This window comes from Gracilimonas mengyeensis (genome assembly GCF_900182705.1).
Taxonomy (GTDB): domain Bacteria; phylum Bacteroidota; class Rhodothermia; order Balneolales; family Balneolaceae; genus Gracilimonas; species Gracilimonas mengyeensis.
The window spans coordinates 1-230,686 of record NZ_FXTP01000001.1; the positions used below are offsets into that span (position 1 = coordinate 1).

General features: G+C 43.7%; 193 protein-coding genes and 1 tRNA gene (1 of these 194 cut by a window edge). 119 read left to right on the plus strand and 75 right to left on the minus strand.

The features are described 5' to 3' along the window. The first annotated feature begins 406 nt into the window (after nucleotides 1-406). The 9 genes from recO to folD all read left to right on the plus strand — a co-directional run bounded on the left by recO (nucleotide 407) and on the right by folD (nucleotide 12,195). Complete coding sequence (gene recO / locus FN815_RS00005) at nucleotides 407-1,138, plus strand: DNA repair protein RecO (protein ID WP_142452542.1); 732 nt, start codon at nucleotides 407-409, stop codon at nucleotides 1,136-1,138. 2 nt (nucleotides 1,139-1,140) lie between these two features. Continuing rightward, nucleotides 1,141-2,685 carry a S1C family serine protease gene (locus FN815_RS00010; protein WP_246075076.1) on the plus strand — a complete coding sequence of 515 codons (1,545 nt, stop codon included), beginning with the start codon at nucleotides 1,141-1,143 and terminating at the stop codon, nucleotides 2,683-2,685. Nucleotides 2,686-2,689: 4 nt separating this feature from the next. Continuing rightward, a complete protein-coding gene (locus tag FN815_RS00015; protein WP_142452543.1) occupies nucleotides 2,690-3,232 on the plus strand; it encodes a hypothetical protein in 543 nt (180 codons plus the stop codon). A gap of 230 nt (nucleotides 3,233-3,462) precedes the next feature. Then, on the plus strand, nucleotides 3,463-4,659 hold the full coding sequence (locus FN815_RS00020; RefSeq protein WP_142452544.1) for an efflux RND transporter periplasmic adaptor subunit: 1,197 nt from the start codon (nucleotides 3,463-3,465) through the stop codon (nucleotides 4,657-4,659). Nucleotides 4,660-4,697: 38 nt separating this feature from the next. Then, complete coding sequence (locus FN815_RS00025; RefSeq protein WP_142452545.1) at nucleotides 4,698-7,820, plus strand: efflux RND transporter permease subunit; 3,123 nt, start codon at nucleotides 4,698-4,700, stop codon at nucleotides 7,818-7,820. 135 nt (nucleotides 7,821-7,955) lie between these two features. Then, on the plus strand, nucleotides 7,956-8,429 hold the full coding sequence (locus tag FN815_RS00030; protein ID WP_142452546.1) for a PTS sugar transporter subunit IIA: 474 nt from the start codon (nucleotides 7,956-7,958) through the stop codon (nucleotides 8,427-8,429). Beyond that, nucleotides 8,430-9,866, plus strand: a complete 1,437-nt coding sequence (gene dacB, locus FN815_RS00035) for a D-alanyl-D-alanine carboxypeptidase/D-alanyl-D-alanine endopeptidase (protein ID WP_142452547.1) — start codon at nucleotides 8,430-8,432, stop codon at nucleotides 9,864-9,866. 57 nt (nucleotides 9,867-9,923) lie between these two features. Beyond that, nucleotides 9,924-11,297, plus strand: a complete 1,374-nt coding sequence (locus tag FN815_RS00040) for a sigma-54-dependent transcriptional regulator (protein WP_142452548.1) — start codon at nucleotides 9,924-9,926, stop codon at nucleotides 11,295-11,297. A 7-nt stretch (nucleotides 11,298-11,304) separates the two neighbouring features. Continuing rightward, complete coding sequence (folD, locus tag FN815_RS00045; RefSeq protein WP_142452549.1) at nucleotides 11,305-12,195, plus strand: bifunctional methylenetetrahydrofolate dehydrogenase/methenyltetrahydrofolate cyclohydrolase FolD; 891 nt, start codon at nucleotides 11,305-11,307, stop codon at nucleotides 12,193-12,195. Here the strand turns inward: folD and FN815_RS00050 are convergent. Both FN815_RS00050 and FN815_RS00055 read right to left on the minus strand, forming a co-directional pair. Then, nucleotides 12,183-12,605: a type II toxin-antitoxin system VapC family toxin gene (locus FN815_RS00050; RefSeq protein ID WP_142452550.1), complete on the minus strand. Its 423-nt coding sequence runs from the start codon at nucleotides 12,603-12,605 to the stop codon at nucleotides 12,183-12,185. The two genes, folD and FN815_RS00050, sit on opposite strands and share 13 nt — an antisense overlap. Nucleotide 12,606: 1 nt before the next feature. After that, nucleotides 12,607-12,864 carry a type II toxin-antitoxin system Phd/YefM family antitoxin gene (locus FN815_RS00055; protein ID WP_185957114.1) on the minus strand — a complete coding sequence of 86 codons (258 nt, stop codon included), beginning with the start codon at nucleotides 12,862-12,864 and terminating at the stop codon, nucleotides 12,607-12,609. A gap of 182 nt (nucleotides 12,865-13,046) precedes the next feature. Here FN815_RS00055 and FN815_RS00060 point away from each other — a divergent pair, with 182 nt between their 5' ends. Then, the gene (locus tag FN815_RS00060) at nucleotides 13,047-13,388 is read left to right on the plus strand and encodes a hypothetical protein (RefSeq protein ID WP_142452552.1); all 342 of its coding nucleotides are present in this window, start codon (nucleotides 13,047-13,049) and stop codon (nucleotides 13,386-13,388) included. A gap of 60 nt (nucleotides 13,389-13,448) precedes the next feature. Here FN815_RS00060 and FN815_RS00065 read toward each other — a convergent pair whose 3' ends face one another. After that, complete coding sequence (locus tag FN815_RS00065) at nucleotides 13,449-14,216, minus strand: hypothetical protein (protein WP_142452553.1); 768 nt, start codon at nucleotides 14,214-14,216, stop codon at nucleotides 13,449-13,451. Nucleotides 14,217-14,547: 331 nt separating this feature from the next. Here FN815_RS00065 and guaB point away from each other — a divergent pair, with 331 nt between their 5' ends. The 17 genes from guaB to FN815_RS00150 all read left to right on the plus strand — a co-directional run bounded on the left by guaB (nucleotide 14,548) and on the right by FN815_RS00150 (nucleotide 29,115). After that, nucleotides 14,548-16,035, plus strand: coding sequence for an IMP dehydrogenase (guaB, locus tag FN815_RS00070; protein WP_142452554.1), 1,488 nt, complete (start codon nucleotides 14,548-14,550; stop codon nucleotides 16,033-16,035). Between the two features lie 15 nt (nucleotides 16,036-16,050). Beyond that, complete coding sequence (locus tag FN815_RS00075; protein WP_142452555.1) at nucleotides 16,051-17,319, plus strand: glycosyltransferase; 1,269 nt, start codon at nucleotides 16,051-16,053, stop codon at nucleotides 17,317-17,319. 30 nt (nucleotides 17,320-17,349) lie between these two features. Continuing rightward, nucleotides 17,350-18,207 (plus strand): M23 family metallopeptidase, encoded by an 858-nt coding sequence (locus FN815_RS00080; RefSeq protein ID WP_142452556.1) that lies wholly within the window; start codon nucleotides 17,350-17,352, stop codon nucleotides 18,205-18,207. Nucleotides 18,208-18,214: 7 nt separating this feature from the next. Then, nucleotides 18,215-18,664: a bactofilin family protein gene (locus FN815_RS00085; RefSeq protein ID WP_142452557.1), complete on the plus strand. Its 450-nt coding sequence runs from the start codon at nucleotides 18,215-18,217 to the stop codon at nucleotides 18,662-18,664. A 5-nt stretch (nucleotides 18,665-18,669) separates the two neighbouring features. Further along, the gene (locus tag FN815_RS00090) at nucleotides 18,670-18,891 is read left to right on the plus strand and encodes an AtpZ/AtpI family protein (RefSeq protein WP_142452558.1); all 222 of its coding nucleotides are present in this window, start codon (nucleotides 18,670-18,672) and stop codon (nucleotides 18,889-18,891) included. Then, a complete protein-coding gene (locus tag FN815_RS00095) occupies nucleotides 18,881-19,264 on the plus strand; it encodes a hypothetical protein (RefSeq protein WP_221930201.1) in 384 nt (127 codons plus the stop codon). The genes FN815_RS00090 and FN815_RS00095 overlap by 11 nt, the downstream gene beginning before the upstream one ends. 71 nt (nucleotides 19,265-19,335) lie before the next feature. Continuing rightward, nucleotides 19,336-20,340 (plus strand): F0F1 ATP synthase subunit A, encoded by a 1,005-nt coding sequence (atpB, locus tag FN815_RS00100; protein ID WP_246075078.1) that lies wholly within the window; start codon nucleotides 19,336-19,338, stop codon nucleotides 20,338-20,340. Between the two features lie 61 nt (nucleotides 20,341-20,401). Beyond that, the gene (locus FN815_RS00105; RefSeq protein ID WP_142452561.1) at nucleotides 20,402-20,617 is read left to right on the plus strand and encodes an ATP synthase F0 subunit C; all 216 of its coding nucleotides are present in this window, start codon (nucleotides 20,402-20,404) and stop codon (nucleotides 20,615-20,617) included. Nucleotides 20,618-20,633: 16 nt separating this feature from the next. Then, the gene (gene atpF / locus FN815_RS00110) at nucleotides 20,634-21,146 is read left to right on the plus strand and encodes a F0F1 ATP synthase subunit B (protein ID WP_142452562.1); all 513 of its coding nucleotides are present in this window, start codon (nucleotides 20,634-20,636) and stop codon (nucleotides 21,144-21,146) included. A gap of 10 nt (nucleotides 21,147-21,156) precedes the next feature. Then, a complete protein-coding gene (atpH, locus tag FN815_RS00115) occupies nucleotides 21,157-21,705 on the plus strand; it encodes an ATP synthase F1 subunit delta (protein ID WP_142452563.1) in 549 nt (182 codons plus the stop codon). Between the two features lie 28 nt (nucleotides 21,706-21,733). Continuing rightward, nucleotides 21,734-23,344: a F0F1 ATP synthase subunit alpha gene (gene atpA / locus FN815_RS00120; RefSeq protein ID WP_142452564.1), complete on the plus strand. Its 1,611-nt coding sequence runs from the start codon at nucleotides 21,734-21,736 to the stop codon at nucleotides 23,342-23,344. A 16-nt stretch (nucleotides 23,345-23,360) separates the two neighbouring features. After that, nucleotides 23,361-24,257, plus strand: coding sequence for an ATP synthase F1 subunit gamma (atpG, locus tag FN815_RS00125; protein ID WP_142452565.1), 897 nt, complete (start codon nucleotides 23,361-23,363; stop codon nucleotides 24,255-24,257). Nucleotides 24,258-24,281: 24 nt separating this feature from the next. After that, a tRNA-Ser gene (locus FN815_RS00130) sits at nucleotides 24,282-24,368 on the plus strand. 110 nt (nucleotides 24,369-24,478) lie between these two features. After that, entirely contained in the window at nucleotides 24,479-25,864 is a 1,386-nt protein-coding gene (locus FN815_RS00135; RefSeq protein ID WP_142452566.1) for a TolC family protein, read from the plus strand. A gap of 16 nt (nucleotides 25,865-25,880) precedes the next feature. Then, on the plus strand, nucleotides 25,881-26,474 hold the full coding sequence (locus FN815_RS00140) for an MlaC/ttg2D family ABC transporter substrate-binding protein (RefSeq protein WP_142452567.1): 594 nt from the start codon (nucleotides 25,881-25,883) through the stop codon (nucleotides 26,472-26,474). Nucleotides 26,475-26,525: 51 nt separating this feature from the next. After that, entirely contained in the window at nucleotides 26,526-27,560 is a 1,035-nt protein-coding gene (locus FN815_RS00145) for a hypothetical protein (protein ID WP_142452568.1), read from the plus strand. A 100-nt stretch (nucleotides 27,561-27,660) separates the two neighbouring features. Further along, complete coding sequence (locus tag FN815_RS00150) at nucleotides 27,661-29,115, plus strand: capsule assembly Wzi family protein (RefSeq protein WP_142452569.1); 1,455 nt, start codon at nucleotides 27,661-27,663, stop codon at nucleotides 29,113-29,115. On the opposite strand, the gene FN815_RS00155 is transcribed toward FN815_RS00150, so the two are convergent. Further along, on the minus strand, nucleotides 29,099-30,292 hold the full coding sequence (locus FN815_RS00155) for a glycosyltransferase family 4 protein (RefSeq protein ID WP_142452570.1): 1,194 nt from the start codon (nucleotides 30,290-30,292) through the stop codon (nucleotides 29,099-29,101). The two genes, FN815_RS00150 and FN815_RS00155, sit on opposite strands and share 17 nt — an antisense overlap. A 216-nt stretch (nucleotides 30,293-30,508) precedes the next feature. Beyond that, nucleotides 30,509-31,492 (minus strand): hypothetical protein, encoded by a 984-nt coding sequence (locus tag FN815_RS00160; RefSeq protein ID WP_142452571.1) that lies wholly within the window; start codon nucleotides 31,490-31,492, stop codon nucleotides 30,509-30,511. 101 nt (nucleotides 31,493-31,593) lie between these two features. On the opposite strand from FN815_RS00160, the gene FN815_RS00165 reads away from it, so the two are divergent. The 7 genes from FN815_RS00165 (at nucleotide 31,594) to FN815_RS00195 (ending at nucleotide 39,120) form a co-directional block, all read left to right on the plus strand. Next, nucleotides 31,594-32,724 (plus strand): glycosyltransferase family 4 protein, encoded by a 1,131-nt coding sequence (locus tag FN815_RS00165; RefSeq protein WP_142452572.1) that lies wholly within the window; start codon nucleotides 31,594-31,596, stop codon nucleotides 32,722-32,724. 212 nt (nucleotides 32,725-32,936) lie between these two features. Then, nucleotides 32,937-34,958 carry an NADH-quinone oxidoreductase subunit L gene (gene nuoL, locus FN815_RS00170; RefSeq protein ID WP_142452573.1) on the plus strand — a complete coding sequence of 674 codons (2,022 nt, stop codon included), beginning with the start codon at nucleotides 32,937-32,939 and terminating at the stop codon, nucleotides 34,956-34,958. Nucleotides 34,959-34,974: 16 nt separating this feature from the next. Then, nucleotides 34,975-36,585: a complex I subunit 4 family protein gene (locus FN815_RS00175; RefSeq protein ID WP_142452574.1), complete on the plus strand. Its 1,611-nt coding sequence runs from the start codon at nucleotides 34,975-34,977 to the stop codon at nucleotides 36,583-36,585. 4 nt (nucleotides 36,586-36,589) lie between these two features. After that, nucleotides 36,590-36,877 carry a 4a-hydroxytetrahydrobiopterin dehydratase gene (locus tag FN815_RS00180; RefSeq protein WP_142452575.1) on the plus strand — a complete coding sequence of 96 codons (288 nt, stop codon included), beginning with the start codon at nucleotides 36,590-36,592 and terminating at the stop codon, nucleotides 36,875-36,877. Between the two features lie 9 nt (nucleotides 36,878-36,886). Then, nucleotides 36,887-38,350, plus strand: coding sequence for an NADH-quinone oxidoreductase subunit N (locus tag FN815_RS00185; RefSeq protein ID WP_142452576.1), 1,464 nt, complete (start codon nucleotides 36,887-36,889; stop codon nucleotides 38,348-38,350). Nucleotides 38,351-38,477: 127 nt separating this feature from the next. Next, nucleotides 38,478-38,726: a CopG family ribbon-helix-helix protein gene (locus FN815_RS00190; RefSeq protein ID WP_142452577.1), complete on the plus strand. Its 249-nt coding sequence runs from the start codon at nucleotides 38,478-38,480 to the stop codon at nucleotides 38,724-38,726. After that, nucleotides 38,707-39,120: a type II toxin-antitoxin system VapC family toxin gene (locus FN815_RS00195; protein WP_142452578.1), complete on the plus strand. Its 414-nt coding sequence runs from the start codon at nucleotides 38,707-38,709 to the stop codon at nucleotides 39,118-39,120. The genes FN815_RS00190 and FN815_RS00195 overlap by 20 nt, the downstream gene beginning before the upstream one ends. 275 nt (nucleotides 39,121-39,395) lie before the next feature. Here FN815_RS00195 and FN815_RS00200 read toward each other — a convergent pair whose 3' ends face one another. Next, nucleotides 39,396-40,328 carry a hydrogen peroxide-inducible genes activator gene (locus FN815_RS00200; protein WP_142452579.1) on the minus strand — a complete coding sequence of 311 codons (933 nt, stop codon included), beginning with the start codon at nucleotides 40,326-40,328 and terminating at the stop codon, nucleotides 39,396-39,398. 91 nt (nucleotides 40,329-40,419) lie between these two features. Between FN815_RS00200 and FN815_RS00205 the strand changes: the two genes are divergently transcribed. Next, nucleotides 40,420-40,698, plus strand: a complete 279-nt coding sequence (locus FN815_RS00205) for an acylphosphatase (protein ID WP_142452580.1) — start codon at nucleotides 40,420-40,422, stop codon at nucleotides 40,696-40,698. Nucleotides 40,699-40,887: 189 nt separating this feature from the next. Next, nucleotides 40,888-41,673 carry a hypothetical protein gene (locus FN815_RS00210; RefSeq protein ID WP_142452581.1) on the plus strand — a complete coding sequence of 262 codons (786 nt, stop codon included), beginning with the start codon at nucleotides 40,888-40,890 and terminating at the stop codon, nucleotides 41,671-41,673. A 130-nt stretch (nucleotides 41,674-41,803) separates the two neighbouring features. On the opposite strand, the gene FN815_RS00215 is transcribed toward FN815_RS00210, so the two are convergent. Beyond that, the gene (locus FN815_RS00215; protein ID WP_142452582.1) at nucleotides 41,804-42,526 is read right to left on the minus strand and encodes a hypothetical protein; all 723 of its coding nucleotides are present in this window, start codon (nucleotides 42,524-42,526) and stop codon (nucleotides 41,804-41,806) included. Nucleotides 42,527-42,820: 294 nt separating this feature from the next. Between FN815_RS00215 and dnaE the strand changes: the two genes are divergently transcribed. The 9 genes from dnaE to FN815_RS00260 all read left to right on the plus strand — a co-directional run bounded on the left by dnaE (nucleotide 42,821) and on the right by FN815_RS00260 (nucleotide 57,686). Next, a complete protein-coding gene (gene dnaE, locus FN815_RS00220) occupies nucleotides 42,821-47,038 on the plus strand; it encodes a DNA polymerase III subunit alpha (RefSeq protein WP_142452583.1) in 4,218 nt (1,405 codons plus the stop codon). Between the two features lie 202 nt (nucleotides 47,039-47,240). After that, nucleotides 47,241-47,567 carry a thioredoxin gene (gene trxA / locus FN815_RS00225; RefSeq protein ID WP_142452584.1) on the plus strand — a complete coding sequence of 109 codons (327 nt, stop codon included), beginning with the start codon at nucleotides 47,241-47,243 and terminating at the stop codon, nucleotides 47,565-47,567. Between the two features lie 989 nt (nucleotides 47,568-48,556). Continuing rightward, a complete protein-coding gene (locus FN815_RS00230; protein WP_142452585.1) occupies nucleotides 48,557-49,537 on the plus strand; it encodes an SH3 domain-containing protein in 981 nt (326 codons plus the stop codon). Nucleotides 49,538-49,685: 148 nt separating this feature from the next. Further along, entirely contained in the window at nucleotides 49,686-50,261 is a 576-nt protein-coding gene (locus FN815_RS00235) for a hypothetical protein (RefSeq protein WP_142452586.1), read from the plus strand. A 3-nt stretch (nucleotides 50,262-50,264) separates the two neighbouring features. Then, nucleotides 50,265-50,708, plus strand: a complete 444-nt coding sequence (locus FN815_RS00240; protein WP_142452587.1) for a helix-turn-helix transcriptional regulator — start codon at nucleotides 50,265-50,267, stop codon at nucleotides 50,706-50,708. Then, on the plus strand, nucleotides 50,705-51,151 hold the full coding sequence (locus tag FN815_RS00245) for a hypothetical protein (protein WP_142452588.1): 447 nt from the start codon (nucleotides 50,705-50,707) through the stop codon (nucleotides 51,149-51,151). Before FN815_RS00240 ends, FN815_RS00245 begins: the two co-directional genes overlap by 4 nt. A gap of 995 nt (nucleotides 51,152-52,146) precedes the next feature. Continuing rightward, nucleotides 52,147-53,226 (plus strand): efflux RND transporter periplasmic adaptor subunit, encoded by a 1,080-nt coding sequence (locus FN815_RS00250; protein WP_142452589.1) that lies wholly within the window; start codon nucleotides 52,147-52,149, stop codon nucleotides 53,224-53,226. Then, on the plus strand, nucleotides 53,223-56,333 hold the full coding sequence (locus FN815_RS00255; protein ID WP_142452590.1) for an efflux RND transporter permease subunit: 3,111 nt from the start codon (nucleotides 53,223-53,225) through the stop codon (nucleotides 56,331-56,333). Before FN815_RS00250 ends, FN815_RS00255 begins: the two co-directional genes overlap by 4 nt. Nucleotides 56,334-56,339: 6 nt before the next feature. Then, on the plus strand, nucleotides 56,340-57,686 hold the full coding sequence (locus tag FN815_RS00260; protein WP_142452591.1) for a TolC family protein: 1,347 nt from the start codon (nucleotides 56,340-56,342) through the stop codon (nucleotides 57,684-57,686). A gap of 343 nt (nucleotides 57,687-58,029) precedes the next feature. Here the strand turns inward: FN815_RS00260 and FN815_RS00265 are convergent, their stop codons facing one another. The 4 genes from FN815_RS00265 to FN815_RS00280 all read right to left on the minus strand — a co-directional run bounded on the left by FN815_RS00265 (nucleotide 58,030) and on the right by FN815_RS00280 (nucleotide 61,220). After that, on the minus strand, nucleotides 58,030-58,332 hold the full coding sequence (locus FN815_RS00265) for a YciI-like protein (protein ID WP_142452592.1): 303 nt from the start codon (nucleotides 58,330-58,332) through the stop codon (nucleotides 58,030-58,032). A 33-nt stretch (nucleotides 58,333-58,365) separates the two neighbouring features. Next, the gene (locus FN815_RS00270; RefSeq protein WP_142452593.1) at nucleotides 58,366-58,776 is read right to left on the minus strand and encodes an ATP-binding protein; all 411 of its coding nucleotides are present in this window, start codon (nucleotides 58,774-58,776) and stop codon (nucleotides 58,366-58,368) included. A 3-nt stretch (nucleotides 58,777-58,779) separates the two neighbouring features. Beyond that, complete coding sequence (locus tag FN815_RS00275; protein ID WP_142452594.1) at nucleotides 58,780-60,090, minus strand: Glu/Leu/Phe/Val family dehydrogenase; 1,311 nt, start codon at nucleotides 60,088-60,090, stop codon at nucleotides 58,780-58,782. Nucleotides 60,091-60,206: 116 nt separating this feature from the next. After that, nucleotides 60,207-61,220 carry a hypothetical protein gene (locus FN815_RS00280; protein ID WP_142452595.1) on the minus strand — a complete coding sequence of 338 codons (1,014 nt, stop codon included), beginning with the start codon at nucleotides 61,218-61,220 and terminating at the stop codon, nucleotides 60,207-60,209. A 262-nt stretch (nucleotides 61,221-61,482) separates the two neighbouring features. Between FN815_RS00280 and FN815_RS00285 the strand changes: the two genes are divergently transcribed. Together FN815_RS00285 and FN815_RS00290 are read left to right on the plus strand one after the other, a co-directional pair. Beyond that, nucleotides 61,483-62,607 carry a hypothetical protein gene (locus FN815_RS00285; protein WP_185957115.1) on the plus strand — a complete coding sequence of 375 codons (1,125 nt, stop codon included), beginning with the start codon at nucleotides 61,483-61,485 and terminating at the stop codon, nucleotides 62,605-62,607. Between the two features lie 129 nt (nucleotides 62,608-62,736). Beyond that, nucleotides 62,737-63,237, plus strand: coding sequence for an HNH endonuclease (locus FN815_RS00290; RefSeq protein WP_185957116.1), 501 nt, complete (start codon nucleotides 62,737-62,739; stop codon nucleotides 63,235-63,237). 84 nt (nucleotides 63,238-63,321) lie between these two features. Here FN815_RS00290 and FN815_RS00295 read toward each other — a convergent pair whose 3' ends face one another. Continuing rightward, nucleotides 63,322-65,685 (minus strand): S9 family peptidase, encoded by a 2,364-nt coding sequence (locus tag FN815_RS00295; protein WP_142452596.1) that lies wholly within the window; start codon nucleotides 65,683-65,685, stop codon nucleotides 63,322-63,324. Nucleotides 65,686-65,848: 163 nt separating this feature from the next. Beyond that, a complete protein-coding gene (locus FN815_RS00300; RefSeq protein WP_142452597.1) occupies nucleotides 65,849-66,358 on the minus strand; it encodes a hypothetical protein in 510 nt (169 codons plus the stop codon). A 95-nt stretch (nucleotides 66,359-66,453) separates the two neighbouring features. Here FN815_RS00300 and ccsA point away from each other — a divergent pair, with 95 nt between their 5' ends. The 5 genes from ccsA to FN815_RS00325 all read left to right on the plus strand — a co-directional run bounded on the left by ccsA (nucleotide 66,454) and on the right by FN815_RS00325 (nucleotide 71,140). Next, nucleotides 66,454-67,110 (plus strand): cytochrome c biogenesis protein, encoded by a 657-nt coding sequence (ccsA, locus tag FN815_RS00305; RefSeq protein ID WP_246075080.1) that lies wholly within the window; start codon nucleotides 66,454-66,456, stop codon nucleotides 67,108-67,110. Nucleotides 67,111-67,149: 39 nt separating this feature from the next. Beyond that, nucleotides 67,150-67,392 carry a CcmD family protein gene (locus tag FN815_RS00310; protein WP_142452598.1) on the plus strand — a complete coding sequence of 81 codons (243 nt, stop codon included), beginning with the start codon at nucleotides 67,150-67,152 and terminating at the stop codon, nucleotides 67,390-67,392. Further along, nucleotides 67,389-67,784 carry a cytochrome c maturation protein CcmE domain-containing protein gene (locus FN815_RS00315; protein WP_142452599.1) on the plus strand — a complete coding sequence of 132 codons (396 nt, stop codon included), beginning with the start codon at nucleotides 67,389-67,391 and terminating at the stop codon, nucleotides 67,782-67,784. The genes FN815_RS00310 and FN815_RS00315 overlap by 4 nt, the downstream gene beginning before the upstream one ends. Before the next feature lie 121 nt (nucleotides 67,785-67,905). Next, nucleotides 67,906-70,401 carry a heme lyase CcmF/NrfE family subunit gene (locus FN815_RS00320; protein WP_142452600.1) on the plus strand — a complete coding sequence of 832 codons (2,496 nt, stop codon included), beginning with the start codon at nucleotides 67,906-67,908 and terminating at the stop codon, nucleotides 70,399-70,401. Nucleotides 70,402-70,516: 115 nt separating this feature from the next. Further along, nucleotides 70,517-71,140, plus strand: a complete 624-nt coding sequence (locus FN815_RS00325; protein ID WP_142452601.1) for a hypothetical protein — start codon at nucleotides 70,517-70,519, stop codon at nucleotides 71,138-71,140. Between the two features lie 267 nt (nucleotides 71,141-71,407). On the opposite strand, the gene FN815_RS00330 is transcribed toward FN815_RS00325, so the two are convergent. After that, nucleotides 71,408-71,776 (minus strand): four helix bundle protein, encoded by a 369-nt coding sequence (locus tag FN815_RS00330; protein WP_142452602.1) that lies wholly within the window; start codon nucleotides 71,774-71,776, stop codon nucleotides 71,408-71,410. A gap of 364 nt (nucleotides 71,777-72,140) precedes the next feature. Here FN815_RS00330 and FN815_RS00335 point away from each other — a divergent pair, with 364 nt between their 5' ends. Next, the gene (locus FN815_RS00335) at nucleotides 72,141-72,632 is read left to right on the plus strand and encodes a DinB family protein (protein ID WP_142452603.1); all 492 of its coding nucleotides are present in this window, start codon (nucleotides 72,141-72,143) and stop codon (nucleotides 72,630-72,632) included. A gap of 167 nt (nucleotides 72,633-72,799) precedes the next feature. On the opposite strand, the gene FN815_RS00340 is transcribed toward FN815_RS00335, so the two are convergent. The 7 genes from FN815_RS00340 to FN815_RS00370 form a co-directional block, all read right to left on the minus strand. Further along, a complete protein-coding gene (locus tag FN815_RS00340) occupies nucleotides 72,800-73,840 on the minus strand; it encodes a GMP reductase (RefSeq protein ID WP_142452604.1) in 1,041 nt (346 codons plus the stop codon). A gap of 72 nt (nucleotides 73,841-73,912) precedes the next feature. After that, nucleotides 73,913-74,770 carry an HAD-IIA family hydrolase gene (locus FN815_RS00345; RefSeq protein WP_185957117.1) on the minus strand — a complete coding sequence of 286 codons (858 nt, stop codon included), beginning with the start codon at nucleotides 74,768-74,770 and terminating at the stop codon, nucleotides 73,913-73,915. A 1-nt stretch (nucleotide 74,771) separates the two neighbouring features. Beyond that, nucleotides 74,772-75,815 carry a protein kinase family protein gene (locus tag FN815_RS00350; RefSeq protein WP_142452605.1) on the minus strand — a complete coding sequence of 348 codons (1,044 nt, stop codon included), beginning with the start codon at nucleotides 75,813-75,815 and terminating at the stop codon, nucleotides 74,772-74,774. 19 nt (nucleotides 75,816-75,834) lie between these two features. Beyond that, on the minus strand, nucleotides 75,835-77,193 hold the full coding sequence (locus FN815_RS00355) for a glutamine synthetase family protein (RefSeq protein ID WP_142452606.1): 1,359 nt from the start codon (nucleotides 77,191-77,193) through the stop codon (nucleotides 75,835-75,837). Nucleotides 77,194-77,319: 126 nt separating this feature from the next. Further along, nucleotides 77,320-78,807, minus strand: coding sequence for a class I adenylate-forming enzyme family protein (locus tag FN815_RS00360; protein ID WP_142452607.1), 1,488 nt, complete (start codon nucleotides 78,805-78,807; stop codon nucleotides 77,320-77,322). A gap of 5 nt (nucleotides 78,808-78,812) precedes the next feature. Then, nucleotides 78,813-79,886 carry an o-succinylbenzoate synthase gene (gene menC / locus FN815_RS00365; RefSeq protein WP_142452608.1) on the minus strand — a complete coding sequence of 358 codons (1,074 nt, stop codon included), beginning with the start codon at nucleotides 79,884-79,886 and terminating at the stop codon, nucleotides 78,813-78,815. Continuing rightward, a complete protein-coding gene (locus FN815_RS00370) occupies nucleotides 79,886-80,773 on the minus strand; it encodes a 1,4-dihydroxy-2-naphthoate polyprenyltransferase (protein WP_142452609.1) in 888 nt (295 codons plus the stop codon). The genes menC and FN815_RS00370 overlap by 1 nt, the downstream gene beginning before the upstream one ends. A 284-nt stretch (nucleotides 80,774-81,057) precedes the next feature. Here FN815_RS00370 and FN815_RS00375 point away from each other — a divergent pair, with 284 nt between their 5' ends. The 4 genes from FN815_RS00375 to FN815_RS00390 all read left to right on the plus strand — a co-directional run bounded on the left by FN815_RS00375 (nucleotide 81,058) and on the right by FN815_RS00390 (nucleotide 83,763). After that, nucleotides 81,058-82,068 (plus strand): glutamine synthetase beta-grasp domain-containing protein, encoded by a 1,011-nt coding sequence (locus FN815_RS00375; RefSeq protein ID WP_142452610.1) that lies wholly within the window; start codon nucleotides 81,058-81,060, stop codon nucleotides 82,066-82,068. Nucleotides 82,069-82,243: 175 nt separating this feature from the next. Then, a complete protein-coding gene (locus tag FN815_RS00380; RefSeq protein WP_142452611.1) occupies nucleotides 82,244-82,588 on the plus strand; it encodes a tRNA-binding protein in 345 nt (114 codons plus the stop codon). Between the two features lie 73 nt (nucleotides 82,589-82,661). Continuing rightward, nucleotides 82,662-83,120, plus strand: coding sequence for a DUF2141 domain-containing protein (locus tag FN815_RS00385; protein ID WP_142452612.1), 459 nt, complete (start codon nucleotides 82,662-82,664; stop codon nucleotides 83,118-83,120). A 97-nt stretch (nucleotides 83,121-83,217) separates the two neighbouring features. Beyond that, on the plus strand, nucleotides 83,218-83,763 hold the full coding sequence (locus FN815_RS00390) for a hypothetical protein (RefSeq protein WP_142452613.1): 546 nt from the start codon (nucleotides 83,218-83,220) through the stop codon (nucleotides 83,761-83,763). Here FN815_RS00390 and FN815_RS00395 read toward each other — a convergent pair. The 7 genes from FN815_RS00395 to FN815_RS00425 form a co-directional block, all read right to left on the minus strand. Further along, nucleotides 83,747-84,073: a hypothetical protein gene (locus tag FN815_RS00395; RefSeq protein WP_142452614.1), complete on the minus strand. Its 327-nt coding sequence runs from the start codon at nucleotides 84,071-84,073 to the stop codon at nucleotides 83,747-83,749. The two genes, FN815_RS00390 and FN815_RS00395, sit on opposite strands and share 17 nt — an antisense overlap. After that, nucleotides 84,070-84,714 (minus strand): SatD family protein, encoded by a 645-nt coding sequence (locus FN815_RS00400; protein ID WP_142452615.1) that lies wholly within the window; start codon nucleotides 84,712-84,714, stop codon nucleotides 84,070-84,072. Before FN815_RS00400 ends, FN815_RS00395 begins: the two co-directional genes overlap by 4 nt. Before the next feature lie 176 nt (nucleotides 84,715-84,890). Continuing rightward, nucleotides 84,891-85,271, minus strand: coding sequence for a PH domain-containing protein (locus tag FN815_RS00405; protein WP_142452616.1), 381 nt, complete (start codon nucleotides 85,269-85,271; stop codon nucleotides 84,891-84,893). A gap of 87 nt (nucleotides 85,272-85,358) precedes the next feature. Further along, nucleotides 85,359-87,341 (minus strand): alpha-ketoacid dehydrogenase subunit alpha/beta, encoded by a 1,983-nt coding sequence (locus FN815_RS00410; protein ID WP_142452617.1) that lies wholly within the window; start codon nucleotides 87,339-87,341, stop codon nucleotides 85,359-85,361. A gap of 25 nt (nucleotides 87,342-87,366) precedes the next feature. Continuing rightward, nucleotides 87,367-88,341, minus strand: a complete 975-nt coding sequence (locus tag FN815_RS00415; protein WP_142452618.1) for a deoxyhypusine synthase family protein — start codon at nucleotides 88,339-88,341, stop codon at nucleotides 87,367-87,369. Next, nucleotides 88,338-89,198, minus strand: coding sequence for an agmatinase (gene speB, locus FN815_RS00420; RefSeq protein WP_142452619.1), 861 nt, complete (start codon nucleotides 89,196-89,198; stop codon nucleotides 88,338-88,340). The genes FN815_RS00415 and speB overlap by 4 nt, the downstream gene beginning before the upstream one ends. After that, on the minus strand, nucleotides 89,191-90,597 hold the full coding sequence (locus FN815_RS00425) for a type III PLP-dependent enzyme domain-containing protein (protein ID WP_142452620.1): 1,407 nt from the start codon (nucleotides 90,595-90,597) through the stop codon (nucleotides 89,191-89,193). Before FN815_RS00425 ends, speB begins: the two co-directional genes overlap by 8 nt. A gap of 227 nt (nucleotides 90,598-90,824) precedes the next feature. Here FN815_RS00425 and FN815_RS00430 point away from each other — a divergent pair, with 227 nt between their 5' ends. Both FN815_RS00430 and FN815_RS00435 read left to right on the plus strand, forming a co-directional pair. Next, the gene (locus tag FN815_RS00430; RefSeq protein WP_142452621.1) at nucleotides 90,825-91,994 is read left to right on the plus strand and encodes a CDP-glycerol glycerophosphotransferase family protein; all 1,170 of its coding nucleotides are present in this window, start codon (nucleotides 90,825-90,827) and stop codon (nucleotides 91,992-91,994) included. A 96-nt stretch (nucleotides 91,995-92,090) separates the two neighbouring features. Beyond that, on the plus strand, nucleotides 92,091-93,239 hold the full coding sequence (locus FN815_RS00435) for a glycosyltransferase (RefSeq protein ID WP_142452622.1): 1,149 nt from the start codon (nucleotides 92,091-92,093) through the stop codon (nucleotides 93,237-93,239). A 136-nt stretch (nucleotides 93,240-93,375) separates the two neighbouring features. Here the strand turns inward: FN815_RS00435 and FN815_RS00440 are convergent, their stop codons facing one another. Then, nucleotides 93,376-94,812 carry a lipopolysaccharide biosynthesis protein gene (locus tag FN815_RS00440; RefSeq protein ID WP_142452623.1) on the minus strand — a complete coding sequence of 479 codons (1,437 nt, stop codon included), beginning with the start codon at nucleotides 94,810-94,812 and terminating at the stop codon, nucleotides 93,376-93,378. A 575-nt stretch (nucleotides 94,813-95,387) separates the two neighbouring features. Between FN815_RS00440 and FN815_RS00445 the strand changes: the two genes are divergently transcribed. Together FN815_RS00445 and FN815_RS00450 are read left to right on the plus strand one after the other, a co-directional pair. Further along, the gene (locus FN815_RS00445) at nucleotides 95,388-96,383 is read left to right on the plus strand and encodes a sulfotransferase family protein (RefSeq protein ID WP_185957118.1); all 996 of its coding nucleotides are present in this window, start codon (nucleotides 95,388-95,390) and stop codon (nucleotides 96,381-96,383) included. Between the two features lie 30 nt (nucleotides 96,384-96,413). Then, on the plus strand, nucleotides 96,414-97,316 hold the full coding sequence (locus tag FN815_RS00450) for a sulfotransferase family protein (protein WP_142452625.1): 903 nt from the start codon (nucleotides 96,414-96,416) through the stop codon (nucleotides 97,314-97,316). A gap of 519 nt (nucleotides 97,317-97,835) precedes the next feature. On the opposite strand, the gene FN815_RS00455 is transcribed toward FN815_RS00450, so the two are convergent. Continuing rightward, nucleotides 97,836-99,272, minus strand: a complete 1,437-nt coding sequence (locus tag FN815_RS00455) for a lipopolysaccharide biosynthesis protein (protein ID WP_142452626.1) — start codon at nucleotides 99,270-99,272, stop codon at nucleotides 97,836-97,838. A gap of 198 nt (nucleotides 99,273-99,470) precedes the next feature. On the opposite strand from FN815_RS00455, the gene FN815_RS00460 reads away from it, so the two are divergent. Beyond that, nucleotides 99,471-100,790, plus strand: coding sequence for an inositol-3-phosphate synthase (locus FN815_RS00460; RefSeq protein ID WP_142452627.1), 1,320 nt, complete (start codon nucleotides 99,471-99,473; stop codon nucleotides 100,788-100,790). A 25-nt stretch (nucleotides 100,791-100,815) separates the two neighbouring features. Beyond that, a complete protein-coding gene (locus FN815_RS00465; protein WP_142452628.1) occupies nucleotides 100,816-101,565 on the plus strand; it encodes a phosphocholine cytidylyltransferase family protein in 750 nt (249 codons plus the stop codon). A 247-nt stretch (nucleotides 101,566-101,812) separates the two neighbouring features. Here FN815_RS00465 and FN815_RS00470 read toward each other — a convergent pair whose 3' ends face one another. After that, nucleotides 101,813-102,868: a carotenoid 1,2-hydratase gene (locus FN815_RS00470; RefSeq protein ID WP_142452629.1), complete on the minus strand. Its 1,056-nt coding sequence runs from the start codon at nucleotides 102,866-102,868 to the stop codon at nucleotides 101,813-101,815. Nucleotides 102,869-103,388: 520 nt separating this feature from the next. Here FN815_RS00470 and FN815_RS00475 point away from each other — a divergent pair. The 6 genes from FN815_RS00475 (at nucleotide 103,389) to ppdK (ending at nucleotide 113,821) form a co-directional block, all read left to right on the plus strand. Continuing rightward, nucleotides 103,389-105,884, plus strand: coding sequence for an efflux RND transporter permease subunit (locus tag FN815_RS00475; protein ID WP_142452630.1), 2,496 nt, complete (start codon nucleotides 103,389-103,391; stop codon nucleotides 105,882-105,884). Between the two features lie 163 nt (nucleotides 105,885-106,047). Next, nucleotides 106,048-108,033, plus strand: coding sequence for a sialate O-acetylesterase (locus FN815_RS00480; RefSeq protein WP_142452631.1), 1,986 nt, complete (start codon nucleotides 106,048-106,050; stop codon nucleotides 108,031-108,033). A gap of 732 nt (nucleotides 108,034-108,765) precedes the next feature. Continuing rightward, nucleotides 108,766-109,374, plus strand: a complete 609-nt coding sequence (locus tag FN815_RS00485) for an NAD(P)-binding domain-containing protein (RefSeq protein WP_142452632.1) — start codon at nucleotides 108,766-108,768, stop codon at nucleotides 109,372-109,374. A gap of 34 nt (nucleotides 109,375-109,408) precedes the next feature. Beyond that, nucleotides 109,409-110,266 carry an SDR family oxidoreductase gene (locus FN815_RS00490; protein WP_142452633.1) on the plus strand — a complete coding sequence of 286 codons (858 nt, stop codon included), beginning with the start codon at nucleotides 109,409-109,411 and terminating at the stop codon, nucleotides 110,264-110,266. An 86-nt stretch (nucleotides 110,267-110,352) separates the two neighbouring features. Beyond that, a complete protein-coding gene (locus tag FN815_RS00495) occupies nucleotides 110,353-110,844 on the plus strand; it encodes a VOC family protein (RefSeq protein WP_142452634.1) in 492 nt (163 codons plus the stop codon). Between the two features lie 286 nt (nucleotides 110,845-111,130). Further along, nucleotides 111,131-113,821: a pyruvate, phosphate dikinase gene (ppdK, locus tag FN815_RS00500; RefSeq protein ID WP_142452635.1), complete on the plus strand. Its 2,691-nt coding sequence runs from the start codon at nucleotides 111,131-111,133 to the stop codon at nucleotides 113,819-113,821. Between the two features lie 488 nt (nucleotides 113,822-114,309). Here the strand turns inward: ppdK and galE are convergent, their stop codons facing one another. From galE to FN815_RS00515, 3 genes are read right to left on the minus strand one after another with little or no spacing between them, the layout of a single operon-like run. Further along, nucleotides 114,310-115,329 carry a UDP-glucose 4-epimerase GalE gene (galE, locus tag FN815_RS00505; RefSeq protein WP_142452636.1) on the minus strand — a complete coding sequence of 340 codons (1,020 nt, stop codon included), beginning with the start codon at nucleotides 115,327-115,329 and terminating at the stop codon, nucleotides 114,310-114,312. A 39-nt stretch (nucleotides 115,330-115,368) separates the two neighbouring features. Beyond that, nucleotides 115,369-115,716 carry a taurine dioxygenase gene (locus FN815_RS00510; protein ID WP_246075083.1) on the minus strand — a complete coding sequence of 116 codons (348 nt, stop codon included), beginning with the start codon at nucleotides 115,714-115,716 and terminating at the stop codon, nucleotides 115,369-115,371. A gap of 7 nt (nucleotides 115,717-115,723) precedes the next feature. Continuing rightward, nucleotides 115,724-116,095, minus strand: a complete 372-nt coding sequence (locus FN815_RS00515) for an acyl-CoA thioesterase (protein ID WP_142452637.1) — start codon at nucleotides 116,093-116,095, stop codon at nucleotides 115,724-115,726. A 167-nt stretch (nucleotides 116,096-116,262) separates the two neighbouring features. On the opposite strand from FN815_RS00515, the gene FN815_RS00520 reads away from it, so the two are divergent. From FN815_RS00520 to pssA, 7 genes are all read left to right on the plus strand, one after another. Beyond that, a complete protein-coding gene (locus FN815_RS00520; protein WP_142452638.1) occupies nucleotides 116,263-117,024 on the plus strand; it encodes a ParA family protein in 762 nt (253 codons plus the stop codon). Between the two features lie 3 nt (nucleotides 117,025-117,027). Next, a complete protein-coding gene (locus FN815_RS00525; RefSeq protein WP_142452639.1) occupies nucleotides 117,028-117,285 on the plus strand; it encodes a hypothetical protein in 258 nt (85 codons plus the stop codon). Nucleotides 117,286-117,323: 38 nt separating this feature from the next. Further along, on the plus strand, nucleotides 117,324-120,413 hold the full coding sequence (locus FN815_RS00530) for an exodeoxyribonuclease V subunit gamma (RefSeq protein ID WP_142452640.1): 3,090 nt from the start codon (nucleotides 117,324-117,326) through the stop codon (nucleotides 120,411-120,413). Beyond that, the gene (recB, locus tag FN815_RS00535; RefSeq protein ID WP_142452641.1) at nucleotides 120,413-123,925 is read left to right on the plus strand and encodes an exodeoxyribonuclease V subunit beta; all 3,513 of its coding nucleotides are present in this window, start codon (nucleotides 120,413-120,415) and stop codon (nucleotides 123,923-123,925) included. The genes FN815_RS00530 and recB overlap by 1 nt, the downstream gene beginning before the upstream one ends. Next, entirely contained in the window at nucleotides 123,925-125,733 is a 1,809-nt protein-coding gene (recD, locus tag FN815_RS00540) for an exodeoxyribonuclease V subunit alpha (RefSeq protein ID WP_142452642.1), read from the plus strand. Before recB ends, recD begins: the two co-directional genes overlap by 1 nt. A gap of 936 nt (nucleotides 125,734-126,669) precedes the next feature. Next, complete coding sequence (locus FN815_RS00545; RefSeq protein ID WP_142452643.1) at nucleotides 126,670-127,968, plus strand: hypothetical protein; 1,299 nt, start codon at nucleotides 126,670-126,672, stop codon at nucleotides 127,966-127,968. Nucleotides 127,969-128,184: 216 nt separating this feature from the next. After that, entirely contained in the window at nucleotides 128,185-129,015 is an 831-nt protein-coding gene (gene pssA / locus FN815_RS00550) for a CDP-diacylglycerol--serine O-phosphatidyltransferase (RefSeq protein ID WP_142452644.1), read from the plus strand. A gap of 443 nt (nucleotides 129,016-129,458) precedes the next feature. On the opposite strand, the gene wecB is transcribed toward pssA, so the two are convergent. The 11 genes from wecB to FN815_RS00605 all read right to left on the minus strand — a co-directional run bounded on the left by wecB (nucleotide 129,459) and on the right by FN815_RS00605 (nucleotide 142,586). Beyond that, nucleotides 129,459-130,550, minus strand: a complete 1,092-nt coding sequence (gene wecB / locus FN815_RS00555) for a non-hydrolyzing UDP-N-acetylglucosamine 2-epimerase (RefSeq protein WP_142452645.1) — start codon at nucleotides 130,548-130,550, stop codon at nucleotides 129,459-129,461. A 5-nt stretch (nucleotides 130,551-130,555) separates the two neighbouring features. Further along, nucleotides 130,556-131,587, minus strand: a complete 1,032-nt coding sequence (locus tag FN815_RS00560; protein ID WP_142452646.1) for a glycosyltransferase — start codon at nucleotides 131,585-131,587, stop codon at nucleotides 130,556-130,558. Continuing rightward, on the minus strand, nucleotides 131,584-133,119 hold the full coding sequence (locus tag FN815_RS00565) for a polysaccharide deacetylase family protein (RefSeq protein ID WP_142452647.1): 1,536 nt from the start codon (nucleotides 133,117-133,119) through the stop codon (nucleotides 131,584-131,586). The genes FN815_RS00560 and FN815_RS00565 overlap by 4 nt, the downstream gene beginning before the upstream one ends. Continuing rightward, a complete protein-coding gene (locus FN815_RS00570; RefSeq protein WP_142452648.1) occupies nucleotides 133,116-134,519 on the minus strand; it encodes an oligosaccharide flippase family protein in 1,404 nt (467 codons plus the stop codon). Before FN815_RS00570 ends, FN815_RS00565 begins: the two co-directional genes overlap by 4 nt. A 1-nt stretch (nucleotide 134,520) precedes the next feature. Then, on the minus strand, nucleotides 134,521-135,537 hold the full coding sequence (locus FN815_RS00575) for a glycosyltransferase (RefSeq protein ID WP_142452649.1): 1,017 nt from the start codon (nucleotides 135,535-135,537) through the stop codon (nucleotides 134,521-134,523). A gap of 15 nt (nucleotides 135,538-135,552) precedes the next feature. Further along, nucleotides 135,553-136,497: a PorV/PorQ family protein gene (locus FN815_RS00580; RefSeq protein WP_142452650.1), complete on the minus strand. Its 945-nt coding sequence runs from the start codon at nucleotides 136,495-136,497 to the stop codon at nucleotides 135,553-135,555. Continuing rightward, nucleotides 136,494-137,549, minus strand: coding sequence for a PorV/PorQ family protein (locus tag FN815_RS00585; protein WP_246075085.1), 1,056 nt, complete (start codon nucleotides 137,547-137,549; stop codon nucleotides 136,494-136,496). The genes FN815_RS00580 and FN815_RS00585 overlap by 4 nt, the downstream gene beginning before the upstream one ends. Then, nucleotides 137,549-139,138 (minus strand): FlgD immunoglobulin-like domain containing protein, encoded by a 1,590-nt coding sequence (locus tag FN815_RS00590; RefSeq protein WP_142452651.1) that lies wholly within the window; start codon nucleotides 139,136-139,138, stop codon nucleotides 137,549-137,551. Before FN815_RS00590 ends, FN815_RS00585 begins: the two co-directional genes overlap by 1 nt. Nucleotides 139,139-139,144: 6 nt before the next feature. Continuing rightward, the gene (locus FN815_RS00595) at nucleotides 139,145-139,942 is read right to left on the minus strand and encodes a hypothetical protein (RefSeq protein ID WP_142452652.1); all 798 of its coding nucleotides are present in this window, start codon (nucleotides 139,940-139,942) and stop codon (nucleotides 139,145-139,147) included. Nucleotides 139,943-140,078: 136 nt separating this feature from the next. After that, the gene (locus tag FN815_RS00600) at nucleotides 140,079-141,767 is read right to left on the minus strand and encodes a FlgD immunoglobulin-like domain containing protein (protein WP_142452653.1); all 1,689 of its coding nucleotides are present in this window, start codon (nucleotides 141,765-141,767) and stop codon (nucleotides 140,079-140,081) included. A gap of 6 nt (nucleotides 141,768-141,773) precedes the next feature. Further along, nucleotides 141,774-142,586 (minus strand): hypothetical protein, encoded by an 813-nt coding sequence (locus FN815_RS00605; protein ID WP_142452654.1) that lies wholly within the window; start codon nucleotides 142,584-142,586, stop codon nucleotides 141,774-141,776. A gap of 470 nt (nucleotides 142,587-143,056) precedes the next feature. Between FN815_RS00605 and trpE the strand changes: the two genes are divergently transcribed. The 12 genes from trpE (at nucleotide 143,057) to FN815_RS00665 (ending at nucleotide 155,045) form a co-directional block, all read left to right on the plus strand. Continuing rightward, nucleotides 143,057-144,517: an anthranilate synthase component I gene (gene trpE, locus FN815_RS00610; protein WP_142452655.1), complete on the plus strand. Its 1,461-nt coding sequence runs from the start codon at nucleotides 143,057-143,059 to the stop codon at nucleotides 144,515-144,517. A 91-nt stretch (nucleotides 144,518-144,608) separates the two neighbouring features. After that, on the plus strand, nucleotides 144,609-145,595 hold the full coding sequence (gene trpS / locus FN815_RS00615; RefSeq protein ID WP_142452656.1) for a tryptophan--tRNA ligase: 987 nt from the start codon (nucleotides 144,609-144,611) through the stop codon (nucleotides 145,593-145,595). Between the two features lie 139 nt (nucleotides 145,596-145,734). Next, complete coding sequence (locus FN815_RS00620; protein ID WP_142452657.1) at nucleotides 145,735-146,298, plus strand: anthranilate synthase component II; 564 nt, start codon at nucleotides 145,735-145,737, stop codon at nucleotides 146,296-146,298. Between the two features lie 7 nt (nucleotides 146,299-146,305). After that, nucleotides 146,306-147,346: an anthranilate phosphoribosyltransferase gene (trpD, locus tag FN815_RS00625; protein WP_142452658.1), complete on the plus strand. Its 1,041-nt coding sequence runs from the start codon at nucleotides 146,306-146,308 to the stop codon at nucleotides 147,344-147,346. Nucleotides 147,347-147,989: 643 nt separating this feature from the next. Then, nucleotides 147,990-148,811 carry an indole-3-glycerol phosphate synthase TrpC gene (gene trpC / locus FN815_RS00630; protein WP_142452659.1) on the plus strand — a complete coding sequence of 274 codons (822 nt, stop codon included), beginning with the start codon at nucleotides 147,990-147,992 and terminating at the stop codon, nucleotides 148,809-148,811. 187 nt (nucleotides 148,812-148,998) lie between these two features. Next, a complete protein-coding gene (locus tag FN815_RS00635; protein WP_142452660.1) occupies nucleotides 148,999-149,631 on the plus strand; it encodes a phosphoribosylanthranilate isomerase in 633 nt (210 codons plus the stop codon). A 524-nt stretch (nucleotides 149,632-150,155) separates the two neighbouring features. Then, nucleotides 150,156-151,376 carry a tryptophan synthase subunit beta gene (gene trpB / locus FN815_RS00640; protein WP_142452661.1) on the plus strand — a complete coding sequence of 407 codons (1,221 nt, stop codon included), beginning with the start codon at nucleotides 150,156-150,158 and terminating at the stop codon, nucleotides 151,374-151,376. A gap of 254 nt (nucleotides 151,377-151,630) precedes the next feature. Further along, entirely contained in the window at nucleotides 151,631-151,879 is a 249-nt protein-coding gene (locus FN815_RS00645) for a DUF6364 family protein (RefSeq protein WP_142452662.1), read from the plus strand. Beyond that, nucleotides 151,872-152,294: a PIN domain-containing protein gene (locus FN815_RS00650; protein WP_142452663.1), complete on the plus strand. Its 423-nt coding sequence runs from the start codon at nucleotides 151,872-151,874 to the stop codon at nucleotides 152,292-152,294. The genes FN815_RS00645 and FN815_RS00650 overlap by 8 nt, the downstream gene beginning before the upstream one ends. A 15-nt stretch (nucleotides 152,295-152,309) precedes the next feature. Next, the gene (gene trpA / locus FN815_RS00655; protein ID WP_142452664.1) at nucleotides 152,310-153,107 is read left to right on the plus strand and encodes a tryptophan synthase subunit alpha; all 798 of its coding nucleotides are present in this window, start codon (nucleotides 152,310-152,312) and stop codon (nucleotides 153,105-153,107) included. Between the two features lie 9 nt (nucleotides 153,108-153,116). Next, complete coding sequence (locus tag FN815_RS00660; RefSeq protein ID WP_142452665.1) at nucleotides 153,117-154,220, plus strand: DUF4837 family protein; 1,104 nt, start codon at nucleotides 153,117-153,119, stop codon at nucleotides 154,218-154,220. A 51-nt stretch (nucleotides 154,221-154,271) separates the two neighbouring features. Continuing rightward, nucleotides 154,272-155,045, plus strand: coding sequence for a methyltransferase domain-containing protein (locus FN815_RS00665; RefSeq protein ID WP_246075087.1), 774 nt, complete (start codon nucleotides 154,272-154,274; stop codon nucleotides 155,043-155,045). A 55-nt stretch (nucleotides 155,046-155,100) separates the two neighbouring features. On the opposite strand, the gene FN815_RS00670 is transcribed toward FN815_RS00665, so the two are convergent. Then, the gene (locus tag FN815_RS00670; protein WP_142452666.1) at nucleotides 155,101-156,321 is read right to left on the minus strand and encodes an ROK family transcriptional regulator; all 1,221 of its coding nucleotides are present in this window, start codon (nucleotides 156,319-156,321) and stop codon (nucleotides 155,101-155,103) included. A gap of 561 nt (nucleotides 156,322-156,882) precedes the next feature. On the opposite strand from FN815_RS00670, the gene FN815_RS00675 reads away from it, so the two are divergent. The 7 genes from FN815_RS00675 to FN815_RS00705 all read left to right on the plus strand — a co-directional run bounded on the left by FN815_RS00675 (nucleotide 156,883) and on the right by FN815_RS00705 (nucleotide 169,777). Next, nucleotides 156,883-159,927 carry a TonB-dependent receptor gene (locus FN815_RS00675; protein ID WP_142452667.1) on the plus strand — a complete coding sequence of 1,015 codons (3,045 nt, stop codon included), beginning with the start codon at nucleotides 156,883-156,885 and terminating at the stop codon, nucleotides 159,925-159,927. A 99-nt stretch (nucleotides 159,928-160,026) separates the two neighbouring features. Continuing rightward, nucleotides 160,027-162,663, plus strand: coding sequence for a T9SS type A sorting domain-containing protein (locus FN815_RS00680; protein WP_142452668.1), 2,637 nt, complete (start codon nucleotides 160,027-160,029; stop codon nucleotides 162,661-162,663). 273 nt (nucleotides 162,664-162,936) lie between these two features. Continuing rightward, a complete protein-coding gene (locus FN815_RS00685) occupies nucleotides 162,937-164,766 on the plus strand; it encodes a sodium:solute symporter family protein (RefSeq protein ID WP_142452669.1) in 1,830 nt (609 codons plus the stop codon). Between the two features lie 39 nt (nucleotides 164,767-164,805). After that, nucleotides 164,806-165,996 (plus strand): glycoside hydrolase family 130 protein, encoded by a 1,191-nt coding sequence (locus tag FN815_RS00690; RefSeq protein ID WP_142452670.1) that lies wholly within the window; start codon nucleotides 164,806-164,808, stop codon nucleotides 165,994-165,996. A gap of 6 nt (nucleotides 165,997-166,002) precedes the next feature. Further along, nucleotides 166,003-167,283 (plus strand): AGE family epimerase/isomerase, encoded by a 1,281-nt coding sequence (locus tag FN815_RS00695; RefSeq protein ID WP_142452671.1) that lies wholly within the window; start codon nucleotides 166,003-166,005, stop codon nucleotides 167,281-167,283. A gap of 25 nt (nucleotides 167,284-167,308) precedes the next feature. Further along, on the plus strand, nucleotides 167,309-168,610 hold the full coding sequence (locus FN815_RS00700; RefSeq protein ID WP_221930202.1) for a glycoside hydrolase 5 family protein: 1,302 nt from the start codon (nucleotides 167,309-167,311) through the stop codon (nucleotides 168,608-168,610). Between the two features lie 12 nt (nucleotides 168,611-168,622). Next, a complete protein-coding gene (locus FN815_RS00705) occupies nucleotides 168,623-169,777 on the plus strand; it encodes a glycoside hydrolase family 26 protein (protein WP_142452672.1) in 1,155 nt (384 codons plus the stop codon). Between the two features lie 24 nt (nucleotides 169,778-169,801). Here the strand turns inward: FN815_RS00705 and FN815_RS00710 are convergent, their stop codons facing one another. Both FN815_RS00710 and FN815_RS00715 read right to left on the minus strand, forming a co-directional pair. Next, a complete protein-coding gene (locus FN815_RS00710; protein WP_142452673.1) occupies nucleotides 169,802-170,068 on the minus strand; it encodes a type II toxin-antitoxin system RelE family toxin in 267 nt (88 codons plus the stop codon). Continuing rightward, on the minus strand, nucleotides 170,065-170,265 hold the full coding sequence (locus FN815_RS00715; protein ID WP_142452674.1) for a hypothetical protein: 201 nt from the start codon (nucleotides 170,263-170,265) through the stop codon (nucleotides 170,065-170,067). The genes FN815_RS00710 and FN815_RS00715 overlap by 4 nt, the downstream gene beginning before the upstream one ends. 92 nt (nucleotides 170,266-170,357) lie before the next feature. Here FN815_RS00715 and FN815_RS00720 point away from each other — a divergent pair, with 92 nt between their 5' ends. Beyond that, nucleotides 170,358-171,347, plus strand: coding sequence for an aldo/keto reductase (locus FN815_RS00720; protein WP_142452675.1), 990 nt, complete (start codon nucleotides 170,358-170,360; stop codon nucleotides 171,345-171,347). Between the two features lie 463 nt (nucleotides 171,348-171,810). Here FN815_RS00720 and FN815_RS00725 read toward each other — a convergent pair whose 3' ends face one another. The 10 genes from FN815_RS00725 to FN815_RS00770 form a co-directional block, all read right to left on the minus strand. Further along, nucleotides 171,811-174,600 carry an exo-rhamnogalacturonan lyase family protein gene (locus FN815_RS00725; RefSeq protein WP_142452676.1) on the minus strand — a complete coding sequence of 930 codons (2,790 nt, stop codon included), beginning with the start codon at nucleotides 174,598-174,600 and terminating at the stop codon, nucleotides 171,811-171,813. A 314-nt stretch (nucleotides 174,601-174,914) separates the two neighbouring features. Then, nucleotides 174,915-175,949, minus strand: coding sequence for an NADH-quinone oxidoreductase subunit NuoH (gene nuoH, locus FN815_RS00730; RefSeq protein WP_142452677.1), 1,035 nt, complete (start codon nucleotides 175,947-175,949; stop codon nucleotides 174,915-174,917). After that, nucleotides 175,950-177,686 carry an NADH-quinone oxidoreductase subunit G gene (locus FN815_RS00735; RefSeq protein WP_142452678.1) on the minus strand — a complete coding sequence of 579 codons (1,737 nt, stop codon included), beginning with the start codon at nucleotides 177,684-177,686 and terminating at the stop codon, nucleotides 175,950-175,952. Between the two features lie 57 nt (nucleotides 177,687-177,743). Next, a complete protein-coding gene (locus FN815_RS00740; RefSeq protein WP_142452679.1) occupies nucleotides 177,744-178,094 on the minus strand; it encodes a four helix bundle protein in 351 nt (116 codons plus the stop codon). Between the two features lie 66 nt (nucleotides 178,095-178,160). Continuing rightward, on the minus strand, nucleotides 178,161-179,447 hold the full coding sequence (gene nuoF, locus FN815_RS00745) for an NADH-quinone oxidoreductase subunit NuoF (protein ID WP_142452680.1): 1,287 nt from the start codon (nucleotides 179,445-179,447) through the stop codon (nucleotides 178,161-178,163). Nucleotides 179,448-179,453: 6 nt separating this feature from the next. Next, nucleotides 179,454-179,996, minus strand: coding sequence for an NADH-quinone oxidoreductase subunit NuoE family protein (locus FN815_RS00750; protein ID WP_142452681.1), 543 nt, complete (start codon nucleotides 179,994-179,996; stop codon nucleotides 179,454-179,456). Then, nucleotides 179,997-181,289 (minus strand): NADH dehydrogenase (quinone) subunit D, encoded by a 1,293-nt coding sequence (nuoD, locus tag FN815_RS00755; RefSeq protein ID WP_142452682.1) that lies wholly within the window; start codon nucleotides 181,287-181,289, stop codon nucleotides 179,997-179,999. A 3-nt stretch (nucleotides 181,290-181,292) separates the two neighbouring features. Continuing rightward, nucleotides 181,293-181,805 (minus strand): NADH-quinone oxidoreductase subunit C, encoded by a 513-nt coding sequence (locus tag FN815_RS00760; RefSeq protein ID WP_142452683.1) that lies wholly within the window; start codon nucleotides 181,803-181,805, stop codon nucleotides 181,293-181,295. Nucleotides 181,806-181,809: 4 nt separating this feature from the next. After that, entirely contained in the window at nucleotides 181,810-182,292 is a 483-nt protein-coding gene (locus FN815_RS00765; RefSeq protein ID WP_020402842.1) for an NADH-quinone oxidoreductase subunit B, read from the minus strand. 8 nt (nucleotides 182,293-182,300) lie between these two features. Then, complete coding sequence (locus FN815_RS00770) at nucleotides 182,301-182,675, minus strand: NADH-quinone oxidoreductase subunit A (protein WP_142452684.1); 375 nt, start codon at nucleotides 182,673-182,675, stop codon at nucleotides 182,301-182,303. Nucleotides 182,676-182,899: 224 nt separating this feature from the next. Here FN815_RS00770 and FN815_RS00775 point away from each other — a divergent pair, with 224 nt between their 5' ends. The 15 genes from FN815_RS00775 to FN815_RS00845 all read left to right on the plus strand — a co-directional run bounded on the left by FN815_RS00775 (nucleotide 182,900) and on the right by FN815_RS00845 (nucleotide 202,452). Next, nucleotides 182,900-183,493, plus strand: a complete 594-nt coding sequence (locus FN815_RS00775; protein WP_185957119.1) for a bifunctional nuclease family protein — start codon at nucleotides 182,900-182,902, stop codon at nucleotides 183,491-183,493. A 4-nt stretch (nucleotides 183,494-183,497) separates the two neighbouring features. Next, entirely contained in the window at nucleotides 183,498-185,108 is a 1,611-nt protein-coding gene (bshC, locus tag FN815_RS00780; RefSeq protein WP_142452685.1) for a bacillithiol biosynthesis cysteine-adding enzyme BshC, read from the plus strand. Beyond that, a complete protein-coding gene (locus FN815_RS00785) occupies nucleotides 185,105-185,686 on the plus strand; it encodes a 5-formyltetrahydrofolate cyclo-ligase (protein ID WP_142452686.1) in 582 nt (193 codons plus the stop codon). The genes bshC and FN815_RS00785 overlap by 4 nt, the downstream gene beginning before the upstream one ends. Before the next feature lie 47 nt (nucleotides 185,687-185,733). After that, the gene (locus FN815_RS19190) at nucleotides 185,734-186,489 is read left to right on the plus strand and encodes a PspC domain-containing protein (protein ID WP_142452687.1); all 756 of its coding nucleotides are present in this window, start codon (nucleotides 185,734-185,736) and stop codon (nucleotides 186,487-186,489) included. A 342-nt stretch (nucleotides 186,490-186,831) separates the two neighbouring features. Then, on the plus strand, nucleotides 186,832-187,980 hold the full coding sequence (locus FN815_RS00795) for a hybrid sensor histidine kinase/response regulator (protein WP_221930203.1): 1,149 nt from the start codon (nucleotides 186,832-186,834) through the stop codon (nucleotides 187,978-187,980). 1 nt (nucleotide 187,981) lies between these two features. After that, the gene (locus FN815_RS00800) at nucleotides 187,982-188,914 is read left to right on the plus strand and encodes a response regulator (protein WP_142452689.1); all 933 of its coding nucleotides are present in this window, start codon (nucleotides 187,982-187,984) and stop codon (nucleotides 188,912-188,914) included. An 11-nt stretch (nucleotides 188,915-188,925) separates the two neighbouring features. Beyond that, nucleotides 188,926-190,095: a DUF3492 domain-containing protein gene (locus tag FN815_RS00805; RefSeq protein ID WP_142452690.1), complete on the plus strand. Its 1,170-nt coding sequence runs from the start codon at nucleotides 188,926-188,928 to the stop codon at nucleotides 190,093-190,095. 11 nt (nucleotides 190,096-190,106) lie between these two features. Next, nucleotides 190,107-191,696, plus strand: coding sequence for a GT4 family glycosyltransferase PelF (gene pelF, locus FN815_RS00810; protein ID WP_142452691.1), 1,590 nt, complete (start codon nucleotides 190,107-190,109; stop codon nucleotides 191,694-191,696). Beyond that, on the plus strand, nucleotides 191,686-193,314 hold the full coding sequence (locus FN815_RS00815; RefSeq protein ID WP_142452692.1) for a polysaccharide biosynthesis protein: 1,629 nt from the start codon (nucleotides 191,686-191,688) through the stop codon (nucleotides 193,312-193,314). The genes pelF and FN815_RS00815 overlap by 11 nt, the downstream gene beginning before the upstream one ends. A 9-nt stretch (nucleotides 193,315-193,323) precedes the next feature. Continuing rightward, nucleotides 193,324-194,946 (plus strand): HD-GYP domain-containing protein, encoded by a 1,623-nt coding sequence (locus FN815_RS00820; protein WP_185957121.1) that lies wholly within the window; start codon nucleotides 193,324-193,326, stop codon nucleotides 194,944-194,946. A gap of 29 nt (nucleotides 194,947-194,975) precedes the next feature. Continuing rightward, the gene (locus FN815_RS00825; RefSeq protein ID WP_185957122.1) at nucleotides 194,976-195,815 is read left to right on the plus strand and encodes a glycoside hydrolase family 191 protein; all 840 of its coding nucleotides are present in this window, start codon (nucleotides 194,976-194,978) and stop codon (nucleotides 195,813-195,815) included. Next, nucleotides 195,805-197,865, plus strand: coding sequence for a hypothetical protein (locus FN815_RS00830; RefSeq protein ID WP_142452694.1), 2,061 nt, complete (start codon nucleotides 195,805-195,807; stop codon nucleotides 197,863-197,865). The genes FN815_RS00825 and FN815_RS00830 overlap by 11 nt, the downstream gene beginning before the upstream one ends. A gap of 1 nt (nucleotide 197,866) precedes the next feature. Beyond that, entirely contained in the window at nucleotides 197,867-201,757 is a 3,891-nt protein-coding gene (locus FN815_RS00835) for a DUF2194 domain-containing protein (protein ID WP_142452695.1), read from the plus strand. A gap of 30 nt (nucleotides 201,758-201,787) precedes the next feature. Beyond that, nucleotides 201,788-202,102, plus strand: coding sequence for a DUF2752 domain-containing protein (locus FN815_RS00840; protein WP_142452696.1), 315 nt, complete (start codon nucleotides 201,788-201,790; stop codon nucleotides 202,100-202,102). Continuing rightward, entirely contained in the window at nucleotides 202,090-202,452 is a 363-nt protein-coding gene (locus FN815_RS00845) for a TM2 domain-containing protein (RefSeq protein WP_142452697.1), read from the plus strand. Before FN815_RS00840 ends, FN815_RS00845 begins: the two co-directional genes overlap by 13 nt. 120 nt (nucleotides 202,453-202,572) lie before the next feature. Here the strand turns inward: FN815_RS00845 and FN815_RS00850 are convergent, their stop codons facing one another. From FN815_RS00850 to FN815_RS00865, 4 genes are read right to left on the minus strand one after another with little or no spacing between them, the layout of a single operon-like run. Further along, complete coding sequence (locus tag FN815_RS00850; RefSeq protein WP_142452698.1) at nucleotides 202,573-203,235, minus strand: T9SS type A sorting domain-containing protein; 663 nt, start codon at nucleotides 203,233-203,235, stop codon at nucleotides 202,573-202,575. 15 nt (nucleotides 203,236-203,250) lie between these two features. Beyond that, a complete protein-coding gene (locus FN815_RS00855; RefSeq protein ID WP_185957123.1) occupies nucleotides 203,251-204,120 on the minus strand; it encodes a DUF5777 family beta-barrel protein in 870 nt (289 codons plus the stop codon). A 1-nt stretch (nucleotide 204,121) separates the two neighbouring features. Next, entirely contained in the window at nucleotides 204,122-204,679 is a 558-nt protein-coding gene (locus FN815_RS00860) for a YceI family protein (RefSeq protein WP_246075089.1), read from the minus strand. Continuing rightward, complete coding sequence (locus FN815_RS00865; protein ID WP_142452699.1) at nucleotides 204,669-205,079, minus strand: hypothetical protein; 411 nt, start codon at nucleotides 205,077-205,079, stop codon at nucleotides 204,669-204,671. The genes FN815_RS00860 and FN815_RS00865 overlap by 11 nt, the downstream gene beginning before the upstream one ends. A 111-nt stretch (nucleotides 205,080-205,190) precedes the next feature. Between FN815_RS00865 and FN815_RS00870 the strand changes: the two genes are divergently transcribed. After that, nucleotides 205,191-205,739, plus strand: a complete 549-nt coding sequence (locus FN815_RS00870; protein ID WP_142452700.1) for an HD domain-containing protein — start codon at nucleotides 205,191-205,193, stop codon at nucleotides 205,737-205,739. Between the two features lie 222 nt (nucleotides 205,740-205,961). Then, nucleotides 205,962-207,041, plus strand: coding sequence for an endolytic transglycosylase MltG (gene mltG, locus FN815_RS00875; RefSeq protein WP_142452701.1), 1,080 nt, complete (start codon nucleotides 205,962-205,964; stop codon nucleotides 207,039-207,041). 134 nt (nucleotides 207,042-207,175) lie between these two features. Here the strand turns inward: mltG and FN815_RS00880 are convergent, their stop codons facing one another. The 10 genes from FN815_RS00880 to metG all read right to left on the minus strand — a co-directional run bounded on the left by FN815_RS00880 (nucleotide 207,176) and on the right by metG (nucleotide 220,882). Next, the gene (locus FN815_RS00880) at nucleotides 207,176-208,864 is read right to left on the minus strand and encodes an ABC transporter substrate-binding protein (RefSeq protein ID WP_142452702.1); all 1,689 of its coding nucleotides are present in this window, start codon (nucleotides 208,862-208,864) and stop codon (nucleotides 207,176-207,178) included. Nucleotides 208,865-209,081: 217 nt separating this feature from the next. Continuing rightward, nucleotides 209,082-210,677, minus strand: a complete 1,596-nt coding sequence (locus FN815_RS00885; RefSeq protein WP_142452703.1) for an AbgT family transporter — start codon at nucleotides 210,675-210,677, stop codon at nucleotides 209,082-209,084. Nucleotides 210,678-210,750: 73 nt separating this feature from the next. Then, entirely contained in the window at nucleotides 210,751-212,301 is a 1,551-nt protein-coding gene (gene guaA / locus FN815_RS00890; RefSeq protein ID WP_142452704.1) for a glutamine-hydrolyzing GMP synthase, read from the minus strand. 208 nt (nucleotides 212,302-212,509) lie between these two features. After that, the gene (gcvH, locus tag FN815_RS00895; RefSeq protein WP_142452705.1) at nucleotides 212,510-212,890 is read right to left on the minus strand and encodes a glycine cleavage system protein GcvH; all 381 of its coding nucleotides are present in this window, start codon (nucleotides 212,888-212,890) and stop codon (nucleotides 212,510-212,512) included. After that, entirely contained in the window at nucleotides 212,890-214,242 is a 1,353-nt protein-coding gene (accC, locus tag FN815_RS00900; RefSeq protein ID WP_142452706.1) for an acetyl-CoA carboxylase biotin carboxylase subunit, read from the minus strand. The genes gcvH and accC overlap by 1 nt, the downstream gene beginning before the upstream one ends. A gap of 9 nt (nucleotides 214,243-214,251) precedes the next feature. Then, the gene (gene accB, locus FN815_RS00905) at nucleotides 214,252-214,743 is read right to left on the minus strand and encodes an acetyl-CoA carboxylase biotin carboxyl carrier protein (RefSeq protein WP_142452707.1); all 492 of its coding nucleotides are present in this window, start codon (nucleotides 214,741-214,743) and stop codon (nucleotides 214,252-214,254) included. A gap of 8 nt (nucleotides 214,744-214,751) precedes the next feature. Then, nucleotides 214,752-215,321, minus strand: a complete 570-nt coding sequence (efp, locus tag FN815_RS00910) for an elongation factor P (protein WP_142452708.1) — start codon at nucleotides 215,319-215,321, stop codon at nucleotides 214,752-214,754. A gap of 66 nt (nucleotides 215,322-215,387) precedes the next feature. Next, nucleotides 215,388-216,734 (minus strand): sodium-dependent transporter, encoded by a 1,347-nt coding sequence (locus tag FN815_RS00915; RefSeq protein ID WP_142452709.1) that lies wholly within the window; start codon nucleotides 216,732-216,734, stop codon nucleotides 215,388-215,390. 47 nt (nucleotides 216,735-216,781) lie between these two features. Next, nucleotides 216,782-218,809: an alpha-amylase family glycosyl hydrolase gene (locus FN815_RS00920; protein ID WP_142452710.1), complete on the minus strand. Its 2,028-nt coding sequence runs from the start codon at nucleotides 218,807-218,809 to the stop codon at nucleotides 216,782-216,784. A 39-nt stretch (nucleotides 218,810-218,848) separates the two neighbouring features. After that, nucleotides 218,849-220,882: a methionine--tRNA ligase gene (metG, locus tag FN815_RS00925; RefSeq protein WP_142452711.1), complete on the minus strand. Its 2,034-nt coding sequence runs from the start codon at nucleotides 220,880-220,882 to the stop codon at nucleotides 218,849-218,851. 1,047 nt (nucleotides 220,883-221,929) lie between these two features. Between metG and proB the strand changes: the two genes are divergently transcribed. Both proB and FN815_RS00935 read left to right on the plus strand, forming a co-directional pair. After that, complete coding sequence (gene proB / locus FN815_RS00930; protein ID WP_142452712.1) at nucleotides 221,930-223,072, plus strand: glutamate 5-kinase; 1,143 nt, start codon at nucleotides 221,930-221,932, stop codon at nucleotides 223,070-223,072. A 20-nt stretch (nucleotides 223,073-223,092) separates the two neighbouring features. Further along, the gene (locus FN815_RS00935; RefSeq protein ID WP_142452713.1) at nucleotides 223,093-224,355 is read left to right on the plus strand and encodes a glutamate-5-semialdehyde dehydrogenase; all 1,263 of its coding nucleotides are present in this window, start codon (nucleotides 223,093-223,095) and stop codon (nucleotides 224,353-224,355) included. A gap of 433 nt (nucleotides 224,356-224,788) precedes the next feature. On the opposite strand, the gene FN815_RS00940 is transcribed toward FN815_RS00935, so the two are convergent. Both FN815_RS00940 and tadA read right to left on the minus strand, forming a co-directional pair. Further along, a complete protein-coding gene (locus FN815_RS00940; RefSeq protein WP_142452714.1) occupies nucleotides 224,789-226,006 on the minus strand; it encodes a hypothetical protein in 1,218 nt (405 codons plus the stop codon). A gap of 248 nt (nucleotides 226,007-226,254) precedes the next feature. Next, a complete protein-coding gene (gene tadA, locus FN815_RS00945; protein ID WP_142452715.1) occupies nucleotides 226,255-226,734 on the minus strand; it encodes a tRNA adenosine(34) deaminase TadA in 480 nt (159 codons plus the stop codon). Nucleotides 226,735-226,820: 86 nt separating this feature from the next. Between tadA and FN815_RS00950 the strand changes: the two genes are divergently transcribed. The 4 genes from FN815_RS00950 (at nucleotide 226,821) to FN815_RS00965 (ending at nucleotide 230,486) form a co-directional block, all read left to right on the plus strand. Next, nucleotides 226,821-227,363 carry an adenine phosphoribosyltransferase gene (locus tag FN815_RS00950; protein ID WP_142452716.1) on the plus strand — a complete coding sequence of 181 codons (543 nt, stop codon included), beginning with the start codon at nucleotides 226,821-226,823 and terminating at the stop codon, nucleotides 227,361-227,363. A gap of 66 nt (nucleotides 227,364-227,429) precedes the next feature. Continuing rightward, nucleotides 227,430-227,906: a hypothetical protein gene (locus FN815_RS00955; RefSeq protein ID WP_246075090.1), complete on the plus strand. Its 477-nt coding sequence runs from the start codon at nucleotides 227,430-227,432 to the stop codon at nucleotides 227,904-227,906. After that, nucleotides 227,903-229,174, plus strand: coding sequence for a hypothetical protein (locus FN815_RS00960; protein ID WP_142452717.1), 1,272 nt, complete (start codon nucleotides 227,903-227,905; stop codon nucleotides 229,172-229,174). Before FN815_RS00955 ends, FN815_RS00960 begins: the two co-directional genes overlap by 4 nt. A gap of 757 nt (nucleotides 229,175-229,931) precedes the next feature. After that, nucleotides 229,932-230,486 (plus strand): SixA phosphatase family protein, encoded by a 555-nt coding sequence (locus tag FN815_RS00965; protein ID WP_185957124.1) that lies wholly within the window; start codon nucleotides 229,932-229,934, stop codon nucleotides 230,484-230,486. Nucleotides 230,487-230,493: 7 nt separating this feature from the next. Here the strand turns inward: FN815_RS00965 and FN815_RS00970 are convergent, their stop codons facing one another. Next, nucleotides 230,494-230,686, minus strand: the 3' portion of a protein-coding gene (locus FN815_RS00970) for a hypothetical protein (protein ID WP_142452719.1). 1,901 nt of this gene lie beyond the right edge of the window; the window shows 193 of its 2,094 coding nt (coding positions 1,902-2,094); its start codon lies beyond the right edge, outside the window; it ends in the stop codon at nucleotides 230,494-230,496.

Consider the following 230,686-nt stretch of genomic DNA (forward strand, 5'->3'; position numbering starts at 1 on the left):
TAAACTACTTCGTCAGGCATTTGCCGTTGGAAAAAGCGGAGAGGGCTTTGACAAAGAAAAAGCGATGGCCGCTTGACTTTAAGCACAGTTCATTCAGAACGAAAGTGAAGAACCTTAGCCACAAAATGATTACCAACTATCCATAGGGTAAAGTGGCGGAAGCACTGAAAATGCTGTACAGGAAATTAGCCCAAGTAGCTCCGCAAAATGCAAGGTCCATCGTCCCGAGTAATTCGGGATGGATGACCGGGATGGTGGAGAAAAAGCGTGACTTTCAGTCTCTATCCAAACCTCTGCACTTTCAATGCATGTTAATTTAGTTAAATGAAATTGGCACTTGGTTATAATTCCGAGAGATTAATTTTTTTCAGTTTCATTTAATAAGCTTGCGGGCTATGTTACATACATGATTACGCACACCCAGGCCATAATACTCCGCAGTATCGACTACCAGGAGTCTTCCAAAATTTTGACGGTTCTATCCGAAGAGCATGGCAAAATTGCACTTATGGCCCGTGGTGCAAAAAAACCAAAAAGCACACTTTCCGGTATCATAGAGCCCGGTTCGGTGCTGGATGTGGTGTATTACTATAAAGCCTCACGCGGAGTGCAAACCCTCACGGAAGCGTCGAAACAATTTAGTACGGATATCTTCAGGAGAGATTTTGAACGGGCGGCTGTATTATACGCAACCCTGGAATTGGTGGCCCAGCTAGTGCATGATAATGAGGTAAATGAGCCCGTTTATGCATTTTCTTATCAGGTTATAAAATGGCTGGCTGAGGCCGATGAAATTCCGGGTAGCGTGTTTGCCTATGTGCAGTTACGTTTGGCAGAATTGATCGGGATAGGATTATACAGTATGCTTGAAGATTATAAGAATACGGTGTATTTGAACGTTAGCAGCGGCAACATCTCGGAACAAGCGGAAGATGAATTGTCTTATAAACTGAGTGAAGCGCAGGGAATTTTTGTGATAATGGCCCTACACAGCAAGAGTAGAAAAGTGCTGGGCATAAAATTAGAGAATGCTGAGCTCAAACAACTTGTTCACCATTTAGATGTATATTTTAAATATCATATTGAAGGGTACCGAGAGCGAAGGTCGGACTCCATTTTTGAACAGATGTTATTATAGCTATGATGAAACGTAAAGATTTAGTATTGACCGCCATTTTGTTGGTGATGATTGGGATAACCGGAGGTACCATCATTGCCCTCTACACCATGAATGAAGAGCTGGCGCCATTGGCGGAGGTCAGAACTACCGAGATCAACCGAAGCAGTGAACCGTTTATTTCTGAAGAAGATCTGGAAAGTGCTGATGCCCGCTTTTTATTTAAGAAAATTGCAGAAGAAGTGACCCCAACGGTTGTCTACATTGAGGCAATCATTCCGGTTGATGAAGGCATGCCGGAAGATGAGCGGCATGAATTTGAGGAAGAAGATCCAGAAGAAGGACTCTGGGACCGGCTGGTTCCGCGTAGGGCCCGTACGGTGGGTTCTGGAATACTGATTACTTCAGATGGATATATTCTCACCAATCACCATGTAATAGAAAATGCAGTTGATAAAGGTCTGCGGGTGGTACTCAGTGACAAACGAGAATATTACGCCAAAGTGGTAGGCTACGACACCAGCACCGATCTGGCCGTAATCAAGATCCCCGGTACCGAGTTGCCCAATATTACGGTTGGAGATTCTGAAAATGTAGAAGTTGGGGAGTGGGTGTTAGCCATCGGTAATCCTTTCAGATTGCGTTCAACCGTAACGGCTGGCATCGTAAGTGCCTTAAGCCGGGATGTACAAATCATTGACGACCGCATGCGCATTGAAAGTTTTATTCAAACCGATGCGGCAATAAACAGGGGTAATAGTGGAGGCGCCCTGGTAAACACCAGCGGACAGTTGGTGGGGGTAAACACCGCTATTGCTTCTCAAACCGGATCCTACCAGGGATATGGTTTTGCGGTGCCCAGTAATCTTGCTTTAAAAGTAGCCCGCGATATCATAGAATTTGGTGAAGTTCGCCGCCCGCTGCTTGGAGTTAGTATTGCCGGGGTGGATTACACACGTGCCGTGGAAAAAGGAATGGATACGGTACGAGGCGTTGAAATTATTACCGCTGCACGGGATGGAGCGGCTGCTGAGGCAGGGATTGAATCCGGTGATGTAGTGCTGGAAGTGAACGCTGTGGCCGTAAATGAAGCAAACCAGCTACAGCAGCAAATAGCCGTCTTAAGTCCCGGGCAGAGGGTAAACCTTACAATCTGGAGAGATGGGAAGGAGCTGGATATAGAAGTTCCACTGAAAGAAATGGAACGGGAACCTGTGCCCGAAATCTCCTCAAACGAAGAGTCAATTATCCCACCTGAAATCCCAGAAGGCGACAACACAGGTATTTTATACCGTGAGTTTGAAAATGGTTTTCGCGTAAAAGCAATGGCCACCCCTGAAGATCCGGCTAAATTCGATTTGTATGTTGATCACGTATATAAATATTCTGAAGCCTGGAACCGGGGACTTCGCGAAGGACAGCAGATTTTAGAAGCCGGCAAAGAAAAAGTTGAAGATCTCACAAGTTTGGAAGAACTTATGCGCCGCAATCTTAATGATAATGGTTCGATCATCCTGGAAGTCGTAAATGATGAACAGGCAAAAGGTTACATCGAACTTAAGAATTAATTACATGCCCCGATTTTTTGTTTATTTGTGTGTTTCTCTCGCTCTTTTATTCACTGCTTGTTCCGCCTCCGAGACTACTGTAAGTGAGCAAGAGCTGGAAACAACGGTTCCCGCCAAATATCCGGCCTGGTTTAATAGCAACGGGGTTCAATCAGATTCTCTTTCTTTTCATGTCTATTCCACCGCTGTAGCAGCTGATTCATTAAGAGCTATCCGTAATGCGCAGAGAACAGCTCGTACCCAACTCGAATCTCATATCTCGGATGCGGTAGAAGAAGTACGATCAGAGCTGGAAGAAAATGGCAACAGCCAGGCGGCCTCAACCAGTTATATCCTGATGCTCAATGAAGCGGTAGATGCGGTGGATACAGCAGCCGAAGAGGATAAGATTGATGTATGGACTACTGATCAGCATTTCAGGGCATTTGTTCAGATTTCATTATCCAAAGCCGGATTTACTGAGATACTAAAAAACCATTTTGAGGAAGGTTCCGGTGACTGGGCTGCTTTCTCAGGAACTTCTGCTTATTCCGAAGAGCTCCAGTAATAAAGTTTAGCTAACAGCACCTTTGTTGTTTCCCCGACAGCCGGTGCTGTACTTTTCTCTTTTCTTAGATCAACCTGATAAGCTAAAGTCCGTCAGGTAACTTCATTTGAACGCTAATCCACAGATGCAAGTTGTAATAGTTGTATTTGGGACATTATGCTGAAATCCTGCTCGCACATCATCAGCAAAATTTTGTCCTTTTCAATCGCAAATTACAATACTGTGGACGTATGAATCCTAAAAAAACCGCTCTTTTCTCGTTCGGAATTTTGGTGGCCGGTGTTTTGATATCCGTACTCATTTTTTCAACTGAACCCACCGCTCAGCAGTCGGCTGCCACTAAAGAAACCCCCATGCTGGTGGAGGTAATGGAAGCCCAATCTGGGGATTTTGTGCCGGTTATTACGGCTACGGGAGAGGTAGTACCTGAACAGGAAATAATGCTTAGCCCGAGGGTAAGCGGGGAAGTTATGGCCCGTTCCTCCAAATTCTCCCCGGGCGGTTTTGTTGAAAAAGGGGATATGCTGATCCAAATAGACTCCACAGACTACGCTACAGCTTTGAGCCAGCGTCAAAGTGAGTTAACCGAGGCACAAGCCAATCTGGAAATGGAACAAGGTCGCCAGCAAGCAGCTTTGCGTGAGTACGAACTGTATGGCAATACTCTTTCTGAGGCAAATAAAGCCCTTGTGCTACGTCAGCCACAACTTAAAACTGCACAGTCACAGGTTGAATCAGCAAAAGCAGCGGTGCGTCGGGCTCAATTAGATTTAGATCGTACCACGGTCCGCGCGCCTTTTGATGCACACATCCTGTCCCGTAATGTAAATGTGGGCTCTCAGGTAAGTGCCGGTGATCAATTAGGGCAGTTAGCCGGGATGGATACCTATTGGGTGGAAGCCACGGTACCTCTTTCCAAACTTAAATGGCTGACTTTCAGGGAAGATGCTAATGCTGAACAAGCTTCAGGTGTACGCATACGCAATCGAACGGCTTGGGAAGAAGGCACTCACAGAGAAGGTAATCTATACCGTATGTTGGGCTCACTGGATGATGAAACCCGAATGGCCCGGGTATTGGTTACGGTAGATGATCCACTAAGCCAGGATGATGGGAATGCCAACCAGCCCAGAATGATTATTGGATCTTTTGTTGAGGTCGAGATAGAGACGACTCCCCTGGAAAATGTAGTTCGCTTAAGCCGCGATTACCTGCGATCAGGTGAAACAGTATGGGTGATGAAAAACGAACAGCTTGAAATACGAGAGGTCGATATACGCTTTCAGGACCAAAACTATGCGTACATCACTGACGGGCTTAGTGAAGGGGAGCAGGTGGTTACTACGAGTCTGGCAAGCGTAAGCGAGGGCGCCCCTTTAAGGCTGGAAGCTTCTGCACCTAACGAGTCATCCGCCTCCACAGAGTAATTGCGGTCATTAAGAATTAAATGCTTAACAAAAGATCTATGAGCAAGTCGGAATCAAAAGGAGAAACATCCGAAGGGATATTTAGTGGCCCAATAGCTTATATGGCTAAAAATCCCATCGCTGCCAATTTATTGATGATTATTCTGCTGGGCGGTGGCATCTGGACCATGTTCAACATTCAAAAAGAGGTATTCCCAGAGTATCTGTTGGATGTAGTTGAGGTGAGTGTAGTATATCCGGGAGCTTCTCCGGCCGAGGTTGAACAAGGTATTTTACGCCCGGTTGAGGAAGCCATCAGAGGTGTTCAGGGCATTAAAGAAATAACATCGACTGCAGAAGAAGGTTTCGGCTCTGTTTCTATTGAACTGGTGTCAGGTTCAGAGCGGATGCAGGCTTTCCAGGATATTGATCAGGCCGTAAATCGCATCACCACTTTCCCGGATGATATTGAAGAACCCGAGGTCCGGCTTCAATCCAACCAACGGGAAGTGATGACCATTGGTTTATATGGAGATGCCGATATCTGGACCTTACGAAAATTAGCTGAACAGATCAGGGATCAGTTGCTCAGTCAGCCTTCCATTACCCAGGTAGAAATTGGTAATGTACCGGAATATGTGACACATGTGGAAATCCCGGCCCGAACCTTACGCGAATATCGTTTAACACTGGGTGAAGTTGCCAATCTTATTGAAGCTTCCAGTGAGGACATTCCTGCCGGTGCCGTAGAAACCAATGCTGGCGAGATCATGCTTCGCGTACAGGAACGCAAACAGTGGGCGGATGAATTTGCCTCTATCGAAATCATCTCAGCGCGGAATGGTGGTTCAGTTACGTTAGGTGATTTAGCCGTAATTACGGATGGCTTTGAAGAAACCAGTTTTCACGGACAGTTCAACCGCCAAAACACGGTGGACCTGAACATCTACAGAATCGGTGATCAGTCGCCGCTCACCATCGCTGAAACGGTAGAACGGGTTTTAGAAGAATCCAAAACTGGTTTTCCGCAGGGCGTACAGTACCGGATTGACAGCAACGCAGCAGATGATTTCGAAGAGCGGCTTTCGCTTTTGATGGAAAATGGGGTAATGGCCATTTTTATTGTGTTATTTATTCTGGCGCTGTTCCTTGAATACCGCCTCGCTTTCTGGGTGATGATGGGGATGACTATTTCTTTTGTGGGCGCGTTGCTATTCCTGCCACTTGCCAACCTCAGCATCAACATGATATCCATGTTTGGTTTCCTGGTCGTATTGGGTATTGTTGTTGATGATGCTATTGTGGTGGGGGAGAATATCTACGAATATCGCCAGCAAGGTATGAATTTCCTGGAGGCTGCCGTTGAGGGAGCCCGGGATATGAGCCGGCCGGTAACCTTTAGTATTCTCACCAATATCATCGCTTTTGTACCACTGCTGTTTATGCCGGGAACCACCGGTAAATATTGGTGGCCGTTACCTGCTGTGGTCATTATCGTGCTGGCGGTATCCCTTTTTGAAGCTCTGTTCATTTTGCCCGCCCACCTTGCACACAGTAGCGGGGAAAGCTCATTCAAAATTGGTCGCAAGTTGCAGAAGTTTCAAAAGAGTTTTGCCCAGAAGGTGAATCATTTCATTAACACAAAGTATCGCTCCTTTCTGGATTTGTGCCTGCGCAATCGATACATCACCTTAAGTACAGCCATTGCATTATTAGTGATTGTAGGTGGATACGGCTACAGCGACCATATGGGAATGGTATTGATGCCCGAGCAAGCCGCCGATGAAATTGAGGCCGGTGTGGGTCTTCCGGTGGGTACTACACCGGATCAAGCAGCTAAAGTGGCAATGGATATCACCGATGCCACCTATGAGCTGTTTGAAGCAAACAACTTATTTGAGGTCGCCGAAGGAATTAAAACCAATGTACGCGGGCAAAGTTTTATTGACGTGGAAATTGTGATGCGTCCACCTGACGAACGGGATATGACGGCAAGAGAATTGATTGCTTTGTGGCGGGATCAGATTGGAGACATTGAAGGAGTGGATCAAATCACTTTTGAAGCAGAACGAGGCCCCGCAGGTTACCAGCAGGATATTAGTGTGGATCTTAGCCACGCCGACATCAATGTACTGGAAGAGGCCAGTCAGGCTTTTATGGAACGGATGGAAGCCTTTGATGCCACTCGCGATGTAAATGACAACTATAACAAAGGTAAAACCCAATACGATTTTAAGTTGCTACCAGAAGGTCGCAAACTTGGATTTACCTCTTCAGAAGTAGGCTGGCAGGTTCGCAATGCCTTTTACGGAGCACTGGCCAAACGACAGCTCAGGGGAACCAATGAGGTGGAAGTACGGGTAAAATTACCTGAAGAAGAGCGTAATGACCTATATCACCTTGAAAACTTTGTATTACAAACAGCCGGAGGCACACAAGTGCCACTGATGGATGTAGTGGAAGTGGAGGAGGGAGAAGCCTTTACAAGCATCAATCGCAGAGACGGCCGCCGTATTGTTTCTGTAGGTATGGATAGTGAGCCCGCAAGTGCTGTGGGACAGGTGTTGGAAGCTATCCAGACGGAGGTTCTCCCTGAACTCAGAGAAGAATATCCGGGGCTGACCTGGAGCTTTGAAGGCAGCCAGGCTGATATGAGAGAATCTACGCAAGCACTTTGGGGAGGATTTTTCCTGGCGCTTTTAGTGATTTATGCACTGCTGGCGGTTGCCTTTAACAGTTACCTGCAGCCCATGATTGTGATGGGGGCTATTCCATTTGGTATCGTAGGTGCGGTGTTAGGACATATTTTTCTGGGCTATGATTTATCACTCGTAAGTCTAATGGGGGTAATTGCATTGTCAGGTGTTGTCCTCAATGATTCATTGATCATGATAGACTATGCGAATAAGAAACGAAAAGACCAATCTGCTTATGATGCCATTCATGAAGCCGGATTAAGACGTTTCCGCCCCATACTGCTTACTACCCTAACCACTTTCGGGGGACTCACGCCGATCATCCTGGAAACATCACGTCAAGCTATTCACTTGATACCGATGGCTATATCGTTAGGTTTTGGGATTGTATTTGCTACTTCCATTATACTGGTAATAGTCCCTTGTTTGTACATGATACTGGAAGATATATTGCCAACCAGCAGTGGTGAAACTGCTTCAGCTTGAGTGTGCTACTTCGGTAACCTGCCAAGTGATATAAACCTTTACAAAATCACTTCAATTATTCTTTGATTGATTGCAGTGTAGGTGCCTATATTCGACAAATATTAAACCACTCACTTGTTGAATAGAATTTTTTGCATGAATTTATTTTCGCTGTTAGATGAATCAACGGTTTTACCCCATTTTGAAGTGGGCTCAAAAAAAGAGCTTATCAATGCTTTAGTAGACTCCCTGAAAGATAAAATAGAGACTGAGGAAAGCCTTGAAGAAGTAAGGGAGGCCGTTTTTGAACGCGAAGAAATTATGTCAACCGGGGTAGGCAAAGGATTAGCCATCCCGCATGCCAAAACCAAAGCAGTTGATACGAACCTTGCTGTTTTTGCACTGCTTAAAGAGTCTCTCGATTTTGATTCTATTGATAAAGAGCCTGTACGATTAGTGTTCTTACTGGTAGGACCGGAATCAAATAACAGCCAGCATATTAAATTGTTGAGTCGCATTTCCAGACTGATGAACAGCGGTTCGTTCCGGGAAAAAATATTGAATTGTACCACCACCGAAGAAATTTTAGAAGCTTTCCGGGAAGAAGAGGAAAAATACTTTGTGAGCTAAATGAGCAAAGCAATCCGCATCCTTTTTCTGTTCTTATTTGTCTTTGCAGCGGAATCACTTTGCGCACAATCTTTATCATCCATCATAAAAAAAGCGCCTAATCAAGAGGCGTTCTGGTCGGTGACCGTGCGGGATGAAAACGGGGGAATTCTCGAAAGCTATCACCCCAAAAAAGCCATAATTCCAGCTTCCAATCAAAAACTGGTAACCTCTGCGGCTCTGCTCGATTATTTTGGATCGGATTTTAAGTTTGTTACGAATATTTATGGAGATGGAAGCCAACAGGGAGCCACCTGGATGGGAGATTTGATCATTAAGGGCAGCGGCGATCCATCAATCAGCGGGGACTTGTACGACGGAGATCGATATCATGTATTCGAAGTCTTTCTTGAACAGCTTCAAGATCAAGGAATTGAGAGAGTAGAAGGTGATTTACTGGCTGATGTTTCACTGTTCGATACCCAATATTATCCAAAAGGGTGGGACTGGTACGATATGTCGTTTTACTACGGGGTGCAGGTGAGTCCCTTATCGTTTAATAACAACGCTGTTGATCTGGATGTGTATGCGGAGGGAAATATTGGGGATACTCCACGTATTTCATGGTTTCCTGAAAATACAGATTACGTCACTTTTGTAAATGAACAGGTGATCACGCATCCGGCTACCGAATACGATGAATACTACCGGCGTGAAATGGGCGGTAATACCATTGTGCTGGGGAGCACACTTCCACAAGGATATCACGAGGAAGAAGCACTTTCTGTAAACAACCCGGCGCTATTTTTTCTGGATTCTTTTAAGAAATATTTGCTCCGGAATGGTATCTCCGTCACAGGAGATATTGAGATTTTGCCGGCAGAAGCATCCTATGATACGTCGATGGTGCTGGCTCAGCATCATTCTAAGCCTCTTGGAAAACTCATTGAATGGCTGAACAAAGAGAGCGACAATTTTTATACTGAAATGTTGGTTAAAAAACTCTCAGCGCAGAGCGGCACACAACCGGGTACTTTTGAAGATGGCATCAAGCTAGTACGTGTTTTTCTGGATGGCTTGGGGATTGATACTACCTATGTTCAAATGAATGACGGCTCCGGGATGGCTGCAGGTAATTTTAACCAAACATCCATACTTTCGGGCTTACTGCAGAACATGCAAGATCATCCGGAATTTGACAGCTACTTTAGTAGCATGTCGATTGCCGGTATCGACGGAACGCTTGCTCACCGGATGAAAGGAACACCTTTGTACCAGAATTTCAGGGGCAAATCCGGTTTCGTGACAGGCGTGCGAACGCTGAGCGGGTATATGGAAGCGAAATCCGGAAAAAAGCTGATAGTTAGCCTGGCCACCAATAGTTTTATCTCCGAGAAAGTTCGACCTATCGATGCCGTACACGAAGAAATTTTGATGTACCTTTATGAAAAGTACTGAAGTATCAGTTTTGAGTTCTAAATGTGATGTCATAGAATTAAAATTCGCAGTTTATAGATGTCTGAAAAGAAAGCCCATATATTGGTAACGGATGATGAGAAATCAATCCGTAATACCCTTAAGGAAATCCTGGAATTTGAGGATTACCTGGTTTCTGCCGTAGAGAGCGGACAGGCAGCGCTGGATTTTATTGAAAAGAATGACATAGACCTGATGTTTCTCGACATCAAGATGCAGGGCATGGACGGCTTGGAAACCCTGGAGAAACTTCGTGAGGATGGATATGGATTTCCCGTCATCATGATATCAGGCCATGGCACCATTGAGATTGCGGTAGAGGCGACCAAGATGGGCGCTTATGATTTCCTGGAAAAACCCCCGGATTTAAATCGCTTGCTCATTGCGGTGCGCAATGCACTCTCACAGCAAAACCTGCAAAAGGAATACAAGCAGATTAAAAAGAAGCTGCCCAAGATTCAGGAGATTATCGGGGAGAGCAAAGCCATTGAAGAGATTAAGACGATGATCGAAAAGGTGGCACCCACGCATTCCAGGGTACTTATTACCGGCGAAAACGGAACCGGCAAAGAGTTGGTAGCGAGATGGATCCATGAGAAAAGTCCGCGCAGTGCCGGACCATTTGTGGAGGTTAACTGCGCCGCCATCCCTTCAGATTTGCTGGAAAGCGAACTATTTGGGCACGAGAAAGGAGCCTTTACCGGGGCCTCGGAGCAGCGCATCGGTAAATTTGAACAAGCCGACGGGGGATCGCTCTTCCTGGATGAAATTGGAGATATGAGCCTGGAGGCACAGGCCAAAGTGTTACGTGCTTTACAGGAAAGTATCATCACACGCGTAGGTGGTAATGAATCTATCAAAGTGGATGTACGCATTTTAGCTGCTACCAATAAAGACCTGGAAGAGGAAATTAGCGAGGGTAATTTTCGGGAGGATTTATTTCATCGCATTAGCGTGATTCCTATAGAAGTACCGCCGCTGCGTGAACGGCAGAAAGATATCCCACTAATAGCTCAGGCATGTTTGCAGAATTTGAAGGAGCGGGATATCAGTTTTTCATCGATTTCATTTTCAAATGATGGTCTCAAAGCTCTTCAACAAAAAGAATGGAGCGGTAATGTGCGGGAGCTGCAAAATGCGGTAGAACGACTTGGTATTTTAGCCACCGGGGAAGAGATCACCGAAGAAACCGTGCAAAACGTACTGAAATCCAGAGACTTAAAGGCGGAAGACTTGGGAAATCTTGCAGACGAAACCGAGGACTTTCAGGATTTTAAGGAAACGGCCGAACGTCTTTTTCTGGTGAAACAACTGGAGAAAAACGACTGGAATATCTCTCAGACTGCGGAAACCATTGGCATACAGCGCAGCCATATGTACAACAAAATGAAAAAATATAACATAGAACGATAAACATACCATGAGCGCAGAAATAATTGACGGGAAGAAAGTAGCTGGATTAGTAAGAAGTCGTGTACGGGAGGATGTAGAAGACTGGAAAAGCAAAGGCAATCGGGCGCCTTTTCTACAGGTGGTTTTGGTGGGGGATGATCCTGCATCTAAAGTATACACTGGGGCAAAAACACGTGCCTGTGAAGAAGTAGGCATAGAAACCCATACCGAAATTTTGCAGGATACCATTTCGGCGAAGGAGCTCAAGTCCATCATTCAAGGGTATAATGAAGATGATTCTGTGGATGGAATTTTAGTGCAACTTCCTCTGCCTTCACATTTATCTTCTCATGACGTAATTGAAAGCATTGATCATCGCAAAGATGTAGATGGCTTTCATCCAATGAACGTGGGGCGGCTTACCGTAGATCAACCCTGTTTCAAAAGCTGTACCCCGGCCGGTATTATGGAATTATTTAAGCATTACAGCATCCCGGTCAAGGCCAAACACGCCGTAGTAGTGGGAGCCAGTAACATTGTGGGTTCGCCCATGGCTATCATGCTTTCACGTGAAAATGCGGCAGGCAAAGCAACTACGACCATCTGCCACAAGTACACCAAAGATTTAACCCAACACACCATCTCTGCCGATATCGTGATTGCCGCTGCAGGTCAGCCACACCTCATCAAAGCCGAAATGGTTAAAGAAGGCGCTGTGGTGATTGATGTAGGCATCAACCGTGTGGCCGATGAAACCCGTGAAAAAGGCTATAAACTTGTAGGGGACGTAGACTTTGAATCCGTGAAAAAGAAAGCCAGCTGGATTACACCGGTACCAGGCGGAGTAGGCCCCATGACCGTTGCCATGTTGATGAAGAATACCTTGCTGGCAGCCAAAAAAAGTATTTATCCGGAATAGTTTACGGTTTGGATATCTAACTCAATGGCGGCTTTCAGCAACACGTTATCAAAAGTAAACAAGGCTAGTAGATGGTTTTTTGCTATACCAAGATGAATAGCATCAAGCGTTCGGAGTGGTGTCGTAGTATTTTTAAGCAAGAGTTCTGCAGATTTGAAATCAAGGTCTTCTAATTCTATGTATTCGAATAGGTTTTCAGATCGGTGAAACTTATACATCTCATGTGTTAGCTGGACATCTTCAACAGAAATTTGGCCAATTCGATTACGCTTTTTCAAAGCTGAATAAAACTCAACATCTGTTAATGAGCTTACATAGGTAGTCTCAGTTGAGCCAATTATTCTTTCAACAGTGGCACTTTTCTGTTCCGCAATGTAATAAGCAAAAAGCGTACTTGTATCTACATACATATCAATATCGTTCTTCTCTGCGCATATCCACGACAAATTCTGACATGGGTTTCCCTTTCACTTTTATTTTCTTTCGAAACTCCGTCATATCCGGAAATTTATTTTTACCCTTCTTTTGATTTTTTTCCGGCTCTTCATAGTTCACCAGTTTAGCTACGGGTTTATTATGACGGGTAATGATCACTTCTTCGCCTTGCTCAGCTTCGGTGAGATATTTAGCTAATTGCTCTCTGACTTGGTTGACAGGTACTTTTTTCATGACACCATTGGTTAATTCTGTACATAAATAAATGTACATAAACTGGTTTTTCATTCCTAATGTGCATTTAAACGCTGTATAGGTATAAAACAATTCCAGAAATTAATTTAAATAGGGGTGACAATATGATGTCACCCGGTGTGTGTAACTTGGAGTAAATCAAAAAACAAACACACACTACGATGACAAATCAAGCACTTTCAATTACTCCAGAAACAAACAATAGCACTCAACTTTTTGCGGTTCCTATTCTTAAGCGTATTGAGCAAGAAGGGCGGGAAGAATATTCCGAGATGCAGCAAGCTTTCGATTTGCTGGGATGGGGCAGTTTACCAGATGAGCTCAAAATTGAGATCAGTGACGATGTGAAATTTATGGTGGAAGAGCTGAAAGGCCGGTTTTCTTCCTGCGATCCTCATGTAGAGCGACGCCGTGAATCAGTTCATTACTGGGTTAGCTGCTACCAGGATGGTATTTGCAGTCTTCAAACAGCTGTTAAAGCGCTTAAGGTGAAATCTCTTTGAATCTTAATGAAATCAGATGGGAAGGACTTCTGGAAGTAACGGAGCGACACTAAGGCGGGCTCACGATTTTGTTTTATTACGTGAACTTATGTCCTCATTTACTTCCTGATCTTCTTCTGTTTCGTCTGGCAAAATCCGGTGTTGAACGGGATTACTTAGAGTATCGATGATAAGCTGTGTAATCGTTTTAAACTTCTTCTTTTGCTTACTAAAGTAATATCTGAGTACACCCATAAAACTGAAATAACCGGCAATCCCTCCTAAGGGTGTTAAGGGGATGAAGGTTGATTTAGGTAGGCCAATACTTTTTAGCAAGATCATCAAAAAAATAGCCCCTAAGATGGCGGACAAACCAAGTCCTGGAAAGCGAAGGTCATCCCAGTTGACGTGGTGGATGATCCGGGTGCGGTCTTTTTCGGGTAAAACAGTAATCCTCCGCAGACTTTCGAGACGGTTCTCAACCTGTTCCCAGTCATAGCCGTTACCTACTTTCTCAACTTCCCCTTTCTTGCCTGTAAACGTATTGAGTTCAGGGAACAATTGGTCTAAATGTAATTCCGTTACGGTATTATCAATAACTACGGTTGACTTCAGTTCACTGCTTCCCAGAAGCCAATTGAAAGATTGCTCCGAAGTATGCATGTAGTTACTGATGGCCTGTCGCAAGGCTTGAGGTGGAATGCCTACTTCTTCAGCTATCTCGAACAGTTCTTCTTCCGATACCCCTTGTTCATGGGGTGTGGCTTTATCTTGAGAAAGTTGAATCTCAGAGGCTTTGGAAAGTATTTCCGCAATTTCCTTTTTTGAAAAAAACTTGGAATCAGCCATAGAACTTGTAGAATTTACACGTTTAGTCTCATTTCGTATTGAACTTACAATATCTTCATTAACATACAAGAAGGCTTTTCAGTAGTTCTGTATTAGAGTTTAAAAGTTAATGATGGGCTTTACCTTTAATGAAAATGTTGGCGGATTTACTTTTTTCGGTGGAGTTGGAGAACAATTGCTGACCTTCATCTTTACTGTAAAATGCTTTGGAAGAGGCCATTTTTTATTTTTTGTGATGGCTACGTAAATCAACGAAAAAATATTATTCAATGCAGAAGTTCCACAGAGATATACTTATCTTTGAAAAACTGCAAGCCAAACTTTAGCCTTAATGCATAACACAAATAATTCTTATCCCTTCGAACGCATTACACGCCAAGGCCTTACGTACGACGACGTTCTCTTGGTTCCTAACTATTCTCAAGTACTTCCACGCAATGTGGACACCACTGTTAACCTCACACCTTCGCTCAAATTAAATGTCCCCATCATAAGTGCGGCCATGGATACGGTATCTGAATACCGCCTGGCTATTGCACTGGCTCGTGAGGGCGGCATCGCGATGCTGCATAAAAACATGAGCATTGAAGATCAGGCCGAGCATGTTCGGCTGGTGAAGCGCAGTGAAAGCGGGATGATTGTGGATCCGGTAACTCTCAAGGAAGATGCCACAGTTCGTGAAGCACGCGCGCTCATGAAAAAACAAAAAATTGGTGGAATCCCCATTGTGGATAAAGCCGGTATTTTGGTTGGTATTGTAACGAATCGTGATCTGCGATTTGAGTCGGCCATGAATAAGAAGCTGGGCGAGATCATGACCCATGAAGATCTCGTTACGGCCAAAGAGGGAACTAACCTGCAGCAAGCCGAGAAAATTCTGCAACACTACAAAGTGGAAAAGCTACCTATCGTAAACGATAATAATAAGCTGGTAGGGCTGATCACTTTCAAGGATATTGAAAAGAAAATGAACTTCCCGAATGCCTGCAAAGATGATATGGGGCGATTGCGGGTTGGCGCAGCGGTAGGGGTTACGCCTGATACCATGGACCGTGTGGATGCGCTGGTAGCTACAGGTGTTGATGCTATCACCGTGGATACCGCACACGGGCATTCCAAAGGCGTACTGGAAACCATCAAAAAAATTAAAGAAACTTATCCTGACCTGAATGTGATAGGCGGCAATATTGCTACGAAGTCGGCTGCTGAGGCCCTGGTTGAAGCCGGAGCTGATGTAGTGAAAGTTGGAGTAGGTCCTGGTTCTATATGCACAACACGTGTGGTAACCGGTGTTGGTGTACCTCAGCTTAGCGCTGTGATGGAAGTGGCCGAATTTACCCGTGAAAAAGGTGTTGGGCTTATTGCCGACGGAGGTATCAAACAAACCGGCGATATCCCCAAGGCTATTGCGGGTGGTGCGGATGCTGTTATGATGGGATCCATGTTTGCCGGTGTAGACGAGAGTCCAGGAGAGACCATCATCTATGAATCCCGTAAATATAAATCCTACCGTGGCATGGGCAGCATAAGTGCCATGAATAAAGGTTCCAAAGACCGTTATTTCCAGGATGTGGAAGATGATATTAATAAATTGGTTCCTGAAGGTATCGAAGGACGCGTGCCATTTAAAGGATACCTCAGCGAAGTAGTGCACCAAATGACCGGTGGATTACGCGCAGCCATGGGCTATGCCGGTGCTGCTACCATTGATGACATGAAAAGTGCAGAATTTGTTCAGATTTCGGCCGCAGCATACAGAGAAAGTCATCCGCATTCGGTTCAGATTACCAAAGAAGCGCCTAATTACTCGGTATCCTAACCGGTTTTGGCGGACATGAAGAACGTACTCGTTATTGTATATTACTTCCCTCCGATGGGGGGAAGTGGTGTGCAGCGTCCTCTCAAATTTGTTAAGTATTTGCGTGATTTTGGGTGGGACCCCATTATTCTTTGTCCCGAACCCGGGGCCTATCATACCTTTGACCAATCGCTGATGGAGGAGGTGCACAATGCCAACCTCCAGGTATTCCGCGTGCCGGTTGATACGCCTTTTCATAAAACCGGACAAAAACAGAAGCAGGTTCGTATTCCTCCGGCAATAGCGAAAATTCTGCGCTGGTTTTCTTCCTTCTTTTTCTTGCCAGATAACAAGAAGAAATGGATTGAACCCGGCCTGGAGGCTGCTATGAAAATAATTGAGGAACAAGACATCGATCTGATTTTTTCCTCTGCTCCGCCTTACAGCAACTTGATGCTTGCTAAATCTATCAAGCAAAAAACAGGGCTTCCGGTGGTCATGGATTTGCGGGATGACTGGCTGGAAAGCCATCTCATCAAATACCCTACACGCTGGCACAAAAACCGTATGCGACAGCTTGAAGCGGAAACCTTATCTGAAGCTGATGGATTGTTGACCATAAACGAGCGAATTGCCCAAAGTTTAAAGGAGCGTACTCAAAAAGAGGTAGAAGTGATTGGCCATGGATACGACCCCGAAGATTTTAAGGGTTTAGGAGCTGATCAATATCCCCCCAACAAAAAACTAACCTTTTTATACAGCGGCACCTTTTATCCGGATAGCCGGCCGGATACATTTCTGAGGGCCTGGGCTGAATTATTGAAGGAGAGTCCTTCACTCAAAGAACGTGTTGAACTTCAATTTCAAGGGCGGCTGGAAAATGCTCACTGGAAATTGATCAATGAACTTAACCTAAAAGATCTGGTGGTGGATTTTGGATATGTAGATCATGACACGGCAGTGCGTAACCTCTTGAGGGCAGATGTGCTTTGGTTGATTGTAGGTCATAAAAAGAATGCAGAGATTATCTCATTAGGAAAAACGAGTGAATATTTTGCCGCACGTAAACCTATTTTAGGTTTGGTGCCGAAAGGCAGCGCTCGCGATATGTTGCTAAATTACGGTAATGCTTTTATCGCTGCCCCCTACCACATCTCGCAAATAAAAAAGCAGTTGGAAGTTATTTTGAAGCACAAACGGAATGGAGACTGGCCGGAACCTTCAGAGGAAGTGATACAGTCTTTTAACCGGAGAAAATTGACAGGAGAACTCACCCGGATGTTTGATCAAATTAATTCCCGATAATATTTATCGGTTTGCTTAACTTTGTGTGCTATGGTTGAACTGCTAAAAAAATTATTTGAGCAACGTCAGCGAGATATCACCGTAATTTTGCTGGATGATTCTAAGCCCGACGAAGATAATTCCTACAGAATAAATCCCAATGGTTTAATTGGGCTGATATTGGGAATTTCAGGAGTTTTTGCGGTTATTGTTGCTCTATTGTTTATGTTAACTCCAATTGGAAGCTTACTTTATAGCAATGATGACGCTGAAATAAGAGCCCAGATTTTGGAGGTTACCAACCGAACCATGGCCCTGGAGGATTCGCTGCGACAAAGGGACTTGCAACTACAAGAAATGAAAAATATCATTCGTTTTAGTGTAGATACTACCTTAACTCCTGACGAACGTTTCATGAGTATGGGAGATGAGAACGCTCCTTTTACTAGTCCAGATATATTGGCTTCAGAGCGAATGGAAAACCTGGAGCAATTTTCTCAAAACGAAATTATATTTTCTAATATCTTTAAAGCCACTCCTGATTTTCCGGCTCGATATCCTGTAAAAGGAACGTTAACCAGAAGATATTTGCCGGGACAGGATCATTTTGGAATGGATATTGCAACAAAAGATAGGGAACCCGTTATAAACGTGGCAGATGGTTCCGTGATAAATAGCAGTTGGACCATTAATAATGGTTACATAATCTCGGTACAACATAGTGACGGGTTGGTAAGCACTTACAAACACTTGGCAACCGTGAGCAAAAGGGAAGGCGACCTGGCATTGCGAGGCGATATACTTGGCGAAACCGGAAACACCGGAGTACTAAGTACCGGCCCTCATTTGCATTTTGAAATATGGAAGAATGGTGTACCTCAAAATCCTGAAAAATATTTAATTAAATAATAGAAGCATGCTGAATTCGAGACGATCAAAGAGTAAGAGCAGTACTCCTAATTCAAACGGCGGTAACTCACCAGCTGTAAATATTATAAGTGAAGGCACCCAGCTTGACGGTGACCTGAACTCGCAAACGGATATTCGCATAGCCGGAACGATTACCGGGGAGGCAATTTCTAAAGGTAAAGTCATTATTACCGGCAGCGGAAAAGTGGTTGGTAACATTACCTCGGCTGATGCAGATATTGCTGGTAAAATTGAAGGGGAGGTAAAGGTTTCGAATAAACTAACCCTTCGTGATTCTGCCGTGGTGGATGGAAATATCTTCACCAAAACACTGATTGTGGAAGAAGGCGCCAAAGTAAACGGTTCTTGCAAAATGGGTGCTGATATAAAATCGATCTCACGCAATAGTGATGCCGACTACGCCAGCGATACCAAAAAAGTACAATCCTCATCCTGACTTAATTGCTCAATAACCTTCTGCCTGATAAATACGGCCGGTATGTAAGCCTTGGGGTGGAAATCGCCGTATCCATGGCTTTACCTGTGGTAGGAGGGTACTTGTTAGATGACTATTTTGGTACCAGTCCCTGGCTGGTGCTGACAGGTATAGTATTAGGAATGCTTAATTTTGGACTTATGATTGCACGGATTGCAAAAAAATTAAACGAAGAGGATGACAAATGATACGTTTCCCGTAATGAAACGGACGCTCAAAATGTCGGTTTTATTGCTGGTACTTTCTACTACGTTTTTTCTGATAGGTGAACAGCAAGGGGTGGCAGTCGTCTCCGGAGTACTTTTAAGCTGCATTTTTGTAGTAAGCAGTGCCTGGGTGTTTGATTTCTTCAGCGGACTGGATAACAAGAAGTTTATGAAAATATTTTTCTTGTCAACCGCGCTGCGCTTTGTGTTAGTGCTGATTCTGTTCGGAATTTTTATCGGACTGACAAAAATTGACGAAATCTACTTTACAGTTAGTTTTATAATTTCCTATCTTTGCCAATCTGTAACGGAAGTGATTTTTATAAATAAAATTCTTGACAACAGCGGCAGATAAAAGAAATGGTTCAAACCCTGCGTCTACTATTTTTAACCTTATTATTTTTAAGTGTAAGCACACCAAATACTTTGGCAGCCGACCCTAGTGGGGCGGAGGAAGAGCCCGTTATTGATGTAATGGGGACTGTGCTTGATCACGACTATCTAAAAACTCCGTTTGGTAAAATTTATTTGCCGCGCATTTTCTATTGGGAAGATGCTTCCGGTCAAACTCACCTCAACGCTTACGGCAGTACGAAAAAAGCCGAGCAGTCTGAACTTTTTGAATTAGCTGAAAGCGGAGCTATTGTTCCTTCCGGCGGTGGGCATATTCTTATTGACATGTCCATTACTTCTCACTTGGCCTTTGTATGGTTCAGTGTGATTATTGTGATGATTGTGACCTTTATTGTGGCAGGTAAATATAAAAGGGGTGTGGGTAAGGAAACGGAGCCTAAGGGCGCTTTTCAAAATATTTTTGAGATCTTGTTTGAATTCATCAGGGATCACGTAGCTAAAGACAATATCCCGGATCACAAATACAAGCGTTATGTGCCCTATTTGTTTGCTGTATTTACCAGTATTGCCTTAATGAATTTGTTTGGTTTGTTGCCCTGGGCGGCTACAGCAACTGCTGACTTAACGGTGACAGCTACTCTTGCTGCTATTTCATTTTTCGTAATTCAGTTCAGTGGTACCAAAGATCACTGGGCACACGTATTTTGGTTCCCGGGAGTACCTGGCTGGTCTCGCATTATTTTGACGCCGGTAGAGATATTAGGGTTATTCACTAAGCCTTTTGCGCTCGCGATTCGACTTTTTGCCAACATGCTTTCCGGTAAAATGATGATTATCGCTATTCTTGGATTGATATTTATTTTCGCCGACCTTTTCGGCCCTGTAGGTGGTTACGGTATGGCTGGTTTCCTGGCAGTACCATTAACGGCCGCCATTTATTTTCTGAAAGCCTTTGTGGCTTTACTACAGGCATACGTGTTCACTATTCTTACAGCAGTATTTATTGGAATGGCTGCCGAAGATCACGAACACGATGAAGAAGGCTATCATGTTGAACATGTGGCTGAAGCCGAATAAACGACTTTATTTAACTAACTACTTAAAAAACCATAACTAACAAAAATCAAAAGATAGAAACATGGGACTTTTAGCAGCTGGTATAGGAGCAGGAATTGTAGCGATTGCTGCAGGACTTGGAATCGGAATGATTGGTAAAGCCGCTACCGAAAGTATTGCGCGACAGCCGGAAGCCTCCGGAGATATTCGTGGTGCGATGCTTCTTACTTCCGTATTCATCGAGGGTGTTGCCCTTTTCTGTGCGGTAATTTGTGCACTGATCATCTTCTTGGGTTAATCTCGTGATACACTCCATGCTACTTTTAGCAGGCGGGGGAGGATTACTCTCTTTTAATACCGGATTTGCCATCTGGATAGCTATCACTATGGTGGTATTTATCTTTCTTATGGCCAAATTTGGTGTTCCACCGATCATGAAGGCGCTCGAAGAGCGTGAGCATAAAATCAAAGAGTCTTTGGAATCTGCCGAAAAAGCAATTGCTCGTGCAGAACAAATTTCAAAAGACAATGAGAAAGCACTTCGTGAAGCGGAAACCAAGGCTCAACAAATTCGCAAAGAAGCAGTTGAGGAAGCAGAGTTGATCCGAACGGAACGAATTAACAAAGCCAAAGAGGAAGCTGAGCAAATTATTGACCAAGCCAGAACCTCTATTGAACAGGAAAAAAGACAAGCTCTTACGGAACTTAGAAGCGAAGTGGCAAAACTTGCCGTAGCATCTGCTTCCAAGATTCTTGATTCCGAGCTTGATGAGAAAAAGAATCACAAGCTGGTGGATAATTTTATATCCGACCTTCAAAAAAATTAACTCATAATTCATGCTGGTATCCAAAGCGGCACGCCGATATGCCACCGCACTTTTACAGCTAGCTCAAGAGCAAGACGCCGTAGAGCGTACTCTTGAAGATGTTGAATTTATTCAGAATACAATCAAGGATTCACGCGATCTGCAGCTGTTTTTGAAGAGCCCGGTTATTAAACCGGATCAAAAAGTGAAGGCACTCGAAGCCATTTTTGAGGGTGAAGTGAGTGAAATGGTACATAAGTTCATTTTACTTATCACCCGAAAAAACCGGCAAAATATCCTTGCTGAAATCGTTGAGGCTTTTATAGAAAAGTACAACGAGTTTGCAGGTATTATTTCTGCCAAGGTTTTTGTGGCCTACAAACTGGATGATAAAGAACTCAATAGCGTACAAAAGAAGCTGGAGTCGGTCACTGGTAAGAAAGTGAACCTCACAGTGGAAGTACAACCTGAGTTAAAAGGTGGAATGGCCGTTAAAATCAACGATACAGTGATGGACGGCACGGTTAAGCATAAATTGGATCAGCTTGAAAATACATTCCTTAGCACAGCCACGGAATAAACAAATCAGATTTTAATCATAAGATACAATGAGTCAAGTCAGACCAGACGAAGTTTCAGCCATATTACGCAAGCAGTTATCAGGTTTCGACAATGAAGCTGATACCTACGACGTAGGTACCGTACTTGAAGTAGGGGATGGTATTGCCCGCGTATACGGCTTATCGAAAGTACAAGCAGGTGAATTGGTTGAGCTGCCGGATTCAAAAGATGAAAACGGCGAGACTGTCACCGGTATGGTACTTAACCTTGAGGAAGACAACGTTGGTATCGTACTTTTTGGTGCTTCAAGCGCCGTAGAGGAAGGCCATACAGTAAAACGTACTAATGATATTTCTTCTATCAACGTAGGAGACGGATTATTAGGCCGCGTTATCGATCCTCTTGGGAACCCAATTGATGGAAAAGGAGCAATCAGCGGCGACACTGTTCGCCTGCCTCTTGAGCGTAAAGCACCTGGTGTAATTTACCGTCAGCCGGTAGATGAACCCCTCCAGACCGGTTTGAAATCCATTGACTCATTAATTCCAATTGGCCGTGGTCAGCGTGAGCTTATTATTGGTGACCGCCAGACGGGTAAAACCTCTGTTGCCGTTGATACCATTATCAACCAGCAGGCTACTCAGGATTCTGACAAGCCTGTGTACTGTATTTATGTGGCTGTAGGACAGAAAGGTTCTACCATTGCGAATATTCGCCAGGTACTGGAAGAGAAAGGTGCCATGGAATACACTACTATTGTGGCTGCACCAGCCAGTTCAACTGCTCCCATGCGTTACATTGCTCCTTTTGCCGGAGCTGCTATCGGTGAGTATTTCCGGGACACTGGTCGACACGCTTTGGTTATTTATGATGATCTTTCAAAACAAGCCGTAGCATATCGCGAGCTTTCGCTATTGCTGAAGCGTCCTCCTGGCCGTGAAGCTTATCCTGGTGATGTATTTTATTTGCACAGTCGTTTGCTGGAGCGTGCTGCTAAAATCATTGAAGATGATGAAGTAGCAAAATCCATGAATAACATCCCTGAAGAGCTTAAGCCTAAAGTAAAAGGTGGTGGATCATTAACAGCCCTTCCGGTGATTGAAACCCAGGCCGGTGATGTGTCTGCCTACATTCCAACCAACGTAATTTCTATTACCGATGGTCAGATCTTCCTGGATACTGACTTGTTTAACCAGGGTATTCGCCCCGCTATTGATGTAGGTACTTCCGTATCTCGTGTAGGTGGTTCGGCCCAGGTTAAGTCCATGAAGAAACTTTCTGGTACTTTGAAGCTTGACTTGGCTCAGTATCGTGAGCTTGAAGCTTTTGCCAAATTCGGTTCTGATCTTGATGCATCTACTCAGGCTCAGCTTCGAAAAGGAGAGCGTACTGTAGAATTGCTTAAGCAGCCTGAATACCAGCCGCTGCCCGTAGAACAGCAAATTGCTTTGTTGAAAGTGAATGACGAAGGATTACTGGATAATATTGATGTTGAGCAAATCGGTGATTTTGAGGATCAATTCCTTGAAACTCTTGGCCTCAAGTATGAGCAAGAGATGAGCGCCCTGGCAAAAAGTGGAAAGCTTGACGACACCTTTGGTGACAAGATTATCGAGATTGCCAATTCAGTTATTGATCAGATTAACGTAAGCAACTAAAAACCTTTAGGTATCGATGGCCAACCTTCGCGACATACGAAACCGGATATCATCGGTTAACAATACCCAGCAGATAACCAAAGCCATGAAAATGGTTGCGGCTGCCAAGCTCAAGAAAGCGCAGGACCGGATGACTCAGACTCGTCCATATGCAGCTAAAATTGAGGAAGTGGCGGGCCGGTTAGCTGGAAGTACAAAAGCCGACCATCCGGTAATGCGGAAACCCGACGAAATTAATGAAGTATTATTCGTTGTGGTTGGTTCTGACCGTGGTTTACGTGGTGGTTTCAATAATAACCTGTTCAAGGAAGTCGAATCGCGCTTACATGAAGAGTTTCAGTCTCACTTAGATGACAAATCGCTTTCAATGATTACCATTGGTAAGAAAGCAACGGCTCATTTTACCAAACGTAAATACAAGGTGATTGAGAGTCACCCTGGCTTTTTTGATGATCTGGACTATTCTTCTACGTCTGACATTATGAATGCGATTATAAAGGAATTCTCCGATGAAAAGTTTGATGAAGTATATATAGCTTTCAACGAATTTAAGTCGGTAATTGCTCAGAAACGACGCATTCAAAAGATTCTGCCAATCGATCCAGAAAAAATTGCAAAATCAGAAACTGAGGATGCAAAAGAACAAGTTATTGATTACCTTTACGAGCCTGATTCGCAAGCTATTCTGAATCGCTTGTTACCGTTGCACTTAAACATGCAATTATGGCGTGCAGTTTTAGAGTCTAATGCTTCTGAACAGGGCGCACGAATGACAGCGATGGATAGTGCTACTGAGAACGCAAAAGATCTTGAAAAAGAATTGAGGTTAGAATATAATCAGGCACGTCAAAGTGCGATTACTACCGAGATTTCCGAGATTGTTTCTGGAGCTCAGGCACTTAGCGAAGATTAAGATTTTATTGACGATTGTACTAATGGAGAGCTGGCAGAGTGGTCGAATGCGGCGGTCTTGAAAACCGTTGAGGCTTCACGGTCTCCGGGGGTTCGAATCCCTCGCTCTCCGCATTAGTTCTAATGAACACATAAATAGCCCCTTTTGGGGCTTTTTATGTTTTACGAAATACTTTAAATAAACTGATCGTGCATTCGTTTAAGCCCCAAAACCTTTTTCTTATGACAGCACGAACTCTAAGCTTTTTCCTTCTAACCTTTTCTTTGTTATCCATGCCCGTTGTGGCACAGGATACCCTTCAGATTTCATTTGATGCTTTTTTGAGTAAAGCCAAACAAAGTTCAGGCCAGCTAAAACTTCAGAAACAAGATGTGGAGTTGGCAGAAAACAGAGTTGATTTGGCTCAAGCTCAGCGTATTCTTCCAAATTTAAGCTTTGATACCCAGCATGGATTGGTTCCCGGAGTAGAAAGTAATCGTGATGACTTGTCTGAAAACGAATATTACCTGGATCCCAACCTTGAGAACAACTGGGAGAATTGGGCAGTCTATACCAAGTTTGAACTGTCTGCCGTACAGCCCATTTTTACCTGGGGCGCCATCAATAAAGCGATTGATGCGGCTAAGTTAGGAGCTGAAGCTGCTCGCTATAAATACGATGCCGATCAGGCTAACTATGAGATGCGTTTGTTTGAACTGTATTACAGCTATGTACTGGCGCTTGAAATTGAACGTCTGCTGAATGAAGCTCAGGAAAAAATTGATCAGATTGAGCGGCAGATTACCAAAATGCAGGAAGAAGGAAATGAGAGCCTGGACGAGTCGGATGTATTCAAATTTGAGATTTATAAATCAGAATTTGAGATACAGAAAGCCGAGGTGTTTGAAAATATGGGCTTCGTAAGAGAAACCTGGAATTATGTGCTTCGTGATGATGAGGGTACGGTGTACGAACCCGAAGTTCGGTTTTTGGATCCTATTTCAATGGAACTTGAATCTATCGACTTCTATCAAGAAGCCGCATTCAATAACCGGCCGGAATTGAAAGCGCTGGAAGTGGGTGAAGAAGCAACCCGAACCTATATTTCATCCCTAAAAAAGCAGAATCTTCCGGGACTGTATTTGGCTGGGTTTTTCAATTTTGCCCATACTCCGAATCGCCCACGTCAGTCTAACCCATTCATCATCAACAATACCAACAAACTAAGTGGTGGAGCTGGATTTACTATCCGTCAAAAGCTGAACTTTTTCTCTATAAAAGCAAATCTTGAAAGAAGCCGTATTGAGCTTAAGAAAGCGGATTATGCACAGGATGCAGCCGAAGATGGTATCATGCTGGAAGTAAATAATACCTACCGGCAAGCATCGGTGGCAGCCGTGAAAGTAGAGCAAACTGACGAGGCTCTGGTTACTTCAAAAAGATGGGTGCGACAGGAACAATTGGACTATGATTTTGGTATGGGTGAAGTAAAGGACCTTATTGATGCTATGAAGAAAGAACTGGAGCTTAAGCTCAAACAGAAAGAACGGATATTTGAATTTAATTCTTCGTTGGCAAAACTGAATAAAGTATCGGGTATTCCGTTAACTACCCTGATTAGTAATTAAATAACGAACAGATATCATGAATTACTTAAAAAGCATTTTTATTTTTTCTATTCTATTCTCGGTTTTAAGCATTACTGCCGTGGCGCAACAAACCGAGGAAGATGTACGAAGCATGCTGGAAGAACGTGACGAAGAAATTAAGGAATTGGTAGGACCAGAGGGTACAACCTACACCGATGAGCAACGCGCTACTCTTAAGGAGATTATTAATGGCGTGATAGATTTTGAAGCCATGGCCCAGGAAGCTCTTGCCGAAACATACGATACCATCGCTACCGAAAAGCGGGAAGAGTTTGTCGACCTTTTTTCTACCATTGTACGGGATCAGTCGCTAAACAATCTTGACATTTATCGTGCCAAGGTTACCTATACTTCTATTGAAGTAGATGGTAATCAGGCACGTGTAGAGACTCTGGCACAACTGGAAAATGTACGTACTCCGGTAAATTATGAACTTCGTTTTGAAGAGGGGCAATGGTTTATCACTGATATGGAAATTGATGATGTATCTACGGCTGCTTCCTACAACCGACAGTTTCAGCGAACCATTGCCCAAAATGGTTTTGAGGATTTAATGGAGCGGTTGAGAAAACGAGCCGCCAGGGCATAAAGTTTGGCTTTACACCCTCTCGAAATTGTGTATATTTGAAAATAAAAAGACGTGCTAACTCCGGTTAAAAATAAAAAATTAGGGAATGAAGGGTACATTTACGTCAGCTATGGACACCCGAAATACCTTCAGCATGCCGTAGCTTCGGTTACCACATTGCGCAGGTATGATACAGAGCGTCCGGTAGCTATCGTTTGTACCAAGAAACACCAGCAGCTTATAAAGAAGCATAACCTTAGTGATTTCTTTGATCTTGTTTTTGACTTGCCGGAAGAACACGCTTCCATTGTGGGTTTCAAACACAATTTTTATAACTACCTGTTTTTTGAGAACAACTTATTTCTCGACAGCGATATCATTTGGTGCAAGAACCCGGATCCACTTTGGGAAGCTTTTAGGCCTTTTGATTTTACTGTAACAGGTACACTGGTTTCTGATAACTTTTTTGGTGCGCCCAAAAGTATTGGTGTGGTGAAAGACATATTATTGCGTAGGCGAACCCGCACACTAAAGCGTTTCGGGTTATCCTACCTGAGCAGGGCACAAACCGGCATTATGTACAGTTCTGATTACGCCCTTACCAAGAAAACCTGCGAATTGGCAAAGGAGATGCTTAAGCGTAAATCAGAAACCCATTTTCAAAGCCGAAAAAAAGAAAAAGGCCGTACAGAAGAATCCTGTGAATGGAGTTTGGCTATGGCCATGTCTAAGTTAAATATCCCTGTATATCCATGGTTTCAAGGGCTCAACAGTCCTCAGTTGGATTATATTGAAATGCTCACCGATCACGATAAAGAGTTCGAATATGTAAACTGTAAGTATTATTCACACCGGTTTGTGTATTCGCTTAGAGGCTTAAAAAGTGATTTTTTGAAAAAACTACTGATTGGTGTCTTTACTCTTTATCCTGGTAATGGAGATTATATGATGGTGACGCCATTTTGCCTCCATTTTGGTTGGTATCACGAGAAAAAGGCATTTCTTGATTTTTCTGATAAGATCTGGAACCGGCTGGAATCTGGTTTAGATACCTCACACTACGAGAACCGGATCCAGGAAGCTGACAGCTCTGCAACCGAAGCATAATTACACGACCAATCACTCAAATCGCATCCGATTGATTAGTAATAAAGTCCACACTGTTGTTTTGTTCCTGTGTGTATTGGGACTTTTACCTATACCATCTTTGGCACAATGGCATAGCCCTGACAGTATAAGTGCAGGTCTGTACACTTCGGTATCAAAAAAGGAGTATCAACCCTTTTGGCTTGCGGCAAACAGGCAAGGATTTATTGAAGAGTTTAGCCAGGGGAATGCGGTATTTAGAATGCAGGCCCATTCTTCATTTCAATCTTACAATATATTCGAATATGCTTATGGCATTGATGTTGCGGCAAGAGCTGCAGAGGTGAATTCAGATCTCTATTTTCATCAGTTATATGGTTCACTGAAAGCTTCTATCTTTCAATTGGATGCAGGTTGGAAATATTACACGGTTGGTGAACCCCCAAGTAAACTCTCTTCTGGATCAATGGGGATTAGTAATAACAGTCGTACCATTCCAAGGATTAATCTCTCTATACCTAAATTTACCCCCGTTCCTTTAACGTATAGTTTTATTCAGTTCAAAGGAAACCTGGCTCATGGCTGGTTAGGCAATGACCGAAGTACTAAAGGAGCTTACCTCCACGAAAAGACCTTTTACCTACAGGGCGGCTTTGATTATTGGCCGGTACAGGGCTATGCCGGAATGGTACATTTTGCGCAATGGGGAGGTACTATGCCAGATGGGGAGGAGCTGCCATCTGGATTTGAGGATTTTACCTCTGTGTTTTTTGGGAGTGGGGGAGGAAGTGATGCACCGGATGGTGAACAGGTTAACGCGTTGGGCAATCATCTGGGAATTTGGGATTTCGGCATGGAAATAGAGTTAAAAAACATAACCTTAAATCTCTATTATCAGCACCCTTTTGAAGATAAATCTCAGTTGAGGTTTAGCAGGGAAGAGGATGGATTATACGGGATCAATGTTGAATCCAAAAAACAGAATATACTGTCAGGGTTTTTGTGGGAGTTTATTTACACCAAAGCACAAACGGGCCCGGGATTGTCTGATCCGGTAGCTAATTTTCCGTATTGTGAAGAAGAGAATTGCGGATATCCATATGGTGGTCGGGATAATTACTATAACAATTATATCTATGAAGACGGCTGGACAAATCAGAACAGAACTTTAGGTACTCCTCTTTTCTTGAGTGTAGCTCAATTGAAAAGCTATTTTCCGGATGCCAAGGTGTATAACACCGCAATTGAAAGTAACCGAATAGTAGGACATCATATGGGCTTGGAAGGCTATATAAGTCCTCGTTTTAAATATCGTGCCTTGGTTACATATGTGAGGCACTACGGTAATTATCATGGAATAAATGGGGGGTACGGTCAATTTAATAGTAAGAACCCCGAGTACGACAAGACCCAATATTTATTCTATCCGGCTTTAGAGCAGTGGAATTTTTTGGTTGAAACAGAATACTCATTTCCCCGGCTATCGAACATCCATTTTATTACATCCTTGGCGTATGACAATGGAGATTTAAACCAGAATTTAGGGCTTTTATTGGGCGCTACTTATCATTTTTGACGCGTTCATTTTCCAAGGCAAGTGCGTACAACTCTTCAAAATGGGCACAGGCGTGGTCCCATGTAAAATTTTGCCGAATGTGGGTTGCTCCGGCTCTTCCCATGGCTTGTCTCTGGTCAGGGTGTTCTAATAAGTATTGAATGGAGTCTGCCAGAGCTGTGGGATTATCAGCTTCTACTAAACAGCCATTTTTTTGGTTTTGGATGATTTCAGGAGTGCCTCCAACTTTTGTGCTTACAGTTGGGGTTCCCACACACATAGAGCTCAGTACAGCAAGGCTGAAATTTTCTTCGCGAGAGGGAAGTACACATAATTTTGATTTTGAAAGTACCTGACCAAGCTCATGGTGATCCATCCATGATTTGAATATGACCTTCTTTGAGAGTTTTAGTTTTTCAACTTCCTCCTGGAGTTCTTGCTTCATCTCTCCGCGACCAATAATCCAGGTTTCGGGAATTTCTTGAGGATCAAGTAAGCTTAAAGCCTCAATTAATGTATCTACGCCTTTGGTTTTTGTAAGTCGCCCAAAAAATACGATAGGCCCCTGCTGAGCTTCCGGTTTTCTGTGATAATTTAGAAATTCATCAGGCACACCATTGTGTACGGGTTGCAGCCTTTCTCTAGGAATATTGAAGGCCTTTCCAATCATTTCAGCCGCCCATTGGCTTGGTGGGGTACAGAAATCTGCATGAAAAGCTGCAGAGGCTTGCATCAGATACTTACCATTTTTCAAAGCCGTAAATACTTTGGTAGTAAAAGGAAGTTTTTTGTGTTTAAAGAATACCTCAGGATAGTGAGGGTGGTGTGGAGTACAAATAAAAGCAAAGCTATGATGGTCGCGAATTTTGTGAACGAGTCCGGTTTCTTCTCCATTGCCGTGTACGACGGTGTCTTCATTTGGGTTAATGATTTTTTTGAGGATTCTATTAACACTTAATGCAGTTAAGGGCCTTAAAAAAACAGCTCTTTTACTTTTAGCAGCTATTAAATGAGCCCAGTGAATTTGATAAGGCACATCATCAGGGACAGAAATAGTTTCCCAAGGTGGCTTGGAATAAATGACCGTTACTTTATGTCCCCGTTTGGACATTGCAACCCCTAAATTGTGCGTAACTCTTTGAGCTCCTCCACTATAAGCCGACCAGGGGGAATAATCTACGGTTAAAATTATATGCATTACATTTTTTGCATTTAGTAAGAGCAATATGAATGTTTAAAACACTACAGTGAGTTCAGGCAAATTCCTATTCCATTTTGACGTATTGAAATTAGGTCTGCAACAATGATTTAACGATTTGTGCTGCATTGAAAATAGTATGCTCTGATTAATTAATACATTGTATGGTGTGATTTTAGATAAGTTAAGTATAGTAGTAACAGAAAGGATGGCCAATCATTTTTGAGACTCTGTTTCTTCACTGGCAGCCAGCTCAGAAACATCCGGTACAAAGGAGCTTTCCTTAATCCAGGCGCTAAGCCCGAATGCCAAAAAGTTGAAAGCCTTATTCAGCACGCCCTTGGTTAACATTAATGCTGCAATATCGCTGGTTGACACCGCTAATCCTTCGGCTATACCAATACTCATTCCCACATAAATCAAATCCTGGTTGGGGATAAAAGGAATGCGGGTTAGTACGATCTCTACAGATAACAAAGTGAACCAAACATATAAAGGCGTTTCGGGCATCACTACATAATACATCAGCACATTAACGGCTTGTCCCAGAATCAACCGGAAAGTTTGTATGCCAAAGATGCTGAAGGCCGATTTCATGGGCATAGAAATCACCTGGTGACGGAAATGAACAAAAAGGATCACTAAGACCACCAGGAAGATCGCCCCACCCCAAAAATATGCTTGGTCTTGACGGGCAAACCATTCTACAATTTTGATTTGATCCGTAAAAAGAAAAGCAGAAAGCAAACCAATGGCCACCAGGGTAGAAGCAACCGAGGATATAATGTTATTATCCTTAATGGTCTTGAGGACTTCAGAGTCGGTGAGATTCAGGTTGTTGCGAGCCCACACATAAAAATATACTTCTCCTGAATATCCCAAGAGGTCTTTGTTGTATATTTTCTTAAGTAAGAAAACCGGGATAGATTTCAGCCAGTCAAAAGTCCAGGTAATGCGATAGATAAAGATCTCAAAGAAAGGCAGTTGGAAATACAGAAAAAGAAAAAGGAGGTAGAAAACCGGGTTAAGGGGCAACGAATTCCAAACCTTGAGCCATCCAATGTCGGTGAGTTCATACACCAGCCACACCAGGATCGCCGTGTTAAACAGGTACTGTCCCCATTTAAGAATACGTTTACCGGTTTTCGTCTTGAAAAAGGAAGAAAGCCTTTTTCTGTAATATCGAAGTCGTACCTTCAAGCGTGTTGCGGGTTGATTCATTGAAGCAACAAATATAGGGTTATTTCAAGCTACTGTTTAACTACTAATTCTTTAATTTTTTTGAAAACAGCTAACTTAATATGCGCTTAGCTCTTATTACTCAGGATTTTACCCCAAAGATAGGAGGCATTCAGACCTATGCGCTGGAATTGGCCAAACGTTTTAATAAAAAATGCGACTTTTTTTGTGTGATTGCTCCGGATGTACCTGGTGCAGCGGAAGTCGATGAAAAACTTCCGTTTCCTGTAAAAAGAATTAAGACACCAGAACCGTGGCTGGGCTGGGCGGGCATTCCCGAAATTCCACTTTATATCTATCACCACAGTATCGACCGAATTTTCCATACCCAATGGAATACCTTACCTGTTTCTTTGATGATGAAAAAGACCGGGTTGATTAACCACATCTATGTAGCCGCTCATGCCCGGGAATTGCTTTTTAATCCTGTAAAAGGAAGTGTTTTTGGGGGAGGGTATGCAAAATATCGACAGAAAATGTTATCCAAAGCGGATTACTTCTTTCCGGTGAGCGAATTTACTGCCGGGTTGCTTCAGAATGAGGGAATACTATCAGAACAAATACAGGTGGTAACAAATGGGACAGACCCCGAAGAGTTTTATCCATTGAAATCTGATGATCTTAAAAAAGAACTGGGCATTGAAAACCGGAAAATCCTGCTAACTATCACCCGACTGGTTTCCCGGAAAGGAATTGATACGGTCTTAAAAGCCATGCCTATAATAGTTGAGGATCATCCCGAACTTCTTTATATGATAGTAGGAGAGGGAGAACAAAGGCCGCAGCTGGAACAACTGGTAGATGAGCTAAACCTGCATGACCATGTGCATTTTACCGGAAAAATTCCTCACACAAAGCTAAACGGGTATTACAACAGTTGTGATGTGTTTGTAATGCCATCTAAAACCGAACTCCCTGATGTAGAAGGTTTTGGTTTGGTGTTTTTAGAAGCCAACGCTTGTGGCAAACCGGTCATCGGTTCGTATTCGGGCGGAATACCCAGTGCGATCATTCATGAGGAGACCGGACTTATGGTAGAACAGGAAAACCCAAAAGAGTTGGCGGCCGCTGTTAATCATTTACTAAATAATCCTGATTTGGCTGAGAAATTAGGACAGCAGGGAAGGCAGCGTGTCGTGGAGGAGGCGAACTGGAATCGGGCTGCAGAACGGATTATAAAGCTTATGCGGTAGAAGTAGTTAATGTTTTTGTTTTATAAAGTTTAAGTCCTTTGAAGATAAGCGCCCATTTTAATCAAGCCGTTGAATATTTAATGAATCTAAATTCCTTAAAAATCACCCAAAACGCTCTTTACCTTGCTGAAGTTTTTTGTATCTTTGCCATCCATTTTGGAACCGCAAGCTGTGGTTCCTCTTCTATATCGCAAATAAATAAAGACTAATAGATGGAATCCGCTGCGGCGTTGTTTACACTCATTATTGCTCTTCCATTGCTGGGTTTTCTGATTAACGGGATAACCGGGCTTTTTGTAGAAAATTATCGTACCAAGAAAAACCTGATTGGCATCATTGCCAACACAGCGGTATTCATTCCTTTTCTGATTGCGGTTTACTTCTTCCTGAATATGAATGCCGGCTCTGAAGCCGTGGTATACAAGCTGTTTACCTGGATGGATGTGGGCACCTTTAGTGTGGATATTGCCTACCGGGTTGATCAGCTCTCTATTATGATGGCGCTGGTAGTAACGGGTGTTGGTTTCTTGATTCATTTGTATTCCATGGGCTATATGGCCGATGATGAAGGATATTGGAAGTTTTTTGCGTATCTGAACCTCTTTATTTTTGCGATGCTCAACCTGGTGTTGGGTAACAATCTCTTGCTTTTATTCCTTGGATGGGAGGGGGTAGGTGTTTGTTCGTACCTGTTGATTGGTTTCTGGTATACAGATATGGCCAAATCGGATGCCGCTAAAAAAGCTTTTATCTACAACCGTATTGGTGACTTTGCTTTCCTGATCGCCATGTTTATGGTGTTCCAAACGGTAGGTAGTCTTAATTTTGATGTGATTCTTGGTAACCTGGATGCTTTTTCCAGTGATTACACCTTCATTATTGGTTTATTGATGTTTATCGGGGCTACGGGTAAATCAGCCCAGATTCCTTTATTTGTTTGGTTGCCCGATGCCATGGCTGGCCCAACTCCTGTTTCCGCCCTGATTCACGCGGCTACGATGGTAACCTCCGGAATCTACCTGATTTCACGAATGTCACCTATGTATGTGCTTTCACCGGAGGTTATGCTAATTGTTGCCGTAATTGGTGCTTTAACGGCCATTGTTGCAGCTACCATTGCCATCACACAAAACGATATCAAGAGTGTGCTGGCCTACTCAACGGTTTCTCAGTTAGGATATATGTTCCTTGCACTGGGTGCCGGTGGTTTTACGGCCGCGATGTTTCATGTGATGACGCATGCCTTCTTTAAAGCATGCCTGTTCCTCGGTTCCGGTTCAGTAATACACGCTATGCATCACGTTGAGCACGAACTGGAGCATGATGGTAAAGATGTTCATTTTGATCCACAGGACATGCGAAATATGGGTGGGTTGCGAAAGTATATGCCTTCCACTTATAAAACATTTTTGATTGCTACGATTGCTATTGCGGGTATTCCTCCGCTGGCCGGTTTCTTCTCCAAAGATGAAGTTTTAGCTATGACAGCCAATGCCGGTGCCGGTGAATTTGGGCAGTATATGTATATGGCATTGTGGGTAGTTGGTATTATCACCGCCTTCCTGACAGCCTTTTATATGTTCCGCCTCACGCTTACTACCTTCCATGGCGAATTCAAGCTTGGAAAACGTTTTAAAGAAGCTGTAGGTGCAGAAAAGTATTTACATGAAAGTCCTGCTACTATGACCATTCCACTTTGGTCGCTGGCCGGTTTGGCTACCGTTGGTGGTTTCCTTGGGGTTCCAAACTTCATTGTGGAAACCTTTACCCACGAAGAAGCCCATATCAATTTATTGCATAACTGGTTATACAATATCACCGCCGATTACGAACTAACCCTTTCCCACGGTATCGAATGGGCGCTGATGTCAACTTCTATTATTATTGCAATAGCCGGTGTATTTACCGCTTTCAAAATGTATAACAACAATCAGCAAGTTGAATCGGACGCTAAACTGGCTTCTATGTTTGGAGGCTTGTATCAAACCTGGAAAGACAAATACAACTTCGACGAAGTGTATGAAGGCTTAATCGCTCGTCCGATGGTTCGCTTCTCTGATAAAGTACTTGCCGTGTTCGACATGAAGATAGTGGACGGTATCGTAAATGCTACCGCCGGAACGGTTCGCTTGTTTGGCAGCCTCTTCCGTTATGTGCAAACCGGAGTTGTTTCAAGCTATGCGCTGGCTTTTGTTTTAGGCGTGATTCTCATTCTCTACTTAATGGTAATGTAATTCCCCAGAATTCTTGATGGAAACTCTTTTAAATATCGTTATTTATTTACCGCTGGTTGGCATTCCGCTGATCATTTTATCCAAGAATGAAACCACGCAAAAGTGGATTGCCTTACTGGTGACCACCATTACCTTTGTAGCATCTCTGCCGCTGATGTTTGGCTTTGATGTTGCTAATTCAGGTACCGCACAATTTGTAACCGAAGGGGGAAGGTTAATTGAAAACCTGGATATAAAATATCTGGTTGGCCTGGATGGACTGAGTCTATTGCTTTTTATGCTCACCACTTTTATGGGCCCATTGGTGATTCTTTCTTCCTGGAATTCCGTGACCAAGCATCTCACCGGATACTGGAGCATGTTGCTATTGCTGCAAACGGCTTCTTTGGGCGTATTTTCATCGCTCGATCTTATGGTTTTCTACGTGTTCTTCGAGCTTTCTTTGATACCTATGTATTTCCTGATTGGAATTTGGGGAGGAGCAGGACGCATTCAGGCTACTATAAAGTTTTTCATTTATACCCTGGTTGGGTCGCTCATTATGTTGGTTGGGTTGATTTACCTCGGCTACGACGCTGGCGCTGCCATGGGGGCAGGAACCAGCTTTACTACCGACTGGCGCTTCCTTTCCAGTGATGTGTATACGATTGGTCTGGTAGAACAAACCTATTTATTCCTGGCTTTTGCACTGGCCTTCTGTATCAAAGTGCCCTTGTTTCCATTCCACACCTGGTTGCCTTATGCGCATACCGAGGCTCCAACGGCAGGTTCTGTGGTACTGGCGGCTATCATGTTGAAAATGGGTACATACGGTTTGATCCGCGTTTGCTTGCCGATCTTTCCAAATGCCTTCATGGAATTTGCGCCCTGGATGGCGGCATTGGCTGTAATTGGTATCATCTATGGTGCACTCGTTGCTATGGTCCAAAAGGATGTGAAAAAACTGGTTGCTTATTCTTCAGTGAGTCACCTTGGTTTTGTGGTACTCGGTATTTTTGCTCTGAACACGGTAGCCGTACAGGGTGCCATCATCCAAATGATTAACCACGGACTTTCCACAGGCGCACTCTTCCTTATTGTTGGGATGATTTACGATCGTCGCCACACCCGTATGATTAAAGACTTCGGTGGTATTGCCAAACAAATTCCCGTGTTTACGGTGATGTTTATGATAGCCACTTTTGCCTCTATTGGCCTGCCCGGCTTAAATGGATTTGTGGGAGAGTTTTTGATCCTGAATGGTTCCTTCTTTTCTGAGCTGTATAACAACAAGATTTTTGCTATCCTCGCTGCATCCGGTGTAATTCTGGCAGCAGTTTACATGTTGTGGATGTTCCAGCGTGTGATGTTTGGTCCGTTAACCAATGAAGAGAATAAGAAATTAGTAGATCTGAACGGTCGTGAAATCGGATTACTGATTCCACTCGTTGTTTTCATGTTTTGGATTGGTATCCGTCCTGTAGACTTTACCAAGTATTCTGAAGTTCAGGTTACTGAATTGATTGAAGCTTCTGAAGAGAAGAGTATGGCCGTGCTGGAACAGGCTCGCAATGAAGATTTGCCAAACTGGACTACGAAATTGTATGATGTAGACGAATCAGAATCGCAATTAGCATCAACCAAATAGTACAATGGCACAACCACCACTTTCCGAAAACGATATTCAACAAGCGTTGAGTTCTCTGGAAGGATGGGAATTCGGCGACGATACAATCACCAAAGAATATAGTTTTAATGATTTCAGTGAAGCCCTTGGATTTATCGTCCGCGTTGGCTTGGAAGCTGAAAAACAGGTCCATCATCCACAACTGTTTAATGTGTACAACACGGTAAAGATCAGCCTTAATACACATGATGCAGACGACAAAGTAACACAGAAAGATGTGGATCTGGCCAAAGCAATAGAAAGCGTTTTATAAAATTAGCTAATGGATTATTTAGGCGACATACAAGCTTTTTTACCCGGAGTAATCACTGCCGTAGCAGGTTTAGTGGTTATTGTGATAGAATCTCTCAAGAAAGAGAGTCCTCTTAATTTTTACGTAACCATAGTGTCGCTTGCGGCTGCTCTTATCGTGAGCGTGTATTCGCTGGGAGGAGAACTGGAGACAGCCTTTTCCGGTATGCTCGTTCACGGCGGACCTGTTGCCTTTGGTAATATGGTTATCTTAGCCGGAGCTTTATTTTGTGTCTTCATCAGCGAGGATTACCTGAAGGGCATTGGCCACTATTATGGCGAGATTTATGCCCTCTTGTTGTTTGCTACTTCGGGGATGTTAGCCTTGGCAGGCTCCAATAACCTGATTACTCTTTTTGTAGGTCTTGAGACCATGTCTATTTGTTTATATGTGATGGCAGGTTTGATCAAAGACGAAAAAGCCGGAGCAGAATCAGCACTTAAATACTTTTTATTAGGAGCTTTCTCTACGGGATTTCTTTTGTATGGGATGGCCCTCATTTACGGAGCTACCGGTACTACCAGTATTCCCGAGATAGGAGCTGCAGCAAGTACCGGTTTGTTATTCCTTGCCGGAGCTGCCCTGTTGATGGTTGGTTTCTTATTTAAGGTATCCGCCGTTCCTTTCCACATGTGGACGCCAGATGTGTATCAGGGCACGCCAACCTCTCTGACGGCTTATATGGCCACAGCATCTAAAGCTGGGACCTTTGTAGCCTTTATTTTGGTGCTATCCCGCGCACTTCCTGTTATGGAAGGATTAAATTGGCAGCTGGTGTTGAGCGTGATTGCAGTGCTTACTATGGTATTTGGTAACATCATCGCATTGGTTCAGGATAATGTCAAACGCATGCTGGCCTACTCAAGTGTGGCCCATGCCGGTTATGCTTTAGTTGGCTTGTCTACCGGAACATTTGAAGGATATAATGCCGTACTTTACTACTTGTTTGCATACACCATCATGAATATTGGTGCTTTTGGAGTGATTGCTTATTACGAACGTAATAAAGGACTTGATTTCAATCAGGTACAAAACCTGGCTGGTCTTGGTTTTAAAGAACCCCTGATGGGTGTTTCGCTTTCAGTATTCTTATTCTCTTTGGCAGGTATTCCGCCACTGGTAGGTTTTGTAGGTAAATACTACGTATTTGCTGCGGCCATTAATGCTGAGCTGGTTTGGCTGGCAGTGGTCGGTGTCTTAGCGAGTGCAGCCAGTGTGTATTATTATCTGCGTGTGATGGTCTATTTGTATTTCCGCGAAGAGCATCAGCCTATTACTTTGTTTTCTCCAACCCTGATGTACAAAGGTACCATTGTAGTACTTGCCCTGCTTACCCTTTACTACGGTATAGAGCCCGTATTGCCCTCCACAGGGTTGATGGAAATTCTGAGTGGCTTTGGCGGATATGACGCTGCTGCTTCTTTAGCTCCGTAATGATCTAAATTATTTTAGCGATTTGTAGAGCCCTTCAGAGAATGATCTGAAGGGCTTTTTTTGTGGATTCTTGAAATGTTATACACAATGTATTACATTGAAATGAAGTTTAATAACAACTGCAGCTATGCGTTCAATACGTCTCTCAGATGAAATGGAAAAAGACCTGGAGGCTATCGCAGATCAAAAGAAAACCTCCCGGTCCAATATCGTTAAAGAAGCATTGGTGGAGTATATGGCAAAAGAGAAAAAATACAATAAACCCTTTGAGTTGGGCGAGCGCTACTTTGGGAAGTACGGTAGCGGAGATACCAATCGCTCAACAACCTACAAATCACGACTAAAAGAAAAGCTCCGTGACAAGCACTCTCATTGATGCGGGCCCGATTATAGCTTTATTTGACCGCGATGATCAATATCACCGGAAAGTGTATGAGTTTATGCGGGATTTTGAAGGACGGTTGATATCCACCTGGCCGGTGCTCACTGAGGTTTCCCATATGCTGGATTTCCATAAACAAGCTCAACTTGATTTTATTGATTGGGTAGGCGAGGGAGGTATTGATGTCCATAACCTGGATCAGTGGCAGCTATTTAATATTCGCAGCATCATGGATAAATATGATGATTTACCCGCTGACTTTGCCGATGCATCGCTGCTTGTGGCCGCAAATGAGCGCACACTTACCCACATCATTTCACTAGATTCTGATTTCCAGGTATATCGTTTAAAAAATGGAGAAGTATTGGAGAACTTATTGCCATTATAACGGCAAATAACGCCTTACTTAATAGCCCACTTTTCGATTCTAAACCAGTCAGCAATCGTAACTCGGGGTCTCACACTTGATTTCCTAAACAAACTAGATCAGTTTATTAGATCTGCTGGTACAAGCGAGACGCTTGCACTAGTCGTTAGTTATAGGTTGTAGAACAGTTCTTTGAGCAGGAGCCCTACATATCATAAACATTTCGTGGTAATAGAATCAGTACAAGAGCTTGGTTGAATCCTAAAAATCAGCGCAATCAAATAAATCAGTGATCCCTACTCGATCACCATTTTTTCTTCTTCAGATTCCAGCTCTTCAGGAATTGAGTTTTTAATTACATCTGCAAAAGAATCAATCAAATTTTTCTTGAGGAATTCACGGCTGTACACCAGTCGTATTTTGCGAGAAGGAACCGGATCACTGAACTTTTTAACTACGCCATTAGCACATCGCGTATCATGATCGTTCATAGCCAGGTAGGGCATTAGCGTGACGCCAAAATCCTGCTCCACCAATCGCTTCAGAGTTTCAAGGTTTCCGCTTTCAAAAGTAATAGGGGTTTTATTTCGCTTCTCGTTATTCTTCTTGCAGATCTTCATGGTTTGATCGCGGAAACAGTGCCCCTCATTCAGCAACCATAAATCCTCTTCATACATATCTTCAATTGCAATTTTGTCTTTCTTAGTAAGTTCGTGATTGGGGTTCATGTAAGCTAAAAAAGGCTCTAAAAACAGCTCATGCTCAAAGATATGTTGTTCGGTAGGGGTAGCAATAATTCCAACGTCAAAATAATCTTCGTTAAGTCCTTTGAGTACTTCCTCTGTAAGAGCTTCTTCAAAAACGAGTTCTACCTCAGGGTGTTTATCCACAAATGGCTTCAGGAACAAAGGCACCAGGTAAGGAGCGATGGTGGGGATAATCCCAATGCGAAAACTGCCCTTAAGGGTTTCTCCCTGCACCGAAACCATATCTTCGATGTGTTTGGCTCCGCTTAAAATTTGCTTTGCCTGTGTGATGATTTCTTCACCGATAGCTGTGGGTACTACGGGGCTTTTGGACCGGTCAAAAATGAGCACGCCTAATTCATCCTCAAGTTTCTGAATTTGCATACTGAGGGTAGGCTGTGTGATGTATATTTTTTTGGCAGCCGTGGCAAAATGTCGGTGTTTGTCGACGGCAACGATGTAAGAGAGCTGCGTAAGAGTCATTTCAAAAAACGATTTGAACTATTTTAGGAAGAATAATTTTTTATAATTGCGTAGCTGTAAAATAGAACTTTAATAACAAAAAGGTAGACCATTGAGAAAGCATATTTTCATAAGTGGACGTGTACAGGGTGTAGGCTTCCGTCACTTTACGAAAGTGAATGCGCGAAATCTAAATATCAACGGATGGGTGAAGAATTTGTCGGATGGCAGAGTGGAAGCAGTTTTTGAGGGTGAACAGGATCAAGTTCGGGAAATGATGCAAAAAGTGAAGAAAGGTCCCAGGACGAGTTCTGTAAATTCTGTTGTTGAAAGCGATGAAGCACCGACTGAGCAGGAAGAAACACTCAATTCTTTCGAAGTCAGATACTAAAAAATCTACTTTACAAAAAGACAGCGTAAGCAAACAGGGCATTGAAAGTTTTATCAGACAGGTTAATAACCTTCGATTGGTTGATTCCTCTGTAAATAAAACCCTAATGTATTTTTTGAAACTTGTCCTAAATTGATTAGGCTATAGTTGGTATCCAAAATTCTAAATTAATTCAATAGGGTCGGTATTATGAGGAAATATATTTTATTTATCATCTTTGTGTTTATTCATATAACCATCACCGGATGTACCACCTCAACCGATGAAAGTAAAGTGAATGTTCGCATTCATAATGACTCGTCAGAAGATTTAAACAATATCACTTTAAACCTGGTCTCTTCGGAAACATTCGATTCATTTTTTGAAAACAGCGACACGCTTACCTATGAGGTTTCAAATGTGGCAAGTAAAGCTTACAGTGAATACTATCCTGCGGATGAAGAAACCAGAGACATTGAGCTGATTTTTGATGTAAATGGTGATGAAGAAATCAACAGAATGCAGGTTTCTGATTTTGATACGCTGTTATCCGGAGACTATACAATTAGTTTTCAGGATAATTATTTATTTGAACTGGAATCTATGACCCATGATGGAACCAGCGAAGATGGATCAGTCAAGGTGAGAATCATGAATAATACCTCCTTTGATTTTGAAAGCGTATTTCTAACCTTGGATCAGGAACGTCCTGAAGATCCGGATTCTCCTGAAAGCCGCAATAATGTGGAGAGAAAAGAGGTGGACTTTGGTAATCTTGCCAGTGGTGCAGCAACAAACTACGTAGAAACAGACATTGGCTTTAATGTGCCCCGAGGATATACTTTCAATGTTAACGGACAGGAAGAAAACTACTGGAATTTTGATTTCGAATCCTATTTTTATGAAGATTACGAAACATTAGATCCGGGTTTATATACTTATGTAATTTCCTATACCGGCATACAAGTCTACTTTTCTGATTTCACCAAGGATTAACCCAAAAAATCATAAAATGAGTTTCTGTTCATTCTGTATGAACAGCTAAGCTTTACCGATTTTTCAGGATTTTTGAATGAGGGGTGGATCATTAAATGTCTGAGCTATTAATATTTAAATCGATCAGTTCTTACTTATTGATAGAATCATAATAATAAAGCAGCGTACGGGCCTCACGCTCGTTTTTAATCTTAAGTCTGGCAGCCTTGGCATATTCTTTTAAATCCTTTTCGTGCGTGCCCAGGGTTTCAATAAAAGGGTTTCGTTTTAACCTGGTCTTCGTCAAACCAATGTGCTCTGTGAGAAGATAGTACGTTACGCTTTCTTTGTACTCGCTGTATTTTGCGTTGGAGAAAGGATCCCGTGAGCTGTTTTGATCAAAAAAGACCTCGTGTTTGGCCAGTAGTTTTGTATCACCGCTATACACAACGCGCATCAGATCAGAAGGACCTATATTTAGATTTTCATCATAAAAACCATTTGCAAACTGGGTTTCCACATTACCGTTGTCATCAAGAATGATGAAGCCCTTTATTTTATCAGGATCATAGGCTCTTAATTCATCCCCTTCTTTAAACACCACTTTCTGTTCATAGATGTTATAGTTCAGCTTTAGCTTTTTGGTGATAGACTTATTGTCCAGGATTACTTTACCGTCTACCCAATCATCAGAGAAATATTGAGAGCCTTTTACGTTATTATTCTTAGTGAGGAATAACTTCGAGTCGCCATTCCAGGCATCATACTGTTGTTTGTCGGATTCCGAACTTTGTGCTATTAACGGGGAGGTGAAGAGTAGTACCAGAGGGAATAATAAACCAATGAATAAGCGGTGATTAATTAATGTCATCATAGAAATCTCTTGTTGCTGTTTAAAAGAGTATAATGAACTCCGGCATGATTATCAGAATTCATGTAAACAAAATACGATGGTTCAAGTGTTTACAAAGTGTGGAAAACTAATACTGTTATGAGGCTGACAGAACAGTATATTATTTAGGCTAATTGCAGACTTTAAATATCGTGGAATCTTTTTCGTACACATTTGATTCCGAATGCCTTAGCAAAATATTATCTTTGAATGTGAGAAGCGCATCAGACATCCAGCACCTAAAACGAATCTAAAACCGCGTACCAAACTCTTTAGATGTATTTAATTTTTGATACCGAAACCACGGGCTTACCTCAGGATTTTTCCGCACCCATTTCTGATCTGGACAATTGGCCCAGACTGGTGCAACTGGCCTGGCAGCTTCATGACCACACCGGAAAGCTCATCAATAGCGGTAACTATATTGTAAAACCTGAAGGATTTACGATCCCGTTTAACTCGGAGAAAATCCACGGTATTTCAACGGAGCGTGCCCATGAAGAAGGGGTGGAGCTGGAGTTTGTGCTCAAAGAGTTTTCCAAAGACATCGACAAGGCATTTTTCCTGATTGGGCACAATGTCAGTTTTGATGAAAAGATCATGGGGGCGGAATATCTTCGCAAAAAGATTCCTTCGGCCATCATTGATAAGCCCAAAATTGATACCAAAATTGACGGTACGGATGTAGCCAAGATTGAAGGCGGTCGCGGTGGTAACTACAAATGGCCATCACTGGGTGAATTACATCATGCCTTGTTTGATGAAGGCTTTGAAGATGCCCACGATGCTGCAGCTGATGTTGAAGCTACAGCACGCTGTTTCCTGGAGATGGTTCGCATCGGGGCTACCACCATCAACTTCCCGATGGATGCAAGATTATACGAGTCTGCCCAAAGCTACATCAAAAAAGATGAATACATTGATCTGGTTTCCCCTTCCCGTTTTAAAACCAAACAGACGGAGGAACAACTAGAGGCTCAAAAAAAAAATGGCAGCGCAGACGGGACAACTGGTAGCAAGCAGTTAAAAGAGGCTACTTTTACCCACCTTCACAATCACTCCAAATTTTCGGTGTTACAGGCCACAGCAGGCATCAAAGACCTGGTTGCAAAGGCCAAAGAAGAAGGGATGAGTGCGGTAGGCTTGGCCGATTTAGGCAATATGTACGGGGCTTTTTCTTTTGTGCGGGCCGCCCATGCCGCAGATATCAAACCGATTGTAGGCTGCGAATTTTATGTGGTGGAAGATCGTCTGCAGAAGAAATTTACCCGTGATAACAAAGACCGCCGTTATCAAATCCCGATGTTTGCGAAAAACCAAAACGGGTATAAAAATCTCTCCAAATTAAGTTCTATCGGTTTTACGGAAGGATATTACTATAAATATCCCCGTATTGATAAAGCGGCGATTGCCGAACATGCCGAAGACATTATCTGCCTGAGCGGCGGCGTTCGTGGATGGCTGGCCGATTTGATCCTCAATAAAGGACAAGAGTTCGCCGAAGAGGAATTGAAGTGGTGGATGGATACTTTTGGGGACGATTTTTACCTGGAAGTGCTGAACCACGGACTGGAAGAAGAGAAGCGGGTAAACGAGGTATTCCATTCTTTTGCCGAAAAATATGGCGTAAAACTGGTAGCCACCAACAATGTATTCTACCTGGATGAAGAGGACGCCAAGGCCCACGATGCGCTGATTTGTATTGATGATGGCGAGCTGATGAGTACCCCCAAAGGCAGGGGCAGGGGATACCGGTACGGCTTCCCAAATGACGAGTTTTACTTCAAAACTCAGGATCAAATGAAAGAGTTGTTTGCGGATATGCCGCAAGCCATCCTGAGTACCGACGAGATTGTAGATAAGATTGAGCCCATCAAACTGGAGCGTGACGTACTTTTGCCGCGCTTTGAGCTTCCCGAGGGCTTTGAGACGGAAGACGAATACCTCCGCCATCTTACCTTTGAGGGAGCCAAGCCCCGGTACGACGAAATTGATGAAGAAGTAACCGAGCGTATTGAACTGGAGCTGGGTATCATCAAAGAGATGGGATTTGCCGGCTACTTCCTGATTGTGCAGGATTTTATTGCCGCGGCTAAAGATATGGGCGTATATGTAGGTCCTGGGCGTGGATCGGCGGCCGGTTCGGTGGTAGCATTTTGTACAGGGATCACCAATATCGACCCGTTGAAGTACGATTTGCTGTTCGAGCGTTTCCTGAATCCCGAACGTGTAAGCATGCCCGATATTGATATCGATTTTGATGATGACGGGCGCCAGCGTGTTATTGAATATGTGGTGGATAAATATGGGGTTGACCAGGTGGCGCATATTATCACTTTTGGTTCTATGGCGGCACGTTCCTCGGTGCGTGATGTGGCCCGCGTGCTCGATTTACCCCTTTCTGATGCAGACCGCCTGGCCAAGCTGGTTCCCGAAAAGCCCGGTACTTCTTTGGATGATGCTTTTTCTGAAGTCAAGGAACTGCGTGATATCCGTGATGGTGAAGGCCTGGAATCAGAGACTATGCGTATGGCGCATGTTTTGGAAGGTTCAGTCCGAAACACCGGTATTCATGCGGCCGGCGTTATTATTGCCCCGGATAAACTCACTGAGTACATCCCGGTAAGTACGGCTAAAGATGCTGATTTGTACGTCACCCAGTTTGACGGTGGGGTGATTGAAGATGCCGGTATGCTGAAGATGGACTTTTTGGGGCTTAAGACCCTTTCCATCCTTAAGACGGCCATCGAGTATGTAAGAGAAAATTTTGGTAAGGAATATGACCTGGATGACATACCGCTGGATGATGAAAAAACCTACCGGTTGTACCAGCAGGGAGGCACTTTAGGAACGTTTCAGTTTGAGAGTGAAGGGATGCGCAAGCACCTCAAAAACCTCAAGCCTACCAACATCAATGATTTGATTGCTATGAACGCCCTGTACCGTCCGGGGCCGATGCAGTTTATCCCGGATTATATTGCCCGGAAACATGGTAAAGAAAAAGTCGAATATGATCACGAAGATCTGATCGACATCCTGGAGCCCACCTATGGTATTATGATCTATCAGGAGCAGATCATGAAAGTAGCGCAGAGGATGGGCGGCTACTCGTTGGGTGAAGCGGATGTACTTCGCCGTATCATGGGTAAGAAAAAGCCGGAGCTGTTACCGCCTGAAGAAGAAAAGTTTGTCAATCAGGCCGTTGAAAAAGGCTATGACAAGCAAACCGCCAAGGATGTATTTGACAAGATGGCGATGTTTGCCGGTTACGGCTTCAATAAATCGCACTCGGCGGCTTATTCGGTAGTGGCCTATCACACCATGTATTTCAAAGCCAACTATCCGGCGGAGTACATGGCTGCGGTGATGAGCCACAACATGAGCGACATCAAAAAAGTGGCTTCTTTCATCGAGGAATGTCAGCGAATGGGTATCCCGGTAGATCCGCCAAACATCAACACGGCACGGGGTAAATTCCGCGCTAAAGAAGGCCGGGTGCAATACGGGATGTCTGCCATCAAAGGGGTGGGTTCATCCGCTATCCAGCATATTGTGGAAGAGCGGGAAGATAACGGCGACTTCAGCTCTATCTTTGATTTTGCTACCCGGGTAGACCTCAGAACTTGTAACCGCAAAACCTTTGAGAGCCTTATACTTGCCGGAGCTTTTGATACCCTCAATGATAATCGCGCTCAGCTGTATGATTCCTTAGAAGATATTTTATCCTATGCTGTTCGCAAGCAGGAAGAGATCCGCTTAAACCAGGGGAACCTGTTTGGTGGGGACAGCGGTGGACCCGGATCACAAGAACCTAAATTACGGGAAGTGGCCCGGTGGTCTCAAATAGAACGATTGAACCAGGAAAGGGAACTGATTGGTTTTTACCTGAGCGGACATCCCTTAACCCGTTTTAAAGAAGAGATCAATTTATTTGGAAAACAGGATCTCAGTGAGGAGAAGTTTGCTCACATGAATGACCGGGCAAATATAAAATTCATTGCCATTGTTACCGGAGTGAAAAGAGTGACCGACAAAAAAGGGCGTCCTTTTGCCTTTTTGCAGGTTGAGGATCTGAATAACTCAACCGAAGTGATTGCTTTTAGCAGTACTTACGATCAGTATATGGGACTGCTGCAAACCGATAACGTGCTCTATATTGATGGTGTGGTAGACATGCGAAGCGGCGAGCCCAAAGTGATAGCCAACTCGTTTGAGCGGGTAGAGAACCTGCGGGAAAAATTCCAGGAACAATTGAATCTTAAAATTGACCTGAAGACGGCAGAGCTGAATAAGGATGACCTCAAGCAAATGGAAACCTTATTCTCCCTGAACAAAGGAAGCACAAACGTACGCTTTACACTACATAGTAAAGAAGCCAACGGCCCCATCCGAATGAATGTGCGGAATTTTGTAGTAGAACCCAATGATGATCTGCTGCGTGGACTACGGGAAGTTTTAGGCGAAGAATCGGTACGGTTAGTGCATGGGAATTAGTTTTGCAGTGATCAGTAGGCAATTCAAAATTCATCATTCACCATTCAAAATTGATCTTACATCTTTAATCTTAAATTTTGAATTTCTAAGGTATCACTCAGCCTTATCAGCCCAATAATTTAAAAGAATGTGTAATATTGAATGAATTATGCCGATATTTGTTCAGAATTATTGAAAACCTAATAAATACAACAAAAGCATTATGGCTAAACCAATTGAATTCACAGACAGCAACTTTGATGACGAAGTATTGAAATCCGATCAGCCGGTATTGGTTGATTTTTGGGCCGAGTGGTGTGGTCCTTGCCGTATGATCGGGCCCATCGTAGAAGAGATGGCCGGAGAGTATGAAGGAAAAGCCAAAATCGGAAAAGTGAACGTTGACAACAATCCGGAAGTATCAGTTAAATATGGTATCCGAAGCATTCCTTCGCTGCTGATCTTCAAAGACGGCGAAGTGGTGGATCAAATTGTAGGTGCTGTACCCAAATCACAGCTGACCAAACAGTTAGAAGCGCAAGTAGCGTAATTTCTAACTAACTGAATCTCAAAGCGATGCAGAGTATTGCATCGCTTTTTTTATGCTTCCTATTTTTTACAAGGCTTATCCTCGTCACGGTGCTGCGCAGCGTAATTTGTGATAGAGGCTCTGCCTCAAACTAAAAATCCTGTCCGCCTAGCCCCATTTCCGGGAACCATCAAGGTTGATGATGAGGCAATAAGCACATCCACGATGGCATAACTGTTTACAAAATCACCAAAGGGTTACTTTTCTGGCGCTCCGAGTCATAAGAGGCGTATAGGGAGAAATAGTGGCAAGTTTTATATATCTAAAACTTGCCAAAAACTACTTTTCCAATTTATCTGTGCTTTTCCTATAATCCATTGTTATTCAAACAATTTAAACCAAAGTTCTTGGTCTGACGGCTTGCCCGTCTAGCCAATGGTTGAATTCGGGTAACGTAGCTTTTAGCCATCCCTCAAACCGGCAATCGGTCAGATGGAAATCGAAATGGTTTTATACGGTTTCTCGATCTGACGGCTCTAAGTCCGTCTGATCGATGGTTAGATTGGAGTTGGGAAACCGTGGGTACCCTGCAGATGGTTAATCTGTCAGTTGGTTTTCGGGAAAGGTAATAGTAAATAAGTAAAAAATCGGTTTTCGTTTATGCCACTCTTCCAAAATGTGGTACTGAATACATTTCTCTCCGGGGTGGATGAGAAAAAGGTGGAACTCGGTCTCACCGAAGAAGCCGAATGAATGGAGTACTTCAATCAACAAAAGCCCAGAACAATGAGCTCAAATCCTGAATCGTACAAATGGATTCCGAGATTGTCTGGATGGTGTATGGGTTGAAGAGAAAGTTAGGATTGTGGAGAATGCAGGAAATTAAGAATTATGGATTGGGAATCTCTAAACCATTATAAATTTTTTTGTAAGGAATTACTCTGAACTAATGGTTAGATTAAATCTATATGTTTAATAAAATCAATTTTTAGATTAATATTTACTGAGCTATGGCCAAAGAAGAAGAGCAAAAAAATGAGAGGTTATTATTATCTAAAGAGTTGATAAAGAATCTTGATCACATGCATAGCATTCGTTCTTTAGAAAAAGTATTAGCTGGTTTCAGTGAGCATTTAAAGTTAAATCAAATCGCTCTTTCTAAATCTATAATAGCTGCAACGAAAGCTTCCGAATTGGCAACTTTAAATTTAGATAGATTTATAAAAGTAAGAGAAGCCGAAGTAGAAAGAATTGTTAATGCAGTAATTCAAAATCAAAAAATTTTTACTGAAATAGGAGTCATGACTGCTGGAATGCTTTCACAAATTGCGAAGAACAATTTGGGGCTTGAGTCAAGAATTTCCTCAATTATGGACTTATCTATTCCACTGCATCAGTTTGAAAGCTCTTTCAATCAAGAATTTCTACAAAATATTCACTCGGAATTTTCAGAAGTAGAATCTGAAGCAGAGGGATTAGAATCATTAATTAGATTTTTTGAAGCTAAAATATCTTCTCTTAAAAAAGGTAGTGTATCTGCTCAAGGTTTTTGGCTAATTTTGCGACTTTATATTGCGATAATCCCAACAATTGCTCTAATAATTAGCATCAACCAAGGGAAAACAAATAAACAAGTAGCGGAAGATGTATCAGCAATAAAAGAAGATTTATCAGCCATAAAACATGCAAAAGAAATCTCAAATGAGTTTTTGGGAAATTTAAATGAATTAGGAGAAAGGGTTTTTCCATTAATTGAAGATTTGGCTATCAGTGACAAGGAAGAAGTATTGTATATTGTTAAGAAAAAAGCTCCCATTCGGGCAAAACCTAAATCAGATAGCGACACTCTCCATCGTGTTTATCCAAATCAAATTGTAAATATCATTTCCGAAGAAAAGCGATGGTTTTACGTTGAATATTTTGATCATATAGAAGCACTTCCCAAAATGGGATACATTTACAAAGGGAATGTAACTGAGTTTAATAAGTAGGAGTGTTTAAATTCGTTTCTAACCCCGTTGTAATTTTAATTAGAGAAAAAAAGTATCGAGAAACCAACATTAGAGCATAAAATGACTCAACGTACAACATTAATGATAGAAGCAAGGAACTTTCTAATCAACTCACAGGTTGATTGATATGGAGATTGTACGTATAATAGACGCTCCAGAACCAGTATTGTATGCTGTACAGTACACTGGAGAGGAAATTCATGAACTATATAGAAATATAGATTTATGGATTGATCCAGAGTATCTAAGAGAATTTTTTAAAACTCATGAAAAAGATTTAAAGTCCTATTGTGAGTTCCACGAAGTTTTTTATAGCATCAATGATGCCGTAAGAAAAACTATAAATGACATTGAAAACTTAGAACAAGTTTTAATAGAAAAAGCTGAAAACGGGATAAGTGATGAAGAGGAAATCCTTGAAACTCTTTTTAAACCACTACACAACAAAGAAAAAGACCAGCGTTATGCTTTACAAGAAAGTAAAGCTACTTTAGATGAAGAAACCTGGCTTAGATTATATGCTATTCGAATTGATAAACATTTGTATGTGATAACCGGAGGAGCAATTAAGCTCACAGAAACCATGAACGAAAGAGATCATACTAAAACTGAACTCAAAAAAATGGATCAGGTTGTTCAATACCTAAGAAATGAAGATTTGATCAATGAAGAAGAATTTGAAAAGTTTGAATTAGGGATTTGAGATATGACAGATATTAGAAAAAAAATAGAAGAAATCGCCATTGATGATACCAGTGGCTGGAAAGAAGATGCAAAATATCGTCGTGCCAATAGAAAATGGTTACGAAAATCTCAGGATATCGCCCTCCGCATTTTAGATGTTCTTGAAGAGAAAGGGATGCAGCAAAAAGATTTGGCGGAAGCTCTAGATGTTTCTCCCCAGCAAATCAGTAAGATTGTAAAAGGGAAACAAAATCTGACGCTTGAAACAATTTCCAAATTGGAGCAGGTGCTTGGCGTTGAATTGGTAGGTGTACCTAAATATCAAACCAAGATGGATGTGGATAAAAAAGAGGTCAAAACAAGTTTTGGAAAGCAGAAGAGACAAAGAGTTGCTGTTCAGGTAGATTTTGGAGATGTTTTTAAGCAACCATCAGATTCGGACTATAATTATAGAAATGCGGCATGAGCAAAGAATTAGCACTTAGTTTTCGCTTGGTTGACATTAAAACTGATGAGTTTGCCATAATAGAGGATAGCTTTGAAGAGGGAGGGAATGTAAGATTGGGAACCTTCTTTGACTTTGGGTTAGATAAAGAAAAACACATTTTAGGCACCAATGTTAAATTTCTGTTTGAGCAGGATGAAAAACCTTTTTTAATCATTTCTGTAACCTGTGGCTTTGAAATGGAAGAAGAAGCTTGGGAATCATTGATTGACGCAGACAAGAATAAAATAATAATACCGGAAGGTTTTGCTTCTCATATGGCTGTATTAACCGTGGGCACTGCCAGAGGGGTACTTCATGAAAAGACAAACGAAACAGATTTTAACGATTTCATTATTCCTCCCATCAACCTTACTAAAATCATTAACGAGGATATCGAAATTGATTTGAATGTTGATGAATAAGTGTAGTGGTTAACTTCCAACCTCTTTCCCAACGCCCCAGTTGGGAATACCCCGCCGGACCACACGATCCGAGTGAGCAGTATGACCTCGTTGCGAAGCTCCATCTTCCCGTAGCTGTAATGAGCCTGTCATCCCGGATACCGAATCACTGGAAGCCGGAGCTTCTGGAAGAAGGGGGTTACGCAGCCGGAGCTACGTAACCAGGATGGAGGACAAGCGGCGCTACGTACATCTCTCAGGTACCACATGGTTATGTCTTTTAGTATTTCCTGAAATTCTTTTCTTTTTTTGTAAGGAATGACTCTCAACTCCCTCTTACTAATACATACTTGAACCAACAGCCCCGGAGAATTACGCAGCTTTTCGTGGTCGGGCTTAATAATGCTTAATCCATTTTATTTAGGAGGTACTTTATGGACCCTTGTCCTCGTCACGGAGCTCTGCTCCGTGATGCCCCATGAAGGCTCCGCCTCAAACTAAATTCATAACGCCCAATTAGCCCAACCTCCGGCAACCGGCAAAGCCACTGGCGCCCACCGGGCGGAGGTTTGCGGGCGGGTTGGTTTGTAAACCCCGGGCTGCGTCCGGCCCGGCATCCCAAACCAAATTTAACTTCGCAACGGACTTACCCGGGGCTACTCATATGTGACCCCTATCGGGGTCGGCCATAAATCAAGATGATCTCTGAATCTTGTAAATCATGATTCAAGCCTAATGATAGCATTAACCGCGATCATCCGCCTGATCCGCCTCATCCGTGTTCCATTCCTTCTGTGTTTGAACCTCGTTCCCAACGCCCCGCTCGGAATGCCCCGCAGGCTCCCCGGTCCGAGTGAGCAGCAAAGGGGTTTATACTCAGGGTACACACTCATACATGTAGTTCTTTTGTATGCATTACTCATGCATTATTTTTTACAAGGCTTTTCAAGAAAATCGAATGCTTAATGCAGGCTAAAGGTTAACTTTAACATCAAAATTCTGCTAAATAAATTTATATGAAACGCATACTCATCACCATCGGGGTATTGGTCGTATTAGGATTATTGGCCATACCCAAAGTAAAAAGCCTAACGCAAGCCTCTGATGCCGGACAGTCTTCCAATGCCTCAAATGAACCGTTATTGGTTGATGTCCATTTGGTGGAAGCGCAGGTATTTGAGAATAAGATATTTACCACAGGCACCTTGCTTGCCAACGAAAGCGTGGACTTGCGCAGCGAGACCTCGGGAAAAATAACAGAGCTCCAGCTGGAAGAAGGGCAGCAGGTTAAAGCCGGTGAATTGCTGTTGAAAATTAATGACAGTGAACTACAGGCCCAGTTGAAACAGGCAGAATATCGACTGAGTTTAGCAGAACAACGGGAAACCCGCCAAAAGCAACTGCTGGATCGTGGGGGGATTAGCCAGGACCAATACGATGCCACACTGAACGAACTGAATGTGTTGCAATCGGAAGTAGATTTGATCAAAGCTCAAATAGATAAAACCCAGATCAATGCTCCGTTTGATGGCGTTGTTGGTTTGCGTTATGTGAGTAATGGCAGTTATATCTCACCAACAACCGAAATTGCGAATTTACAATCCATCAACCCCATTAAAATTGAGTTTTCAATTCCCGAGCGCTATGCCGGTGTGGTTGAAGAAGGCGACCGGGTGATTTTTTCGGTACAGGGACAGGATCAGGACTTTGAAGCTTCTATCTATGCCATCGAGCCCCGTATCGATCCCCAAACCCGAACCCTGCGTATGCGTGCCCGTGCTGCCAACAACGACGGATTATTACTGCCGGGAGCTTTCGCCAATATGGAGCTCATTCTGGAAGAAATTGAAGATGCCTTGCTGATTCCATCTATTAGTGTGATTCCCGAATTGGATGGACAAAAGGTATTTGTATTAAGAGACGGCGTGGTACAGGAACAGCAAGTTTCTACAGGTATCCGTACGGAATCATCCGTACAAATTACCAGCGGACTTGCTCCCGGCGACTCCGTTTTGACCACCGGCCTTTTGCAAGTTCGTAGCGGTCAGCCGGTACGGGTAGATGAAGTGGACAGATTCGAGGAGTTAGACCTATGAGTTTATCGTCCTTAAGTATTCGCCGGCCGGTATTGGCTACGGTATTGTCGCTGGTTATCCTGATTTTGGGTGTGGTGGCATTTACCTTTTTGGGCATTCGGGAATATCCTGCTACGGAGCCGCCCATTGTTACGGTTAGTACATCCTACACCGGGGCTAACGCGGATGTCATCGAATCCCAGATTACCGAACCGCTGGAAGAAGAAATCAACGGGATTGCCGGTATCCGCACCATGACGTCCGTGAGCCGTGAAGGCCGCAGTACCATCACCGTAGAATTTGACCTGGAAATTAATCTCGATAACGCCGCCAATGATGTGCAATCCCGGGTTTCCCGGGCGGTGCGTGAATTACCACCTGATGCAGATCCGCCGGTGGTTTCTAAAGCAGATGCCGATGCCAGTCCCATTGTGTTTCTCAATGTGCGCAGTGATAAGCGGAACCTGCTGAGTTTATCCGATATTGCCCTAAATGATTTCAAGGAACGGGTACAAACCATCCCCGGGGTAAGCAGCGTACAAATTTGGGGTGAAAAGCAGTACTCCATGCGTTTGTGGATGGATCCATTGAGGCTGGCCGCTTACAGCCTCACTCCGCTGGATGTACAACAAGCCCTCCAACGCGAAAATGTGGAACTGCCTTCCGGACGCATTGAAGGAGAAATGACCGAGCTGACAGTCCGAACGCAAGGACGTCTTTATGAACCTGAAGAATTCAACAACCTTATCATCACCGAACAGGGTGGAGACGTAGTTCGCTTTCGGGATATTGGCCGGGCAGAGTTAGGTCCTGCTAACGAACGTACCATCTTAAAAAGAAACGGCGTACCAATGGTAGGGGTGGTCATTGTTCCCCAGCCGGGTGCAAACCAGATTGAGATTGCCAATGAATTTTACAACCGGGTAGAGCAAATCAAAGAAGATTTACCCCCGGATATCCAAACGGCTATCGGTTTTGATACCACGCAGTATGTACGAGATTCCATTGATGAGGTGCAGCAGACCATATTTCTGGCGCTGGCACTGGTAATCCTGATTATCTTTTTATTCTTGCGGGATTTGCGGACGACCATCATTCCCATTATTGTAATTCCCATTGCTTTGATCGGGGCCTTTTTCGTGATGTACATCGCAGATTTTTCCATCAACGTACTCACCTTGCTGGCCATCGTATTGGCCATTGGTTTGGTAGTGGACGATGCCATTGTGGTTCTCGAAAACATCTATGCCAAAATTGAGGACGGCATGGGCACCATTGAGGCCGGAATACTGGGATCCCGGGAAATCTTTTTTGCCGTGGTGGCTACTTCCTTGGCACTTGTTTCCGTGTTTACGCCGCTATTGTTTTTAGGCGGGATTACAGGTCGCCTGTTTCTCGAATTTGGCGTGGTGATGGCCGGGGCTATTATCATTTCATCATTTGTGGCTTTGACGCTCACCCCGATGCTATCCACCAAGATTTTAACCGCGGATTCCAAACACAGTACCTTCTACAAAAAAACAGAACCATTTTACCAATGGCTGAACAAAAAGTATAAGTCCAGCTTGGAATCCTTTATGGAATATCGCTGGGTATCTTTCGTGATTGTAGCACTTTGTGGGGCAGGCATCTGGTTGTTTTTTGGAAGCCTGCAGCAGGAGTTGGCACCGCTGGAAGATCGCGGTCGCCTCATTGTAAGTTCCACCGCACCGGAAGGAGCTACCTTTGAATACATGGACCACTATGTAGACCAGCTCACCGATTTCATCCTGGACGAGGTTCCGGAAACCGAAGGACTGATCACCGTAACCTCTCCCGGTTTTGGTGCCTCCAGTTCGGTTAACTCTGCCTTTGGGCGTATTATCCTGAGTGATGCCAGTGAACGGGAGCGGACTCAGCAGGAAATCTACAACGATCTCTCATCCAAGGTACAGGATTTGAGTGGAGCCCGTACATTCATCGCACAAGAACAAAGCATTGGTGGGAGTCGGGGAGGCCAACCGGTACAGTATGTACTCCAAGCCGGTACCATTGATGAGTTGAAAGAGATCATTCCTGAGTTCCTGGAACAAGCCCGCCAGGATCCGGCTTTTGCTTTTGTAGATATCGACCTCAAATTTAGTAAGCCCGAAGTGGAAATCAGCATTGATCGCGACCGGGCTCAGGCGCTGGGTGTTTCTACCCGGGATGTGGCCCAGACTCTTCAGCTGGCTTACAGTGGTCAACGATTCGGCTATTTTCTAAGAGGAGGGAAGCAGTACCAGGTGATTGGACAGATGTCTCGCGAAGACCGAAATGCGCCCGTCGATTTGCGAAGTTTATATGTGCGTAACAACCAGGGAGAAATTATCCAGCTGGATAACCTGGTTACGCTCACCGAGCAGAGTAGTCCGCCACAGCTATATCGTTTTAATCGATATGCCTCGGCTACCGTCTCTGCCAGCCTTTCTCCCGGTTACACCATTGGAGATGGTATTGATGCCATGGATGCCATCGCTGACCAAGTGTTGGATGAGTCCTATACAACTTCATTATCAGGACCTTCCCGAGATTTTGTGGAGAGTTCATCAAGCCTGATTTATGTATTTATGCTGGCTTTGCTTCTGGTTTATTTAGTGCTCTCGGCTCAATTCGAAAGTTTCCGTGATCCTCTCGTAATCATGTTTACCGTTCCTCTGGCACTGACGGGAGCATTACTTACACTCTGGTACTTCAATCAAACGCTGAATATTTTCAGTCAGATTGGGATGATCATGCTGATTGGCTTGGTTACCAAAAACGGGATTCTGATTGTGGAATTTGCCAACCAGAGGCAGCTGCAGGGCTTATCCAATCTGGAAGCCATTAAAGATGCCGCCGTGGCTCGTTTCCGTCCTATTTTGATGACTAGTATGTCTACCGTGTTGGGGATTTTGCCCATTGCATTGGCCATTGGGGCCGGAGCTGAAAGCCGTAAATCAATGGGGATTGCCATCATTGGTGGACTGATATTTGCCAGTGTGCTTACACTGTATGTGATCCCCGCTTTATACACGTACATCTCAGCAGAGCGCTCCCAAAAAGAAACCATTGATGATGAAACTTTCCGCAAACTGGAAAACCTCGAAACCGCAGACCTTAACGCGTAAGCTTTGATGAATCGCTTAAAATCACTATCACAAATAGTAACTGTTTTTCTTTGTTTTGGGGTGATGGTTTCGTTACCCGTACAAGCCCAGCAGACTCTGAGTTTAGAAGATGCCATTCGTCTTGGTATGGAGAAAAACTTTGCCATCCGGATTGCAGAAAACAACGCCCGCATTGCCGACAACAATGCATCTATAGGCAACGCCGGTTTCCTGCCGGTGGTTACGGCCGACGGCTCCATCAACGAAAGGATCGAAGACAATACCACGGTGTATGGCAGTCCAAGCATCCCGGATCGAAATGATGAAGGTGCCCGCACCACCGTGTACAACTATGGTATAGATGCAACCTGGACGCTGTTTGACGGCCTCACCATGTTTGCAGCATTCGACCGTCTGGCCGCCCAGAAAGAAATCAGTGAAGTTCAGGCCCGCCAACAGGTTGAGTTGGTGTTAGCAGATATTATAACTGGGTATTACGAAATTGCCGGCCAGCAAAAAGCTGCGGCTGTGTTAGATAGCACGGTAAAAATATCAGAAGAGCGTATTCGTATTGCCGAAAGCGCCTGGGATATTGGTTCAGGATCGGAATATGATTTGTTGCTCGCTCGGGGTGATTATAATGCCGACCGGGCTGCTTTGATTCGATCTCAAACATCGTTAAGCCAACTCAAAATAGTATTGACTTCCGTGTTAGGGGATTTGCCTTCTTATGATTTTGCAGTAAATCCTGAAATAGAAATGGCCGAACTACTGGAGCTTGATGCTTTGATTGATGATGCCCTTGCCCAAAACAGGCAACTTACTATAGCAAGATTAACAGAACGTTCAGCACAGGCTGAAATAAGAGAGGTTAGAGGCGAGTGGTTTCCAGAGGTTTCCGTTTCCGGCGGATATGGATATCAGCGAACTGAAGCCAGCGCTGGTTTTGCAGAGTTTTCTGAAACTGACGGCTTTAGTTATGGAGTAACGGCACGACTCAATTTGTTTGATGGGCTCAACAAAAACCGGCGTATGCAGAACGCTCAAATCACGGCTAAGAATGAGCAGCTGCGTATTGAGGAACTACAACTTCAAATAACTGCGGAAGTGAGCCGTGTATATGCCCAATACCTGGATGCCCGCTCGCTAATCGAGCTGGAACAGGAAAACCTGGACATCAACAAAGAGACCGTTGATATAGCTTTGGAGCGATACCGGCTCGGAACCATCAGTGCGATTGAATTGCGTGAGGCCCAGCAAAGCTTGCTGGATGCTGAAAACCGTTTGATTGATGCGCAAATCCAAGCCAAAGCAGCAGAAACCGAGTTGCTTAGATTGAGTGGGCGTCTGCTTTCTGAGGAAATGGAAGATTAACAGAATACTACATGTTTAAAAACATCAAATTTAAGAATATAATAGATCCTTCCTCATTCATTTCGCTACGCTCCATTCACTCCTCAGGATGACATTCAGGGTGGACGGCTATCATAAGGCGCTAAAGGCGCCTTTAATCTCTACCCCAACTCCTTTGTCATCTTGAACGAAATGAAGCATAGCGGAATGAAGTGAAAGATCTCCCAAATTACATGTATAGCAGGTTTTGGAGCACGTTTCTAAAAATGTATCCAACTTTTAGATAGTTATACTCAGCAAGTAATAAATCTTCCATAGCGAAGCGTTTCAATCTGCAATTTGTAATCTGTAATTATAAATTCAGCTACAGCCGTACCGGCTGGCTGGCCTCATCACCCACCACGGTGGTCCACTCTCGCACTTCCCATTTTTCAACCAGTCCGTTTTGCACGTAAGGATCGTTTTTGGCAAAGTTTTCAGCTACCTCGGCCGTATCACCTTTGAATAAAAGAACGGCTTTATCAGCGGGATCATTGAGTGCGCCTCCGTGGATAAGATCACCCCGTTCGTAAGCATCCCAGGCCATTTTTAAATGTACCGAGCGGTACTTGGTTCGTTTTTCCAGGTAATCAGGAGAGAGGGTATAGAAGAGCAGGAAGTGTTTCATGGTTTGATAGAAGATGCCTTATTCAATCAGTTTTTAATCACTTGGCAAGTTAAAAATAAGGGTCAGTTTTGAACCGCCATCCGAGTATTTTACCTCGTCAGCGTATTCTTCCATTAAAAAGACCCCTCGTCCACTTGGCTTGTAAAGGTTTTCATCAGCCCGCGGATCGGGAATGTCTTCAGGATTAAATCCCTCGCCTTCATCTTGTGTTTCCACAACCAGCGCACCATCGTTGGTGAAAGCTGCTATTTCAACAGATTTTGAGGCGTCCAGTTTATTGCCGTGCACAATACCATTGGTAGCCGCCTCAGAAACGGTGAGCATGAGACGGGCATAAAAGGCATCGTCGAAGCCGAGTTTATCCTGCAGCGCCGAGAGTAAACCTTCTACTTTTTCGACCTCCTCGTAAGAAGATGATAACCTAAGTGTTTCTAATAATTTCATCTATTAAGCATAAATACCACGCAATTTCAGCGTTGTAGCCACACGGTCGATGGCATACACATACGCCGCTTGACGGAGCGTAATACTATACTTTTCACTCACCATAAACAAGTTGTCAAAAGATTCTCTCATTAAACGGTTTAAACGACGGTTAACGCGTTCTTCTGTCCAGAAGTATCCATGGCGATCCTGCACCCATTCAAAGTAAGAAACCGTTACGCCACCTGCATTGGCCAGAATATCCGGGACAATCATAATGCCTTTTTCCTCCAGAATTTTATCGGCGTTGGCCGTTACCGGTCCGTTCGCCCCTTCTGAAATGATCTTGGCTTTTATATTTGGAGCATTGTCTTTATTGATCTGATCTTCTTTGGCTGCTGGGATGAGCACATCACATTCCAGTTCCAGCAGTTCTCTGTTGGATATTTTCTCTGCGCCGTCAAAACCTTCCAGTGAAAATCCGTTAGTCAAGGAGTACTGAGTGGCTGCAGGAATATTGATCCCATCCTTATTGTAATAGCCGCCACTGATATCACTGATGGCAATAATTTTTGCGCCTTGTTCATACATCAGCTGAGCGGATACAGAACCTACATTCCCAAATCCTTGTACTACCACAGAAGTTTTACTGGGGGAGATGCGCAATTTGCTGAGGGCAGCCAGCGTACAAGTAACCACACCGCGTCCGGTAGCTTCCTTTCGGCCTTTGGAACCGCCTAAAATGATAGGCTTACCGGTAACAACAGCGGTTTCGGTTTTCTTCTGATTCATACTGTACGTATCCATGATCCATGCCATCACCTGTTCATTGGTATTCATGTCAGGTGCTGGGATGTCGCGGTCGGGGCCAAACACATCCAGCATGTTGGAAGTGTATCGACGGGTAAGCCGTTCCAGCTCATTTTGGGATAACTCTTTGGGATTTACACGGACACCACCTTTGGCACCACCAAAAGGCACATTCACTACGGCACATTTCCAGGTCATCCAGGCCGCCAGGGCTTTTACTTCGTCAATGGTTACATCATCAGAATAGCGGATGCCACCTTTGGAAGGACCAAGAATGCTATTGTGGATTACCCGGTAGCCTTCAAAAACCTCGATATCGCCGTTATCCATGGTAACCGGGATAGACACCATGATCACTTTTTCGGGACTGGAGAGGTATTTAAAAACGCCTTCATTTAGCTCAAGGATTTCGGCGGCAAAGCGAAATCGCTCCATCATGGAAGCAAAAGGGGAATCGGGAGTAATGTGGGGAACAGGTTCTTTATAAAAGCCGCTTGAAATAGAATTTTTTTTGTTATTGGACATCGTCTGTATTTGGGTAAAATGTTTGCTGAACGCTTAAAAAAGCGGTTCCAAATATAAAAGTATTATGACCAATAATGATAATTTTTGTGTAAAAAAACCGATCTTATTTCAAGTTTTTAAAAGTTCATGGAAACAGATAGGCCGGGAGCTGTTTGGCCTGTAGAGGGATCGAAAAGAGGAGCAGGAGCTACCTGCAAAGCCGTTTCTTGATCAGCATTTTTAGCCCTAAAGTAACGGAACCCATTGTAGACCATCGAGGCACTTCCCATAATGATGTTGGCGACTGATAATTTTGTGCGGTCAGGATTCTTATAGGTCGTTTCCTGTTCCCAGCATGGAGCTACAATTCCACACATGGGATCGGTTTTAACTTGGGTATTATCCAGGTTAATTACACCAAGGGTAAGCGAAGCAAAGCCTAATGCACCATTTACCACATATGCATTACGGTTGGGTTGCCCTTTCATAAGCAGGTGATAGGTAGATAGCCCGATTTGCGCACCGGCCAGGAGAGATGAGCCAATGGCATATTCCGTCTCAATGTTGTTCTTGGTTACTGTTCGCCGGATAGGTTGGTAGGTAGGTTGTATCATGGCCGCTTCTTTTTTGGTAATACCGTTCTTAGCCAGCCATCCATCAATCAGTTTTGGGTTGATGTCTTTGACATAATCAAATTTATGGTCCCGGTTTATACGCTCAGCATAGGGGAGTCCTTCGGTTTGGGCAATCAGGTAACCTACCGCACACAGGTTGCCATCACGATCAATAAATACGGGCCTGCGGGTTTCAAAGTGATGATTTCTTGGAAACACTCCGCCCTCAGTATACTGTTCCAGTAAATCGATAATACGTGCCCGATTCTGTTGTTGTTGATGGGTGAGATCGTCTGTTTTCTTTTCCTTCAGCAAAGCAATCACATAGTTCAGGTGCGTTTTCAGGCGAAGAATCTCAGGAGAGGAGGCATCTGGTTCAACCCCGAAAGCCTGTTTATAACTGTCATCACCTATTATTGCATTTACACTTTTATCTATCTGGGATGATCTGTTATCAAAAGAATTAGGAGAATGTATAAAACTGGCAGAAAGTAGAAAGAGCGCAGTTAGAAAAGGAAAGAAAGATCGAAATGTCATATCCCTGGTTTGATTGAAGTGAAAGAGCCATTTGTTAGCCAATACGCACTTCATGGCATATTCGCTACAGTACCTTTTAAAGAGAAATGAGTAGAGAAAGGAGATAATGCCTATTCAAGGGCCAATTTTTTTATGTATTTGCCGAAACGCTTCCAATTGTTGTTATCTAATTGTTAAGAATAGGTCTTATAGCGGAATCGTAACACTGTCTTAACATAGATTTTTTACCCTTGGTCACAAATTCAGCACACAAATAGAATAGATGTCGAACTCACAGTCTGACCAAAAACAAAGCCCGATTGAACAATTCATCCCTACGGGCTTTTATGATGTAATAAAACAGGAACGAACTTTCATAGGGCTCATAGGCCTCTTTTTCTTTATCGCCGGTATTACCTTCCCATACGCCGAAATAGCTATGTGGATAGGATTTATCTTTGCCGGCTATTCTGCTATAGCCAATGACAGTATCCAAACCATAGGTACTTTTCTTGCCTCCAATATGGATAAAAAATGGTGGGTCTTATGGCTTTGGATAGGAGGTATATTTCTGGTTACCGTAACAGCGAGTTTTTACATTTATGACGGGGATGTAACCTACCAAAGGCTAACATCCAAAGGTTTTGCCGAGGCGCCCACATCTTTTAGTTTCCTGCAGGTAGCTGCTCCTATTTTCTTATTGATACTGACCCGCATGCGAATGCCGGTTTCAACGACCTTCCTGCTTTTAAGCTGTTTTGCTACTTCTGCAGAAGGGATTACATCGGTTTTAGGCAAAAGTTTACAAGGATACGGGCTGGCTTTGATTGCAGGCTTAGTAGTTTGGTTGATTGTGACCAACACGCTCGAGAAACGTTTTAATGGAGAACCCCACAAAATTTGGCTACCACTACAATGGATTATCTCAGGTAGCCTTTGGGCCGTATGGGTGATGCAAGATGCTGCTAACATCGCGGTCTATTTGCCCCGTTCGCTCGATTTTACCCAGTTCCTTGGATTCTCTCTTTTCATCTTTTTTGGATTGGGACTGTTGTTTTACTTGAGGGGAGACCGGATTCAGGAAATTGTGACGGAGAAATCAAGGGTCACCGATATTCGATCAGCTACCATAATCGACTTTGTGTATGCCATCCTGCTGGTTTATAAGCTGACCGTTAGTACCGTGCCAATGAGTACCACCTGGGTATTCCTTGGTTTGCTGGCTGGTCGGGAGTTGGGCATGAGTATTATGGATGGCAAGGAGCATGGACGCCCCCTGACCAAAGTGTTTGGAATGGCCTTTAAAGATCTCTCTTATGCGTTAATTGGATTGGCGGTTTCCATCATACTTGCAATCTCAATTAATGATGAAGTACGGGATCAATTACTGCAAATGATTGGCTATTGATATTTAAGATCAAATATCTCATACTAAGGCGTACTCGTTCTGCGGGTACGCCTTTTTTTATTCATCTGTTGTGTTCTATACTAAGGAAATGAAATACATATCATCAACAGAAAAACCAATAGATGCACTATGAACGCTAACGTACTGGTGTTGAATCAGGATTATCAGCCGCTGAGCATTTGTTCCGTTCAGCGTTCTATAAAACTGATTTTTTTAAATAAGGCGGAGCTTCTCCACGACGATCCCAAAAAGGAACTGCGAACTCCCACTGAGTCGTATCAATTTCCTTCTGTAATCCGCTTGCGGAGCTATATTCGTGTGCCGTATAAAAAAATTGTGTTATCTCGCCGTAATGTGATGCGAAGGGACGATTATACCTGCCAGTATTGTGGAAAGAAATCGGATTTGACCATTGACCACATCATGCCTCGAAGCAGAGGGGGACAAGATACCTGGGAGAACCTGGTTACCGCCTGCGAGAAGTGCAACGTTCATAAAGGAAACCGCACCCCCAAAGAGGCCAGGATGCCCCTGAGCCGCAAACCCTATCGTCCGGTTCCCATTACTTTTTTCCGCGATTCCAACGGGGGCGTACAAGAACCCTGGAAACCTTATCTGTATATGACCTAGGAATATTGAATGTTGAACAGTTGAATATCGAATCTTGAAGTCTTTAGTTCGATATTCACTATTCAATATTCGTTATTCAATATTCTACTCCTCTTCTTCCGGTAAATTAAATTCTACGTTATCCCGGTAATCATCCAGAAGGTGTTCTGCAAAGTAATACCATTTCATTCGCTCGAAATAGGGTTGATAGGGACCAAAACCATGCCGGCGTCCGGGTAAAATCATCATATCAAAGCGTTTTCCGGCTTTAATCAATTCATCGGCCAAGCGGATGGTATTTGCAGGGTGAACGTTATTATCCACATTACCATGAACCAATAATAAGTGCCCTTTCAGGTTGCCGGCAAGGTCGGTATTGCTGTCCACTCCAGCTTCGTGTGTGATAACCTCTTTTTCCACTTCCACGCTGTCCTCGTTCATCTCAGTAACAGTTTCTCGTTTTTCCTGAACACCGTTATGTACTTCACTCCACCAGATATTATAAATATTGTTATCGTGATTACCGGCTGAGGATACGGCCACATCATAAAAATCAGGATAGGTGAGGAGGGCGGCCGTACTCATAAAGCCCCCGCCGGAATGCCCGAAAATACCAACCCGTTCCTGGTCAATAAATGAATGGCGGGCTGCAAGCTGCTCAATACCATATTTGTTGTCGGCTAAAGGATAATCACGCAGATTACCATAGCCATAGTTGTGATAATACTTGGAGCGCAACGGACTTCCCCCGCGATTCCCAAATGCAACCACCACAAAACCTAATTGTGCAAGGGCCTGATTACGGCCGGTGTATCGATCCAGCTCAAAAGTGGTTGGGAAGGGCTCTACTTGCGGTCCGGGATACACATAGGAAATGATGGGATAGGAGCGGGTGGAGTCAAAATCGAAAGGTTTCCACATTACCCCATATAAATCAGTAACACCATCGGCGGCCTTAATCTGGAATTCTTCGGGGGCCTCCCAGCCTATTTCCTCAGCAGCCTGCATATTCACTTGTTGTAGTTGCAGGGTGATTTCACCGGAAGCATCTCGTATGACAGAAGTAGTGGGCTCATCTACTTTCGAAAAGTTGTCCAAAAAGTAGTTTCCTTTTTCTGAGGCAGTGATCTCATGATTGGCATCCTCCGGGCTCAGATGGCGAAAGCGTGAGCCATCAAACTTCACGGAATACAGGTTTTCGAAATAAGGGTTTTGACCTTCTTCGCGGCCGTAAGCTGAAAAGTAAATGGTTTGGCGGGCCGTGTCTATTTTGGCAATATCGCCAACTACATAATTTCCACTGGTGATGGTGTTCTTAAGTTGCCCATCACTGTTATAGCGGTATAATTGACCCCAGCCGGTACGTTCGCTCCACCATATATATTCTTCGCCTTCATTGATGATGGCAAGCTGGGCAAAGCGCGTATTGAAGTAGGGATTGCTTTCTTCAGAAAAAAGCACTTCAGTATTGCCGGTTTCGGTATCGGCTTTCAGTACATCAATTTTATTCCAGCCACGGTTACGGCGCAGGATGTAGAGATAATCTGATTTATCGGTTTCGAAAATACCGCCTTCATTAAAGTACGCTCCGCCTAAAGACTGGTCTTCCCACTTGTCGGTATCCAGCGTAACGGAGCTTTGAGCTTCCGGGTCAAACACTTTGATTTCATCAATAAACACATGGTCTTCGCCGGGCATGGGGTACTTGTAGGTTTCCAGCTCGGGACGGTCGCCCAGGGAATTAATCACCCACAGTTCATCCACTTTGCGTTTATCCTGACGTTTTACCCAAAATTTTTCCGAATCTTCAAACCAGTTTACATTGGCTTCCAGGCGTTTATTGGAGGTTGTGTCTCCGTCTTCATCCTGGTAACTGAACCAGCGTTCTCCATCCTCGGTAAGTTGAATTTCGGTACTATCCGGATCATCAGCCCGCATCACATACAAGTTGTGATCCCTCGCAAAAGCAATCCATGTGCTGTCAGGAGAGAAAGTTTTCCAATCATCCTCTTTTTCTTCCTGTAAAGAATCTCCTTTAATCAGTTCTTTTCCATTCAGGTTGTAGGTGAATTCAATACTGTCGACATTAAAAGTGAAGCGTTCCTTGTCGGTATTGTAGTCAAAATCATTGAGCTCCAGTTCTTTGGCGTTAAACGGTTTGCTAAATATCTCAGCCAATTGGGAGGCCAGCTCATCCCGGTCAAAGAGTAAGCGTTGGGAAGGGCGGGATACATCCACGAAGTACCAATTTCTTCCCTCTTCGTTCTTGAATGAATACCAAAAAGTATCGGTGTCTTCAATCCAGTTAGGATCGACTTCGGTATCGCCAATCAGCTTTTCCATGCGTTCACCCTTAAAACGCTCAGCGGCTTCGAAATTGGCTTTTTGTGCATAGGTATTTGTTGTAATGATGATACCCAGCAGGATTAACAGACTGTATTTTTTGGAGGATGGCAAAGTGGTGAACATAAATAAGTAGTTGATTTCTGGTAATGCGCCAAAAGTAACTACTTATTTATGTAAAACGCTGGAAAATTCGTGCAAACATCTGAGCTCTGTACATTGCGAAGGGATGGCTTGATAAATCACCATATCACTAAAACACCATATTACCATATCACCCTATCAACACTCATTTCTCAAACTTCTGCCGTTCTTTTTCATAGTCTTCTTCGCTCATTAATCCTTGTTGCCACAAGCCGGTGAGGTAATCCAGCCGGTCCATAGAACCGGGTTCGTATTCGGTTTCACGTGGCTTGGCCTGTTTTTCAGATTCAATGCGTTTGAGCTCGGCTTCTACTGCTTTCTCGATAGAGGCGGCAATCCCCTTAGGATTTTCCAGTCCAATAAGTTCAATTTCTCTTCCCTGAGTTTTCAGGGTGATGGGCCCCACTCCAAAGCGCAGTTCACCGGGTACGGCCTGACGGATATCAGCCAGATCAATATTCTGTGAATAATTTCCTTCAAGAACGGTTATTTTTCGGTTGGTGATGGTATATGAAATTCCCTTCTGCTTCTTTCTGGTTCTGAAGAGGATATAGATTCCGATGACGATTGGAATCAAAATCACCCCAAAAAAATAATTCCAGAAAAAAGCTTTCCAGGAGGGCTCGAGGGTGATGGACTTTTGGTTGTCAGGCATAAGACTTTTTACAGTTTAAATACTCAGATTATCGCGGTCAAATTTGTATATTTGTTGATCAAAACGTAGCCATAGTTAATAAAATTCGCACACTGTTGAAAGCCTGGAAATACGTAGTGGCTGTTTGGATGACGATCGTTATCACAGCCGGTTTTTTAATCCATATTCCTGAGATTCCTATACTTGAGCAAACGGCACGTAACATTTTCTTCCATGTACCAATGTGGATGACCATGTTTACGTTGTTCGTTATAAGTTTTTGGTACAGCATAAAATACCTGAACGAGCCCGCTGATATTTTTGATGTGAAAGCATCCTCTGCTGCTGCAGTCGGCGTTACTTTTGGTGTTTGTGGATTGCTCACAGGTTCGCTTTGGGCACGCTTTACCTGGGGTTCCTGGTGGACCTTTGCCGAGCCCAAGATGAACCTTGCCGCGCTCGCGCTTATGATTTATGTGGCCTATTTTGTGCTCCGTTCCGCTTTTGACGACCGCCAGAAACGCGCAAAACTCTCGGCTGTTTACAATATTTTTGCCGTTACAACCATCCCGTTTTTGTTGTATGTGGTGCCCCGGCAGTTAACCAGCCTGCATCCCGGGGCGGATGGAAATCCCGCTTTTAGCGAAATTACAGCCGATGTTTTACGCTGGATCCTTTACCCGGCTTTCATTGGATTTATTGCTCTGGGCTACTGGATTTACGAAATCTACGTACGTTACAACAAGGTGAAATTAGAGATAGAGAATTCGTAATTTAAAGGCTGTTTGATTGCCAAAAAATTTCAAAAATTAATGCAAGAAGATTCACTCGCCGCCGTTGACACGCTGACCCAAGCTTATTCCGACCAATGGTCGGGAACAAGCGGGGCAGAAGAGGCCGGTGCATTTGTTCAATTTATGTCCTCAAACGAACTTATATACGTGGTGTTGGGAGTAAGCCTGATCATCTGGCTGGTACTCCTGGTTTTTCTTTTTCGTGTAGATAAGAAAGTCGCCAAACTCGAAGATCAAATTAAAACCGACAAAGAAGTATGAAACCCAAACTGATAATTGGTATTGTTGCTATTGTAGGCTTTACCTCGCTGTTGATGTATAATTTTGGAGAAAGCATCAGCACGTACACTACATTTGAAGGAGCCCAGGAAAGAAGTACCGCGCACATCCCAGGCGTTTGGGATGAAGAAAAAGGCGCTGAATTTTCCCTGGAAACCAAACGCTTCACTTTCTACATGAAAGATGAAGACGGAGTCTCACGCAAGGTGGTTTATCCAAAACCCAAGCCCAACAATTTTGAAGAGGCTGATCAACTGGTTGTAATCGGTGAGATGCGTGGCGATGTATTTTATGCCAACGAAATGCTCATGAAATGTCCTTCCAAATACAACGATACAGATCCCGGACAGTTTGTGGACGCCTCCCAGGGTTGATGCACTTAATGCATTCTTATAGATCAACCATAGATTTGCTCCGCATTGACGGATAACTTTTGTTTGAAATCACATTCAAACAAGTCTCTATTACCGTAAACATTTTTTTGACCCGCAGTACATGTTAGGTATTCTTGGTAAAATTCTGATTTCTGCTTCTTTTGTAACCTCTGTGATTGCCCTTATCTACTACTATCTGGCAAGCAGGAATGATGAGAATAAACCTCTTCGGGTAGGAAATTGGCTGTTTGCGGCCAAAACGGTGTTCTTGCTGGCCGGTTCCGGAATTTTGGTCTATCTGATTTTTCAGCATCAGTTCCAGTACTATTATGTGTTTAATTATACCAGCCTGGATCTGACGCCGCGTTACCTGTTTTCTGCCTTCTATGGCGGACAAGAGGGAAGCTTTATGCTGTGGATCCTGTTTTCGGCTTTTATTGGTTTTGGGTTGATGAAATGGACCCGCCCGCCTTATCGAGGTCCCGTCTTGTTTTTCCTTACGCTCACGCAGGTGTTTCTGCTTTCCATGATTTTAGGCTGGGATATTTTTGGGACCAAATTAGGGGCTTCTCCATTCCGTACCATAGCGGAAGAAATGCCCAATGCCCCTTTTCTGCAATCCAATCCGGATTTTGTACCAGCCGATGGCAGCGGTCTCAACGACTTGTTGAAGTCTCCATGGATGATGATTCACCCGCCGGTGTTGTTCATTGGTTTTGCCATGATGACCATACCGTACTGTTTTGCGATGGCAGCGCTCTGGAAACGTACCTATAACGAATGGGTAAATCCCGCACTACCATGGACACTCGGGGCTAATGTAGCATTGTTAACCGCTATTTTTCTGGGGGGATATTGGGCCTACGTTACACTTTCTTTTGGCGGTTATTGGGCCTGGGACCCGGTTGAAAATGCCTCTTTAGTGCCTTGGTTAATCGGAACAGCGGGTATTCATACCATGATCATACAGCGAAAAAGTGCGGTGGCTCAAAAGTCATCGATACTATTTGCTATACTGGCTTATGTCTTTATCGTTTATGAAACCTTCCTGACCCGCTCAGGCATCCTTGGGAGCTCGTCCGTGCACAGCTTTGTGGATTTAGGGTTGTACAATCAATTACTGGCCTTTATGCTGGTGGTTACACTGGTAGGGCTGGGGCTTTTCTTCTGGAGATATAAAGAGCTGCCTTCTCCAGACAAGGAATCCAGTATTTTAAGCCGCGAGTTTATGACCGTTACCGGGGCAATGGCACTGCTTATTCTTGGCTTGGTAATTATTTTGGGAACCAGTTCACCCATACTGGGACGCTTATTTGTAGAAAATCCAACCCCACCGGAAATTAGCTTTTATAACGACTGGAGCATGCCCATCGTGATGATTATGGCCATCCTGACGGTGATTGGTCAATTTCTTTTTTGGAAAAAGCACGATGCAGAATCACTGGCATCAGCACTGATAAATCCGTTGCTGGTAACCAGTGCATTAACCATTGCTTCCATTATTTGGGGTGATGTACGGAACTTGTATTACATGGCCTATTTGTTTTGTGGATGGTTTGCTGTGGTAGGGAATGGCTGGATGATGATAAAACTGGCTATGAAGAAGCCTAAACTGATTGGAGGTTCTTTGACACACTTGGGTTTTGGAATGCTTTTGGTTGGAATCCTGGCTTCCTCGGCATACAATGAACCACTGGTAGATCAAAAGACTGCGGAATACAATGCGGCCGTAGAGCGTGGAGAAGTCACGGATGAACAAGGCTTCACTGTAACTCAGAAAGAAGAAATGCTGGTCTTAAACCTGAACGAGCCGGTACTCATCGATGGCCGCTATATGGTTACCTATGAAGGCTATGACCTGGATAACAGTGTTCGCAGGGGGCAGCAGACTTATAAGCTGAGGTTTGAGCCTGTGAACGGAGGCAAGGCTTTTTATATGAAGCCGGAAGTGTACCCTATGTTGACTTCGTCTTCACAAGAAAACATTCAGTGGTCCGTTGATCCCGATGTACGTACGGGACTGCTAAGTGATATTTACCTGTATGTGGGCGGTAGTTCCTATGTTGAGGAACAAAATAACCGCGTATCGGAGCGTTCACAAATGATGCAGAACGTAGCGGAACAGGATACCATGGATGCGGAAGAGCAAATTCAGAATATCAAGTTTGCCTTAGGTGAAACCATTGATGTTGGTAAGTTTAAAATACGTTTTGTGAACTATAGCCGGACGGATAGTGCCAGCCTTCCTCCAAATACCAGTATTGGTGTGAGGGCGGAAGTTGAACTTATACATCCGGCCAGCGAACGGGTAATTACCGTAGATCCTTTATTTGCGGTATACAGCGAAAACGGCCAAAGTTATATTTATTCGCCGCCTTCTTTCATCCCTGAATTTGATCTGGAATTCCAGTTCACGCAAATATTTCCCCAGGAAAATAGTATCGAACTTACGGTAACCGGGCTGGAAGAAGAATATGATCCTGAATGGGTCTTGATTGTAGCGGATGAAAAACCCTTCATATCGGTGGTTTGGGCTGGTACTTTTGTGCTCATGGCTGGATTTAGCCTGTCCATTTTCCGACATTGGGGACGGGAAAGAAAGAAGAACAAGGAATAATGAACATCGAACTTTTAACGTATCAATTATGAAATTTTTGAAGCTTTGTACCAATAAAAGAGGAAAATCTTGGAAGTTCGGAGTTCAATGTTCTTTGTTCGGTGTTCTTTTATTCATGCTTTTAGCGGGACCGCAATTAGCGCAAGCCCAGCAGCAAAAAGATGATAGACCATCACCACGTGGTGCTTTTCTCCGTTCCTTGGTACTGCCCGGCTGGGGCCACTACTATGCGGATAATGACAATTGGAACCGTGGGAAGTTTCATATGGCAGGAGAGGCGGTACTGATACTGTCGTATATTGGTTTGGATGCTCGTGCCAACAATTTGGAAAGCAATTACAGAACAATGGCACAAAGCAAAGCGGGTGCAAATCTATCGGGCAAATCCCGCCAATATGAAATTGCCATTGGCAACTACGATAATCTTGCCGAATACAATGATGCACAATTAAGGCTTTCCAACTGGACCCAACTTTACCCGGATAATGCTGAGTTTCAATGGAGCTGGGAATCCCGGGATTTCAGGGATCAGTACCAGGATACGAGGGAACAGGTAGACCGTAACCGAAGTCAGTTGCCTACTTTGGCAGCTTTGATGGTTACCAACCGATTGATCAGTGCCATCAGTGCTTTTATTAAAGCACGGGATATAATGGATAATCCGCCTGAGGCTTCGTTCTCATATTTGAATGAGTTTGGTCAGCCAGGAGTAACGGCTCATCTTCGCTTCGATTTTTGATATAGTTTCTTTCCATCATACTTACCGAATAAAATCGTCCATCGCATTTCGGTCCATCGATCTATCGCAAATCTGCTTGGAGAAGCTTTTGGTAGAAATAAGAGCAAGTTCGGGAAACAAATTAGTTACTTAGCTCTTCTGCTAGTTCAAAAAAGCTTTGGTTGCAGATCGCTTTTTCACAAAGAAATGAGAAAGATCGATGGACCGATAGATCGATTTGCGAAATTTCTTTTCTCAAATTATTGGGAATGAGTATTTAGCTACTATTTAGGTTTTTCTGTTTTTCTTTTTAGATGCTGTTTGTACGCTCTTCACAAATATGGAGATCAGTTCATTACATTCAGATTTAGCTTGAAGAATTATTTGTTCATCATGATAAAGCTCCGCAAAATGAATTACTCGAAGGCAAACATAGGTTTCTCTAAGTTCTTTTAAGATAATCTGCAACTTATGAATAAAATCATTTAATAATTCCGCGCTTCTCGACTCACCATAATTTAAAGCAGGCGAAGTTCCAGATCTCACTAATTGATTTGCCAGATGATTCGCAGCTTTATTAGCTGGTAGATTGTTTATAATCTTAATGATGAGACCAGCAAATCTGATAAGCCGATCTTCTAATTCTGTTTTGTTCATTATCTGAGAGATTATTTGGATTTATAAGTAAGAGCTTGCTAAAGACTATTCCTTACACTTTTGCGAAAAATTTCTGGTTTTAGTTGTTAGTGGACAATAAATAAGACAAAGTAATTAGCTGAAAATCGTCCGTCGCATTTCGGTCCATCGATCTATCGCAAATCTGCTTGGAGAACCTTTAGGTAGATTTATAACTTTGGAATGTTTATCCCATTTAAAGAAAGTTTGCATGCTGACATTCCTAACAGAAATGCGAAAGATCGATGGACCGATAGATCGATTTGCGAAGTTTTATAGAAAAATGGGTTGATAAGAGGTTTCATATAGACGTTCTTGGAAAGAAAAGAAGAATAAAATTCACACCATGGAAAACTCAGACGACTTACGAACCAGAAATCAGCTTGCCGATCAACTGGAAGGCGGACAGGCTTTTATTCCTGTTGAAGATTTGGTGGAAGAGGTAGAATTTGATGAATTGGGCCTACGTCCGGCCGGACTGCCATACTCTTTTTACGAGCAGTTTTTTCATCTCCGTGTAGCGCAATTTGATATCCTAGATTTCTGCCGTAATCCTGATTACGAAGCGCCAGCCTGGCCCGAAGAATACTGGCCGGTAGATTTTGCCCCGGAAACTGAAGAAGACTGGGAAGCCTTAAAGAAAAGCTTTTTTGACGAGCGCCAGGAATTCATCGAATACCTGCTTGATCAATCAAATCCGCTCTATAAACCAATTCCCCATGGAGACGGACAAACTTTGCTGCGTGAAGCAATGCTGATTCTGGAACACTCTGCCTACCACATCGGGCAACTGGCAATTATCACTCGTCTTCTACAACAAGAGGACGACTCTCTGTAAAAAGCATAAAGTTGCGTAGGACGGATAGATTTATCCGTCCATTAAAAAATTCTTTACTTGCAATGGTCGGGTAAGTCTACCCGACATACGTTCCTCCATTAAAAACCTGTTATGATCCGATAAACCTGCGTCATCCGTGTTCTATTACAATGTGCTCATCGAAAACATCACTCAGAAAACATCTCGTTCAGCTGTTCTTGTACACGAATAAAGGTAGTCCGTTTGGTTAGCTCTTTTAGCTTTTTGGCGCCTACATAGGTGCAGGTAGAACGCACACCTCCCAAAATATCCTGTACCGTTTCTTCCACAGGACCACGATACGGAACTTTTACAGTTTTGCCTTCAGATGCCCTATAATCGGCTACACCGCCCGCATATTTCTCCATGGCAGTTTCAGAACTCATGCCGTAGAATAGTTTAAACTTTTCGCCATCTTCCTCTACTAATTCTCCGCCGCTTTCCTCGTGACCGGAAAACATGCCGCCCAGCATCACAAAATCGGCACCGCCGCCAAAGGCTTTGGCGACATCGCCTGGAGACTTACAGCCGCCATCAGAGATAATTTGTCCACCAAGACCGTGAGCGGCATCCGCACATTCAATAATGGCAGAGAGTTGAGGAAAGCCAACACCGGTCTTGAGACGGGTAGTACAAACCGAACCCGGTCCAATGCCTACTTTGATGATATCGGCCCCGGCCAGCAGCAGCTCTTCCACCATCTCGCCGGTTACCACATTACCTGCAATGATAACCTGTGTGGGGTACTTTTCGCGCACTTTTTTCACGAATCGTACAAAATGCTCTGAGTATCCATTAGCTACATCAATACAGATAAAGCGCAGCTGGGGAAATTCCTGCATCAGTTTGTCCAGCTTGTTCATGTCCTCTTTGCTGGTGCCCGTACTTACCGCCAAGTGTTCGGTGATTTCATCGCTGGCAGAATCCATGAATGTCTTCCAGTCGTCTAAAGAGTAGTGCTTGTGGATGGCCGTAAACATTTGATTTTTGGCTAAAGCCTTTGCCATCTCGAAAGTTCCGGTGGTATCCATATTGGCAGCCATAACCGGCACACCGGTCCAGTCTTTTTTAGCGTGTAAAAACCTGAAGGTTCGCTCCAGAGACACGTCGGAGCGTGACTTAAGGGTAGAACGCTTTGGACGTATCATTACGTTTTTAAAGCCAAGTTTGATGTCTAATTCAATGCGCATAAATAGTAAAAGTTGAAAACGTTGGGTTGAAAATGTTCACAGTGATTGATTCGGCCATTGTCTGCATCAGTATTATTTCAAGATAGAATCACAAATGTAATCCGGGATAATGCCCGAAGAATTAATCCAGAGCTCAGCATTGTCGCTGCGGGTGTTACCTGAAAGCACCAGCATGGTTTTCAGGCCAAATTTGTTCCCGCCCAGAATATCGGTACTCAGTGTATCGCCCACCATCAAAATATCGTCTTTATCATACTGCTGTTTGTCCCGATTGATGTGCTCGTAGGCATAGTTAAACATCTGGGTATCGGGCTTCCCAAAGTGGATGAACTTTTTGCTCAGCATGCTTTCACAAAGCTTGGCAATACCACCGGTTGCCACCGATACATCATTTTTGTTCACGGGATAATATTTATCCGAATTGGCTACAATCACCGGTACCGTCTTGCGGCGCAGAAAATTTACCGTGGTGTCGATATCGTAGTTCCAGTCAAAGCCCTCATCATCTAAAAAAACGAAGGCACTGATATCTTCAATGTTTTCAAGATCGATATCGCGCACGGCAATGTGTTTGAGGCCGGATTGGAGGATATAATCCGCGGAGTTCTCGGTACCCAGGTAGGCAATTTTTCCATCTTTAATTTTATGCGATAAAAATTGCTTGGCCAACATCCCGGAAGTGATGACTTCTTCCACATCGAGATCCTTGAGTCCAAGCCGGTCAAATACCTCCACCTGCTGTTCCTGGCTTCGTGAGGCATCATTGGTAAGTACCCGAAATACGATGCCTTCACCCCGCAAAAAAGAGATGGTCTCAGCTACGCCATCAATCAGGCCTTTGTGGTTTTTAAGTACTCCGTAAGAATCCAGGAATACTACTTTGAAATTTTTAGCAACAGAACGAAATGAGTCGATGCGTGAGGAGATCATGTTAGAGATTTAAAGCTTTTAAAAGGGGTTCAGGGTCAAATTTTTCATCCAGTTCGGGGAGGTACCGGTCAAAAGCCTCTTTCTGAAGTTTGGTGGCAAACAGCTCGTGAAAGAAGTACTTGCCGTATTTAACTACGTAATTCAGAATAAAAAAGCGATAGGCTTCTTTCAAAAAACGAATTTCATTTTCGGTAAGGGGATATTCTTTGTGATAGGCTTTCAGAAAAACAATGAAACGGTCTTCCATCACTGGGTCGATGTCGTAAGAGAATACGGTTCGATCACCAACATTTGAGGATATACGAGCAAAAAAGTAAAAGTCGATAATGCGTGAACTCATCCGGAACCAGTCATAATCCCAGCGGGAGAACAGTTTTAGCTGCGGAGTCACTGAGAAGTTGCCAATATTCCAGTCCACAAATACCGGGATGGTATCCATGTCATCTGCTCCCAGTTTCTCCATGTTTTCAAAAAAGAGATCACTGTGCTTTTTGATGAGATCTTGATGCAAGCGGTACTCATGTTTACCATAATCCGTTTCCATAATCTCCAGCAGGTGTTCGATATCAACCTGTAGGGTTTTGGAGGAGGCAGGAAGGGTATTCCGGATAGTGTTGCAGGATTTATGAAAACGGGCAAATTCCTTTGCCAGTTTTTGAATTTGTTCTTCATCGAGGCGCTTGGGAAGCTTGCGCTTAATTTTGATCGGTCGATAAAACACTACCCAGGCGTCAATCACTTCATCGGTATGGCGATGAACAAACAGAGAATTCTCTTTAACCAGCGAACGGGCTAGAAAATTTTCAAACGGATCGGGGAGATTGTTTGACAGAGAATTAATAATGGTATGATCTTCAACAAAGTGTTCAAACTTTCCGAAATAGGACAGCTTGGCTATGATGATATTTCCATCCTTAAACGTGACACGATACACGTGATTGGTAGAAACCTTGGCACTAATATCGGTAATGGTGATGATGGTCCGGGTAGGATCGTAGGCCTGCCAGGCTTCTTTCACAATCTCATTAAAATCAATAAAAGACATAAAGTTAGGTAGGTGTTGATTAGATTATTTCAAAATAGCGATTTAATTCCCAGTCGGTAACGGCTTTTTGATACTGCCGCAACTCCCATTCCCTGGTTTTGGCTAAGTGTCGGGTGAATTCCTCCCCGAAAAGTTCAGCTGCGATATCCGAACTTTTCATGAGCTGGATGGCTTCATCCAGGCTTCTAGGCAGGGGACGGTTGATTCCATTGTCGTATTCATTGCCTGTTGTTTTTTCTGTATCCAGGGATAGCTGATGTTTGATGCCATACAAACCGGATGCAAGGCTGGCTGCCATGCTCAGGTAGGGATTGGCATCTGCTCCAGGCACGCGGGTTTCAAGCCGCATGGATTCTTCTCCGTGATTGATGACTCTAAGGGCTGTTGTTCTGTTTTCAATACCCCAGCTGGCAGAGGTAGCTGCCCAGGAACCCGGTACCAGTCGTTTATAGCTGTTAATGACAGGAGCGTACATCGGCATGATGTGAGGCATACAGTGCAGTTGACCTGCTATATACTGCTCCAATAATTCACTAATCTGATCTGAATTCTTATCCTCAAAAAATAGATTCTTATCAGCGTTTTCATCCCACAAGCTTTGATGAATGTGTCCGCTGCAACCGGGAAGTTGTTCATTCCATTTGGCCATAAAGCTGGGAATGATCTGGTGCCGGCTGGCAATTTCCTTAACACCGGTTTTAAATAATACGGCGCGATCTGCTGCTTCCAGAATATCGGAGTAAGTAATGGCTGCTTCATATACGGCATCTCCGGTTTCGGTGTGAAGACCTTCCAAAGGCACCTCAAACCTTTCAAGCAAGTCGAAGAGGTCATTGAAGTAGTCACTGTTTTGGGAAGCCCTCAGAATGGAATAGCCAAACATGCCAGGCGTCAAAGGCTGTGGCGATTTGTATTGCTTCTCCTTCAGGCTATCCGGTGTCTCCCTGAAATTAAACCACTCGAATTCATTAGAGAAAAGAGGGGTGTATCCCATATCCAGGCTTTGCTGGCGTATGGTTTTCAGCAGTGTTCGCGGACAAACTTTGCCGGCATCTTCGGATAGATGAAAATCGGCAAGGAAAAAGGGGATGTCATTTTCCCAAGGAATTCGCCGAAGCGTACCAAGGTCGATGGTAGCCATTGAATCAGGAAAGCCCGTATGCCAGCCTGTGACGTCATTTTCGTCATACACGGCATCATTTATATCCCAACCAAATATGACATTGCAAAAGCCAAGATTGCCCTCGGCAGCTTTAGAAAATTTTTTGAATGAGATTATTTTCCCCCTTAAAACTCCATCAATATCCGTGACGGCCAGTTTAATCTTTTTGGGGGCTGAAGCTTTTAACTGTTCCAGAACCTCTTTTTTTTGTTCCATTATGGTAGCATAAGTGTGCAAATGAGACGCTAAAGCTAACCAAAGCCAGAGACATTTGAGAAGGAAAATTTAACCTGATGAAAAAGCCGGATAGAGGTAGGCAGTAACGAAGCTTATGAAGGCTACTTACTTAAATTTTTTAACAAGCTCCCAGCGCTTCACTTTGCCAGTTGCAGTAAGGGGAAATTCCTGTACTATTTTTAATTCCCGGGGAATTTTAAAATCGACCAGGGTGTCTTTAAGCTGGCTACGGACGTCAGTTAATTGCGGAGTTTCCCCATTTTTGAGGGTGACTACAGCGGTCACTTTTTGTCCCCATTCCTCATCGGGCAGGCCAATTACAACGGCATCTTTGATAGTACCAATTTTGCGTACCGCTTCTTCTACTTCGGTGGGGTTTACATTTTCTCCTCCGGTGATAATCAGGTCCGTACGGCGGGATTCAATAAACAATTGTCCAAACCCATTGAGATGCCCGTAATCGCCGGTATTAAACCAGCCCTCATTATCAAATCGTCCCTCATTCTGAGAAGGATCAAGGTAGCCGTCAAAAACCTGAGGGCCACGCAGCCATAGCTGTCCGGATTGATTCTTGCCAAGTGCTTTGCCATCATCATCCCGCACTTGAACAACATTGGGAGGGAAGGGTTTGCCCACGCTTTTCAATGGAGTGTACATGCCGGAAGGGGCCAGCATGGGATTGGCTACAATTTGTGCACAAGTTTCGGTCATGCCGTAACTAGCTACAATGGGAATGCCACGTTCTACCGACTTTCGGATCAGGTTTTCTGAACTTGGGCCGCCTCCTAATAAAATGGATTTGAACTCGTGGTGGGTATTAAATAGCGGATCATCCAGCAAACGCTTTAACATGGTGGGTACCAGTGAAGCAGCCTGGAAACGAGGGTTTTCACTTAAAAACTCTTTAACCATTTCCTCATCAAATTCTCCCAGGCGATATACGGAAGTTCCGTAAATAAGAGACCTAAGGATGATAGAGATTCCGCCGATGTGATTTAGCGGCAGGCAAAGCAGCCAAAAGTGGTTTGGGTCCGGACGAAAGTTAAGGGCAGAAGCTTCTGCAGCCGATATCATTTGCCGGCGCTTCAGCGGTACAATTTTTGGCTTGCTGGTAGTTCCTGAGGTAAAGAAATAACCAAATAGTTGCTCATCGCTTATTTCTTCCGGATCAGGCAGAGTAACGTGACGGACATCCTGAGTAAATGCATTGAGGAAAAAATTCTCATCCAGCTTTACCACATTCGGGTAGTCGAGCCGCTGACGGTTTGCAACATCACAAAAAATGAGTGAAGGGTCGAGACGGTTTAGATATTCTTTAAGCTCGGATTCTTTTGTTTTGGGACTGATGGGGGTAAAAGGGATTCCCAATTTCCAGCAAGCGGCAATAGAAAAGAGCAACATATCGCTGGATTCCGAAATGAAGACTACAGGGCGTTCAAAGTTGCCTTCTGTCTTTGTATCTACTAAATCCTTAAAGAAGGCTGTAAAGCGGTTCAAATCATTGTATGTGTACATACCATGCTGAGAAGAGAGAAAAACATCAGGGCTTTCCTTCTTTTTGAACTCAAACTTATGTAAACGTGATTTGAACATTTCTCTTAAAATTTTTCAAGTCCCTCTGAATGTACGAAAATTCCCAATCCTGGAGCGTCAGGAAACGATATTTTCGGTTGATTTATCCATTTGGCCAGTGCCGGATCATTTTGCAATAAAGGTCCGGTTAAAAGGCCGTGTGCATGATTTGTACTACCACATCCGCCGGCCAATGCTGCAGTTGCTGCCCGGCCGATTCCGCTCTCCAACAAGGTGGTAAAAACCATCTTTATATTATGAGTATCGGCATTTTCTTTTGTTACATAAGTTTTTTTATAAGATCCCAACAACATGGGCTTGATTATAAAGATGTCAGCGATTTCATTTTCGGCAAAATTGACAACGCTTGAGGCATTTACAATAGACTCATCAGCTGCTATATCAACATCTACTTTGGATGAAAAATTCAAATGCTCCGGCCATAAGTCAGGAGATAAAGGTTGCTCACAATATTCAATATTGAGCTTTTGTAGCGCATTCAGATTGTCCCGGGCCTCTTCAGGACTCCAGCTGCCATTGGCGTCAATACGCATTTTGATAGAAGGAAACTGTTCTCTCAGTTTTTGTAGTAATATTCTTTCCCTTTCAAAATCCTGACCTACTTTCAATTTGAGTGTTTGGAAACCTTCCTTTACAAGCTTTTTTGCCTTTCCTATTGTTTCCGAAGTTTTACCAATAGGCAGTACCGCATTTACTTTGGGGTGATGATATTCTTCGTCAAAAAGATAATTTACCAGTGGTTTCCCTTCTCTTTTGGCCTCCAGGTCATGGATCAATGTATCAAAACCAAAGCTGAGGGAGGGAAGCTGGTGGATTTGATCAAGCATATTCAAAATGTCACGGCCATTTGACTCCATCAAAGCCTGGTTCATGATGTCCCGGTTAAGCTTAAGAACCTCTTTGACCTGCTGTAGGTTTTCTGAGGAAAAACCGGGCAGAGGAGCAGCCTCACCGTAAGCTTCTATCTCGTTTTCTTCATCCCTAAAAACAAGTATAATTCCTTTCCGGTGATGGAGTTCAAGTCCAGCTGTCCTAAAAGGCTTGGTAAAGGGGATTTTGTATGTATAAAATGAAAGCATCAGTTTAACAGGATACCTGCTGAAAATAACACTCCAAACAGAACCATGAATTTAGCGGTGCGTTCAAGCATAGGATTTAGTTGGGTTTTATCTGTTTCCGTCCAGATGCGATATACATAATAAGCTGCCAGGGGAAGGGAAAGAAAGGGCAGCATAATCCATGTTTTATACTGAAGCTGTACAAGAAAATGAGGGGGAATAGCAAAGGCTAGTACTACCATGAGTAAATACTCTAACTTCAATGCAGTTTCCCCAAATAAAACCCCCAGAGTTTTTTTACCGGATTTCTTGTCCTGTTCCACATCCCTGAGATTGTTTACCACCAGAATGTTTACACAAAGTCCACCGATGGCAAGAGAAGCCCAGAATGAGGCCCAAGACCATTCCAAGGCATTGACATAATAGGTGGTCATCACAGCTACAATGCCAAAAAAGATAAATACGAACAGATCTCCAAGGCCATTATATCCCAGAGGAAAGGGGCCTCCGGTATAGAGTACGCCGAAGATGAGGGATAAAATCCCAATAAGTAAAACAATCCATCCGGCTGCCCAAACAAGATACAATCCCAGAAAAAAAGCCAAAGCCATGGTAATGATGGTCGCATTCAGCATTTTTTGGGGAGATACCAAACCGGCTGCGGTTGCCCTCCTGAAACCAATGCGTTCATCGGTATCAGAGCCTTTTACAAAATCAAAGTAATCATTGGCAAAATTGGTGCCTATTTGGATCAGTACAGCACATATCAAGGCCACGATGGTATTGGTGAGATTGAAGGCTGAATCATGGAAAGCGAGGGAGGCCCCAACCAGTACTGGCACGATCGCGGCAGGTAGGGTTTGCGGTCGCGCGGCTTCAATCCAAAGGGCTGTTTTCGTAGTATTCAAAGCTTAATTATGTTGTTAAATCTGCAGATGAATTAAAACAAAGATAGCAGTTTTAGCCAAGGCTTAAAAAATGAAGTAGTGGTGAGGATGAGAAAAAATAATTTAAGTTTGAATTGTTATGGAAGCGGTTGCAATCAAAGTAATTAACGTTTTATCGAAATTTTACTTCATTATTTAAATAGGGATATTAAAATCACTAAATAATTTGTGCATTTCAAAAAAAGTACATTATATTCTGCCTGTCTAACTTTAAAGAACACCAAACTCACTTACTTATTACACCTATGGCTTATTCTAAACTCGAGTATATATGGCTTGATGGTTTTAAACCAACCCAACTATTAAGAAGTAAAACTAAAGTTGTTCACGATTTCAGTGGCAATCTGGAAGATTGTCCAATGTGGAACTTTGATGGTAGTTCAACAGATCAGGCTACCGGAGATTCTTCTGATTGTTTGTTAAAACCAGTAGCTATTTTCCCTGATCCAGATCGCAAAAATGGCTATTTAGTTATGACCGAAGTTCTGAATGCTGATGGCACACCGCACGAGACCAACGGTCGTGCAGCTATTGATGATGATAGCGATGACTTCTGGTTCGGATTTGAGCAAGAATATTTTCTGCATGATCCTGAAACGGGACGACCTCTTGGCTTTCCTGTAAATGGCTATCCTGCACCTCAAGGCCCTTACTATTGCAGCGTAGGCGGACAAAGAGCATACGGACGTGAAATTATCGACGAGCATTTAGACTTATGCCTGGAAGCTGGCCTCAATGTAGAAGGAATTAACGCAGAGGTAGCCGCAGGACAATGGGAATTCCAGATTTTTGCCAAAGGTGCACACAGTGCCGGCGATCAGATTTGGGTAGCCCGTTACCTTATTGAAAGAACTGCTGAGAAATATGGATTGGCTATCGACTGGCATCCAAAACCACTGGGAGACACTGACTGGAATGGTTCTGGTATGCATGCCAACTTCTCTAACGGTAAGATGAGAGACGAAGGCGGCGAAGACTACATGAAAGAAGTTTGTGAAGCTTTTGGAAACTTCATTCAGGAACACATCGATGTGTACGGTGCGGATAACGATCAGCGATTGACTGGTAAGCACGAAACACAATCGATAGACAAATTCAGCTATGGTGTTTCTGATCGCGGTGCTTCCATCCGTATTCCTGTAACTACTGTTGAAGATGGCTGGGTAGGACGCCTCGAAGATCGTCGCCCTGCATCCAACGCAGATCCATATAAAGTTGCCGGACGAATTATTAAGACTGTTAATTCAGTTTCCTAATTGAGCGCAATATTTATCAAGCTAAAAGCCCCGTTTTCACTTGAAGGCGGGGTTTTTTTTATGCTTAAAAATTTTTTGAGAGATACTTTTTAATACTGCTTGGCTTTGAAATGCTGTTTATATTAGTGGCCAATAGAATTAAAAATGAAAAATATAAGTTAAACTCGAACCCATTTTGAGTAATAAAGAAATTTCATGGTCCGATTTTGAAAAAATAGACCTGAGAGTTGGAACGGTTATAAAAGCTGAGCCATTTCCAGAAGCGCGCAAACCAGCCATAAAACTTACTATCGATTTTGGTGATGAAATTGGAGTCAAAAAGTCATCAGCGCAGATTACAGATTTGTATACGCCCGAAAGTCTGGAGAATAAACAGGTGATTGCCGTAGTTAACTTTCCACCCAAACAGATTGGTCCTTTTATGTCAGAATGTTTGGTGACCGGTTTTCCGGATGAAGAGGGAAGAGTGGTACTTGCAGTGCCCGATCAACAAACAGCAAATGGAACCCGATTGTTGTAGTTGGCTATATGTTATAGCAAGCAAACTGATTAAAGCTTGCAGCAACAATTTTATTATTGAATAACGAATATTTATGAGAACTGTATTTTTACTGACATTTTTTATCTCAGTCCTTTCATTAGATATTTTAGCACAAGAAATATCTTACCCTGATTCTATGAATCAGCAAAAAAAAGCGGAATTTAGTTTGGTCATCTCTGGCATATCCGAAGTTGAGGGTGAATTAAGAGTGGCTGTTTTTAATTCAGAAGAAGCCTATTCAAAAAAAGAAAATCCTTTACATGCTGTGGTATTAACGGTTGATAATTCTGAGTTAACCTGGAAACAGGATTTGCCCTATGGGGAATACAGCATTGCCGTATATCACGACAAAAATGAAAATGGTGAACTGGATACCAATTTACTCGGAATTCCTAAAGAAGCTTATGGATTTTCTAACAACGCCCGGGGACGTTTCGGACCAGCAAAGTGGGATGATGCCATGATTTTGGTAAACCACGAACAAGAAAAGACCATCATTTCCTTAAAATAGTTCCTGGAGCCGGTAGTCTCACATCTTAATGTGAGGTTTCTTTTTTGTTTAATTGGATACTTTCTTTAGTAAAACAAAATTAGAAAACCGGTGAGATATGAAACGATTAGTTTTGATTTGTTTTGTAGCGGCCTTTCTTCCTGTTACAGCAACATATGCTCAGACTTATTTGCAGGTTCGTTCTCAGATTGTTCCTCCGGGCGAAGGCTATGACATAAAAGAAGAAATTCGAGAGATGAAGGAGATCTCGGCATTGATTGACCGCTTTATTAAGTATACCCAAAATGAAGATTGGGGTAAAGCTGAAGAAGTTAAAAGGTCAATATTGGTGCGCATGAGAGATGAGATCCAGCATACTAAAATTAAGCTTCACGATGAACAGCGCAAAGCTGAGAGGGGAGAATCTTTGGATGTTTATGTACGTGATGAAGACGGCGGACCTGAAAGGGTAATTAAGAATTATGATTTAAAGCTATTCAAACAACGATTACAGGATCAGGAAGATATTTTCAGAAAGTTGGCAGCTTTGCATCTTGATTCCCCTTCCAACAAATGGAAAAAAGCCAAAGAGCACGAACAACTCATGCTCTTGTTCGAAGATACCTTAAAGGAAGAAATCCAGCAGCTCAAAAGCTGGCAGTGAAGTGTTTGATGATAATGGCAAAGAGAATAGCAGTCAGTAAAGAGATGAAATTTCCAATCAGGAAATAGTCGTTAGATATTTTGCTGTTTTTTTGAAAGCGGGTGCCGATTTTCAAAGCCCCGAAGGCGATGATGACCTGGGGGTAGCCATATATCAACCCAACGATGAGTAACAGCCGCTCCAGGATTCCTTTGAAAATTGAAACCCGGCGGTTTTCCTGTGATTTCATTCGTTTGCTTACCACATGAAATACCCCGTTGATCAATGCTTCCATCAACAGATAAGTAAGAAAAAGCCATAGCGAAATCATGATTCTTTGATATAGGTAAACAGGAATTCTTTGAGCAGATTATACTCATTTATCATCAATGTTTTTCGGCGTTTCCATATTTGGTCCCGGTTTTTACCGTGCTTCTCGCCTACTTCGGCATTGTTTTCGTTTTCTATCATATCAAGGATCAGGTCGTAATCGTCTTGCTTCCAGGATAAGATAAGGGAATCCAGCACTTCAAAAAGGCGGGTTATTTGCTGGGATTGAATGGCATCAGCCAGCGCAAATTGAAACCGTTTGCGGCTGCGTTTTTTACTGCTCAGTAGTTTTCGTGCTTTAGACAGGCCGGGGCCCATCATCTCGTAGGCAATGTCCGGGTTGATATCTGTTTCAATTTCCCCGTAATGCACTACATAGTGCAGCTTAAAACCGTAGGATTGGCGGAGACACTCTTCTTCGCAGAAAAACAAGGTTTCAATGGCGGTTTGCAGGGAGTCAGGAATGCCCTGAAATTCGTCGCCCAATGTAACAGTGTAAGGAGAGAGCAGGCGGTCTTCCAGCGATTCATTGCATGACTTGGTAAGGGCCTTCAGGTTCTTTTGCAATGGTTTGGAGTGGTAGTCTGTACTGGAGACTACATCGCCCATCAAAATATATTGCTTATTCTCTGCTTTAATCATGGTTGCCGGTTTAGTGGAAGATGTACTAAACTACATAAGTTTCATTAAAAATGAAACAATATGTAATGTTTCAAAAATAATGAAACATAAAACTTTGTTTCAGAATATTTAAAACAAGCTAAAATTCAATCACTTATAATAAGTAAAGGTTTTGAGGGGGAGATTCATCAAAGAACTTACCCAAGAGCATATTTTGCCAATACTTTCTGTACATCATAGATGTTTACTTTTTTACTGAATTGGCGGGTAATGCTGGGGTGCTGTTCGCTGGAGATCCAGATTTTAAGCTCGGCTTCCAAATCAAAATGCCCGGAGCTTTCAATACTAAAGCGGGAGATGCTGCCGTAAGAAACAGATAGATATTCTACTTTATTGCCAGTGAGACCTTGTTTATTGACCAGGATTAGCCGTTTATTGGTGAAGATGAATACATCCCGAACCAGTTTAAAGCCAATTTCAATGTCTTCGGATTCTGTTAGCAGCTGCTCATATTCTTGCTGTAATTTTTCTGGTTCAACCGTTCCGGCGTTGCCTAATAGTCCAGAGAATAATCCCATAGCGTGTAATTTGAGTTATTTGTTAATGGTTATTAGTATCAGGTCAAGATTAAGATATTGGGTAAACACCGTAAGATTGACAGCACATTAGTATCTAATAAGCCTTTCTATTTTTTCGGATAGCTTCCTATCGGCCATAAAACCGGCTTCCAATCCCTTGTCATGGGGGATAGGCATATCAAGAGAAGCGCAGCGCATTACGGGGGCATCCAGCCATTCAAAGCATTCTTCGGAGATAATGGCTGATATTTCGCTAAGCGGACCTAAAGTTAATGATGGCTCCTGAAGCAGTAACACGCGACCTGTTTTTTGGACGGTGGCTTTGATGGCTTCCTTATCGAGGGGAAGAAGGGTACGAAGGTCCAGAATTTCAATGGACCTTCCTTTTGATTCAAAAGCTCCGGCGGTTTCCAAAGCCCACTGCACGCCCATACCGTAGGTGATAATAGTGGCATCTGTTCCTTCCCGCCGTACTTTGGCTTTACCCAGTGGCTCAAAGTTAGCTTTGTCGGGGATTTTCGCTCTAAGACTTCGATAGAGTTTTTTATGCTCGAAAAAGAGCACGGGGTTGGGATCATAAAGCGAGCCATAAAGTAGATTCATGGCATCTTCAACGGTTCCTGGTACTACAACTTTCAAGCCCGGAACCTGCATAAACCAGCCTTCCACAGATTGTGAATGGAAAGGTCCGGCCCCTACACCACCGCCGTGTGGTGCGCGGATGGTGATATTTAATGACGGAGACCAGCGATACTGAGACTTAGCAATGTTGTTTACAATCTGATTGAATCCACAGGAAATAAAATCCGCAAATTGCATCTCAACCACCGGTTTAAAGCCTTCGAGCGACAGTCCTAAGGCGGCACCCAAAGCTCCGGATTCAATGATGGGCGTATTGCGAATGCGTTCTTTCCCGAACTGATCCAGAAATCCTTCCGTAATCTTGAATACACCACCATATTCGGCGATATCCTGCCCCATGATCAGAAATGAGCTGTCTTCTTCAAAAGCTTGTCTCAGGGAAGCCTGAATAGCATCTACAAAGCGGTGTTCATAGGTCACTCCATCTTTATGAGCTGGAATTTCTTTTGAGGTAGGAGTATAGACCCGGGCCAGTTCTTTAGATTCTTCAAACACAGGATCATCAGCATCCAAGGCTTTTTCGAGATCTTGCTTGAAAGACTGATCAATTTCTTTGGTTACTTCTTCAAGCTCAGCCTGGGTAAATAATCCTTCTGATTCGATGTAAAGCTCAAATCGGTGGATAGGATCCTTTTCAGCCCAATCTTCAAATAAGTTATCCGGTACATAATGGGTTCCTGAGGCTTCCTCATGACCGCGCATCCGAAAGGTTTTAGCTTCAATCAGCACCGGTTCGCCTTTTAAGGCAAGCTCCCGTGCCTGTCCAACGGTTTTCATAACCTCAAAAATGTTATTTCCGTCAATATGGAATCCGTGCATTCCATAACCTTTGGCACGATCGGAAAGGTGCTCGCAGGCATATTGCTCGGAGGTAGGGGTGGAGAGCCCATAGCCGTTATTTTCAATAATAAACACCACCGGAAGCTTCCAAACTGCGGCCAGGTTTAACGCTTCGTGGAAATCTCCTTCGCTGGTGGCACCATCTCCACAAAATGAAAAAGCCACAGCCTTCTCCTCGCGCAACTTCATAGCCAAAGCGAGCCCGTCTGCTACCGGCATCATAGCGGCAAGATGGGAGATCATCCCAATGATTTTATGTTCCGGGATGCCAAAGTGGAAAGAACGATCCCGACCCTGGGTAAAACCGTCGGCTTTACCAAATAACTGGCAAAAAAGAGGGTATAGGGGCACATTTCGCGCCGTAAAAACTCCCAGGTTACGATGCATGGGCAGAATGTAATCTTCCGGCTCGGAGGAAAGCGCCACGCCAACTCCTACGGCTTCCTGACCTATCCCTGAAAACCATTTGCTGATTTTATTTTGACGGAGCAACATCAACATACGTTCCTCAATTCTTCTTGGAAGCAGAAGATTTTTATAGAGGTAAAGCGCCGTTTCTGCAGATATCTTTTTCTCGGTGATGGCCACGCTGAAGTCCCAATTTATTCAAAGGTTACCAGCCCAACAGATACGCAAAAATTAGCGGAGCTACAATAGTTGCATCCGATTCTATGATAAATTTAGGAGTATCGATGCCAAGTTTTCCCCAGGTGATTTTCTCATTGGGTACGGCACCGGAGTAAGAGCCGTAGCTGGTGGTGGAATCACTGATTTGGCAGAAATAAGACCAAAGGGGGGTATCGGTCATCCCGAGATCCTGCTCCATCATCGGCACCACACAAATAGGAAAATCACCGGCAATACCTCCACCAATCTGGAAAAAGCCAACGCCGTTTTGAGAGTTGTTTTTGTACCAATCGGCCAGAAACATCATGTATTCAATCCCGGATTTTACAGCTGAAGGTTGTGTCTGTCCTTGTATACAATGTGAGGCAAAGAAATTACCACAGGTTGAATCTTCCCAACCCGGTACAATAATGGGAATGTTCTTTTCAGCAGCGGCAAGCAACCAGGAATCTTTAGGATCTATTTGATAGTCATCTTCCAAATCACTACTTAAGAGCAGATCATAAAAGTATTCATGGGGAAAATGTCGTTCGCCTTTTTCTGTAGCTTTGACCCAACGTTTCACCAGGTGATCTTCAATCCGCCGCATGGCTTCTTCTTCAGGGATGCAGGTATCGGTTACACGATTAAAATGCTGATCGAGCAGTTCCTGCTCGTCCTCAGGACTCAAATCTCGATAGTTAGGAATGCGTTTGTAATAATCATGCGCTACCAGGTTAAACACATCTTCCTCCAGGTTGGCTCCGGTGCAGGTGATAATGTGCACCTTATCCTGCCGAATCATTTCGGCCAGCGACAATCCCAGCTCACCCGAGCTCATGGCCCCGGCCAGGGTAATCATCATCTTGGCGCCCGAATTTAGTTGATCTTCATACGCTTTGGCAGCATCCACCAGGGAGGCTGCATTGAAATGACGAAAATGATGGGTGATAAAATCAGAAACAGGTCCTTTGTTACTCATGAATTCGCAAATTTATAGCTTAGCATTTTATAGTAGAGTTTAGCAGCCAAAAACTGGGGAGCGCTTAGTCCCTCGATGGGAGCCAGTTCAACGATGTCAAAGCCCAGTACATTTTTTTGTTGAAATACTTTTTTGAGGTACCGGGTAACAGTGTACCAATCCATTCCACCCGGTTCCGGAGTTCCGGTGGCCGGCATGATGGAGGGATCAAACACGTCCAGGTCTACAGTGATGTACACTTTGTCACTTATCTTAGAAAGGGAGTCTTCCATCCAGTCGGTTTTGCCATGGATGTCTTCGGCAAAATAGCATTTATCACGATCCAGAAATTCAAGTTCGCTGCTGTCCATGCTGCGGATGCCTACTTGCACAAGGTTGGCGTTTTGAGAGGCATCATATACCGCACAGGCGTGATTGTAGGGGGAACCGTGGTACTCGGGACGTAGATCGGTATGTGCATCCAGCTGCAGAATGGTGATATCAGGGTGTGCCTCGTAAAACGCTTTAATGATACCAATGCTGATGGAATGTTCACCTCCAAAGAAGGTGAGAAATTTATCTGTTTTCAATAATTCCCGGGTATTTTCATATACAGACTCGAAAACAGCTTCCGGGGAAACTTCTTCCAGGATGGGATCTACAATATGAACTCCTTTTTGATAAACTTCACTATCGGTTTCGATATCGTAGATTTCCATATTTTCAGCCGCATCCAGGAAAGCTTCAAAGCCTTGATCTGCGCCTTTGCCCCAGGTGCTGGTGCCGTCGTAGGAGATAGATTGCAGGAGCACATTGGCATTTTTAAACTGATTGTGATCGCCTTCAATGCCGGCAAAAATTGGGTTGGGTTTAGTCATTGTATCCTAAAATATTTAACATGTTGTCGACGGTCTGTTCTTCGCGATATACAAAATCGAACAAGTTGCCATCTTCGTCTTTATCTACCACAATGTGTTTTGGAGAAGGGATGAGGCAGTGCTTGATGCCGCCGTATCCGCTTATGGAATCCTGATACGCCCCGGTGTGGAAAAAGCCAATATAGAGAGGTTCCTCATCAGTATCTTCATAAACAGGCAATAGAACTTGCTGGTTCAGTTCCTCTGAGTTGTAGTAATCTGAGTGATCGCAGCTGATGCCGCCAATATTGACCCTCTTGTACTGATTTTGCCATTTATTGAGCGGCAGAAGGATGAATTTCTCGTTGATGGACCATGCATCAGGGATGGTGTTCATAAGGCTGTTGTCTACCAGGTACCAAAGCTCTGTATCGTTTTGCTGCTTTTGCTCCAGCACTTGAAAAATAACGGCCCCGCTTTCACCCACCGTGTATTTACCAAATTCGGTGTAGATATCAGGTTCTTCTACATTGGCATCTGTACAGGCCTCTTTAATGTTGCTTACAATTTCATTGGTGATGTACTCATAATCAAAATCAAAATTGAGGCTGTTCTGTATAGGAAAACCGCCGCCAATATTCAGGGATTTTACAGAAGGAGCGATTTTCTTGATGTTGGTGAATTGCGAGAGCGCTTTCTTAAATTCATTCCAGTAGTACATGGTATCGCGTACACCGGAGTCCACAAAAAAGTGGACCATGACCAATTCTACTTTGTCATTGCCGATAATTCTTTCCTGAACAAAATCTAGTATCTCGCGCTTGTTAATTCCCAGCCTAGAGGTGTAATAAGCCGCCTGAGGATCTTCTTCAATAGAGATACGCAAGCCAATTTTTATGGGCTCATCCGTTTCAAGTTCTTCCAGCTTATCCAGCTCCCTTGCATTATCCAATACACAAATCGAATTTTTAAATCCCTGCTTAACCAACCGGCCAATTTTTTTGATGTAGTCATCGGTTTTGTAGCCGTTATGTACAATGGTTTTATCTTGATTAAACACGCCCTTATTGTACAGGTTTTCAATCAGGTCGATATCAAAAGAAGAGGAAGTTTCCAGCGATACATGTTCTTTCAAAGCAGTGCGCACCACATGATTAAAGTGACAGCATTTGGTGCAGTAGCAAAACTCATAGTTCCCTGAATAATTATTTTTAGCAATGGCCTGGCTAAAATAGGTCCTCGATTTCTGAATTTTCTCTCTGATTTTTGGAAGGTAAGAAAGCTTAAAAGGAGTCCCGTGTTTTTTAATCAGCTGCTGTAGGTCTACTTGATTAAAATTCAGGGTACCGTTGACCAATTCAAATCCATTTTGTGGAAAATCATAACTCTGGTCAATAAGTTCGTAATAGTTGTTCTTCATTAAGCCGGGACAATGAGATGGATTAAAAGTGACTGTTGTTAGCGTAGGATGGAAGAGAACAAATATAAAAGATAATTGGCTATTATTTTAATTCAGTGAGTAATTGCCTCATTGACTAAATCACTCAATCAATAATTCAATTCCTCACTTACACCAAAAGGTTTTAGGTGAGTGATGTATTTCTTACCTTCAATGCTTCTTAAGGACCTGCAATTGAGAATCCGTATATGAAAATATTGATCTACGCCACCACCTTTGGCGCAGACTTGCTTAGCTTCACTAAATATCTGAAGGATAACACCGATACGGAAGTAAAGGTGCTGCTGGAAGATGTGGATAAGTTTAAAGCGGAAGGAATTTTTGATTTTTGGGATTTGGATATCGAACTCCATAATACCAACAATATTACGCTATTACGCGGTATAAAAGGCTTTACCCCGGATGTTACCATCATGGATAATAATATTCCGCTGCGGAAGCTTAGTCCCAAAGCGCTTATTCTGTGGCATGGTTACGGATGGAAAGGCCCCAACGATGAAGAAGAATTCAAGTGGATTCACCGTAACCTGCGGCTTACCTGGGGCAATATGAAGGAGCCCAATGAGGACATCAAATGGCAGTGTTTTGGCCCCGTTGATTACAAGCATCGCTCGGAAGTAAGCGGATTTCACCCCAAAAACTGTTTGCAGTTAGGTTCTGCCAGCCATGATTACCTGCAGCAGGAGGTGCCTAAAGAGGATTTACAGCCTTACTATCCTTTTGATGTAGTGAACAAGAAAACCGTTTTGATTGCACCTACCTGGCATTACGGGGAAATTTTTTCGCATTGGGGAGATGAAGATCAATTGTTCAATAAACTACTCACGGATCTAAAAGAGCGTGATGTAAATGTGATTCTGCGATTGCATGATTCATTTCGGTTTGAGCATCACTACCTGGAGTTTCTGCAAAATTTGGAAACCAAGTACGATAACATCCTCCTTAAATTTAAAGATCATCACCCCGATAATTTTCTGGATTTACAGGTGGCTGATCTGTTGATGACCAACTTCAGCAGTATTGCCAACCTCTTTTATGCTACGGGGAGGCCCACCGTTCATATTTACCCGGTCAAGAGTAAGGATGAATCCTTTATGTGGCTCAATAAAACCTTGTTTGGAATCAAGAAGAAAAAAGTAGATTCCATTAAATTTATCTGGAAATATCCGCCGGAAGATAATGGAGGAATGCTGGCTCGCAGTTTTGAAGAAATGATGGAACAGGTGAAAACGGGCCTTGAGAACCCGGATTGCTGTAAAGAAGAAGCCCAGGAGTATCTGGATAAGCACATGATGTCGGCCGATGGCAAGAATTGTGAGCGAATTTGGAATGCCATCAATGAACTTGTAGATAACTAATATAAACTTCACATTAGGTTCAAGTTTTATGTTTACTGTGGCTAGTATGCAAAACCAATGATCCCTTAGGATCTGTCAAATCAATACTTTTAGCTATTGGAAATTGCTTACCTAACAGACCAATTTTTACCACGCACTTCGGCTGATACGGAACAGCTTGTATCCATGGTGTCGGCCCTGAGTTTACGGCCTGAGACTGAGGTAAAACTCATAATTCCAGCGTATGTACACAAGCAGCCTCCTTCCCCGAAACATATAAACAATTACTATCACACTTCCGGGGTATTCACATTAAGTCATATTCGGATTCCTTCTGTATTCATCAGGGGGATAGAAAAGATTTGGTATGCGGTAAAAGCCGTATCATTGCTGAATGAAGATAAACCAGAGGTAGTTTATACGCGCAATATCCCGGTAGTTTTGGCGGTAATCTGTTTTTCTAACCTTCCTCTTTTTTTTGAAACATACCGTCCCTGGCCCGATCAGAATTTTGTGGCGAATAAATTTTTCAAATGGCTGCAAAAAAAGCGGCAACTGGCGGGCATTATACTTCATTCAAAGTACGCGGCAAACAGTTACCTGTCGGTTGGATATTTGGAAGAGCAATTGCTTGTTGCCCATAATGCTGTCAACGTGGAGGATTTCCTAAAGGATAATGCTTCAAAGCAGGTATTGAGAGAACGCTTAGGATTGCCGGAATCAAAACAGGTTGTGACGTATACAGGGCATATATCACCCCAAAAAGGGTTGGAGCGAATGCTGAAGCTTGCCCGGCATTTTACCAATGTGTTGTTTCTAATGGTTGGTTCCGAAAGAGAAGGAGTTATTGAGAAAAAAGCAAAAGCATTGTCCAATGTTAAAGTAATTGGATGGCAGGATAAAATGGCCGTATTTCAATACCTGAGAGCTTCGGATGTGCTGTACATTCCCACTTCAACAAAGGCGAGAGACCAGGCTGGAAACACAGTGCTTCCCCTTAAAACGTTTTTATACAAGGCCAGCGGAACCGCCATATTAGCCCCGGATATGGAAGATTTAAGGGAGGTAATAACGCATGGAGAGACGGGTTTTTTGGTGACGCCCGATGATCTTCAGGAAGAAATAAAGGGATTAAAATCTCTTCTTTCAGATGCTGAGCTTCGGTCAAAATTAGGTGAAGAAGCTGAAGAGGAAATCAGCGAAAATACATGGGAAGCCAGGGCTGATAAAATTTTGGCTTTTATTGAGAGCAGAATAAATGTCTGAAATCCATCATTGCGTTCATTTTGAATAGGATGAAGTGGTTTGAGTAAGCGAAGCGGGGTGAAGGATATTGGCCTCCATATTAATCTAACTAAGGCTTATCTCACTTTCAGCATCATCATTACTGGAATGATTTAGTTTACTTATTTATTGCTGCAATGGTATCCTTCTCCTTAAACCAAATTACGGTGGCAGCTATACTGAATACAAACACCGAGGCCACGACTACCGCCGTAAGGGTGGTTTCGGGTAACAGATAGTTGATACCATAGCGCACGCCATAGGCAAAGATTGCCAGGGGAATAAGCGTGGCAAAGGCCGCAATGCTTTTAATACCAAAAGTCCAAACCGGCGTTTCGGTGAGTTTGGCACCGAAGTACACAATGACTAAAGAACAAAGGGGATACACGGTTAGCCAAACCATGGCAACGGCCATCATGCTAAATTGGGAAGCGATTAAAAATCCTGTTGGCAAAAGAATAGCGTTAGCTGAGGTAAAGTAAAAAATGAACCGGGCTTTGCCTTTGGCGTTAATGAGATGAGGCAGCAGCGTGACCAAGCACTGAATGATGCCTACAGCCACAAATATACGAAGGTAGGGCACAGCATCCATCCATTTTTCGTAGCCCACCAGCGGTAAAAACCAGTCGATGTACGTACCGATGATAACCATCACGGTGCCTACTAAAAGCATGCTGGCACGCGACATCGTAAAAAAGTAGTTGCGTAAACGTTCGGTTTGATGTTGTAATTTAGAGAAAGCCGGATAAGCAACCCGGTTTATCACGCCGGAAAGCTCCTTCACCGCATCAAACACCAGGCGGTACGCAAAGGAATAGATGCCCACCAACTCCATAGAAAAAAACTTCCCGATAATCAGGTAATCGACATTCATATAGAACTTTTGAAAGAAGTTGGAACCCGTGGTATACAAACCAAATTCTAACAATTTCGTCACTTTCTTATAGTTGAACTGAAAGCGGGGGAAGTAAGGCTTAAACATCAGGCTAAACGCCATTTGGCCCACTTTGTTGGTAAGTTCTGCCAGCACAATGGCCCATGCTCCCCAGCCGGTGTGCGCCAGGTAAATCATTAACCCGGCCGAAGCAACCAGTGCCACATTATCACTGATGGCCAGTTTCTTGAACTCCAGGTTGCGCACCATCAGCTTGCTGGAAATCATATAAAAACTATAGGAAATGATAGCCAGCATATACACCCGGATCATGGGAGAGAGTACAGGGGTGTCGTAGAAAGCGGCAATAAAGGGAGAGCTGAGAAATATGAGAAAATAAACGACCAACGAAAGCAGAAAACTGATCCAAAACAGGGAATCAATTTGGATGCGGCCGATGCGTCTCTCTTGAACAATAGCGGTACCCAGACCAAGTTCTGTTAAAGCTTTGGTGGTGCTAAAAAAAGCGAGCGCAAGGGCAGCGATTCCAAATTCCTTTTCCGAAATCACTTTCAGCGTATAAAAGAGTGCTACAGCGTTTAGAAGTCGGGCCGTAACAGAACTTGCTCCGCTGTACAACACTGAAGCAGCCACCCGGCGGGCAAAAGAAGTTTCACTCATGGTGGCTGAACGTCATGGTTTAGGAAAATTTGGGTTCTTTTTTAATTGAAACAAATACAAGGGACTCTATGAAGAATTTGGAAGGTTCCGCCTTTGTTTATCAAATTGTTACAGAATTATAAATTAACAGCTAACATAACTTCTACAAGTTAATTATATTTGCATGGCAATATCTTCATCAAAAAAGTTACGAATTTCTTTAAAAAGAACTCCAGTAGCTTTAGAGGATAAATGATTGGCATATATAAAAAATAGAAGTAGTTAGGGTTCATATACACTGATGTTGTATCTGTAAGTTGGCGGCTTTTTGCTCACTAATCCAAAGGAAGACAACTGATTGGAGCGTTTTTTGTGGATAGAAAACTGCAATAAAGCGTGCTTATTTCTGGATGTTATAGATCATCTTGAGAACATCGGAACATTGTTTTGAAGCCTTTTAACAGCTAAAGTCTTCTTAAATGTAGGGCTCCAGTAGCAGTTGGACAGGTTAAAATTCAAAACAAATAGCTGTGTGATACCTGACAAATTTATACGTGTGATCAGAGCCCTCTTGATCTGAAATTAATTTAATTCTATTGAAAGCCGGTATTACCCAAAAGGACATTAAGGACACCAAAAACAATATATTTTTCATCGTAGGTACCAGTCGGTCTGGTTCTACCTTACTGAAAAGTATGTTGAGCATGCACAGCAATATGGTGGTGCCTCCTGAAACGCATTTCTTCTATTTCAGCCGGGTGATTCAAAACAGATATGAGAAAGCACACGATAAACAGGCTTTCAGTAAAAAATTGATTGATTTTTGGTACAATCACAAAACGCGGATAAAGGATTTAGGGCTTCCCAAAAAAGTAGTAGTCGATATTGCTTCTAAACTAAAGCTTACCAATCCCTATGATCTATTCACTCTTCTTCTCACTTTATATCGGAAAGAAAGAGGTGCAGGGATTGTTGGTGAGAAAACGCCCCGGCACATATTGTATGTCCGTGAAATATTAAAAACCTACCCGGACGCTAAAATTATATCTCTTTTCAGAGACCCCAGGGCGGCTGCATGGTCAGAAATTAAGGCTCCGTTTGGCTCGCCTTCAGTGATAGTTACTACCCGAAGATGGCGGAAATATGTGAAAGAACACGAGCAGCTCAAAAAGCTTTTACCGGAGAATCAGTATCTGATGTTGCGCTACTCAGATTTAATTGCAAATACTGAGGGCGAGCTTCAAAAAATTTGCACTTTTCTTGGGATGAATTTTGAAGAGGCTATGCTGGAATATTATAACAGGGAGGAAGAAGGATTTGCGGCAAGAGAAAAATCCTGGAAAAATGGCACACTTAAACCCCTGCAGGAAAACAGGAACGAGGAATGGAAATCAGCTCTAACAGCTTGGCAAATTACTTTGGTTGAACATATTGCCGGAGATTATTTAACCCGTATGGGATATGAGAAAAGTGGATGTGGGCTTCCTTTTCAAAAAAAGTTGTTCTATCAGTGCGTAGATTTTAGCCGGTCGATATGGGCCACACTTGCCAAAACAAGAGATGAAGGTTATAAGAATCCAAGCGAAATTTAAACCAAAAAACAAATAGTTAGGCTAATAAATATGGCGGTTTTACAGAAAATAGGTGACCAAATTACCGCGCTTTCTGATGCACTTGGTTTTGAACGCCGGGATCTGAAGGCAGATCTCGGGTTACCCTGGTATTATTTAAAAAGCAGAATCCTGAATTCTCATTTTAAGTGGGATTATGAGGAGATAGAGCGTTACTGTATGTTTATCGGGTATCCACGGAGTGGCCATACGCTGGTGGGTTCATTATTAGATGCCCACCCCGATGTGGTAATTTCGCACGAACTGGATGCACTACGCTATCTGCGAGCTGGTTTTAGCCGTGAGCAGATTTTCAGCCTGATCTTGCACAAAGACAAGGTTTTTACCGGCAAAGGCCGCGAATGGACCGGCTATGATTACGCCCTTGAAGGCCTGTGGCAGGGACGATATCGCAATCTGAAAGTGATTGGTGATAAAAAGGGCGGAGGTTCTTCCCGACATCTACAAGCCAAGCCGGACATCATCGAAAAACTTCGTGCAGAAATAAAATTACCTCTTAAACTTATTCATATTGTCCGGCACCCGCTGGATAACATTGCCACGCACAAGCGGAAGTGGGAAGGAGGTCGCCACAGCCTTCAGGAAGCCATTGACAGTTATTTTGAAAGAGTGGAAGCCAATGCGAAGCTCAAAACCGAAGTGGACGCCGGGGAATGGTGTGAGTTGACCCATGAACAGTTTATTGAAGATTCAAAAGGCACATTAAGGACATTGGTAGAGTTTCTGGAAGTGGAACCCTACGAGAATTACCTGAATGCGGCAGCCGAAAAAGTGTTTGATTCTCCATCCAAAAGCCGCAATAAAATTGAGTGGCCACAGGAAATGATAGATCAGGTAGCCGAACGCAGCCAAAAATACGAGTTCCTGAAGGACTACGAGTTTACGGTGGGGTGATGGATGACACGACGCATCATCGAATTGCTAACCGTATTCGTTGCCATGGCCCACACCATCACCCGGCTACGGCACGTTCCTGTTTGGTTGCCTTGGAAGACTTAGCCGAATGATGGAGTTCTAATCCATACCAAATCCACCATTCGGCATGGCTGGAATAGGAGAAAGCTAGTTCAGTACGCGAAGGAGGGATGATGGAGGTGATCTTAGGAAACTTTCTTTGATAAGGGGTTTAAGCCTTCATTGGCCAACATTTCTCATCCCGAATACTCTGTTAGACTTGAGATTGAGAAAAGCGGACAAGTTCTGCTTTTTATAATACCAGCCAACCGGAGACAGGCGAAGGAGAGACTACTCGGTTCGGTATTACAATTACGATACTTACCTAAAGCTTTGATGCTGAATTCAGCTTCGGATAGTCCTCCCTTGAGGGAGGTGCCCGGTTTTTGATTTATCAAAAAACGGCGGAGGGTGTACGATGTTGAATTCAGATACAATGCTAAGGTAAGGTCAATAAAATCACTTCCACATAGCCGCAATGGCATCTTTTTCCTTAAACCAGATCACTGCAGCTGTAACGCTAAATACAAATACAGAAGCTAATACTACAGCGGTAAGCGTTGTTTCCGGGAAGATTTGCGTGATGCCATAGCGAACGCCATAGGCAAAGAAGGCGAGGGGAATAAGTGTGGCAAAAGCGGCGATGCTCTTCAGACCAAATTTCCAGACCGGGGTTTTGGTAAGCTTGGCGCCAAAGTATACAATCACCAAAGAAACCAGCGGATAGATGGTCAGCCAAACCAGGGCAACAGCCATAAGACTGATCTGGGAAGCAATCACGAAACTTGCCGGCAATAATAAGGCGTTAGTGGCAGTAAAATAGAAGATAAAACGTGCTTCGCCCTTTGCATTGATTAGCTTCGGTAGCAGGGTGACCAGGCACTGGATGATTCCTACGGCTACAAAGATGCGCATGTAGGGCACGGCATCCATCCACTTCTCGTAGCCCACCAGCGGCAAAAACCAGTCGATATACGTACCGATGATGACCATCACGGTTCCAACCAAAAGCATACTGGCGCGCGACATGGTATAGAAATAGGTTCTTAAACGATCGGTCTCATGCTGCAATTTGGAAAAAGCAGGATACGCAACCCGGTTAATCACATTGGCGAGTTCCTTCACCGTATCAAATACCAGCCGGTAGGCGAAGGAGTAAATCCCCACCAGTTCCATAGAAAAGAACTTACCGATGATCAGGTAATCGGCATTCATATAGAATTTCTGAAAGAAGTTGGATCCGGTGGTAAACAAACCAAATTCAAGCAAGTGCTTTACATCTTTATAGCTGTACTGAAAACGGGGAAAATAAGGCTTAAACATTAGGCTAAAGGCCATTTGTCCCACTTTATTAGCCAATTCTGCTAAAATGATGGCCCATGCTCCCCAACCGGTGTAGGCCAGGTAAATCATCAACCCTGCAGAAGCAGCCAGTGCAACATTGTCGCTGATGGCGAGCTTTTTAAACTCAAGGTCACGCATCATCAGCTTGCTGGAGATCATGTAAAAATTGAAAGCCAGTATGGCCAGCATGTATACCCTGATCATGGGAGAGAGTACGGGAGTATCGTAAAAAGCCGCTACAAAAGGGGAACCAAAAAAGATAATGGCGTATACAACCACCGATAGGGAGAAGCTGGTCCAGAACAGCGAATCAATTTGCGTGCGGCCGATGCGGTCTTCTTGCACAATGGCAGTACCCAATCCGAGTTCGGTAAGAGCTTTGGTGGTACTGAAAAAGGCGAGAGCGAGGGCGGCAATCCCAAATTGCTCTTCAGAAATAACCTTCAGCGTATAGAAGAGGGCAACGGCATTTAATAAACGGGCAGTAACCGATCCAGCTCCACTGTATAAAACCGATACAGCCACACGGCGCGCAAAAGAGGTTTCACTCATAAAGGCTGAAAATCATCGGTTTTTGGGGATTGGAATTATTTTTTTCGAGCGGATCAAATATAGGGCGAACTGCAAGGAATTGAAAAGGGCATACCATTGTTTTATTAAATTGTTAAAGAAATGCGAATTAAATGCTAACATAACTTAGCCAAGTTATTTATCTTTGCGCAGCAAAAATTTATCAACAAAAAGTTTCGAATGTCTACAACAAGTAAAGCCGCCAACTCAGATGGTAAACTATTAGTACTTACACCCGGAATGGGAGCCGTTGCAACCACTTTTATCGCAGGTGTGGAATCCGTAAGAAAGGGTTTATCGAAGCCTATTGGCTCATTAACCCAGATGCAAACAATTCGTTTGGGAGCCCGTTCTGAGAACAGAAGTCCGTTAATTAAGGATTTTTTACCGCTGGCAGATCTTGATGATATCGTTTTTGGCGGATGGGATGTGAAGCCCGATAACGTGTATGATGCTTGCGTTCACGCACAAGTTTTGAAGTCTCAGGATTTAGATCCCATTGCAGATTTCCTGAAAACCATTAAACCCATGTCGGCCGCTTTTGAGCAAAAGTATGTGAAGAAGCTGGACGGACCGAACGTAAAGAAATTTGAAACTAAAAAAGATCTCGCCGACCAGTTGCGCGAAGACATCCGCAAGAAAAAAGAAGAAACCGGTGCAACACGTGCCGTGATGGTATGGTGTGGATCTACAGAGGTGTATCAATCTCCTTCTGAATGTCACATGTCGATTGAGGCTTTTGAGAAAGGCCTGGAGAATAACGATGAGTCTATTGCTCCTTCTCAGCTTTACGCATATGCTGCCATCAAAGAAGGCGTGCCTTACGCCAATGGTGCTCCTAACCTTTCTGCTGATTTCCCGGCTTTGATTCAACTGGCAGAGAAAAACGGCGTGCCCATTGCAGGAAAAGACTTTAAAACAGGGCAGACCCTGATGAAAACCATTTTAGCACCGGGCTTTAAAACCCGTATGTTGGGTATCCGCGGATGGTTCTCTACCAATATTTTAGGAAACCGTGACGGCGAAGTACTGGACGATCCCGATAGCTTCAAATCCAAAGAAGTTACCAAAGCTGGCGTGCTTGATACCATTTTGCAGCCTGATTCTTACAAAGATCTGTATAAAGATCTGTATCACAAAGTACGCATTAACTATTACCCGCCACGTGGCGATGAGAAGGAAGGGTGGGACAACATCGATATCTTTGGCTGGTTGGGTTATCCCATGCAGATCAAAGTGGATTTCTTATGCCGTGACTCTATTTTAGCCGCGCCTATTGTTCTCGATTTGGCTCTGTTTCTTGATCTGGCCAGCCGTCAGGGTAAGTCAGGCATTCAGGAATGGTTGAGTTTCTACTTCAAGAGCCCACAGGTAGAAGACGGCCACGTACAGGAACACGATATTTTCATTCAACACTTCAGGCTTAAAAACACCCTGCGCGTAATGGGTGGAGAAGAGCCGGTTACTCACTTGTCGGAAAATTACGATTCGTATAAATAATTCTGGGCAACTAAATAAATATTTTATGAGTACAGGAGTAATTCTGGCTGCCGGCTTTGGTTCGCGCCTGGCCGGCACAGATTCGGATACCGATTTAAAGCCACTAACAACCGTAAATGGTACGCCTTTAATCTACCGAACCATTCGGAGTTTAAAGGTAGCCGGATGCGATAAAGTGGTTATCGTACTCGGTTTCGGTTTTGAAGAAATCAAACAGGAAATTCTTGAATCCTATACTGGTGATGTTCCCATTGAATTTGCCCGGAATGATCAGTTTGAGTTGAAAAACGGAGTATCTGTTCTGGCTGCTAAGCCACGCATTGAAGGCAATTTTATTCTTACCATGGCCGATCACATCCTCTCAGATGAAATGATGGCTATCGCGGGAGAGCATACGCCTCCTGCAAATGGGGCCACGCTCCTGGTAGACTATAAGCTGGATTCTATATTTGATATGGATGATGCCACCAAGGTTTTATCCAAAAGAGATAAAATTCAGTCAATTGGCAAGCAGATAGAAAAGTATAACTGCATCGATACGGGCGTGTTTGTTTGTACCACCGGCTTATTGAATGAAATAGAAGCGGTGTATGATGAGCAGGGGGATGCCTCTCTTTCTGATGGTGTGCAGGCACTTGCACAAACAGGTCGCATGCATACGCTGGACATCGGTAAAGCTTTCTGGCAGGATGTCGACACTCCCGAAATGCTGGAGTATGCGGAGAAAATGCTCAGCAAAAAGGAAAAGACTACAGTAGCAGAAGTAGAAGCCTGAGCCAGACGGCTTTTTTGCCGAGTGCTTCTCGCTCTGACGGCTCAAAGTCCGTCTGACCGTTATTTTAGCGAGTAGTAAAGTTACCCTTCGCCTTAGCTACTAAGACGCTAATCGCAGGAGTAAAGGTATAGAGAGGTAAATAAGTTGTCAGATCGTTGAGCAAGTTATTACGGAAAGAGGTATAGCAAGATACTCTTAAATCTGCAGTTTGAAATTTGTAATCTGCAATCTTTAATCCAATAAAATCTCAATCCGCAACCATATAATAGAAATAACCGGGTTGGTTGCCATTGATAGTGACGGTTCCATTCATCTCAAACAGTTCTCCGCCCAAAGCTTTTTTGGCAAAGAATTTTTTAATTCCCCCGATCTCATCCAAAATGGAGTAAGTATTAAAATATTCATCCACCCGAATATTAAGCATATCGGTTTGGTAAGGTTTGACCTTAATGTATTCATCCAGTAATTTTTCATCGGGATGACTACTCACTCTTTCGATAGAAGAAGGCGTTATCAGGTAATCCCTGCCTTGCTTATAACGAATGCCAAAGCCAATGGGAATATGCGAGTTCCCATCTCTGCTCAAAGTGATATAATGAAAGTACATGCCATTTTGCGCATCACCTGTTTTTACCCGGTAGCTGCGATCTATCACTTTTGTAGACAAGTTGTTCTGATAAATATGGTCCATATAGGCTGAACCAGTTACATTAAGTGTATCCCCATTGATGGCTACAAAACCTTTAACCTTGGCATGAGGAATCAGCAATGCCATACCAATTTCATTATCTCCGGCTTTATATACTCCGTTGCCAATGGTTTTACCCGGCGCGATGTCGAACAGGGTAAGGTCAAGGTCGTACTGAACGCCTTTTTTGATGTTATAGAAAAACAAACGGTGTTCGTCGTCAAGCTTTCCTTTGGCCCAATAAGTACGGTCGGGATGGGGCCTGATATACATACTGTCGGGCTCATTTATAAAAGTTTCGGGGCCATATTCTTTATTTACCACATAGGTTTTGCCATCCGTCCATGAAACAGAAAGTTTTACTCCCGTCACACGGCTTTTGAAAGAACCAAAGTCATTAATAGAAAAAGTATAGATAACCTGAACTCCGTTGTCGAGATTGATGTGGTAGGTCCAGAGTTCATTATAAAAAGCTGACGACAGATTCTTGGCTTTAAAATCCTTAGGTGTGGTATTACGATAAGAACCATCGGGATGCGTGATGCCGCTTTGTGCGTATACCAAAACGGGTACCATAAATATGATCAAAAGCAGCCAGGCCTTTATTGCTTTCATTTAAAACGGGGTTCTAATAGTTGGAATTGGAAGGGTCGGAAGATTCTCTTTTTAATAATAATTGCTTGTAATACGTTGGCAGTTAATACGATAGAAGTATAAAACTTTTGTAGCCTAAAGTTTAATTATGCAATAGTTAATTTTTATGCTCTTCTTAGTGATGTAATAATTTCAAGCTTCATAACCTTTTTAGTGCTGTAATGTTGCGCACAATTTTTTAAAGAGTTTATCCTATTAAAAGTTCCAAACAACTCAAACTTCCCCTTGGTTCGTCAATAGTTAAATATTAACGAGATTTTATTCTGTGTTTAGCTAAAATAAGTTAGTTGTAAAAGAGTTATTTTTGATGCTTATAGGACTGATAAATACTTTTTTTATGTTAAAGAACTACAATAAACCGGTTAATTATTATTTAAAACCAAAATCACTCGCATCTGTGATGCACCAATTATTATTTCAACTACAGGCCTGAAATAACATTTTTACAGATTTAGTAATTACTTAAGCACGTATTCTATTCATGAAGCAACTTCTCAGGCTGTTTAAGCCCGTTCTGAACTATAATTATTCTCATCCTTTCTGGGTTGTACTCATAAGCATCGGTTTAGCAGTATTTAGCGGCTATTATGCCCTGCAATTAAGGGTTGATACAGACATTGCCAATTTACTTCCGGAAGATCATCCCAACGTGGTAGCACTTGACCGCCTGAATGAAACCGTTGGCGGTGAAACAGATATGGAAGTGGTGATTAGTTCTCCCAGTTTTGAGGCAAACAAAGCTTTTGCCGAAGACCTGATTGATGAAACTCTGAGACTATACTACCCACGCTACGACGACAACTACTTTGAACGGGCTGAATTCAGGCGGGAAACCGAATTCACTGAAAATAACGCCTTATATCTTGCCAGCGAAAGTGAGCTTAATGAGATTATTGATTGGCTGCAGGATGAGATCCAACAAGCCAAAGAAGAAGCCAATCCCTTTTATTTTGATCTTGGGGATGATGAAAGTGAAGAGGATGCACGGCCTGAAGATTTTGAGGAAAGTTACAAAACGCTGGTACCGTCTGAATATCCCATCAGTGAGGATAGCACTATTATGGTGCTTAAGTTTTATCCTACCGGCTCCAAGAGCGATATCCGGTATTTGGAAGACATGTTTGCTGCTTATGATTCTCTGTTAACCGCCATGAATCCGGCGGCATATCATCCCGAAATGGAAGTCCGGTTCGGTGGCCGGCTGAAGCGTCACCTTGAAGAACTTACCTCCATCATGGACGATGTGATGGGTAGCTTTGCCACCGGTTTCAGCAGTGTGGTGTTTTTAGTAATGATGTATTTCTTCATCAAGAAATACTTGCACTACCGCAGGGGCACCAGAGGGAAGGGCAAGTATACCATTTGGTCTCATATCATCCGTATGCCGGTGCCCATCTTAGTGATTGGTATACCGCTTATGATCAGCCTGGTGCTCACTTTTGGTATTACTTATTTCTATTTGGGCATGCTAAACACCATGACCTCTGTGCTATTTGTGATTCTTTTTGGGCTGGGTATCGACTACGGTATTCACTTCTATGCACGGTATATTGAATTGCGTTCCAGTGGCTATAACGTGCACGATGCCATCATGAAAACAAACGAGAAAACCGGGGAAGCTATCCTGGTATCGGCCTTTACCACAGCGGCTGCACTGTATATTTTAATGTTTGCGGATTTCCGCGGTTTCTCTGAATTCGGGTTTATTTCGGGTACAGGCATTTTGTTAGCCTTGTTGGGTATGTTGTACATTCTTCCTGCTTTACTAGTCATCCTTGATGAGCGGCTCAACTGGATTTTGATCAGTGAAAAACATGAAGATGAAAATACTGAAGGTCACCGTTATCCCTTTTCTAGAACCATTGTTACGGTTGGCTTGGTAGCCTCGGTAGTAGTATTGGCCTTTAGTCCCAATCTCAGTTTTCAATACGATTTTGGAGAGTTAGAACCCAAGTTTCCCGAATACGAAGAATTCCGTTCTTTTTCCAAACAGGTAAGCAGTTCAGACAAACGAAACCCTGCCTATATTGTAGCGGAAACCACAGAACAGGTGGAACAGATTGCTGCCATATTGAAAGAACGGGCTCGTCAGGATACTACTTCTCCCACTATCGAAAGCGTGGAAACCCTGCAGGAGCGTTATCCAACTACAGAAGCTGAAGAGCAGGAAAAACTACAGAAAATAGCCCGGGTTCGGGAGTTACTTCAGGATCCCTTTTTGGTAGACCGTGATGATGAGGACCTGGAAAAACTCCGGAAGGCCGCTCAAACCAGAGAGCCGTTTTCTATCGAACAGATTCCCGATTATTTGAAATCCCGTTTTATCACCAAGGATGGTGAAGTAGGGCGTTTTGTGATCGTGTATCCTTCTGTGGGTTTATCTGATGGCCGGCAATCCATTGCCTTTAAGAACGATGTAGGCGTAGTAAGGCTGGATAGCGGAGAGGAATTCTATGCCGCCAGCACCACTATTGTGGCAGCCTCTATGCTTGACTTAATGCGGACGGAAAGTCCGTACATGGTGGGGGCTACGTTCATATTCATTTATTTCTTCATGCTGTTTTCATTCCGTTCATTCAGGTGGTCTATCATTGCCATGTTGCCATTATTGGTTGGTTTGTTGTGGCTGTTTGGGTTGATGCTCATCTTTGGCTTACAGTTTAATTTCTATAACCTGGTTGTTCTTCCGGCTATTTTGGGCATTGGAGAAGACAGCGGCGTACATCTGGCTCACCGATATCGTGAAGAAGGTAAAAACAGTATGTGGCAGGTGCTTTCCAGTACGGGACAGCATATAACCATGGGCTCACTTACCACCATGTTAGGTTTCGCCGGATTGTTATTTACCAATCACCCCGGCCTGCAATCTATCGGTGTGATGGCGGTACTCGGTATTGGGATGACCTTGCTGGCCTCCATTACTTTTATGCCGGCATTGATTCAGTTTCTGGAAGATAAAGACTGGATTCGATTCTGATCTGATCCTGGCTTTTAATGTGATAGGATGAATAGAACTTTCGGTCCTATTTGCAGTGGTATAAGGGAGTAAAATTTTAGCTCAGTTTTCTAACGGCTTTTGCGAAGAATTAAGTAAGTTCAGGCCGTTGGAAATCTCTCATTCACTTTAACAAAATGTACTTATGCTGAGAAAAACCGGGATACTGCTTCTTTTAATTTTTGGGTTTCAAACATTCGTAAATGCCCAGGTAAAACTCCCCAAACTGATCAATGACCATATGGTCCTGCAAAGGGATACAGAACTCACCTTATGGGGCTGGGCCTCACCTGGGGAAGAAGTACAAGTGGAATTTGCGGGATTCAAAAGAACAACTACAACCCAACCCGACAGTACCTGGCAAGTACAATTTCCTCCGCAAGAAGCTGGTGGTCCATATGAGGTTACCATTTCTGGCAGTAACACCATCACCCTAAAAAACATAATGCTTGGTGATGTATGGGTAGCTTCGGGCCAATCCAATATGGAATTGCCGATGTACCGGGTAGCCCCGTTGTATGAAGAGGAAATGCGTCAGGCAGATTATCCCCGGATTCGCTATTTCAATGTGCCTCAGCGATATAATTTTGACAAGGAGCAACAAGATTTGGCAGAAGGTAGCTGGCAGATTATTCACCCTGATGTGATTCGCCAGGTATCAGCCTTAGCATACTTTTTTGCCCGGCGCCTGCATGAGGAGTACGAAGTTCCTGTAGGGATTATCAACTCAAGCCTGGGTGGGTCACCGGTAGAGGCGTGGATGAGTGAGGAAGCGCTCAAAGAATTTCCAAGGCATTACCATGAAGCCTTGCGCTATAAGAATGATGAGATGATTACCAATATTCAAGCCGCCGATCAAAGCCGGATGAACACGTGGTTTCATGTTTCAAATACGCTGGATAAGGGTTATGATGGAATCAAATGGTCAAGCCCGGAACTGGATGACAGCAAGTGGGGCACGGTAGAATTGCCCGGTTTTTGGGATGAAGCTGTATTTCGTAATTCTAAGGGAAAAGAACTCAAGCCCGGTAACGAGAACGGGACGGTTCATCTAAAAGGAAAAAACGGCGTAGTTTGGTATCGCAAAACGATTGAAGTGCCTGAATCTATGACAGGCATGCCGGTTGAGCTGGAACTGGGACGTATTGTAGATGCCGATTCTACTTTTATAAATGGCGTGTTTGTTGGAAACACTACCTATCAATATCCGCCGCGCTGGTATACTGTTCCTGCCGGTATTTTGAAAGCGGACGAAAATGTAATTGCCGTTCGGGTGGTCAACCAGCAAGGGGCCGGGGGATTCTTTCACGATAAACCTTATGAGCTTCGAACCGATACAGATACGCTGAATCTGGAAGGCCGCTGGAAATATAAGCTTGGGATTGAGATGCCGCCGCTTGCCAGCCAGACTTTTATACGCTGGAAACCGCTGGGACTTTTTAATGGGATGATTGCCCCGCTGTTAAATTTCGAGATTAAAGGCGTGATTTGGTACCAGGGAGAATCCAATGTGGGCGATGAGGAAGAATATGCTAAATCATTCCCTGCCATGATCAGCAATTGGAGAAATCGTTGGGAGTTGCCTGAACTGCCATTTTTATATGTGCAACTGGCCAATTTTATGAAAGCCTATGACAAACCTACTGACAGTGAATGGGCACGGCTACGGGAGGCTCAGGCAAAAGCACTGGAAATGCCATATACCGGTATGGCCGTAGCCATTGATGTAGGGGAGTGGAACGATATCCATCCCTTAAACAAAAAATCGGTAGGCGAACGACTGGCTCAAGCAGCCAGACATGTGGCTTATGGTGAGCAGGACGTTGTACCAATGGGGCCTGTGTACGCCGGAATGGAGAAAAAAGGCTCACGCATTGAAATCTCCTTTAAAAACACCGGTAGCGGATTAATAATAAAGGGAGAGTCACTAAAAGAAATAGCCATTGCCGGTCCTTCCGGAGAGTTTGAATGGGCAAGGGCAGATGTACAAGGTGACAAGTTGATTGTTTGGCATCCGGCGATTGAAAATCCGGTTGCAGTACGCTACGCCTGGGCGGATAATCCCGACGATGCCAATTTGTATAATCAGGAAGGATTGCCCGCAGCACCATTTAGAACCGATAGCTGGTAAATGTATAGTGTTTTTTTGAGCTGAAACTACAAGCGGTCTAAAACAGGCCGCTTTTTTTATTGGTCCCAGCCGAAGGTTAAAAACCCTGCACTTTTAGTGCAGCACTTTAATATTCCGAAAAAATCTAATGGCTAAGATCATGGGGTCATTCAGAAGCTACCGCTGATGAACCTTAGCCAAGAAATGATTGCCAACCAACCAGTGGCAATAGCGCATGAGCCGCTGGAAATATAGTTCAGGAAATTGGTTGAAGATGCTCCGCAAAATGCAAGGTCCATCGGGGGTACCCTCTGGATGACCGGGATGATGTGGAGACCGGGACTTTCAGTCCCCAACCAAACCCCTGCACTTTCAGTGCAGGGTGGTTTAGTGCGAAATCATTCATATCAACAATTAAGCTGATCGATAAGGCGAAAGAGCATGTAATAAGTATTAGTATTTCAATTCTAACTAATTGAATATCAATTAGCTATACTATTTTGAAGCTTTTGTTTTTATGTTTTGATAACAAACACAGCTGAGAACCTTCCCTATATTTCTTTTGTTAAGAGTAAAGACTACGAAAGTCCATCTCAGTCGAAGCCATTGAGATTTCAATTTCGGTTGGCAGGATTTTTAGAAAAACTGACAACTTTGTTGCACTACTAAAAGAAGGCAAGGTTTTTGTAGTAGTATCTACAATAGTTGAAGATTATTAAATAAAAACGGCAAGAACACTATTTGGTAACGCGTATGAATGAAGAAAAAAAATTAACCATAGCTATTGCAGGAACGGGAGAAGGTATAAAAAGCGGCATAGCTGACAGGCTGGCTACTACAAATGTAAAACTGTTACTCTGTGACGAAACCGATATCAAAAAAGCTGAACATCTCGGGGATGAAATTGTCCAAAAAAATGCCTCAGCGGATGTTGAGGTGATGGACTGCCTGAAGAAAACCACAAGAGCTGCTGATATTATTATTCTGGCTATGCCACATAAGCGGCAGAGAGCGGTAGCTGAGATTATTCGTGAGGCTGCACGCAACAAAATTGTGATTTCTCTGAGTATGCCCAAATTGCCTTCTTTTCAGGGAGTGCTGCAAAACATGAACAGCGGCGTGGCCCTTCAAATGCAGGAATTGTTGCCGGAATCAAGGATAGTGGCTGCGTTAAATAGTTCGGCTTCCGATGTAATTGGAAAACAAATTAACCGTCCTGTAGAAATATTTTTAGCTGGAAATGATGGCGAAGCCGTGGAAAGCGTGTCCGATTTGATCAAAAAAGCGGGTTTGATTCCTGTAAAAACCGGCCGACTTAGCCCGTTGTCAATTTTCAACGAAGACAAATTTCACAAAGCGTAATTGATATAATTATAAAATAACAACCAATATACCTATGATACTTATTACCGGAGCAAATGGAAATTTAGGATCTTTAACCATCGATCATCTCCTCGAAAAACATCCCAATCAAAAAGTTGCCGGATTGGTTCGAAGTGAAGAAAAAGGCGAGGAACTGAAAGAAAAAGGCGTAGAGATTAGGATTGGAGACTATTACAAACCTGATACCTTGGCGGCTGCCATGGAAGATGTTGACACAGTACTGTTGATTTCATCCAGCTCCATGGAAGATCGCATCGGTCAACACAAAAATGTGATCGACGCTGCCAGGGAGCAGGGCGTGAACCAGATTTTCTACACCAGCATTGTACAAGCAGACAAGTTGCTAAGCCCTATGGCCACGGATCACTTTGAGACGGAAAAACTGATCAAAGCATCCGGATTGAAGTACACTATATACCGGAATACGTTTTACACTGAATTCTTCCCAATGTTTTTGGGGGATGCCTTGGAATCAGGCGAATGGTATATGCCTTCGAATGGACAAAAAGTAAATTTTGCTTATCGTTCTGAGATGGCGGAAGCCTTGGCTAATGGATTAGCAACGGCATCAGAACATGAAAACAACATTTACGAAATAACTTCAGGTGAAGCTCATACGCTGGTAGAATACGCTCAAATTCTTTCTAAAGAAGCTGACACAGAAATTAACTACCATGACGTGTCCGTGGAGGATTTTGAAGCCCAGCTGAAAGAAGCCGGATTGCCGGATGATGTGGTCGGCTTAAGCGTGATGTCTGCCAAGACATTTGCTAATGGCGCATTGGATTATACCGAAGACCATTTGGAGCAATTATTGGGACGTGAGCCCAAAACCACCAAGCAGTTTATTAAGGAATTCACCAGTTCCTGAGACTATCTAACTAATTAACTAATCTTTGTTAGGCTCCAGTGAGATTAAAGCTTGCTGGAGTTTTCTTTTTAAAAATCCTTCTTATTATGTCTAAATCCTATCAAATTCCTGCTCAAACCCGCATTGGCCATGTTCACCTTAAGGTTTCCGATTTAGACCGTTCGCTTTCCTTTTATTGTGATGTGCTTGGCTTTGAGCTGATTACAAAATATGGCCGACAAGCTGCGTTCATTTCTGCCGGTGGCTATCATCACCATATTGGTTTGAATACCTGGCATAGCGAGGGCGCTCCACCTGCCCCCAAAAACCAGCCGGGATTATTTCACACAGCTATTCTATATCCCACCCGAAAAGATTTGGCAGAAATAGTGAAACGGCTATTTGATGAAGGATATCCCATAAGCGGTGCCAGTGATCATGGGGTATCGGAGGCCATTTATTTAGATGATCCGGATGGAAATGGGGTAGAGCTGTATCGTGATCGTCCCCGCGATGAATGGCCTGAGGATGATGACGGTAATATTAAAATGGTTACCGAACCGCTGGATATTCAAGATTTGCTCTCCGAATTGGGGTAGGAGATATTATATTAAAGATTGAAGATCAAAAGATGGAAGATTAAAAGATGGAAGATTGGAGTAAATTTGCAATCTGCAATTTTCTATTTTTAAATCTTCTATTTCTTTTCTTGCAAGCGCTTTTCTCCGCTTTATAAATTATTCACAAACCTTTTGCATACTTAAAGCACCGATTTCCTCGTCTGTGGTTGTAATGTTACTACGAGGTCAATGACCGGCATATAAAGATGCCATCGGATGAAGAGACCGGAACTCCATTAAATATCAATTAAACAGAGGTTCTGTCATGGCTTATCCAGAAAAATATGTATATCGGTTTGGGAAGTTGCATACCGATGGAGACAAATCAATGAAAATGCTGCTGGGGGGTAAAGGTGCAAACCTGGCAGAAATGAGTACCATAGGTATTCCTGTGCCACCAGGCTTTACGATTTCTACGGAAGCCTGCCAAAAAACGGTCAATAACCAAATGAGTTGGCCGGAGACCTTAGACAAACAAATTGAAGATGGTGTGCGCCACATTGAAAAAGAGATGGGGCTGAAGTTAGGCGACCGAAAAGATCCATTGCTGATTTCCGTACGATCCGGTGCGGCTGTATCTATGCCCGGTATGATGGACACCATTCTGAACCTGGGGATTAATGACCGCGTTGTTGAGGCATTGATTGCCAAAACCGGTAACGAGCGTTTCGCCTACGATAGTTACCGTCGTTTTATTGACATGTTTGGAGATGTGGTGATGGGCGTGAGCCACGAATATTTTGAAGAAGCGATCGAAAAACTGAAAAAAGAAGTGGGGGTTGAGCAGGATATCGATTTGACTGCCGAACAACTTCGGGAACTGACCGATCGCTACAAGGCAATTTATCGTAAAGTTACCGGCCACATGTTCCCGGATGATCCCATGGAGCAATTGAAGTTTGCGGTGAATGCCGTATTCAATTCCTGGAATAGTGCCCGTGCTATTAAATATCGCCAAATCAGTAATATTCATGGTTTGATTGGTACAGCTGTAAACGTACAGGCGATGGTATTTGGCAATATGGGTGAAAAAAGCGGAACGGGTGTTTGTTTCACTCGCAACCCAGCTACAGGAGAACACAAATTATATGGTGAGTTTCTGCTGAACGCCCAGGGTGAAGATGTGGTGGCGGGTATCCGTACCCCAAGCGATATTGATGAGCTCGAAAGATTAAATCCTGATATTTTCAATGAGCTGTTAGGCTATACCCATAAGCTGGAAGCCCATTATAAAAACATGCAGGACATTGAGTTCACCATTCAGGAAGGAACCTTGTACATCCTGCAAACCCGTAACGGTAAACGCACCGGAACTGCCGCGCTGAAAATTGCGGTTAATATGGTTGATGAAGGATTGTTACCCAAAGAAGAAGCAATTCGTGACTTGGTTGAACCCGGCCACATCGAGCAGTTGCTGCACCCTCAGTTTAAAGAGGATGCACTGAATGGCAGCACTATTTTGGGTAAAGGACTTCCGGCCTCACCCGGTGCAGCCGTCGGAAAAGTGGTGTTTGATTCCAAGCGCGCCGAAGAGGCAGAAGAAAAAGGCGATCCTGTGATCCTGGTTCGTATTGAAACAAGCCCGGAAGATGTGGGGGGAATGTCCTCTGCAGAAGGTATTTTGACCTCCCGAGGAGGAATGACCAGCCATGCTGCTGTAGTAGCTCGCGGTTGGGGTAAACCTTGTGTAGCCGGGTGTAGTGATATCGTCATTAACTACAAAGCCCGGTCTTTCACAAATGGTGATGTAACCATCAAAGAAGGCGACTGGATTTCGCTGAATGGTAACACCGGTGAAGTACTGAAAGGTAAAAAAGAACTCACCAATCCTGAGTTTGGCAAAGAATATCGCCGATTTATGAACTGGGTAGGTGAAATCGAAGATATGCAGGTGCGTGCGAATGCTGAAACCCCTGAGGATGCCGAAACAGCTCGCTCATACGGAGCCAAAGGTATCGGCCTGGCACGCACAGAGCACATGTTCTTTAAGCCCGGACGTGTGAAATTCATGCGTAAGATGATCATCGCCAATAACGAAGTTGAACGCAGAGCTGCACTGGCCAAATTGCTTCCATTCCAGAAACAGGATTTCATTGAAATCTTTGAAGTGATGGAAGGCCTGCCAGTGACCATTCGTCTGTTAGATCCGCCATTGCATGAATTCCTACCACAGGAAGAAGATGAAATCAAAGAAGTAGCTGAGGAACTGGAAGTCAGTACCGAAGTGCTGAAGGATAAAATCAACCTGCTAAAAGAATTCAACCCAATGCTTGGGCATCGCGGATGTCGCCTGGGTATTACCTATCCTGAAATTACCGAGATGCAAACACGCGCCATTATTGAAGCCGTGATTGAACTCAAGAAATCAGGAAAAACAGCGTTGCCTGAAATCATGATTCCACTGGTAAGCAGCATGGAAGAATTCAGAAATCAGCGCAAAGTGGTGGATGACACCGCAAAAGCTGTACTCAAGGAATTCGGAGAAACGGCCGATTACAAAATCGGAACCATGATTGAGATTCCAAGAGCGGCTATCCTGGCTGATCAAATTGCTGAAGAAGCTGATTTCTTCTCCTTTGGAACTAACGATCTAACCCAACTCACTTTCGGCTTTAGCCGTGATGACGCTGTTAAATTCCTGCCAATCTATATGGCAAAAGGCATTATCAAGCAGGATCCGTTCCAGGTGCTTGATGAAGAGGGGGTAGGGCAGTTCGTACAAGCCGGTACCCGGTTGGGCCGAATGACGAATCCGAACCTGAAGATTGGTATATGCGGTGAGCACGGCGGAGATCCCGACAGTGTGAACTTTGCCTATCAAACAGGACTCAATTACGTATCCTGTTCACCGTTCAGAGTTCCGGTGGCTCACCTGGCATCTGCCCAGGCCGTACTTAGAAAGCGAAGATCTGAAAGCCCGAATGAACAAGAGTTAAGCACTCCGTTCACCGGTTGAACAAGTTGATGAAAGCGGAATGGATGCAGCCATGCTACAGACGGGGTTTTACTGAAAAGCCCCGTCTGTCCGCTTTACTGCGTCCTTATTCCGCTTTTATTTTAACAGTGGGGAATTGTATGTACCCACTGCAAGATTTATGAGAGGTCTTTTCTAAATCGGATTATCTGGCTGGCCAGGTAGTCCGATTTTTTTGTTTGCATAAATAATATCGTAGGACGGATAGATTTATCCGTCCCTGTGGGGGAAAGGAAAAGTGGATGGAGAACAGTTTTAACTGTGATAGTTGTGATCATGTTGATGTACTGTGATAATCTTAAAAAACCATCAGAGCCCATCCTATAAATCATTGATATCAAGGTTTGAGTGATGCAGTCATTGCGATAATCCGTTCCAACGCGGAGCGTGTGGAACGAGGGGGCGGGAGATTCAGGCGTTTAAATTGAAGATTAGAATGCCAAGAAACTTCAATCATCAATCAAAAGTCATCAATCCTTATACCCATTGGGGTTTTGTGACTGCCAGCGCCAGGTATCTTCGCACATTTCATCAATTCCACGGGTAGCTTTCCAGCCCAATTCTTTTTCTGCTTTGGAGGGATCGGCGTAGCATGCGGCTATATCGCCTGGGCGACGATCGGTGATTTTGTAAGGCACTTTTTTGCCGGAAGCTTTTTCAAAGGCTTTAACCATATCGAGTACACTACTGCCTTTTCCGGTACCCAGGTTATATACCACCAACCCCGGTTTTGATTCCAGCTTTTCAAGCGCTTTAAGGTGTCCCAATGCTAAATCAACCACATGAATGTAATCACGAACGCCCGTGCCGTCATGGGTAGGATAATCATCCCCAAAAACAGCGAGTTTCTCGAGCTTACCCACGGCAACTTGTGATATGTAAGGCATGAGGTTATTGGGAGTATCATTAGGATCTTCGCCAATTTTACCGCTTTTATGAGCACCTACCGGATTGAAGTACCTCAAGAGAGCAATATTCAAGGAATCATCGGCAGTATATAAGTCTTTTAAAATCTCCTCGATGAAAAGTTTTGTACGTCCGTAAGGGTTAGTGGCGGAGAGGGGGAAATCTTCGGTGATGGGAACTTCATGAGGATCGCCATAAACGGTAGCCGAAGAGGAAAATACAATATTCTTAACGCCATGCTTCTTCATGGCTTCGCAGAGATACAAAGTGCTGCCCAGGTTGTTATCATAATACATCAGGGGCTTGGCCACGGATTCTCCCACGGCTTTGTAACCTGCAAAATGGATTACAGAATCTATGTCATGTTGCTCAAATATGGATTCAACTGCGTCTTTATTTAGTAAATCTTCTTTAAAAAAAGTGAGCTGTTCTCCCTTGCCTGTGATGTCTTTTACCCGGTTCAGAGCCTCCTCACTGCTGTTTGAAAGGTTATCAATTACTATTACGTGATGACCTTCGTTCAGAAGTTCTAATACGGTGTGGCTTCCAATATAGCCTGCACCACCGGTTACAAGTACGTTCATGGAGAGGTTTGTTTTTAGATGTGTGTGACTGCTTGTGAGCTATGTTTTTTCTTCTAATTCTGCTATGATGCGGGTACATAGTTCCTGCATCTTTTGGGCTGAAGCTTTAAGGTCTTCTTCTGGCTTTTCTTCCCAAATCAGGGTTTTGGCATGTTCATATTCATCTACCACCTGATCAACCCCGAGCATCATTGCAACGGGCTTAATTTTGTGCCCGGCTTTCCGAAAATTTTCCTCGTCTCTGATCAAAAGATATTTCCGGTAGTTTTCCCGAAATTCAGTAAAAGAGGAAACGGCGGCGGTTGAGAACTCGCTTATAAAGTTCTCGTCGCCATAGAGCATTTCAGAGATGCCTGAAAAGTTTATAAGCGGTTCATTGTTACTCAAAATAAAACTATTCGTTAACGGGCTCTGTGATATTGTGGGGAGTTGGTTTCCCAAACTCGTCCAGGTGAACAAATACAATTCGGTCGATGCTAATAATGGTATCCTTTGAAAACTTATTCCTGACCAAACATTTCACTGTGATTGAGGTTCGACCGAATTTAACAGTTTCCATGCCAATCTCAATAACCTCACCGAGTTTAGCCGAATTCACAAAGTTAATCTCGGACATAAACTTGGTAACGATGTTGCCTTTACCAAGCTGGCATAAAACATAAATTGCGGCTTCCTCATCTACCCAGCTTAAAACTGCACCTCCAAAGAGGGTACCATGTGCGTTTAAATCCTGGGGTTTGATCAGTTTTCTACTAAAAAATCTCATATCTGTGAATTGGTTTTTTGCTTTGCAAAGATAAGCCTAATTCATCAAACACTATAGCCACAATTCTTTTTCTAATCAAAGGAAAGATGATGTTTCTAAAAAATTTAATGTAACACTAAAGCCCTTAATTACTCTATATACTAAAGAGAATTTAAAGAGGTGATTTTGTGATGAAAACAATAGCATTAACCAACCAGAAGGGCGGGGTAGGCAAAACCACAACAACTATAAATCTTGGGGCAGGCCTGGCTAAATTAGGCAAACGGGTGTTGCTTATTGATTTGGACCCTCAGGCAAATTTAACGTATTCTTTGCGTTCCTATTCGCATAGGCTGGAGCATACGATTTATCACGCTTTGAAAGGCTCGGCAGATCTGAACGGGCTCATCGCTTCTCATAACGGCTTTGATTTTATTCCCTCTTCGCTTGATCTATCGGGAGCGGAGTTGGAACTGGCCAGCGAACCTGCTCGTGAAAGTCTATTGAAGGGAGTGCTTAAGCAATTTGCCAATGATGAGGAATACGATTACGTGTTGATTGACTGTCCGCCCAATCTCGGACTATTAACCCTGAATGCTTTCACGGCGGTGGATGATATTTTTATCGTGCTGCAATCGGAATACCTGGCCCTGCACGGTTTGTCCAAGTTGCTTGATTTGGTGAAAGTGGTACAGCAGCGACTCAATGATCGACTGAGAGTGGGAGGAATCATTTGCACGCTGTATGATGGTCGTAAAAATCTGAACAAAGAAGTGGTAGGCCACATCAAAGATTATTTTGGGCCTAAAGTTTTCAAAACCATTATTCGTGATAATGTAGCCCTGGCTGAAGCTCCCAGTCATCACAAAACTATTTTTGAGTACGATGAAAAAAGTATGGGAGCGGAGGATTATTTCGCCTTGGCAAAGGAAATTAAAAATGGCCATTAAGCTATGAGTAAAAAGAAAAGTCTTGGTCATAATCCATTGTCGCAGAGAGGGGTACGATATGCTACCTTTGATTTCATCAAACCCCTGGAGACAGAAGAGGATGATCATCCCAGGAAAAAACGAAAGATAAACAAGACGACCGCTTCCTATTATCTGGAGGAACCTGTGGTTAATAAAGTCAGGCGTTTAGCCAAGAAAAAAGGGACTTCCTATTCCGCCCTGGTAAATGAAATGCTGAAATATTCGCTGGCAGAAATTTAGGCTGAGTTTTTCGTCAATTTCACTGCTTTTCTTATACTGTGGAACATCAAAAAACGGCTATGTTCCATCTCTATCAATCACATTCTTTAGAATCACTCGCTCAACATTTTTTCGAAGTCATGGGGGAGAGTCTTCCTGACAACCCTTTAGAGCAACCCTGGATTATTGTTCAAAACAATGAAATCAAAGAATGGTTGTCCTTAAAATGTGCAGAGCAGCAAGGCATTGCCGGTAATTTTCGCTTCATATTTCCTTCTGAGTTTTTGTGGGTGCTATACCGATTGAAAAAGCCTGAAATCCCCCGACAGCTTCCCGCTGACCTGAATGCCATGCAGTGGGCATTGTTTGAGATGTTTTCTGAAGAACCAAGTCTTTTAAAGAAGATCCCGCTTTATAACATCGACTCCGATACGGTTCAAAAAAGATTTCATTTTTGTGCCCGTATTGCAGACAATTTTGATCAGTACCAGATGTACCGTCCCGCTATGATGGAGCGCTGGCTACAAGGAAAAACATCAACCCAAAGCCGACATGAAGGCTGGCAGTTGATGGTATGGCGGCGACTAAATGAGCGATGGAAATCGTCAGATATCACCAAAGATATTCCGCGTCGTTCAGCGGCATTCAGGGAGCTTTCAACGTGGTTGAAGACAGACGAAGAGTTTCTGAAAGTCCTGCCAGATTTCATTTATATTTTTGGTTTATCCCATGCACCCAAACCATTTATAGAAATTAGTTCATTGATGGGTGATGCAAAAAAAGTTCATTATTTTCTACGGTATCAGCCCAAAGAAGAGGACTCAAGTTTACCTGAGGAGTTAAGACAAAAATGGAATAAACCGCTGCGGGAGCAACATGATTTGGTAACCGCTATCAACGAACAATTACAGATTCCTTTTGAGCAAAAGGTGATAGCTTCGGAATCTTTTTCTTCCATAAAACCGAACGTTCATGCCTGTCATAACAAACGGCGGGAAGTGGAGGTTTTGAAAGATGAGGTTTTATCATTTTTAGATGAGCATCCAGATTTTTCGGTAGATGATATCCTGATTATGGTACCTGATGCCCAGGAGTACGCCGGTATATTGGAGGCGATTTTCTCCAACAGTGAGCAACAGCCGTCTCTTCCCATCGCCCGACTGCTGGGCGGGGACCGGGATTCAGTTCCTCATGCCATGTCAAATTTTCTTGAGTTGTTACTGTCCGACTTTAAAGCCAGTGAGGTGCTACAGTTTTTGCAGCTTGAACCGGTGCGTAAGCATTTTGATTTCTCGGAGTCTGAGCTGGATGTGCTGGAGGAATGGGCTGTTGAGAATAAAGTTTTCTGGGGTCTTGGTGAGGATTTTAATGAACTCTACAGCTGGAAGAAGGGGATAAGTCAGTTGATGGCGGGTTACAGCCTTGAGCTGCCTAAGCATTTGGTTTATGAAGGTGTGGTCCCTTTTGAGGGAGTTGGTTCTTCCGAAGGCATTAATCTCTCCGCTCGTTTTTCTTCTTTCATTCAGTTATTGAAAGAAAGCGACGAAGAGGCAAAGTCGTCCAGAACGGCAAATGAATGGATGGATCTGTGCCATAAATGGGCGGAGCGTTTTCTAAGTAACGGGGCGGATGAGCGGCAGTTTACTCAGTTGCTGACATTTTTAGCAAAATTAGAGGCTCACATTGAACTGGCTGAAACAAGGCAGAAGGTTTCTTTTGGAGTGATCAGAAATTGGCTGCAGGCTCAACTCAATGCACAAGACTCCGGTACGGCCCGTTATGGGCAGGGAATACGGGTGAGTTCGTATGTGCCATATCGTTCGGTGCCTTTTGCTTTCATTGGCGTTTTGGGGATGAATGAAGAGGTATTTCCCCGGAAAGCCGTTCGCCCTGAATTTGATTTAATTTATGATGACCCCAAGCCCGGTGACCGGATTTTAAAAGAAGATGATGCTTGTTTGTTTCTGGAAATCCTGGAGTCGGCCCGGAAACATCTGCACATCTGTTACCAGGCTTTTATGGCTCGCAGTGATTCTCAGAAGCTTCCGTCCATGTTGGTGCAGCAGCTACTGGAAAGCCAGAGTAAGGAGCCCGACAAAGTTGTGAAACGTCACTATTTACATGCCTTCAACAGCCGGTATTTTGAGCAGGGAAAAGCAGATACTTATTCGGGCTTGAGTCATCATCTTGCTAAAACTCTGAAATTAAAGCAGCATGAGCCGGCCCCCTTTTTGGAAGAATCATTCAAAGAAATAAATCTGTTTCAGGATGAAGAAATTACGGTACAGGATCTTATTTACTTTTTCACTCATCCCTCTAAATACTTTGTACAAAATTATTTACAATTATTTGACTACGACAATTTTAATGACATTACCGACCGTGAGCTTTTCAAAGTAGGAGGGTTAGAACGCTATCAGTTAAGGACCTTTTTGGCTGAAGGATTGGTGGAGGATCTTGAAGAAGAACAATTGTTGGAATACGCCCAGCGCTATCCGCTGATACCCGAAGCCATGCAGGGTGAAAAAATCTTTAACCTGAGGAAACAGGAAGTATCCGGATTTGTGGAGGAAGTGCAAAAATACACGGCCGGAGAGGAGCTGAAGCGAGGCATCGATCTGGAAATTGCGGGTAAGAGAATCTCAGGAACCTTGGGGAGTGTATATGGTGATAGCCTGGTGCATTACCGTCCGGCCGAGCGTAAGGCCAAAAATGAAATAAGCTGGTGGATAGAAGCTCTTTTATGGCTGAATGCAGGTGTGGCTTTGCAAAATATCGTTTTTATCTCCTTGAAGAATGAAAAGCCGGAAGTCCTGGAGATTCCAGCCTCACACATTGCACAACAAGCGCTTGAGAAGCTTATAAATCTATTGCTACGCGACGATCCCTGGCTGCACAAGCTTTGCTTCTTTCCGGATACTTCAAAGGCGTATGCGGAAGAATTTAAGAAAACCGGCGAGTACGATTCTGCGATGAAGAAGGCCCGGAAGTCGTGGCTGGGTGGAAGGTTCAGCCCCAATCCGGATTCTGCCGATTTCTACAATCACCTGATCTGGAAAGATCATGATTTCATTGCCAGTGAGTTTTTCAATAGGAATGCACTGGAGATCTGGGAGCCATTTTTGATGGCTAAAGAGGAGGCGGGTTAATGGAATCACTAAACAGATTGGATGTATTCGAGGCACCGCTTCAGGGCATTAGTTTGGTTGAGGCTAGTGCGGGAACCGGGAAAACCCATAATATCACTTCCCTGTACGTGCGGGCTATCATCGAGCGAAATTTAACTCCCTCTCAGATTTTGGTCATGACTTTTACCGAGGCGGCAACAGCTGAATTGAAGCAGCGCCTCAGGCGGCGAATGCGGGAAAGCCTTGCAGCGGTAGAAGGCGGGTATGACGGAGACGATGATTTTTTGCTTACGCTAACCGAGAAAGAATATCCCAATGCGAAGCAACAACTCAAAGAAGCTATTGACAGCTTTGACGAAGCTGCTGTTTTCACCATTCATGGATTTTGTAACCGGGTACTGGCGGAGTACAGCTTGCAATTTGATGTGCCGGCAGAGTTTCAGCTCCTAACAGATGAATCAGAGTTGATTCAGGATCAAGTGGATGCCTACTGGCGATCTTTTATCCGGAAAGATTTGCAGACGCGTGAGGATTATCAATTACTGGATTTTTTAACCGACGAAGGCTTTGGTCCGGATGAATTAATGGTGGGCGTGCAGGCTGTGATGGGGCAATCCTATGCCATCCTCGAGCCGTCTTCGCCGGACCTCAGGTCTCTCTTAGATTTGTTGACGCAATTAAATGAAACGCATGAGCAAGCGAAAAAACGATGGGGAAAGGAGAAGGCGGAGTTCAGAGAAGTATTGCTAAGTGGAGATTTAAATGGGAATAAATTCAGAAAGAATTACCTGGAGCATGATCTGAATATGTTGCAGGAATGGATGGCTACAGACCCTGTTAAAATTAGCATACCTAACCGGTTAGATAAGTATGGCGAGTATTTCATAGACGGAGCGGGGACCAAGAAATACGATCCTCCGCATTTTAAATTCATGGATCACATCCAGGATTTCCTGGTATTAAGCGCGCAATTGCAGCAGCTGAAGCCGGCCTTTGTGATCGCGTCAATTTCACGCATACTGGAAGATGTTGAACGTTTTAAGAAGAGTCATAACCTGCTTTCGTACAATGATTTAATTGAGTCAGTTGATAAAGGTTTGAAAAGGGATGCTTCCGGGAGTCTGGCAAAAAAATTAAGCCAAAAGTATCCTTTGGCGCTGGTTGATGAGTTCCAGGATACGGATCCTGTTCAGTACAGCATATTCCGGCAAATGTATCATCAGCGAGGTGGTACGGGCCTGTTTATGATTGGAGATCCCAAGCAAGCTATTTATGGATTCCGGGGCGGGGATATTTATACTTACCTGGAAGCCCGGAGCGATGCAGATGCCGGGCAGGCCTATTCATTGCAGGATAATTACCGGTCTAATCCCCATATGATTTCTGCTGTGAATGCTGTGTTCTCTCTTTCAGATCATCCTTTTAAACTTGACGATTTAATCTTCAACCCGGCAGGACATCCAAAAGGAAAAGATTCGGATTCATATTTGATAGATATATCAGGTGATGAAATTAATCCATTGCAGTGTATTACTTTATCGGATAAAGAAACCAATAAAAGTGATCTGTCTGAAAAGATTATTCTTGCGGTTTGTGATGAAATACAGAATGTACTGAAGGGCGATTTTAGTTTGAAGGATACCACCGGAGCAGTCCGCCCGGTGAAGGAAAAGGACATTGCCATTTTGGTACGGGAAGCACGGCATGGTGATCTCTTGCAAAATGAGCTTCGGTCGCGGGGAATAAGCAGCGTGCTTAAATCAAAAACCAGTGTGTTTAAAACGTTGCAGGCCGATGAACTTTTGCGGGTGCTGAAAGCCATCCAAAAACCAGGATATGAACCGGGTATCAGGGCGGCGCTGAGTACAAGCATGCTTGGCTATCAGGCATCAGATCTCATCAACTTGCTGGAAGACGAAACGGTTTGGGCTGATATCATTGAAGGATTTCTTTCTCTGAAAGATACCTGGCAGCACCGGGGCATTGAGGCTTTGTGCAACCGGTTGTTCAATGAATATGGGGTCTTGGAAAACCTGGCAAATTATCCGGATGCTGAGCGCCGCATTACGAATCTCTATCACCTAAGTGATTTGCTGTCCGCGGCCGAAAAGGAACAGAAGTTGAGTGGAAAAACATTGCTCAAATGGTTCTTTACAAAACGGCAGGAGGAAAGTGGTGGCTCGGAAGAAGAACAGCTCCGGCTGGAAAGTGATGAAGACCTGGTTCAGATATCTACCATGCACTCGGCCAAAGGGTTGCAATTTCCCATAGTGTTTTGTCCGTTTCTGTGGATTCCGCCGCGGGAGGCCAGTAAAAGCAACAGCCCCATCCGTTTTCATAAAGCCGGTGAAAATTGTCTTGAACTGATGCCCAAGGTAGAACATGCCCAAAGTGAGCAATTTCATCGATTGCATTATCAGCAAACTCAGGCAGAAGACGTTCGTCTGGCCTATGTTTCCCTCACACGGTCTATCTCGGCTTGCTACATGGTAGTACCCAATTTCAACAAGATAGGCGATTCAGCCCTGGCTACGCTCGTCAAAGGAAATTCAGAAACAAGCGTGGATTACGATGCCATTATCCGGTCACTTCAGGAATGCGATAAAGTTGAATGCCGGCCTCCGATAGAGCCTGATGAAAAAGCACTGGATCAAACAGAGGAACAGGTTAAGGAACTTGCGCCCGCCCGTAAATTCAGCAGGGAAGATGTATTTGACTATCCCAGGATGCTAAGTTATTCATCTCTATATGGGCATCAAGATCAGGGGGCACCATCTGAAGAACACGATTATGATGCTGGTGAAGAACATTTGCAGGAACCACCAAATACCATGGATCCATTTGGATTTCCACGGGGTGCACAGGCAGGAACTTGTTTGCATAAGATTTTTGAGGACGTGGTGTTTTCGGATTCAAGTACAGTGAAGGAAGCCGTTGAAGACAATCTCGAGTATCATGGTTTTTCTGAGAAATGGATTCCTCCGGTACTGAAATGGATTCGGAATAGTTTGGATCATCCTCTAAATACACAGGGAATACGCCTGGCTGATTTGAATGAACCTTCTGTTTTAAAAGAGATGGAGTTTTACTTCCCGGTAAACAATCTGCAACCCAGTGAACTCTGGAAAATTATTCGGGGAACAGCACCTGGTTTTAGTGATATAGAAACTGTCTCGGGTTTTATGAAAGGTTTTGTGGATTTGATCTTTGAAGCCGGCGGCAAATACTATATCCTGGACTATAAATCCAATCATCTGGGAAACACTTATTCCGATTATTCAGCAGAACACATTCAAGAAGAAATGCAATCGGCGGGTTATGATCTGCAATATCATATTTATACGCTGGCTGTGCATCGCTTTCTTTCAGCCCGCAAAAAAAATTACAATTATGAAAAGCATTTTGGCGGGGTAATGTACTTATTCTTAAGAGGAATTGAACCCGGCAAGGAAGGCTCCGGAGTATATTTTGACAAACCGGATACCTCACTGGTTACTGCTATGAACGAATACCTTGAGCAAGGAGTGAAGTGATGGAGAGCAAGGTAATACAAGCACTGGAACAGCTGGCAGAACAGGAAATTATTTTCGGGGCCGAAACGGAATTTGTCCGGTTTCTGCTGAACTTGTATCCCGAAACCCCGGAAGCCGTGCAGTGGGCGGCTGCGGCTTGCCTGAATGCCCAGCAAAAGGGTCATGTGTGCCTGGACATCAGCAAACTATCGGGATTTGTTTTTGGTGATCCTTCTTCCGGCATGGAAATATCTGACCAGCTAAAAAAAGAATGGCTGCATCAGCTGGAAAAATGTGAATGGGTGAGTGACGGGGTAGAAGTGAGTCCACTTGTTTTAGAAGACAGCCGTTTATATTTACACCGGTTTTGGAAGTATGAAGAAGAACTTGCCAGGTGGTTAACCGAAAAAGCACATCAAACCAATACCATTACTGCCGATCAGGAGCGGATTATCCGGAAACTGGCAGCACCCGCAGCTGATTTATTTGAGGTGAACTGGCAACAGGTGGCACTGTGTCTAAGTTTCTTAAAAGACATGGTGGTTATTTCTGGAGGGCCCGGAACTGGAAAAACCTATACGGTATTGAATATCATTGCAGCCCAGGCCATGGCCGCTTCGGATGACAAGTTTCGTATTGCTCTGGCAGCGCCTACCGGTAAGGCTGCCCGACGCTTGATTGAATCAATTGAAGCAGGAAAGGCACAATTGCCAGAACCAGTTCAAGAGGAGATTGAAATACCAGAGACAGCTCTGACCGTTCATAAACTGTTGGGAGCCGGGTACCGGCAAAATCAGTTCAGGTATCACACCAAAAATAAGCTTCCGTATGATTTGGTGGTAGTAGACGAAGCCTCTATGCTGGATATTACCATGTGGGTTCGGTTGGTGCAGGCTTTGGACGAAGACACCAAATTGGTGGTATTGGGTGATAAAGATCAGCTGGCTTCGGTAGAATCGGGTTCTATTTTGGGTGATATCTGTGCCGGTGACAATAGCTTTTCTGTTCCTGTCACTCAGCAGATTGCACGGATTACCGGTATGCAGATAGACTCTGTTGATGAACATCCGGTTATCAATGATTGTGTAGTATTTCTTACCAAGAGCTATCGATTTGGGGAAGAAAGCGGCATTGGGAAATTTGCAAATGCTGTGAACCGCTCGGATACGGAAGAGGCTCTGAAGCTCTTAAAAAGTGATCGGTATGATGACTTGAACTGGCAGGGTTTGTCGAACAAGAATATGAAAGCTTTGATTGACACTTATGCCGTGCAGCATTTTGAGAACTATTCCGGTCATGCCGAAAACGAACAGCTTGCGCAATCAAACCAAAGAAAAATACTATGTGCATTACGGCGCGGACCTTTTGGAGTGGAGCAAATTAACCGGGAGGCGGAACGAAAAATCCGACACAGAAAAGGACTCTTACAAAGTCAGGAGTGGTATGCCGGGCGTATTGTAATGAGTACTCGAAACGATAGTGTTCTAAAAGTTAAAAACGGTGAGCTTGGAATATGTCAGGGTGAGGAAACTCCACGGATCAGTTTTGAAGGTGAAAAAGCACTAAAGGTAGCACCTGCCCGTTTGATGAATTACGAGCCGGCTTACGCCATTACGATTCATAAAAGCCAGGGCTCAGAGTTCAATGAAATTGCAATAATTCTCCCGGATAAAATGAACCCTGTTTTATCAAAAGAGATTATCTATACTGCAGTGACACGTGCACGGAAAGACACCCTCATTTTAGCCGAAGAAGAAGTGCTCCGAAAAGCCATCGAAAATTCAGTTGAACGGCACAGCGGATTAAAGAAAAAACTTTGGAACAATTGAAATAAAAAAAGCTACAATGCCGTGAAGCATCATAGCTTAATAAATATTGTACCCCAAAAGCCAACGTATCAGGGGAGGCGGGTTGAGAGCCAGCCTCCCTTTACTTTTTCTAAACTCGCCTTTCTACGATTAAAATGTGCTTAGATGTTTTTAATCTGTGTTAGATAATTTTTAAATCCAATAAATATTCACGGTTAACTATAGCTAATATGTTAATTAACGGGAGTTCGGGATGAGAAATAAATTGCTCCGGCCTTCAGGGCGGTGAAAAAATATTCCTTTTATATTATAAAGAACCCGAATTTTGATGGTACTAAAGTCCATACGTTTGTCGAGGGTTGCTACAAAAATAGTAAAAGCCCCATAGTGCCAAAGCTTTGTAGAACGAATAATTTTGTAGCTCCATTGGGATAAAGCTTCATTTTTCTTTTCATTCTTCACCGGCCTGAAGGCCGGAGCAATTACAGTGAAAGTTGAGATGTTATCTTGAATTCAGGTTAATGAGGGAAATACAGCCAAATCCATCATTCCATTTTCCGGTGTAAAGACTTGATGTTTTTTAAGAGAGAAACGGGGTGATTGATGTGTTGGATTTTATCTTGCTGCCCGGGGGCTATTCCATCACCTGGCTCTGGCATCAGCAAATGCTATATTCTTGCTCACGCTGAGCCGAATGATGGAATTTGTTGCATCTACGCCCATACCATTGCACGTTAATTTTATCTTCAAAAAAACGTTTCAAAAGAACTCCTATCTCGAAGCCGGCTTGATCTGGGTCTCCGCCCTTATCACTATAATGGGAAAAATTTTATTTTACATATATAATTGATTCTACTTTCTTTAACCTAATTTTTTCTTATTCATTTATTAGATATTGGAACAAGTGTTCGTTTAGCTTTTACAAGGGAATGAACATCAATAAAAAATATATCAGATATGAATTTGACTAAATTAAATTTTCACAAGCTGTCGGTTTTTATATTGGGATTAGGCTTATTAGGATCTGCCTGTTCTTCAGATTCCAGCAGTAACAGTGATAGTAATTCAGCAATTATTGAAGGTTCTGTTCAGCAGCAACAAGCTAAAGCCGTACAAAGCGATGCCTACGTAGTGTCTGCTGCCAGAATAAATTCAGACGGATCTTTTTCAATCATTGAAGGATCAGAAACAGAAGTAGATGCTTCTGGAAACTTTACCCTTACCGTGGATGCTGAAACTGCCAATAACATAGCAGTAGTGGCAGAAAATGAAGGACAAGAATTTAAGGGCTATCTTTCCTCAGAAATAGAAAACGGACAAACTTACACTTTAAAAACACTGAACACGGAATATACAGCCGAATCAGAAGTGTATGCGGAAGTAATAGCCTCTGGAAATTCTGACATCGTCCAGAAATCAGATATCGAAGCGATGATCTCAAGTGAAGCCGCTGCCAATATCGAATCGGATGCATCTGCAGCAGCAAACATTGCTTCCTCGCTGGAACACGCAGCGGAAGCCCGGGCAGAGTTTTTTGCCGTCCATGTTGAGAATAATTCACAAGCAGCACTGGAAACTACTTACGAGGAACTTGCAGAAGCCCAGGTTCGCCTTGAAGCTGAATTAGAGGCCAATACCAATGCCGAAGCGCGCCAGGAAGCGTATGAAGTGTTTACTCAATCCATCGTTGATGCCTACGCTGCAGCTGAACTGGAGGCTTCTTCCACAGCTAAAGCGATCGAGATGTGGAGCCGTGTAGCCATTAACAGTATGAGTGATGTTGAAGCAGACGTAAGAGAAGACGCAAGACTTCATGCCTCAACTATTACTGCTATTGCATTAGATCTGGCCGTACAAGCAGAAGCAGATGAGATGAATGACTCATCGCAGGAGGCTATTGCCGATGCTGGTCTGGAGCTTCAATCTGCGATAGAAACCAGTAATGGTATTCAGGGAGACATTGAAGCTGCCTTTGAGAGCTATCATGAAGACATAAGAAGTATAATAGAAAGTGATGGAGTTTTTGAAGCTGCATTGATCCTGGAAATTGACTCACAGATTAATGGTCCAAATGGAGCGAAAGCAGATTTTTCCGGCTCTATTTCGTCCTCAGTAAGTGCTTCAATGATCAATAACATTTATACGGATTTCTATACCAGTATAGAGACTACCGTTGAGAACATATTTGGTTCAGATAATGAGGCCATGGTTGAAAGCATAACTGAAATCATGATTCTGATTAACCTGAATTCATAAAGACTCCTTTTTAGAGAATAATCAGACCCCGGGAGCTTTCTTCCGGGGTTTTTTTATGTGCCTTAAACAATTCTTTTCAAAACTCAGTTTTGGTATTTCACATATTATTGGTTCCTTTTGCAAGTGTAAAAGCAGGCATTACTTATGCCTTATCGCTGAGTAACTAATTATATTAATGCGTACTATTGGGCACGTTCTAAATTTTTTAGATTTTTCATGAAATACCCCATTCAAAAAAAGTATCATTCTTTTAAAGAGCGCAGGAAAAGGCGTAAAAAAAACCTGCCGCCCGTAAATAAAAAAATTGCGGTTCCCAGCTTCTTTACCCTGATGAACTTGTTTTCGGGTTTCCTTGCGATTATCTCAGTATCAGACGGAGATTTTATACGAGGTGCCTGGCTTATTGCTTTAGCCGGTTTGTTTGATGTGTTTGACGGGTTGATGGCCCGCCTGGCTGATGCCACCAGTGATTTTGGCATCGAACTGGATTCTATTTGTGATATGGTTTCTTTTGGAGTGGCACCGGGCTTTTTGATCTACACCTGGACACTGCATGAATTGGGACTCGTGGGCATCATTGTAAGTGCTTTGCCACCTTTGTGTGGGGCGGTACGTTTGGCCCGTTTCAACGTAAATGCACGTCTGCAACCCAGTCAGGATCATTTTATAGGACTGCCTATCCCGGCTCAGGCCATCATTCTTGGGGCATTTTTTCTGACCTTCCGCAACTCTAGCGAGCTTTTTTCCTTTTTTGAAAATGGCGTTAACTCTGTACTAATTCCTATTGTAGTAGTGATTTCATTCCTAATGGTGAGTACCATTCCATTTGACAAAATTCCCCGTTTTGACCGAAACACCCTTCGCAACAAAAAAGGCAACATCGTACTCTTTGTATTCTATCTGTTATTAATTGTGCTTTTTAAGGAATACGGACTCATGGCTGTCTTTTCGATTTTTATTCTGAAAGGGATCGTAGTGGGTACTATTCGGTTTTTCAGGGATGATTTTCAGCAAGAGATGGAAGAAGAGTTTCAGGATTATAGTTAAAAAAGTGAAGATGTCAGTAATTCGATTGCCATTTGTAAGCTAGTCCCCGAATGGGGACATACAATAATAGCCCAAGGTTACATCCACTTAAGTAGATGTAACCCTGGGTAAGCAATACCAAAAAGATAAACCCGAGGCTTGCAAGTTTTTGAGTGATGAATGCTGGTCGAGGGTTGGGCGAAAGGGACTTTGGAGATAGCTTGCTAAAGCTTCGATTGAAATAATTGCCCGCTTCACCTTATGGGCGAAGCTTGGTGTTCTCATTTTTATCAACCCCGGGTTGCGCCTGTTAGCTCCCCGCAAGCGGGAGAGACTACACAGGCTTAACCGGGGCTATTCTTGTTTGACCCCATTCGGGGTCTTACTGTTCAGAGTACTATCGAAATATCTAAAATGTACAGCAACTACTGTAAAAGTTGAGATGGTATATCGAACCGACTTTATTATAACTGCTGAATGAAATCAGCGATACGTCTGGCAGCTTGTCCATCTCCAAAAACATCAGTGGCTTTAATCTCAGAAGGAGAGGTGAGGAGCTTGCCGGTTTCTTCAATAATTTTTGCAGTATCACTGCCTACCAATTTTCCTAAACCGGCATCGATGAGTTCCTGTCGTTCGGTTTCATTTCGTAACACTAAAACAGGTTTTCCCAAAGCCGCGGCTTCTTCCTGTATGCCCCCCGAATCCGTAAGAATTAAATCAGCCCGCTCAATCAGGTGCAGAAAAGGAAGATAATCCAGTGGCTCAACCATCAAAAAGCGATCATTGGAAATACCGGAAGCATCTACTGCTTTTTTCACGTTTGGATTTGGATGAGCCGGAAATACTACCTTGGCGTGGGTATGTTTCTTCAGGATGCTTTCCACCGCTTTAAATATATTTACCAGGGGAGTGCCATGATTCTCTCGCCGGTGTGCGGTTAAAAGTATGAGAGTTTCTTCCGGATTGATATCAGATAACAGCTCCGGTTTGTGACTGGTAAAATCCTGCATCTTCCTGATCATATGCAAGGCATCGATAACGGTATTGCCGGTGATGCTTACAGATGCTTCTGGCACGCCTTCCTTCAAGAGATTTTGCTGGCTGAGTTTTGTTGGTGCAAAATGATGGGAAGCTATCACCGAAATCTGTTTCCGGTTCATCTCTTCGGGAAAGGGATTGTAGAGGTCATGGCTCCGAAGACCAGCTTCCACATGCAGTACGGGGATTTTTAGGTAAAAAGCTGCAAGAGCAGTAAGGTATGAGGTAGTAGTGTCGCCCTGAACAATTACGTAATCGGGGGCCTTTTTACTCAATACATCTTTGAGCTTGGGCATCAGGTTTGCCGTCAAATCAAACAGATCCTGACCGGGTTTCATAATAGCAAGGTTCTCATCCGGCTGAATATCAAACAATGAAAGCAGCGGATCTGCAAGTTCCCGATGTTGTCCGGAATGCAGAACACTGACCTTGCTTGTATTTTCAAGGGCTCTAATGACTGGTGCCAGTTTTATGATTTCGGGACGGGTCCCAAAAGCAACTAAAATATGCTTCATCGTAATTAATTCACCAAGGTTTTATAACTGTGGAGTGTTTTTTCAGCCACTTTCTCCCAGCTGTACTGTTCCAAAATATGTTTTTTTAGATACGGACTGCTTTCTTTTCTAAACGCTTTTTGAATGCCGGCATAAATTGATTCTTCTGATGCCGGCTCGATATATTCTACGCTTTCTCCAAAATAATCCTTAGTGCCGCCGTGTTTGGTTATCACAATCTGCGCTCCGGCCAATGCAGCTTCCATAGCAGCGATGCCGGGAGTTTCATAAAGGGAAGGCAACACAAATACTTTACATGCGGCGTAGGCTGAAGCCAGCAACTCAGAGTCGTGTGGGAGCGATGGAATTAAATGCACATGATCTAACACAGCAGCAAGCTTTAGACACTCTTGGCTGTAATCATCATCCGCAAAATCACCAATAATAACCACCGGCATATCCAGCTTTTCGGCCGCCTTCAGCAAGCTCAATACATTTTTCCGGGCTGCTCCTGCCTGACCCGTAAAAAGCACAAAATCTTTAATTCCGTATTCGTTGATAAAAGCATCGGGCTTTGCCTCCGAAAAATGTGCTTCAACGCCATTGGGAATGACTTCTATTTTATCACCAGAAACAGAAAACCCTTCTTCAATCAACCGGGCTTCTTCGGAGGTGTTGGGCAAAAGCAGGTCTGCCTTGTGGCAAAGGTCGGCTTTGATACTGAAATCGGAACGTATACCTGATCCCAGGGAAGACAACCATTTTTCTGCGTTGATGGCTGTTTTTATGGTTCCGCTGCTTCGGGTAGAATAAAAAACGGTGGATAGTGCCAGGGGAACTTTGCTTGCCGCCACCTGATCGATAATGCCCGTGTTTTCGATGGAGGCACCAAACACATGCACCAGGTCCAGTTCCTCAAGTTTAGTTTCTTTCCACGGGGATATAAGATGAGCGGAAATGCCCAGCTTCTCCAAAAACTGAATGGTAAAGGAAGCCTGAGTGCGGATGCCACCATTTACAACAGAAATACTCATGGGAGCCACAAAGCCTACTTTCATAGTCTGATCCTGTTTTTCCAGTCTAAAAGGGATGTCTTCATCAGTTTCAGATCTTTGGTTCTCATTTCAGCTATCTGTTTAGGTTCGGGAAGATAGGCTTTCGAGTACTCAAATTTGGGAGATTTTTGAGGAGTGATCGCTTGTCCTGATCCCTCCAAAAGAGAAAAACCTTGATGGCTGAATGAGACCTGGAATAACATGTGACAGTTATTATTTTTTTCTATATGGACTTTTCCTTTGTCCCAATGTGCTTCAAAATGGGTTTCCCGGCGTTTTTTCCAAAAGCGAGCATATTCATCAAAAGTGAGGTTCTCGAAGTTGGCATCCTGTACTTTTTGGAATACGGGTTCCAGGGTATGCAAACCAGGCTGTAGCGGGTGATGATAGAGAAAAACAGGCTCAAACCGGGCCGCTTTGCGAGCCATCACTTGCAAAAAATAGGCACTCATTTGGTTGGGAGTGTATCGCCGCCGACGCATGCTGCCGGTACAAATGGGATGAATCGGAATCTGTATCGGTTGCTTTTGAGCTGTAATCTGAATCGGGAGCCCATCGTAGGCAAAAGTAAACTCGGATGAATAACTGAAATCAAAGTTTTCCAAGGCTTTTTGCAGAGCTTCATTGTAGATACCATAGGGAGCGCAAAAACCAGTTAGGCCATAACCGGCCTCTTCAAGCAGCTCTTTGCCATGAGAGAGATTCTGCAATACTTTAGAGCTATGTTTGGAAGTGCCATGCCGGTAGCCGTGCAGAGCTATTTCCTGGTTATCAAACTGATGAAAATAATCCAGCCAGTTTTCATGAGCTTGTACATGCAAGAACCAGGTCGCTTTTATTTGATAGCGCTTTAAAACTTCATACAGCCCTTCAATTGATTCCATATCTCCAAAATCACTATCAATACGGAAACCGAATACGGGTTTCTGAGTTGGGGATATCCACTTTTGAACCAGCGGGAGTCCTTGTTTGAAATGCAATTCCTTGAGTACTGCCTCAAACAAACCGGCCAGGGTATGCTTGGATACTTGACTGACAATCTCATCCGGTGGGGTATGCTCGGCGCTGTAAAATCTCTTACGCTTGTATTCAGTGTCTTGCATCAATTCAGCAATGTTTGCCCCAAAATAGGCTAACTGGCCATCTTTTTTATTTTGAAAATGAACCAAGCCTTCAAAAATACCTGATTGCTTGTGAAGACCTACCTTGTTGTACAAATCAAGATAGGGAAGATGGGTAAAGGCCGTATCTTCTGTATTCCGGTATACTGTTTTTTGGTATGATTTTCGAATCTCTCCGGCTGGAGTAAACGGATGGAATGCTGAAACTTCCAAAATGGCCCCGCCGGCTTTTACGTATGATTCCAGTTTAGCCAGTTGTTCTCGGTTTGTTTGGTCATTAATGATGATGACCGAGTAGTGTGTGGATAAATCAAGGCTAAAATTGACTTCATGGTACCAGAGCCCCAGCTGATCCATTAAAGCAGTCCATTCAGGGCTGAGGTGTAAAAGTCCTATGCATAATTGTTTACTCATGCGCCCATTTTTTCTTTAGCCCAGCTCATTTGTTCTTTTGAAACCAAATCACTTTTAAAAATCACAATCAGATAAATAAAAGTGGCAATAAATACATTCAACAGGGGATGTAGTGGACTTACAACTGAGGCAAAAAAGAGCACCAAAGCAGGAAGTACGGTTAATAAAATGGGCTTTATGATTTTCAGGGGTATCACTTTTCTAAACCAGTAATAAGTGAAGGCGGTAATGATAAGCTCAGATAAAAAAACCGAAACAGCAACCGAATATACATTTCCAAATAGGGCGAAGCCGCAAATGAGTACAGCTGAAATGATGCCCCCAAAAGAGGTAGACAGGAAATACTCCTTGTCTTTATTAGTGGCAATGAGTCCGAATGAAAATAAGCTGTTTACGAAGGTTGCAGCAATCATAATACTCAACAACTGCAGGATGAGCACACTTTGCTGGTATTCCGCACCATATAAAATATCAATAACCGGACCGGCTGTAATGGCGAATATTAGTGCTATTAAAACCCCGGTGGCCATTACCAGTCGGTACACAATGCTAATACGACGGGTGGCGAGGGCTGGATTTTTGGTCCAGGTTGACGCCAGGTTAGGAAGCAACAGGTTCACAAATACACGGTCAATCATCATGGCTATGATGATGATCCTGAAAGCAGCCCCGTATTGCCCGGCATCGGAAAGGGAGAGGAGCGTTCCGATGAGAAGTTGGGGTAGCAATTGGACCATCTGGGCAAAGAATTTCCCGAGTCCTATGACCGAACTGGTTTTAACAAGATCGGTGTATACTTGTATGCCCCGGGAAGGCAGGGAGAAGGTTTTTTCCCGAAAAGCAAAAGCTCCCAAAGTTAAAGCGGCTAAGCTGATGCCTGCTGCATAAAGTACAGGAACCAATGCTACATCACCGGAAGACGAAACAAACGTAATCACAAGTAGAAAATAGACCCCGCCATTCAGCACTTTGGAGAGGGCAATTTTCCCGAACTCCTGTTTTCCGGAATAGAACCATTCCAGTAAAGCCATATAGGGTATGATGGAAAAAAGATATCCTAAAATCACCTGTTTCTCAGTACTACCCATATCCAAAAAGTATACGATACTCACCGATAGCAGCAATACTATAATACCGAGAAATAGTTTGGTGCGGAACACTTCAAGTACCCTGAAAATACGCTTTTCAGGAGGTTTCGCAGTTTCCCGCGTCCCGATACTGTTCAACCCTAAATCAGAAAACCAGGTAGCATAGCCCAGAACCGAGATGGCTACGGTTATCAAACCATAGAATTCAGAACCTAAAACACGGGCCAGGTAAATGGAGGATAAAAAAGATAAGCCACGGCCGGCTATATCACCGGTAAGAATCCAGAAAGCTTTCTCTTTCAGCTTTGCCATACTATTGTTCCTGAAGGGCTTTCAGATGAACATTCAGTAAGGCTTTCAGTCCGTCCTGCCGGTGAAAAAGATGAACATTTGGATGATGCACTTCCTCAGAAAGACACCCCATATCCGGGGCAATAATCAGTTTATCGTACGCCTGGGCCATGTGATATCCCCCGGAAGACAGGATTTCCCGGTAGTTAAATACACAAATATCGGAGGCATGATAAAACCACGGTACTTCTTCTTCATCAATGAAGTGAGGAATCAGGACAATCCGTTTATTTTGCTCAGCTAATTCTTTCAGTTCTTCATACAAGTCCTGATTGCCTTTTTTTACCGGGCCTACAATCAAAAGATTACAAGGCGTATCTAAGTCTGTGACTATTCGTGCCACTTCCTCGATTTGTTTATACCGGCTGATATTGCCGAACATTAATATGTTGGAAATGTCTGGCGAAAGAGTACAGTCAAATTTTTCATTGATCTTAGCAATACCCGTTTTCTTATCACTAGGCATGGCGGGAAAATCAGGGTGGGGAACAAGGTGAAATTTTGATTTCGGAGCCCGTAAACGATGACTCATGATATCCACCGCTTTTTGGCAATGCACGTGAAGAGCGTCGGCCCATTTAGCCATTCTTCTATGCAGAAATTGGTGGAGCTCCAGATACTTTTGATCATGCGGGAACTCGTTATGCAAAGTCCAAACGATATTGCCGCCAAAGATCTTAAAAAGGAAGATACAAGCCATTTTCCAGGGCATTCCAGCCAGCGATTTGAAATCCTGGAACTCGAGCCAGTGATAGTGTAGAATTACATTTTTGTTAATGAGGGCCCCAAAAATCAGCTTTACATGATTAAAGATACTGATAGATTCAATTTGGTAGCGGTCTGATTCGATCAGGTCCTGATACAGCAAATACAAATAATCCGATTTCTTATGCGAATACCGGATCAATGGTACCACATAAATGGTTTTTGCCTCCGCATTCACGGACGCATAAACCTCATCCAGCGATGTTGCCTTCATACAATGCCCCGGCTCTTAGAATTTGTACTGTAATCCTATGGAATGTACTGTTCCGTATCCGGTATTGAAAGGGATAATTGCGTAGTTAACGGTAATGTCATTGGTGATGAATTCCGCGCCGAAAGAAACCGGGCGAACGTTGTTCTGGGTTTTGTACCCTCCGCTAACCTGTACGGTCTCAGCAATAGTGAGAGACAGCCCCATGTTTAGGTATGGATCTGTTTTGCTGTAATCGGCGTAATCCCGGTCTTCGGTTTTTGATAAGGGGTGAGCATAATCTAAATAAGCGGAAATCAATATGGGAAGCTCGTCGCCCGGAGAGGCAGAGAATTGTACAACATCTGCAGATACCCCGGCTTTAAGACTGGTGGGCAGTTCGGTTGCTTCTACATTCAGCTTCTGCATTTCACCGGCATTGGTAATCGAAAGCCCGGTACGGACACGGTCATCCACAAAATTACGGGCAATCCCTGCATTAAAAGCATAGCCATTGGCTCGGTAGGTATAGTTTTGCTCATTTAGGAATTGAAAAGCAGCTCCTAAGGAAAATAATCCAAAATCATGTGCATAGGCACCTGAAATAGAAATATGCTGTATAGAAAAAGTACCATTAGATTCACCTGGCCTGTCATATTGTTCGTAATCTGAGGCCCCGGCCGTATAAAAAGCAAAGGCAATGGCGCGCTTATCGTTCTTAAAATTCACGCCACCAAATCCGTGAGTGAGGTTGGCTATCCAGAAAGAATAGCCGGCATCAATGGAGGAGTAATCGCTGAGGGCGAGCAATGCGGGATTGGAATAGATGGATGCTGCGCCTTCAGGTACAGACGTATTGGCATCTGCTTTTGAAAGGGAAGAAGGCATGGGGGAAATTCCCAATACCTGGAATCCGCTTCCCTGCGCGAAGAGTGGGGCAGAACTAATTAGTAAAATGGTGAGGGCGAATAAGAGCTTTCTCATAAATTTAGACGTAATGAAAATACATGCATGTTGGAAATTTGGTAAGGCTCCAGTACAAAGGCGTAGTCGATGGATGGAGATAGCATATCAAAGGGGAGGTGTACGGAAAAGCCGCTGCTAAGTCCCCAGCTTGCAGAATCGTCCAGGTCGGGCAACTGCCAGCCGGCACGCAGAGTAAAACGCTCATGGGCATTCCACATGCCGCCAAGCCTTAATTTGGAGGTACTGGTGGTGATATTTTTGGAACGGGTTTGAAGATTGGGAGTCCCGTTTTCAACGAAATATTCCTGGGTAGTAGTTTCAGATTCTTGAACCTGAACTTCGAAATCTGCAGAAATAGTGAAGGCCTGTGGCTGCCAGGCCAGTCCCCAAACCAAACGGGTTGGAAAATTATTAACCACATTGCGGGCCTGATCCAGTTGGTAGAGATCTTGAGAATTCCAGGTGTAGCTTGCCAGCATATCTTTCACCGTAAAAGCTACATTGATATTACGGTCGGATTGATACAAAAGCCCCAGGTCTAAGCCAAAACTGGTTGTATTTTCTAAATCAGGATGATAATTGGCAAGGTTAAATTTTACGCCAATTCCACCGCTCATTTTTTCGCTTAGGCGAATACCAAAGCTGCTGGCCAATTGGTATTCGGATGCATCAAACATCTGGGTGGGATATCCACTTTGGGTACGGCCGTCAATATCAGTCACCCCGGTTCTAAGAATGTGAAAAGAAATACCGGCAGAGGGTGGAAGCTGAAATTGAGCTCCCGTACTTTGAAATACACGATCGTACTGCAAAGCACCAACAGTAAGGTCAGCTTGACGGCTTTCAGAAAATAAAGCAGATTGGGCAGGATTATAATAAGCATAGGAACCCTGAGAGGTTACGGCTGCCATCGCGTTACTCATGGCCATGCCCCGGGCACTGTAGCCTATACGACTGGAAGCTCCGGCATAACCACCGTGCTGTGCCAATGCCTCGTTAACACTTAGGGAAAGCAGGAGTATCCCCGCCAGTACTGCTAATAGTTTTTGTGACTTAATCTCTTGCATCATTAATCTACCACTAAAATTTTGCCGCTTAGTTCTTTACCGGCCGTTTCTACTATATAAATGTAGGCCCCGTTGGCCACTTTTCGTCCTTGCCCGTCATAACCGTCCCAAACGGCTTCATAGGTGCCAGGACCAAAAGAATCATTTTCTACCTCTCGTACCAGATTCATTCCGAAATCAAAAATACGTACGCGGACATTACCCTGCTTTTTAACCTCAAATTTCATCCGAACCACATCATACACAGAAGCAGAAAAGGGGTTTGGATAGGCGTAGGTGTTGGTATTACGGCCGTCGGGTACATGCACATTTCCACCTTTAAGAGGATAGTTGACACGCGTGATCTGCCAGTTGTCGAATTGCTGATTCTGGCTGCAACATTCGATAGAGGCAATGCCGTCACTGGTGCCAATCCAGAGACGATCTGGGGTGGAGGCTACAGAATAATAAAAGGCGGATGATTTTATAAAAGTGTTTGGGCTTTCTAATCGGGGGAGTTTAATCCAGGTATCTCCGACATCTGAAGAAACAAACATTCCATCATCGCCGGCGGCAAACACATAGCCATCTTTAAAGCCAATGTCATTGATGCGCTCTCCAATCAGCATCTGAGTAAAGCTTTCGCCATCATCGTCGGTGTAAACAATTCCTTCTTTCTGTGGGGTATTCTGAATCCAGTTGGTCATCCAAATACGATCAGAACCTGGTTCTTCACGAATGGTGATAATCCAATTCCCGAGCAGGCCATCGCTACTTCCATCATAGCTGATATGCTGCCAAACGATACTATCGGTTGGAGCGGTAAGTGCATTTTCAGAGATGTTGATGCCACCGGCACTGCCAAACCAGACGCGGTCTTGTGAATCAATTAACAGCCCAAATCCTTTCAGGTTGTCATCATATACCGGGTCATATTTGTTATTTGATTGGATGCAATTATTATCGCCGTCGCGATCGGTGCAATCGGTCCAGTAGTAGTCGTTTCCTTGGGGGGTAAGTTGTTCTAAATCGGAAGGAGGTAAGATGACGCGTTCCCAGTTATCTCCAAAGTCCCGGCTTCTAAGCAATCCCGAAGCCCAGTTCGCTGATAAAATGACATCGTTTTTGAAACTCACATCGTAGGGGGGAGATTGTTCACCAGCTGCAATTCTGATCCGGTCGTACGTTTGTCCGCCATACACAAAGGTGGTGTCGCCTTCTCCTCTGGGATCCAATAAAAGAGGTTCAAACTCCCAATTTTGCCCACCGTCAACACTTTTGTAATAGCCGAAGCCATAAGGTAAGGGGCCGCTTTCTGTTTCTGAGGTATAGCCAAGTCCGGCCAGCACGGTGTCCTGTCCCAGGGCAAGCGAGTATACACGACCAATGCCATCACCGGTCACGCTGTCTGCATTTTCCGGGGTATACCATTCAAAACTGTTGCCGATGTTACGGTTCAGTTGTGGGCTTACCCAAACTGTATCCCCGAAAGCAGCAATGGTGCTAACCCCGTTTTGGCGGATGGTATTGAATTGCTCATCAACGGGACCAATGACCTGGGCATAAACACCGGATGAAATAAAAACAAATAACAGAAATAGTACTTTCCTCATGCTAAATTACTCTCTGATGCTGAATGTAGTTCTGACAGTATCACTGGATAGACCGCCTTTATCAAGGGCATAAAATTCAATGTCAAAATCGCGGTTAGGATTATTATCAGTTTGAGTAACAGGCAGAGACCATGTATAGGTGGAATCATTTTCAACTTCATCCCCAAAGCTGCTGCCATCATCAAACATTTCAAAAGGAGAGCCTTCCACTTCTCCGGATTGCTGACTAATTACCCGAAGATAAACTTTGTCAATATTCTCTTGTCCATCCTGATCAGTAACCTTTGCGGTAAATGTAGCTGGAATTTCTCCGGTTGAGGGCCTTGTGATTTCGCCGGGACTATCCGTTTCAATAATTTGAGGGGCAAAGTTAGAGAAACCTTTAACTTTAAATAGTGCCTGGGCATAATTGCCCGGGTTACTTTCATTATATGCAAAAACGTTAATCAGATAGTCCTGAAAAGAAGTAGTGCTTGTTTCCAATTCAAAAGTGCCTGAGAACGATCCGCCATTAAAATTAGTCAGGCTATCCTCAAGGATGGTTTCTCCTCCTTTATAAGAAATTGTATATAGCAGTTGGTCATCAGCTGAAAAGTGTTTTACAGAGCCCTGAATTTGTACTGTTAAAGTGGTGTCTCTGAAGCCATCTTCTTGGGTGAATGCTGCCTCAGAAGGATATAGTGCCAGGAAGGTAATGGCTGGTGTCTCTTCAAGTGGGTTTTGCGGAGAGGTGGTAGAGTCGCAAGCATAAAATCCCAGTCCAATAAAACACACCAGGATGGTGTAAGTGAAAAGGTTCTTCAAGTGAATAATTTCTTTTTCGGTTGAGCAGTTAATGGTACGGATATCACAAACTTAAATCCAATACGGTTTTGACGCTTTAAAATTGTGCAGGGATTGAACCAGACTGGTTATTTACATGATTTTCGGAGGAAGAAAACTAATCAACCACCATCATTTTCCCACTTAATTCTCTGCTAGCTGTTTCTACAATATAGATGTAAGGACCATTGTCCACTTTGCGGCCTTTCCCGTCGTAACCATCCCAAACAGCCTCGTAGGTTCCGGGAGTGAAAGTGCCGTTTTCTATTTCCCGAACAAGGTTCATCCCAAAATCAAAAATACGGATGCGTACGTTTCCTTGTTCTTTCACTTCAAACTTGATGCGCACCAGTTCATACACACTGGATGAAAAAGGATTGGGATAGGCATAAGTAGTGGTATTCCGTTTGTCCGGTTCGTGCACGTTGCCGCCTTTAAGCGGATAATTGACACGTGTAATCTGCCAGTTGTCAAAGCGCTGGTTTTCTGAACAGCATTCAATAGAGGCAAGGCCATCATCGGTGCCAATCCAAACCCGGTTGGTGGTAGTGGCAACAGCACTATGAACAGTGGATGATTTAATAAAGGTATTTGGACTTTTTATCTGGGGAATTTTCGTCCAGCTTTCTCCCGCATCATCAGAAACAAACAGCCCGTTATTGCCGGGGGCAAATACGTAGCCATCTTTAAAGCCGATATCATTAATACGTTCGCCCACCAGCATTTGCTTGAAGCTTTCACCGCCATCAGCGGTATAAACCAGACCTTCTCGCTGTGGAGGGTCTTCATGCCAGTTGGTCATCCAAACCCGGTCGGAATGGGGCTCTTGTCTTATATTAGTGATCCAGTTGGCCAGTAAGGTATAGTTAATTTTGTCGTAGCTGATATGTCTCCAGGAAATACTGTCGATGGGAGCCGTGAGGGCATTTTCCGAGATATTGACTCCTTTGGCAGTTCCTACCCAAACCCGGTTCTGATTGTCAATCTCCACGCTGAATGCCAGCAGGTTTAATCCCGTGTTGGGATTGGTGGGATCGTATCGGTTAACGGTGATACCCACTTCTTCCTCATCACCATCTTCCGTTACCGTGATGATATAATTTGAATTCCACCAATAAATGCCCTCCGGGGTCATCTCTTCTACATTGTCAGGGGGGAGAAGAACAGGTTCCCAGTTCATTCCTGCATCGGTACTTCTCAATAAAGAGCGACCCCAGTTCGCAGAGAAAAACACCTCATTTTTAAAATCCACTTCATATGGGGGAGACTGTTCGTCTACGGTAAACCGAATTCTGTTATAAACAAATCCACCATATACAACCTGAATGTCGCATTCAGGACGGTAAGAGGGAGGGTATGGATAAGATTTTTCTCCTTTGTCTTCCGTCCCCTTACATTTCAATTCATCAGGTGGATTATTATCCAGTTGAGGTGGTATGTATCTCCAGGATTGACCCCCGTTGGAACTAAAGTAATAGCCAAATCCGGTTGGTGGATCGCCAGGTTGATCAAAATTCGTATATCCAAGCCCTGCAAGTATCGAATCTTTTCCCAGTTCCAGGGAGAAAACGTTACCCTTAGGGTTATTGATAAGGCTATCGGCATTTTGGGGTATATGCCACTCCAGCTGGTTGCTGATATTTCGGGTTAGTTTTGGGCTGATCCATAAGGTATCTCCATATGCTTCCATCGTACTTACCCCATTTCGGTGGATAGAGAAATAGGGATTCGTAGTTGGACCAGTAACCTGGGCCTGAATAAAATATATAGGAGAAAAAATGAATATCAGGATGAATGTTTTTTTCATAAAAGATTATTCAACAATGGTAAAAGTAGTTCGTGCGGTATCGCTCACCATACCGGCATTATCGATGGCGAAGTAGAGGATGTCGTAAGTTTCAGGCCGGTTTCCACTGTAAATGGGAAAATTGATGGTATAGACAGAGTCATTTTTTGCTGAATCATCATAGGTATCACCATCATCAAAGAGTTCAAAAGGTGAATTACTGGCTTCCCCTGTGCGCCGACTTATAAGGCGTAAGAAAACACCGTAAATGGTAGAATCTCCATCTACATCGATAACTGTCGCTTTGAAGTAAGCTTTTTTGCTTCCGGATTCTGGTCTTTGGAATTCTGATTCATTTTCTGCGGATAAAATCTTTGGCGGGGCACTGGAGAAACCATTTACCCTTAATTCGGTTTGGGCATAGTTTCCATACCCGGAAGAATCATTAACAAACACATTTACTACATAATCCCAAATATTGGTGGTAGTAGTTCTAAATTGAACGGGTTGAGAGGTAGAGAAAGAGCCGGTTTCTCCCATTTTTAGTTGACCACTTGCTCCGGTTTTAACTGGAAAGCGGTCTTTTGGTTTTGTGGAAATGTTGTATTGAAGCACATCCGTAGATGCTAAATTCTGTACATCAAACTGCAGCTTCAGGGTGATAGTGGTGTCTTTAAAACCATCGGCATTTTCAGTAAAGGATACGATGGCAGGCGATACGCTCAGGTTGCTTACGCCGGGGGCATCGTCGAGTAATGAGCGTGGAGAGGTGGTTGAATCACATCCCAAAAAAGCAATGCTTACCGCACTTAGCAAAATGGCCCCGAAAAATTTATTCATTGAAAATAGTTTATGATCAGATTCAGCATTTATAATAGCATAACGAGAACTTAGAACCTATACGAACTAAAAATCAATAAATTGTGCAGGAATATTGCATGTACTTTCCGAGCCTGTTATATTCGGCGCGTTATGAAAACTAAAAATGCTCAAATCAACAATTGGTGGTGGCCTGTTATTTCAAATAACAGTGGGCCCGCTACGTAATTGAGCGACGGACAAAAGAATGTTAAAAAACCCACTGTTCATCCGGATAGTGGGTTTTTTTGTTTCTATAGATTGGTTATTGGTTAGTTGAAAATGGTTTTCGAAATCACAATTAATCTTTCTAATCTGGAAGCATGAAAAAGAATGCTGGTTCCAACGCAGAGTGTAGGAACCAGTGGTGAAGTTCGAGAATATGAAAGACAGGACCTCGCTCCACACGCTCTGCGTTGGAGCGAATAGTAGGTTTATGGATAACTAACCAAATGAATAAAGAACAGTTTTTAGCACTTAGTAAAGAATATACAGCCATCCCGGTGTACCGGCGGCTATTGGCGGATGTACTTACCCCGGTTTCCCTGTTTATGAATATCCGCGAAGGTGCGGAATACCCCTTTCTGCTGGAATCGGTTGAAGGAGGGGAGCAACTGGCCCGGTATTCTTTTATCGGGCGCAATCCTTACCAAATTCTGAAATTTGACGGTGAGGATACAACGCTTTCTGCAAATGGAGAAACTGAACAGGTAGAGGTTCCATATTTCGACAAACTTAAGGAACTCACCACTGCTTATTCCGAGCCCACGCTTCCAGAATTACCCAGGTTGAAAGGCGGTGCCGTAGGATTTTCGGCCTATGATACTTTTCGCTTGGTGGAAGATTTGCCGGATGTGCCGGACGATGACCTTCAGCTCCCCGAAGCCATCTGGGCGTTTTATGATCAGATATTTGCTTTCGATCATGTGAAGCACCAGGTAGTGCTGATCAAAACTGTGTTTGTGGAAGAGGAAGATGATCTGGATGAAGCTTACCAAAAGGCACAATCCAGTCTGGATGAAATGGAGGAGGCGGCTTTGAGTTCTAACTATGAAAACCGTCCCTTTAGCATTGATACGGAATCGCTGTCCAGCAATATGGAGCAGGATTATTTTGAAAAGATTGTAGAAAAGGGAAAGGAGTACATCTACGAAGGCGACATCTTCCAGGTAGTGCTATCCCAGCGCTTTGAAGCTGATATGAGTGGCGATCCATTCATGCTCTACCGTGCGTTACGAATGGTGAATCCATCCCCGTATTTATTCTATTTAGATTTTGAGGATTTCCAACTCGTCGGTTCCTCACCGGAAGTGCTGGTGCGCGTGCAGGAAGGCGAAACACGGGTGCTGCCCATTGCCGGTACACGTCCACGAGGCAAAACCCATGAAGAGGATTTAGCACTGGAAGAAGATCTTAAAAACGATCCCAAGGAAGTAGCCGAACACATTATGCTGGTTGATTTGGGACGGAATGATCTCTCACGTGTATGCAAAGCCGGTACCGTAAAAATGGAACGAAATCAGGTGATAGAGCGCTATTCGCACGTGATGCATATTGTCAGCGATGTGGTGGGGGAATTGCGGGAGGATCAAACCTCGGTGGATGCCCTGATGCAATGCTTTCCCGCTGGTACCGTAAGCGGCGCTCCAAAAATCCGGGCGATGGAAATTATTGACGAACTAGAACCTTCTAAACGCGGCGTATATGCCGGGGCGGTGGGCTATTTCGATTTTTCCGGTAATATGGACACCTGTATTGCCATCCGAACCATGGTGGTTACGGATAACAAAGCCTACATTCAGGCCGGTGCGGGTATTGTGGCCGACAGCGATCCCACCAAAGAATTTGAAGAAACACAAAACAAAGCAGGCGCGCTGATTCAAGCGCTAAGCGTAGCTTTAGATATTCAATAAATGTTAACCACGGAGGACTCAGAGTTTCGCGGAGTATTTTCTGTAGCGCGATCCTCTGAAAAATCTAATCAACACTCGATCAATCAAATTAATGAGTAGCAAAAAGACCATACTTTCAGGAATTCAGCCTTCGGGCAAATTGCATATAGGAAACTATTTTGGCGCGATCCGTCAGCACATAGCGATGCAGGAGGAGGGAGAGGCTTTTTACTTCATCGCCAACTATCATTCCCTGACTTCTCTTAATGATGGCGAAAAACTTCGGGAAAACACCATTGACGTCACGCTTGATTACCTGGCGCTTGGCTTAGATCCCAAGAAGGCGACTTTCTTTGCCCAGTCGGATGTGCCCCAGGTGACCGAACTCGCTTGGATATTGGGCACATTGACTCCGGTTTCACTGATGGAGAAAGGCGTTTCCTATAAAGATAAAATTGCGGCGGGATTGAGTCCTAATATCGGCCTTTTTACCTATCCAATTTTACAAGCTGCCGATATCCTGATTTATCACTCCGATATAGTGCCGGTGGGTGAAGATCAAAAGCAAAATATTGAGATTACCCGTGACCTGGCCGGGAAATTCAACTATGCTTACGAAGGCGAATACTTGAAAATCCCCGAAGAACACATTGTGAAATCTGTAGCCGTGGTACCGGGTATCGACGGACGAAAGATGAGCAAAAGCTACGACAACACCATCAATATTTTTGCTGAGGGCAAGCAGCTGAAGAAACGGGTGATGTCTATTGAGACGGATTCCACACCACTGGATGATCCCAAAGATCCCGAAAACGATAATGTGTTTGCCCTAATCAAGCTGTTTGCGGATAAAGAAAAGCAGGATGAAATTGCAGAGAAATATCGTGCAGGCGGATACGGCTACGGTCATGCCAAAAAGGAATTATTAGGCATGATTGAAGATTATTTTGGTGAAGCTCGTGAAAAGCGGCGTGAGATGGCCAAAGATTTGGATTACGTGCACGATGTACTCCGCGAAGGCGGAAAGAAAGCCCGGGAGCGTGCGGAAGAGGTGATGGAGCCTATAAGAGAAGTGGCGGGCATAGTGAATCACAGATGATAAGGATTACACTGATTTCACAGATTTCTTATCAAGAAAATCTGTGAAATCCCTAAATCCGCTAATCCGTGGTTCCAACTCCTTATAAACACAATATCCGGCATTTAACTAAGAACAATCAACGAAATCAGCGAAATCTGTGATCCTTATTATTGACAACTACGACTCCTTCACCTACAACCTGGTGCATCTGGTTGCAGCAGAGACGGATGATTACAAAGTGATTCGCAACGACGCGATGACCCTGGATGAAATACGGGCATTAAAGCCGACAAAAATTTTGATTTCTCCCGGGCCAGGCCGACCGCATGAAGCCGGTATCACCGAAGAAATTATCCGGGAGCTGGGAAAGGAAACTCCGGTTTTAGGTGTTTGCCTCGGACATCAGGCCATTGGCGAAGTGTTTGGAGCTAAAGTGGTACATGCCCCAAAGTTGATGCACGGCAAGGTTTCTAAAGTGTCTCACAACGGGCAGTTTATTTTTAAGGATGTGGAGAAGGATTTCACGGCCACGCGGTATCACTCCCTGGTGCTGGATCCGGATACCATTCCCGAAGTACTGGAAATTACAGCTCATTCCGATGATGGAGTGGTGCAGGGTGTTCGGCATAAAGAGTTCCCGATTCAGGGAATACAATTTCACCCTGAAAGCATTTTGACTACGGAAGGCCCCAAGTTAATCTCAAACTGGTTACGACAATAACACACTCATGGACTTTAAAGAAATACTGAACAAACTCTCTTTTTCTGAAGATCTTACCAAAATTGAAGCCGAGTCTGCGATGAACCTGATTATGTCGGGGGATATTTCGGATCCGCAAATTGCGGCTTTTATTACCGCTATGCGCTTGAAAGGTGAAAGTGTGGAAGAACTCACCGCTTTTGTAAAAGTGATGCGCAGTAAAGCGGTAAAAGTAGAAGTAAATGTGGATGGGGCTATCGATTTAGTAGGCACCGGCGGCGATCAGTCCGGGACTTTCAACATCTCAACCTCGGCCTCTTTTATCACAGCGGCGGCCGGTGTACCAGTTATCAAGCACGGAAACCGAAGTGCTTCAAGCAAGTGCGGCAGTGCTGATGTGTTGGAACATCTCGGCGCAGCTATAGAATTAGGTAAGGAACAGGTTGAGCAAGTATATAAAGAAGTAGGCATGGCCTTTATGTTTGCCCCGATGTTTCACCCGGCTATGAAGCATGTGATGCCCGCCCGGCGCGAAGTTGGTTTTCGAACCTTCTTCAATATTTTAGGTCCCATGGTGAATCCGGCTGGCGTACAGCGCTATGTAATCGGTGCTTTTAATAAAGAGACCGCTGAGAAAATGGTGCATATTTTAGCCAATCTTGGTACCGAATTCGCGTATACATTTAACGCTCATGATGGGTTGGATGAAGTGAGCCTGACTTCTCAATCCGAAATTTTTGAGTTGAAAGATAACCTGGTTTCCACCTCCATTGTGTTTGACCCGGAATCCATTGGGTTTGAGAAAGTAGAAATGAAGGCACTGATGGGCGGAGGAAAAGAAGAAAATGCAGAAATCCTAACAAATATTATGGCCAATAAAGCCACAGATGCGCAGAAAGGCATTGCTTTATTGAATGCCGCTTTTGCAATACAGGCCTCGGGCAAAGTTAAGACGCTGGAAGAAGGCAAAGAACTGGCTGAAGAAGCCCTGGAATCAGGCAAGGCACGTAAGTTATTCAACGACTTTGTGGATGCCACCAACGATGCTATGGGTACTTTTAAGTTTTGAGTGGTGAGTGCTTAGTTTTGAGTTTGTTGAAGCTTTATTACTTGCTAAAGAAAACGATGTTTTTGTTTACTAAGGAACGGAATAGAACACGGATGACGCAGATTGAGTAGATAATCGCTGAAATATGTTGAATTACTAAAAAGCATAATCCCGAAGGGATGAAACATAAATAGCCCTGGGTTTTAACCCGGGGAAAAGAACGGAAATGGAAGAACCTCCGCCCGGCTGGTGTTTTAGACTAATTGGCTTCCGGAGGTTGGGCAACAAGGTTTAACTATGATACTTGTGATGAATTTGATGAACGGTGATTTGGTATTGGACATCATGCCAGTTGATTATTGAATAGAAAGCAGGAACCTTGCAACGTGAACGAATAGGTTTCAAGCGGACGATTAAATAGAAATTATTGTTTGAAACGTACAGATAGAAATCCCTCATAGATGACAGAATATAGCCCACGACTTCAGTCGTGGGTAAAATGAAGAGATCAAAGAACCTCCGCCCGAATGGCATTTTAGACCAGAGGGTTACCGGAGGTTGGGCAATAATATCACAAATGATATATCGAGAAGCTGGAGCTTCTCAGCACGCGTTACCAAGCCAGAGCTTGGTAACGAGAAACAAATATTGAGTTAATGTAAACATGAGCAACATCTTAGAAAAAATAACCGAGAAGACTTCTGAAGATTTGGTGAAGCGTAAGCAGAAGGTTTCTTTCAATGACTTCAATTCCTTTGAGGGATTTGAGAAAGAGCGAATTTCATTCCAAGAAGCACTGGATGGAACCGATCAGGTTTCCATCATTTCAGAAGTCAAGAAAGCCTCGCCGTCGAAAGGCATCATCCGGCCTGATTTTAATCCCGTAGATATCGCCTTGCGATACGAGGAGGGAGGCGCTTCGGCTATTTCTGTACTTACCGACCAACCTTTTTTCCAGGGAGAACTGAAATACTTGGAAGCTATCTCAAAACGGGTTCAGCTGCCTCTTTTGCGAAAGGATTTCATCATCGATCCCTACCAAATAAAAGAAGCCCGGGCTCATGGAGCAGATGCTGTGCTCATCATCGTGGCTATCACCGAAGGCAAGCAACTGGAAGAGCTGCTGCATGCGGCCAAAGAGTTTGGGTTGGACGCGTTGGTTGAATGTTACGATCAAACCGACTTTGACCGTGTGGACTTTAATTTGGTAGATATCCTTGGCGTAAATAACAGAGATTTAAAGAATTTTGAGGTGGATGTGCACCGCGGAATCTCTATCTTGCAACAAGCTCCCGAAGAAACCGTGCTGGTTTCTGAAAGCGGACTTTCTTCAGGCGAAGATCTGGCATTATTGAAAAAAGAAGGGATTCATTCTGCTTTGATTGGCGAATATTTTATGCGTCAGCAGGATCCAGGACAGGCGGTGAAAGATTTGCTGGAGCAAACGGAAGAGGCTTACGAACAATTGATGAAAGCTTCTTCATAATAACACTGTCAGATTAGAATGGAAAAGTTTTTAGTTGTGAATTTTTAGTTTTGAGTTTATTGATCCTGAATTTAACGAAATAGTAAATACTGACTTTGGTTAAAACTGAATGGAATGTTGTTGAGACGGGTATTTGCTGACTACGAACACGCAACCTATAACACGAGACACGAAACCCATACTTCGAATGAAAATTAAAATTTGCGGAATTACGAACCTTGAAGATGCCCGTTTTGCGGCGGGAGCCCTTGTGGATTACCTGGGCTTTATCTTTTATGATAAAAGCCCGCGTTACATTGAACCTGGAGAAGCCGGGGCTATCATCAACTGGATTGAAGGACCGGAAAAGGTTGGTGTGTTTGTAAATCAACCTCTGGATGATGTAAACCGCATTGCCAAAGAAACCGGGCTTGACTATGTGCAGCTGCACGGGGATGAATCTCCCGAATACTGCAGCCTGGTTGAAAAATCCGTGATAAAAGTGATTCATATTGAAGAAGAATCGGTAGAATATTTGTTGAAACACCAGATAGAACAATATGCAGAGGTTGCCGACTATCTTTTGTTTGATACGAAAATTAATGGCCTCTGGGGCGGAACCGGTAAAAGTTTTGATTGGTCGATGATCACGGATTTGGATATCGAGATTCCGTTTTTTCTATCCGGTGGATTGAGTGCTGATAACATTAAGGAAGCTATCGAAACCGTTCAGCCTTTTGCTATTGATGTATCAAGCAGCCTGGAGAAAGAGCCCGGGCTCAAAGACTTTGGGAAAATTGAGGATTTTATGGATGAAATCCGTGACTTGGAGCTGGAGTAGTTATTAGTTCGGAGTGTTTAGTTTTGAGTTTGGTAATAAATTATTCCTCATGGAAAATAGTATCTGTGGTTACAATAGAATGGAACCCCGAATAAATCGGGACAGGCGCGGATGACGCTGATTTAGCGGGTTATTGCTGAGATATTTTGAAATTTTGATAAGATTAAATCCCGAAGGGATGAAACCTGGATAGCCCCGGGTTTTAAGCCGGGGAAAAGAACTGAAATGAAAGAACCTCCGCCCGGAAGATATTTTGAGGCCAAATGGTTAGCGGAGGTTGGAGAATTTCGTTGAACTGTGATGCCCGTGATGTATTAGATAGGTTGTGAAGTTTTTAAACATTATCACAGTGTATCAGTTAAATCGCACCCAATCACAGTTAACAACCGTTGAAAAATATAAAAGACTTTGTGACAATCGAATTAAAATGGATAACAAGGATTATGTTGATACTAACACAGTAGCATTTTTTCCACGTAAAATTGTGGATCAGCATGATATCTGTTCCCTAACAATGTTTATTTATGAACACACAGACTAAAGAAAAGAAGTATACATTTCCTGACAGCCGGGGATATTTTGGTAATTTTGGAGGCAAATTTGTCCCGGAAATACTCATTCCTGCTATCGAAGAGCTGGAAAAAGAATTTTTGAAAGCCAAGAAAGATCCTGAATTCAATACCGAACTTGCTGAACTGCTGGATGAATATGTGGGACGTCCTACCAAATTGACTTATGCTAACCGTCTTACGGAGCATTATGGCAAAGCTAAAATCTACCTGAAACGGGAAGATTTATGCCATACCGGGGCCCATAAAATCAACAATGCGATCGGGCAGGTTTTGCTGGCCCGACGCATGGGGAAGAAGCGTATTATCGCTGAAACAGGTGCCGGTCAGCATGGCGTGGCAACAGCTACAGCCTGTGCCAAGTTTGGGCTGGATTGTATCGTGTATATGGGTGAAGAGGACATGGTGCGCCAAAAACTGAATGTGGACCGGATGGAACTCATGGGAGCAGAAGTCCGAAGCGTTACAAGCGGCTCCAAAACCCTTAAAGATGCAACTAACGAAGCTATTCGTGACTGGGTTACCAATGTGGATACTACCTTTTATATCATTGGTTCTGTTGTGGGGCCACATCCTTATCCGATGATGGTGCGTCACTTCCATCAGATAATTGGCAATGAGGCCAAAGAACAAATTCAGAAGGCCGAAGGGCGAAATCCGGATTACATCGTAGCTTGTGTAGGCGGAGGTTCTAACGCCATAGGTTTATTCTATCCTTTCATTGATGATGAGGAAGTGAAGATCATAGGAGTAGAAGCGGCTGGTTTTGGTGTGGATTCAGGTCAGACGGCCGCCACTATTACCAAAGGCACTCCCGGCATTTTACATGGTTCGTTAAGCTATTTGTTACAAAGCAATGAGGGACAAATTGAGCTGGCTCATTCCATTAGTGCCGGACTGGATTACCCCGGGGTGGGGCCAGAGCATTCTCACCTCAAAGATTTAGGCCGTGTACAATATTACGCCGTTACGGATAAGGAAGCCATGGATGCCGTGAAACTTCTATCCAAAACGGAAGGGATTATACCTGCCCTTGAAACGGCACATGCTTTTGCCCAACTGGAAAAATTAATGCCTGAAACTTCTGAAGATGAAATTGTGATCCTGAATCTTTCTGGCCGGGGAGATAAGGACATGGGAACTATTTCTGAATATATCCGGGATGAGGAAGGGTGATCTCTGTGATAGTTTTGATGTACTGCGATGTTTGAAAAAAATGATCACAGTGCATCACATTAATCATACCCAATCACAGTTAAAACTGAAACGCGAACTACATGGATGCTCAGATAATCGCCGATAAAAGCTTTGTAATCTGAGTCTCAGAATGTTCTTTTGAGGATTACTTTTGTATCCAAGATCAATACTTCTCTCGAATCTAATTGATTAAATAACTACTTTACACGTGTGATATAAAATTTTATACACGTATGAATAAAAAGCTCACATTAACTATTGAAGAAGATATAGTAGAAGAGGCCAAAAAGGTTGCTTCCAGCAAAGGAAGGAGTCTGTCCAGTATGGTTGAAGACTATTTACGAGTAATCACCAAGAATGAAACAGAGACTAAAACTTCTTCCGGAAGGGTAAAAAAGTTGAAGGGAATTCTGAAAGTTGACAGCGATTTTGATTATCAGAAAATTTTGAAGGAAGAAATAAACAAGAAACACCATGGATAAGGTTTTTCTTGATACGGATGTACTTATTGATTTTCTGATCGACCGGGAACCTTTTGCTACCTATGCGGCAGAAATTATGTCTCTTGCAGATAAAGGTTCTATCCAGGTGTCTGTATCTGCCTTAAGTATTAATAATATTCACTATATCATTCGAAAGTATTTAAGCGAAAAGAAAACCAGAGATATATTGGGCGACTTGTTGGCAATGATTGAGATCTTAAAGGTAGATAAACAGGATATTCAACAAGCTCTGGTTAGTCCTTTTAAAGATTTTGAAGACGCTATTCAGCACAGTGTAGCTACTCAGGAAGGAGAGTTGGAAGTCATCATCACCAGAAACATAAAAGATTATAAAAAAGCAGCCATTCAGGTATTTTCACCGGAACAATATTTGAAATTGCGCTCACTCAGTTAAAATTTACCAAATAGCATGAACCGAATACAACAGACTTTTGCTAACAAAAAAGCCGATGAAAAGCTGATGAGCTTATTCATTACGGCGGGCTTTCCTGATCTTGAATCAACCGTGGACCTGGTTTTGGGTTTTGAAGAAAACGGGGCGGATATGATTGAATTGGGCATGCCCTTTAGTGATCCGCTGGCGGATGGGCCCACTATTCAGTACTCCAGTGATATAGCCATACAGAACGGCATCACCATGAACAAGATTTTTGAGATGGTGGAAGCGATCCGCGAAAAATCAGAGATTCCGATCATCCTGATGGGCTATATGAATCCCGTGCTGCATTACGGGGTAGAAAAGTTTGCGCAAAAAGCGGCGGAGGTTGGTGTGGATGGCCTCATCATCCCCGATATTCCTTTGGAAGAAGATGGTTTGATCAAACATCACGCCGAAAAAAATAAGCTGGATGTAATTCATCTGGTAGCACCCAACACTTCGGATGCCCGTATGAAACTGGCCGACGAAAACTCCCAAGGATTTGTATATTGCGTTTCGGTTACTGGTGTGACGGGTGCTCGTGATGGGGACGAAGTTTCCCAATCCGTTGCCCGGTTTATAGAGAGGGTAAACACTCATGTAACAGAAAACCCGGTGATGGTAGGTTTTGGGATTAAGTCGCACCAGGATGCAGTGTCTATTGCAGCTAACACGGACGGCTTTATTGTGGGCAGTGCCTTAATTGACACCATCAAAAATCATTATCCTCAAGAGGGATGGCAATCCAAATTGTTTTCCTTCGTTCATGCACTGAAACATGGAAATTAATCAGATATCATGCGAACAATTTTAACGGCTACCATTCTTTCAATTTTTTCATTTCTACTCATTTCCTGCGATGGTGATTACCGTCCATTGGCGGAAGGCAACACCCGTGAAGTCGTTGTGGTGATGGATTCTACCAAATGGGAAAGCGCTACAGCTCAGGCCATTCGTGAGACCATTGGCCGGTATGTGTTTACCGTTCCCAATGCCGAGCCTTACTACGATCTTCAATTTACCCAGATACGTTCTCAGTCTCATTTGGAGCGCTTACGTAAGCATAAAAACCTCATCTTTGCGGCGCCCATTGATGAAGAATCAAATGTTGGGCGACAGATTCGCGGGTTTTTGGATGAATCGGTTGAAGAGCGGGTAAAACAAGGAGAGAGCTTTGCCTTTCCGGTGATCGATCAATGGTACCGGGATCAGTACGTACTGATTTTAACCTCCACTTCGGATTCGACTTTGGCTCAGAAAATTCGAAATACGGAAAATTCCCTGCTTTCCAATATGCTGCAGAAAGAGCTTAAGCGCTGGGAATATTTTGTGTATGAGAAAAAAGAACAAACCAACCTGTCTGACTCCCTGTGGGAAGATCATGGCTTTAAAGTTCGTTTCCAGCATGATTATGTGAAGAATGTGGATACCCTCAATTTTCAAACCTATCGAAGGTTTCTTCCCCAAAACGATCGCTGGATGTGGATTTGGTGGAAAAATGATGTAGAGGATATTTCTTTCCTGGATGACAACTGGATCAATACTACAAGGGATTCACTATCCAGAGAATACATCAAAGGCGCTCGAGACAGCATGTACGTAAATACCTATTATGGCAGGCCTGAAACTCGTCCCGTAATCACCGAATCATTCCAAAAAGGCCGGCTTTTGGCGTATGAAACACGTGGCACCTGGCATATGGTAAACGGAGCCATGGGCGGACCTTTTGTGAACTTTACCTATTACGATCCAGATACCAACCGTTTGTTTATGATTGAATATTCACAGTTTGCGCCTTCTGTTCGCACCAAACTTCCGTTTGTACGGCAATTCCGCGCCATGGGCCGAACCTTTCAGTCTGATTCTACTTGGACGCCGGAAGAAAATGGGCTGCCTTCATAGGGTAGAGAAGTATCTTACCGCATCAAAGTCTTTCATTCAAGAAACTATGGTTTGAAGCAAGAAGATATACCTCAAAACTATCATCAAGAAGCAGAGATACAGCAAAAAGTAGCCGAGGGCCTTATGTCTTCGCTGATTCCATGGCAGGGGATGCTACCGGACGGACCTATTTTGGAGGTTGGTTGCCGTACGGGTTTTCTCACAGAAAAGCTTCTTAGGCAGTTTCCGGAACGAGAGTTTCTGATTATGGACAGCTCCTCGGAAATGTTAGCCTTTTGTAAGCAACGGTTGGATGAAGAGGGGCTCTTAACCGATAAGGTGCGTTTTCAGTTGTTATCATCTGATTTCTTTTCAGCAGAGGGAGAAGAGCGGTTTGCGATGATTGTAAGCAATTTTGCGGTCCACTGGCAAAAAGATACCTCGCTATTCTTACAGCGTTCTACCGATAAATTATTGCCCGGCGGGTTGATTCTGTGCTCGTTTCCAGGTAATCATTCTTATCCTGATTGGTATGAGCATTGCCTGAAATTGGGCTTGCCACATACGGCCAATCCCTTGCCGGACGTAGAGGAGGTCGCCGTAAAACTTTCCATGGGTCCCATGCAGATCGATTATTACGAAAACGATCTGTACCAGGAATTTGATAGTTCACTGGATTTCTTCCTGCATTTAAAACGTATTGGGGCTGCTGAAAGTACTTTAGGTAAATCACTGAATTATAAACAGTTTAAGCTGCTTACGGATCATTGGGATAAACAGGCTGATGATAAGGTGAAAATCAAATGGCACATTGTATACTTAGCCGGTAAAAAGGATCTCATCTGATAAAAACACAATCGAAGGCCTAAGTTGTATTTCTCCAAACAAGCCTATTATAAAATTAGTCGTCTGAGTTATTTTGCCCGTTTTTCTTAATTAAGACCTGGGGCTGGGGAGCATACAGATCAAACATCGGTAAGGTAGCGGCTCCCAGGGCTGCGGCATCCTCGCCGGCAGTAGCAGTTAAAAATTCAGGTCCGGTCGTTTTTTCAACGATCCGCATATTGTTTAAGCGTGTGGAGAGCCCATCACTAAAATCCTTAAGGATTTCTTCGGGGAGACGCCCCCCGAGAATTATTACTTCGGGATCTAAAAGATTTTCTACGGAAAGGAAGGCTGGAGCTAATAGTTCTTTAGCCAGTTCTATCCATTCCATGAATTTTTCATTTTTGTCCAGATATAACGCCCTTAAGTCTTGTGGACTCTTAACTTTAATATCACTTTTCGCAAGCCAGTTATACAGGCGTGTTAAGTCAAAATGCTCACCTATATGTGGATGGTCTGAATTGCTCAACGGACTAACTCCAGCATCCATAGGGGTATATCCGAGCTCGCCGGCATTATCATTAGCGCCTTCATACAATTGTCCGTTAAGGATAATGCCTCCCCCCAAACCAACTCCAAAGAAGGAATAGAGAAATGAAGAGATATTGCGACCAACGCCGTACCATCTCTCACCAATAGCGGCAGCCGAGGCGTTGTTTTCAAGAAAGATGGGGGCATCGATATGCTGGCTCAAAAGTTTTAAAACAGGAACGTTTTTCCAGTGGGTAAAAGATTTTGGATTCACCACGTTAGATACGGTATTGTCCTGATTTACCTGCATGGGACCAGGAAAGCCAATGCCAATTCCACTCAAGTAGCTGTTTTTGTACTTATCCTTTTCAAATAAATCCTCTGCAGTCTCTGCCATCAATTTGATGGATGCTTCCGGGGTAGGGTCGTTGACTTCAAAATACTTTTTATCTACGAGGTTCCCGGCAAGATCAACTAAAATGCCCGTGAGGTGATCACGATTAAAATCCAAACCAATGGAGTATGCTCCCTTTGGATTAATATCCAGGGTGACGGAAGGGGCCCCGCGTTTCTTTTGCATGCGCTTGCCTTCCATGATGAGGTTACGCTTTAAAAGCCGGTTAACAATATTGGATACGGTTTGGGCAGTTAAATTGGTAGCCCGGGCGATATCAGCCCTGGAAATAGGGCCATTTAGCCGAATAGTTTCAAAAACAATCCGGTGATTAAAAGCTTTGGTATAGGTTAAGTTTGTTCCTGTAAGCATGGTAGTCCCAATAGTAATGAGTCAATTGCCAACGCCGAAAGAGAGGTTGGATAATATTTGCGGAAAGTAGGCATTTAATCCTCTAAAATAAAAAAAGAGTAAAAGCGGCAGTGATCCTTGTAAGCGTTTTCTGCAGAATTGCTCCAAAAATAGTTAAGTACACTTTTTATTTAATATTGAAGACAATTCGCCGAAAAACCGAGAAGGAAATAGTAAAGTCTTGTCAATTTTTTTTAAAAAATATTTGGTTAAATAAACTGAATTGATTAATCTTTGGGTGTATTAAATCAAATAAATTGAATAATTGAAATATTGCTTCAATAGCTTTTATTTGAGGAAAAGTGGAAAAAGTAAATCGATCAGCCTGCGTGTTTGGGAAAAGATAAAGTGGGCATAGCAGCGACTAACATCATTTTTAAAGCAGTGAAAATCTGATGCAGAGGTTCACCCAATTTTCAAATTTGATTCGTATTATTTGGAAGCGCTTTTTAGAGCACGACATTCGATCCTGTTTTTTTAACTTTGCGCAATACTCTCAGCTAATTACAACCAACAAGAAATATGCGGAAACTTAGTACTATATTTTTAACGCTCACCTTTCTATTTATGTATCAGGCAAATGTGCATGCACAGGGTACGGGGAATATTGAAGGAGTGATTACAGAAGCCGGAACTGACGAACCTTTATTTGGGGCAAACGTTATTATCGCTGGAACCAGTAAAGGGGCGGCAACAGATATCGAAGGTGCTTTTCTGATACGCAATGTAGAGGCAGGCACGCAAACGCTCAGAATTACCTACCTGGGATACCGGACTATTGAGGAAACGGTAGAGGTAGAAGCCGGAGAAACGATTGAAGTCAACTTTAGGCTGGAATGGGCCGGTGTTGAAGGAGATGAGATTAATATCACAGCGCAAGCACAGGGGCAAATTAGTGCCATTAACGAGCAGTTAGCCTCAAATACCATTTCAAATATTGTATCAAGTGACCGTATTCAAGAGCTCCCGGATGTAAATGCTGCGGAATCTATTGGTCGCTTGCCGGGTATTTCCATTCAACGTTCAGGAGGCGAGGCCACGCGTGTGGCTATTCGGGGACTGGCACCAAAATTTAGCACAGTTAGTGTGAATGGGGTACGGGTTCCCTCAACCGGTGCAGACGACCGAAGTGTTGATTTATCCCTTATTTCATCAAATATGCTGGATGGTATCGAGGTGAAAAAAGCAATTACTCCGGATATGGATGCTGATGCCATTGCAGGCTCCATTGATTTGAAATTAAAGGATGCGCCGAAAGGTTTGAAGTTTGATGTACAAGCTCAAGGTGGCTATGCGCAATTGCAAGACTATTATGGTAACTACAAAGTTAATGCTACCGCCAGTAACCGCTTTTTAGATAACAAACTGGGCGTTATAGCTACTTTTAATACGGATGAGTATGATCGCAGTGCGGATAAGTTTTCTGCAAATTACGGGCGATCAAGTGACCCACAAACCGGTGAGACGACGGTACTCATCGAATCAATTACATTAAATGAAGATAATGTAACTCGTGGCCGTACAGGGGCAAGTTTACTGTTAGACTATGTTTTGCCTAAGGGGCAGTTAAAAGGAAATATGTTCTTTACCCGTTTACAAGGAGATGTGTTAAACCGTAACAATGAGATATATAACGGATATGATAATCGCCATCGTTACAATTTGAATTTGACTGATTATACTACGTCAATTATGACTTCTCAGTTGGCTATCGATCAGGATTATGGCTGGGCTTCTTTTGATGCGGGTGTTTCCTATTCAACCTCAAGATCAGAAAATCCCAGAGATTATTCATTTCAGTTTGTTCAGGAATCAAATGTCATCATGTCTGAGGATACTGATACTACCCAAGCTTTTTCCAGATATCCCGGAATGCATCCTAGTGAGGTAATTCCCTTTATTACTCCAGATGATGAAGAGACCCGATTAGCGAATGTAATAATTAATGATATTACACGAGATGAAGAAAATTACTCTGTACAGTTTAACGGTAAGATTCCATTCGATTTTGGAGAATTTTTTAATGGACACATTAAAACTGGCTTCAAATTTCAATGGTTAGACCGAGTCAACGATGAAAATTCTATAGGGAAAACAAATTTTCAATACGGAGGCTATTCAGGAAGTTCATCTAATGCGGAATATCTGCGCTGTGCAATGGAAAATGTAGGTGGCACCTTGAATGGCTATGCCATAGATGAGTTGGTCATAGATAATTATGGTTGGATACCCATGACATTCCTAATGAATGATTACTCCAGAGATGATTTTTTAAGTGGTTTTAAAGGAGATTGGCCTATTGGATATACGATGGACCCAGATGCGATGGTTACTTTTGCTAACGCCATAGAATCCTGTGAAAACTCTTCTGGTGAACGGGCTATTAAGGAAAGGGTAGCCGAAAGCCGTGCTAATGATTATAAAGGCGAAGAGCGTTATTCTGCTGGATATGTGATGTCAGAGATTAATCTTGGAGAGTATGTAACCCTGATACCCGGGGTACGATTTGTAAATGATTATTCACGATACGAGGCAGAACAATTTCGTGAGGTAAATGTGAACAATACGCAACGACCTCCTACAGAATTGGACACGCTTGATCGTGTTCGTGATTTTAACTTTGCACTTCCAATGGTTCATCTTCAAATAGACCCTGTTGATTGGTTGAAGATACGCCTTGCAAGAACTGAAACTTTAGCACGTCCCGATTATACGCAGTATATCCCAAGAACAAATATCAATTACCAAGGCGATCAAATTCAGGCCGGTAACTCTACACTAAAGCCATCAACTTCTGTTAATTATGATGCTTCTGTTTCAGTGTATGAGAATAAAATTGGGTTATTTACGGCTTCTGTTTTCCATAAACGTATTGAAGATTTGGTGCGTTGGACTCGTCTATATTCTGTGACGTTGGATGAAATCCCGGAAGGATTAAATATTCCTGATGGCTGGCTAACAGAAAATCCAAAAATTGATACGTTTATTAACAGTCCTAATGATGCTACTTACCGTGGTATAGAATTAGACTGGCAGACAAACTTCTGGTATTTGCCATCGTTCTTAAAAGGGTTGGTTCTGAATGTAAATTACACCCGAATATTCTCTAATACCGACTATGAGTGGAAATTCCGTACCGAGGAATGTATCAGAAATTGTGGTACACCCCGTCCAATTTATACGTCCGTTTTTAAAGATACTTTAAGAACGGACGCCCGGATGCTTGATCAACCGGCACATATTGCTAACGTGACTATAGGTTATGATTACAAAGGATTTTCAACCCGCTTATCCTACTTATATCAAACCGACCGATTGACAGGTGTTAACGAATCATCACCTATTCTCGATACTTTTTCAGGAGAATATCAAAGATATGATCTTCAGATTAAACAACGGTTTACTTCTTACCTGGAAGCTTTTGCCAATTTCAGTAATCTGACTAACCGACCTGACAGAAACTTCCAGGGGGGCGAGGGAAACTCTGAAGCCTTAGGATCAGGAAGTCCAACCTATATCGAATATTACGGCTTCACCATGGATGTTGGAGTACGACTTAGATTTTAACCAACCATTTTTCGAGACAGCAGGCATGGGATTCCTTGCCTGCCGCCGGAAAAGAAAATCACAAAACAAAACCACACCAAACCAAGCTAGGAGATAAACATGAAGAACAATTACATACTGATGTTTTTTACCCTGATTTTAGGGGCAGTATTGCTCCCGGCACAGGCTATGGCTCAGGATGAGGCATTCTATACAGAGTGTCCTACCGACCAGGCTGAATGCTGGGTAGAGTGGCATTCCGGGGATTTTAACCCCATACCGAATGCCCTCAGGAATACTATTGCAAATGACACATTACGTCCAGATAACAGGATATATATGCTCGAGAGAGGAGGGATATACTATGTGCGTGCAGCCATCGAATACAACGATTTTCACTTACGATTAGTGGGAGACCCTAATCCGCCCGCTGAAGGCCCCGACTTTGGCCCACCGGTCATTCAGCTTACTGTTAATGAAGATGGAAGTGAAAATGGACGGATTATTACCGTTGGTAATGACCTTACGATGAAAAACGTTTGGGTGACTAACCAGGATACGGAAGGTTCAAGAGCTGGTTATCTTCCAATTTTTGTTGAAGCCCAAGGCGCCCGTATCACGGTTGATAATTCCGTATTCGAGCGCAGTAATTTCTCTCTGTTTGGATTTTCCAGCGGAGGTAATAAGGTATATTTCACCAATAACGTAGTACGAAACCACGATAACAAGACCCAGCAATGGGAAGGTAGAGGGTTAGTATTTAGTAGTGGAGCCGATTCGGTTATTGTTGAAAACAACACCTTTTTTAACCTTGGTATGACGGTTATTCAATCTGAAGTTGAACCACTTCAGTATGCACGCCTGGTACATAATACCATGGTAAATATTGGCCGTATGTTTAACACAGGTGGGATCTGGCAGGAAGCATATATTGCCAACAACCTGAATGTGAACCACTACTGGCACGGAGAAGGTCATGATGATATTGTTGGAGACCGAGATTACCCTTATACCGGATATTTCACGATTGCCCCAATGCCTCCAGCTTATGGATTGGACGCCGGCCGACGTATCGTATACACCAACAACTCACACTGGAGAGATCCACAGTTTGAAGCCTATTATGCTGATACCATTCGATCTCAGCCACTGTATAATGCTCAAACCGACTCTATGTTCGAGAACTTTGATGCCATGTATAAAGGTCAGGATTTTGCAACCAACCCAGGACTAGTTTCTTACACCGAAGCTCCTGAAGTGGATCAATTCCCTGAAACTTCGTTCCCATTAGAAGACTTGGTACCTGAGCAGATCCAAAATATTCAGGATTTGAGAACCGGACAACCTACCCCATTTAACAGCTGGTTGTGGGATCCAGGCAGAGATCCGGATCTCTACGTAGCGGCTAACTTTGTATGGCCACTGCCTGAAAACTTCACATATTCTAACAGCGATCTAATGGATGCCGGTACGGATGGTTTACCTTTGGGTGACTTGAACTGGCAGGATGAAAGCGCCATGAGTGACTGGGAATCTAACCGTGACACCTATGTGGAAGAAATTGAAGCCCTTGCCGGTGATGAAATTGAACTCGTAGTGGTAGGAGAAGCCCAGGCCGAGGATGGCAGTATGGAAGGTGAAGCTGCTGTTGATGTATTTGATGGCTTTGCTTATTACATGATGGAAGCAGGTGGCTTCATTGAGTGGACTTTTGATGTTGAGACCGCCGGAACCTATGATCTCAATGTACTTACCAATCTCGAAGGTAATGGCATTCGTGGACAGCGCGTAATTCTTACTAACGAAACCTATCCAGAAGGACTTTCTCTGAAAGATCCATGCGGTTGGGGTGAATATCTATGGGATGCAGTAGATGATGCTGGTGGCTGTAACCCACATGTTGGCATTCCAACGGAAGAGTGGGTATGGACCCGAATTAACAACTCAGAACTACACCCAGAACAATCTCCTGACGGACTGGTACTGCCTGCTGGCACCAACACACTCCGTCTTGAGCCATCATGGGGTTACCAAAGCTTTTCTACCATTGAGGTTTTAGAAGCAGGAACTGAAAATGTAGCTATTGAACTTACCATTCCCAATGCTACTGCCAACCTGGTACAGCCAAACGGTTTAGTACCTGACGAAAACGGTGAAGCTGCTCCCTGGGTTGCTACCGGATTTAAATCTGTAAACTTAGGATCTAACGGTTCAGTAACCATGAACTTGGATTTCCCTTCTGATGGAACGTACTTAGTTCGAGGTTTCTATCAGTCAGAAGCAGGTGGATCAGGTACAGTTTCTTTAAATGGCACCGAAGTTAGCACGTTTGATTTCGTAGCCGATGAAGAAGGGAGCAACTTCCTGACCGATGAATTTGAAGCCACTGCAGGTGCACATACTGTGACCGTTGCCGGTTCCGGTGGAAGCTTGGACTACGTACAGCTTATTGAAATGGGTGTAGCCACTTCAAATGAAATCAGTGAAATGCCAGAAGGATATGAGCTTTCACAAAATTACCCGAACCCGTTCAACCCAACTACCAAGATCAATTATACCATTCCTGAAGCCGCCAATGTGCAGCTGAGTGTGTATAACATTCTTGGCCAAAAGGTTGCAACACTTATGGACGGCCGACAGTTTGCCGGATCTCACACTGTAAACTTTGATGCCAGTAACCTTGCTTCCGGTGTGTATTTCTATCAGCTGAAAGCGGGTGAAGTTGTTCACCAACGTAAAATGACGCTGATCAAATAATCACCTTCCATATTTGATCATCGACAACTACATCATATAGTTTTTGGGGTGAGGCCCCGAGCTTCACCCCATTAACTATTTTTTTTGATAATTCTTTTCAATAATAGCTTAGGCTATTAAGGAATTACTGCCTGTTCTAATCTACCAGTAATTCCTTAATAACCTGATCACTACTGATTTACTGAATTGAGGCCTCATGTTCGGCTAACAAATTAATTAGGTTTCTTCCTATTCAACTTTAAAACAAGCATTTAACTTTCTACAGATTATAAAATGAGACTAGCCCTTGTTGATGCTCTAATCATATTTGCCTACCTGATCATAACGGTTGTTATTGGATTGGTCCTAAAGAAAAAGGCACAAGAGTCAAAAAACTCATACATGCTGGGGGGGAATGAACTGCCCTGGTACATGTTGGGTCTCTCCAATGCTTCTGGAATGTTTGATATTTCAGGGACGGTATGGCTGGTTACCATTCTTTTTGTGTATGGGATGAAAAGTGTCTGGATTCCGTGGCTATGGCCGGTATTCAACCAAATCTTCTTGATGGTATTCCTGGCTATGTGGCTGAGGCGTTCCGGTGTAACCACAGGGGCGGAATGGATCAGGACCCGTTTTGGCTATAAACAAGGAGCCAAGCTATCGCATATCATTGTTGTGGTGTTTGCGCTTATAATGGGCTTGGGTTATCTCACCTATGGCTTTATTGGTTTAGGCAAATTTGTAGAGATTTTTGTGCCTTGGGAATTCCTGAGTCAATATCTGTTTTTTGATATCCCGGATCAGTATGTGGCTCATTTCTATGGCATTATATTTACTATATTTGCGGTTTTCTATTCTGTATTGGGTGGTATGCGCAGTATTGTTTGGGCCGATTTGGTACAGTTCATCATTATGGCCATATCCGGAATTGTGATTGGGGTGATTGCCATGCAAGCCCTTATGGATAACCCATTGGCCGTTCCTGATGGCTGGATGAACCCATTTTTTGGCTGGGAGCTCAACATGGATTGGTCTGGGATTATCGATGAAGTCAATCAGAAAATAAAAGAGGATGGTTTCGGACTGTTTACCATCTTCTTTATGATGATGGTTTTCAAAGGTGTCTTGGTGAGTTTGGCCGGACCGGCTCCCAACTACGACATGCAAAAAATCCTTTCCACTAAATCCGTTCGGGAAGCTGCACTGATGAGTGGTTCGGTATCTGTGATCCTGATGCCCATCCGTTATTTCATGATTGCGGGTTTTGCTATTCTTGGCCTGCTTTATTACAACCAATTAGACCTTGTAGTACCCGGCCGTGGTATTGATTTTGAACAGGTATTGCCGGCCACCATGGTAGAATTTGCTCCCGTTGGGGTGATGGGATTATTGCTGGCGGGATTGCTCGCAGCATTTATGTCTACTTTCGCCGGCACCTTAAATGCTGCACAGGCTTATACTGTAAATGACATCTACCTGAAGTACATCAACCCGGATGCCGATAACAAACAGATCTCGTCTATGAACTACATAACGGGCGTGGTGATTGTGCTTATCAGTATCGTGTTCGGCTTCTTTGCCAAGGATGTTAACGATGTGCTCCAGTGGATTGTATCGGGGCTGTATGGAAGCTATGTGGCTGCCAACGTGTTAAAATGGTACTGGTGGAGATTTAACGGCCATGGATTTTTCTGGGGCATGGTCGGAGGACTTATCCCGGCACTTACCTTCCGGTTCATCTTTCCGGGAGTGTTGGATCTATACACCTTCCCGCTCATGCTGCTGATCTCAGTTATCGCCTGCCTAATTGGAACCTATATGGCGCCACCGGTAGAAGAGGATGTACTTAAAGACTTTTATAAATCCGTTCGTCCATGGGGCTTCTGGAAACCTATCCACGATAAGGTAGTGGCTGAAGACCCCTCATTTGAGAAAAACACCAACTTTAAGCGGGATGCCTTCAACGTATTCATAGGAATCATCTGGCAAACTGCGCTGGTTATTTTTCCCATTTACCTGGTTTTAATGGAAGTAGTGCCACTGGCCATCAGTATAGCCATTGCGGTAGTTACTTCAATCATCCTCAAGAAAACCTGGTACGACAAGCTCCCCGCGGAGTAAAAACTCACATCATCGAATTAGATACCAAAATATTAATCAATGAGTATTACCAATAATACAACCGACGTATTCGAAGAGCGGAAAAAGAAGCTCTCTGATCATTATAAATCTATTATTAACAAAGAAAATAAGCCGCAGAATATTAGCAACGGTATCTACACTAAATATCAGAATCCGGTGGTAACCCGGCATCATGTACCATTAGAATGGCGTTATGATTTTAACCCTGAAACCAATCCTCTGTTCATGGAGCGTTTGGGAATTAATGCCGTATTCAATCCCGGTGCCATGAAATTTGATGGCAAATATATCCTGATGTGCAGGGTAGAAGGCACCGACCGAAAATCTTTTTTCGGTGTTGCCGAAAGTGATTCCCCGACAGAGGGATTTCGTTTCTGGGATGAACCGGTAGTGATGCCTGAAACAGACGATCCGGACATAAACCTGTACGATATGCGCCTCACCGAACATGAAGATGGCTGGATTTACGGCATTTTCTGCACCGAACGCAAAGACCCTGATGCCGATCCATTTGATAAGAGCAGTGCTATTGCCCAGGCCGGTATCGCACGTACCAAAGATTTGAAGAAGTGGGAACGTCTGCCGGACCTTAAAACCTCATCCGACCAGCAGCGCAATGTGGTATTACACCCCGAATTTATAGATGGCAAATATGCACTTTATACGCGTCCCCAGGATGGCTTCATTCAGGCTGGATCGGGTGGAGGTATCGCATGGGGACTTACGGAAGACATCACCCAAGCTGAAGTTGGTGAAGAAACGGTCATAGATGAGCGTCTTTATCACACCATTAAAGAAGTTAAGAACGGACAGGGACCTCCGCCTCTAAAAACCGAGGAAGGATGGATTCATCTGGCTCACGGGGTGAGGAATACCGCTGCCGGACTGCGGTATGTGCTCTATCTCTTTGTAACTGAACTGGACAAGCCCTGGGTAATTAAATATGCACCCGGCGGACACTTTATTGCTCCTTATGGACCAGAGCGCGTGGGAGATGTTTCTAATGTAGTATTCACAAACGGTTGGATTCGTGACGAGGACGATTCCGTTCATATCTATTACGCTTCATCCGATACGCGTATTCATGTAGCCGAGAGTTCTATTCAGCAGCTTCTGGATTATGCCAAAAATACCCCGGCCGACGAATTACGGTCCGCGGCAAGTGTGCAGCAACGTGTGGACTTGATTGAGCGAAATAAGAAGTGGTGAGGTCTCATGGAAATAACCGTAGAGCAAGCAATTGCTAATCTCCAAGAGGAGCTTAAAGCTGAACTACTCTCAGACATTGTTCCTTATTGGCTCAATAATACTGTGGACCATAAAAATGGCGGGTTTATTGGTCGGATCACCTATGACAATGAACCTGTATTTGATGCAGGCAAAGGAGCAATCCTGACAGCCCGTGTACTTTGGACTTTTTCATCCATTTATCGCCGGATTCAGAAAGAAGAATACCGCACGATGGCTGATCATGCTTACAAATACCTTACCAGCAAGCTTTGGGATGAAGAATATGGCGGGGTGTATTGGATGGTTACAGCCAATGGAGAGCCAAAGGATACCCGAAAACATGTATATGTACAGGCTTTTGCTATTTATGCTTTGTCTGAATATTACCTGGCCTTCCATAAAGAGGAAGCGCTTGAACAGGCGAAAGAGTTGTATCATCTGATTGAGGATAAATGTACTGATAGTGAAAATGGCGGCTACTATGAGTCATATACCTACGCCTGGCAGTTGATGGACGATGTTCGCCTCAGCGACAAGGACATCAACGAGCCCAAAAGCATGAATACCCATCTCCATGTGCTGGAAGCTTATACCAACCTGTATCGTTGCTGGCCTGATGAACTTGTAGCCGAGCGCCTTTCCCAGCTGATTGACATATTTGCCGGTCACATTGTGAATCCGGAAAGAAGTTCAATGCATACCTTTTTGGGTGAGGATTGGGAGCCAAGATCAGACGAAATTTCATTTGGCCATGATATTGAAGCAAGTTGGTTGTTGATTGAAGCAGCTGAAGTACTTGGAAATTATCCCCGAAGAGAAGAGGTGAAATCCATCAGTCTGTCGCTGGCCAAAGCCGTGATGAAAGATGGGTTAGATCAGAATGGCGGTTTACTAAATGAAGCCGATTCGTCCGGTATCACCGATGATAACAAAGACTGGTGGCCCCAGGCCGAAGCCATTGTGGGCTTTTATAATGCCTGGCAGCTCACAGGTGATCCTGAATTTTTGGCGGCCTCCTGCAGTGTTTGGGATTTTATACAGAAATATGTGCTCGATAAGAAATATGGAGAATGGCACGAAAAAGTGACCCGGATGGGTGTACCTCACAAGTTGGATAAAGTACGTTCCTGGAAATGTCCCTATCATAACAGCCGGGCTGTTTTAGAAATTTTGGCACGTAGTGAGAATTCCCAGAATATACTTTCGCCTTCCAAACTGGGTGAATTGATCCAGGTTAATACAACTTCAAAGAAAGAAAAATCATAAATACATCAACGTTTATTATTCATTTATGAAGCATTTATATAACCGTTTATTTGGGTATCTATTTATCTTAACTCTGTTCTTTGGCGCTTGTTCAGTCAAAAAAGAAAAGCCTTCGTCAGACTTTGTTACCGTTGATGGAATCCGCTTCGTGGTATCCGATACTACCTATAGTTATGTGGGTACCAACTTTTGGTATGGCGCCTATCTTGGGCAAGCTGGAGAACTGGGTAACAGAGAGCGTTTAAAGAAAGAACTGGATTTCTTAGTAGGTCACGGCATCACCAATTTGCGGGTGATGGGAGCTTCCGAAGAGTCTGTTTTTGATAATTCTCTGGATCCTGTCTACATCAATGAAGATGTAAGCTACAACGATGATTTGTTGATTGGGCTGGATTATTTACTGGCTGAAATGGATAAACGCGGAATGAAAGCCGTGATCTTCCTGAATAACTACTGGGAATGGTCGGGGGGTATGTCGACCTACCAAAGCTGGTATTCGGATCAGGAAGCCATTGATCCCGCCGATGGAGACTGGCCGGGCTTTATGGACTTTTCCGCTGAATTTTACAAGAATGAAGAAGCCAATCGTGCCTGGAGAGATTATATAGAGCAGCTCATTAAGCGCGAAAATACAATCACGGGCAAACCTTATTACGAAGATCCAGCCATCATGGCCTGGCAACTGGCGAATGAGCCGAGACCAGGACAGGGAGAAATCACCCAGCAAAAACATGATATTTACGTGGAATGGGTGGAAGAAACGGCGGCTTTTATCAAAAGCCATGACCCGAATCACCTGGTTTCAACAGGAAGTGAAGGGGAGATGGGCAGCCTGAATTCCATGGATATTTTTGTGGATGCGCATGACTCGGAATACATTGATTACCTGACTTTTCACATGTGGGCCAAAAACTGGAGCTGGATCGATCCTTACGATATGGAAGGTACCTATCAGAATGCGTTGGATAACGCGGCTGCATACATTGAATCGCACGTAGCTGTGGCTGATTCGCTCAATAAACCCATTGTGATGGAGGAGTTTGGTTTTCCTAGGGATGGCGAATCGTACGAGCGAAACAGCCCGGTTCAATACCGGAATCTCTATTATGAAATGGTGTTTGAAAAAGTGGAGCAGTATGAAGCTTTTGCCGGTTCAAACTTCTGGAGCTGGGGCGGATTTGGAGAAGCTCAAAACGAAGACTTCTGGTGGCAACCCGGCGATCCTTTCACCGGTGACCCCCCGCAAGAGCCTCAGGGATTGAATTCTGTGTTTGCAGATGATTCAACTACGCTTCAGATCATTAAAAATCACGCCGAGAATTTATAAACCAACGACTGTATGAAATTTTTTTCTGCTCTTTTACTCATTACTATTATCGTGCTTAGTGCAGGTTGCAATAACTCACAAGAGGAACAAAAAACGGAGGCCGTGGACTTATCTATTGACCAGGAAGCAACAGCCGAGACCGTTGCTCTTTATAACAACCTGAAGGAAGTTGCTAAAACCCATGTGCTGTATGGCCATCAGGATGATTTGGCCTATGGCTATAGCTGGTGGGCGGAGGAGGGCCGCTCGGATGTGAAAGAAGTGACGGGTTCTTATCCGGCCGTGTATGGCTGGGAGCTTGGTAATTTACGACAGGATACCGATGTAAACCTCGATGGCGTTTCCTTTGAGAAAATGAAAGGCTGGATTCAGGAAGGATACGAGCGGGGTGGTGTCATCACTATTGCCTGGCATATGAATCATCCGGTAACGGATGGAGATAGCTGGGACCGAACGCCAGCTGTATCTGCAATACTGCCCGGCGGCGAAGAGCATGAAAAATTCAACAACTGGCTGGATAAATTTGCGGTTTATGTCACGGATTTAAGAGGAAAAGACGGGGAGCTGATACCGGTCATATTCCGTCCTTACCATGAGCATACCGGCTCGTGGTTTTGGTGGGGAGATGAGCAAACGACAGTGGAAGAGTATGTAGCCTTATGGCGCTATACAGTGGAATATCTACGGAATGAAAAACAGGTGCACAATCTGTTGTGGGCTTATTCTCCTGATGGGCAAAGCGGCCGGGCTCTATCCAAATACTTTGAGAAATATCCCGGTGACGATTATGTGGATATTCTCGGACTGGATGACTATGGAAGTTTAAATGACCGTGATCCGGGCGAATTCAGTGATGACTTGGCCTGGCTGGTTGAGGAGGCCAAAAAACGAGATAAGATTCCCGCATTGACAGAAACCGGGGTAGAAACCATCCCAAATGAAAACTGGTGGACCGAACAGGTTTTGGTTGCACTGGAAAGCAATCCCAAAGCTAAAGGAATTGCATATGTGTTGACCTGGAGGAATGCCAATTACGAACGGGAGCAACGCGAACATTTTTATGCCTCGCATCCCGAACATCCAAGTGCACCGGATATGAAAGCCTTCCGCGATACGGAACTCGTGATGTTTGAAGATGAGCTTCCGGATTTGTATACATTGGATTAATCGGTGCTTGGTATCAAAATACTTTTAGGGAAAGAGACGGTAGATATCTTTGCGATGTGCAACACGAACCAATTCAAGAGTATCTTCGTGCAGATAAAGTCCTATGCGATAATCCCCAGCACGGAGTCGAAAGGCATTTTTTTCTCCTTTTATAGACTTAATATTGGTGATTTTTTTAAAATCATCTACTTTTTTAGCTTTTTGAATCGCCCTTTTGATTTGTTGACGCGTATTTCGGTCATTAATTTTCGAAAGGTCTTTCTTAAAGGAAATAGCGTAGATGATTTTCATTTTTCATCCAGCATCCGCATAATATCTTCTTCCTCTACATATTCTGATCGATCTGCTTCTCTCATAAGTACAGCCATGCCAAGATCTTCCATTTCTTCTTCTGTGATGATTTTTGAATCAATTCCCATTTTCTTCAAAAGCTCACGAGCTTGTCTTAATTCGGCTTTATTTCCACTTTTAGCTATAATTGCTTCCATTTCAATTCCTCTTTTTTCAAAAATATACTTTGATTTTCTTTTAGGTTCAATTTGACCACTTTAATTGTATAAATCGACTACATAATAAGAATATGAATTTTGCATCCAATCGCTACCAAAAAATACCCTACAGACATGTTGGAAACAGCGGATTAAAATTAGCCCCTTTATCGCTGGGCTTATGGCATAATTTCGGAGGTAAGGCAGATTTAGATAATGCCCGGGAGATACTAAAAACTGCTTTTGATCATGGTATTACCCATTTTGATCTTGCCAACAACTACGGTCCGCCTCCGGGTTCGGCTGAAGAAAATTTTGGAAAGATTCTGCATTCCGACTTCAAGGGTTACCGGGATGAGCTGATAATTTCCACCAAAGCAGGCTATAAAATGTGGGAGGGACCCTATGGAGAATGGGGTTCTCGCAAATACCTGATTTCCAGCCTCGATCAGTCCTTAAAACGTATGAAGCTGGATTATGTGGATATCTTCTATCATCATCGACCAGATCCCAATACGCCACTGGAAGAATCCATGCGGGCTTTGGATCACATTGTGCAATCGGGGAAGGCTTTGTATGTAGGTATTTCGAACTATGGCGGAGAGCGAACACGCAAGGCTAAAGCCATATTGGATGAGTTGGGCACGCCGTTTATCATCCATCAACCCAAATACAACATGTTTGTTCGAGAACCTGAAACGGATTTATTCCCCGTACTTCGGGAAGAAGGCATAGGGTGTATCCCATTTTCTCCGCTACAGCAAGGCTTGCTCACCAATAAATACATTGATGGAATTCCTGAAGATTCCCGCATTGCGGATCCGGAAGGATTTCTCCAGGAGAATGATTTGACGCAAGAACGCCTGGATAAAATAGTGGCGCTAAATAAAATCGCAGAAAAAAGGGGCCAATCGCTTGCTCAGCTGGCATTAATCTGGGTACTTCGTGACCCGGTTGTTACATCAGCCCTGGTAGGAGTGAGTCGCAAAGAGCAACTGTTGGATAACCTAGCTGCCCTGGACAATATGGAGCTATCCGAAGAAGAAGAGCAACAGATTGAGGGTATATTAGGTGCAAGTTGATAGGTTCAATGTGCAAGTCAGAGTATTGCTGAGACGATACTTTTGAGTCAGTCTATTGTCTTTCTCGCAAACACCTCTCATCCCGAATGTTCGGGAGAATAGCTGTTTTGTTTGATCTCTCCTCAAGGAGTGACTTTTCAAGCTAACATTACAGCTAAGATGCCTGACTTTTCTTGAAGTTAAAATCCATCTCGAAAAAGTCCTCCCTTGAGGGAGGTGGATTGCGCAGCGATAGCGTAGCAAGACGGAGGGTGTCCGCGCCAAGGCTTGGTTCGTTAAAATGGCATTTCCTATTCCACTTAGCACTGAAGCTGGAGCTTCATATTTTCGCTCCCAACGAGGACGTTGGGAGCGAGGCTGCGAGAGGGAATAAGCTTGACCCCATCATTCCGCTCAGACAGCAAGGCCTATTGGCTTACAATTCGAGAGAGCGGGGTGATGGATTTTAAAGAGCCAAGCAAAGCTATTTTACATGCTCGCCCACAAGCGCCGATACCTGTATCGCGGCCAGTCCCCACTGGGCAGAATCATTGGTGCTAACCCAGGGTGCTTCATCCACCGGGTTAATAGATTCGGGGCCCTCAATACGAAGAGTAGACAATGACTTTTGCATTCTGGGTGCATTGGCATGGACGCCCCATTCATCCTGGATCAACTCGGGAACGGCTCGTTTAGCCAGCTCTTCATCGTTAGTCATGGCAGCTGCATAAGCTGTGATTCTGGAATGAGATTGTACAAAACCGGGATCACGATAATCACTTCCCAATGCTTCTTGCTGTACTTCTTGTGGGGCATTGTAAAGGCGGCAATAATTCAGCCAGGCTTCTTTAAACTCCGGTACATCGATAAGCACAATCAATTCTGCACAGAGCTCAGGTAAACCGAACATAGTGCTTAAGTGAGAAGCCCGTGGTTCTGGGTTATCGGGTTCCGTCATTTTCTTGGTATCTACATCATAGGCAAAACTTCCGGTGAAGAAACCCCACTTGGATTCACCGATCGAACGCATAGCCTGTTCGATCCATCTTTTCACTTTTGGATCACCAGTACGCTCCCATTCGGTGAGCCAGTTCGCCGCTGCAGATCCAAAATCGGTACCCACGCCCATACGGCTTTCCTCCACTTTAAACGGCTGCCCAGGCAGTTTCCGTACCGGATTGATATTAGCAAGCTGCCGGTCGGCTTCGAGCACTTCGTGCAGCACATCTCCAGTTCTTTCGTCAGTGGTCAAGAAATAGTGAAAGCGTCGATTCATACAGGTACTGATACGCAGTTGTTTCGCACTACATCCCCAATGCTGCACATTATGGCGAGTGCCTAGTCCGGCAAAGCGTCCCTGGTGGTAGATATCTACATCGCGATTATGACGGTTCATGGCTTCTGCCAGGCGATAGGCCTTCATATCGCCGGAGCGAAGGAAGGTATACCACAGCCACATATCTGTGGACAATTCGGAGTTATCCCAAGCATAGCCCCCCACATCGTATCGCCACATATGACGATCGGTGTCATAGGTATGCATAAAGTCTCCATAGTCCCAAAATCCATACCAGTGATGCTGATCTACTTGATCATCGTAATATTGGATAGACCAATCAAGCCGGTCTTCAAGCTCACTGAGTTTTTTGTTGGATCGATCAGGAAGTCCCCACATATTGCTAAATACACCTGCATTCAAGAAATCCTTGGGCTGAACGGATAATTGCGGCGGTTGCTCTACCGACCGGGCAAAATTCCCGAGAAAGGTGTTGGAAGGAGTTCCGTCGCAAATCCTAAGAAACAGGTCGGTAGACCGGGCTACGCCATAAGGTGTACCAAATCCGGGTTCGTAATCTTCATAAGTGATTCTAAGTGCATCCAGCTGTTTCGCATAAGGGGTATCGGGAACGCTGGGTTCCACTCCATCTACTGGTTCAATATCGAGCGGGCCACTAACGTCCTGTCCCATTCCATCATGATAGAAACGAATATCCATGGGCTGAGCATCGGGTGACCACATCCATATCATCACTTCTGCTTTATCATCAATGGCATTTCGAATATCAATTTGAGTGGGGTGTAGTTTCCAGAAATCCCGCATACCAAAGGCAACGCCACCGGAAGCTCCCCCAATGTACGCTGCTCCCGAGGAACGGCCTCCATGGGCCGAAGGAATCCAGGAGTGTCCTTTCTTGGTTCGTTTTTCAACTTTAAATCCGTTTGCCGATAGCTGAGAGAGTTTGTAGTCACCCCAGCGTGGAATCCAGTGGATGCGGGAGCTGACACGCCGATCCCAGGTACTTGGTGGGGGAACGGCCTTTCCTGCGATTTGTGCTTTGCGAACTTCTTCGCCCGGATCGCGTCGGAGTCCTGTGAGTCCCTGTATGGCTTCAGCCCAAATTCCGTTCTGAGGACCAGATAAGCGAACATGCCGGTTATAAAGCTCATCGTGCATGGGTACTTCAAATTTTACTCCAAGGCTGGAAATGAAATCCTCATTTTCATCCCCATCAAACACAAAAGTATGAACCATGCGTATCGCGTCACTGTCAGCATGAAAATACAGGCGAACTGAAAAGGGAAGCCATGTGCGACCTTCTTCAAACTTGTGGGTGCCATCAATTTTGATGACTGCCCGTATGGGGCCGTCCTGTTCTACCTCAATATCAGAAATATCTGAGGTGAAATGGATTTGGGGAGAGCCAGCTTCTGGTGAATCTTGTTTGGTACCTTCTAAACGACCATTTTCAAAAACTTTTTTACCATTACGTTCAATAGAAGTGATTAGATTTTCACCTTTTTTGGAAATCAAGCATTTCATCTTTCCCGTATTCACATGTACTTCTCCGCTGGTTTCTTTAACCTGAACAGCCGTATCGGGACGTGCAGGCTTTCCAGGCTGGATCTGATAATGATCACTCACACCGTTAGAACCGGAAACGGCATGTCCCGTCCATTTGATGGATCCATCCGGCCATGTGGCCGTGATCCATGTTTGAACCGGCACGTTTTTACCTTGAGCATCCATCAGTTTGAACTCTGTTCCTTTGGCATGCTTTCCCTTAGGCCAGGGCACACCGAAAGCCGTTCCGTTTTGCAGGGCAGGGGTGTCTCCATCTACCCAGCTAAGAGCATTGGGTTTGTCGGGGATGAATTTTGTCTTTGAAAGCTTATCCTTGTTCGCTTCTGATAAACTGTTTTTTAATATTGGAATACCAGCTACTGCAAGTGCTGTGTTTTTGACGAAATCGCGACGGGAAAAATTTTTACTCATGGTATAACTACTTGTAAATCATTGTCGAATTAGAAAAATGCCAAAACGTTTATAGGCATTTGTCCATATGAAATTTTGGAATCTGTTATTCTTACACTTAAAAAGAGACATCCAAAGTGTGGATTTACCGTGTTAGAACTTAATTTTTGTTACATCACTTGTGGCTTCTGACAGCAGGGCTTTTAGCACAGTATAGTAAGGGCGCATTGCCTCTAAACCATTAGTGGTTTAAACAAAAACTATCGCATAAAAAAAACCGGCCGAAGCCGGTTTTTTAAAATCAATTTAATCAGTGTAATCAGCGAAATCAGTGATCAAAAGAGGTGTGTATAAGCATACATCCCAGCAGCAATCAGCAGGAAGTTGAGAATACTCAGAGGTAACATACGTCCCCAGCCCAACTTCATTACCTGATTGTATTTGAAACGTGGAATTGTCCAGCGAACCCAAATAAATACAAAGCACCAGAAAACAACTTTAGCCGTGAATACTCCCACATCCAGGAAGCCTTTGGCCAGAGAACTCATCTCCGGCAACCAGTATCCTGCAAAGGGCAGGTGGTAACTTCCAAAGAAGAAAGTAGTAATCAATACACTGCCAATGAATACGTGCATGTACTCAGCAAGGAAGAACATCCCGAATTTCATCCCGGAATACTCGGTGTGGAAACCACCTACCAGTTCCTGCTCGGCCTCTACAAGGTCGAAAGGCGTACGGTTAGCTTCCGCAAATGCGGCAATAATGAAAATGATTGCACCTATTGGGTTGATGAACACGTTCCAGAGATACTCTTGAGAAGCGGCAATTTCAACAACACTTAATGAACCGGCAACCAATACTACAGATGCCACGGCCATACCCATTGGTAGTTCATAGCTAATCATCTGTGCGGCAGCACGAAGTCCCCCAAGAAGGGAATATTTACTATTTGATGACCAGCCGGCCAGGGTTACGCCATATACTCCCAAAGAAGCAACAGCCAGCAAAAACAGCACGCCAGCGTTGATGTCTGTTACATATAATCCCTCTCCGAAAGGAATTACGGCTACCGACATAAAAGCGGTAATAACCGGGATCATAGGAGCTACGGTGTGAAGGGTTTTAAACCCCTGAGAAGGAGTTACATCCTCTTTAATTAACAATTTAAGTACGTCAGCAATAGGCTGAAGTAGACCTGCAGGACCTACTCGGTTGGGTCCTACACGGTTTTGAATTAAACCTGCAATGCGGCGTTCTGCATATACCAGAATTGCCGCAGAGTTTAACCACATAAACACTCCTAAACCAAGCGTAGCCACCCAGGTTGGGATAAATAATAAACCAAATAAATCAATTCCACCTGTACTCATTTATGCTGTAGCCTCTTGTTTGGTTGAAGGGTTAAGGTTGATGCCCATTTCGTTATCCATGCGTTCGTAGCTTACACCATCAAAAGCAGAAATGGAGGATGCAATTTCATCCATAATTTCGCGGGATGGACCAAAGGATACATCCAGTCCAATGCGTTCGGCCAACTTGTCCATGATTTCCCAGGCGGGCACACAGTCCACTTTATTTTCCTCGGTTCTCCAGTTGTCAAAATTGGTTCCAAAACGATCCAATCTACCTTGGTTCATTTCAAGATCCAGACTACGGTTGGTGTATTTGGTTTCTTTCGCAGGGAAGGAGCGTTGGATGCGTCCGTCTACGTTTACGTAACTGGCAGCATGCTCGGCAATACAAGTTACCGGGATTACCAGATCAGCCGCTTTGGTGGTCTCACATTCATTCGTGGCCATCAGGATGCTGAAGGTATCTTTAAGATCATCAGCAGATAGGGCTCCGCGATCAATAAGTTCATCCGTTAGCAGAATGGTAACCTTGGCTTTTTTCACGTCGTCCGCAATATTGGCGCTTTCTTCGTAGCCCAATAATTTTACGCCATTGGTGTTCGGCGCCTGATCGTCCGTAAGCAATAAATCATCACCGGCACCTTCTTCAACATGAGGTGCAAACTTGAAGTTACTTACGCCCCACAGGTTGAATACTTTCATTAAGGCGAAGTTTTCTTCAACCGATGCATGGGGACTTCCAATCACCAATACATCTTCCGGTTTGTTAGACTCAAGTGTTTCCGCAAAAGTCTCAATGGCGTTGTTCCAGGAAGTTTTGGACTGATTATCGCCATCCAATTTGATAGCAGGGCGAGAGAAGCGTTTCTCGTTAAATCTTCTGTACGCTTCCCGTCCGGCATCCGGCATCCAGTGGTCGTTCACTTCACCGTTATATCTTGGGGTGATACGTAGGATAAGATTGTCACGCGTCCAAAGATCAATATTGGTTCCTTTTCCACCGGTAATATCAATACTTGGTGTCTGGTTCATTTCCCAAACACGGGCTTTGAACCTGAAATCCGTAGAGGTGAGAGCACCTACCGGACAAATATCCACAGTATTCAGTGAATAGGGATCGTCAAACTCACGTCCGGGAGCTGTGATTGGGTAATTTTTGTCGCCACGGGAAGTGATGGTCAGCTGGTTGGTTTCACTAATTTCTTCGGTAAACCGAACGCATCGTGTACAGTTGATGCAACGTTCGGCATCCAGCGTAACTCTTGGGCCAAGCTCAACACGTTTCGGTTTGTGTTGTTTCTTAACCTCAAAACGGCTGCCTTCCGGTCCATATTTATAGGTTTGGATCTGTAGCGGACATTCACCGGCCTGATCACAAATAGGGCAGTCAAGCGGGTGGTTGATCAGGATAAACTCCATAGTATCCTTTTGAGCCCGGGCCACTTCATCACTGGTTTCCTGGGTATGAACCACCATGCCATCCTGCATCTGTGTAGTACAGGAAGTCTGCATTTTTGGGAACCAGCGAATTTGGCGATCACCATTTTCATCCAGTTCGTATTCACCGGTATCACGGTTTTTTACGGGAGTACCTACTTTTACGTAGCATTGCCGGCAGTTTGCCGGTGCACTCATACTGGGGTGATAACAGAAGAACGGAACTTCCTTACCATTATCTAAAATGAACTGAAGCAAGCCACGATCGTCGCCTTCTTCAAATTCGTATCGTTGTCCGTCTATAAATATTTCTGACATATTCGATTGTTGATTTTTGAATGATGATTGATGATTTGTTCTAAATCAGTTCATGCATCATTTTCTTTGTGATGTTCTTCTGGAAGAAATAAATATTGATGTCAATTCATTGGCTTCTTTCAGCAATGGCTCAACCAATGGTCTTGGCTTGAGTTCTTCATCAATAATGAACTGCATCCAGAATTCACTTTCATCAGCTTCTTCAATAACTATGCTCAATTTTGCGGTAAAGGCTGCTTTACTATGAGCAATGCAAGCAGCACGATAATTTGCTGCAACTGAAGTACCGCAACGAATCAGTTGCCCTTTAATATGATTGCCTAAATATGTATTTGGCAAACTAATAGCCAACTTTACACATCTGTGAGCAAAATCTTTTGTCCTTAATATTAAATCATGTTTGTTCACAATCTCTTTTTGAATAATGATTGCCGAAAGGACAAATCAACAATCATCAATCATAAATAATCAATTTCATGCAACCGCATGAACAGATTTTTTACAGCGTGCTTCAAATTCGTCTCTGAAACGGTTAATGGTGTGGCGAACGGGCCATGCGGCGGCATCAGCCAGAGCACAAATTGTCCGGCCTTCCATCTGGGTGGTCACATCCAGTAACAAGTCGAGGTCACGGATTTCGCCTTCGCCATTTTTAATCTTCAATAACACTTTTTCGAGCCATCCGGTACCTTCGCGGCATGGAGTACACTGGCCGCAAGATTCATGATGGTAGAAGTGTGATATTCTCCAAAGAGCATCCACCATATCGGTGTCTTCATCCATCACCATCATACCGGCGGTACCCATCATAGACCCAACTTCACGTAATGAGTCAGCATCCATGGTTACGCCGTCCAGCATATCAGCACGTAACACCGGGGTAGAAGAACCACCAGGAATCAATGCTTTTAATTTCTTACCACCACGAACACCCTGAGCTACATCATTAATAAGCTCCATAACAGGCATACCGGTTGGTAGTTCATATACACCAGGACGGTTTACATGCCCTGAAATTCCATAAAGAACGGGGCCCGGATGTGTTTCAGCACCAATGTTTTTAAACCAGTCGGCGCCGTTGTTGATCACGCCAGGTACGTTGGCCAGCGTTTCGATATTGTTAATAGTGGTTGGACGTCCCCACAAACCTTTTTGAGCAGGGAAGGGTGGCTTAACCCGTGGATATCCACGTTTGCCTTCCAGCGATTCCAGCATGGAGGTTTCTTCTCCACAAATATAAGCACCGGCTCCTCCGGTCACTTCAAATTCTACGCTGTAGTCGGTTCCAAATAAATTCTTACCAATAAAACCTTTGTCGCGGGCATCCTGCAAGGCTTTTTCCATCATCTTAATCCACGAATAATACTCCCCGCGGATGTACACATAAATATTGGTCACTTCCATTGCATAAGCGGCAATGAGTGCGCCTTCAATGAAAAGATGGGGATTGTACTCAAAAATTTTGCGATCCTTAAAGGTGCCCGGCTCCGATTCGTCACCGTTGCAAGCAAGATAACGGGGGCCGCCATCGGCAGGGGGCATGAAAGACCATTTTAGTCCGGCATTAAAGCCAGCGCCACCTCGTCCGCGGATGTTGGCCTCTTTTACTTCATTGACAACGTCTTTGGGTTCCCAGTCTTTGCCCTTAACCACTTTTTCAAAGGCCTTGTATCCGCCATTCTTGATGTATACATCAATTTTCTCAAGATTGGGGATGTCGGGAATTAATACCGGTTCAAAAGATTTCCAGTCTGCAGCCATAATCTATTAAATATTTCTTTTTTCGAGGAGGGGCATTCCCACGGATTCAAATTCGGGCATTTCGCCTTCTTTAAGGCTTTCAATAACTTCATCGAGTTTTTCTTCGGTGAGATTATTGACATACACATCATTGGTTATTTGCATCATCGGGGCATAACCACAAGCTCCCAGGCATTCAACCGATTGGATGCTAAACATACCGTCTTCGGTCGTCTCGCCGGCTTTGATGCCCAGCTTGTCTTCCAGATAATGCAGCATCTTATAACCGCCACATAGCTGGCAACTGGTAGTGGTACAAACATCCAATACATATTTACCCTTGCGCTCTTTGTAATACATGGTGTAGAATGTAGCAACACCGTGCACATGAGATTCGGGTAATTCCAGGGTTTTAGCCACCAGGCGCTGAACAGCAGGTTCCACATGGCCAAAACGGCGCTGTGCTACCCACAATACAGGCAGGGTTGCAGCCGTATTGGTTGGAAATTTAGCCTTGATGGTTTCAATTTCCTGTAAATCTTCTTTCGTGAATTCGTAGGTTTCTTCCATTTATTTATCTGCTTCTCCCATTACGGGGTCTACTCCTCCAATTATCACAACGGTATCGGCAACCATCTCGCCATCCAGTATATTCTCCAGTACCTGAAGATTTCGGAAAGACGGGGCGTTTACTTTCAGACGCCAGGGGTGGCCGGTTCCATCACTTTGAATATAATATCCTAATTCGCCTTTTGGGGCCTCCACGGCATGGTACACTTCTTTACCTGCCGGTGGACAGATACCCGTGTCGGTCATCATAAAATCATGAATCATGCCTTCCATAGAGTAATATACCTCGTCTTTGGAAGGGTAGGCCTGTTTGGCATTGTTGGTGCGCACAGGGCCTTTGGGCATCTTATCGAAGCATTGCTGTATAATCTTAATGCTTTCTCCCATTTCCTCCATGCGGACAAAATATCGGGCAAGGTTGTCGCCTTCCAGTCGGGTAGGCACTTCAAAATCAACCTTGTCATATTGTAAATAAGGATTGATGATTCGTTGATCTACGGCATAACCGGCTGCTCGTAGTACGGGGCCTGTTGCACCAATGTCGAGAGCATCTTCGGTTTTAACAATGCCGACATCTTCATTACGATCAATAAACAAGCGGTTACGATCCAGCAGTTTGTGCCAGTCTTTGAGTTCCTGAGGAAAGGTTTCCACGAACTCTTTAATGCGGGCAACAGCTTCATCCGTAAAGTCACTGGCCACACCACCAATTCTTGAGTGTGATACCGTAAAACGGTGGCCTGCTACTTCGTCAAAAATATCATAAATCTTTTCACGCTCACGGAAGGTCCAGATAAAGAAGGATATCGCTCCGGCATCCATAACCATAGTTCCTAACCAAAGAAGGTGAGAGGAAATACGCGCCAGCTCGCAACAAATCATTCTAATATATTGTGCGCGTTCTGGCACATCTACCTCGGCCAGTTTCTCTACTGCTGTACAAAGCGCAACATTGTTGCTATAAGGGGAGAGGTAATCCATGCGGTCGGTATAAGGCATGAATTCCTGGTAGGTTTTATTTTCTGCAATTTTCTCAACACCACGGTGCAGGTAACCGATATCAATTTTGGTCTTCTCAATCAGCTCTCCTCTAAGTTGCAGGATAAGCCGAAGTACACCGTGAGTGGCAGGGTGCTGAGGCCCCATATTGAGGATCATTTTTGAATTCAGCGGATCTTCGCTGTCAATTTCCTCAATGGTTGTATGCTTGTCTTCCAGGCTTTTGTAGATGCTTCGCTGATGCTTCTCAAAAAACCTTGGATTTACTTTGTCGTTAATATCTTTGAGTTTCATGCCTTACTCCGTATCTGGGGTTGTGTCAGGCAGGGCAATAGAACCGGGGATGCCTAACAGCGGGAATTCTTTACGTAACGGGAAGTATTCGAAATCTTCTGGCATAAAAATGCGACGAAGATCGGGATGCTCTTCAAATCGAACACCAAACATGTCATACACTTCGCGTTCATACCAACTGGCTGATTTCCAAACCGAAGTAACGGAATGAACAACTGGATTTTCTTCTTCCACGCGGATCTTAATGAAAATGCGGTCTTGTGTGCGCAGATTCATCATGTTATAAATTACTTCAAAACGCTCGTCGGAGGTGTACCGGTCGGTTCCGAGAATATCACACAAGAATATAAAATGCTGTTCAGTCTTCAGGTACCGGCAGATGTCTACTATATTATCGGCTTCCATACGTATATATGTGTGGTCGCACGACTGATATACCTCGATCAGATCATCGGAGAACTTATCCGATAATCCATCCACAACAGCCTGTTCGGTTTCATTTAAATTCAAACTCATAAAATCAGGTATCTAAAAGTACGGAGTGCTCGGTTTTAATTTTATCCTGGATTTTCATCAAGGCATGAAGGAGGGCATCGGGACGGGGAGGGCATCCGGAAATGTAAGCGTCAACCGGGAGATAATTATCTACTCCCTGTACTACTCCATAGCAGCGATGCATACCACCGGTTGATGCGCAAGCGCCCATGGCAATGCACCATTTTGGGTCGGGCATCTGGTCCCAGATTCTGCGAATGGCGTGTGACATTTTATAAGTAGACCATCCCGCAACAATCATAACGTCGCTTTGCCGTGGAGAAAACCGCATTACCTCGGAGCCGAAGCGGGAGGCATCATAGCGGGGGCCGGCAAAGGCCATCATTTCAATAGCGCAACACGCCAAACCCATTGGCATAGGCCAGGCGGCATTTGCGCGTGCCCAGTTTGTAAGGGCGTCAATTTTAGTTGTGAAAAAACCTTCACCTAGTGCTGATTCAATTCCCATAGTAATTATTAAGATTTAAAATGATTTAGGTCCCAGTCGAGGGTGCCTTTTTTGAGCGTATATAAAAGACCTACAAATAATATGACAATAAAGGCGGTCATGGCCATAAACGTTCCAAAACCAAGTTCAAGATATCTTACGGCCCATGGATAAATAAAGACCACTTCAAGGTCAAATACTATAAACTCCATGGCTACCAGATAAAAACTGATGGAATAACGATCTCTGGCTTCACCCACAGGATCCATACCGCTTTCATAGGGGTTTAATTTGGTTTTGTTTGGCCGGAAAGGACCAAGCACAATGGATAATACCAAAAATGCCAGTGCCAGAACTACGGCCACAACGGCAAGGATTAGAATCGGAAAATAATTTTCAAGCATGAGTTAGAACGTGTTCTAATGTTAAGGGCTGAAAAGTTAGCCTCAATGTTTTGCAATGTCAACGCAAAACGGGCGAGAATATAAGTGTTTCTTAGCTTTTATTTAGAACAAAAACCCCTAAAAAAACAATAAACTTTTTCGAGCCGTAATGAGTTGGGTTACTAAACACATGGTTTAACCCTTAATCAAAAATCATTACCTTTGCATCTAACCTTTAATAGCTTATGGCAGGTGAAGATTTGAGTAAAGTTTTAATGGAAATATTGGGGCTGTCAACGAGTCCGAGCAGTGGCGGCGCATATGCCCTGATTTTAACAGAAGCAGAAGGAAATAACCGGCTCCCGATAATTATTGGGTCGTTTGAGGCACAAGCAATAGCTCTTGAGCTTGAGAACATAAAACCACCGCGACCCATGACGCACGATTTGCTTAAAAACTTTGTACTTAGCTTTGATACAGAAATCAAGCATGTATACATCAACGATTTATCTGACGGTACTTTTTTCGCGCAGATAATATTTCAGAAAAATGGGGAAAAGATCGAATTAGATGCTCGGCCCAGCGATGCCATTGCGTTGGCTGTGCGATTTGATGCACCTATTTATGTAAATAAGGATGTGTTGGATGAAGCTGGTATTAGTACAGAACCTGAGCATCAAACCCTGGAGCAAGCGTTGAAAGGCGATGAGGTTAAACCGGGTCAGGAAGAGCTTTCCCAGCTCGAAAAGCTGGAAGAAGAGCTTCAAACTGCTATAGAAACAGAAAACTATGAGAAGGCGGCAAAGCTTAGAGACCGCATATCAAAAATGAAAGGATAACATTTTGGACCTATCAGGCTGTTCGTTCAGCGAACTTTCCTACTCAACACTATTTAATACATACATTACTAATTTTAGTCAGCTCAGTTCATTTTATGGCTACAATCCTTTAGATGAAAAGGATGTACAGCAAAGAGCAGAAAAGCAGGGTAAGGCCGCTTATCAAGACGACTATTCCAAAGCGATAGGCGATTATCATGAGGAATTGGGGATTATGGAAGCCCAGGAAGCCCAACGAAAAAAACTGGCTGAAGAGAAGGCACTGGCGATTGTAACAGGTCAGCAACTGGGAATTTATGGCGGTCCAATGTTTACTATATATAAGACGCTTACTGTAATAGCGCTGGCTAGGTATTGGGAGCAAAAACTAAATCGGCCGGTTGTTCCTGTTTTTTGGCTGGCGGATGAGGATCATGACTTTGAAGAAATTGCTTGGACCGGTATCACTGGAAGAGATGATTTCAATAAAATTCTTTTTGATAAAGAAGGAAATGGTGAACCGGTAGCTAATCAGCTGGTAACCGATCAGATTGAAGGTTTTCGGGAAAAAGTTAAAGAAGAGCTTTTCGATACGGATTTTACCGATAGCCTGTGGGAACAGCTAAACCAGCATTATACTGCAGACAAAACCCATGCTCAGGCTTTTGCCGGGCTTATGAACGATTGGTTTGCAGATGAAGGTCTACTTATCGCCGGAAGTAATTTTCCTGAGATAAAACATCTGTTAGCTCCTGAATTCAAAAAATCTATTGAACAAGCCTCAGGCTTATACGAGGCTATCGAACAAAAAAGCAGCGAACTGGAAAAAGATTTTCACCGGCAGGTGATGAATGGTGATTCCAATTTGTTTTACCTGAACGATCAATCCCGTCTAAAAATCAATAAAGATAATGAGCGATGGGTAGCGGGAGATCATAGCTGGAGTACCGAAGACTTATTGGAGGAAATTGAATCTAATCCTGAACGCTTTTCTCCCAATGTGTTCTTACGACCTGTTATTCAGGATAAATTATTACCCACTTTAGGGTATGTGGCTGGTCCGGGCGAGATTGCCTATTATGGACAAATGAAATCCTTATATGAGCAGTTTGACTTAGAAATGCCGGTCATATTTCCACGCTTTACGGGTACGCTTGTTGAGTCCGGCATCACTCGCATCAAAGATAAACTTCCGTTCAAGTTTTGTGAATACGGGAAGCGCATTGAAGATTTGGAAACGGAGTTTGTTGAGAAAACCGAAACTGTTGACATTGAAAAGGTTTTTGGAGACTGGAAAGACAAAATAGAAGCCTCGGCAGAGGAACCACTCGAATTTATTAATGAGATCGATCCTACCTTAGATGGTACGGTGGGTAAGACTGTAGCCGGGTTCACAAATGAACTCGATAAGCTGAAGGGCCGCGTGTACCGCTCGGTAAAGAAACAGGAGGAGATACAACTGCGTCGCATTGAGAAAATAAAAGTAAACCTGTTCCCCGATGGTGGGCTGCAAGAACGCTCTGTATCACCTATATACTTTATGAATAAGTATGGGTTGGATATATGGAGTAAGCTGCTGAAAGAAGTTGAGCAGGGAGGAATAGATCTTAGCAAGCATCACCTCATTGAGCTATGAACGCTGTTAACAAACGTAAAGAGGAACTGCGGGAAGAAGTTCTAACCCGCAGAAGTAAACTGAGTGAAGAAGAATGGCAGGCTAAATCTGAAAAAATCATTCAGCACTTTTTTTCCGACGATTTGTACGACATGGCAAAGGTTGTGCATTGTTATGTTTCTATGAATGAGCGTAATGAAGTATGTACCGATGCGCTGATTACCAAGATGCTTGAAGCCGGAAAAAGAGTGGTGGTTCCCGTAACAAACTTCTCAAACGTATTATTGCATCACATTGAGATTGATAGCCTGGATGACCTGAAATCGAACAAATGGGGGATTCGTGAACCGGATGCGGAAGAGGAAGAAGAAGTTCCGGTTGAAGAACTTGATGTCGTAATTATCCCTATGGCTGCTGCCGACCGGAAAGGAAATCGCCTGGGATATGGCAAAGGATTCTATGACCGTTTTTTGGCTAAGACCAATGCCAGAAAGATTGGCTTCGTTTTCAAAGAGTTTCTTTTTGATGAAATACCAGTTGAAGAATACGATGTAAAGTTGGATGTTATCATAACTGAAGATGGGCCATTAATCCCGTAACATTAACATCTTGTTGCCGTAAGGATGGCCAAACAAATTGATTGACTATGGCACAACAGACACGACAAAAATCTACTTCCCAAACAGGAACTGCTTCCCTTGAGTTTGACGACTTCGACCTGAACTCCACCATGCAGGAGTTCTTGAAAGATGAAGAAAAAGAAACAGGTAAAAGCATTTGGAATATCGCCACTATTTCTGGTATGGTGATGCTTTTTTTGGCCTTCGCTTTTGCTCTGCGAACTATAGGTTTACCTATTGGTGAATTTTTAAGTGGTCTTACCGATGGACTGGTCGGATCTTCAGTTTTACCGCTGATCGGAGGGGCGTTAATCACCTTGGTTGGTTTTGGTTTTTTTGTAGGCGACCGCAAAAGAGCTCGTAAAATTAAAAAGGCTAAGAAAAAAGCTCGTAAGCAAGCTCAAAAGGCACAATCAAGTGCAGGTTCTTCTTCCTACACCGATATACCCGGAGCTGAACACTCAACTTTTGACTCGGGGTCAAAATTACGCAATGATTTGGACGATGCCACAGCAGGCAGCAAGACGAACAGTTCAAGGTCCTACATTGATTTTGATAATTACGGTTACCGTCATTCCAAAAAACTGACGCGTTCCAGAACCGACAAGAAACTTACTGGAGTATGCGGTGGCCTGGCTAAATATTTTGGAATCAGTTCAACAGTCGTAAGAATTATGTTTATTGTACTAACTCCCGTGATGAGTGGCTTTAATTTTCTTATCTATTTTGGTCTTTCTTTAGCTATGCCAAAAGAACCTGTAGATATGATGGATGACTTTTAAAAGTTGAAATTGTCAGGCGTACAAGGCAAAACAATTTAAGGGCATAGGCTTATCTTCATTCTGTGCAATGGTGCCCTTTAGATGCTTTTTTTTCTTCTAAAAAAATTAGAGTATGCCTTATAAATATTTATATTAGGGGCTCATAAGGCAATAATGAAAATGTTAGGTAAATATAAACGGGAATCGGTCTTATAATTCTGTATCAGTATTATTCCCATTTATAAATAAATTAAAGGACATCAGCATAAGAAAATTATGTTAGAAATTGCTTCGGATTTTAATAAACCACGAAGCATTTTTTCATCAAGTGCAGTCAATTACCAATTTAAATAGATCATTGCGTTGAGTTTGAAAGGCTTAATTTTGATTGTAGATGACACTCCAGCCAATCTACATCTGTTATCCAATGTATTAAAGAAAGAAGGCTATGAGTATTTAGAAGCCTCCGACGGGAAGACCGCTTTAAAGCTGGCTAAAAGCCATCATCCTGATTTAATACTATTAGATATTATGATGCCTGGAATGGATGGGTTGGAAGTAACAAAAGCGCTTAAGAATGATGCTGAACTTGAAGATATTCCGGTTATTTTTCTTAGTTCGCTCAATGATATAAAGAATAAGATAGATGCCTTCAAAGTGGGTGGGGTTGATTATATAACCAAACCTTTCCAAAAAGCAGAAACCCTTGCCCGCATTAAAACTCATTTACATATCCGATCGCTGCAGCAGCAATTGGGAGAGCGCATACGAATTCTGAAAGAGCGGGAAGATGAGCTTAGTAAACTAAATCGTAAAAAAGACGATTTAGTACGTATGGTAAGCCACGATATAAAGAATCCACTAACAGGAATAGTTGGTCTGGCAAGGTTTTTAAAACATAAACAGGAATTGTCTCGCGATGACCAAGAAGAGATGTTTACTGTTATAGAGGAAAGTGGAAATAACCTACTTAGAATGGTTCAGGAAATGCTGGATCTGGAAGACAGGGAAATGGAAGGAAAGCCACTTGATTGTGTCAAGACTATGCTTGACCCCCTAATTAAACGTGTTATAGCCATTAACAGAGCAAAAGCTGTAACCAAAGAAATCGAATTTGGCTATTCTGTAGAGCCCAGAGAACTTGAAGCATGTATCGACGCTGCCAAAATTGAAATTCTGGTAAATAACCTGGTGGCAAATGCTTTAAAATTTACGCCAAGTGGCGGTAAAGTATTTATTGAAGTGACCATCAATTCTTCCAATACCTTTTTGATAAAAGTGAAAGACACGGGTATCGGCCTTCCGGAAGATTTGAAAGACAATGTTTTTTCAGGACAATCCCATATTTCAAGAAAGGGTACGGGGGGCGAAACAGGAACCGGACTTGGACTCAATATTGTGAAGTTGTATGTTGAGAAACATCAAGGCAAGGTATGGACCGAGTCGGAACCCGCCGAGGGCACTACTTTTTTTATTGAATTACCATTAAAGAGTAACATTAAAAACAACTAAAATGGCATATAAGGTTTTAGTAATTGATGATGATGAGCCTATTCATTACATGCTTAAGAACCTGCTTAAGGATGAATTTGCTGTATTGAACGCACATAATGTGCAAGAGGCTATTGATATATTATCAGAGACAACGGTTAACCTGATTTTATCGGATATTCATATGCCCGGTATTTCAGGTTTAGAATTCCTGGAATCCATCCGCCTTGATGAAAAGAAGAAATCGATCCCGGTATTGATTATGACCAATTTGCCGACGGTTGAAAAAGAAAAGAAGGCACTGGATTTAGGTGCAGCCGATTTTATCAAGAAAGAGCTGCTGAATAACAACCGGGAAAAGGTGCTCGATATCATCCGGATGAAGATTGTTACCGATGTACAGGTTTCAGGTTTAGATGAAGATCAAACCAAGAAAAAAGATCAGCTGGTAATGAAGCTGATGGAAACGGCCATTGGCGGATCTTTTAGTGATACGGTAGAAGTACTCAGCAAGGGACTGGCTGAAATTGTAAATATGAATTATGCCGGTTTTTGGATGATAAAAGATGATGAGGCCGAGTTGCTCTATTCGAAAAATGATGAGGAAGAACGGCCGGCCAATGAAGATAATATCATGGCAGAAAGCAGTTTTGATTATCTCAAAGATAACAGGGAAGAGTACCTGAGTAACCACGTATTTAATGAAGATGTAGGATTTTTCGTTGATTTCTCAAAAAAGCAGGGACTGTCTGCAGAAATTGGCGTTCCTCTCTTCGCAGTTAATGAGCGCGAATTATTAATGAACAATATGAAAGTGCCAGCTAAAGCCGATATGTTTGGACTTATCATACTCAAGCGCTCTGTGCTTTTTTCATCTACGGAATTTGAGCTGGTTTCCCGCTTAATCAAGCAATCAGGCTCTATTTTATACCGCTTGTATAAGAAGAACAAATAATCCTATCGGCAATGCGTGTTTTATTAATTATTGAAGGAACCTATCCCTGGTACAGGGGAGGGGTTAGTGAATGGGTGTATCAATATCTTGCCCATTTGCCTGATGTGAAGTTCACCATCCTTCAATTAGCTACCGACGAATTTCAGCATCTGGATCCCGAAGATGCTTTATATCCTATTACCCGGAATATTGATACTTTTCGGCGCATCTTTCCTCCTGATGCCAACAGTCAATTAGACCAATACCTGGAGCGCTGGTACCAGCAAAATAAGTATCAGTTTAAAAGTTTAATTCCCGCCCAGGATGTTGTGCATGTAACAAACACCGGGTTTGCAGGCTGGCTGGGCAGCCGATTAGCAGAAAATTACAAGTTGCCATTACTACTCACCGAGCACGCCATTTACTGGAAGGAGGTGGAGCTTGGAGCCGTAGCGCTGGAATGTGGATACGAAATACCGCAAACGGAAGAAGCTAAGATGCGAATTTCCAGGTCTTTCAAGAAAATGGCAGAATACACGTATCAGTCAGCGGATCAAATTATTTCCGTATCTCAGTCAAATATCCCTTATCAAAAAGGATTAGGAGCCGATAACATACAATATATTCCCAATGGCATTCCTGAAGACTGGCTGATGCATTCTAAAAATAGAGGAGAACAGCCTGTTATCGGATGGGTGGGACGCTGTGCCGAAATGAAAAACCCACTGGCTTTTTTTGAGCTGGTTGAGGCTTTCAAAAAACAAAATTGTACACCTGTATTCAGGATGTTACTGAGCGATGCCAATGAAAAGGAGTTAGAGGAAGAAGTACGGCAGAAAGCTCAGGAGTTTCCAGAGGTGGATATGGTGTGGAATCAGCCTGCTAAAGACTATTTTAAGGATTTCGATTTCCTGGTGATTTCAAGCCATAATGAATCGCAGCCCTTGGTAATGTTGGAAGCCATTGCTCACAGAGCCTTGCCGGTAGGATTTCAGGTAGGGGATCTAAATAGCGAATATGGAATGATACTTGACTCGAAGGTTGGTTTTGGCCCGATGGCAGAACAGATCGTACAACTATGGAATGATGAAAAGAAATTTGAGGATACGGTAGCCCAAAGTTTTAAAAAGATCCGGGAAGAGCACACCTGGCCTCAGATTTTTGAATCGTATAAGAGCGTGATACAACAGATTATCGCATAGGCGGATCTCATTTGAAAAATGATAAACCACGGATATTATTAGAAACAGAAGGGTCTTATCCCTATAGCGGGGGAGGTGTGTCTACCTGGGCGCATATACTTTGCACCGAACTGGTTGAAAAAGTAGACTTTGACTTACTTGCCGTTACGGGAAATCCTTATGTGGAAAGCAGGTATCGCTTACCCCAAAATGTCCATAAGATCATCCACATTCCGTTATGGGGAGTTGATGAACCCTCGGATTACTACGACAACGATCGCCCCTTTTCTTATCAGATAAAAAAGAAAGCCCGCACCACCAAAGAGGTTACCAAAAATCTGTTTAAGCCCATTTTCGAGGATTTTTTGGCTTGCCTGTTTGATCCCTATTCCAATGTGCAACACATCAGTGAGGTGTTGTATGGCATGTGGAAATACTTTGACTACTTTGACTACAAACAGACAATGCGACAGCCATTGCTTTGGTTTGATTTCAAATACAGCCTACAAGACTATTTTGATGTGCTGGGTATGGACGATCACGAGCAGCCAAGGGTGTTTGATATGACCTTTGGGATGCGTTGGTTCTACCACTTTCTGATGCCCATTGCAGCTCCCATCCCGCCCAAAGTGGATGTAACGCATGCCACTATTGCTGGTTTCCCGGCTCTGGCTTCTATTGCCTCGAAATTCGAATATGGCATTCCCAGTATCGTGACAGATCACGGCGTTTACATGCGTGAAAGACTGATTAATGTGGGGCAGGCAGATATGCCATTTTTCTCAAAAAAGCTGCTGGTGGATTTGTCTACCATAGTAAGCCGGGCAGTATACCATACGGCCGACCAGATATCTCCGGTAACTACGGCTAATACTGATTGGGAGAAAAGATTTGAAGCAAAGGAGGAACATATTTTACCGATCTATAACGGGGTAAATACCGATGTTTTCGTACCCACTCCAAAACCCTCCAAGACTAAAGACACACCCACAGTTGTAGCTGTCGCTCATTTATTTCCGTTAAAGGATATCGAAACCATGATTGAAACGGCCGCTTTGGTCCGCGAAGAAATCCCTGAAGTACAGTTTACGGTTTATGGGAGTCTTGAGGTGGATAAGGACTATGTAAAAAAGTGCCGTAAGCTGATTAAAGAACGTAAGCTGGAGGATACTTTTCACTTAGGCGGGTATCACGATCAACCCAGCATGATTTTTAATGAAGGGGATATCTCCATTCTTACCTCTATTTCAGAAGGATTTCCTTACACAGTCATCGAGTCGATGAGTTGTGCACGTCCCGTTGTGGCTACCGACGTTGGAGGCATCAGAGATGCATTGGAAGGCTGTGGCATTCTCTGTAAGCCGAGAGATCCACGGGATATTGCCAATGGGGTTCTTAAATTATTAAAAGATGATGACCTGCGACTTGAGTATGGCCGCAAAGCAAGGGAACGGGTTTTATTGACATTTAAGACAGAGAAGTCGGTTAATGCCTATTATGATTCCTATAAGGAGCTGGCCAGAAAGGAACGAAAACCGCTCAAAAATCAGGTAGAAACTGCTTCTGTAAAATATCTGCTTGAATATCTATACGATAAGGAGGATGCGTATCATGAAAAATGATGTACAAGGTGCTCCTCACATAGATAAAGAAACGGAAGTTGCCGAACTTACTGACCGGGTTCATGAGCTGATCGATAATCCCATAAGTACCTGGGCAGTAGCTGCAACTATTGAATCGCTTGGTATAAGAAATATAGATGCCCAAACCGATTATGGATATACTTCGGTATTTGATCTTGGCGATGAGGTATATCGTCGGATCAAGGAAAGGGAAAAGGCGAAATTTAAAGAAGATGAGGAGGGTGAAGGGTTTAAGGTTGGAAGTTTTAGCAATTCCTTAAAACTGTTTTTTAAGCATTATACCGCCGGCATGATTTTTTCGATGCCGATGCTCTCCCAGATTGTTGCCATCATTATTTTTGAATACGCTTTATGGGCCTGGTTTAATTTCAATGAAGCGCAAGCTACCGTAGTAGCGATGGGGACCATATTGTCGTTCATTCTTACCGGTGGGTTTATCCAAACATTGGGGCGGCTGGTATCCAGATATAAAGGCGAAGAAAACTTTTACCTGGCTTCTAAAGCAACCTGGGCGGTAATGAAGGTGGCAATTCCCTTCATTTTAACAGCCGCTCTTTTCTTGTTGGTGCTCAATGTTATTTTTCCCTTTTATCCGCAACAACTGGCCTGGCTTGCGGTGCTGTATATGGTGCTGATCTCACTCTTATTGCTGGCGGCAGCCGTACTTTATGCCACTGAACAGCGGTTTATGATTCTCTTAGGTATTTTACTGGGTACCGTATTGGTTATTTTTGGGATGGTTTTTGCCGATATTGGCATTTACTTTTCTCAATGGTTGGGTATAATTTCAGCTACCGTATTTATGGCCGGATATGCATATATATATTATCGCTTTAAAATTCGGACTTTACGTCAAGAGTTATTTAAACAATCCCTGCCCGAAGCTGAAGTAATCTATTACAATACCTACCGGTATTTCATCTACGGGTTTTGTTACTTCACTTTTTTGTTCATGGATCGAATGATGGCATGGTCTGCAGGCCCGCCGCCTCCGGAGTATATCATCTGGTTTAATACCCCTTATGAACTGGGGATGGATTGGGCTTTGATAACGCTGGTTATTACCATTGCCATGTTGGAGTACAGCATTCACTCGTTTTCAAAACACTTGATTCCAGCTCAGAAAAAAGCAATGATTTCAAAGATCAAACTTTTTAACCGCTTTTTTCGAAGATTTTATGTGAAACAAATTATACTGCTACTGATTGTTGGCGGTTTGTCTATTATCGGAACATATTACGGGGTACTAAGCCTGCGGGCATTTGAAGATCAGGTCCCAGAAATTGCCGATTTTTTTGCAAATCCCATGACTTTTAGGGTTTTTTGGATGGCAAGTATTGGATACCTGTTCCTTATTTACGGGCTGCTGAATAGTCTATTCTTTTTCACCCTAAACCGTCCTGAATTGGTTATGTATGCAATGATGGGGTCATTATTTGTTAATTTTATAGTCGGCTTTTTATGCAGCCGTATTTTTGGTCTCGAATATGCCGTTATTGGTTTAATTGCCGGGTCAGTGGTTTTTGCCATTTCTACAGGAATTTTGGCAAAAAGATTTTTTAAACATCTCGATTACTTTTATTACTCTGCATTCTGAGGTATATCTATGATTAAAGACGTCAAAACTTACATACATACCGTAGGAAATCGACTAAGCAAGGCATTTTCCATAGAGGAGTTTGGGCTGGAAGAGCAACTTGATTTCTGGGAACTTTCTGCTGAACACGTATCACGTAAAGAAACCCCTTCTTTCACGGACATCGTCTCCTGGATGGATATGCTCTACCGGGCGCCCGTGCATTTTGTGTATCAGCTTGAGGATGAGAAGTTAGTATTGAGTCGCCGCCATGTAATCACAGAAAACCTCCTAAATACACAGGCAGGCAGGCGAACAGCCTCCGGCTCTCAAAGTGTTCAGGAGAAGGAGTTGTTACAAAACTTTGAACACCAACTCCAGAATCTGGAAAAAAAGATGAGCATGGACGAGGTGTTTCGGGAGCACGGTATTACCGCTCATTCCATAGGGCAATGTGAACACATCCCTCTGTTCGACAACGATGGTGACTTGTGGGGGATCTATTGTGCAGGTCCATATATCAAAAGTCCGGAACAGATCACCCCAAAATTATCAATTGTTGGCAGGTTGCTTTCCCGCTGGCTAATTAGCTTGGATGAAGAAGAGGATAAGCCGCAAAAAGACTATGAAAGTCGCATTGAGGAAGTTACCGCAAACCTGGGCAGCGGAAAGCTTAATACGGAAGCCCTCATGCAACTCAATCTTAAGTATTTGCTGAATTCCGTAAAGGCGGATTCGGGCTGTGTGTTTGAATTTATGGGTGGAGGACATAAAGTACTGGCATCCAGTGGTTTTAGTGAGGATGAGCTTGCAGAGTTTACTCAAGTTGAGAACGTACTTGTACAGGAAGCTACCGACAAAGTGAAAGTTACTGAAGCAGGAAGGAAGTGGTTTGAAGCACGAGGAGAAAATCCCGATGTGTTGTATTTTAAAGGAGAGCATCATTCCGGCTTTATACTACTCTTTAACAGTGCGGACACTCCACGGTTTAAAGTCAGTGATATTCTGGATGATATCAGAAACTCTTTCGCCTCCATTTTGGATTATCGATATCAAAATGAAAAGTTCTCTGAGAAACTAACTCATGTGTATTATACCATGTTGCGTGCTATTGAGAGAAGCCGCTCTAAAACAATACATCACACCCCGCGCATGATTGCTTTTGTAGAACGCTTTGGACTTTTATTTGGGCTGGAAGATGAGGAAATGGCTCGCATCAAACGAACCGCAAAACTGCACGATATCGGATATGTTGGAGCTTCCAGCATTGAGTCAGGTAAATCTATAGGCGGCGAGCTTACCCATCCGTTGATTGGTGCTAACATGGTAGAGCAGTTAGCTGTTCACCCTGATATCACAGAAGGAATAAAAACCCATCATGAATGGGTAAATGGAAACGGAACGCCCGGTGGTTTGAAAGCTGAAGAAATACCCTGGTCTGGTAAAATCATAGGTGTGTTCGAATATGTAGTAGACTTTGTAGAAACCCACAAAGATGACGATTCCAAAAGCGGTGATGAATGGATAGAAGCTCTCTCTAAAGGCATTATGGAGCGTGCCGACGTAGAATTTGATATGGTGCTTATCCCAACGGTCATCCAACTCATACAGGCTCTTGGTTGGGAGGGATGTGTAAATCTCGGTGTAGATTAATGAGATTACACATAATAATAGCAAGCATAATGGCCATATCTTTGATGCAGTGTTCTACTTCTGAAAAAGCAGGGTTCCAGCCGGAGTTACATACTCCCTATGCGGTATGCTATGCACAAGTTTCGCCTTCACAAGTTCATGCATATTCTCTGGTTATCTTGGAACCAGATTTTTACAGTGAAGAAGAAATTCAGGAATTGAAATCGGGTGATACTCAAATTATTGCTTATTTGACACTCGGAGAGGTGGATGAAAACCGATGGTATTATTCCCTGCTTCAAGAGCAGGGCTTTTTGGGTAAAAACCCAAACTGGAATAGTGCATTTATTAATCTTGAAAATACCCAAAGCAGAAATGTACTTCTGCAGCAGGTGTTGCCTAAAATTATGGCAAAGGGGGTAGATGGCCTCTTCCTTGATACCATTGATGCGGTGGCCCCGGTAACAGAACGAGCTCATCTACAGCCTTACATGGCTCAATTGATCAAAGACATTCATGAAGAATATCCCCAAAAAATAATCATCCAGAATAGCGGCATTTTTATGCTGGAAGAAACCCGCTATGCCATTGATGCTTTTATGACGGAATCGTTGGCTTCTGATTATGATTTTTCATCCGGAGAGTATCTGGTGCGAAGCGACGAAGATTATCACAACCGGCTGGAATACCTGCGGTTTTATAGCGATAAATACGAAGTGCCATTCTTTATCCTGGATTTCGCAGATACCCCCGCTAAGCGTGACAGAATTTACCAACGCCTTGATTCCCTTAACAGGCCGTTCTTTATCAGCAATATTGGTTTAAGCGATTTACCGGAAGATCCTGGCGGATACGCCAATTCTTTGAAGGAGGAGGACCATGGACTATAGCCTCCAGGCCATATTTTCAGCATTGCGAATTTTGATCACCTTCGTGTTTTTATTCGGATATGTAACCCCGTTTTTCTTTCGCCATGCGGCCCAGCAAAATGGAATTGATCGAATCGTTTATTCTTGGGCTGGTTTAGGAGGTTTGCTAACTATAGGAGTATTTATACTGGTAAGTCTTCATATCTATGATTTTATCAGCATTCTTTTTTTCCTTCTGATGCTGCCTTTACTGGTACGTTTCTTTAAGCGTAAATGGGAGGGGAATAGTGTGGTGGATATCTTTACCATGGAAGAGAATCGTTTGGTGGCAAAGCAGGTAAAGCTCATCGAGAAAGTAAAATACCTGACATGGGGTGATGCCAAGAAGAAATTAAAAAAGAAGATCAAACCGAATTCTCAACAAGATGCCTTTACCTTAGCGGCGGTATTAATAGCCGTGAGCGGAGCTGTACTACGCATCATTCCTTCCATACAGAATTCATCTCCCTTTAGTAGGTTGTGGTACTTTGAGCTGGACGCGGTAAAACAGCTTAGCCTACAGCAATACTTTGACGGTTATCCGGCTCCCAGGGGGATGCATTCCATTATTCATTTTTTTAGTACCATCACCCAGGTAAGCCCGGAATTGATACTACACATCCTTGGAGGACTGATTAGTTTCTTCCTCACAATCATCATTTTTTGGGTGATTCGTGACATAACCCGTAATAAGCACCTTTCCGCAGCTGTTTTCGGTGCAATGCTCTATGCTATTTTTCCCACCATGTTCTTACCCGTTTCCCTGGAGTTGGAGTCGGAATTGAGCTCTCTGTCTTTAGCTTTATGTTTTGCGATACCCACGGCGATATTTTATTTACGAAATATTCGCTCCGGGGATAAAACCCCCTGGTTTTATATAGCAATGGGTATCATTGCTACCGGACTTACCGACATTTTTGTGCTCTTGATGGTTTTGATGCCCTTCCTCATTTTTGGGATTTTCTCGCTGCCTAAGCGTCGTTTTACCCAACAGGCTGGTAAATTGTTTGTATATCTGACTTCGTTGTACCTATTGGTATTGTCTCCGTACGTGATATACTGTCTCATCAATGGCATAAAAGTAGATGCTTTTTTTCAGGATCAGCTCTTTAACACCCAAGTGTTTAGTTTTGCCCCGAACCTGTTGATCCCTATTGAGGAGCTAAGTCTAAGGTATTTGGTCGCGGGGGTGTTCCTGCTGGTGGCTTATTTGATCCGGCACTTCATACAGGATAAAAAAAGGTTGGGCGAAGAAATTATCTTTCTAATTGTCTTTGTGATGGTTTCCTTCGTTTATACGCCGTTCTTCGATTTTCAATATGTTTGGATTGATCCCGATCAATTGAACAGTTTCTATGGATTGTTAATAGCGATAGTTGCCGGCATAAGCTTGCATTCCTTATTAATGCTTATTGAGTGGATTTCTGATGCCTTTCATAAAGTGAAACGCTATGCGGGTTCGGTTTTAACGGCTGGCTTTGCCATATGGTTTTTTGTGTTGCAGGACGGGGTAGAAGTGAGCCGGATGCTCCCCAAAACCCAACCCAATGGATTTTTTGATGCCTACTATTCCATTATAAACGAACGGGTTCCCTACACCTACGCAACGGTTGGCCCGGACCTTGACAATGGACTGGCCCGTAACCGCCATTATTTTATGAATTATGATTTCTTCCTCGACAACTATGGTGCAATCGATTCTCTTTATCAGCAATACCTTACCGTGCCTGATAACCAGCGGAATCCTGAGGAGGAAATCCCCCCTGCAAGTATCTTTCTTTTTGTTGAAAAACCACCTTATGGCTCCATTCAACAGGGAATTTTATATGATGCACAGGGCGTTATGAGAGATATGGAACAATGGTTGTCTTCCTACAGAGAGCTGGAAGGACGAAAAGTAGAAGTGTATCATGAAACAGATAATGCTATTGTGTATGAAATCATAAACAGGGAAGGAGAATCTACGATTACCGGGGTACTTAGAAATATATATCCGGAAGGGGAGGGACGTGCTGAACAGCTGCTTAAATAATATGCAAAAACACTTGTTCTTCCTGGTGCTGTCTTTGGCCGGATTCTCACTTTTTTGGGGATGTAACAGCGATAAAATACGATTTTTCCCCGGAACGGTAGAGGGTGGGCAGAAGCCGTATGTGATGGTGGTAAAATATCTGTCGGACGACTACAGTTCCAGCATGTCAGCAAATGTGACCAAGTCATTAGACTACACCAAGATACCTTATCAAACCCTGGACCTGGAGATTATCTCCGGTGAATTTCGTATCCCTGAAACGGTACGTACTATTGTGATTACCAGCTTCGAAGCAACCCAGTTACCCCAGGAAGCTATCAAAAAGCTTATAGAATTTGTAGCAAAGGGCAACAACATTGTTTTTACAGGACCTTTTGCGGATGAAAAATTTTCTTACCTGCAGGGTATCAGGCCAGACATCGATTTCTCCTTTGATTCAACCAACACCGGGTTTGAATTGCTCGAACAGGCATTTCCCGGAATGGCAGGAAAGAGATATAATCCCAAGGGTCTTGAAGTGCATAATGGACTTGAAGCCAATCAGTTTATTCCATCAGTTACTCACTTGGCAGCAACAGCCACCGATCCGGAACAACCTTTCATCGTTTCTAATAAGTTGGGGATGGGGGAAGTAATCACGATTAACAGCTATGCAATTAATAATCGTCTATATAGGGGTATTGTCTTTTCATCCATACTGCGCGGGCTGAGCGGTATTCCCTACCAGGTGGCAAATGTAAGCACCATTTTTCTGGATGATTTCCCCGCCCCATTGTATAACGAAATGTTACCACCTATTGACGAGGAGTACGGCATCTCTCACGCAGAATTTGTAAGCAAGGTTTGGTGGCCGGATATGAGGGCTTTGGCCGATACTTTTGATATTACATATTCCGCTATGACAGCCTTTAATTACAATGCCAATGTAGTGCCCCCTTTCGATTTCCAGGAATGGCGCCAGGGCTCTATTGTGTATAATCAGGATATTGTAAGAGGCAGTATATTTTTGGCGAATAACATCCGGGATAGCAGGCACGAGCTGGCTTTTCACGGGTATAACCACTTTTCTTTATGGAGAGAAGATTGGGATAATATCAACTTCATGATTTCGGCTCTACATGCCGCCCGCAAACGCTGGCAGGTAGATGATATGGGACCATTACCCACCAACTATGTTCCGCCTACAAACCACATTGACTCCCTGGGGATACAGGCTATAATCCGGGGCATGCCCAGTATTGAATACATGAGTTCACTTTACCTGGGCTATTTAGAAGATGGAGGAGCGCGAGAATTCGATCCCGAGCCCTATGCCCCCACTGAGTTATTTAATTATCCCAGAATAACCAGTGGGTTTACGATGACTGACAATTCCATTTTGCAGCAAATGGGGCTGCAGATTATGACAGGCATTTGGACACATTTTGTACATCCCGATGATGTTTTCCAGGTGGTTCAGCGTGATGCCGATGATTTTGCAAGCCGTAACCCAAAAGGTTTGGGTTGGAAATCAGATCCCGAATATGGCTATGGACTATATCATTTGCTAAGGGAACGAATAATCCTCACACAAGATCTGTTCCCAAAAAATAAATTTGTGTCGGCCACACAGGGCGGAAGGTTGACTCAGGATTGGAGACGCAGCCTGACAGGATATGAGGAGAAAGGGAACTTGGTTTTGGTTAACTCGGCCTTCCGTTCCGACTATCTGCCTCTTGCAGCAGATAGTACGAGGCATTGGTACATGTATGCCACCAGGGGGCAAGTGAGGGAAATTGAAAAATCCCTAAACTTGCAAGAACTTCCTTTTGATAAAACGCCTTTTTGGGATGGTTTTTTGTATCAATTTACCTCGCAGAAGCCTTTCTTTTTTATGCCAAGTTATCAACCGGACAAAGTACACAATCCAACAGTTTTAGATGAGATTGCTGCACAAGAATGGGATGAATACGTTGAACTTTTTATTGAACCGCCGGCCCAGAATATTCCAGATGTAATTTGGCAGGACAACCGAATGAATGAAGCCTTGGCAGCTTTGGAAAAGAACCCCGGTAATCGCTGGCGCCAGGAAGAAGTGATAAATTTGAGCATTGAATTCGACAGAGTCTATCATGCTATCAACATTTTAGAGAATAGATTACTTTCACAAGAGGAATGGAGTACGGAAGATTCCGAGCGACTATTGACGTATTACGGCTGGGAAGGGATGCTATTGGAAGCTGAACAGTTCTTGGAAAGCATGTGGGAAAAACACCACAATCAAGCTGTACTGGATTTGAAAAACAAAGCGGTTGCTCAATTAGGATTATATGGTACTGATTTCGAACAGCGTTGGCTGGAAAGGAGACTGGAACTTTATCCGGATGACCCGGAGATACTGCTGGACTTCACAAAGTCCATAGAGTCCCAAGAAAACTGGCCATTGATGAAGAAAAACCTTCAGCACTTACTTAGTCAGAATTCTCAATCAGATACCTTGTATGCTTTTACACTTCAACGCTCTTTATATTACGCCAGTCCGGATAGTACCCTTGCGTTGGTGGATCGCTTTCCAAGGCCGGCTTATCCACAGCTAATGCCCTTTGCCAGGGAGTTGGCTCAGCTTAATGCCTATGTAGCCAAGGACTATGAACAGGCTTTATTTTGGGCCAATAACCTTCCTGATTTCGATGAGCGACAAAAGCTCTATTGGTTATCTTTATTAGAGCTGGATGAATTGTATGTAGCCAATGCAAAGCGGGCTGTGGCAGAACAACCCGGCGACGACAGCTTGCGATCCTATGTAGGAGCTAATTTGTTTTACGAAGGATTTCAACAGGAGGCTTACGAGGTACTTTATCCTCTTTTTCAGTGGAACCGCGAAAAAGGTTTAACGGCCGATACGCTGCTGCGACAGGAAATCGGCTATATGGATTATGGACAAAAGAAAGCATTCTATAAACGATATCCCTTGTTTTTTGATACCGATCAAAGACAAGCGTTAGCCAATCAGCACCGCATTACGGAAGGAGTTAAGGTGACAGCCTCAGGCGAATACAGAGATGATAACTTTGATAATACCTTTGCCCGGAGTTCTATAGGTATAGAATTTGGTCACCGCCAGCATACAACCCATACCATAAAGACAGAGAATCTGCTTTTCACCGATGATGAACGGACCCAATCCCTGAATCAGGAATACTACGGTATTGGATATCAACTCACCCACCGTGAGAATCAGCAACGCCTGATAATGCAAGCCGGCGGATCCCTGCTTTTTGGACAGCAGGATATGATAACGGAAGCTTTATTTTCTTTGGGTTACTCCGGGACCGAATCCTATACATCGGTACAACTCTCGGGGGGAGCAGAACTAACATCTACTTCCGTACAAAATGATTACTACCAGGGGCAGCTACAGCTGTATCGGCAAGATGAATGGTTAAGTAACAAATTCACTACCTCAGTGTCGTCTATGGGTAAATATTATACTAACGAGGTGTTCGAATATGGGGGACAGGCACGGTTATACGGGAACCTCAGGGATCAGAAATGGCGCTTCAGAACACTGGGTGAGCTTGGCTATTATGATGCTACGGAAACCTTTGAAAGTGGCATTCCTTATTACACTCCTGATCAATATTTTTCACAAGGCCTTGGGGTTGACGTACAGTTTAGAAATCCAGACAACTACGAATATCAAACCAGAATTGATGCAGAGGTTATGGCTCGTCACGAAAGGGAAGACAGCTTCTATTTTAGTGGCAGTGTACAAATGAATCTAAAAATTGCCCGGTTTTGGGACCTGACCACGGGAGCTGAAATTTCTACCAGCGACACCTATCGTTCGAACCGAATTTTTATTACCATCTCGCACAGTTTGCCTACAAAATTTTGGCAGAAAAACCGGTAACAAATCTAAATTACACTCGTAGGGCAACCCATGAGTTTTATCAAAAAACATTTGGAATGGATGGTATTCAGCGGAGGCTTGCTGCTACTCGCGCTTATGGAGCCAACAACTACCGGAACATCCTGGTGCCTGTTCGAATTAGTTGGTTTCGATTTTTGCCCCGGCGAAGGCCTCGGGCATTCCATCGCTTACACATTTCGGGGTGATATCACTTCGGCATTGGATGCCCATTTCGCTGGTCCGGCAGCAGTTATCATCCTTATTTCAAGAATAGTACACATTTGGTATCAGCTTCTAACTAAATCAAAAGAACCTTATACGGAGGACCTATCATGGCAACATTAATCGATCATCTACCCGAAGTAAGCGGCGATGAAGCTCGCTACCTTGAACGGTTGCTGGAGAACTATAATGAGCAGCAGATCTCTCGATTCTCAAATATTTATCGGTCCCGCCGAAAAGACCCGCAGCATATTCTGATAGCTTGCCTCTTTGGTTTTTTGAGTATTGCAGGTATACATCGCATTCTTTTGAATCAGACAGCGATGGGATTGCTTTATCTATTTACCGGGGGCTTGTGCCTTATCGGTACCATCGTTGATTTGGTGAATTACAAAGAAATGACTTTTGATTACAACCGGGATATTGCCCGTGATGTGAAAAGCTATGTGGATAAGCAAACGGATAATTCCTGATAGCAGGATGATCCAAAAGTTCTTCTACACATAAAAATATTCAGCTCTGGTATTTTAAAGATATCAGGGCTTTTTATTGGTCCAATTCAAGAGTTGAAACCCTTCACTTTTAGTGTAGAGTTACTTGGTTAGAGTCATTCTCTTTGCTTTCAAAAAGAAAGCCTGTTGACCTGTTTGCACTTTCACATTGTATAAATACACTCCGGATGGAAGGTCATTTAGAGAAACCCGAACCTGTGTTTTTGGTACCTGGGCAAAACCTGAGATCTCTCTAATCAAGGCACCAGCAGCATTATAAATGTAAAGCTGGTACGAAGCTTTTTGAGGCGAAAGGAAAGTAACAGTGGTTTGAGGATTAAAAGGATTGGGATAGTTTTCAACCAGTTCGAATCCATCCGGGATTTTAGCGAGGCGTTCATTAGAAACGGGAACTTCGTCTGCCCCTTCACTGATCCAGGTTCTGATTAATTGAATTTCTTCGTCGGATAAAGAGCCTCCCTGGGGCATTCGTGAGCCAAATTCAGGATTGGGTTCAATCTTATCTACCAAGGGACTATCATCGGGTGCGCCCGGGACCACAATATTTGATCCATATTGATTGCCTACGCTGTTCATAACCGCATCGTAACTTGAAAGGGTTACCCCGCTTGAAGAGCCATGACAAGTCACACAATTTGAATTAAAAATGGGCTGTATCTCTGTTTCATAATCCACTTGAGCCTTGAGTGGTGTATAGAGAAAGGAAATGAGGAGAAGGAGAGAAGAGGTAAGTAGTGCTTTCATAATTTTTCCCATTGGTTAAAGTCCAAAAACCCTGTTAATGTTAAATCCGAACCGAAAATCGAGATCAGTAAAATCAGTTTGTGTTCTGGAAAGCAGGTGCTGTTCCGTGAACCAGCGGCCGCTCATCAAAAACAGTTGAAATACATGACCTCCTGTATCAATTTCAAAAACAATGGCCATGTGATCATGATATCCGTCGTTACGCGGTCCAAGTGCAGGCAGGTATTCGAAGGCTAATGCATTTCGGGCATTCAATTTATATCGCCCTGCAAATCCTAAACCGTAAAAAGTATGATGCAGTTCATCACTCTCAGTTTCTTTTACAACCGTATTGAAGTGAGCAACCATAGGTGACATTTGAGCACTAAACGCATCAGTAAACTTGCGGGCAATCATTAAGCTGGCCAGGTAATTCAGCCTTTCGCTAAACGTGTAATCGAATCTTCTTTCGTTTTGTGTACTTACCCCAATGTCCGTTTTCAGGCTGATATGGACCGGGATTTTTCCAGAGTTGAGTTGATGAAGTATCACGTATTTAAAACGAAGATCAACATTGTCTTCCAAGCTTGAACGTCCTATTCCCACATCCAGCCGGTCGGTTATACCGTAATCAATACCCAGACGTACTGCAGCCCCTGCATCCAAGCCGTAAAAACTGTCAATGCCTCCAGATATCAACCCAAAATTATGCATTACGCTTGTATTCATGTTGTTTTTGGGGATGGATATTGCTGTACTTAATCCTGCTATGCTTCCAGCTAAAAAGATGTCATCAACGGGTTGATTATCCTGAACAACACGGGTGCGTTCCATTTGCGCTAATGCCGGAGATGAGCCTGTCAACAAAACAAGTACACAAAAGAAGATTATTTTGGTTGAGTTCATCTTAGTCCTCCACAGGTTTTAACAGCGCTTCAATTTCAATGTCCTGCTGCTGATCTACTTTCACAAAAAGCAATTTTGGAGGCTCGATATCGTAGTCTTTAAGTAATAAAGTCCAGCCTGCTTTTACTAACAATCCGTTGTCAGTCATTTGCAGGGTCCCGGTGATTTTAGTTTCATTGGTTACACCATGAATTTTGAAATCACCCTCAACTGTAACAGTTTGGGGAGAGGTGTTCTCGGGATCAAAGTTGGACGTGAGTTTCCCAAAGAACTCGGCAAAGGGAAATTCTTCCGCCTCCAGAGTTTCCAGCATATCCCGGTCGCGTTTATCAATGCCGGTTTCAAGCGTATGGAGATCGAGGTAGAAATCAACAGTTTTATCCTCCAGATCAATTCTGCCGGTCAAAAAATCAGAGCTTCCGCTGAAGGTATGGAGGGGGACTTCAGAGTGAAAAACGGCGGTACCGCTATCCGTCATAAATGCTTGCCCCAGCGCCATACTATGGGATACAAGGATTAGCAGGGGAATCAAAAATATTGTGGTTCTTTTAGTTCTCAAGGGCGCCTCCTTCTATCCAACTGCGGATTTGATTTATTTCGGAAGGAGTGAGGTAGCTACCAGTAAGGGGCATACGACTTCCGTTTGTAGGATTAGCTTCTATTTTATCGACTAAAGGACTAGCATCAGGATCTTCGGGAATAACAATATCCGTTCCGTAAACAGCTCCCACGCTGTTCATTACTTGTTGGTAGGTGGTGAGGTTGACTCCATTGGTTGAGCCATTGATATGACAGCCACTACCTCCACAAGTACTGTTAAAAATTGGCTGAATATCTTCCTGATAGCTAACTTCCGAAGGCTCTACGGGTTCGGCTGATGAAATATCTTCCACATTATTAATACAACTCGTGAGCAAAATGAACATGCTACATAAAAGAAAACGAGAAGATACTTCCATAATTAGCTCCATTTAAATTTGAATATTAAGTAAGCTAAGTAATTAGTTGAATGTTAAACGAATAAAGTAGAATTGCAACAATAATTTTCAAATCTAACATTAAGGCCTCCGATGAATACCATAAATAGAGATAAAGCCGTCAAACTATTATCTGACTACATTGAAAATGAAAACCTGCGCCATCACTGCAAAATGGTGGCTGAAGCCATGCAAGCGTATGCAAAATCACTTGGTAAATCTGAGGAGGAAACAGACCGGTGGTGGGCAGCCGGCTTATTGCATGATTTGGATTGGGAGAAATATCCCGATGAACATCCCGGAAAAGCAGTGGAGGAAATTTTACCAGAACACGGGTATCCGGAGGATGTGATTGAGGCTGTCCGTGCCCACGCTCCGGAACGAACCGGAAAAGAACCAGAGACAGAAATTGAACGCTATCTGTTTGCCTGCGATGAGCTTTCCGGTTTTATGAATGCCGTATCATTAATGAGACCCAATAAGTTTTCAGATATGAAAGTGAAATCGGTTACGAAAAAGTTAAAGGATACCCGCTTTGCAGAAAGTGTACCCAGGGAGGACATCAAAAAAGGAGCGGAGATTATCGGAAAGCCCCTGAATGAACATATCGCTTTTATGATAGAAGTATTCAGAGACTGGTAGAAAGGTGTTTAACCTACATAAAAAGAAACCCGGACCGATCAGGGTCCGGGTTTTTTCTTTAGGGCATTTGGTGCTGTTGCAGCATCCAAAAGCTCGTTTAATTGCTCTTCAGGTGGCGGTTACGCAAATGTGTGGGGAATGTTACAATCCAAATAAAAATTAATAGGGTCACAACTCCATCAAAATGGATTCTTTTAACGTGGTATTCGTATCTTAAAAGCAATGAATCTACAGAGGCAAATAGGACTAACAAAATCAGAGCTTATCACCACCATTTTATGTTTTGTGGTGATTTTTTTTCTTGTTTTTAGCATACGGCTTGTACGATTAACTTCTGGTGATTCCCTTGTGTTTGAGGAGGAGACAGAAATCATTCTGGAAGAAGCAACCAGCTTGTCAGCGTTGCAGGAACAGCTTAGATCCATCGGTGTTCAGTATCAACCCGAAGAAATGCAATGGGCGGCTAATCTTTTGGGTTGGCGAAGGTTTCAACGGGGGCGGTACGAGTTTGACGGGGCATATTCCTACAATGGGTTTTTATCAAAAATGGCGAGAGGTATTCAGGATCCGGTATCGGTGGTTGTTCTGCCGGGGATAACACCTGAACGGTTGGCAGAGCGATTGGGGAATAGTCTTGATTTCTCGGCAGACAGTTTGAAGGCTGTGTTCAGCGACAGTTTGTTTTTGGCTGAAAAATCATTGACCAGGGAAGAATTGTTTGGCAGGATGCTTCCTGAAACGTATTTGATTTATTGGACCTCACAGCCGGTCGCTGTTATTGAAAAAATCCTGCGTCAGTTTGATCAATCTTTTACAGAAGAAATGAAAGAAAGAGCCGCCGGATTGGAGCTTTCCATTGACGAAGTGGTGACCTTGGCATCCATCATAGAGTGGGAAGCTAAAAACCAGGCAGAAATGTCTACCATCAGTGGTTTGTACTGGAACCGCCTGAACCGTGGAATGCTTCTGCAAGCTGATCCAACCGTAAATTTTGCCTTGGGCGAACGGCGCCGATTATTGTACGAGGACTACCAGATTGACCATCCATACAATACATATAAAATCAAAGGCTTGCCGCCCGGACCAATAACCAATCCAAGCCTGGCTGCTATTGAAGCAGCCTTAAATCCTGAGGAACATAACTATTTATACATGGTTGCCAATCCGGAAGGGGGACATGTGTTTACCCGTACCTATCAGGAACATCTGGAAGAGAGCGAGAAATGGCGCAGGTGGCTAAGGGAGCAATATCGAATTAAGCGTCAGCGTGAGGCAGAGCAAAGCCAGGAAAATTCCCGTTAGCTTATCATTGAAAATTGGAGGCAAGGCGGCGGCTTTTGTTGATAGTTTAAATAATGCCTCTTGGTTAATAAATGGCCGACAGGACGAGACTTCGGCCATTTTCCTTTTATCATTATCAGGAATACTATTACGATTTAATTGCTGCCACGCCTGATATTTACTACCTGGTTGATGTGTGTTCCTTCAAAACTCACATCCATTATCAAACCCTGGAAATTGTTAAAAGATTTCAGTCCTTGTCTTAAGTATGAGGGATTTTGAACTTTTTTGAGATTTCGAAGGAGTACTGTAGCCGCATCATAACCTATGTATGCAAAACGGTTGGGTTCGGTATCATACCGCAAACGGAAAGCACTCTTAAAGTTTTCTATGGGATTGGTGCCTTGCTGCTGACGAAAAGTTTCGGTGTAGTAGAGAGCTGACCGGGCACCGAAATTTTGTATGTTTACTGACTCCCATTCTTCAGAACCCAGTATGGTCATGTTACTTCCAATGGCTTCCAGGTTGGTAACCAAAGAACTCATAAGCGTATTTGCAACTGTACCGGTGAAAGGGGCATAAATGGCATCGATGTTGTATTGAAATACCGTATCAACTTCAGGGTCAAAGTATTTCACATATTCGCTGATATCATAGCCCTCCGCTTCCAGATCTTCTACAAAATAATGTACAACGGCTGCTCCTCGTTTTCGGGATTCATCCAAGAAAGCCTGTGCTGAAGATTCACCAAGGGCACCGCGTTCGGCTATAACGGCAAGCGTATCATATCCAAGCCTTTCAACGGCATATTCAGCCATCATTCTTCCCTGTACGGCAAAAGTGGGATTAAGCTGGAAGGTGTAATTGTAATCCAGGTTGAGACTGTCGGAATTGGCCAGGGGAGAGATCATGGGAACTTCGTACTGCTCGGCATAGCGTGCAAACTCTGTAGCCACTTCTGAAAACAACGGACCAATCACAGCATCAACATCGTAATTCCATACAAAGTCATTGGCTACGGCCGATGCCTGCCTTACATCACTTTGGGTATTTCGATAGGTAATGAAAGCTTTTTGATTCGAATTCTCACTATTAAAGTTTTCTACGGCCAGCTGAATTCCAAAATACAGATGCTGCGAAATCTCAAATTCGGACGAGTTGGTGTCGAATTCAGGTAAAGCAACCCCAATATTGTAGGCAATGCCGTTGGGAGCATCAGCGTAGTGATTTGGATTATATCGTTGGTTGTAGGCCGTTTCATTACCCAGCAACTGGCGGATGTTCCGGTAGCCTGAGGTATCCGCAGACTGAACCGCCCTTTGGGTAGCCTTAAACAAAGCTCTGGCAGACTCAATATCTACATTGCCAATTGCCGATTCCATCAGGTCAACCCGAACCTGATCAAAAGAAGTTGCCTTAAAGGCATTGTGGCGCTGCTCTAAACTGAGGTAGTTTAGAAGATCCTGGTATAATTGGTTGGCATCCATGTACACAGAAGTACGCAAACTGCTTTGCCGGATTTCATAGAGGGCATCAAGAGCTTGACTAAAGTTTTTTAGCTGAAAATCAGCAAGGGCAGAGGTGTAGGCTGCTTCCATCCTCAGATTTTCATCATTACTTTCAACCTGCAACAATTGGTTTTTAGCTTGAAAATATTGTGCTAAAGCAAAATGAGATTTACCTGCAAAAAGATGCGCTTCCGGATCGTTGATTTGTTCAAAGACCTGTAAAGCCCGTTCATAGTTGCCTTCCTCATACCAGTCAATACCCGTTTGTAATGATTGGGCATGCCCGGCAGAAATCAGCAGCAATGAAAATAGTATCGTAGAAATGAAATTCTTCATGTAGTTAGGTTGCGTTACAAAGGGTTACATTGATTTATAACTCGCTTAAAACTAAAAAGTTCTGTTATGTAATGCTTCTTTTTGGTGATTGAATTTGGGACACATAAAGTAAAGTTTGTTGCTTAGAATGGTATTCTATATCCTGGAATTTTCAGTTGTAGGTTACAACGAGTTACTACCTGCAATCCAGTAACAGTGAATCTGATATTACAGTACTTTATGGTGCCGGATATACATAATTAGATTCGAAACTAAGCGGGATGCCGATCCACCAGTACAGCAACAGGAATGCGGTCCACACTATCAGGAATATAATGGAATAAGGGAGCATCATGGAGATGACGGTTCCAATTCCGGTTTTCTTCACATAGCGCTGACAAAATACTACCACCAGAGGAAAATAGGGCAGCAGCGGGGTGATGATGTTTGAGACCGAATCCCCCACGCGGTAAGCAGCCTGGGTGAGATCTGGCGAGATACCCAGTTGCATCAACATAGGCACAAAAATAGGGGCAATGAGAGCCCATTTGGCAGAGGCTGAACCGACCAAAATGTTTACAAATGCGCTTAGGAATACAATCCCTACTATCGTCACTTGTCCGGGTAAAGCCAGTGATTGCAAAAAATTAGCCCCTTTAAGTGCAATCAAAAGACCAATATTGGATTTGGCAAACGCATCAATAAACAAAGCACAGAAAAAAGCCATTACAATGTAATACCCCATACTTTCCATCGACTTGGACATGTTGTTGATCATGTCTTTAGAGCTTTTATACTTGCCGGAAGCATAGCCGTAAACCACTCCGGGAATCAACAACAGAATAAAAATGAGGGGTACAATAGCCTGCATCAGAGGAGCATGGAAGGAAAATAGAGAACTTACCTCGGGATTATTCCACTCGGGATCGCGAAGTGCAGAACCTTCTGGTAAGGCCCACAGGAGTAGCCCGATGATACCAAGTAGCATAGCGCCAAAGCCCAGCCAGAATGCCCTGCTTTCACGCTTAGTAACGGTTTCCATTTCCGGGATTTCATCCTCGTCACCGTCAACTTTAACATCCGAAAGCCGAGGTTCTACAATTTTATCTGTGATAAACCATCCTACTAAAACAATGACAATACTTGATGCACCCGTAAAGTAAATATTGTTCAATGGATTAAGGACAATCTCCGGATCCAGAATACGGGCAGCTTCCAGGGTAAAGCTCATGATGAGCGGGTCAATAGCAGAGGGTATAAAGTTGGCGGAGAAGCCACCGCTTACCCCCGCGAATGCCGCGGCTATACCGGCGAGGGGATGCCTGCCGGCCGCATAAAAAATCACTCCACCCAATGGAATTACCAACACATAACCGGCATCGGCAGCCGTATGGCTTACAATGGCAATGAGGATGAGCATTGGGGTTAAAAATGATTTTGGAGTGAAACTAAGCAGCTTTTTGAGCCCGGCACTTATCCAGCCGGAATGTTCAGCCACACCAACCCCCAGCATGGCTACCAGTACAATGCCGAGGGGGGCAAAGAGAACAAAAGTCTCAACCATATTGGCCAGGAAATTGGCCATGCCTTCACCGGTCAGCAAGTTATTTACGGAGAGTTCATTACCAGTTAAAGGGTGAGTTTCACCAAAATCGATGGGAGCCAGCACTGCTGAAAGAATCCACACAAATACCATCAACAAAAAGAAAAGCATGGCGGGATCTGGCAGCTTATTCCCTGCTCTTTCGATTCCATTCAGAAAACGGTCGAACAAAGAGCTGTTGTGTTCTTGTTGTTTTTCCGGTTTTACTGGTTCATTTCCTTTATCTGCCACAGCTTTTGCGGTTTAGTTACGGTTTTGATTGTATCGGGTGGAAGTAGCTTACTTGGTAAGAAAAAATGGAATCCTATTCCCATTCAATAGTTGCCGGTGGTTTGGAGCTTACATCGTACACCACGCGGTTAATGCCCTGTATCTCATTGATAATACGATTGGATACGTGTGCAAGGAATTCATAGGGGAGGTGTGCCCAGTCTGCGGTCATACCATCGCGGCTGGTTACCGCACGTAAGGCGATTGTGAATTCATAGGTGCGCTCATCTCCCATAACGCCCACGCTTTGTACAGGCAACAGCACGGCAAGGGCTTGCCATACCTCGTCATAGAGGTCTTGTTTTTTGAGTTCTTCCACAAAAATATAGTCAGCCTCCCGAAGCAGGTCCAGTCGTTCTTTGGTTGGCTCTCCAAGTACGCGAATGCCTAATCCAGGACCCGGGAAGGGGTGGCGCCCGATAAAGTGGGCTGGAATTCCAAGAGCGCGTCCTACTTCGCGGACCTCATCTTTGAATAGTTCACGAACCGGCTCAATTAAATCCAGTTTCATCTTTTCAGGCAGCCCGCCTACATTGTGGTGAGATTTGATAGTAGCGGATGGCCCTTTAAAAGATACACTCTCAATAACGTCTGGATAAAGCGTCCCTTGTGCCAGGTATTTGAAATCACCATCGTGCTTAATCTCATCATCAAACACATCAATGAAAGTGTTACCGATAATTTTACGCTTCTTCTCAGGATCAGAAACTCCTTCCAACCGCTCCAGGAATAATTCGGAGGCATCAACACCGCGCACGGGCAGATGCAGATCACGGGTATATAAATCCATTACTGAGTCGAACTCGTTCTTGCGAAGCAGTCCGTTATCTACAAACACACATTGCAGTTGATCGCCAATGGCTTTGTGGATGAGCGTAGCTACAACGGTAGAATCAACACCGCCCGAAAGGGCACAGAGTACTTTGTCATCGCCCACTTTTTCGCGAATGGATGCAATTTGCTCTTCAATAAATGATTCGGAAGTCCAGTCGCCTTTCAAATCACAAATGTCATAAGCAAAATTCTGGAGAATTTGCTTTCCATGATCGGTGTGCGCTACCTCGGGATGAAACTGAACTCCATATATTTGATTTTCTTTATGACGAACAGCTGCAACTTTAGCATTGGTTGTATGACCAATAATTTCATAAGAAGGAGGGAGCGCATGAATGTGATCTCCATGACTCATCCAAACTACGCTTTCATTCGGGATTGCCTTAAGCAGGTCTTCGGCGTTGTCAATTAACAGATTGGCCCGTCCGTATTCTCGTTTTTCGGCTTGTTCCACGCTACCGGGGATTTCATTATGTGCCAGTAGCTGTAAGCCGTAACAAATTCCAAGTATGGGTACATCCCAATCCAGGATTTCTTTTTGCAAGTGAGGTGCGCCCTCATCATTCACACTTTTAGGTCCGCCAGAAAGTATGATTCCACCTGGTTCCGGCGTATTCACATCCTCCAGGTTTACATTAAAAGGGTGGATTTCACAGTAAATATGAAGCTCTCTGAGACGGCGGGCAATGAGCTGGGTTAACTGTGATCCGTAGTCTAAAATTAAGATCCATTCCGAATGTCGGCTATGCATGGGAAAGAGAGGTTGAGATGAAATGAAGATTTAGTGTTAAGGAATGATTCGATGATGCACCGATTGCAATACCAAATCAATATCATGAAAAAGGGTTTGTTTGATAAACAGGTACGCTCAAAAATATAAAAACCTGTCAGGTTTAAGCGATGGGGCTAAATGCTTCCATATACTTCAACCTGACAGGTTGGAATACTAGACAGAGGAGTTAATCGATAACTTCTTCGTACTCTTCCGCAGAAAGCAGTTCATCGAGCTGTGAAGGATCAGAAAGCTTGATCTTAATCATCCATCCGTCACCGTAAGGATCATCATTTACCAGCTCTGGCTCATCCTCCAGCTGTTCATTGATTTCGGTAATCTCACCGTCAACAGGAGCATAAAGGTCGGATACGGTTTTAACCGCTTCCACAGTACCAAAGGTGTCATCCTGGTCAAACTCTGTGCCTTCCTCGTCCAGTTCTACAAACACGATGTCGCCCAGTTCACTTTGGGCAAAATCAGTGATACCAACGGTTACGGTACCGTCTCCGTTATCCTTTACCCATTCGTGTTCGCGGGTATATTTTAACTCTGAGGGAACGCTCATTAATTTTCCTCCGGCTTAAATTTAAATTCTCTTTCCAGATATTTAGTATCAAACGTACCATTTATGAAATTCTCATCGTCCATTAGCTGGATGTGATAAGGTATGGTGGTTTTTACTCCTTCGATGATAAATTCCTGCAGTGCCCGCTTCATTTTCTTGATTGCCTGTTCACGTGTAGGTGCACAAACAATCAACTTGGCAATCATAGAATCATAATGGGGCGGGATACGATAGCCTGAATACGCATGAGTATCCAAACGAACACCGTGACCGCCTGGCGGATGAAATACTTTGATCTCACCGGCAGAAGGACGGAAGTTGTGTTCTGGATCCTCTGCGTTAATGCGGCATTCAATGGAGTGATTCTCAAACTCAATAGGCTCATCTGAAAGTTTCTCGCCGGCGGCAACCCTGATCTGTTGTTCAATCAAGTCGATGCCGGTTACTTCTTCCGTCACGGGATGTTCTACCTGAATCCGGGTATTCATCTCCATGAAGTAGAAGTTGTGATCATCATCAACCAAAAACTCTACGGTGCCAGCGCCTTCATAATCTACGGCTTTAGCCGCATTGGTGGCCGCTGTTCCCATGCGTTCGCGCAGTTCTTCAGTCATCAGGGGAGAGGGAGACTCTTCCAGTACTTTTTGATGACGACGCTGCAGCGAGCAATCACGTTCACCTAAGTGAATATGGTTTCCATGTTGATCAGAAAGAACCTGAATCTCAACGTGATGCGGGTTAGTTACAAAACGTTCAATATATACCGCAGGGTTGTTGAAAGCCGTCTCGGCCTCATTGCGGCACATCTTATAATTTTTTTCCAGCTCATCCGCTTCCATCACCAGGCGCATTCCACGTCCGCCGCCTCCGGCAGAGGCTTTGATAATCACCGGAAAGCCGATCTCATCGCAAACTTTCTTGGCATCTTCATAGCTTTCTACTACGCCATCGCTTCCGGGTACCACGGGTACGTCGTTAGCAATCATGGTAGCTTTGGCTACGGCTTTATCGCCCATCTTTCCTATTGCATCCGGTGATGGGCCAATAAATTTGATATCGTGTTCCTGGCAAATGCGCGAAAATTCCGCATTTTCAGAAAGGAATCCGTAACCTGGATGAATGGCTTCAGCATTGGTAATTTCAGCTGCAGCTAAAATACTTGGTATCTTCAGGTAGCTGTCTTTACCGGCAGGCGGACCAATACATACCGCTTCATCGGCAAATTTAACGTGCAGGCTGTTGGCATCGGCCGTTGAATAAACAGCAACGGTTTTGATGCCCAGTTCCTTACAGGTGCGGATCACCCGCAGTGCAATTTCTCCTCGGTTGGCAATCAGAATTTTGTTAAACATGAAAGCCGCTTAGTCTTTTTTGATGATGAATAGGGGCTGCTCGTATTCTACGGGCTGACCATCGTCAACCAGTATTTTTTGAACGGTGCCGGAAAACTCGGCTTCAATCTCGTTCATAATTTTCATGGCTTCAACAATACAAAGTGTTTGGCCTTTGGATACAGAGTCACCCACTTTCACAAAAGCATCCGAATCGGGATCCGGAGATTCGTAGAAAGTACCTACGATTGGGGAGGTCACCGTGTCGCCGTCAGGTTGATCTGCTTTGTCATCTGCCTTAGATGCATCAGCTGCAGCCGGTTGCTGTGGCTGTTGTGGGGCAGGCTGAGGCGCAGCGGGTTGTGCAGGAGCTTGGCCCATAGGCTGAGTGGTATAGGTAACCTGCTCTGGGGTGCCTTGCTTTTTAACTTTAATTTTAAAGTCTCCTTCCTCCAGAGACACTTCGTTTACATCGCTTTCTGCGATGAGGTCTAAAATGTTTTTTATGAGTTTTAAATCCATGATAAGGGTTATTTAGCTCGTTCTATGTATTCTCCGGTTCGGGTATCTACGCGAATTTTTTCGCCTTCGTTGATGAATAGTGGCACATTTACGGTTGCACCAGATTCCAAAGTGGCAGGCTTGCTGCCACCTTGTGCAGTATCACCGCGTACGCCGGGATCCGTTTGTTCCACTACTGCTTCGATATGGTCTTTAGGTTCGGCATATAAAACGGTTTCTTCATCGGCATTTACTACAACCGTGCAGTTTTGCCCGTCAACAAAAAATCCTTTGCGTTCAACCTGAGAGGCATTAATAGGAACCTGTTCATAGGTATCGGTATGCATCAGGAAATAAATTTCACCGTCATTGTACAGGTACTGGTAATCGCGCGTTTCTACACGAACTGCTTCGGCATTTTCGCCGGAGCGCCAGGTTTTATCAATATTTTTACCGTTTACAATTCCTTTCAGCTTGGTGCGGACAAAAGCAGGGCCTTTGCCGGGTTTTACGTGCTGAAATTCGGTAATGGAATAGAGCTCACCGTCCATATCCAGAACCATTCCGTTTCTGAAATCCGATGTTGATACTTTAGACATTAATTAATTTTCCTCCGTTAAATTTCGACCAAAAATACCACCTGCCTGCTTGGATAACAAACCGGTTTAGATGAAATTGGTAATCAGATTATAGAGTATGGCGGCAGGGCAGATATACTTGATGAAAACAGGCCATACTTTCGAAAATAAGGTTTGTTTGATACCCGCATAGCCATATTCCATTTCATTGATGGCATTTTCGGTTTTCCAAAAGTAGCCTACAAAAATACAGATTAAGAACCCTCCAAGAGGCAATCCTATACTGCTAAACAGGTAATCAAACCAGCCAATGAGTACCGGGAAGTAAGAGACAAATACAGAAACTACCAGAATACTCAGCCCCACAGACCAGGCAGCTTTTTTGCGTTTTACTTCAAATTCATCAATCACATAAGATACGGGAACCTCGAGCAGTGAAATAGTGGAGGTTAAGGCGGCAATACTTAGCAGCAGGAAGAAAGTTACTCCCAGTAGCATACCCACTCCGCCACCAATAGTGTGGAAAAGGGCAGGGAGAATTTGGAATACGAGGTCAGTACTGGAAGCCAGTGAGCCACCAGCACTAATATTGATGCCCTGACTTTGAGCCAGATACATAGCCGGGACAATCAAGAGTCCGGCAAGAAAGGCAATACCCACATCAGCCAGCGTTACAAAAGCAGCGGCTTGCGGGATGTTTTCCTTTTTGTTGAGGTAAGATCCGTAGGTAATCAAGGCACCCATCCCCAAAGAAAGAGAGAAGAAAGCCTGCCCCATGGCAGAGAAAATAAGGTTGGCGTTAATTTTACTGAAATCAGGCAGCAGGTACACGCTAACACCTTCGGCACTGCCCGGTTGTAACAACACATATACAATCATCACAACGATGATAGTAATTAAAAGGGGCATCATGGCTTTAGTGGCTCTTTCGATGCCGTCACTTACCCCGCCTGTGATAATCTTAATAGTTCCGAGCATAAAAACGGTAGCGATAATCGCATTTTTAAACCCATTCCCGGTATCCGTGAGCCAGTCGGCGGCACCACCCCATCCGAAGAAGTAGAAAATCTCTTCGAAGGCAAAACCAAATGCCCAGCCGGCAATAACGGTATAAAAGGAGAGGATCATCACCCCGCAAATTACACCCCATAGCCCGACAAGTGGGAAAAATTTGTTGGTACTGATATCGCGAAAAGCACCAACGGGGTTCTTGCCAGACCGGCGGCCAATAGTAATTTCAGCGGCCATTACGGGGAAACCTATGGCGAAGGTACACAGCAGGTAAATAAGCAGGTAGGCGGCTCCACCTTCGGTAGCTACTTTGGTTGGGAAAGCCCAGATGTTGCCTAAGCCCACGGCTGAGCCTGCTGCAGCCAAAATAAAACCAAGTTTTGAATTCCATGAACCTCGTTCGGTGGTCGTTAGTCCAGCCAAGTGATTTCCTCCTTAGGATGATTATTGATTATTCGGCGTAAAATATTTTAAGCTTTGTTCACACGCAACTTTCTGAGCACCACTCCGCTGCCGGGAGGCACTTTATATGAATTTTTTACACTTTTCATGGTCTGAAAGCCGGCTTTGCGGTCATTGGCAACTAATTCCCAATATCCCTCGGGTAAGGTGATATCGTGTGCCTGATCAAAATTTGCGTTCAATGATACAAAGTAATCATACATATCACCTGAACTTTTTCCATCAATTGACCAAGTGATGTGGAACGGATCTTTATATACTTTAAAATTAACTTCCTGAGGTTGTGCTTTTCGTAAGGCAGGTGATTTTAACCGTAATTTTATCAGCCCTTTATAGTACTCATAAAGTGCTTTATTTACAGTTGATTCCTCAAAATTCAGCCAGTTGGTGGCGTCGTCTTTATTGTAAGTATCCCGGTTTATTTTTCCCTTATCAGGGTCTACATTATCAGGATCTTGTACCACTTTTGTGCGCGCCCATTCTTGTCCGGCATGCATCATGGTAATGCCCTGGGAGGTAAAAAGAACAATAGCAGCAAACAAAGCCGTCTTTTCTTCTTTCTCCGTTAGCTTGGTAGCGGTCATCTTATCTTCAAAAACCTGCTGCTTCTTTTCCGGGTTATGCACCAGTCGGATGTAATCTCCAAGTGTATGCCCGTCATGACTTTCCAGGTAATTTACAGAGTGACCCGAATGATTAAATAATCCGTTTTCAGACCCTTTAAGGGTTCCCCTGATGAAATTTTCAATTCCAAAGCGGGTGAGATGCGGATCTTTATCGGAGAAGATGATGCCTTTATTTTCCATGGGATTGTATCCCTTAAAAGCATTCCGATAATGGTCATTCCAGGAAGCCCAGTCGTGGTCGGAGTAACCATCGGGTTTATAATCTCCACCCCAGGGTTCGGCTATTAAAACAACGTTTGGGTTGATTTTTCGGGCTTCATCACGGATTAAGTCTACCGTTTCCCAGTCAATCAAACCAGCTAAATCGAACCGAAAGCCATCAATATGAAATTCTTGCATCCAGTATTTGATGGATTCTACAATCAGTTGACGGGAGTGTTGAGCAGCGGTATTGATGTCATTACCGGTCCAGCTGTCATTCAGGAAGTTACCTTTTTCATCCAGCCGGAAATAGTGATCCTTAGCCGTGTATTTCAGAGGATTGATATCATAATGGGAAGCATGATTGTACACCACGTCCATGATGACGGAGATATTCTCTTTATGAAGCTCATTTACCAGCTGCTTAAGCTCAGTATGGGCTTTACGTGTAACACCATTTAAGGCACCGGCTTCTGTAGAACCATTCGAAGCATACATGGTTTCCGGTACAAAATGGAAGGAGGTCATGTAGCCCCAATAATTAGTGGCATAAGCATTCCAGGTATTTTTAACCCCTTCATCCGTCTCTTTATTAAAAGGCGGTTCGGTGTACGCAAATTTTTGGAGGGGAAGAAATTCAACAGCATTCACCCCCATTTCTTTCAAATGGGCAATACCGCCACGTTGGGCTTCCCTGAAATCATTATAAATTCCCTGCACAAAGGTTTTAGCAGAAGGGTGGGCCACCAGGTCTTTGATATGAGTTTCGTAGATAACCAAATCCCGCGCATCTTCCGGGGTGGAAAAGGCTTGGTCTTCCCAAGTGAAACCATTCTGGCGAATAATTTTGGTCTTGGGAAATTGCAGGTGATGATTTCGCGTGGTCACATGTTTGCTCCACGGATCGGCCACCGGATATTTGGTATTCATGAACCGCCGGCTGTCTTTGGGACCGTCTATTTTGTAGGCATACCATTTGCCATAAAAATGGTCATTGATGATGGTTTGCCAGATGTCTTGCTCGTTCTTTTCCAAGGGAAACTCAAGGCCTTCATCATCCTCATAGTTTTGATAGATGATCAGCGTAACTTCATGAGCTTTAGGAGAAAATAGGCGAAATACAGTCTTCTCTTTATCTACCGTACAGCCGAGTGAATAGTCCTTCAGGTTGTCGATAGTACAGGTGTTTTTTTTAGCAGAAATTTCCAACTACATAGGGATTTTATTGGGTGCCCGGTAAATATATTATTAAGTGATGGGGCTGCCGGGCTCAGCAGATGTTTCTACAAATTTTAGTTCTCCATCCGGGGTCTCGGCCATCAGTATCATACCCTGGCTTTCAACCCCCATCAGTTTTTTGGGAGCCAAATTGGCTACCACACTTACTTTTTGTCCGGGCAGGGCTTCGGCTTTAAAGTCGTTAGCAATGCCAGACACAATGGTTCTTTTTTCAAGACCAATATCAACAGTTAGCTTTAACAGTTTATTGGACTTCTCAATTTTTTCAGCAGTCAGGATTTCACCTGCACGTAGGTCCAGTTTCATGAAATCACCAAACTCGATATTGTCTTTGAGTTCAGGTACATCGGGAGTAGGGTCGGCGGCAGCGGCTTTATCGTGTAATTTCTGAATTTGTGCCTCGATGACATCGTCTTCCAGTTTCTCAAACAAAATATCACCCTGGTTAACAGAAGCTCCTTCTTCCAGCATATCAGGACCAATATCGTCCCAGCTGAAATCATCACTTAACCCAAGCTGAGATCTCAATTGCTTCATTTTCTCCGGGAGGATGGGCTCAAACATACAAGCCAGTGCTGCACTTATTTGTAAACTCACGTGCAATGTATTGCCGGATTTGAGTGGCTCGGTCTTGCGGGTTTTCCAGGGCTCCGTTTCGGTGAAATACCGATTCCCGATCCGGGCCAGGTTCATCGTTTCGTTGATGGCTTCTTTAAACTTAAAATTCTCGTAAGCCGCGGTCACTTTTTCCTTTTGCTCGGTAATGGCTTCTAAAGCCTCTTTGTCCGTATCAGTGGGTTCTAATAGCTCGGGAACTTTTCCATCTGCATAATTTACGGTGAAGGAAAGGGAGCGATTGGTGAAATTACCCAGTACATCCGCGAGTTCCGTGTTAACCCGCATCTGAAAATCTTTCCATGAAAAATCAGAATCTTTGGATTCAGGCAGGGTAGTACCCAGGGCATAGCGCAATAAATCGGGTTCAAATTCTTCCAAATATTCATACAACCATACGGCCCAGCCACGAGAGGTAGATAATTTCTTGCCTTCCAGGTTTAGGAATTCATTGGCCGGAACGTTCTTGGGAAGCACATAATCGCCATGTTCCATCAGCACTACCGGGAACATGATGCAGTGGAATACAATGTTATCTTTTCCGATGAAGTGATACAGCTCGGTATCTTCATCTTGCCAGTATTTTTTCCATAACTCTGGCTCGCCTTTATCCCGGGCCCATTCTTTGGTGGCCGATACGTAGCCAATGGGCGCATCAAACCAAACGTAAAGCACTTTGCCTTCGGCTTCTTCAAGCGGAACGGGCACGCCCCAGCTTAGGTCGCGGGTGGCCGCACGATCAGCCAGTCCGTCATTCAGCCAGCTTTTCACCTGTCCCATTACATTGGGCTTCCAGTTTTCTCGGGTCTCAATCCATTTTTCCAGTTTGGGTTGTACTTCACCCAGCGGCATGTACCAGTGTTCAGTTTTTTTAAGTTCGGGTTTCTCGCCGGACAGTGCGCTTACCGGATCTATCAATTCAGTAGGAGAGAGGGAGGTGCCGCATTTTTCACACTGATCGCCATAGGCCTCTTCATATCCGCAATTTGGACACGTTCCTTTTACATAGCGATCGGGAAGAAACATCTCAGATTTTGGATCATACAGCTGTTCTTCTGTTTTCTTTTTGAAGAAGCCTTTCTCATACAGGGTAGTAAAGAACTCCTGTGAGGTTTCGTGATGCACTTTGGAGCTGGTGCGACCGTAGTAGTCAAAGGAAATTCCAAAGTCTTCGAATACCTTCTTATTCATTTCATGGTAACGGTCCACGATATCCTGTGGAGAAACGCCTTCTTTTTCAGCGGCAATGGTAATGGGTACGCCGTGCTCATCGGAACCGCAAATGTAGACTACATCTGCATCGGTAAGACGCTTGTAGCGTACGTAAAAATCCGGAGTTAAATAGGCTCCGGCAAGGTGTCCGAGGTGAATAGGTCCATTGGCGTAAGGCAGCGCCGAGGTAACAAGAATACGTTTATTATCAGCCATGTAAATGAGTTATTCTAATTTTTCACCAAAGATAAGAAATGATGCCCTCAATATTTAAAACAGAGGATAATTTTTGTTTGGGGTGTTTTTGGTGATATAGTGATGAGGTGATGGGGGACTTTGTGAGCTCTTGGCGCTAACACCTCTCATCCCGAGTAATTCGGGACGGGAACATCCGCATTGTCTCCCCGAATTATCGAGACAGGCTAAGGTGAGACTTTTGTAATATGAGGAAACTGAATTTTTAATCCGAACACTTCGAGATTCAATGTTCCTTGTTCAATGTTCGATATTCAACTGTTCTCCCTTGCCTGTCCCGTACCGGTAGGTCGGGGTGGGAGGTGCCTTGGTTTTGGCTTGCCAAAACCGGCGGAGGGTGTGAGATAGCGGATGCAGTTTAAGCTGTTTTAATAAGCAAGTTAGCGCTCGTTCCGAAGGTCCACCTCTGGAATACATTCGGGGAAACACCGCCTTCCCGTGTTTTGAATGGCTTTGGTTACTCGTCTTCACTTTAGTACTAAGGCCAATTTAGGGTTCGTTTACAAGCTCCAACAGGACCCTATCACTGTCTCTTTCCCTCCGGCTCACCTATAAGGATGTCTTAACCTTGGCTGTGCCGCAAGGAAAGAGGTCGCCTTGGTGAGAAACCTGACATAGAATACAATAAGGCAACTAAGATTTATTTTCGGACTTGCCTGAATGGTTAATGCTGTGCATTCCGAACCCGAATTTTGGAGTAATCTTGTAAATCCTGTTTAATCCATAAAATCCTGGTTCAACATGCGGGGTCTGAACCAGGATTTTGCAGGATGCTTCAGGATTAGCAAGATTTTACCCTCGCCACGGTGCTCTGCTCTGTGATGTCCAATAGAGGCTCTGCCTCAAACTGATAGCAAGAGCCTCATTGCCAACCTCTGAACGCAAATACACCCATCAGAAGAGAAACATCTTAGACTCCCACCAAAATAAATCCTAATAAAAGCGCTTTCATTTCAATTTTCGCCAACAACGCCTTTTTTGTCCATTTTCAAATTTTATATTTGGGGCATGTCGAAAAAACAAGCAAATAGAAATCAACTACCTGACCACCTGCAGCGGATTGTCATTAAAGTGGGTAGCCGTATTCTCGTTAATGAGGAAGGGCGGCCTAATCTTGAGCAGATTGAACGTCTTACAGGACAAATTTCCGAGCTGGTGAAAGAAGGGCGGGAGGTTATACTGGTATCCTCAGGAGCCATTGCGGCCGGGGTGGAATCACTGGGTTGGGAGGAACGTCCCACGCAATTGCCTGAGTTGCAGATGGCAGCCGCCTTGGGGCAAAGTGTACTGATGAATCATTACGCCACGGCTTTTTCAAAACTCGGTTGCCGCATTGGACAGATATTACTCACTCATGCCGATCTTAAAAACCGTGAACGCCATCTGAATGCGCGGAATACCATGCTCACCATGTTGAGGAATAACGTGATCCCGGTGGTGAATGAAAATGATGTGGTTGCGGTCGACGAAATCCGTTTCGGAGATAATGACGTGCTGGCCTCAATGGTTTCCGCCCTCATTGACGGCGACTTGCTCATTCTTTTAACTACCGCCGATGGATTCTTACAAGTAGAAGACGGCCAGTTGAAAGATCGTATCCCGGTTTTGGAGGCGATTACCGAAGACACTCTTGCCATGGCCCAGGGCAAAGGAAGCAACTGGTCTTCGGGAGGGATGGCTTCCAAGCTGAAATCCGCGCAGCATGCAGCACACGCTGGTACGCCTGTGGTTATCGCCAACGGACTAAAGAGCGGAATCATCCGCCAGATTTTGGATGGCGAAGATGTAGGGACGCTGCTTCTGCCAAGAAAACAGCCCATCAAAGCCCGGAAAAAATGGATTGCTTTCTTTCACCGTCCGCAAGGCGATATTTTTGTGGATGATGGAGCTTCCAAAGCCATTTGCATGGAGGGAAACAGTTTGTTGCCGGTGGGTATTCGTAAAACGGAAGGGAAGTTTGGAGTGGGAGATCTGGTCAACATCAAAGACACCCATGGAAAGACCATTGCGAGAGGGCTTACGGCCTACTCCAATGACGATATTGAGCGAATCAAAGGACAGCATTCAAACAGCATCAAAGACATTCTTGGGACTGTTCGTTTTGATGAAGTAGTGCATCGTGATAATTTGGTAGTGTTGGAGGAAGGATAATTATGAATAATGCAGTAGATATGGATAGTACAATCGCAGAAAAAATGGAAACTATAGGCCGCCGAGCCCGCAAGGCTTCACAGGCATTGATGGGTTTGTCTGAAGAGGAGAAAAACCAGGCCCTGAAGGCGATGGCAGATGAGCTTGATAACCAGCGCGAAAAAATTCGCAAGGCCAATGAGCTTGATGTTAAAGACGGCCGCGAGAACGGTCTCAGCAGCGCCATGATCGACCGGTTGATACTGAATGATGAACGCATTGACGCGATGATTCAGGGGTTACATGATATTGCTGCTTTGCCTGATCCCATAGGTAAGGATCTGAGAACCTGGGATAAGGAAAACGGATTAAAATTACATAAACGAGCCGTTCCTATTGGAGTCATTGGGATGATCTACGAGTCCAGGCCCAATGTGACGGCAGATGCGGCCGCACTCTGCCTGAAAGCCTCCAACGCCATCATATTGCGTGGCGGATCGGAAGCTCTGCGCAGCAACCAGGCTATTGCAGAAGCGCTCAACAAAGGGGCAAAGAAAGCCGGTTTGCCTGAACATGCGCTTCAGCTGGTACCGGTACGAGACCGAAAAGCGGTGCAGGAATTAATCCGGATGGATCGCTATGTAGATGTAATTATCCCCAGAGGCGGGCAGGGATTGATTCGCGCCGTGGCCGAGAACGCGACGGTTCCCGTACTTAAGCATTATGAAGGAATCTGTCATATTTATGTTGACGCTGATGCCGATCACGAAAAAGCATGGCGCATTGTTGAAAACGCAAAATGTCAGCGTCCGGGAGTTTGCAATGCAGTGGAGACCCTTTTGGTAAATAAAGCCATTGCCCCCGAGTGGTTACCTGAAATGGCGGAACAGCTTCTTAAACAAAAGGTAGAGCTGCGTGGCGATGAAGCCAGCCGAGATTACATTAAAGATGTTAAACCTGCGACTGAAGAAGACTGGTCTACCGAATACCTTGATCTGATTCTTTCGGTTAAAATTGTGGATGGCATCAAAGAAGCAGTGGAGCATATAAACCATTATGGATCAGGACATTCGGATGCTATTGTCAGCGAAAATAGTGAGCAGCAGGATTACTTCTCCCGGATGGTTGATTCTGCGGCTGTGTATGTGAACGCTTCAACCCGGTTTACCGATGGCGCCGAATTTGGAATGGGGGCTGAAATTGGCATCAGCACGGACCGCCTGCACGCTCGCGGACCTGTGGGACTGGAAGAGTTGACCACCTACAAATACGTGATAACCGGAAATGGGCAGATAAGGGAGTAGATTTTTTCCTATTTCTCGTGAAGTGATGAAATTAGTGGGCGGATAGGATAACATAATCTTACCAGAAAACCCCGAATGGGGTTAAACATTAATAGCCCAGGGTAAAACCGCGTTAGCGGGTGCAACCCTGGGTAGCTTTCCAGTTATAAAGAACCCGAGTTTAGAATGGTGTTAAAGTATGAATTTTTGTCGAGGGTTGGGTGAGTATGCCTTTAGAAGTTTGGGAGCCCAAGCTTCGTTTACCATTATCACATTGTCAACTTAAGGGGCGAAGCTTCGTCTTCTTTATTTCCAGACCCCGGGTTGCGCCTGTTTGCTCCCCGCAAGCGGGAACGCTTAAATAGGCTTACCCGGGGCTATTGATGTTTAACCCTTTCAGGGTCTTAATCTTGAATGAAATTCTCTGCAATGACGAGATTTATATCTACCTGTACTAATTCATTACCAAGGTTTTTACCCGAGGCTCATCTCCGGAGACATCCGTAAATGCTATAATCACTCCATCCCGGTAGGATGTGATTTGCGGGAAGCCAGCGCTGCGTTCAGTAGAAATATCGTCGAGCTGATGAGCGTTTAACTTATTACCGTCAAAATCATAGCTTTCTATTTTTAGAGCCCCATTTTCATTATTTGTGGAAACCCAGCTTACCCAAATTTTATCTTGGGAGATATGCAGATCCACTCGTCCCTGTGTATTTGATTCTTCCAGAAGGATAGGGGAATGGAAGCTTTCTCCGCCATCATCAGAGATGGCCAGCTTGGTTTTGGGTTTATCATTAGCTCCGGTGAACCAGGCTACTGCCACCGTTTCTCCGGAAGCGTCGATAGCAGGACCATTGACCGGACAAGCGGCAATATTCCAGTTATCGGCATGAACCGGTTTACCTTCCGTCCATGCTCCGTCCTCAAATCTCGAAATGTAGATATCCCGGATTTCATCGCCCGTTCTGTTTCTATAGGCGGCAATAAATCCCGTATTTGTTTTAGCGATGGCCGTATTGCAGCAGTCACACACTGATTCATCAATTAAAAAGCGTTCCTTAACCATACCTTTTTTATCGATAATAGCTCCTCTAAGCGTCATTGCTTTTTCAATATCGTCGTATTCATCATGGGCACGGTCATGTGTTTGCCGCCCATCCAGCCAGAGCGCTGCAAAAGTGGAATCGGAGGCCGGAGTCATACTTAGGAAGCCATGCTCGGTTGGTGTGTTATCGTTGTGCGGGGTGAAAGCACCCAGCCAATTACCGCCAAAAGTGGCCATGTTTACATGGTAAGCATAGGTGCCACCCGGTACTTTATTCAGCCAGTGGGCAGCTAAGGGCTTACCGTCACGGGCAATGAAAGCGGGGAAATCAGCCCAGTTCACAAACCAGGTGGAGTCGGTAGCAATAGTTTGGGCTTCACTCCAGTCATCATCCCCAAAGGAAGCATATTTGAGAGTATACAAGTTGCCAGACTGCTCCATCCAGCCCATGAAAACCGTTCCGGTATTGTCTGTGAACAGCCGGGGATACATGCTTTCAACTGAGGCAGGATTCTTTGTGGTTAAAATGTTGTTTTCCCCGGGCTGGGGGGTGCAAGAAGCTAGTATAGCCGGAAGAAAAAGAGTCAGGAAGAGGATATTTTTAAACAAATTGGTCGGGTTCAAAAGACTGTTTTTTTAAGTGTAGTGATATATTGATTTAAACTCATATAGGGGCTGGAGGTAAAAAGTCACCTCACCTCGGTCCTCTCCTCAAGGAGAGGATGTTTCTGATCGGTAATAATATTGATTTCGATTCTTATATATAAATTTGTTGCACAAAAAACATGTTGCCTTGGCAAAATGCAAAGCCCTCTCCTTAAGGAGAGGGTTGGGAGAGGTAAAAGAAGGAATTTCACCAAGGCACATAATTTCTACTGATCTCGTCTTTCCCTAAAAAAATCCTTTATCAGCTGTTCGCATTCGGCTTCCATCACGCCCTGAATGATTTCAACCTGGTGGTTCAATTTATTATTTGCAGAAATATTAAATACACTGCCACTACCACCGGCCCGGGCATCGGCAGCGCCAAATACCACTGTTCCAAGTTTACTCCAAACGGCCGCTCCCGAGCACATGGGGCAGGGCTCAATGGTCACATAAAGCGTACAATCGCTCAGGTATTTCTGGCCCAGCGTTTCGCAGGCAGCGGAGATAGCCAGCATTTCGGCGTGTGCCGTTGGATCATTAAGTCGTTCCACCTGGTTGTAACCTTTTCCAACAATCTGTCCACGATGTACCACCACGGCTCCAACAGGTACTTCATTTTCCTCATAGGCCTGTTCGGCGAGCATCAGCGCACGCGCCATATACCGTTGATGTTGTTGCCAAAGTTGAAGATCCTGGTGTTTCATAATACTGCTTGATTGCTATGAGTTTAAATAGCTACTTTTGTTCGCATTGTAATCACAAAAAGGTAGCCAAACATAAATCTAATTTGATGGAAAAAGTAGAACAAAGTATCAGGGAATTTATCGGGGAAACCATTCGCACGATACCTGACTTTCCCAAGGAAGGTATTCAATTTAAAGACATCACAACTTTGCTGCAGGACAAACGAGCGCTGGAGCTTACCTCATACATGCTGGCGCAGCCTTACCGTCATAAAAATATCGATTATGTAGTAGGTCTGGAATCGCGGGGCTTTCTCTTTGGTACCAATTTGGCTCAGGATTTGAATGCCGGTTTTGTGCCGGTTCGCAAGCCGGGTAAACTTCCTGCAAAAACGCTGTCCGAATCTTATGAACTGGAGTATGGCGAAGATCATATGGAAATTCATGAGGATGCTTTGTTTGAGGGTGCAAAGGTAATTATTCATGATGACCTGATTGCTACCGGCGGTACGGCTTCTGCTGCTTCAAAATTGGTGCAGCGATTGGGAGGTGAAGTCATTGGCTATTCTTTTATTATTGAACTCTCTTTTCTGAATGGCAGAGAGCATCTCATCCCTAATACACCGGTTGAAAGTATTTTGATTGAATAGCCGGAACAAACTTCATTTTTGGAACTACCATCTACTAAATTAGAACAGTAAATGGAGGACCAAAAGATGAGACCTGCTAGATATTTGTCACTATTTATGGTGACAGCCTTGCTATTTGCAGGCACTGCCTGTAATAAATTTGTTGTTAAGAATGTCGACTATTCACACAAGATTGAATCCGTATTAACGCCCGATGAAACGGGATCAGTAACGGATGTTCGTCATGGTATTAGCTTCAATATCAACCCCTTTCTAAAACAGGAATTTGGGGAAGATAGCAGCCATACGGTGGATGAAGTGAGACTTATACGCGACAGTAAAGGCTATTATTTCATCACAGCCAATGACTTTAAACATGTGTATGTGATGGAACCTGAAAAAAGCGAACTGAAGCTGGAGAACAGGATTAAAGTTTCAGACAGCGGGCTGAATGCGCCAGCTTTTAACATGCGAGATACCATGGTGCAGCTGATACAATCCGATTCCAATACGGTTGTCACATTGAGCGCTAAAGGAAAAATCAAACAGGAGGAACAATCATGAGACGCCTACAAAACTATATACCATTGACTCTTTTGATGGTAGCTGCCTTGTTGATGGGCACCGGCCAAACATTTGCCCAACAATCTGACTACCAGCTTAAAGTGAATTTTGAAAACCAGTATGCTGAATTAAAAGCATCGGTAGATGAAGCCATGACGGTAAAGGAAATCGACTCTATTTTTGTAGAGATTGATTCTCTTGAAGCCAAATATGCTGAACATGAGCAGTTACTTGACAATGCTTTGTATCCAGATACTTATGAAGGCCAGGTTGCTGACCTTAAGCAAAGGGCCAATAATGCAGAGCATAAGTTGACGATTATCTCAGATAAAGAGGAAAAAGTGGCTGCTTTAGCTAAGGAATTATCATCATATAAGACTGAAATTGCGAATCTTCGGAGCCAAACGGATTCACTGAGAGATGCTATTGCTGCATCCGAGAACAGTGAAGCGGAATTATCCCAATTGGTGGCCAGCTACCGCGAAAGCCTGGAAAAGCAGGATGAGATGGTTTTGGCTATGATTGACTCTCTGTTTGCAACCTATAAAGGGCTTCAAAGCCAGCAGATTGCAGAGCTTTCCGAAAAAGTTAAAAGCCGTTCGTTGGAAGGAGAGAAACAGAACCCGGCTTACTTTATCCAAAGTGTAATAACTGAAAATATGCAGATTTTGGAGAATGACTCTGCTTCCCTTCACACCGAAGATTACTTGCGAATGTATGTAGTACAAGAGCGGTTTGAAGAAGTTTGGAATCAGATTGGTGGACAAATAGCAACATTGTATGGCAGTAATCAGCCTCAACAGTGGAGAGCACGCATTAATTCTGAACTTGAAGAATGGGACCATAAGGTTTCCAACAGAATGTGGGCTTCCATGGATGCATATTTGGAAGAGCATCAAATAGATTTAGGTGATTTTGAAAGCAATGAAGGCTTCTATACAGCCCTTGAAGATTTTGTAAAAGGAGCTACCGATGCCAGCCGTGAAAAAGTAATGACATCCGGTGAGTATCAGGACTTTGAAGCTTTTTATGATTTCTGGAATAATAAAATTAAGAGTGAGTGGGGAACTTATGTACAGGAAGGCGAAGTGCTGACCATGTCTCAGATCTCTTCCATTGATCAGGAAGTAATGAACTGGCAGGATGAAGCTAAACCACGATCTTTCATTATTCCAATTCTGTTTGGAGCCAGCTTGCTTACCATTATTGGATTGGTGATTGTACTGGCCAGAAGTCGCCACAAGAACGGTAGCAGTACAACTAACTAACAAACTAACGACTATACCTTTAGTTTTTATCAAGCCGCCTTAAAAGGGCGGCTTTTTTTATGGGATTAAAATAAGAATGATGATGAGCTTGGACGAAATAATATCCTAACGTCAGTTCGAGATAAAGTCTCAACTTTCACTGTAATTGCTCCGGCCTTCAGGCCGGTGAAGAAAGAAAAGAAAAATAAAGCTTTGCCCTGATGGGGCTACAAAATAATTCGTTTTTCAAGGCTGTGGCAATATGGTCTTTTACTATTTTTGCAGCAACCTCTAAAAACGTATGGACTTTTATGCTATCAAAATTCGGGTTCTTTATTAAAGAGGTTCGCTTTCAACGGTCTGAAGACCGGAGCAACTTATTTCTTATCTCGAACTGACGTTACCCTAAAAAAGGGAGTTCGAAATCGAGAGAGTCTTGCACTTTTTTAAAGACTTGAATTCAAGATATAAGTGATCCTTTCCTCATTCATTCCGCTACGATGCATTCGTTAGTGAGGATGATTTGCGAGAAGTGGAGAGGCAAAATAAGGCGACGAAGGTGCCTTTGTCTCTAACCCAATCGACCTGTCACCTTGAAGAAGTATAGCGTAGCGGAATGGAGTAAAAGATCTTCTTAACCAGTCTTAGAGTAGTTTTAATGCCCGTTGAGAGTTTTTTGCACCTTAACATAATGCAACTAAGATTTACTTATTATTTGAAACTCTTAGGGTTAGGATGCGATATACGACCCGGAAATAATCACCCCAAAAAGAAAAAAATGAGACCACGACTTTTTAAAACCTTACCCATTTTACTTTTTCTCGTCACTTTTTTGGCTTTTGAAGCTGTGGCTCAAACTCCAGATTCTACGGCTGTTGAAGATCAACAAGAAGCAACTACCACCACTTTGATATTTGTGCGACATGCCGAAAAGATGGATGACGGCACCGACAACCCTTCGCTAAATGGACAGGGGAAGGATAGGGCTGATAGGTTAGCACAACTCTTACATCAGCAGTACAAAATAGATGCGATTTATTCTACCGGATACAACCGAACGCTTGAGACAGCAACACCAACGGCTGAGGTCTTTGGGTTGGATGTCCAGGAATACGGGCTGGATGATCCAAAAGGATTAATTGCATCCATTGTGAAAGAATACAAGGGAAGGACAGTATTGATTGTCGGGCATTCAAACACGACGCCTTATTTAGTGAATATAGCTTCTGGCAGAGACGATTTTAAACAATTGGATGAGAAGACTTATGGCAAATTATTTGTAGTGGAATCCCGGGAGCTGTACAAAGGAAAAGTAACGGAAAGCAATTACTAAGTGTCAATCAGGGCAGCGAATAGTATTTACGGAGCAGCCATTCTCCGGCAAGGAGTGATAAAACGATTAAGAACCAAAATATCGAGCGTACCGGGTACGCGTAATTCTCAATTTGTTCGGTTTGGGGCTCAAGCACATTATCTGAAGTAAACCGGTCCCAAAAACCATCGATATTATCAAAGCTGAAAAAAGCTCCGCCA

Coding starts and splice junctions, on each gene's coding strand:
- recO (WP_142452542.1), top strand. CDS start 407: ATGATTACGCACACCCAGGCCATAATACTCCGCAGTATCGACTACCAG.
- FN815_RS00010 (WP_246075076.1), top strand. CDS start 1,141: ATGATGAAACGTAAAGATTTAGTATTGACCGCCATTTTGTTGGTGATG.
- FN815_RS00015 (WP_142452543.1), top strand. CDS start 2,690: ATGCCCCGATTTTTTGTTTATTTGTGTGTTTCTCTCGCTCTTTTATTC.
- FN815_RS00020 (WP_142452544.1), top strand. CDS start 3,463: ATGAATCCTAAAAAAACCGCTCTTTTCTCGTTCGGAATTTTGGTGGCC.
- FN815_RS00025 (WP_142452545.1), top strand. CDS start 4,698: ATGAGCAAGTCGGAATCAAAAGGAGAAACATCCGAAGGGATATTTAGT.
- FN815_RS00030 (WP_142452546.1), top strand. CDS start 7,956: ATGAATTTATTTTCGCTGTTAGATGAATCAACGGTTTTACCCCATTTT.
- dacB (WP_142452547.1), top strand. CDS start 8,430: ATGAGCAAAGCAATCCGCATCCTTTTTCTGTTCTTATTTGTCTTTGCA.
- FN815_RS00040 (WP_142452548.1), top strand. CDS start 9,924: ATGTCTGAAAAGAAAGCCCATATATTGGTAACGGATGATGAGAAATCA.
- folD (WP_142452549.1), top strand. CDS start 11,305: ATGAGCGCAGAAATAATTGACGGGAAGAAAGTAGCTGGATTAGTAAGA.
- FN815_RS00050 (WP_142452550.1), bottom strand. CDS start 12,605: ATGTATGTAGATACAAGTACGCTTTTTGCTTATTACATTGCGGAACAG.
- FN815_RS00055 (WP_185957114.1), bottom strand. CDS start 12,864: ATGAAAAAAGTACCTGTCAACCAAGTCAGAGAGCAATTAGCTAAATAT.
- FN815_RS00060 (WP_142452552.1), top strand. CDS start 13,047: ATGACAAATCAAGCACTTTCAATTACTCCAGAAACAAACAATAGCACT.
- FN815_RS00065 (WP_142452553.1), bottom strand. CDS start 14,216: ATGGCTGATTCCAAGTTTTTTTCAAAAAAGGAAATTGCGGAAATACTT.
- guaB (WP_142452554.1), top strand. CDS start 14,548: ATGCATAACACAAATAATTCTTATCCCTTCGAACGCATTACACGCCAA.
- FN815_RS00075 (WP_142452555.1), top strand. CDS start 16,051: ATGAAGAACGTACTCGTTATTGTATATTACTTCCCTCCGATGGGGGGA.
- FN815_RS00080 (WP_142452556.1), top strand. CDS start 17,350: ATGGTTGAACTGCTAAAAAAATTATTTGAGCAACGTCAGCGAGATATC.
- FN815_RS00085 (WP_142452557.1), top strand. CDS start 18,215: ATGCTGAATTCGAGACGATCAAAGAGTAAGAGCAGTACTCCTAATTCA.
- FN815_RS00095 (WP_221930201.1), top strand. CDS start 18,881: ATGACAAATGATACGTTTCCCGTAATGAAACGGACGCTCAAAATGTCG.
- FN815_RS00105 (WP_142452561.1), top strand. CDS start 20,402: ATGGGACTTTTAGCAGCTGGTATAGGAGCAGGAATTGTAGCGATTGCT.
- atpF (WP_142452562.1), top strand. CDS start 20,634: ATGCTACTTTTAGCAGGCGGGGGAGGATTACTCTCTTTTAATACCGGA.
- atpH (WP_142452563.1), top strand. CDS start 21,157: ATGCTGGTATCCAAAGCGGCACGCCGATATGCCACCGCACTTTTACAG.
- atpA (WP_142452564.1), top strand. CDS start 21,734: ATGAGTCAAGTCAGACCAGACGAAGTTTCAGCCATATTACGCAAGCAG.
- atpG (WP_142452565.1), top strand. CDS start 23,361: ATGGCCAACCTTCGCGACATACGAAACCGGATATCATCGGTTAACAAT.
- FN815_RS00135 (WP_142452566.1), top strand. CDS start 24,479: ATGACAGCACGAACTCTAAGCTTTTTCCTTCTAACCTTTTCTTTGTTA.
- FN815_RS00140 (WP_142452567.1), top strand. CDS start 25,881: ATGAATTACTTAAAAAGCATTTTTATTTTTTCTATTCTATTCTCGGTT.
- FN815_RS00155 (WP_142452570.1), bottom strand. CDS start 30,292: ATGCATATAATTTTAACCGTAGATTATTCCCCCTGGTCGGCTTATAGT.
- FN815_RS00165 (WP_142452572.1), top strand. CDS start 31,594: ATGCGCTTAGCTCTTATTACTCAGGATTTTACCCCAAAGATAGGAGGC.
- nuoL (WP_142452573.1), top strand. CDS start 32,937: ATGGAATCCGCTGCGGCGTTGTTTACACTCATTATTGCTCTTCCATTG.
- FN815_RS00175 (WP_142452574.1), top strand. CDS start 34,975: ATGGAAACTCTTTTAAATATCGTTATTTATTTACCGCTGGTTGGCATT.
- FN815_RS00180 (WP_142452575.1), top strand. CDS start 36,590: ATGGCACAACCACCACTTTCCGAAAACGATATTCAACAAGCGTTGAGT.
- FN815_RS00185 (WP_142452576.1), top strand. CDS start 36,887: ATGGATTATTTAGGCGACATACAAGCTTTTTTACCCGGAGTAATCACT.
- FN815_RS00190 (WP_142452577.1), top strand. CDS start 38,478: ATGCGTTCAATACGTCTCTCAGATGAAATGGAAAAAGACCTGGAGGCT.
- FN815_RS00200 (WP_142452579.1), bottom strand. CDS start 40,328: ATGACTCTTACGCAGCTCTCTTACATCGTTGCCGTCGACAAACACCGA.
- FN815_RS00210 (WP_142452581.1), top strand. CDS start 40,888: ATGAGGAAATATATTTTATTTATCATCTTTGTGTTTATTCATATAACC.
- FN815_RS00215 (WP_142452582.1), bottom strand. CDS start 42,526: ATGATGACATTAATTAATCACCGCTTATTCATTGGTTTATTATTCCCT.
- dnaE (WP_142452583.1), top strand. CDS start 42,821: ATGTATTTAATTTTTGATACCGAAACCACGGGCTTACCTCAGGATTTT.
- trxA (WP_142452584.1), top strand. CDS start 47,241: ATGGCTAAACCAATTGAATTCACAGACAGCAACTTTGATGACGAAGTA.
- FN815_RS00230 (WP_142452585.1), top strand. CDS start 48,557: ATGGCCAAAGAAGAAGAGCAAAAAAATGAGAGGTTATTATTATCTAAA.
- FN815_RS00235 (WP_142452586.1), top strand. CDS start 49,686: ATGGAGATTGTACGTATAATAGACGCTCCAGAACCAGTATTGTATGCT.
- FN815_RS00240 (WP_142452587.1), top strand. CDS start 50,265: ATGACAGATATTAGAAAAAAAATAGAAGAAATCGCCATTGATGATACC.
- FN815_RS00245 (WP_142452588.1), top strand. CDS start 50,705: ATGAGCAAAGAATTAGCACTTAGTTTTCGCTTGGTTGACATTAAAACT.
- FN815_RS00250 (WP_142452589.1), top strand. CDS start 52,147: ATGAAACGCATACTCATCACCATCGGGGTATTGGTCGTATTAGGATTA.
- FN815_RS00255 (WP_142452590.1), top strand. CDS start 53,223: ATGAGTTTATCGTCCTTAAGTATTCGCCGGCCGGTATTGGCTACGGTA.
- FN815_RS00260 (WP_142452591.1), top strand. CDS start 56,340: ATGAATCGCTTAAAATCACTATCACAAATAGTAACTGTTTTTCTTTGT.
- FN815_RS00265 (WP_142452592.1), bottom strand. CDS start 58,332: ATGAAACACTTCCTGCTCTTCTATACCCTCTCTCCTGATTACCTGGAA.
- FN815_RS00270 (WP_142452593.1), bottom strand. CDS start 58,776: ATGAAATTATTAGAAACACTTAGGTTATCATCTTCTTACGAGGAGGTC.
- FN815_RS00275 (WP_142452594.1), bottom strand. CDS start 60,090: ATGTCCAATAACAAAAAAAATTCTATTTCAAGCGGCTTTTATAAAGAA.
- FN815_RS00280 (WP_142452595.1), bottom strand. CDS start 61,220: ATGACATTTCGATCTTTCTTTCCTTTTCTAACTGCGCTCTTTCTACTT.
- FN815_RS00285 (WP_185957115.1), top strand. CDS start 61,483: ATGTCGAACTCACAGTCTGACCAAAAACAAAGCCCGATTGAACAATTC.
- FN815_RS00290 (WP_185957116.1), top strand. CDS start 62,737: ATGAACGCTAACGTACTGGTGTTGAATCAGGATTATCAGCCGCTGAGC.
- FN815_RS00295 (WP_142452596.1), bottom strand. CDS start 65,685: ATGTTCACCACTTTGCCATCCTCCAAAAAATACAGTCTGTTAATCCTG.
- FN815_RS00300 (WP_142452597.1), bottom strand. CDS start 66,358: ATGCCTGACAACCAAAAGTCCATCACCCTCGAGCCCTCCTGGAAAGCT.
- FN815_RS00310 (WP_142452598.1), top strand. CDS start 67,150: ATGCAAGAAGATTCACTCGCCGCCGTTGACACGCTGACCCAAGCTTAT.
- FN815_RS00315 (WP_142452599.1), top strand. CDS start 67,389: ATGAAACCCAAACTGATAATTGGTATTGTTGCTATTGTAGGCTTTACC.
- FN815_RS00320 (WP_142452600.1), top strand. CDS start 67,906: ATGTTAGGTATTCTTGGTAAAATTCTGATTTCTGCTTCTTTTGTAACC.
- FN815_RS00325 (WP_142452601.1), top strand. CDS start 70,517: ATGCTTTTAGCGGGACCGCAATTAGCGCAAGCCCAGCAGCAAAAAGAT.
- FN815_RS00330 (WP_142452602.1), bottom strand. CDS start 71,776: ATGAACAAAACAGAATTAGAAGATCGGCTTATCAGATTTGCTGGTCTC.
- FN815_RS00335 (WP_142452603.1), top strand. CDS start 72,141: ATGGAAAACTCAGACGACTTACGAACCAGAAATCAGCTTGCCGATCAA.
- FN815_RS00340 (WP_142452604.1), bottom strand. CDS start 73,840: ATGCGCATTGAATTAGACATCAAACTTGGCTTTAAAAACGTAATGATA.
- FN815_RS00345 (WP_185957117.1), bottom strand. CDS start 74,770: ATGATCTCCTCACGCATCGACTCATTTCGTTCTGTTGCTAAAAATTTC.
- FN815_RS00350 (WP_142452605.1), bottom strand. CDS start 75,815: ATGTCTTTTATTGATTTTAATGAGATTGTGAAAGAAGCCTGGCAGGCC.
- FN815_RS00355 (WP_142452606.1), bottom strand. CDS start 77,193: ATGGAACAAAAAAAAGAGGTTCTGGAACAGTTAAAAGCTTCAGCCCCC.
- FN815_RS00360 (WP_142452607.1), bottom strand. CDS start 78,807: ATGTTCAAATCACGTTTACATAAGTTTGAGTTCAAAAAGAAGGAAAGC.
- menC (WP_142452608.1), bottom strand. CDS start 79,886: ATGCTTTCATTTTATACATACAAAATCCCCTTTACCAAGCCTTTTAGG.
- FN815_RS00375 (WP_142452610.1), top strand. CDS start 81,058: ATGGCTTATTCTAAACTCGAGTATATATGGCTTGATGGTTTTAAACCA.
- FN815_RS00385 (WP_142452612.1), top strand. CDS start 82,662: ATGAGAACTGTATTTTTACTGACATTTTTTATCTCAGTCCTTTCATTA.
- FN815_RS00390 (WP_142452613.1), top strand. CDS start 83,218: ATGAAACGATTAGTTTTGATTTGTTTTGTAGCGGCCTTTCTTCCTGTT.
- FN815_RS00395 (WP_142452614.1), bottom strand. CDS start 84,073: ATGATTTCGCTATGGCTTTTTCTTACTTATCTGTTGATGGAAGCATTG.
- FN815_RS00400 (WP_142452615.1), bottom strand. CDS start 84,714: ATGATTAAAGCAGAGAATAAGCAATATATTTTGATGGGCGATGTAGTC.
- FN815_RS00405 (WP_142452616.1), bottom strand. CDS start 85,271: ATGGGATTATTCTCTGGACTATTAGGCAACGCCGGAACGGTTGAACCA.
- FN815_RS00415 (WP_142452618.1), bottom strand. CDS start 88,341: ATGAGTAACAAAGGACCTGTTTCTGATTTTATCACCCATCATTTTCGT.
- speB (WP_142452619.1), bottom strand. CDS start 89,198: ATGACTAAACCCAACCCAATTTTTGCCGGCATTGAAGGCGATCACAAT.
- FN815_RS00425 (WP_142452620.1), bottom strand. CDS start 90,597: ATGAAGAACAACTATTACGAACTTATTGACCAGAGTTATGATTTTCCA.
- FN815_RS00430 (WP_142452621.1), top strand. CDS start 90,825: ATGAAAATATTGATCTACGCCACCACCTTTGGCGCAGACTTGCTTAGC.
- FN815_RS00440 (WP_142452623.1), bottom strand. CDS start 94,812: ATGAGTGAAACTTCTTTTGCCCGCCGGGTGGCTGCTTCAGTGTTGTAC.
- FN815_RS00450 (WP_142452625.1), top strand. CDS start 96,414: ATGGCGGTTTTACAGAAAATAGGTGACCAAATTACCGCGCTTTCTGAT.
- FN815_RS00455 (WP_142452626.1), bottom strand. CDS start 99,272: ATGAGTGAAACCTCTTTTGCGCGCCGTGTGGCTGTATCGGTTTTATAC.
- FN815_RS00460 (WP_142452627.1), top strand. CDS start 99,471: ATGTCTACAACAAGTAAAGCCGCCAACTCAGATGGTAAACTATTAGTA.
- FN815_RS00465 (WP_142452628.1), top strand. CDS start 100,816: ATGAGTACAGGAGTAATTCTGGCTGCCGGCTTTGGTTCGCGCCTGGCC.
- FN815_RS00470 (WP_142452629.1), bottom strand. CDS start 102,868: ATGAAAGCAATAAAGGCCTGGCTGCTTTTGATCATATTTATGGTACCC.
- FN815_RS00475 (WP_142452630.1), top strand. CDS start 103,389: ATGAAGCAACTTCTCAGGCTGTTTAAGCCCGTTCTGAACTATAATTAT.
- FN815_RS00480 (WP_142452631.1), top strand. CDS start 106,048: ATGCTGAGAAAAACCGGGATACTGCTTCTTTTAATTTTTGGGTTTCAA.
- FN815_RS00485 (WP_142452632.1), top strand. CDS start 108,766: ATGAATGAAGAAAAAAAATTAACCATAGCTATTGCAGGAACGGGAGAA.
- FN815_RS00490 (WP_142452633.1), top strand. CDS start 109,409: ATGATACTTATTACCGGAGCAAATGGAAATTTAGGATCTTTAACCATC.
- FN815_RS00495 (WP_142452634.1), top strand. CDS start 110,353: ATGTCTAAATCCTATCAAATTCCTGCTCAAACCCGCATTGGCCATGTT.
- ppdK (WP_142452635.1), top strand. CDS start 111,131: ATGGCTTATCCAGAAAAATATGTATATCGGTTTGGGAAGTTGCATACC.
- galE (WP_142452636.1), bottom strand. CDS start 115,329: ATGAACGTACTTGTAACCGGTGGTGCAGGCTATATTGGAAGCCACACC.
- FN815_RS00515 (WP_142452637.1), bottom strand. CDS start 116,095: ATGAGATTTTTTAGTAGAAAACTGATCAAACCCCAGGATTTAAACGCA.
- FN815_RS00525 (WP_142452639.1), top strand. CDS start 117,028: ATGAGTAAAAAGAAAAGTCTTGGTCATAATCCATTGTCGCAGAGAGGG.
- recB (WP_142452641.1), top strand. CDS start 120,413: ATGGAATCACTAAACAGATTGGATGTATTCGAGGCACCGCTTCAGGGC.
- recD (WP_142452642.1), top strand. CDS start 123,925: ATGGAGAGCAAGGTAATACAAGCACTGGAACAGCTGGCAGAACAGGAA.
- FN815_RS00545 (WP_142452643.1), top strand. CDS start 126,670: ATGAATTTGACTAAATTAAATTTTCACAAGCTGTCGGTTTTTATATTG.
- pssA (WP_142452644.1), top strand. CDS start 128,185: ATGAAATACCCCATTCAAAAAAAGTATCATTCTTTTAAAGAGCGCAGG.
- wecB (WP_142452645.1), bottom strand. CDS start 130,550: ATGAAGCATATTTTAGTTGCTTTTGGGACCCGTCCCGAAATCATAAAA.
- FN815_RS00560 (WP_142452646.1), bottom strand. CDS start 131,587: ATGAAAGTAGGCTTTGTGGCTCCCATGAGTATTTCTGTTGTAAATGGT.
- FN815_RS00565 (WP_142452647.1), bottom strand. CDS start 133,119: ATGAGTAAACAATTATGCATAGGACTTTTACACCTCAGCCCTGAATGG.
- FN815_RS00570 (WP_142452648.1), bottom strand. CDS start 134,519: ATGGCAAAGCTGAAAGAGAAAGCTTTCTGGATTCTTACCGGTGATATA.
- FN815_RS00575 (WP_142452649.1), bottom strand. CDS start 135,537: ATGAAGGCAACATCGCTGGATGAGGTTTATGCGTCCGTGAATGCGGAG.
- FN815_RS00580 (WP_142452650.1), bottom strand. CDS start 136,497: ATGAGAAAGCTCTTATTCGCCCTCACCATTTTACTAATTAGTTCTGCC.
- FN815_RS00585 (WP_246075085.1), bottom strand. CDS start 137,549: ATGATGCAAGAGATTAAGTCACAAAAACTATTAGCAGTACTGGCGGGG.
- FN815_RS00590 (WP_142452651.1), bottom strand. CDS start 139,138: ATGAGGAAAGTACTATTTCTGTTATTTGTTTTTATTTCATCCGGTGTT.
- FN815_RS00600 (WP_142452653.1), bottom strand. CDS start 141,767: ATGAAAAAAACATTCATCCTGATATTCATTTTTTCTCCTATATATTTT.
- FN815_RS00605 (WP_142452654.1), bottom strand. CDS start 142,586: ATGAATAAATTTTTCGGGGCCATTTTGCTAAGTGCGGTAAGCATTGCT.
- trpE (WP_142452655.1), top strand. CDS start 143,057: ATGAATAAAGAACAGTTTTTAGCACTTAGTAAAGAATATACAGCCATC.
- trpS (WP_142452656.1), top strand. CDS start 144,609: ATGAGTAGCAAAAAGACCATACTTTCAGGAATTCAGCCTTCGGGCAAA.
- trpD (WP_142452658.1), top strand. CDS start 146,306: ATGGACTTTAAAGAAATACTGAACAAACTCTCTTTTTCTGAAGATCTT.
- trpC (WP_142452659.1), top strand. CDS start 147,990: ATGAGCAACATCTTAGAAAAAATAACCGAGAAGACTTCTGAAGATTTG.
- FN815_RS00635 (WP_142452660.1), top strand. CDS start 148,999: ATGAAAATTAAAATTTGCGGAATTACGAACCTTGAAGATGCCCGTTTT.
- trpB (WP_142452661.1), top strand. CDS start 150,156: ATGAACACACAGACTAAAGAAAAGAAGTATACATTTCCTGACAGCCGG.
- FN815_RS00645 (WP_142452662.1), top strand. CDS start 151,631: ATGAATAAAAAGCTCACATTAACTATTGAAGAAGATATAGTAGAAGAG.
- FN815_RS00650 (WP_142452663.1), top strand. CDS start 151,872: ATGGATAAGGTTTTTCTTGATACGGATGTACTTATTGATTTTCTGATC.
- trpA (WP_142452664.1), top strand. CDS start 152,310: ATGAACCGAATACAACAGACTTTTGCTAACAAAAAAGCCGATGAAAAG.
- FN815_RS00660 (WP_142452665.1), top strand. CDS start 153,117: ATGCGAACAATTTTAACGGCTACCATTCTTTCAATTTTTTCATTTCTA.
- FN815_RS00670 (WP_142452666.1), bottom strand. CDS start 156,321: ATGCTTACAGGAACAAACTTAACCTATACCAAAGCTTTTAATCACCGG.
- FN815_RS00675 (WP_142452667.1), top strand. CDS start 156,883: ATGCGGAAACTTAGTACTATATTTTTAACGCTCACCTTTCTATTTATG.
- FN815_RS00680 (WP_142452668.1), top strand. CDS start 160,027: ATGAAGAACAATTACATACTGATGTTTTTTACCCTGATTTTAGGGGCA.
- FN815_RS00685 (WP_142452669.1), top strand. CDS start 162,937: ATGAGACTAGCCCTTGTTGATGCTCTAATCATATTTGCCTACCTGATC.
- FN815_RS00690 (WP_142452670.1), top strand. CDS start 164,806: ATGAGTATTACCAATAATACAACCGACGTATTCGAAGAGCGGAAAAAG.
- FN815_RS00695 (WP_142452671.1), top strand. CDS start 166,003: ATGGAAATAACCGTAGAGCAAGCAATTGCTAATCTCCAAGAGGAGCTT.
- FN815_RS00700 (WP_221930202.1), top strand. CDS start 167,309: ATGAAGCATTTATATAACCGTTTATTTGGGTATCTATTTATCTTAACT.
- FN815_RS00705 (WP_142452672.1), top strand. CDS start 168,623: ATGAAATTTTTTTCTGCTCTTTTACTCATTACTATTATCGTGCTTAGT.
- FN815_RS00710 (WP_142452673.1), bottom strand. CDS start 170,068: ATGAAAATCATCTACGCTATTTCCTTTAAGAAAGACCTTTCGAAAATT.
- FN815_RS00715 (WP_142452674.1), bottom strand. CDS start 170,265: ATGGAAGCAATTATAGCTAAAAGTGGAAATAAAGCCGAATTAAGACAA.
- FN815_RS00720 (WP_142452675.1), top strand. CDS start 170,358: ATGAATTTTGCATCCAATCGCTACCAAAAAATACCCTACAGACATGTT.
- FN815_RS00725 (WP_142452676.1), bottom strand. CDS start 174,600: ATGAGTAAAAATTTTTCCCGTCGCGATTTCGTCAAAAACACAGCACTT.
- nuoH (WP_142452677.1), bottom strand. CDS start 175,949: ATGAGTACAGGTGGAATTGATTTATTTGGTTTATTATTTATCCCAACC.
- FN815_RS00735 (WP_142452678.1), bottom strand. CDS start 177,686: ATGTCAGAAATATTTATAGACGGACAACGATACGAATTTGAAGAAGGC.
- nuoF (WP_142452680.1), bottom strand. CDS start 179,447: ATGGCTGCAGACTGGAAATCTTTTGAACCGGTATTAATTCCCGACATC.
- FN815_RS00750 (WP_142452681.1), bottom strand. CDS start 179,996: ATGGAAGAAACCTACGAATTCACGAAAGAAGATTTACAGGAAATTGAA.
- nuoD (WP_142452682.1), bottom strand. CDS start 181,289: ATGAAACTCAAAGATATTAACGACAAAGTAAATCCAAGGTTTTTTGAG.
- FN815_RS00760 (WP_142452683.1), bottom strand. CDS start 181,805: ATGAGTTTGAATTTAAATGAAACCGAACAGGCTGTTGTGGATGGATTA.
- FN815_RS00765 (WP_020402842.1), bottom strand. CDS start 182,292: ATGGGAATTGAATCAGCACTAGGTGAAGGTTTTTTCACAACTAAAATT.
- FN815_RS00770 (WP_142452684.1), bottom strand. CDS start 182,675: ATGCTTGAAAATTATTTTCCGATTCTAATCCTTGCCGTTGTGGCCGTA.
- FN815_RS00775 (WP_185957119.1), top strand. CDS start 182,900: ATGGCAGGTGAAGATTTGAGTAAAGTTTTAATGGAAATATTGGGGCTG.
- FN815_RS00785 (WP_142452686.1), top strand. CDS start 185,105: ATGAACGCTGTTAACAAACGTAAAGAGGAACTGCGGGAAGAAGTTCTA.
- FN815_RS19190 (WP_142452687.1), top strand. CDS start 185,734: ATGGCACAACAGACACGACAAAAATCTACTTCCCAAACAGGAACTGCT.
- FN815_RS00800 (WP_142452689.1), top strand. CDS start 187,982: ATGGCATATAAGGTTTTAGTAATTGATGATGATGAGCCTATTCATTAC.
- FN815_RS00805 (WP_142452690.1), top strand. CDS start 188,926: ATGCGTGTTTTATTAATTATTGAAGGAACCTATCCCTGGTACAGGGGA.
- FN815_RS00815 (WP_142452692.1), top strand. CDS start 191,686: ATGAAAAATGATGTACAAGGTGCTCCTCACATAGATAAAGAAACGGAA.
- FN815_RS00820 (WP_185957121.1), top strand. CDS start 193,324: ATGATTAAAGACGTCAAAACTTACATACATACCGTAGGAAATCGACTA.
- FN815_RS00825 (WP_185957122.1), top strand. CDS start 194,976: ATGGCCATATCTTTGATGCAGTGTTCTACTTCTGAAAAAGCAGGGTTC.
- FN815_RS00830 (WP_142452694.1), top strand. CDS start 195,805: ATGGACTATAGCCTCCAGGCCATATTTTCAGCATTGCGAATTTTGATC.
- FN815_RS00835 (WP_142452695.1), top strand. CDS start 197,867: ATGCAAAAACACTTGTTCTTCCTGGTGCTGTCTTTGGCCGGATTCTCA.
- FN815_RS00840 (WP_142452696.1), top strand. CDS start 201,788: ATGAGTTTTATCAAAAAACATTTGGAATGGATGGTATTCAGCGGAGGC.
- FN815_RS00845 (WP_142452697.1), top strand. CDS start 202,090: ATGGCAACATTAATCGATCATCTACCCGAAGTAAGCGGCGATGAAGCT.
- FN815_RS00850 (WP_142452698.1), bottom strand. CDS start 203,235: ATGAAAGCACTACTTACCTCTTCTCTCCTTCTCCTCATTTCCTTTCTC.
- FN815_RS00855 (WP_185957123.1), bottom strand. CDS start 204,120: ATGAACTCAACCAAAATAATCTTCTTTTGTGTACTTGTTTTGTTGACA.
- FN815_RS00865 (WP_142452699.1), bottom strand. CDS start 205,079: ATGGAAGTATCTTCTCGTTTTCTTTTATGTAGCATGTTCATTTTGCTC.
- FN815_RS00870 (WP_142452700.1), top strand. CDS start 205,191: ATGAATACCATAAATAGAGATAAAGCCGTCAAACTATTATCTGACTAC.
- mltG (WP_142452701.1), top strand. CDS start 205,962: ATGAATCTACAGAGGCAAATAGGACTAACAAAATCAGAGCTTATCACC.
- FN815_RS00880 (WP_142452702.1), bottom strand. CDS start 208,864: ATGAAGAATTTCATTTCTACGATACTATTTTCATTGCTGCTGATTTCT.
- guaA (WP_142452704.1), bottom strand. CDS start 212,301: ATGCATAGCCGACATTCGGAATGGATCTTAATTTTAGACTACGGATCA.
- gcvH (WP_142452705.1), bottom strand. CDS start 212,890: ATGAGCGTTCCCTCAGAGTTAAAATATACCCGCGAACACGAATGGGTA.
- accC (WP_142452706.1), bottom strand. CDS start 214,242: ATGTTTAACAAAATTCTGATTGCCAACCGAGGAGAAATTGCACTGCGG.
- accB (WP_142452707.1), bottom strand. CDS start 214,743: ATGGATTTAAAACTCATAAAAAACATTTTAGACCTCATCGCAGAAAGC.
- efp (WP_142452708.1), bottom strand. CDS start 215,321: ATGTCTAAAGTATCAACATCGGATTTCAGAAACGGAATGGTTCTGGAT.
- metG (WP_142452711.1), bottom strand. CDS start 220,882: ATGGCTGATAATAAACGTATTCTTGTTACCTCGGCGCTGCCTTACGCC.
- proB (WP_142452712.1), top strand. CDS start 221,930: ATGTCGAAAAAACAAGCAAATAGAAATCAACTACCTGACCACCTGCAG.
- FN815_RS00935 (WP_142452713.1), top strand. CDS start 223,093: ATGGATAGTACAATCGCAGAAAAAATGGAAACTATAGGCCGCCGAGCC.
- tadA (WP_142452715.1), bottom strand. CDS start 226,734: ATGAAACACCAGGATCTTCAACTTTGGCAACAACATCAACGGTATATG.
- FN815_RS00950 (WP_142452716.1), top strand. CDS start 226,821: ATGGAAAAAGTAGAACAAAGTATCAGGGAATTTATCGGGGAAACCATT.
- FN815_RS00955 (WP_246075090.1), top strand. CDS start 227,430: ATGAGACCTGCTAGATATTTGTCACTATTTATGGTGACAGCCTTGCTA.
- FN815_RS00960 (WP_142452717.1), top strand. CDS start 227,903: ATGAGACGCCTACAAAACTATATACCATTGACTCTTTTGATGGTAGCT.
- FN815_RS00965 (WP_185957124.1), top strand. CDS start 229,932: ATGAGACCACGACTTTTTAAAACCTTACCCATTTTACTTTTTCTCGTC.